Genomic DNA, 225,324 nt, shown 5'->3' on the forward strand with positions numbered 1-225,324 from the left:
GAGCGACGTGTTAAATGCAGTTTCTCTTGACGACGTCAATCATAACTGGACCGAGATTGATCAGGAAATAGATGAGGCATTCTTATTTGCCGACATCCAGACATTCAATGGGCCAGACACTGCGGACCTAAGCCAAAGACAAACTAATGACGGAGTGTACTCAATTCGGGTTGAAGAAGAGCAATCATTAGATGGTGAAAGCAGTCATATCGGCGAAGAAATAGCCCTGATTTGGACTTCGCACGATACCATTGATCTATTTCTATAAATCCAATGAAATGAGTTCGAAACGCTCAAATTCGGCCCGGCAGTCCTATAGACTAGCCGGGCCGCTATTTTCGAGGCTTCGTCCTATTAAAATCATCCTTTCATTGAACATTTGAAGGGCTTGTCAGAAGAACTTTGCTTGAGCGGGCGTAGGGGTGTTGCGTAGCTTTTGCCCATAACCAGACCTGCCTCTTTTAAGTACTTCAAAACTAGCCCCGAGATCATCCGCCTTGCGGTGATGCTGTATATTCGGTTCCCACTCTCGCTTCGGAATGTCGAAGATCTGCTGCCCGAGCGAGGCATCGACGTGTGCCACGAAACTGTCCGATTTTGGTGGAACCGGTTTGGGCCGGTGTTTGCATCAGAGATCCAAAGAAAGCGTGTGCAGCAGCTGCGCGCGTTCTCGAAATGGAAGTGGCACGTGGACGAGGTCTTCGTAAAGGTGAATGGCAAACGGCATTATCTTTGGCGGGCTGTTGATCACGAAGGCGAGGTGCCGGAAGCCGTTGTCACCAAACGCCGAAACAAGGCTGCAGCACTGAAATTCCTCAGGAAATTGATGAAGCGACACGGTAAAGCGGAAAACGTCGTCACGGATCGCTTCGCATCCTACAAGGCGGCGCTCAGAGAGCTGGGCGCGCTCGAAAAACAACAGACGGGCCGGTGGCTCAACAACCGCGTCGAGAATTCGCACCTGCCGTTTCGACGACGCGAACGCGCCATGCAACGTTTCAGGCGCATGCGAAGTTTGCAGAAATTCGCCTCCGTCCATTCCTCAGTATACAACCACTTCAATCAGGAAAAGGTAGGCAACTCGGGCTCATTTAGAATAAACGCTAAGCTGACCTGGGGTTCCGATCAAGACTACTGAGATTGGTGTTAACTCCAGCACGACCTGGCAAGTCTGTTGAACGACGGTTCCCGTTTCTGTTCGTTCAACCGGTGCGAGCGATCTGGCGACGGATGAGGTTGTATGCTTACGCAAGATCAAGGTCCTTGACCGCCTTTTCTGTCATAATGTTGCGCGCGCGAAATCAGACCAAAGGAGGAGGCTCAAAAAATGCTAGAAGACAAAGAATCCCCGCAACTTTTCACTGGAACGCATCCGTTCTCCGACAACTTTCGGCGTGAAATGGAAACCCTGATGTCGCGTTTTTTGGGGGGAGGATCACCTTTCCTACCAATGGAAACGGCTGCGCAACGCACGGGTTTTCCGTCTCTTGACATGACAGGTGCGATTTCACCGGCAATCGATGTCCAAGAAACGGATTCTGCGATTGTCCTGACGGCTGAATTGCCAGGGCTCGAAGAGGATGATGTGGAAATTGAGATCAAGGATCGCAGGCTAATCCTGCGCGGTCAGAAGAAGATTGCGCATGATGAGACGGGCGATCTGCGTGTCAGCGAAAGAAGCTATGGCAGCTTTTCCAGAGCAATGTCGCTGCCAGACACTGTGGAAATCGACAAGATTTCAGCAACATTCGACAAAGGCGTTTTGCATATCGAAATGCCGAAGACTGAGCCTCAGGATCCAAGCCGTAAGATCAAGGTATCGTCGAAATAGACGGTCTGTTGGCTCGATACGGTGCTTGAAATGCCAAAGCAGAGGGTCGATCATTGACCGGCCTTCTTCGAGCTGCGGCCTGATAGATGTTTTTGGGTTGAATCCGGGCAGACATCGCAAGTGTTTGTATAAATGCGTTTTTTTTGTACATTCGCACCAGGCCATGGGTTTGGTGTTGCAACGTGGTAGAATGCCCTCACGCATTTGGATAGGGAGCCGTAATGCGAAAACCAGAAGCGAGTAGCATTACATCGGCAGGGAATGGTGGTGAAGGTGAGGTGCGGGCCTTTCTGGAGAGCCTGACAGGTCCATCGCGCGGAAACGTGAACTGGCTTCTCGATAAAGCTCTAACCGTTTCAGTTGACGAAGGCAGGGTGCTATGCTTTCGACCTAAAGATGACCTACCTCCTCATGATAACGATATTGCCACACTACAGTGGGCTGACAACGACCACACGATAACCGCGTCAGCAGGGTGCAATGTATGGGTAAACGGGCAAAAAGCCTCATCGGCGTCTCTTAGGCATGGCGACATGATCGAGTTTGGCGAAAAGGGCCCCATGTCTCGATACAGGTTGTGCGATCACTCATTTCCCGCACACCACACAGTCGAAGATATCCTCAGTGACGCATATGCTTACACCCGAACGAGCCGTCGACCCTTCGCCAAAAAGATGTCTGGCGCCCTTCGCGATAGTGGGCGGCGGCTTGCGTCTCAGACCACGATACTTTTCAGGATCACAGTACTTGCAACGCTTCTTGTGATTGCGGGGTTTGGTTACCTACTTTACCAAAACGACCGGCGCTTGGCGGATAGTATCGAACAGGAGTCCCGCAAGATCGAAGCGGTTGCGGTTATGCTCGCTCAAACACGGGAAGATGCAATTACGCCTGATGACTTGGATTCGTTGCGTGATGCCTTTGAGAACCAGGTCTTGTCGACCCAACAACGTCTTGGAACTTTGGAACAACGGGTGGGGGCACCCGCGCGGGTGATAGCTGCCTCCACTCGATCTGTCGCTTTCCTTCAGGGGGCTTACGGGCTGCGCCACGTAGAAAGCGGGAAGATTTTGCGGCACGTTTTGGGACCGAACGGAGAAAACCTGAAAACCCCGTTTGGCCAGCCTTGGATCGAACCGGACGGGACCGGCGAACCCGCAGAATTTCAGTTCACCGGAACCGGGTTTTTGATTGCTGGGGCACCGTTGATGGCCACCAACCGCCATGTCGCTTTGCCCTGGACCTCGGGGAAACGAGAAAAAGCGCTGAACGACGCTGGTCTCAAGCCTGAAATGTTGAGGCTGCTTGCCTATTTGCCTGATCAGACGGAACCAATAGAGGCGCGTTTGGTCCGGTTCAGCGAAGCGGCAGACTTGGCGATTTTGACGGTAGAGCCAAGCCGCGTTCACGACCTCGGCATTCCGTTGGCGGATGCCACATCGCGCGTAGGTGAAGAGCTTTATCTGTTGGGGTATCCAACGGGTTTGAAAGCATTGATCGCGCAGGCTGGTCCGGGCTTTTTAGAGGAACTGGAAGCAGAAGGGACGTTGAATTTTTGGTCGATAGCGTCCCGGCTTTCAGCACAAAGCAAGATACATCCGCTAGCAAGCCGGGGCATCGTTGCGCGGACGAGTGGGAGCGCCATCGTTTATGACGCTGAGACTACGACCGGTGGAAGCGGAGGGCCAGCATTGAATCGGCGGGGCGAGGTAGTTGCCATCAATGCTGCGATCCTGCCCGAGTTTGGTGGTTCAAACATCGGCGTCCCGGTCTCACATCTCAGAGTTCTGCTGGGAGAGGTGGAAAGCCAGTAATCATTCGCTCGTTCGGAAGCGCGAGTTTTGAACGACGAACACTGTAGCCAGTGGAACGATCACTGAGATCACGGCCACGGAGATCAGCAAGTATCCAAGTTGACTATAGTCCGCGTTGGACGTGACCGCACCGGTTTCTGGATTTGTGACAGCGCGAGTCGCAACGAATGTTTGGTTGAGGTATTTGGTGCTGAGGCTGCTGGCCGACAATGCCATGTTGGTAAACGATGCCATTACGGCAAAGAAGGTCGCTTTCAAATGAGTTGGAGCATTGCGTGCAATCCAAGCCAACATCGGGACCATGGCGATCTGTCCGAGTGGAGACTCAACAGCGGTGTCGAGAATGGCAATAAATCTTGCGTCGACCACTTCGCCGGTATGCGCCGCCGTCCATTCATGCACGCCATAGTAGAGTGCAAGGTTGGGCAGGGCGAGAACGCCTGCGGCGATCGTCAGCAATACCACCACATGCGCAATGGAGCGATTCGCCAGAAACGGCCGGAGAATGATTAAACCCAGCAACGCCAGCAGCGAAGTTAATAGAGCCAGGATTGCCAGGAATTGTTCATCGAATCCCAGTTCATCGATTTCAAACCACGTCAGGCCTGGTCCCGGTAGCGGTACAGCGCGAAACACAAAAATGACTGTCGCTGTCCCGATCAGGGCTTTGGCTTGGGCCGGGTCCAGTTCCTTCAGCAGACGCGACATGAGGTACAGGATCACCATCAGTGAAACCGCAAAAACGGTCTCTTGCGCAAATTTGAAATCGGCAGTTCCCAGCACGATGCTGAGCACAACGAATGCGAGGCCGCCGAGCAATATGGACCATTTGACTTCGGTGACTTCATCCGGCGTATGTGGCGGGTGTCCGTGCTTGGCAAGCTGACGCTGGATAAAGCTGTGAAGAACCACTCCACTGACGGACAACACCGGGATGGCCAGAGCTATCAGGTATACTTGGCCATAAAGCGCAAGGCGTTCGGATTTTTGCAGCTCTTCGGTTCCAGAGAATATCCAGATGTTTACAGCCGCAACCGCCGCAAACCCGGAAATGATCGAAACTCTGCCCAAGGTCTGCATCGTCGTGTGCTGAGCACGGGTTTCTTCAGGTGTTAACGGTAGGCCGCGCTGGTCAACCTTTGGGACCGCCTCAACGGTCATGCCGTCAGCGACAACATCCTGAATGGCATAACCGGAAGGCGCCAAGAGCAGGGCAACAACATACCAGTCTTCCAACGGCATGAACTTGGACATCTGTGCAGGCGCGGTCACGAGACCGTACATCGTGAGCAAAGACAACGTTATCAAGGTAGCCCCAAACAAGATCAGCAGGGACTTCCAGCGCCAAAACAGGTCGACGACATGGCCAAGTGGCATTTTTAGGATCCAAGGGAGACCGGCCCAAAATGCAAGTCCAGCAACGAAAGAGGCGGATAAATCTAGATAGTCTTTGAGGAAAAAAGCTCCGACGACCGAGGTCAGGCCGGACACGCCGGCAGCGAAGTAGACCATCAATGGCGGTAAATACGACCATTGCAGCTGCTGAACCAGATCTACAAACGTTCTATGCCACCAGGCCGAAAGTTTTGATCCTATTGAAGTTTGGTCAGTCGTCATTTGCCATGGCAGCCCGTCGAAGCCTTTGGGTCGTTGTGTCTAGTTAGAGAAATCCAGATCCGAAAAGCAATGCACTGGTGATCACCCCAAGGATCGGCACGACAAGAGGAACACGGAAATGCTTGGCGGGCTCGTCCGGCTGCATCTTCAGCAGGATCAGCGAAATGTTGACCAGCACAAAGACGCCCAGAACGACCTGGGATGTTCGCTCTGCCAGAGTACCAATCGGTATAGTTTGAGTCAGCAGAACGATGATCGCTACAACCAGCAAAGTAGCAACAACCGGTGTCTGCGTTGCTTTAGGGACTATCGCCAGAACCTTCGGCAAATAGTCACGGTCTGCTAGTCCGTAGATCACTCGCGAGGCCATAATCATCTGGATCAGTACTCCATTGACTGTCGCCACAATCGCGACCGCGGAAAAGCCCTGTTTTATCACCTCGGGGGCGTTTAAAAACACAAGCGCGAGGGGTGCTGCGGATGTCGAGAGAACATCGATCGGAACAACAAGTAAAACCGTCATTGAGGTTCCCAGATACAACACGGTCGCCAGAACGAGCGTTAGCAAAATCGCCTTTGGGATGGTGCGCACAGGGTCTTTAACCTCTTCAGCGACATTGGCCATGTCCTCGAAGCCAACAAATGCAAAGAAAGCGAGAAGTGATGCTGCGAAAATGCCCCTCCAGGCGTCGAGTTCCAGCGGCGGAAGCATTGAACTTATCGCGTATCCCTGCGGATCCTGGATCGACATGCCCCAGCCAATCACAAAAAGAAGACCTGCGATCTCGATGATCGTGATGACGGCCGCAACAAGGACTGACTCCGTGATCCCCCAAAGTGCGATAAGACCCATGATCAAAACAACGCTGACAGTCAAAATAGGGATCGCAATACCGGTCAAAGCGTGCAGGTATGATGCTGCTCCAATTGCAACGGCAGATGCCGAGATAACGCCCGAGGCCGCCACCGCAAGCCCGACGAAAACCGCCATCCAGTTTTTTCGAAATCCCGCCTCAACATAGGCTGCTTCACCTGCGCTGACAGGAAATCGAGTTGCGAGTTCTGCATACGAAAGCGCGGTGAGTGATACGACGAGCGCGGCTACAACGAACGACAACGCCGCAAACTGACCGGCAATGTCTGCCGTTGCACCGACTAAAACGTAGATGCCCGCTCCGACCGTTACCCCAAGGCCGTAAAGCGTGAGCAACGGGGTAGTAAGGGCCCGTCTGAGTTTCTGTTCGTTTGGATCAACAGAGTTCATAAGTGATTTCCGCCAACTGCCCTTTCCGAATGTCGTCAGTGGCGTCCCTCTTTTTTCCCCGATTGGCGCAGCGGCTTAATCCTATGGTCAAAGCTGCACCGAATGCCTTGTGTCTCAACGTCTGGGCGCATTGGGCGCCAATCAACTAACTGGGGGCTCGCCACCACTCCTGCCGAGCCCCCGTGGGTGGAACTTCCACTCCTTCAAAATTCCGTTCACCTTTGTGTTTACTTGGGGACAGGACGGTGAACGTAGAATATGTTGAAACATTCAAATTTTACTATGTAATTCATGTTGGTGCTTTGATCTATGTCAATTACCTCGCGGCGTCGGGTCTGCGAGGCTGAACGCAACCCAACAGTCGTTTGTCGTCGGACTTAAAGGCAAAGCAAACATGTTCGACGGTTTCAGATTTAGGGTGGAGAGCAATTCGTGACGCTTTGGAACCTGTTACCAGTCTTGGGCTCGGATGGATGCGCTCAGATGGTTGCATCGCGTGCCTTATCACATATGGCGAATTCTCAGGCATATGAACATATTGGAAGGAGCACCGTCTGCGCGCAAGGGTGGTGAGGTCAACGATGAGGTGGCGTAGTTGTAGGCCGGCAGGAATAAATTAGGCGCGTACACCAAACGCTATTCGACTGAAACGCCAATCCTCGTACAGGAGCGTCCAAAATGAGCAAGGTCAAAGTGCTTTCTTAAGGATGCCTTATAATAAGATTTTCTTCCGGGGCAGCAAATTGGAGAAGCATAAGGGCCGTCCTCGAAGATGGCGCAATCGCACAGCTAAGCGTATGCTGCGTTGCATCCGATGACCGCGAAGAGCCCAATCCGTGAAATTGATTTTTTCGCTGCGCGCGCTCGCAGCACAAAATTTGCGGCGAATGCATTATCGTGAGCGCGGCGTCGCGGCGGGAAGACCGACCATGCGTGCAAGATGCAGCAATATTTGTTCAGTCAATGAGAAAGTCGCGGATAAGTCGGACATTCTAATTGTTGGCCCAAACGGCTGGTTTCGATCCAGAGTTGACAAACCTGATCCACGGATCCTTCAGAAACCCGAAATTCGCTGCTTATGTATCTTGTTTGGCACTTATTAGCGAAAGTAGGCGCTCAAGAAAAAGGCGAACCTTGAAGCCGCAAAATCTGTTGATGCATCAGCCTCATCGTCTCCTTTAGTCCCTTGTATCAAGTTTGTTTTGGATAACGAACTGAGTTACCGGGTCAACATCCTCGTTATGAAGCAATTTCGCAAATTGGGTATCCAAGCGAATGTCATTCCAGTCGCGCATGGCTATCGCAATCTCCAACGCTGACGAGTTATCGTGTTCCAATTCGCGGGAGAATATTTTTATGATCTGATCCCTCAGAAAGGGTGACGCTGTACCTGAGTCAGCCAATGCTCGAATGAGAGATCGTTTATGGTCCTGTTTTAGATTTGCGGTCTTCAGCGCGGCGTCGACGGCTTTTACAGCAGGTGTTCCGTCAACAGCGATCCCGGCCAAGGCCCAATCGTATGTGTAAGACGATCCCTGAAGAATAGACTTGAGATATCGTGATCGAATAGCTCGCTTGGCATTTTCATCGTCGAGTTGCAGACCAAGCAATCGAATCGCAACCGGCACGAAGCTTATCCGCGCGAGGCTGTCAAACTCACGCAACAGTACGTCTGCTGCAACCTCGTTTCGCAACATCTGGATGCTGCCATATGGCGCACGGTCGATTTCGATCAGGGCGGTGTCTCTTAACACCTGATCCTCGTGCGAAAGGTATCGCGCAAAAAACGCAACGCGCGCATCGGATGCTGTTTTGTTGTTCTGCCAGAGTTTCTCCTCTACCCAGAGGGCTTCCAGGAATTGTTCCCGCTCTGGGCTCAGAGTGAAAATCCTTTTCCACTTGCGTGACCAGCCGCGTCCGGCGCCGTCTTTTTCGACGGTCCCGTAGCTCAACAGAACCGTCATGTCAGGGTTTGCGCGGTAGGCGGCACGGGTCGAACTGTCGATCAGGAATGGAATCTTCGGAATTCTTTTAAGGTCGTCTGGTGACCCCTTAATTTGCTGCTTTGGAACGAATTTGAACGGATTGTCCGGTGCAGGTGACGCCAGCACGACGACATCGGCGGCAATCAAATGATCTGCAAGTGTGGCCTCGGGCAGCGTGATGCAAACCTGACATGCCAGCGCCGGACGCAGTTCGAGTATTCCAAAACACAAGATCGAACAAATCAGGAAAACCCTTGAAATGGGCGGACGCAAACGTTTCCAATATTGGCTGCGGATATGATGGGGATCAGCACGCATCACTCTATTCCTCGACCACGCGTCGCAATCCGTCCAAATCGATCAAAACGGTTCGCCCGTACTCCAGGCGTATGAGGCCTTCGTCCGCCATTTCTCCTAAATATACGGAGATCTTCGACAGAGCGATTTTTGACAGATCCGCAAGTTCTTGTTGGCTGCCAACAACGGTATCTGTGGGTTCGGCCCCTTGCAATGCGCCGCGCCACCCACCCAATCGCAGAAGGGCGGCAGCGATGCGTTTGCGGGTTGTCCGCTGTGTAAGGTCATTGGCCGCGGACATGGCCAGCAGTTGGTTCATCGAAGTAAGGCGGGCAAATGCCTCCCATAGATCTGGCCGAGCATTGGCCAGTGTACGAAACCGGGAATACGAAACCCTGATCAATCTGACGTCACCGGCAGCCTTCATTTCTACCAAACCGTCAACATCCAGCAGCAACTCTGACTCACCAAACCAGGCGCCGGGGTGATGAATATGACCAAGTACCGGCTCCATTTCAGTCAATGCGAGACGAACCTGAACCTTTCCTGAGATGGTTCCGTAAAGCGAATTTTGCGGCCCGCCAATTGCGTAAATCGTTTCCTTGTCCTTGTAGTCGACGATTTCCGAAATCTGTTTGAGTTGCTCCAAACTTTCTCCGGAAACACCCCGAAGCCATGCCGAGGAAAAAACAGGAAAAGGCTGAGCTTTGGATTTCTTCATCTCAATTACCCCATATGGGAAAATATTTGTTAAGCCGTTCTGTTAGTTTCGCGCAATAACGCGCGTGTGGCACCAAAATAACCACCTGATAATAAACAATATTGTGGGGGCGCTAAAGATGTATTCCGCTCAAAAGTCACTTGGGCTCTTATTCTCAACTCTCGCATTGAGCCACGCGTTACTAATATATGTCGCTGCCACTTTAGCACACTCGGCATTCGCTCAGGATGCGCCTCCGTGGAACCCGGGTGACCGCGAATATTCGCCTTTCCCAGCGGATGAATTTCCAAATCAAGTTCTGTTCGGCGACACCCATTTGCACACGTCCTATTAACCGGATTCCGGAATGATCGGGAATAACCTTGGTCCGGCGGATGCCTAACGGCGCAAAAAACTTGGTCATGTCGACACTCTAAGGCAACGAGATGAATGATTGTAACAGAAATATAACGTCCTGTGGATAAATTCCCCTAAACAACGGCGTCTGGCTTCGCCCATAACCGTTCGACACACAGGCAACTGTCACAAATCCGTTTCGCAATTGCCAAGAAACTGATTTAAAACTGTCACCGATTTGTTGTCTGCGACCGTTATCCGCCCTTTCAAACACTGGGGGCGATATGCTGAAGATCGACGCGCTGACAAAGCGGTTCGGAGAAAACACGGCTGTGGATGCAGCCAACATTTCCGTAGACAGGCCAACGATGATCGGGATAATCGGGCGTTCGGGTGCGGGCAAGTCAACGCTCCTGCGCATGCTCAATTGCCTGAGCGATGCCACGAGCGGGACAATCACCTTCGAGGGTGAAGAGATCACATCGCTGCGCTGCGCGGCCAAGCGCAACTGGCAGTCGCGCTGTGCGATGATTTTTCAGCAGTTCAATCTGGTTCCGCGCATGGACGTGGTGTCGAATGTTCTGCACGGAACGCTGAACAAGCGGTCGACATTTGCGACGATGTTCAATCTTTATCCGCAGACAGACATCCACAAGGCCATCGAAATCCTTGATCGTCTGGGCATCGCGGAGCAGGCGCCCAAGCGGGCTGAGGCCTTGTCCGGCGGGCAGCAGCAGCGCGTCGCCATTGCACGGGCGCTGATGCAGGACCCAAAGATCATCCTTGCGGATGAACCGATCGCCTCACTCGACCCGATGAACGCGCAGGTGGTGATGCAATCGCTGCGCGACATTCACGAAGAAGATGGCCGCATGGTGATTGCCAACCTGCACACGCTGGATACCGCGCGCCGATATTGTGATCGCGTGATAGGGATGCGGGATGGCCGCATCGTCTTTGACGGCACGCCTGCGCAGCTCACCACGGGTGTTGCGCGCGATATCTACGGGGCCAGCGCGGATTTTTCCGAGGCGGCCACATCCACCGAGATCGAAACACTGGACAGACCCGAGGTTCGCGAAGCCGAAGCCTATGTTTGAGCCAGTTTCCCACCCGCGCGTGGCGCGGGCCACCTTTATCTAACCAACTGGAGACAATGATGAAAAAGACCCTCGCATTGGCACTCACCGCTACCACTGCCCTGAGCACGGCCGCTTTCGCCGAAGGCATCAGCGAATTCCGCATCGGCATTCTGGGCGGCGAAAACGCGCAGGACCGGATGAACTCGTACCAGTGTCTGGCGGACTATACGACCGAGGCGCTGGGTGTTGAAACCAAGCTGTTTGCCCCGGCCGACTATAACGGCGTCATTCAGGGTCTGCTGGGTGGCACCATCGACATGGCATGGCTGGGCGCGTCTGCTTATGCCGCGACCTATCTGCAGGATCCCGAAGCGGTTGATCCGGTTCTGATCAAGGTGAACGTGGATGGTTCGATCGGCTATCACTCGATCGGTTTTACCCGCAAGGATAGCGGCATCACGTCACTGGATGACATGGAAGGCAAGGTTTTTGGCTTTGGCGACCCGAACTCGACCTCGGGCTATCTGATCCCTTCGATCGAGATCCCGCAGTACAAAAACGGCGTGACCATGGAGAGCGGCGAATACTTTGGTGAGGTCAAGTTCACCGGCGGCCACGAACAGACCATCGTTGCGGTGAACAACGGCGACATTGACGGTGGCGTGACCTGGGCCGACGCCCAGGGCAACTGGGAAGACGGGTATAACTCGGGCGCACTGCGCAAGGCCGTGGATGCGGGCCTGGTCGATATGAACGACATGGTTCAAATCTGGAAATCCAACGTGATCCCCGAAGGCCCGATCGTGCTGCGCAAAGCACTGCCGGCAGATGCGCGCGCTACGATGACCGAACTGGTCGACGGCCTGCACGAGCGTGACCCCGATTGCGCCTATGGTGTTGCTGCAGGCGAAACACTGGGCTTCCAGCCCGTGACACATGACACCTACATCTCGATCGTCGAAGCGCGCAAAGCGAAAATCGGCGGTTAAGTCATTTCCATGACGTCTCCGGTAGCCCCTGCGGGGGCTGCCGGAATTTTATTCGGGGGCAGAATGGCAGACATATCCATGGCGAGCGCGCCACACAGCGTGGCGAGTATTCAGTCGAGCTATATGGCGCAGGTGCAGCGGCGCAGGCTGTATGGCGGGCTGACGTTGCTGATATTCATCGTTTTGATGGTGTCTGGCTTCAACGTGGCCGATGAGCGCAACGCGGGTGGTTTCTGGGAAGGGCTTCACCAGATCGGTGGCTATCCGGCGGATGTTTTGTCGGAAGCGTGGGAAAAGCGCGCGGACCTGCCCGGTTTGATCGCAAAGTATTTTCCGGCGCTGATCGAGACGATCAATATCGCGGCCGTTTCGACCTTGATCGGCGCGCTTGGCGGGTTGTTCCTGTCGCTTCTGGGCACGCGCGGTCTCGCGAAATGGCCGCGCCTGATCCCGCTGTTCCGGCGGATTTCGGACATCATGCGGGCGGTGCCTGAGATCGTGATCGCGCTGGTGCTGATCTTTGTGCTGGGCGGCGGGCCGGTTCCTGCGATGATCGCGATTGCGATCCACGCGGCGGGCGCGCTGGGCAAGATGTTTTCGGAAGTCGCTGAAAACGCCGACCTGAAGTCGGTTGAAGGGCTGGCATCGACAGGTGCGACGTGGTCACAACGCATGCTGCTGGGGGTTTTGCCGCAAGTGGCGCCGAATTATCTGAGCTACACGTTGCTGCGCTTTGAAATCAACATTCGCGCCTCGGCCATCCTTGGCTTTGTTGGCGCGGGCGGCCTTGGATACGAATTGCGCAACGCCATGGCCTGGGGGCCCGGCCGCTTTGACGAGGCTGCGGCCATTTTCATCCTGCTCTTTGGCACAATCGTGTTCTTCGATCAGGTCTCAAGCCGTTACCGAAACCGACTGACAGAGGGGCAAGGCCAATGACAGCGACCGATCTGAGCCTTGCCAAGCACGAGGCGGACCAGCTGTTCCAACGCAAGCGGGTGATGGGCTTTGCCATACCGGCGGCGATCTTTGTCTATCTGACCTATATTTTCTTTGCCTTCGATCTGCCGGGGCTGGCGCAGCGGGCAAATATCGACAATGCGATCACGCTGGCGTCTGACAGTTGGTCGCACAAGGTTCACGTCACGCGCGACAACCGCTCGGGTGAGATCACTTATGCCGTGGAGGGCGAGCGCAAGGGGAGATACCCGGAAGGCAAGCGTCCGGATTGGGTCAGCGGGGATGAGATCATCACCATTGATCTGGGCGGCGACCACATCGTGCGGTACCTGCCGGAAAACCGCACGCAGATCGAAACACCGGGTTTCCCGTTGATCGAAGTTCAGGCCGAAGGGCGCAGCCTGACCAGCAATCTGCCCGACGATGTGCCCGACTGGATTTCGGCCTCGAACCGCCGCATCGGGATCACCACGCCCGAAGGGCGCATCACCATGACCGGGGCGCGGACCGAAGTCTTCAACTATTTTACCGGATGGGAGCTGTTCTGGTTCACGCTGGACAGCCCCTATCACGGTCAGAGCCTTTGGAAGATCCTGTTTGGTGAACAGATTGATCCAAATCGCAGCAATATCTCGGGGGCGGTCTCAGACTGGTGGAACAACGCCATGTGGCGCCACAAGGATGTGGCCTGGGCCATTGGCGAAACGATCCTGATGGCCTTTCTTGGCACCATGGGGGCGGCGATCATTGCCCTGCCGCTGGCCTTTCTTGCCGCCAAACGCTTTTCCCCGCTGATGCCGATCCGCGGTTTGACACGGCGGCTGTTCGATTTTGTCCGTGGTGTTGATGCGTTGATCTGGACGGTGGTTCTGGCCCGTGCCTTTGGCCCCGGACCGCTGACAGGCACGCTGGCGATCCTGATCACGGATACCGGAACGTTTGGCAAGATATTCTCGGAAGCGTTGGAGAACGTTGATCAGAAACAGATCGAGGGCGTTGAATCCACCGGGGCCAAACCGCTGCAGCGGTATCGGTTTGGGGTGATCCCGCAGGTGGTGCCGGTGCTCTTGGCGCAAATCCTCTATTTCCTGGAATCCAACACGCGTTCGGCCACGATCATAGGTGCTATCACAGGGGGTGGTATCGGGCTGATGCTGACACAGGCCATCCAGACCCAAAAGGATTGGGAAGAGGTGGCTTACTACATCCTTCTGATTATCGTGATGGTAATGTTCATGGACTGGTTTTCGGGCTGGCTGCGGGGCAAACTGATTGGGCACAAAGACAGATGGCACGACTGACGGCGGACACAACCTTTATCCATCCTGAATGTGAAGTCACGTCCAGTACGTTCGGCGCCTTTGTCGAGATCGGCAAAGGCAGCCGGGTCAACAATGCGCATTTCGGGGATTATTCCTATTGCGACCGTTATGCCGATATCGCGAATGCACAGATTGGTAAGTTCGCCAATATCGCAGCCTTTTCCCGGATTGGTGCCACGGATCATCCTCTGGATACGGCGGCGTGCCACCATTTCCTGTACCGGTCGGCTGACTATTGGGACGATGCCGCGCATGATGAGACGTTCTTTGCGCACCGCAGGTCGCGCACGGCCACCATCGGCCATGACACATGGATTGGCGCCGGAGCGATGATCAAACCCGAGGTGCGCCTTGGCCACGGCGCTGTGGTGGCGGCCGGGGCCGTCGTAACCAAGGATGTGGATCCCTATACAATCGTCGCTGGCACACCGGCGAAACCTCTGAGAGTGCGGCAACCGGTTGAGATTGCTGACCGCATGATTGCCCTTGCGTGGTGGGATTGGTCACATGTAGATCTGCGCAAGGCGCTGGAAGATTTTCGGAGCCTGAAAGCCGAGGCGTTTCTCGAAAAATACGAGTAAGTGCGTTTGTGTGGCGGACGCAAAACTGCGATGCTCACGCCATCGACGCGTTGAGTGGTGTCACGCTGCGGTGCTTCAGATGCGCCGTTCGGCTGACCGAAACGGTTTTGGCCCCTACGCCTGAACAGGTTCCGGCGTATCGGTTTCGAGTGTGAGGGTCACGCGGTCGCCAGCGAACCATGTGCGTCCGTATTCAACCGGAATGCCCGTTTCGTCCACGTTCACGCTGGTCGATTTCAGGAGCGGGTCCCCTTCGGCGACTTGCAGATGCAGGGCCTGCGTGACCGAAGCGCGCACGGCGGTCAGGCGCGTCGAAGCTCGTGTATAGTCTGCAATGCCGACAATCTGCAACGCTTGGGTAATGCTGGTATGTGCCGTCAGTGCCTGTGCAAGACTCGGAAGACGGCCTGCGGGAAAGACGCTTTCGACCACAGCCACGGGTTGCCCATCGGCCAACGACAGACCGTGATAGGCGCAGACCGGATCGCCCGGCGCGATGCGTAGCGCGCGCGCCTCTCCATCGGCTGCCGCGCGTTCTTCGATTTGCAGGATCCGCTTTTCGGGGCGTCGGCCGGCTGCAATCAGGTTCTCATGAAATCGCACGCGCTGGCCAATCGGGTAGTCTGTGGGCGTTGCGGCCACAAAGGCACCCGCACCGCGCCGGGTGCGGATCAGACCTTGGTCCACCAGGGCGGAAATTCCGTGCCGCACCGTGTGCCGGTTGACCCCAAACCGTTCGGCCAATGATGCCTCGGTCGGCAGTTTGTCACCGGGCGCATAGCGACCTTCGGCCAGATCGTTTCGCAGGGCACCTGCAATGGCCTGCCAGATGGGTGTTTTGCCTGATCTGTCACGCAAGTTTCACAAAACTCCTCTGTCTTCGGACGCGGCATCTGCTATGATGTGTATAGTTGTATAGTATCTGGAAAAGTTGTCGAGATGAAAGACGCGTTTGACGAAGATGCCACGCGCAAAGCCTGGATGGGTCTGCTGGCAAAGGCGCCGGAAGGCCGGGTTTCTGCGCTTCTGGATGCAAAGCTAGAGCGCCCCGCCTTCACTTGGCTGAGATCGCCTGAGATCGGCAGCACCATGGTGCGTGGACGCACGGGCGGCACTGGCGCGCCGTTCAATCTGGGTGAAATGACCGTCACACGTTGCGCGCTGACGCTGGACAGTGGCGAGGTGGGGCATGCGTATATTCAGGGCCGTCGAAAGGCAGATGCCGAGGCCGCGGCGCTGGTGGACGCGATGATGCAGGGACCGGCAGCGGACACGGTCCGCGCGGCGGTGCTCGAGCCGCTTGAGGCCGAGCAGATGGCCACAAAGACAGTGCGGGCATCAAAGGCCGCTGCGACGAAAGTCGAGTTTTTCACCATGGCGCGAGGAGAGGACTGATGAAGGCCGAAACACTGGCTGGCGGGTTCAGCAATCCCGCTGTGCAATCCGCCCATGCCTTCCGAAGCATTATGGAAGCCATGGCGCGCCCGGGCACCATTCAGGAGACCCAATTCGCAGAACCGCCTTCTCCGCTGTCGCGGGCGGCGGGCAACGTTTTGTTGACCCTGTGTGACGCCGACACACCTGTCTACCTTGCCGGAGATGCGGATAACGACGCGGTGCGCGCCTGGCTGGCCTTTCATACCGGCGCACCGGTGACAGGCCCGTCCACCGCCATGTTTGCGATTGGACGCTGGGAGGCGCTGATACCTCTGAGCGCATATCCTATCGGAACCTCGGAATATCCGGATCGATCGGCAACCTTGATCGTGGAATGTGCCGAGCTTGAGCCTACAGGGGCAACTCTGCGCGGTCCCGGGATCAAGTCGCAGACCGAGCTGTCCTTGCCCGAGATCGCCGCCTTACGGAACAACAGCGCTTTGTTCCCGCTGGGTCTGGATTTCATTCTGACATGCGGTGCGCAGGTCGCAGCACTGCCGCGGTCGACCGAGGTGAGCGCGCCAGAGGGCGTGGCGGAGGTGATCTGATGTATGTGGCCGTAAAAGGTGGCGAGCGCGCGATTGAAAGCGCCCATGCCTGGCTGGCGGAAGAGCGTCGGGGCGATCCTAGTGTTGCCGAGCTTTCGGCCGCGCAAATTCGGGAGCAGATGAAGCTGGCGGTGGATCGTGTGATGGCCGAGGGGTCGCTTTATGATCCCGATCTTGCGGCGCTGGCGATCAAGCAATCGCGCGGCGATCTAATCGAAGCGATCTTCCTGATCCGCGCCTATCGCACCACGCTGCCCCGGTTTGGTGCGTCCGAGCCGGTGGATACTGGCACAATGGCCTGCGACCGGCGTATTTCGGCGACGTTCAAGGATTTGCCGGGTGGGCAGGTTCTGGGCCCGACCTTTGATTACACGCACCGACTGCTGGACTTCAAACTTGCGGCGGATGGACAGGTGCCCGAGGCACCAACGCGTGAGACCGTTCCGAGTGACGTGCCGCATGTGACCGAGTTTCTGAACCGCGAGGGCCTGATCGAAGAAACCCCTCACGACGACACGCCACCACCCGATCTGACTCGCGAACCACTGGAGATGCCTGCGGACCGAGCGCTGCGCCTGCAGGCCCTGACACGTGCGGACGAGGGGTTCACGCTGGGCCTCGCGTATTCGACACAGCGTGGTTACGCCCGCAACCATGCCTTTGTGGGCGAGTTGCGGATTGGTGCCGTCACCGTCGAAATGGATGTTCCCGAGCTTGGCTTTGCCATCGAGATTGGCGAGATCGCGCTGACGGAATGCGAGACCGTGAACCAGTTCAAGGGTTCTAAAACCGAACCGCCGCAATTCACGCGCGGGTACGGATTGGTCTTTGGACAAAATGAACGCAAGGCGATTTCCATGGCTCTGGTCGACCGTGCACTGCGGTGGGAAGAGCTGGGTGAAGACAATGTCGGCGCACCAGCACAGGACACGGAATTCGTCCTCTATCATGCAGACAACATTCAGGCGACGGGGTTCCTGGAGCACATCAAGCTGCCCCATTACGTCGATTTCCAGTCGGAACTGGAACTGGTGCGCAAGCTGCGGCGCGAAGCCGGTGCAGAACATGTGCAGGAGGCAGCAGAATGACCGAATACAATTTTGCCTATCTGGATGAACAAACCAAACGGATGATCCGCCGGGCGATCCTCAAAGGGCTGGCCATTCCAGGGTATCAGATGCCGTTCTCCTCGCGTGAGATGCCGATGCCTTATGGATGGGGCACGGGCGGCGTTCAGGTTTCAGCCGCTGTTTTGACGCCTGATGATACGCTAAAGGTCATTGACCAGGGGGCCGATGACACGACAAACGCGGTGTCGATCCGATCCTTCTTTGAGCGCACTGCCGAGGTTGCGACCACAACGGCGACCGATGAGGCAAGCGTTATACAGACGCGCCACCGCATCCCTGAAGAGCCCCTGACCGAAGAACAGATCCTTGTGTATCAGGTTCCCATCCCGGAACCCCTGCGCTTTCTGGAACCCCGTGAAAGCGAGACGCGCAAGATGCACGGCCTCGAGGAATATGGGCTGATGCATGTCAAACTCTATGAGGACATCTCGCGCCATGGCCATATCGCGACGTCATATGCATATCCCGTCAAGGTCGAGGGCCGTTATGTGATGGACCCATCGCCGATCCCCAAGTTCGACAATCCGAAACTGGGCGACATGGCCGCAATTCAGCTTTTCGGGGCGGGGCGCGAACAGAGGATCTATGCCCTGCCGCCCTATACGCAAGTGGTCAGTCTGGATTTCGAGGATCACCCTTTTGAAGCCTCGAAAGCGGATCAAATCTGTGGACTGTGCGGCGCAACGGACAGCTATCTGGACGAGGTGATTGTCGATGACGCCGGTGGGCGGCTCTTTTGCTGTTCGGATACGGATTATTGCACTGGCCGCCGTGCTCGCGGTCATCAAGGCCCGTCGTTTTCGGGTAGCGAGGTTGCAGCATGACCCCCCTTTTGTCGGTTCAAGGCATCACCAAACACTATGGCGCGCATATTGGCTGTGCCGATGTTTCGTTTGACCTCTATCCCGGTGAGGTGATGGGAATTGTGGGCGAAAGCGGGTCCGGCAAGTCGACGCTGCTGAACTGTATGGCGGGGCACCTTGCGCCGGATGCCGGGCGGGTGGTGTTCGACACGCGCACGGATGGCCCAAGGGACACCGTCACCATGTCCGAGCCTGAACGCCGGATGCTGGGTCGCACCGATTGGGCCTTTGTCCACCAGCACGCCCGCGACGGACTGCGCATGGGGGTCTCGGCCGGAGGAAATGTCGGTGAGCGTCTGATGGCCGTGGGTGAACGCCGCTATGGCGACATTCGCGACAAGGCGACAGACTGGCTGGAGCGGGTCGAGATCGACAGCACACGCATCGATGACCGCCCGACGACGTTTTCAGGCGGTATGCAGCAACGCCTGCAGATTGCGCGCAACCTAGTCACACGACCACGACTGGTGTTTATGGACGAACCGACCGGAGGGCTGGATGTATCGGTGCAGGCGCGATTGCTGGACCTGTTGCGCGGTCTGGTGCGCGACATGGGATTGTCGGCGATCATCGTGACCCATGACCTAGCCGTTGTGCGCCTGCTTGCCGATCGTTTGATTGTGATGAAGTCGGGCCACGTGGTCGAAGCAGGTCTGACCGATCAGGTGCTGGATGATCCGCAGCATGCCTATTCGCAGCTTCTTGTTTCTTCCGTTTTGCAGGTGTGACCTATGATAGACCTCAGAGACGTCTCAAAAACCTTCACCCTGCACAATCAGGGCAGCGCTGTGATCAAAGTTATCAGCGATGTTTCGTTCCACGTCGCCCCGGGCGAATGTGTTGCGCTGACCGGTGCATCGGGTGCGGGCAAATCGACGCTGATGCGCATGATTTACGGCAACTACCTGACGCAAGCCGGGTCCATAATTATTGGCGATGTCGATATTGTTCAGGCCGAGCCGCGCGCCGTGATCGCATTGCGCCGCGAAGTTCTGGGATATGTGAGCCAGTTCCTGCGCGTGGTGCCGCGCGTGCCGACGCTGGATGTCGTCGCCGACCCGCTGCGTACCCTAGGCGTTCCAGCCGACGAGGCGCAAGCGCGGGCAGAGGGCCTGCTGTCCCGGCTGAACATTCCGGAACGCCTGTGGTCGCTTTCGCCCACCACCTTTTCCGGCGGAGAACAGCAACGCGTCAACATCGCGCGCGGGTTTGCGCATGAATATCCGGCGATGCTGTTGGATGAACCCACGGCGAGTCTGGACGCCGCCAACCGTGAAGTAGTCCTGACGCTGATCGAAAACGCAAAGGCGCGCGGCGCGGCCATCATTGGCATTTTCCACGATGAGGCGGCGCGGCAGCGCGTATGTGATCGCGAGATTGACGTGAGCACATTCACACCCGGAGTGGCCGCATGACTCCCGGACGCCTCATCGCCGTTGTCGGTCCGTCCGGGGTGGGCAAGGACAGTGTGATGCGGGGGCTTGCTCAGGCAATGCCCCGTTTGCATCTGGTCCAGCGCACGATCACGCGCGCGCCGGATCTTGGTGGCGAAAACTATGTGCCGGTGTCTGTATCGCGGTTTCAGGAGATGGCCGAGAACGGTACCTTTGCCGTGCACTGGGGCGCGCATGGGTTGTTTTATGGTATCCCGCAGACGGTCAGGGATGAAATAGCCCAAGGCACGGATTGCCTTGCCAATTTTTCGCGCAGCGCGCTTTTGGCCGGTGCTAAGGCGTTTCCCAACTTCGTTGTTTTGCACATCACGGCCCAACCGGACACTTTGGCCGCGCGTCTGGCCGACCGTGGCCGGGAAACGGAAGCCGAGATCGAAAAACGCCTGGCCGGGGCGCAAAAGGCGCTGCCTGAAGGGCTTGATGTCATCACTCTTTCCAACGACGGGCAGCTTGCGCAAACCGTTGCCACAGCAACCGCGCGCCTTCAATCGGCGCGCACGAAACTGACGGGATAATGGCATGAATTCTCTGTTCTCTGCGCCATCTATTTTGCATCCAAACGGCGTCGGCAGTGTGTGCTTGGCTAACGCCCAATTAGTCCTTGCCGACCAAATCCTGTTTGGGTCGCTGACCATCGAAGACGGTATAATTTCAGAGATTGCCGAAGGGGATCGCGTTCCAATAGGCGCAATAGACTGCGACGCCGACTATGTTCTGCCCGGGCTTGTCGAGCTGCATACGGACAATGTGGAACGCCATATCGAGCCGCGCCCAGAAGTTGATTGGCCGCATCTTTCCGCACTGATCGCCCACGACGCCGAACTCGCCGGGGTCGGTATCACAACGGTGTTCGATGCCATGCGTGTGGGGTCGATCCATTCCGGGAAAGGCCGATACATCGATTACGCACGAAAGCTTGCCGACGAACTGCTGGATGCGCAATCGCAAGGTATGTTCAAGATTAGCCATTTCCTGCATCTACGGGCCGAGATTTGCTCGGAGACTCTGCTGGACGAACTCAGCGCCTTTGGCCCGGATGACCGCGTCGGCATCGTCAGTCTGATGGATCACACGCCCGGGCAGCGACAGTTTCGGGATATGTCTGCTCTCAAGACCTATGTCGCCAAGAAACGCGGCATGAACGATGCTGAATTTGAAGATCACGTACAGAATTTGTTGGGCCTGCAGCAACGCTTTGGCGCCAAACACGAGGCCGGAGCAGTGGGGGAAGCCCAACGCATTGGCGCCGTGTTGGCCAGCCATGACGACACCACGGCTGAACATGTCGCGACGTCTGCGCAGCACGGCGTGGGCTTTGCCGAATTCCCGACAACGATTGAGGCAGCTCAAGCGTGCCGGGATCATGATATTGCAGTCATGATGGGCGCGCCCAATCTGATCCGAGGCGGATCGCACTCCGGCAACGTGGCAGCCGCCGATCTGGCCCAAGCAGACCTGTTGGATATTGTGTCATCAGACTATGTGCCGTCATCGTTGCTTTTGTCGGCCTTTCGACTGGCCAATTTATGGGACGACTTGCCCCGCGCAATCGCAACGGTCACGGCGAATCCAACAAAAGCTGTCCGCTTGAGCGATCGCGGCACACTTCTCGCAGGTCTTCGCGGGGATGTTCTGCGCGTGCGCATGCGTGGACACACACCACTGTTGCGCGGTGTATGGAGCCAGGGCCGCCAAGTGAGCTAAGGTAAGAGTGGGACCCGCGCAAGCCCGGTTAGTCTTTCGTTGAGGTAAAACATGTAAGCTGAGGCGCAGCGAGATCGAATCCGCAGAACTTCTGCTTAGGGCCGCTATGGATCTGGTGTTGTAAACAAGGTGGGTCCACGCAAGTGATTTTGCTATGGAGAAACTCAGGCTTTTTTCTCAGCTAATCATTCCCGATGAACTAGAATTCCACCTTTCAATCAGTGTCTGAAGCTCAATTGGATACCTGCATTGGGTTATTTGGTAGTGCCTCGTGTTGGCTGTAACTCCGTGAATTCGGAAGCCGGCCTTGTTTTTAACCATCGAGCATCGCGAGAACGGCGTCGCGATCGGATAGCACTAGCAGCAAGGCAATATCACCGGGCTCCAGCCTCTCAAGCATCATTGAAGCGGCCTGCGAGGGCGACGTAGCTCTGAGTATTTGTTTCGCTTCATATCCATGTTCCAAAGCTGTTCGTTCGATCAGATCAGAAATTTCTCCTAATTCGCGACCTCTTAAGTACCCTTCCAACTCTGTTGCGACGATCACATCAGGTTGGAAGTTCAGGGCTGTCGCTGTTACGTCACGGATATCTTGATCTGATCGATCCCCTGCATGGCTGAGCATGATGAAACGCCGTTTGGCCGGCAAACTCGACAACGCATCGCAAACTGCCGAAATTGAATGCGGATTGTGGGCAAAATCCACAAAAACCCGGGCTCCGTTATGCCGAAACTCGTTGCAACGTCCTGGGTTATCTTTGGCGTCTGGCTTGAACCCGGCAAGCCCGTCGCGCAACGCCTGTTGCGGCAGACCCAGTGCCAGAGCAAGGCACAGGGCCGCCAGCGCGTTCTGGATGTTGTACTTTGCGGCCCCGCCCATGGTCAGGGGAACGTCGGCGACGGGGATCACAATTTGCTCGGTCGTACCGTCGAAAAAGACAATTTTCCCGTGTTGAACATATGCACAGCAAGTGCCGGTTTCCCGCGCCTGACGGATCAGATCATTCTGTGCATCCAGAGAAAACCACCAGATGTTCGCCGACGTGTTTTCCGCCTCGGCGCGGACATACGCATCGTCGGCATTCAGCGCCAGCACGCCGCCCTCGGCCAGCGTGCGGTGGACGGCGAATTTGGCCTGCGCAAGTTCCGGCACTGTGTTGACGCCGAACTGGCCCAGATGATCATTCGCCACGTTGGTCACCGCCGCAGCCGTCGCTGCACGGGTCGGCAGGCCCCGGCGCAGGATGCCGCCCCGGGCCACTTCGAGGCAGGCGACCTCAAGCCGTTTGTCGCGCAGCAGCATCCGCCCGCCACCGGGGCCGGAATAATCGCCGCGGTCCAGAATATCGTCACCCACCCGCACAAATTCGGTCGAGGTCAGCCCCGCCACCTTGCCCGAGGCGCGTGCAATCGCTTCGAGCAGCCGGGTTGTCGTGGTCTTGCCGTTGGTTCCGGTGATGAAGGCAACGGGGATGTTGTGAAGGCAGGACCAGTCCACATCATCGGGGGCGGGCAGCGCATCGACCGACCAGACCTGACTGCCAGTGCCGTGCCCGATCGAGATCTCATCATCGTCGCACAGGATATCCACGCCATGCGCCTCGGCCGCCTCGATTAGGGCGATCAGGGCGGGGTTGGATTCGCTGGCCATGACACCTTTGACATCACCCACCATCTGATCAAAGTCGCCCGAGTGTGCGTCCAACAGCTCGGCGGCGCAGAAATGCCAGGCGGTCTGCGCCGCGAAGATCGCGGAATAAAGCTGATCCATCGGGGCCGAGATGGCCAGATTGACGCCGCCGGTGAAGGTACGGTGGGTCACGCTCTGATCCTGCCAGCCAAGCGCATCCAGCACCCGGCGCGCATGAGTTTCCCACAGCGCCGTGACCTGCGCGGCGTCGATCCCGTTGAAGAACACATCCATCACCGCGCCGGGCTTGTTCCACAGCAGGCCGGGTCCGGTCAGGCGTCTAGCATCATCTACCCGGATATGATCGGCGGTCACGCTTTCGATGGTCAGCGCGGTTTCAAGCTGTTCGATCCGATCCATTGCGATGCCCCCGATCAGTCCGCGTCTTCGCTGATGTCGCGGGCCAGACGCACACCGCGCGCGTCCCGGATCAGGTTCTGATCGCTTTCGAACATCTCTTCGAAGGAGGTATCGACGGGTCTGGACAAGGGCGCGGCCTCGATAACAGGCGCTTCGCCGTCCGAGTTGAAATAGATGATCTGTTTCCAGCAGCGCGTCGTGTCATCGCCAAATATCACCAGCAGATCGCCCGGCGCGGCCTGCTCCAACCCGGCCTTCACCGCCTCGACCTCATCAGGGATGATGGTGATTGCCGCGTCGTCCACGCCGTTGTCGATCAACGCCTGACGCATCATCTGCGGCACCTCGTCATGGCCGCGCCCCCGGCGGCGGTCATCAGCCTTGCAGATGAATTGGTTGAAATGCCCGGCCAGCGCGGCGGCTCCGTCAACGATGTCCTCATCGCGCCTGTCGCCGGGCATGGCAACGACACACAGTCTTCGCCCCTTGATCTCAAGCTGGTCGGCCAACGCTGCCATCGCCTTGAGCGCAGCAGGGTTGTGGCCATAGTCCAGGATCACCTTGAAGGGATGTTCGTCATAGACATTCATCCGTCCCGGTGCCTGGAAATAGCTGGTGTCAAAGGTCCGCAGCCCGTGGCGGATATTGTCCAGATCCACACCGAAACTATAGGCCATCGCAGCAGCGAACATCGCGTTCTGCACATTGAAGATCGCCTTGCCCTCAAGCGTGGCGGGGATCAGATGCGACCACAGAACCGGGATATGAAGCCCGTTGTCATAGATGGTCAGCATATCGCCATTCATGCCTTTTTCCAGCACGATGGCCCTTCCGCCCGCCTTGATATGTTCCTTGACCAGACTGTGACCCGGGTTTGTCGTTACATAGAAAATCTGACCCGCTTCAGCGTAATCAGCCATTTTCAGACAGTTGATGTCATCGGCATTCAGCACCGCCGTATCGGTGGCGCTTTCAACCACGACGCGCTTGACCACGGCCAGTTCCTCAACGGTATTGATGCCGCCAAGACCCAGATGATCCGCCGAGACGTTCAGGCAGGCCGCCACATCCGAGCGCTGATAGCCCAGGCCCGACCGCACCAGCCCGCCACGCGCGGTTTCCATAACTGCAAAATCGACCGCGGGATCACGCAGGACAATTTGAGCGGATTTGGGTCCCGTCATGTCGCCCTTGACGCTCAACTTACCGTCTACATAGACGCCGTCAGTGGAGGTCATGCCAACGGTCTTGCCACTGGTTTTCATGATATGGCCCAGCATCCGCGAGGTCGTGGTCTTGCCGTTGGTGCCGGTGATTGCCGCAATCGGAATGCGGGTCTGTTCATTAGCTGGGAACAGCATGTCGATCACTTTGCCCGCTACGTCGCGCGGCTGACCTTCGGACGGGGCGACATGCATCCGGAAACCAGGTGCGGCGTTCACCTCGACAATCGCGCCGCCGATATCCTTGTAGGACTTGGTGATATCATCAATCAGGAAATCGACACCGCCCACGTCCAGCCCCACCGCCATGATGGCTCGTTCGGCCATGTCGCGGTTGTCTGGATGCACCACGTCGGTCAGGTCAATGGCTGTACCGCCCGTCGACAGGTTTGCCGTGGAACGCAAATAGAAAACCTCGCCATCCGGCAGCACCGTCTCTTCGGTTACGCCCGCGTTTTCCATCAAACGTTTGGCCTGATTGTCAATCTCCAGCATGGTCAGTACTTTTTCATGCCCAATGCCCCGGCGCGGGTCTTCGTTCACGATGTGGACCAATTCCGCAATCGTGTGTTTGCCGTCGCCGACCACATGGCCTGGCACCCGCTTGGCCACCGCGACCAGCTTGTTGTTCACCACCAGCATCCGGTGATCGAACCCGGTGATGAAGCTCTCCACCAGAATGGCGCGGCTGCGGGAATGCTCCTTGGCCTCGGCAAAACCGGCCTCGACTTCTTTATCCGAGTTCAGGTTGATCGAAACACCACGCCCGTGATTTGCATCCAACGGCTTGACCACCACCGGGTGGCCGATCCGACCAGCAGCCCGCACAGCCTCGCGCGCGGAATAGACCATGCGCTGCTGCGGCACCGGCAGGCCCAGATCGTTCAGCAGGTTATGAGTGTCTTCCTTATCGCAGGAAATCTCGACCGAGATATGTTTGGTCTCGGACGTGATCGTTGCCTGAATACGCTTTTGATATTTGCCGTGCCCAAACTGCACCAGCGAGCCGGAATTCAGCCTGATCCAGGGGATGTCCCGCTCCTGCGCCGCCTTGACCAGCGATCCGGTCGAGGGGCCGAATTCCTTACGCTGAGCGCGCAGAACAAAGCTGCGCAGCTCCTCATCCCAGTTGAATTCCGGATCAAAATCGTAATCCACTTGATCTTTCAGGGATTGCGGTAGCAGATGCATCAGCATCCGCATCGCCAGCTTGCCCGCGTCCAGGCCGACGTCGCGCTGGCGGTATTCATAGACCATGTTGTACTGGCCCGGCTCGCCTGTGCCACGGGTCCGGCCAAAGGTCACATCGGTGCCAGCCACATTCTGCACTTCGATGGAGCAATGTTCCAGCACATGACCCAACCAGGTGCCTTCATCCTCACGCAGGCGGCGGAGGAAACCGCCGGGTTCTCGGTAGGAACAGCCATGTTCCGCAAGACCGGGAAGAGCCTCAACCAGCGCGTCGATGAACTCGGAACCAATTTTTGCCGAGGGCCAGTCTTCCAGAATACCCAGATCGATGACATGGCGGATGACCGGAAAACTTGCCCAGACATTCGGGCCGACAAAGACATTGGTCGAGATTATTTTCATGAGGCTCCCCGTTGGTTAGCTTTTTGTTTCCCCCCCGCTGGCGGCCTCATCCCCGGACAGGTCCGGCAATGTGCAGAACGCCAGATGCTCATTCGGCGGAAAAGCCTGGCGAGCCGTTAGATCATAACGGCACCCTTCGCCCAGAACGTCAAGGCGAAGTCCCAGAAGGCTCAGCGCCTCACCCGCGCGCGCGTCCCACATGGACGAATGGGTCAGGTGGCTGGCGTCCACCACCGTGACTGTTCCGCTGCCAACCACTTCCAGAACGTTGTCGGGTCCGATGAAGGCCGCCGTGTCTTCATCAATGCCCAATCCAATCAAAAAAGGGTTGAAAGATGAAGCCGTTAGCAGACGCCCGAGCCGGTTACGCTGAGTAAAGTGCTGATCTATGATGACGGCGTTGGTCAGGCCCATGCCCGGGGCCAGCGTTATATTGCCTTCTGCCGGGGCGGAATTGCTGCTGCCACCGGCAACCATATGCTCGGACATGATCGAGGCCCCGGCCGAGGTTCCGGCAACCGGCACGCCCGCCGCGTTGCGACGGCGGACTTTCTGTGCAACCAGCGTGCCTCCCAGAATCGCTGACAGGCGCAACTGGTTGCCGCCGGTCATGAATATGCCGGTCGCGCGGTCCAGCATCTCGGCATAGTCGGGATTGTCGCAATCGGCCCGGCGCGAGATCGGCAGAAACTCGACTTGCCCTGCGCCAAGCTCGGAGAAGATGCGGTGATAATCCGGCCCTGTCTCCTCCAACATCGAGGCGGTCGGTATCACCACGATATCGGCGTCCGCGCCGCCCGACATCTCGACAAACTTGCGGTGGATCTGCATTTCCTTGACGCGGTCTTCGCCGCCGCCAACTGGAATGATGAACCCGCGCGGGGTTTCTGCATCAACGGGTGCAGGGCACATATCTTAACTACCTTCCGGTGCTGAAGCGGGCAGCCACCGGGGGCCGCGCGGGCGCTTACATCTGTTCATACATGCCCCGCTGGGCTATCTGGCCACCGCCGACATGCCATTCCCCCCCATGGCCATCACATGCCGCACGGCAAGGTTTTCGTCAAGAACCACCCGATCCGCGTCCATTCCCACCTTTAGACGCCCTTTGCGACGCAGTTTCAGCAGATCGGCCACATTAGAGGTGAACGGGGCCAATGCGTCGGACAGCCGCGTAGGCAAAAGGCGGGTCTGTCCTCGTTCAGTGAATTCGATCTACACCGGAAATTTGCACGTGCGGCGAATAGCCGGTCTGGTGAAGCTGCACTGCGGCGGCAAGACATGTGGTGAATGTCTCTTATGGGCCGGTCCTCGACGGTGACGCAAGCCCGAGGCAGGGTGAATGCCGCTCTGAAAGAAGCGCCAGCTTGGAGGTCGAAATGAGTGATGGATCAGCAAGTTCCGGGCCAATACTGAGGTTGTTCCAAGTCCAAACAAGGCCTGGCCGTGCGGGTGAACTGATCGCGAAATTCGGGGTGACTTCCGCGGAAGTAGTGCACGGGCACCCCGGGAACTTGGGTTATTTCTTCGGCCACGGTGTCGGCATGGATGACGACTATGTCGTCTTTACATCAGTATGGCGCGACATCAAAGCGGTGCAAGAGCGGTTCGGGGAAACGTGGCAGGAGTCTTTCCTTCCCTCAGGCTACGAAGAGCTAATCGAAGAGTGCTCTATCCGCCATATAGATGTGGGGCAAGGCTGGCATTTGGACTTTTCCCACGGGACTTAGGTGGGCAGTACTGGGACATATTGGTTTCTACAAAGTCACTACCGCGATGGTCCGACAGGGTGGGTTTTTCGCGGTGTAGCGAAAGTACGGTTTGGTGAAGGTCCGAATTGGGCCGCTACCAACGGCTGCTGTCAAAGCGGACTGCCCGCAGTTCTGCTCCGAGCCCTCGCTGTGAATTCAATATTCTCGATACGTGCGCTTGCCGCACAAATCCTTCTGCAGGTGCGCGAATTTTCGTGCTGAAACGCGGCCTCAAAACCGGTCAGTAGAGACAACCTTAGCACTTATCGGAAAATGGACTCACAATGCGAGCACGGAGCTGACATTTCAGAGTTTAGGTATTCACTTGAACTGCCTCTAATCGCCAATGTCACAACAGTGCCAAAAACGCGACAGTGCATTGGCGGTTCATGTTGAGACCAAAACGTCATAGGCTGTGAAATGGGCTGCAAACGGAGGAACCAATCATTATACGAACAATCGTACTCGCGTTTGTGGCAAGCGTCATTGCAAGCCCTTCTTTTGCGACGTTTCTTGTGTCCTGTGAAGCACCTGATGAGTCAGGCGTTGCGGTAGCATTTGGCTTTGGATCCGTACCCGGTCTTGCGCTTGTCAGCGCGACTATCCACGCGGATGGACAGGACTGGAGCATGATAGAGACAGAAGGTGCGCTGCCCCTTGTTTTGGCACAGGGGGCTGCGGAGAACACGCACACATTGCTGGATTTCACCGATCCTGAGTTTGACCTTATTGTTGCATCAGTGCGGCTGATAACTGCTGTTGAAGGCGACGACCAAATCACCGTTGGCACGCTCAAGATCCCGGAGGTCGGGGTCTTTCCGCTGGTCTGCGAAGGACCATGACCCACATCTTCGCTAGAAACGTGTGGGCGGGCACAGGGAGAAAACCAATGCCCCCGACCTAGTGAATGAACATCCAGTAATAGCTTTATTTTCCGTTTTTTGGCGATCTCAGCCCACACCTGGCCTAAAGATATGAGGTTAACTCCCGGGACATGTTCAGAAGTGGCATTTTCTAGCTACATTCCAGACTACGCCCGCCCGGCAACCTTCTAACGGCCGTGCCACCGTAGGAGACAGTCGCATGATCCAAGAAATACATCGACCCGGAGATCCAGTAGCTGACATTCTCTTCAATTGGCTTCCAATTCTTGGGGTGGTTGCGCTCGGCGTAGTAGGATTGGTCATCACCGCGCGGGGCTATCGGCACTATCTGAATTCGACATATTTGAACCGAGCCGGTCGACCTGGCCAGGCGCGTGTGACCGACAAATGGGTCAAGAAGGGCCACGTTGGTCGCGACGAACGGAATCGCACCAAACCTTCGAAACGTCACTTTTTGCGCTTCCAACTTTTGGACGACCCGCGCGCATTTTCCCTAAAAGAAGTCGCTCCGATAGACCTTTGGAACGCGGTCGAGGTCGGCGACATGGTCGACGTGCTCTATCACCCGCAGCGGCGCTTGATGCGCCTTGCTGCCTGGACGAACTACAGCGGGACAAACGCAGGTGCAGCCCAGATGGCAATTGGTGCGGTCATGCTGTCAGCAGCCGTCGCTTCTGTTGCAGAAGGCGCAGTCACGGCTTTGCGAAGTCCTGAGCAGCGCATTGCTGGCGAAAAATGGGTTCGTAGCAAGGCAGAGGTTTTGAACATGGGCAAGCCCGCGGATCCGTATCTGCGCATGTTTGCTCCAGGGTCCCGGATGATCCGCGTCGTGTTCGGAGAAACCCATGGAGGCGCATTCTTAGGGAATGAGCGCATTATCCATGTCACTCCAGCAGAAATCGAGACTTACGATATCGACGAAGGCGCGATCCTAGTTGCCTGGATGGACCCGGAGAATGAATTCAATGCTGTTCTGGACCTTGAGCAGCGTGACACAGATTTGCGTTGATTGTTTTGGATCGAATTGTACGGCGACAAACACACTCAGATGGTGGGTTTGTCCCGGATTGTGTCATTGATCGCGGTTGCAAAGAAAGTGCAGTCTTGATTCTGAAAAAGTCGAAGTACTGAATGACCAAATTTGCAACGCGAGCATCGACATCGCTTTGTGTCTACCGCATATGAAAACATGCTGCGACAGCGCTCTCTGAATTTCAAAAGTCTAGAAGCTCCGCGAGTTGCACGTTGATGATTGATCTGATGCTGCGTTGTCGATGAATGTCGGCAATGTGGGCTGCGACCGTGGCAGTCGGATTGGCTGGTGAATGTCTCTTTTGGGCCAGTCAGTCTTGATAGTTACTTAACCGAGCTGCAGAAGCTGAAGCCGCCAATATTATCAAGCTCCAAATGGTCTTGGGTTTTAGTACTTCAAAGATTGGTCATTCTGTTTCTGACGACCGAGCCCACAAATTGATATCTTCTTCCGAACTGATTGCATCGATCCTTGCCAACTCTTCATCACTAAAGGCGAGGTTATCGACTACGCCTGCGCAATCTACGATCTGGTCCGGCCGGGACGCACCAATAAGCGCGGTCGTTACGCGTCCGCCTCTTAACACCCAGGCCAGGGCCATTTGCGCCAGAGTTTGCCCGCGCGCCTCAGCCATGTCGTTCAGAGCACGGACACTTGCCAGAGATCGCACGTTGATCATGCCATCAAGTAGCGACTTCCCTTGTGTAGCACGGCTGCCATCCGGAATATCGCGCAGGTATTTTGACGTTAGAATGCCTTGTGCCAGCGGCGTGAACGCAATCGATCCTACCCCAAGATCGTTCAGGGTATCGAGCAAACCGTCCCGCTCCACCCAACGGTTGAGCAGATTGTAAGAAGGCTGGTGAATCAGGCAAGGTGTGCCAAGGTCGTTGAGAATCTTCACCGCCTCGCGTGTGCGTTGGGAGTTGTAGCTCGAGATACCTGCGTAGAGCGCGCGACCCGACCGTACGATATGATCCAACGCGCCCATCGTCTCTTCGAGCGGGGTGTCGGGGTCAAAGCGGTGGGAATAGAAGATGTCGACGTAATCAAGCCCCATGCGCGCGAGTGATTGGTCACAGGACGCGATCATGTACTTGCGAGACCCCCATTCTCCGTAGGGTCCCGGCCACATGTCGTAGCCTGCTTTGGAGGAAATGATCAATTCATCCCTGTAGCGCGCGAAATCAGTTCTTAGGATTTCGCCAAATGCCTCTTCTGCCGATCCGGGTGGTGGACCGTAGTTGTTCGCCAGATCAAAATGAGTGATCCCATGGTCGAACGCGGTCCGACACATTGCTCGCTTGTTTTCGTGCGCCGAGTCTGCACCGAAATTATGCCACAGGCCCAAGCTGACAACAGGAAGCTTCACACCCGACCGCCCACATCGCCGATACACCATTCGCTCATAGCGGTTCGGCTCCGGGGTGTAAGGAATGGGTTTTGGCTTTGGCGGTCGTTGAGCTTTGGTCATGCGCACATAATCAATGGAATGTTGGGCCTGTCAAACCGATCAACTCCGGTAAGTTCGACACGAGTTTCTGCGCGTCCTAGATGGGTGCTTATGGTTAGTCTTACTCCAGCACCAATGTCTTACGATTTGATCGATTGCATTCGGTACAGTCGCATAGACGCAGCGAAAGTCCGCAAAGCGGGCTGCAACCGCAGCATCAATATGGTGGGTTGGATGTCGGCTCTGGGCCGTCCGCGATCGGGCGCTGAAACGATCCTGAGCGGATGCTGCACTGCCTCCGATGTCCACAACGAGCCCAAAGTGGCGAAGGCAGCACAGTAGCCGAATGTTGGAATTGGGCCGGGCTGTGGTACATGTCCAAAGTCTCTTGTCACTTCCCGGACCACCAGTGCGATGCTAACGTTCCGACATTGAATTGGAGGCATTACTAAAATGGGCATGGAATACGACGAGGCAGCGGCAGAGAGACTTGAAGCGGTATACTTGGGGTCCGACGTTGTAAGACAACGCGAGGATACTCTTCGAAGGATTTCAGTTCAAAGCGGAGACCGCGTCCTAGACATTGGAAGCGGACCTGGCTTTCTTGCGGCGCAAATGGCGAATCAAGCAGGGCCAGATGGTGAAGTGATCGGCATAGACATTTCGGAACAAATGGTGGAGCGAGCGAGCCAACGAAGTGAGCATAATTGGCTCAGCTATCGCTGCGCTGATGCCACAGCTCTCCCGTTTGAAGGCAATTATTTTGACGTGGTCGTCAGTACCCAAGTTGCGGAGTACGTGCCTGATGTTGAGAAGTTTTGCAGCGAGGTTTTTCGCGTTCTGAAGCGCGGAGGGCGTGGGCTGATCCTTGCGACTGACTGGGAGGGTGTCTGTTGGCATAGCGAGAACTCGGATCGAATGGAGAAGGTCCTCAAGGCATTCGCACCGCACTGTGCCGACAGCAAACTTCCGCGAACGCTGGGCTCTCGTCTTCGAAATGCTGGATTGGTCGTCAATGACGTGAACTATTTCTCTATGGTGAATTTGGACAGATACGAAGGCTGCTATGGAGAAATGGTGGTGCCGTTCATTGTAGCTTACGTGAAAGGACAAAAAACCTTTCCAGATGACGAGCTAGAGGCTTGGGCAGAAGAGCAGGCCTCACTAAATGCACGAGGGGAGCATTTCTTCTCGACGGGTCGATTTAGTTTCTCTGTCAGCAAACCTTCCTGAACGGGAAGCGGACGTTAAGGCAGCAAGAGCAAACGGCAGCTTTGTCCGCAACCCAGACCTCCGTCTGTCTTCTAAGTTTGCGATCGCAGCGAATGTCTCCTCCGGCGGGCCGCACTGAAGCCCGGTGACCGAGGTCGATCGACCGCTTTGAGCCGTTCTTCGCAAGACTTAACCATGCCTCGGACTGAGATACTGCATCAACACCAGCGTCGGCTCTTAGCCCAGAGTGTTCATCGTTTTTCTAGGTGAGCTACGATCAATTTCGTAGCCAAAATGCAATAGATTTGGTCCCAATTAGAATACCGTGCTAGCGTCTGAGAAACGCCGAAAAAAAAGGGATAGACAATGTCTGCGACACTTTATGATCGCCTGGGAGGGACGGATGGTATTCGGCGAATAGTTGACACTCTGGTGGACAATCACTCAAAAAACCCAGTTGTCTCTGCTCGATTTGCAGGAAGTGATATGAAGCACCTCAAGCAAATGGCGGGGGACTTCTTTATTACTGGTTCTGGTGGACCTGAGATCTATGCAGGCAAGGATATGGCTAGCGCGCATCGGCACATGAACATCAGCGGAGACGAGTTTGTCGCAGTATTGGACGACGCCGTGAACGCACTAAAGGCAAACGACGTTGGTCAACGGGAGCAAGAGGAAGTCTTGTACATTCTATATAGCCTCAAAGGGCAAGTCGTTGGGATTTGAGTATTGCGTGAACGGTGTACACACAGAAAAGTGTAAATTCGGTCATTGGATTATTTTTTGTGTGGAGCCGGTATCGCTCGGGTCTTGTTGAACGTCCACTGATGGAACCAATTGACAGTGAGGCTGAGAGCTTTTTCTTGGTCTCATTCTTGCTGTCGTACTGCGTATGATCGCGTTGGGAAAAAAGTGGTGTGCTATATGGCAAAACTATTTGCAGGAACTTTCTTCCTTGCTGTGGCAGTTTCAGCCACTATCGGTGCGGCAGCCACAGCGGTGGAGTGCAGCAACGCCGGAGGGTTAACCGAAATGATAAATGGAGAAGCGGTATGTTCTTTTCCCGGCAGAACTTGCCCAAGTGAATGGAAAACATATCAGTCGCTCAGACAATGGCGCCCCAAAACTTGTGGAGGCTCGCAATGCACGGGCAAAGATGAATGCACCACGAAGCAGGGTTGGTCAACGAATCCATCAACGTGTGTCTATGAGAGCGGTAGAAATTCTGAAGGTGATTGCACCAAGAGAAACGAATGCGAGGCGGACCGAGTTGTTCGGGTAGCCTGCACCAAATGAGTTTGAGGTGTTGCTCCAGCGACTCTAAGAAACCTTGAAAAAAATCATTCGTGCATTGTAGGCAGCACAGATGTTCGCCTTGGGCAAGTGTTGCAAGAGTCAAAAACTTGGCTTCGGGCAAATACTGACGGCAGCTAAGTCCGCAAAGCGGTCGTTAATCTGAACTCGTCGAATGACTGGTGTGAGCCCGCTTTGGCCGATGATGCGCGTCGCCCGAATTACCGAAATAAGCAGCCAAGCGTTGCGACAGCAACTATACCGGACCGAGGTTTATTCGGATCGGCTTACGTTCAATCCGCTACAAGCGGTCGGATCTGGACGCTTGGATGGCCTCACGGAGCGAAGGATTCGGGGGAGAAACCTATTGCCTCGAACAGCTCCTTTTTCGAAACTTCGCTATCATTGGAAGAAGCACGTTCATAGTTCGGTTCATCTGGCACCTCGGACCAAGCACTTTGCGACGTTCGTCTGTGATCGGTTTGTATCGAAGGCGAATGGTTGCTTCTGGGCCAGAAATTCAACGCTAGCTAGTGCGTTTGGTGTCCATGAGCGCAGCATTCAGCGTTATCTTCGGGAACTTGAAGCTCACGGTTGGATCGCGCGTGTTTGTCGACGCGGCGTTCGTCGTGTATTTTAAATCAGTGTACCAAGTGGCGTCGAGCGCGACACTGAACACGACATAGAAACGTGCAGCAGGGTGACAGACCTGTACTGGAAAGGCGACAAGGCTGTAGCGCCTAATAAGAACATAGGAAAAAACATAGAAACCAGGCACGTTGCGACAGGCGGCGGGTACCATTGGTTCGAAGAAAGTGACACGACTGCTCTTCGCGAATGGGAAACGTTTGTCACCACTCAGACCGCATTTAGTTTTCAGGCGTTAGCGCGTTTGCTGAGAAAAAATGGCTCCATTGCTTTCCCTGTTCGTTTCCCGAAACCCGAAGACGCGGATTGGTACATAAGGTTTTTTGGTGATGTCGTTTTGAGTAAAGGGCAGAGTATTGGCGCAGCATCGTCTTCAATTCGTTGAAAGACCCGGGGGGGTATCAAAAGTCCATGTGATAAAAGTGGGGGATCGGCGGGGGTAATCAGATTTTTGCGCAGAAAAGTTTCAAGGGGGGTATCAGAGCGGGCGGAATCGGGTCATTCGCTGCAATCGCAAAAATTCTCTTTGATTGTGACAGGTTTCGGGTTCCGAGCAGAAATAGAAACAAACTATAGGGCTATGGGAAGCTCGAGCGTAACGCTTGCTCCTTTTTCGACTTGGTTGATCGCGACCACTCCGCCGTGACGCTTCGCGACAGCTGAGACAATCGACAACCCTAAACCGCTACCTTCGGAATATTCCAGCTGCGAAAATCGACTGAAAACGGCTTCGCTTTGGTCGGGTGAAAGGCCGGTTCCGTCATCAGACACGGTTAGTTTGACGTTCCCCGCGTCACAACGCAGTACAACTGATATTTGACTCAGTTTAGCGCCGCCGTGCTTAAGCGCATTGTCCAGCAGGTTTTTGATAGCCTCTGCCAAAAAGATCCGATCTCCCGAGACCAAGATTGTTGGTTCTGGCAATGTGACTTCAAAATCGATCCCTTTTGTGAGGATATGAACGCCCATGTCAGCGCAGGCCTCTTCCACAACCGCACGGAAATCAATCTTGTCCATCTGATCCTGATGCGTAGGCTGCCGCAACCGCTCCAACGACAATAGCTGCTCGGCCACTGTGGCGGAGTTTTTCGCTGCTGACACAAGTTCGAAAATCCGTTTGTCCTTGTCCTCATCCGTTTTTGCGTCCCGCAACGCCTCGGCCATGGACTGAACCGCTGCCGCCGGATTTCGCAGCTGATGCGCGGCTTCGGAGATAAACACCTGATGGGCGTTGATGCTGTGCTCGACCTGCCCAAACAGCCGGTTCAGGGTTTGAACAATGCCATGAACCTCGACCGGGACCGGGCGTTTGATCTTGCTGAGGTCGTCGGGTGAGCGTAGGTCGATCGCATCCTGCAAATCCAGCAAGGGGCGCAACCCGCGTGCGACCCCGAACCACACGACAACAGCAAGCGTGGCCAGCAGGATACCCATCAGGATCGCGGCGCGGATTGACAGTTCGTTGGCAAAAGCGTTGCGGTCCGCGACGCGTTGCCAGGCCGTAACTGTCGCATCGCTCACCAGGTTATCCAACGTGACCCGCTCGGTCATTTTCAGTACGCGCACCAACTCATCCCGATAAACTGCTTCGAAAAACCGCGGCTGGTACGCGTCCTGTTCAGACGGTTTTGCAGCGGCCGGGGGATATGCATACCCTGTGACGTAGATGCCACCTGGTCCGGTCACGTGATAAAAAATCTCACCGCCTGACGCATCGCGGATCAAGCTGCGCGTGGTGGGCGACAAGGCATCACCTTCTGACACAGCCACGTCGCGCGAAATGGCCAGACCGGCGGATAGCAGGCTGTCGTCAAACAACTCCTGCGCCGTTTGCTGGGCCACGGTGTAGCGCCAGTATCCAAGCAGGATTGCGAGCAGTACCAATGGCGTCAGGATCAGAATGAAAAGCCTGAGCCTGAGTGAGCCGTGCCGGATCACTTCTGCACCTCAAGCAGGTATCCAAGGCCACGGGCGGTCTTGATCCGGATGCCAAGGTTCTGAAGGCGTTTGCGCAGTCGTGACACATGCGGCTCGACGGCTGAGTCGTCGACATCGGCGCCCACGCCGTAGACGTAATCGGTCAATTGACTTTTGGGGACGATCCTGCCCCGCCGTTCCAGCAGGCATTCAAGCACAGCCATTTCCCGACGCGGCACATCGAGAACTTGGCCCTTTGCACTGACCTGCCGGGCGGTGCGGTCGAACTCAAGATCTCCGATGATCTCTCGCGCGCCATAGTCCAGTTGTTTGCGACGGGACAGCGCGCGGATGCGGGCTTCGAGCTCGTCCATTTCGAAGGGTTTCACGAGGTAATCGTCAGCGCCCATATCCAGACCGGAAACACGGTCGCTGGTCTCGGTACGTGCGGTCAGCAGGATGACAGGCGCGCTGTCGCCCCGGTTGCGCAGGGACCGCAAGATCTCAAGCCCTGACCGACCCGGCAGGTTGATGTCCAGAACGATCAGGTCTGCGCCTTCCTGTTCCAGATACAAATCGGCCGCGACACCATCTGTCAGCACGTCAGCGGCATGGCCCCTGTCCCGCAGGCGATAGGCAATGGCGTTGGCGAGGGTCTCATTATCCTCGACGATGACGATCCGCATTCGGGCTCCTGCAAGTTTCGCGCAAGGTTGGCGCTCCATGATTGCCAGATGGGAGGGGGAATCAACCCCACAGTTCTATTTACGATCACGGTGGCGCGGAGGGCGTCGACGTGGTTGTCTGGTCAACAGGGAGGAACCAATGGCCATTTCCAACTTCACCCGTCGCGCCGTCGTGGGGCTGATCGCCGCCGCCGGACTCGCCGCACCTGCGGCTGCCGAGGTCGATTTCTCGGGCAAGACCATCGAATGGGTCATCCCGTTCTCGGAAACGGGCGGGTCGGCCAAATGGGCAAACTTCTTTGCCCCGCTTTTGTCTGAGGCGCTGCCGGGACAACCTACCGTGGTGGTCAAGTTTATGCCGGGCGCTGGATCGACCAAAGGTGCGAACTGGTTTCAGGAGCAGAGCCATGACGACGGCACGCTGCTGTTCGGCACCTCTGGCTCGACACAGTTCCCCTATCTGCTGAGTGACCCGCGCGTCCGCTATGAATACAATGACTGGATTCCTGTCATGGCGTCGGGTACCGGTGGCGTTGCCTATCTGAACGCCGAGGATGGCGCCAAGTTTGATGGCTCTGCCAAAGCGCTGAAAGACACCAATTTCATCTACGGCTCGCAGGGCGCGACCCGGCTGGATCTGGTCCCGCTGCTGGCGTGGCAGATGTTGGGTATGAATGTGGAGCCGGTCTTTGGCATCAAAGGCCGTGGTGATGGTCGCCTGATGTTCGAACGTGGCGAAGCCAATATAGACTACCAGACCTCGTCCGGTTATCTGGGCGGGTCGGCCCCGCTGGTCGAGGCTGGTCAGGCCGTTCCGATGATGACATGGGGCGCGCTGGATGCGGATGGCAATATCGTGCGCGATCCGACCTTCCCGGACATTCCAACCTTCAAAGAGGTTTGCGAGGCCACCGATGGTTGCGAAACCAGTGGTGAGGCTTGGGATGCCTGGAAAGCCTTCTTCGTGGCGGGCTTCCCTGTTCAGAAACTGGCGTTCTTGCCCGGGGACACACCACAGGAAGTGGTGGACGCATACACCGCAGCGTTCCAAGCTGTGACCGAGCGTGGTGACTTTGCGGACATTTCGTCCAAGCGCGTTGGTAAGTATCCTGTATTTGTCGGCGAAGGCTCGAAATCTGCTCTGCAGACGGCGACCAATGTGGATGACAATGCCAAGCAATACGTCCTGAACTGGCTGAGAGAGGCTTACGGCGTCGAGCTGAACTAAGCTGACACGTCGTCACGCGCCCAACGAAGGGCGCGCGTTTCTCTACATACAAAACAGTTTATGAAAGGCGGCCGCTATGGAGGTTTTCGCCACCGCTCTACCTGCGCTTGGTGACGCGTGGGGTTTGATCCTGCAACCCATCGTTCTGGGGTATCTCATTCTCGGCGTCGTCATGGGGCTGGCTGTGGGCGTCTTTCCGGGGCTTGGCGGTATTGCCGGCCTGTCCCTGCTGTTGCCTTTCATGTTCGGAATGGACCCGATCCTTGGTCTGGCGTTGATGATCGGGATGGTCGCGGTGGTGCCGACGTCGGACACTTTTGCGTCCGTCCTGATGGGCATCCCCGGCAGCTCCGCCTCGCAGGCGACCGTGCTGGACGGCTTCCCCATGGCGAAAAAGGGCGAAGCGGCAAGGGCGCTGTCGGCGGCTTTTTCCTCGTCCCTCTTCGGCGGGCTGGTCGGCGCGACCTTCCTGACCATGTTCATTCTGATCGCGCGGCCCATCGTTCTGGCCTTCGGCCTGCCCGAGATGTTGATGATTACAATCCTCGGTCTGTCGATGGTCGCCATTTTGGCAGGGCGTATCCCGCTGAAAGGCGTCGCCGCCGCAGGTCTGGGCCTGATGGTCGGCACGATTGGTGAGGCGGATGCAGGCGGTTCGCTGCGCATGGCAACTTATGACATTCCTTATCTGACGGACGGCCTGAAGCTGGTCATCGTTGGCCTGGGTATCTTTGCGGTGCCCGAGATCGTATCGCTGCTGCGTCAAGATCGGTCGATTGCCAAAGGGGCCTCACTGGGCGCCGGTTGGCTGGACGGCGTCAAAGACTGGTTCGCAAATATATGGCTGTCGGTGCGTTGTTCGATCATTGGCGTGATTGTTGGCGTCATACCTGGTCTTGGTGGTTCGGTGGTCGACTGGATTGCCTACGGCCATTCGGTTCAATCCACCAAGGACAAGAGCAATTTCGGCAAAGGCGAAGTGCGCGGAGTCATCGGCCCGGAAAGCTCAAACAACGCCAAGGAGGGCGGCGGTTTGGTGCCAACTTTGCTGTTCGGCATTCCCGGTTCCGGCTCAATGGCGATCTTTATCGGCGCGGTGGCCCTGCTGGGGTCTGGCGATATCGAGGTCGGTCCAAGCATGCTGAAAGACAATCTCGACATCACCTATTCAATCGTTTGGCTGCTGGCGCTGGCCAACGTCGTGGGCACGATCTTGTGCATCGCGGCATCGGGCGGGATCGCCAAGCTGACCACGATCCGCTTCACCTATCTGGCGCCGTTCCTGTTCATGTTGATCAGCTTTGCGGCGTTCCAATCCGGCCAAAACTTCGAAGACTTGCTGGCCCTGTTCGTGATCGGCCTGATCGGCATCTTTTTACGCCGTTTCGACTGGTCGCGCCCGGCCTTCCTGATCGGTTTCGTTCTGTCGAACCCGGTTGAGAAGTTCACCAATCAGGCGTTCCAGATCGCCTCATTCCGGTTCCGCAAAAGCTTTGGCGAGGGGATGGAATATGTCTTCAGCCCTATCGTCATCGTGCTGATCGTGGTCACGGTTGTTTCAGTCATTCTGGGTATCCGGCAGGCCAAGATGATCATGGCCGAGGGTGATGTTCAGGCCGGTACCAAACGCGCGCCGCTTATCTTTCTGCTGGTGATCATGGCCTATCTGATAGTCGCTTTGGTCAACGCCAACATGATCCCCGACTACAATATGACCGACAAGATCATCCCGCTGGTTATCGGCAGCGTCTCGCTATTCTGTTGCGTGATCCTTCTGATCCAGATGATGCGACGTCCCGAAGGCGACGTGATCTTTGCCGACAAGGAAATCGCCGGTGAAGACGCCAGCGCACCCCACGGTCTGTGGTCCACTCTGGCGTGGTTCGCCAGTTTGATCGCGGCCACGTGGGTGGTGGGCTTCATCCTCGCCCTGATAGGGTTCCTGATCGCCTTTCTCCGTATCCGCGCCGGGTCCAGCTGGCAGATGACTCTGATCCTGACAGCCTGCGGCATCGGGTTCATGTGCCTGATGGCGGGCGCTCTGAACCGCGATTTCCCGCCAGGTCTGTTGCAGGACATGGTCAGCCTGCCCTGGCCGTTGAAGTGAGGGGTTCAAAATGACTCAAACCGCAATCCCTTATATCTTGATGCGTGGCGGCACGTCGAAAGGCCCGTATTTCCGCCGCTCGGATTTGCCTGAGGATCTGGACGCGCTGGCCGAGGTGCTGATCGCCGCTCTTGGGTCCGGGCAGTCGCTGAACATCGACGGCATCGGCGGCGGCGCGGCGGTGACCACAAAGGTCGCGATGTTGTCGGTCAGCGAGGATGACTGGGCCGATATCGACTATTTCTTTGCGCAGGTCTCGGTCGAGGACAAGCTGGTCGATTTCAAACCGACTTGCGGCAACATCCTGTCCGGGGTTGCCCCTGCTGCCGTCGAGATGGGCTTGTTCAAACCGAAGGGTGATGAAACTGAAGTTCGCATTCGGGCCGTCAACACTGGGGCTCGGGTCGTGGCCAAGGTGAATACACCCGGGGGCGAATTGACCTATGAGGGTGATGCAGAGATCGCCGGCGTTCCCGGTCATTCAGCGCCTGTGCAGTTGAGTTTCATGGGCGTGGTGGGCTCGGCCACCGGAGCGTTCCTGCCTACGGGCAACCTGCGCGATGCAGTTCAGGGCGTCGAACTGACCTGCATGGATGTCGCTATGCCGATGGCTATCGCCCGCGCCACAGACTTCGGATTGACGGGCTATGAGAGCGCCAAGGAGCTGGACGCAAACCGCGCGTTCTTTGACCGGATGGAGGCCGTTAGGATCGAAGCAGGGCAGCGGATGGGTATGGGGGATGTGTCCAAATCGGTCACCCCTAAGTTCGGCCTTGTTGCTCCGGCCAGAGAGGGCGGAACGCTCGCAGTGCGGTATTTCATGCCGTGGAAAACCCACCCGACCATGGCGGTCACCGGCGCGCAATGCATGGCGTCTTGCGCTTTGACTCCCGGAACCGTCGCCGACGGTTTGCTGGATCGCCCCACGAACAGCCCGGCTGAAGTCGTTCTGGAACACGCCTCGGGCAATATCGACGTGTTGGTGGATTTTTCCACCACCGACGAGTTCACAGTGAACGCGGCGGGTTTGGTGCGGACCGCGCGCAAGTTGGCGGACGGGCATGTTTATGTGCCTGAGTCTGTTTGGAACGGGAGTTGATCAAGTGCAACCCAAATAGTATACTATTGTATACATAATGGGAGGACACGATGGACAACTACTCGGAATGCCTCGATATCGCGCGTCAGGAACTCATGTTGGCGCAGTCGGCCCTACGGCGGGACATCGCGGACTATCCGACACCGATTGCTGGCTGCGATGAGCAGTTCAACCATCTGCTGGATCAAAGCGAACGGGTCCGCAATGCACTTGCCGCTCTCGACACATGTCATTTTGTGCCGACGCCAAGAAAACTGAACACCGAGCAGGGTATAGAAAGCCGATGAAGGTCCACATTCTTGATGACTGGTTTGACACGCTGCGTGGCCTGCCTTGCTTTGAGAGACTCACGGGTCATGAGGTGACGGTATGGACGGATCATGTCGAAGACACTGACACTCTGACCGAGAGATTGCAGGACGCAGAGGTGCTGGTGCTGTTCCGCGAACGTACCAAAGTCACTCGCTCCTTGCTGGGGAAGTTACCGAACCTGAAACTGATCAGCCAGCGCAGCGTTTATCCTCATGTCGATGTCGAAGCCTGTACAGAACACCGCGTGTTGTTGTGTTCGAACATGCATGGTGGAACGCCGTCTTATGCTGCAGCTGAACTTACTTGGGCGTTAATCATGGTCGGGATGCGGGATTTGCCCGCACAAATGGCCTCGGTCAAAGCAGGGCACTGGCAGGCGGGCGTGGGCAAGACGCTGCGGGGGCGTCAGTTGGGGCTCTATGGCTATGGCCGCATTGCTCGCGCCATTGCAAGTTATGCCGAGGCCTTTGGGATGAATGTGGTCTGGTGGTCATCCGTAGAAGGCCGGGCGCGTGCGCAGGCGGATGGCGCGCAGGTCGCGCCCAGCCGTAAAGCGTTCTTTGGCAGCAGCGATGTTGTCTCGGTCCATGTGCGCTTGAAACCGGATACGCGCGGGATCATCACCGCATCGGATTTCGCACAGATGCAGCCGGAGGCGCTGTTTGTGAACACCTCGCGAGCCGGGCTGATCGCACCTGGTGCTTTGCTTGAGGCGCTGAACGTCGGTCGCCCCGGCAAAGCGGCGATTGATGTGTTCGATTCCGAGCCACTGATTGATCCGACCGACCCGCTTTTGTCACATCCCAACTTGATCGCGACCCCACATATCGGCTTTGTCACTGAAGACGAGTTCGACCTGCAATTCGCGGATATTTTCGATCAGGTGAACGCCTATGCCGAAGGCGCTCCGATCAACATGATCAACCCCGAGGTTTGGACCAGCGCAGAATAAGATTTGCGGCGATGGGCGCACCAATGATCACCAACACGATCCTTGTCAGATGGTGGGTAATCACAAAGCCCAAATCCGCGCCCGAGACGATGGCCAGCACCGTCATCTCTGCCTGCCCACCGGGAGCGAAGGCCAGAAACGCCTCGACAGGTTGGCCCAGTCCCAAGGTGGTGACAACGGCGGTGAAAGCGGCTGCCAGGACGGCAAGGACAATGACATAGGCGAAGCCCGCTGCCACTACCCGGCGTAGTTCGACCCATGTGACACCTACGAATTTCACACCAATTCCGCAGCCAATGAAAAACTGCGCTGCAAGGATGGCCTCGCGAGGCGGTCGGGTGTGAATGAAGTCGCCCAGTGACAAGGCGGCCGTAAGGATCATTGGCCCTAGGATTGACGCCCCGAACAGGCCGATCCGCTCCCCGCCTTTCCAGCCGATAATGGCGGCCAGAACCATCAGCGCCAATTCATGTATTGGCAGGTTGTGCGCGGGCTCGCCAATCGGATTGGTGAGTTGAGCATCATAGAACACGGTGAGGAACAAGGGGGCCAACGTCACGATAAACAGCACGCGCGTACCGTGGATCAAGGACAAGGTACGCGGATTGGCCCCCGCCTCAGTGCCAAAGATGATCATGTCTTGCAAACCGCCCGGCATGGCTGCGTAGAAAGCCGTTGTGGAGTCAAAGCCCCAGAAATTGCGAAAGAATGGCACACCTACCAGCGCGATTAGCAGGATGAAGAACGGGATCAGCGCAATTGACGCGGCCATTTTTGGCAATTCAGCAAACAGAGCTGGCGTAATCGATGCCCCTACCGCCACGCCCAGTATAGTGCGGGCGGCAACCGAGACCTGTCCAAAGCCTTCCATCGGTGCGTGCGCAAGAGCTGCAATCAAACATGCGCTCATTGGCCCGAACAGAAAAGGTAGCGGCAGTTTTAGCGCCCAAAATATCCCAGTGCCCAACATCGCCAGGCCGAGCGTGACGGCCCGTTTCGTCAGAAGAGAGGGGGTATCGGTTTGGCTGTGCAAGGTAAGCGTTCCAGCTTCGTTGACTAATAATGTATCCATGTGTATACAACTGGACGCAAGATGACAAGAGAGCCTGCGATGACCCTTCAGGACGACCCGTTACAACCTGGCCCACAAGGCAATTCTGCGTATCAGCGCCTGCTGGGCGAGATTCGCGAGGGCACTCTTTTGCCCGGCGACCGGCTGCGCGAGATTGAGCTCTCGGAACGGTTGGGCGTCAGCCGTACCCCGGTGCGCGAGGCGATAAGGCAGTTGGAGGCCGACGGGCTGGTCACACATGTGCCACGGCAAGGTGCCACCGTGCGCAGTCTGGATTACGCTGAGGTCATGGAACTCTATGAGATGCGCGCGGTGCTTGAAGGGACAGCGGCCCGGCTGGCAGCCCGCGCGGCGTCTGATGTCGAACTGGATGAGCTTGAGGTTCTGAACGACCGGCTGGCCGAGGCGGGTACCGGCCCCAATGCGGCCCAAATCAACAAGATTTTTCACGCGACGTTGCTGGATGCGGCCAAGAACCGGTTTCTGGCAAAATCCATGCTCTCCTTGCAAAAGGCGCTGTTTATCCTGGGTCCCTCGCAATTGCTGGATAGCGACCGCGCCGAGGCCGCAGTGGCCGAGCATCGGCGCATGATGGCGGCTTTGAAGGCCCGCGATGGCGCAGCGGCCGAGACAGAGATGCGCGCGCATATTCAGGCGGCACAACGGATGCGCATCCGTGCGTTGCAGGACCGCGACCGCTCAATCGACGAAAGCCAGTAGGTAGACAGGATATGGTCACCCCAAAGGAAGCTTACGATATCGCTGTGATCGGTGGCGGCAATGCGGCTCTCTGCGCTGCGATGACTGCCGCTGAGGCAGGCGCCCGTGTTCTGATCCTTGAAACGGCGCCAAAACCTTATCGCGGCGGAAACTCCCGCCATACCCGCAATTTTCGCTGCATGCATTCGGGCCCCTTGGGTCCGCTCGTCGAGGCGTATAGCGAAGATGAATACCTCTCGGATCTGCTGAAAGTCACCGACGGTATAACCGACGAACATCTTGCCCGCCTCGCGATCCGTACCTCCGAGGAATGCCTGCCGTGGATGCAAGAACACGGGGTCCGGTTTCAGCCGTCGCTTTCCGGCACATTGTCATTGGCACGGACCAATGCGTTTTTCATGGGGGGCGGCAAATCTCTGGTGAATGCCTATTACCGCACGGCGGCAGGTTTGGGTGTAGATGTGCAGTATGAGGCCGCTGTGACGCATCTGGAACTGAACAGCGACCAGATTGAGTGGGTCGATTACACCTATGAAGGCCAGTCTCATCGGATCACACCGAAGGCGGTCATCGTTGCCTCCGGCGGCTTTCAGGCCGACACAGATTGGCTCACCCGCGCCTGGGGTGAGCCTGCGAAGAACTTTCTGATCCGGGGAACGCCGTACAACCGAGGCGTGGTCCTGTCTGATCTGCTGGACCAAGGAGTAGAAAGCGTCGGTGGCCCGACCCAATGCCATGCCGTTGCCATCGACGGGCGCGCGCCGAAATTCGACGGCGGCATCGTCACCCGCCTGGACTGCGTTCCGTTTTCCATCGTCGTAAACAAACATGCCGAGCGGTTCTATGACGAGGGCGAAGACGTCTGGCCCAAGCGCTACGCGATCTGGGGCCGTTTGGTGGCGGCGCAGCCGGATCAGGTGGGGTACGTGATCATCGATGCAAAGTCGCTGAACCTGTTCATGCCGTCCGTGTTCCCGCCGCTGAAGGCGGACACGTTGGACGAATTGGCCGGTATGATGGACCTGCCCGCGGACAAATTGAAAGCAACCGTCGGTAAATTCAACGCCGCATGCGGCGACACCAGTGGATTTCATCCAACCGAACTGGACGGAGTCGCGACCACTGGCCTGACCCCACCCAAGACCAACTGGGCGCGCCCGATCACCGAACCGCCGTTTTATGGCTACTCGCTGCGGACCGGCGTGACCTTTACCTATCTTGGGTTGAAGGTTGACGAGACGGCCCAGTGCTCGACACCCAGCGGTAAGATCAAAAACCTTTGGGCGGCCGGGGAAACGATGGCCGGGTCGATCCTTGGGCAAGGCTATCTGGCGGGCTTTGGCATGACCATCGGAACTGTTTTTGGACGCATCGCAGGACGAGAGGCCGCCGCTTATGCAAACTGATCTTATTCAGGAAGCCCGCCGCCAGGTCGAGATCTGCAACGCCTGCCGCTATTGCGAGGGCTATTGCTCGGTCTTCCCGTCGCTGCACGCAGAGCGCGCGTTCTCGGATGGGGACATCACGCAACTGGCCAACCTGTGCCACAACTGCCGGGGGTGCTACTACGCCTGTCAGTATACGGCCCCGCACGCGTTTGACCTGAACCTGCCCAAAGCGCTGGCCGAGGTGCGGCGGGACAGCTGGGAACACTTCGCCTGGCCTCAGCCGCTGGCGCGCCGATTCCACACGCAGGGCGGGGCCATCGCGTTGGCGCTTGTGATCGGGTTTGCACTGCTGTTCTGGGCTATACGTGCCATCGGTTCCAGTGGAGGCGAAGGGTTTTATGCCGTCCTGTCCCACAATGCGATGGTCGCGATCTTTGCGCCTGCATTCCTGCTGGCTCTGTTCAGTATCGCCTTCAGCCTGAGGCGCTATTGGGCAAAGATTGGTGGCAAACCCATCCAGATGTCTGATCTGACGGTTGCGCTCAAACGCGCGGGCAAGATGCAGGATCTGGCCGCAGGCCATGGCGAAGGCTGCAACTTCGAGGACGAAGACCGGTTCAGTCAGGGCCGACGCCACATCCACCACGCCATCATGTATGGCTTCCTGCTGTGCTTTGCGTCGACCTCGGTGGCGACGATCATGCACTATGTCTTCGGAATGCACGCGCCTTACGGGTTCTGGTCGTTGCCGAAACTGTTCGGGATTTCCGGGGGGGTGCTGCTGACAGTGGGATGTGGTGCGATGGCGCTGCTCAAGCTAAAGTCAGACCAAGACCTCGGCGATCTGTCGGCCTGGGGTGGGGATATCGGCTTCATCCTGTTGCTCGGGTTTGTGGGGCTCGGCGGGCTGGTTCTCTATGCCCTCGGTTCAACGCCTCTGATGCCCGCGCTACTGGCCATCCATCTCGGATCGGTCCTTACGTTTTTCCTTCTTACGCCCTTCACAAAAATGGCACACGGCTTCTATCGGCTTGCGGCGCTGATCCGGGATGCACAACGGAAAAGAGATGTGTCCATGGTCCGTTAACAGCCCGTCGCGACTGTGTGATCAGAAAGAACATGCAATTGGATCAAAAATTATCTTGAAGATCTCTGCGCCGCAGAACTTCGAGTTGCGGACAACGTCCGGAATGGGCCGTCCTCAACGAAAGCCTTGACCCGTTCTGAGCGAATTCTGCAGATGATCTAAGGTCGGCAGGGAGCCCAAAGCTACGGATGCTGCGAAGGAAACGAACGTCTTCTTCTTGAGTGATGATTCGATTCTTTGCGACCCTGCAGTCATGAAATCTGCCTGTATTTTGGGATGCGAACGCTTCCGATTAGGAAACTCTTGACAATGACAACCTTGAACGTTTTGCTAATGACCGTGCGACGATGCACATAAAATCACCAAGCGACTCGGCTGGACGTTGACGCCCATTTGGGTCGCTTTTTGATTCCTAACACCAAGCTTCTCGCATTGATCAGCGTTCAGACTGACTCATATCAGGGAGCTTACTCTTATGAAAAATCTTCTAGGCACAGTCAGCCTTGTGTCCGCGATGACGCTGACTTCTACTGCCGCTGCGGCCGAGGTTAAGGTCGGAGCGATCTTCGATCTTACTGGGGGCCTGAACATCTACGGCATTCAGCAGGACAATGCACTTGATCTGGCGATTGCAAGTGTCAACGCAGCCGGAGGCGTCAACGGAGAAGAGGTCGTGGTCGTCGGCTACGATGCTCAGTCCGAACTTTCGAAGTACACGCAATTCGCGCAAACGGCGGTTCTGAGAGATGGCATCGCGGCGATGTTCGCGGGTTTGACAAGTTCTTCCCGTGAGGCGATCCGTCCGATCTTCCGCGAGGCAAACATCCCCTATTTCTATTCCTCGCTCTATGAAGGCGGCGCGTGTGACAAGCAGACCTTCGTGACAGGTTCTTCTGCCTCTCAGCAACTTAGCGTTTTGATGGAGTGGGCGGTCGAGAACTACGGTCCCCGTATCTACATCAGGGCCCCCGACTACAACTTCGGCACCATCTCCGGCCATTGGGTCCACGAGTATGCCAAGCAGCTGGGCGCTGAGGTCGTGGGCGAGGACTATCTGGCGCTGTCAGTAACCGACTACGCACCGACCATTCAGAAAATTCAGGCGTCCAATCCTGACGTTGTCGTCGCTCTGCCGGTTGGCGCAGCACAGACCGGTTTTCTTGAACAGTTCGCCGCGGCAGGTCTGAAAGACAGCATCGGCGTTGTTTCCACCAACTACGGCTCAGGTAACCAGCAAGTCGTGGTCTCGCCTCAAGCCGGTGAGGGCCTCGTTTCTGCCATGGGCTACTTCCCTTCGGTTGAGAGCGATGCCAACGCTGAATTCCTGGCCGCCTGGGAAGAAGCCCACGGGACCGATACGCCTGTTGTTGCTGGCGCGGTCGATGTCTGGAATGCGGTTCACCTTTGGGCCGCAGCCGCAAACAAAGCTGGCACGACCGACGCGGACGAGGTGATTGCTGCACTGGAAAGCGGCCTGACGTTCGAAGCTCCGAATGGCACTGTGACGCTTGAGCCTGGGTCGCATCACCTACGTCAGGACATCTACATTGCTCGTGGCGATGCCAACAACGGCTTCGAGATCATCGCAACATTCGAAGATTCCGAGCCGACCTACGAGAACGAAGTCTGCAACCTCATCGACAATCCCGATGCGGCTGAGCACTTCACGCCCGAAGGTTAACCAATACGATTGTCGATGCGCGCCGGCTTGGGGCGCATCACCTCTGGGAGGATGCTATGGAACTCGATTTCCTAGCGACGGTTCTGCTGTCGTCATTATCCAGCGCGTCAATTCTGTTGATTGCAACACTTGGCTTGGCCGTCGTCTATCGGTCAGCCCAACCTGCGCCCGGTGACCGGGGCAACTGGCGATTTTTCGGATATCGATGGTGGTTTGACCCAAGCAACCCTCGGGTTCAACGACTTCTGGGGTCTGAGCGCGACATACGCGTTTGAAGCGCCCGAGATGGTTGAGGCGAAGGCACACGGCGCGACTTACCGCAGCAATGGCGATCAACCGATGCCAGTCCATGAAGGTGACCACCTGGAATGGGATTCCGGTGTCCCTGTTGGGCCGATCTTTGATGATCGCATGCTCCCGTCAACTTGACGCCACATGCAAATGGTTGGGCGGCAATGTCGTCCACCCGCCACCCCACATGTAAGAGAGAACAGAAGCATGAATAAGCAGACCACAGAACTTATCCGACAAGCGGAACCTTCGGATGCCAAAAACCTTGCCAAACTGATCGATCTTGCTGGCGAAGGCATCCCGAATTGGCTGTGGACCCGCGCCTGCGTCGAAGGCCAAACACCGCTCGAAATCGGTATTGAACGCGCCAAGCGCAAGACCGGTGGATTTTCTTACACGAACGCGCTGGTCGCAGAGCCACACGGGTATCCCGTTGGAATGGTGCTGAGCTACGCGATCACCAAAGCCCCAACCGACAACCCGGATGACTTGCCAGCACCGATTGCCCCCTTCGTTGCGCTGGAAAAGCTGTCGGTGAACACATGGTTCATCAATGCGCTGGCCGTCTTTGCCGAACGTCAAAACCAGGGCGTCGGATCACAGCTCTTGGCCGCCGCAGAACATCAGGCGCTTGTCAATGGCCACGACAAGATGAGCATTCAGGTCTATGGGCAAAACACCGGCGCAGTGCGCCTGTACGAGCGGCAAGGCTACCTGCGCGTCGCCAGTGAACCCGTGCGCCTGCATCCCAGCCCGCCTCACTACACAGGCGAAGTCTTGTTGCTCATGAAGTCTCTCTCAACCGGCACCGGCTGAACTGCCAGAAAGTCCGAAAGACACTGCGATGTCCTCCTATTGGCTCATATTATCGGCCGCTGGTGCCAGCTTCACGCTGGGCAGCGTTCTTCTCAAACAGTTTGCGGACACAGGTCTGGGTTATGTCCTGCTTCTCGCCGTTCTTGCGTTGGGGCTTGGCAATCTGGCCTATATTCGTCTGCTGGCACACGGTCTCGGGCAAGGGGCCGTCATGTCCAGCATGAGCCAGGTCATCGCGCTGTCCCTCCTTGGGGTGGTGCTCTTCGGAGAGCGCCTCGCGATGCCTCAATTAGCGGGCCTGGGCTTCGCCATCGTCAGCATCTGGCTCTTCTCGCAATCGAGCTGACGTAGACTTGGTGACTGAAATGACCTCTCGCTGCCTGTCCTTGGTGTTGTGTGCCGCGCTCTCCTGCGTGGCGTTGGTCGCGGTTCTTTCCCCCGCCCGGGGCGACAGGGCTACATCCGAACTCTCGCTGCCTTCGCCGCTGAAGGATCAGGACTATCTGTACGATGGCGCACCCGATCCAAAGCTGGTCGAACTGGGACGAAACCGGTTTTTCGATCCGGTCCTGTCGGGCAACCGCAACATTTCTTGCGGCACCTGCCATGATCCAGCGTTTGGATCGGGCGACGGTCTTGCGCTTGGCATCGGAGAGGGCGGAACCGGTGCAGGTCCAAAGCGTGTGACGGCTGTTCCGGTCACGGGACGGGTGCCCCGCAACGCGCAACCGTTGTGGAACATCGGTGCGCGCAGCTATGTGTCGTTGTTTCACGACGGGCGTGTCGAAACGCTGAACCCGGGCGATGCTGCGGGCCCGATCCGTAATCCGGCAGGAGCCGATCTTCCCTCAGACGTTGCCAGCCCCTTGGCTGCGCAGGCGTTCTTTCCGGTCACATCACCAATTGAAATGGCAGGCCAGTATGGCGAAAGTTCTATTGCAAATGCCGCCCATTACGAAAACAGGCCAAAGATCTGGGGTAGCCTTGCAGCGCGGGTAGCGGACATTCCGGACTATCTGGAGATGCTGCGTGCCGCGTACCCCGAGATAACGGGTGCTGAGCAAGTCACATACGGTCATATCGCTGACGCCCTTGCAGCCTTTCAAACGACGGCGTTCCGCTCAGATGAGAGCCCCTTCGATACGGTTTTGCGCACTGGTGATCTGTCGACTCTCACACAGGATGCGCAAGAAGGCCTTACTCTCTTCTACGGGGCTGCGCGATGTGCAAGCTGCCACAGTGGACCCTTACTGACCGATCACCAGTTCCATGCCATCGCCGTTCCGCAGATCGGCCCTGGCAAAGGGCATAGGGGCGACATGACATACCTCGCAGAGAATGGTTTGGCGGCACGTATGGAGGACGAGGGTCGCTATCGCGTCACGGGGAACTCCGAAGACCTATTTGCTTTCCGAACACCGTCGTTGCGCAATGTCGCGCTGACGGGGCCGTGGGGGCACAGCGGGGCGTTCACTTCATTGGAGGATATGGTTCGCCACCACCTCAACCCCCTTGCAGGTCTTTCGGCCTTTGACCCATCCGATATCGCCCTACCGCCAATTGAGCACCTTAAGCGCATTGCCGCGCGAGGATCGCAATTGCGTTTCAGTCCCCTGGAAGCGGAACGTCGCCATGCATTTGAACAGCGAGACACATGGGTGATGGCGTCTCCTCAACTTCGTCAACGCATTGCTGATAGGAACTAGCTTTCACCAATCAAGCTTACTGGCGGAGAGATTGAAAATCTGATCGCCTTTCTGCACGCGCTCACCGATCCCACGGCTGTAAGTCGGAGTCACATGGTCCCCAAAAGCGTCGCATCCGGTCTGCCGCCACAACCTCAACCGGAGGATTGAAATGGAACTCGACCACAATTTTCTCTTTGTGAAGGACAAAGCGACTGCGCTCGAGATGATAGAGCACGCAGTATTTGCTAGATTTTCAAACGCGCCGTAGCACGCAAGCCTGACCTTGGCGCAAGCGCGGTGAAGTGGCGCTTTGTCCGCATTTCGCGAGTTTAGGCAGCCTTTGAATTTGCGCCCGCAGCGAACGGCAGGTCCGACGGGCCGCGCCGCAGCATGGAGACTATGGGGTAAGGTCCGGAAAGGGCCGGTTGTGATATGGCAAGAGATGTATACTTTCCTGATGTCGAATTTGATCATCGACGTTTTGATAGCACACAAAACTACCGGAAGGTTGAATTGTTCAATAACTCTCGGGTGGTTCCACTTGACCTCGATATTCACATGAAATAGGAGGAGCTGTACTTGAGCGGGCGTTGTGTAGTGGTAAGACCTTAGCCTTCCAAGCTAATGACGCGGGTTCGATTCCCGCCGCCCGCTCCAAGAAATCCCTTCCGACACATAACCTGCAAAATCAGAAGAGATTTCTCCTTAAATTTATAATAAAAAACAAAATAATTGAATTAAAGCGTTTGTCTTCCAAGCTAATGACGCGAGTTTGATTCCCGCCGCCCGCTCCAGTTCTTTCCCCCTGCCAGTTGCGTCAAATGGCCCTTATCGGGCTGCAAATCTGTGCCTTCAGCTTGACCATAACCGTCGCTGCCGCCAAGAAGCAGTGATTGACGCCCGTTTTTGGGCGAATGACCACGACGTAAGGGCCAGACATGGCAAATTCACGCTCCGCCAGTCCAGCGAACAAACCGGCTCCGGGTACTCAGGAAGAGCGCGCGGGATCTAGGAAAATAGGTGTTCTGGCATCGTTGTGGCCCTTCATGAAGCCTTACCGATTACTGATGATCGGCGCGACACTTGCGTTGATTTTGACGGCGAGTATGACGCTGACGCTGCCGCTGGCAGTACGCCGGGTCGTTGACAATTTTCGCATCGAAGATGGCGAGCTGCTGGATTGGTACTTTCTGGCGGCTCTTGGTATTGCAGGCATTCTCGCGGTCGGGACGGGTATTCGCTATGCGTTGGTGACGCGGCTGGGCGAGCGTGTTGTCGCTGACATCCGGAAGGCTGTCTTCGATCGCGTGATTGGTATGAGCCCCGAGTTCTATGAACGGATCATGACTGGAGAGGTGCTCAGCCGGATCACGACTGATACGACGCTGATCCAATCGGTTCTGGGGTCATCGGTATCGATCGCGTTGCGCAACATGCTGATGTTTGTTGGCGGGCTTATTTTGATGTTGCTGACATCGGCCAAATTGACAGCCATGGTCTTGCTGCTAATCCCCGCGGTGATCGTGCCTATACTGGTTCTGGGCCGCAGATTGCGAACCATCAGCCGGGAAAATCAGGACTGGATCGCGGCGTCTTCTGGCAATGCAGGTGAGGCGCTTGGGGCGGTGCAAACCGTGCAAGCCTTCACCCATGAACAAGCCAGCCGTGCGCAATTTGGCGAGATGACAGAAACTTCGTACGAAGTTTCTCTGCGCCGTATCCAGACCCGCGCGGTCCTTACTGTGATCGTAATTTTCCTGGTGTTTTCGGGTATCGTCGGCGTGCTGTGGATGGGTGCGAATGACGTGCGCAACGGAGCGATGACCGAAGGTGTTCTGATCCAATTCGTGATCTACTCGATCATCATGGCAGGCTCGGTTGCCGCCCTTTCGGAAATCTGGAGCGAACTGCAGCGCGCAGCCGGAGCAACTGAGCGGCTGGTCGAACTTCTGAACGCAGAGGATACGGTTAACGACCCTGCGCAAGCCAAGACGCTGCCAGCTCCGGTGCGGGGCGAGATTCGCTTTGACGACGTGACTTTCCACTATCCCGCACGCCCAGACGTGGTAGCGCTGGATCAGTTTTCACTGCAGATCGCCCCCGGTGAAACCGTTGCCTTTGTCGGACCCTCCGGCGCAGGCAAGACAACCGTGATCCAGATGATCCAGCGGTTCTATGATCCGGATTCTGGGCAGGTAAGCCTCGACGGGCTTGATTTGCGCGAACTAGACCGCAACGATTTTCGCCAGCACATCGCGTTGGTTCCACAGGATCCGGTTATATTCGCCGCATCGGCGCGAGAAAATATTCGTTTTGGCCGTCTGGATGCTTCGGATGCCGAGGTTGAGGCAGCGGCGCGCGCCGCTGCTGCGCATGAATTCATCTCGGCGCTACCTGAGGGCTACGACAGCTTTGTGGGTGAACGCGGCGTGATGCTATCGGGTGGGCAGAAACAGCGCATCGCCATCGCCCGTGCCATTCTGCGCGACGCGCCGGTCCTGCTGCTGGATGAGGCCACCTCGGCACTCGACGCAGAAAGCGAGCGCGCGGTGCAGGGGGCTGTCGATAATATGCGGGCCGGGCGTACCACGCTGATCGTGGCGCACCGTCTGGCGACCGTGAAGAAGGCGGACCGTATTATCGTGCTTGAGGCCGGGCGCATTGTGGCGCAGGGAACGCATGACGATCTGGTGTCGCAGGACGGTTTGTATGCCCGATTGGCGCGCTTGCAGTTCACCGACGGGGTGGCCGCAGAATAAAGTGACGCACCGGCACATCCGGAATCGCCGTTGCGTCATTCTACATTTTCTCACAGCTGATCGCTAAGCCCTTGCTTGCGCGAGTTGAGTTTTACTTCCATCTTGGAGGCAACGAAAACCCGCGCGTGACACGGGAGAGAGATCAGGGGAGGAGCCACATGGCCTTTGTGGGAATCGAAGACAAGGCGCGTATGGAGCAGGAGATGCCATGGGAGGACCGGGATGTGCCCGTGACCTTCCACCAGCTTTTGTCGCGGACGGCGGGCAGGTTCCCGAACCACAAGGCGATCAGCTTTCAGTTGCTATCTGGCCCGACCGACAAAGCAGAGACGCTGACCTGGTCGGAGCTGCTGGGCAAAGTCAATCAGGCGGCCAATCTGTTCCGCTCGCTTGGGATCGGCGAAAAGGATGTGGTGGCCTATGTGCTGCCCAACTGTAACGAGACCCTGGTCACGATGATGGGCGGAGCGGTGGCGGGGATCGTGAATCCGATAAACCCGTTGCTCGAACCCGAACAGATTGCAGCGATCCTGCGTGAGACCAAGGCGAAGGTCGTGGTCACTCTGAAATCCTTCCCCAAGACGGACGTGGCCCAGAAGGTTGAAGAGGCTGTGCGCCACGCCCCCGGCGTTCACACGATTCTCGAGATCGACCTGAACCGTTATCTGACGCCGCCAAAATCCTGGCTGGTGCCGTTCCTGCGCCCCAAGATGGGTGACAAGGAAAAGCTGGCCCACGCGACCTATAAGAATTTCATTGCTGAGCTGAACAAGCAGCCAAAAACGCTGACCTTCGAAGACAGCAAGGAAGATCGCGTCGCGTGCTATTTCCACACCGGCGGCACAACAGGCATGCCGAAGGTGGCGCAGCACAAGTATTCCGGTCTGATCTACAACGGCTGGCTGGGGCAGACTCTGCTGTTTGACGAAAACGATGTCATCATGTGCCCGCTACCGATGTTCCACGTTTTTGCGGTGCATGTGATCGTGATGGCGGCTGTATCGTCGGGTGCGCATGTCATATTCCCGACACCTGCAGGGTATCGCGGTGACGGTGTCTTCGACAATTTCTGGAAGCTGATCGAGCGCTGGAAAGTCTCGTTCATTATTACGGTGCCCACCGCGATTTCAGCTAAGATGCAACGCCCGGTGGATGCGGATATCTCATCCGTCAAAACCGCGTTTTCGGGCTCGGCTCCGCTGCCGGTTGAACTCTTCCGCAGGTTCGAAGAGGCCACAGGCGTGACCATCGTCGAAGGATATGGCCTGACAGAAGCCACTTGCCTTGTCTCGTGCAACCCGGTGGATGGAGAGAAAAAGATCGGTTCGATCGGTATTCCGTTCCCATATACAGATGTCAAAATCCTTCAGGACGGGCCAGATGGTCCGACCGAATGCGGTGTCGATCAGGTCGGCGAAATCTGCATCTCGAACCCTGGCGTTTATGCGGGCAACACCTACACCGAGGTCGATAAGAACGTAGATCTCTACCATTTCGACAAGTACCTGCGCACGGGCGATCTGGGCCGTTTTGATGAGGATGGTTATCTTTGGATTACAGGTCGGGCTAAAGACCTGATCATCCGGGGCGGCCACAATATCGACCCCGCCGAAATTGAAGAGGCGCTACTGGGGCACGAAGCTGTCGCCTTTGCCGGCGCGATCGGTCAACCGGATGCACACGCAGGCGAACTGCCATGTGCGTTTGTTGAACTGGTCGAAGGGGCCTCTACCACGGAAAAAGAGCTGCTAGAGTTCTGTAAGGTTCACGTCCACGAACGCGCTGCACAGCCCAAGCATTTGACCATTCTCGATGAACTGCCGAAAACCGCAGTAGGCAAAGTATTCAAGCCTGATCTGCGCAAGCACGCGATCACGCGTATATACAATGGTGCTCTGGAAGCCGCCGGCGTCGCGGCACGGGTCGTTTCTGTCATCGACGACAAGAAACGCGGGCTCGTCGCGCAGCTTGACGCGAACGGCGCGTCCGAGGACGATGTGGCCAAGGTGCTGGGTTCGTTTACCCGACCGTGGGAGTGGTCTGAATAATTTGGAGGGACAATGGACTATGAACGTCTGATCGACGAAGAGACCTGGGATTTCATCCGGCGTACCGCCGAGAGCTATCCCGATGATACGGTCGAAATGTCCATTGCTGACCAACGTCGGGTCTATGACACTATGTGTCAGGATTTTCGCCAACCGCGACCTCCGGGCGTTGATGTTCAGGACAGGTCTGCCGATGGCGTGCCTGTTCGCGTTTACACTGCCGGTGATCCCACTCGAAACGTGATTTACTTTCACGGCGGCGGGTTCGTCGTGGGCGGTCTGGACAGTCATGATGATGTCTGTGCTGAAATCTGTGTTCAGACTGGCTATCGGATCATCTCTGTCGATTATCGCCTGTGCCCTGAATATGTGCACCCGGCGCAGTTTCAGGACAGTTGGGCTGCTGTGAGCTGGGTGGTCCAGGAATATGGCGATCCAATCGTTCTGGCGGGAGACAGTGCAGGCGGTAATCTGGCTGCAACCGTTGCGCATTATGCCCGAGGGCGATTGGACAACGTGCTGGGTCAGGTTCTGATCTATCCTGGTTTGGGCGGTGACATGTCAAAGGGTTCGTATATCGAACATGCAAATGCGCCGCTTCTAACCCTGGACGACATCCGGTTCTACCAAACTGTACGCTGCGGTGGGCCTGCACCGGATAACGATCCCTCATTCGCTCCGTTGCAGGATGATGATTTTTCTGGCCTCCCGCCGACGGTTGTTGTGACGGCTGATTGCGATCCACTGCGGGATGACGGACCGGCCTATTGTAAGCATATAACTGCGGCAGGTGGGTTGGCCCATTGCATTAATGAACCGGGGTTGGTTCATGGGTATCTGCGCGCCCGAGCTTCGGTCAGGCGCGCCGCTGACAGCTTTGAGCGTATCTCGGTGGCGATCGAGGCGCTGGGGCAGAGGATCTGGGCTTACGACTAACAAGTGCCTCAGGTCAGGAACGATTTGGCCTTCATAGTATCTGCCACAGGCGCACCAACGCGCTGTAGTATGGTTGGCGCAAGCTGAAGCTGGTCGATCACGGTCTCGGTGTCAGGCCCTTCGGCGTCACCAAAATAGTAAAGAGCCGTTTCCTGCTGTAACGGGCTACGCCCGCCATGATGGCCGCGTTCATCTTGGCCATGATCGGCGGTTACGATGACATCGTAGCCAAGCTGCAGCCAACGCGGGATGAATGGTGCCAGCATTTCGTCCATGACGAAACAGGCGTGGTCCATTTCCTCACAGTCGTGGTAGAAACGGTGCCCCATACTGTCCAGCGTGCAGGTGTGCAGAATACCGTAATCCAGCCCGAACCGAAGGCAGAGGTTGGTCAGCGTGGCGAACAGATCAACGTCAGATGGCGTCATCTGGTTGGCTTTGCCGTAGCCAGTCATCGAATGGAATCTGCCATGGTTGATGGTCTTGCTGTCAGGCTCGTCATATTCCACATCACGAACGTAGTCGAAGGGGTGACGGTTGAAGAATTGCGACCAGTAGCTATGCGTGACCGCACCGGTCACACCGCCCACTTCTCGTACCTGACTGAAGACGTCCTTGTGAGACAGCCGAAACACGTTGCCATTACCGGTGCAGCCATGCTCTTGCGGTGTGACGCCGGTATGGATCGACGCGTAGCAACTGGCTGATGTTGAAGGCAGGACGGCGCGCAGTTTCCAAACCCGCGCATCGCCGCTGTCGACCCATCCTTCAAGATTGCCAAACAGTCTGCGAAAGTTGCGCCACGGCACACCGTCGAGAATGATCAAAAGCAGTTTGCGGTCCATTGTCCGGCCCTATTCTTTTCGAAGTATTGGTTGTCGCGACCCTAGGGGATTCGCTTGCACGGGGCTGCCCATTTGCGCCCTAAATTGTAAAATCCCGACGTTTGTTTTCAGTCAAACGCCGGGATTTCCAAACATCATGCAATGTTCGGGATAAGTCCGGGATTAGTTGCCCGCACTTTCCATTTTGCGATGGGCGACAACCTCTTCCAGCCAACCCAGATGCATTTCGGGCACCGAACTGAGCAGCAAATCGGTATAGTCATCGAAGGGTGGGCTCAGCACCTGCGACTTGGGTCCATAGCGGACCACGCGGCCCTGATACATCACCGCAATACTGTCACTGATGGCGCGCACCGTCGCCAGATCGTGGGTGATGAACAGATAGGCCACATCCTCGATCTTCTGCAAGTCCAGCAGCAATTTGAGGATGCCATCTGCCACAAGCGGATCGAGCGCCGAGGTGACCTCATCACAGATGATCATTTTGGGCTTAGCCGCCAATGAACGCGCGATGCAGACCCGCTGTTTCTGACCACCAGACAGTTCGGCTGGGTAGCGATCGATGAACTTCTCGCCCAGCTCGATCTCATCCAGTAGTTCTACGATACGCTTGCGTTTCTCAGCACCGCGCATGTTGAAGTAAAACTCCAACGGTCGCCCGATGATCGTACCGACTGTTTGCCGCGGGTTCATCGCGACATCCGCCATCTGATAGATCATCTGCAACTCGCGCAGATCTTCAAGTGAACGGCCCTTCAAGTCGGGGCTAAGTTTCCGACCGGCAAAGGTGATCTCGCCATCACGCGGCGGCAGCAACCCGGTGATCACACGGGCCAGCGTCGACTTGCCTGAGCCGGATTCACCCACCACAGCCAATGTCTGCCCCGGATGAAGCTCAACATTGACGTTGTGAAGAACATCGAAGTTCAAGCCTTTGTAGCGCGCGGTAATACCATCGACGCTCAGCACCGGATCCGCAGTGGGCTGCTTTTCTTCGTGTTCAATCGAGCGAACCGAAACCAGCGCCTGAGTATACTCTTCTTGCGGATTGTTGATGATCTGATCGGTGTTTCCATACTCGACCGTATTGCCCATCCGCAGAACCATGATGTCGTCGCTGACTTGTGCGACAACTGCAAGGTCATGCGTGATGTACAACGCAGCGACACCTGTATCGGCGATGGCCTCCTTGATGGCCATCAGGACGTCGATCTGAGTGGTCACGTCCAAGGCCGTGGTAGGTTCGTCAAACACAACTAGATCCGGTTCGGGGCACAACGCCAGCGCTGTCATGCAGCGTTGCAACTGACCGCCCGAAACTTGGTGTGGGTATCGATCACCGATATTGTCCGGATCGGGCAGGCCTAGCTTGGCGAACAATTCGCGCGCGCGGGCCTCGGCCTCTTTACGAGAGAATTTCTTATGTTCGACTGCAGCTTCGACCACCTGATCCATGATCTTTTTGGCGGGGTTGAACGAAGCGGCTGCTGATTGCGAGACATAAGACACCTCGCCGCCGCGCAGGTTGCGGATATCACCCAGCGCTGACTTCATGATGTCACGGCCGTTGACCCAAACCTCGCCACCGGTGATCTTAACGCCGCCCCGGCCATAAGCCATCGAGGCCAGACCGATGGTCGATTTGCCAGCGCCGGATTCACCGATCAACCCCAACACCTTGCCGGGCGCGAGGTCAAAGCTGACCCCGTGCACGATTTCGATGTCATGGGGCTTTTCGCCCGGCGGATAGACGGTCGCGCCGATCTTGAGGTCGCGGACCTTGAGAAGGGTATCACTCATCCTCGGCCTCCTTTCAGCGATGTGGTACGGTTCAGAACCCAGTCAGCAACAAGGTTGACCGAGATCGCTAGCGTGGCGATGGCCACTGCAGGGTAGAGCGCGGCGCCAATACCGTAGACGATGCCGTCCTTATTCTCTTTCACGATGCCGCCCCAATCCGCCAAGGGCGGCTGGACGCCAAGGCCCAGGAACGAAAGCGTCGAGATGAACAGGACCATAAAGATGAACCGCAGACCGAACTCGGCCACCAGAGGCGATAGAGCGTTCGGCAGGATTTCCCGAAAAATGATCCACCTGCGTCCTTCACCGCGCAGTTTGGCGGCTTCGACGTAGTCCATCACGTTGATATCCACGGCGACAGATCGCGACAGACGATATGGTCGTGTCGCATCCAACAGGCCCATCACAAGGATCAGGATCGGAACGGTTACCGGAACGATTGCCAGAATAACCAGCGCCAGGATCAGCGTAGGGATCGACATGATCAGATCGACCGTCCGGCTAAGCGCCTGATCGGCCCATCCGCCCAAAACTGCAGCAAGTAGGCCCAATGACGTTCCCGTCAAAAAGCTGAGAAGTGTTGCAGCTGCGGCAATGAAGATTGTTGTGCGCCCGCCATAGATCATGCGGGTTAGCAGATCGCGGCCGATATTGTCCGTGCCCAGCAGATGCTCGGAGCTACTCGGCTCCCAAACGTCGCCGACCACTTCTGCCATTCCATAGGGCGCGATCAAGGGTGCGGCGATCGCGACAAAGAAATAGGCGCCGGTGAACATAAGGCCAATCAGTGCCGAAAGAGGAATGTTCTTTATCATTTCGGATGCCTCAGTCTTGGGTTGGCAAGGATCGACACGATATCCGCGACCATGTTCAGGCCGATATACACGGCTGCAAACACCACACCGCAGGCCAGAACAACAGGCACGTCACGCTTTGTCACGGCATCTACGAGGTACTGCCCCATACCGGGATAGACGAAGACAACCTCGACCACTACGACACCTACGACCAGATAGGCCAGGTTCAGCATGACTACGTTCACAATAGGTGAAATCGCGTTGGGAAAGGCATGCCGGGCGATAACCTGAAAGGTGCTCAAACCTTTTAGTTCAGCCGTTTCAATATAAGCGGATTGCATAAGATTAAGAATGGCAGCGCGTGTCATGCGCATCATCTGCGCCAGGACCACCAGCGTCAGTACGAAGGCTGGCAAAGCAATGGCATTTAGCTTTTGCCCAAACGACATTGAATCGTTGACCATCGCTAGCGAGGAGAACCAGCCCAGTTTCACTGAGATGTAGTAGATCACCACATAGCCGATCAGAAATTCCGGTATCGAAACCGTTGTGAGCGTGATGGCAGAGATCAGTTTATCCGGCCAGCGGTTGCGATAACGCACGGCCAGAAGTCCAAGAAAGATTGCAAGTGGAACGGAAACGATGGCAGCGACGCATGCCAGAAACAGTGTATTTCCAAGGCGTTTTCCAATGCTCTCAGAAATATCCAGTTTGTTTGTCAAGGATTGGCCAAGATCGCCCTGAAAAATGCCTCCCAGCCATTCGAAATAGCGAGTCAGGGCAGGGCGGTTCAAACCCATCTCTTCACGCAGGTTAGCAAGGGCCTCTGGGGTTGCGGACTGCCCCAAGACGGCTTGCGCGGCGTCTCCGGGAAGGGCTTCGGTCAGGCCAAAAATCAAGGCCGAAGCGCCGAGCAGCAATAGGAGTCCCAGTGCCAGGCGCTGGGAAACCAATTTGATGATAGGATGCATTATCCGTAGCCCGTTTTAGACGAACCACATTTTGCGGGATATGTTGCCGTTCATCATCTCTTGCGTCGGGTCAGATTCCCATCCGTCCAGTTGGTTGCTGATGCCCTCGACAAAGTCGTTGAACATCGGACAGATCAGACCGCCTTCGTCGCGGACCATTCGGCCCATTTGGCTGTAGATGCTTTTGCGTTTTTCAACGTCCAGCTCTGCCTTTGCCGCGAACAGCATGTCGTCGAACGCCTGTACCTTAAACCGAGTGTCGTTCCAGTCTGCGGTCGACAGGTACGCGGTCGAATACATCTGGTCCTGAACCGGACGGCCGCCCCAGTACGAGGCACAGAACGGCTGAACGTTCCAAACCTCGGACCAGTATCCATCGTTGGGTTCACGCTTGATTTCAAGCGGAATTCCAGCCTGTGCGGCGGTTTGCTGGAACAGTGCAGCGGCGTCCACAGCACCCGGGAAGGCACCGTCGGCTACACGCAATATGATCGGCGAACCATCATGGCCGGACTTTTTGTAGTGCTCTGCAGCTTTCTCAATGCTGAATTCGCGCTGTTCGATGGTTTCATCAAACAATGGGTAAGCTGCGTTGATCGGCATGTCATTCCCGATCGAGCCATAGCCACGCAGGACTTTGTCTACCAATTCCGCACGGTTGATTGCGTATTTCAATGCCGTGCGCAATTCGTTGTTGTCGAACGGAGCCGTGTCGCAATGCATGATAAAGACATAGTGACCGCGACCGGCGGTTGAATGCACGGTCAGGTTAGGCGCACGACCCAACAGGTCGGCAACTTTGGGTTCAACGCGGTTGACGGCGTGGACCTGTCCGGACTGCAGTGCAGCGGTCCGCGCAGTTGCATCGTTGATCACAACAACTTCGACGCTGTCAAAATTACCGAAATCGCTGTTCCAATGGTTTTCGTTCTTGGTGAACAGGTGACGGACGCCGGGTTCGTCCACTTCCAGTTTGTACGGACCTGTGCCGATACCTGCAGCCGGGTTATCCATGCCGCCATCGGGCTGAATAATCAGGTGATAGTCGGCCATCAGATACGGCAGGTCGGCATTTGGCTCGGTCAATGTGACCTGGAAATTGTCTCCATCGGCCTTCATCGACTCGATGCCTTTCATGATGCCCAATGCACCTGATTTGGAATCTTCGTTCGAGTGGCGCTGCATAGTTTTCAGCACGTCATCGCTGGTCATGGTCTTGCCGTTGTGGAACTCGACACCTTGGCGCAGTTTGAAGGTCCAGACTTTGGCGTCCGAGCTGCCTTCGACACTTTCGGCCAGGCGCGGCTCGATGGTGCCGTCGGGCGCCACTTCGACAAGCTGGTCGCCGAACTGCTTACCGTTCTGGAACGGGACTGAGCTTGCGTAGGTTGCCGGATCCAGCGAGTTGGTCGATTCGCCGCCCTGCAAACCGAATTTCAGATCGCCGCCTTTCTTCGGCCCAGCCGCACGTGCGGCATCGGCAAACATAGTGCTTGCGATTGCGGCCGAGACACCCAGTGCCGCAGCTTTACCCATGAATTCACGGCGGGTCAGCTTTCCAGCCGTGACCTGCTTTGACATGTGAGTGAGTTGTTCGTTCATCCAGAGATCTCCCAGTTGATTGGATGTTCGGTCCATTGTTGGACTTTTTATTGACGCGTGAGTCAAAGTAGGGGCAATTTAGGGTGGTGGGCAAGTGAAAATCTTTCGTCTGAAGCTTCAAAACTTACATTTCATTGCGCGGCACCGTGTCTTCGAGTGTTTTTGAATAGACCAATTCGTTATTTTCGAAGGCGCTTATCTCCGCTCGAACAAAAAAGTTCTTATCATCGGACCACATCTCGCAAACGCTTTCAGTGAATAGGAACGATTCACCGCGCTGCTGTTCTTGTGTCCAACGACAATAGCCCCGCGCCGATAGGGGGTTATCGGGGTGAATCGACCACTTTTCTGTTGCGGTGCTTCCGGTGATCAGCCCATGCGTTTCGTCACGGAGTTTGCCAAAGTCATCCTCGATGATCAGGTGGGATTCGCCGGTGGTCATATCCAATTCCACACGCCGGGAATTTTGCGTTTCCCGAAGAACACTGACGGGATTCGCAGATTCTGCATCGGGAGGGGCGAAGTTGTATTCGTTTGATTGACCCGGTGGACGCGTTGGAATGATTATGTCGCCTTCAGTCAGTTGAAGCTCGACAGTTTCCGGCGAAGGCCAAATTAACGGCCAATAGGCGCTCGAGATCGCCACGCGTAAGCGGTGCCCTTTCGGTATTCGATAAGCGATGTGATCCAGGTCCAGTTCTATGTCGTAGGTCTGACCGGGTATTAGGGGGGTGGGATCTGCATGGCTGTCGCGGTGCGTCAGATTTAGCACCCCATATGTGATCCGCGTCGAAGCACCGTCCGGGTGTATGTGATTCAGCCGAACAGCAATCTGCGCCTGAGGTTTGTCAGCACTCAGTCGGAGCCGAGTTTTGGGTGCGCCCACAATCTCGATGTCGGCTGCCAATGGGTCGCTGTCGAAACAGGCTGAAAGCGCGTCGTCCCCCCACTGGTCCCCCGGCATATCCGGACCTAGCCAAATCGCACAAAACTCGCCGCTTTCAAGACCGCAGGTATGTGGCGATCGGATTGAGGTGTTGAGTGACCCTTCGTGCCCAAGGCCGGCATCGGTCAGTTGCATCGTCAGGGTTGGCAGATGCGATGTCGCGCCCTCATCCTCGGCAATCCAACGCCCTGCGCGCTCTTTGTACCAGCGCGCCGGACGCACACCGTTCATCAGATAAGCGCGGTAGTCTGGATCATCTTCGACACCTGTATCCTTTCCCTTTAGCCAATGGTCCCACCACCTTAGGGCCTCCTGCAAAAATCCGATGCGAGGTTCAGGAACCGCGAAATGAGGATATTTGTGCACCCATGGGCCAACAACACCTTTGACCGGCGCGTTCAACTGTTCGACCAGCAATGGCACAGTGTTCTTGTAAGCGTCACCCCAGCCTCCAACCGCCAGGGTGGCCGCTTGAATGGCATCAAAATTCTCGCAGACGGAACCATGGCGCCAATAGGCATCACGTGTTTGGTGGCGCAGCCAGACGGAGGGCAGGAAGGGCTCATTCTCTAACCGATCCAACCACAGCTCACGCCAGTTTGATCGCAGACCAGGGTCCGGAGCACGAGAGGAGTAGGACCACATTGTCGCGCCCCAGCCCAGATTTTCATTCAGCAGGCATCCGCCTTTGTAATGTATGTCATCGGCATACCGGTCCGCGGTCGAACAAAGCGTAATGATTGCCTTCAAAGGCTCGGGCTGCATCGCGGCAACCTGCAATGAGTTGAACCCGCCCCAACTGATACCCATCATCCCGACCGTGCCGCTACACCAGGGTTGATCGGCTAGCCATTGGATTACTGCGACGGCATCGTCCAATTCCTGCTGAGTGTATTCATCCTCCATCAACCCTTCGCTGTCACCGTTGCCGCGCATATCTACGCGTACGCAGGCATATCCACGTTTGGCAAACCAGGGATGTGTTAAGGCGTCACGTGCAGTGGTACCGTCGCGTTTGCGATATGGCAGATGTTCCACAATGGCGGGAACCGGGTCTTCGCCCGCATCGATCGGTCGCCAGATCCGGGCTGAAAGGCGGCAGCCATCTGGCATGGTGATACCCATATCAGGGATTTCTTCGATCTCGCGAAGTGCGTTGGAGGGCGGTGCCATATCTCTGAACTCCTGACCGATAGCAACCGGGCCAAGATGTCAGATCAATCCCGTATTGCAATCACCAAGTCCATCACATTGGTCCCTGTAGGCCCCGTAACCAGCAACGCACCTGCTTTGGCTAGGAAGCTGCCGCTATCCGCGTTGTTGAGGTATTCTTGCGCTTCGTCTGACCATGTTTCGCCGGTAACGATAGCACCGGCTGCGTCCGTTGGCCCATCCGTGCCATCTGTTCCACCAACGATCACAGTAATGTCCCGTTGCCCTTCAATTTCGTGCGCCAAAGCCAGCGCTAGGGCCTGATTTCGTCCGCCTCGCCCGGGTTGGTCCGGAAGAACGACGGTTGGCTCTCCTCCAAAAACCATCACGCCTTTGGGCATGTGGCGCAGTCGATCTCCTATCGCGGTCGCAACTGATAGGTAGTCATCGTGCAACGCCTCCGCGTTGGCGAGGACGACAAGGCCAGCTTGCTCGGCTGTTTGGGCGGCCGCGTTACGTGCGTGCGCATTTGAAGCGATTATTGAGGTCTGGGCGGCAAAACGCGGCGCATCTGGCAACGCTCCGATGCCGGATCCAATCACGCCCAGGTCGTCTCCGGGGACATCCGAGATCGCCAATACGGTCACTTTTTTCCCAGGAAAACTGGACAGCAGTCCTCCGCCCTTAATGAGCGATAGTTTGCGCCGCTCAGCATTCATCGCTCTGATATCCAATCCATCGCCAAGCAATCTTTGGTTCAGGGCTTCAAGATCGTCCAAGGAGAACCCAGGGATCAAATCCTCGGCCAGAGAGGACGCGCCGCCAGATACCAGTAGCAACAGACTGCTATCATGTTTCATGCTCTCTACGGTTTCGCGCAATGCCTTTCCCCCGGCCAGACTGCGATCATCGGGTACGGGATGAGAGGATTCGATGACATCAACATGCGCTGGCAGTCCATCGCTATGGCCATCTTTGGTAACGACCAACGTGGGGACCGCTCCGAACTGGTTCGCTGCAGCGCGGGCCATCGCACCCGCCGCCTTGCCAACGGCCAGTATCTGGTCTGGCCGTTCCATCATTTGGATCGCTTCCAACGTCGCGGTGTAACCATCGACAGCCGCCACACCGGCGCTCCAAATATTCTGAATCTGTTGAGAGTCCTGCATCAGCTTTCCATCCAAATTGTCACGGGCCCGTCATTGACCAGTTCTACAGCCATGTCAGCCCCGAATGATCCCGTTTCGACTGGTATGCCCAGTGAGGACAGGTTGCGAACAAACGCTCCATAAAGTCGTTCGCCCTCTACTGCCGGGGCCGCACCGGAAAATCCCGGGCGGTTACCGCGTGACGTGTCAGCGGCCAAAGTGAATTGGCTGACTACCAGTGCTGAGCCGCAGATATCCAAGATCGAACGGTTCATTTTTCCTGCATCGTCTTTGAAGATGCGAAGCTTTGCGATCTTGTTAGCCAGTTGTTCGGCCTGAGCCTCATCATCCCCTTGCATCGCACAGACCAAAATCATCAACCCCGGACCGGATTGTCCAATCACCGTTCCCTCGACTGTGACAGAGGCACTGGAAATTCTTTGAAGCAGCGCGCGCATCTGCAATTCCTACTCTTGGTGTTTATTCACGCCAATCAACGATATCATCCAGAGCGGCACGTCCTGTTCTGAAAGAGTTGGCTGGATGGTCTTTATTTGGATATCCGAATGAGATCGCACACAAAACAATCCGGTCATCTGGAATATCGAAGTACCGGTGAAGAAACGGACCATAAGCCGCAACCGCCGCCTGAGGGATACTGGCCACATCCAGGGCTTGTGCCGCCAATGCGAATGCTGTCACAAACCCTCCGCAATCCATGGCACCGTATGGGCCCAACTCGGCGGGGCTGGATAGGATGGCGCAGTGTGGGGCTCCGAACAGCGTGTAGTTTTCCATCATTTGCTGCGCCGAAGCGGTGCGATCACCCTTTTCGACGCCGACTGCTTTGTATAACGCCCAGCCGCATGCGCGCCGACGATCCTGATAGACACCGGAATACCTGGTTGGAAAGGGCAGGTCCGGGTTTGGGCTGGCCTGTTGTGTCTCGCGCTGCAACGCTTCGCGAAAATGGTCAGTTTCAGTGCCACTGGTGATTGTAAGCTGCCAGGGTTGCGCATTGCACCAGCTTGGAACACGCGTTGCGCTGGTGACGATCTGTTCAATCTGTTCACGGGGAACAGGGTCTGAGCAAAAGGCACGGCACGAGTGGCGCTGAGTTAAAAGAGCGTTCAGAGCGTCAAGGTGCAAGTCAATTTCCCCCATCCAACGCGCTATCTGACACGAGTGTTCTCTTTATTGTTGTCCGGTTGCAACCAGATAACCGACACCTGCGGCAACGAGCAGGCCCAGTACCACCGCGACGGTAATCTTGATCGCCGACCAGGGGCGCTCACCCTGAACGCGCCCGGTTCTGCCATTCACTACAAAGCGATAGGTCTCGCCCCGGTATTTATAGGCTGCCATCCAGACCGGCAGCAGGATATGTTTGAACGTGACATCTCGGACTTCCGTATCGACAGCGTGGATGCGCTGACGATCGCCACCGATATCAAACCGTACATCACGCTCGATCACGCGCGCCATGTGACCGCGCGCCTCCTGATATCCTTCCTGCAATTCGACCGTATAGGCTTCGGCACGGAATCCAGCCAGATATTCGGGCTGATAGGGCTCAAGTGCAGGCAGATCCCAGGGTTCCAGCGCATCCGTATAGGATTTGGGCAGGGATTGTGATGCCAACACCAGAACATCGTCAAAAAACCGTGCCACGCGTCCGGACTTTGGCGACCAGCGCACCTTGGGAACCTGCTGCTGAACGCGCTTTCCATCCCGCATCACGGTTCGGGTTTCGTAATAGACGACACCACGTTCGCCCCGATAACTCGACTTGGTATCGGCATCGAATGTCCAGTAGGGCACGTAGATGCCCTGCATCTTGCGGCCTTTGCGGGCGTATTCCTTCAGCCCATTGGGCGCAAACCACAGTCGCCCCAGCCAATCCCCCATGGCTTGGTGCGCCGAGCGTTCGTCCAGTGCAAAGGGCAACACACCGCGTGGCTTGATATGGCGGCTTACACCGGTATCTGTGACGACAGGTGTCGCACAAAATGGGCACTCTGCGGCGTGTGTGTTCGGGTCAAATTCGACCTGTGCTGCGCAGTTGGGGCAGGTAAGAACACGAGTTTCTTCAATTTCACTATCGGGGAGGCGATCCGCGATGGCCGTGTCGAAATCGAGTTCACGTAAACTGGCCCCTCCCCACGGGCCCGCGCCAATGGCCTGGGAATGTCCGCAGTGATCGCAGGTGAGCGTTCCGTCATCGGGATTGAACCGATAATCCGCCCCGCATTGTTCGCAAGGAAAACGGTGTTCGACATTTGCCATTACAGAATCCTGGTCATGGATAGCCTAATATCGGGTCAGGCGCCCGGTGGCGGCGGTGGCAAGATGGTGAACAACTGCGCCAATTCTTGTACGTCCCCCGCCTTTTTCCAACCGTCCTGACCGGCGGTCCAGACGTGGGTATCACGCGTGATCTCACCGTCGGTTGCCATACGACCCATCTTGGCTTTGGAAAATGGTCCGCTAGTCTGGCCATCCACCGCGATATGCCACACATGCTCGACGGGTGGCGGGGGCGGCGGTGCCGCATGCGCTGACGCTTGCGGTGCAGCGGGGGCGGAACCGCTCCAGGGACCGCTGGGCTGACCCGCTGCCATGTTCGACATTTGCTGCGCCATCGCCATGCCCATCCCCATGCCAAGACCGGCACCCATGCCACCGCCCTGACCGGGGTTATTGGCAGCCGCTGTCATGGCCTCGACAGCGGAATACTGAGTGAACTTGCCCAGATCGCCCGCCAAACCCATCGAGGTGCGCTTGTCCAGAGCCGCCTCGACCGCAGGTGGGAGCGAGATATTCTCGATATAGAATTCGGGCATACTCAAACCATACCCATCCAGCACCGGTGACACCTCGGCTGCGATCAGTTTTCCCAGATCGGCGGTGTTCGCGGCCATATCGAGAACTGGAATGCCCGAGCCTGCGATGACGCGGCTGAATTCCTGCACGATGATGTTTCTGATCTGAAAGCTGATCTCGTCCATGGTGAATTCACCATCGGTGCCTACGATCTCTACAAGGAATTTCGCCGGGTCCTTGACCCGCACCGTATAGGTGCCGAAGGCCCGGATGCGTGTTGGCCCAAACTCGGGATCGCGCAGCATGATCGGGTTCTTGGTGCCCCATTTCAGGTCATTGAACCGGGTCGAGTTAACGAAGTAAATTTCAGACTTGAACGGAGACTGGAAACCATGATCCCAATGCTGCAGCGTCGTCATGATCGGCATGTTGTTTGTCTCAAGCATGTAGAGTCCGGGCGTGAACACATCCGCCAGCTGCCCCTCATGCACAAACACAGCCGCCTGACCTTCGCGCACTGTCAGCTTGGCACCGTATTTGATCTCGTGGCCCTCACGCTCGAACCGCCAGACCATCGTGTCGCGGGTGTCATCAACCCAGTGGATGACGTCGATGAATTCGCCGGTCAGAAAATCAAAAATTCCCATTGGATTTCTCCTGTCTTCGGGGGTCAGAGCGACTGCCCCATCAATTCGCGTGCAATGATACGGACCACCGGACGTGCCTCGTCAGCGGTCATGCCCGCTTTCAAGCGCGGGTCGTAAAGAATCGTCAGTAGTTTTTCGTCATGGCTGGTGAGCAGGGCGAACTCGTCGTCATCATTGAAGATCGACGGTCGGGCCGATGGGCTGTCATTCGGAAGCCCCAATCCTTGCGCAATCTCTTCATGAACGCAGCTCAGGCGCACCAGATCGGGATGTTCTGCCCGTATCAGGGCAACAGCCCGGGTATAAGTCTGAGGCGCGCTGTTCGATGCCGACGCAAACACAAAACAATAGAAAGACCGCGGCAGTTTGTCGAAGAGATCAAGCTGCGCCTGTCCTATGCCGGGGATCAGTTGTCGCAACCGGGCTTGTACATAGGCGGTATCATCTTCACCCGCCACGAATACGTGAAAGTTCGCCTTCCGGGTGGTGGTCGAGACCGGATGTCGAGTCAGCCGCGACAAACGGTTGGCATAGGCGTCAATTCGGGCAGTCTCTTGCTGGCGAACGTTTGGCGCGACTGAGGGTCCGAATTCGGGTTTGATGTGTACGGGTGACGACCAGCGACTTAACTGTCGGCTGGTTCTTCTGCTACCGCTCGAGACAGCCTCCCCCGGATATTCATTATAAAACGCAATGGTTTCGAAATTCCGTGCGAGGTCATCGGCGTCGTAGGGCGTATCCGGCCCACCACCATCGGTGCGCAACAGCCCGCGCGTCAGCAGGTTGTTTTGAACGCTTTCATAGTACCGCGCGAGGTCGAGGCTGGCGGGCGAAGGGGGCTGATAGGCATTGCTCAAGCCCTGAGGTTGCTCCGGGCGGGGTTCCGGAGCGATGGACGTCGTCAAGGCCTCTTCGCAGCCAGCTAATGCCAGCAGCGAAACTACCAATGTTGCAGTCCTAGCGCGATGTAATGGCCGCACGCCCGCTGTTTCCATTATCCGGGGACAGCCGTTCCGGCATTGTCACCGATCCCGTCCTGTCGCGCTTTGGCCGAGGCGAGCGTGTCGCGCAACTCGGCCTCCATCTTCTTCAATTCTTCCTCGGCGGCGGCGCGCTTGGCTTTGCCTTCGTCCGCAATGGCGAGGCTTTCGTTGATCGTACCGATCAGGTCAGCGTTGGCCTGTTTGACGGCTTCGATGTCGAAGACACCACGCTCCATCTCTTCGCGGATCATCTTGTTAGACTCGCGCAGGTTGGCCGCGTTCGAGGTCAGCAGCTCGTTGGTCAGATCATTGGCATCACGTACGGCGGCGGCGGCTTCGGCACTGCGCTGTATGGTTACCGCTTGTGCCAGCTGGGTTTCCCAAAGCGGCACGGTGTTGACGAGGGTTGAGTTGATCTTGGTCACCAGCGACTTATCGTTTTCCTGCACCAAGCGGATCGAGGGCAGCGACTGCATCGTCACCTGACGGGTCAGCTTTAGGTCGTGGACCCGGCGTTCCAGATCGTCGCGCGCGGCGCGCAAATCGCGCAATTCCTGCGCCTTCATCACCTGCTGGTCTTCGGGTGCGGCCTGAACCTCGGCCTCTTTTTCGGGAATGTCATGGCTGTCCAGTTCGGTCAGCTTTTCCTCACCCGCCGCAATGTAAAGCGCGAGTTCGTCGTAGAACTCCAGCGTCTTTTCATACAGCAGATCCAGAGACTTGATATCTTTCAGCAAGGTGTGCTCATGGCCCAAGAGGTCGTCTGTGATCCGGTCGATCTGGCTTTGAACGTCCTCATACTGCGCCGTGAACTTGGCAAAGGGCGCTGCGCGGCCTAGCAGTTTTTCCCACCAGCTACGCTCGCGGCGAACGTCTAATTCGCTGACAGAGAAACCTCTGATCGTCGTTACGATATTGCGAAGGCTGTCGCCCGCCGGGCCCACATCCTTATTGCGGACATCGGCCAGCATCGCCTGACTGATCTCCTGCAATTCCGCCTGTGCGGATGATCCAAATGACACGATCGAGTTTGTGTCGCCCATGTCGATCTCACCCATCCGCTTGCGGATTTCGGCGCCAACCGGTTCGTCGGCGTCTTCAAGCGGCACAATCTCAGCCTGCGGCTCAGGGAGGGCGACGGCGGTGATTTCTTGCACCAGCGTTTCAGCCTCGACTGCCTTGTTCTTGATCTCATCGGACATGGGGTAATCCTCGCTTACATAAAAGCCGGTCAATCCAACCGGACGCCTTCGCGCTGCAACCGGTCACGCAGCACATCAATTTCAACCGTCAGATCGCTGCGGTCATCCAATAGCATCTTTCGCGTCCGCGCCGCGAAATTCTGTTCGAGATCGTCCAGCAGGGCCGAATAATCTGCCAGCGCCTGCGCATCGCGGGTACGCGCATAGACGTCCGAGAACCTCACCGTCGCATCGCGTGCGCCCTGCAAGTAAACCGTCAGATATTTCCGCGCGCCCGCCAGATCACGTGGGTCTTCTTCGACCGTTCGGAACAAATCGCGGGCGGTATTTTGAAACCGCTCGACACGCGCTTCGATCCGACGGTCTCCGGCGCGTTTGATCGCGTCTGTCATTTGGGTCAGGTGAGATTCCGCATCCTCAACAACGCGCGCCACGCGATCTTGTTGGAAGGTGTCGATGCCTTCCATACCCTTGTCTTTCAAGGGGTCGATGCCAAAGGACACCGAATGTAATGCAGTGGCAACAACCCCAAACAGAACCGGTGCCAACAGGCTGGCCTGAGCTGCGGTTTCTGCATCTAGAAACTCTGTTCGATACGCGGCCAATGCCGTGCCCAGCCCAGTCAGGACGCTTGAGAAGATTTTGCGGGGGAAGGCCGGGCGGCGGGCGGTACGTTTGGCATTGTATGCAGATTCCGCTCGCAGCCCTTCGCGCAGCAAGAATGCGGCGGTCGTCAGCAGACCTGCAGCGATCAAACCAATTGTCATTCCGATAGCGCCGTCGTTCAGTGACAGGAATGCCAACGGAATTGCGGGCACAAATAGGAGGTTCGCGCGTGCACCCGCCGGTTCGACCCGAGCTCCGTCAAACTGTCCACGAGAGGGTTGATCTTGGTCTGACGACGCACCCTGAGGGCTGAATTTCCCACCGAACCTTTTGGCCATGCCCTTACAAGCCCCCAAGCACGCCGGTACAGACGCCGAACAACAGCACCAGCAGCGCTGCATACGCCAATTTTTGTACTCCGGTTCCGGACATGGTGCCCCCAAACTGTCGCTATCACAGAAAATTTAGGCGATGCGAGGGCTTGGCGCTAGGGGGAAGGTTACTTAAGCCGCGTCACTTGCGAGGTTTCTTGCCGATTGTCGGTCTTTTGCGCTGAGGCCGGGCAGGGCGTTTGACGGTTGGCTTGCCGCTTTCTTCAGCGTCCATCCCCAGTTGGTCACGCATAACACGCCGACGAATCTCTTCAACTTCACCGGATTTCAAGTCACCAAGCTGAAACGGGCCATAAGAAACCCGCAAAAGCCGGTTTACCGCATAGCCGATATCTTCGATTGCACGGCGAATCTCGCGGTTCTTGCCTTCGCGCAGACCGATGGTTAGCCAGGCGTTCGCACCCTGTTGGCGGTCCAATGTGACGGTCATGGGCTGAAACCGTTCCCCGTCTATGACCAATCCCTTGCGAAGCGGTGCAAAATCTTCGTCCTTGGGGCGTCCGTTAACCCGCACCCGGTATTTGCGCAGCCATCCGGTGGCGGGCAGTTCCAGCTTGCGCTTGATGCCGCCATCATTGGTGAGCAGCAGCAACCCTTCCGAATTCAGGTCGAGCCGTCCGACACTCATGACCCTCGGCATGTCCTCTGGCAGATCGTCGAAGATCGTCTTGCGTCCCTTTTCATCACGCGCCGTCGTCACAAGGCCTGGAGGCTTGTGATAGAGCCATAGGCGAGATGGCTCGGGCTCGGACACGGGTTTGCCATCGACAGTGATCCTGTCCTTGGCCGTCACGTTCAGCGCTGGGCTACTGATGGGTTTGCCATTCACGGTCACACGACCGGCTTCGATCATGCGTTCAGCCTCGCGACGCGAGGCGACACCGGCGCGGGCAAGCACTTTGGCGATCCGATCGCCGGGAGGAGGGGTATTGGTCATCCCCCGCCCATAGCCTATCCCGGCGGCTTGCGAAAGCCGGGTTTCTGGGGCAGTCAGAGGCATGGAGTTCCGATCTCACATGAAACTGGCGCTGGAACAGGCGCAGGCGGCGGCAGACCGGGGGGAGGTGCCCGTGGGTGCTGTAATTATCGGACCGGACGGTCAGGTGGTTGCCGCTGAAGGTAATCGGACACGCGAGTTGAACGATCCCACCGCCCATGCCGAAATACTGGTGCTGCGCGCCGCCTGCGCACACGCCGGATCGGAGCGGCTGCCGGATCACGATGTATATGTGACGCTAGAACCCTGTGCCATGTGTGCGGCAGCACTGGCTGCGGCGCGTATCCGGCGTGTGTACTACGGCGCATCCGATCCGAAATCGGGCGGCGTCGCCCACGGCGCGCGGGTATTTTCGCATCCGCAGGCGCATCATACCCCTGAAATCTATGATGGGATCGGTGCCGAAGAGGCCGAGCGATTGCTCAAGGATTTTTTCGCGGGGCGGCGTTAGCGCGCTACCAACTCAGGCTATAGATCGTGTGATCGCCGGGCAGACCTTTCAGCGAAACTGATCTTGGTGTGCCAAAGGTCAACCCATCTTGCCCGTCCGCCAAAAGCTGGGTTGCGTCGGACAAACGGACCTCTCCCGGTGCGGCTGAGGCCGCGATCCGGGCGGCCTTGTTAACCACCGTACCGAAGAAATCGTCATCGGTCTGGATCACATCCCCCGTATGTATGCCGACGCGAATCTGCAGCGTTGGTTCGCCCAATTCACTGGCGTTGCGCCGCTGCAGGTCGACTGCGGCCATCAGTGCCGACCGCGCCGACGAGAAGCTGGACATGGTTCCATCCCCCAGCGACTTTACCAGCGTTCCGCTCTGAGCCTCGATGACGTCACGAGCCAATTCAAAGTGTTTTTGAATAGCATCGGTCCAAACCCGATCTCCCAGCTTGTCGGCAATAACCGATGAATTGACGATGTCAGTGAACATAACCGAAGCCATGCCCTCGCGTTGATCCTGACGAAACCCGTCGCGTGCAGCTGCTACCAGCGCGTCCAGGGCTTTGTGCTCGATACCGATTTTTTCCATGTTGGGGATCGGATTGGACACGTGGCAATGTATCATCTTCCACACACCATCTTCGAGATGCAGGATGAAGGTGAACCTATGCAACATTGCCTTTTGGTTAGTGGCAAAGCGAAGCGTTGCAACGCAATGGGCCCAACCAACTGTACCGCATTCAAATGCCTCTAGGCCGTGTTCTTCCCAACTGTAGTCGGGAATTTCGGCCACATGATCAGGGAAACCCTTTCGGAATAGCGAGCCTGACCAAATCTCCCCATCCGCTGAGCCTTGATATCGCAGGTACTCAGACGTCGACAGCATGTTATAAAGCGCCGCTCCATCTTTGGCTCGGACAGCGTCATTCCAGCGTCGCACCACCGCGATTAACTCTGGCGATGGGCGAATAGACTGATTCATTTGGATTTTACCACAAGCTCCCGAGGGATGTCCGCCAAAGGCTGGCCACCATTGGCGGTAACCAAAAAGCTCTCGGTGATCGCCAGTCCCCAATCCGAAGTCCAGAGCCCAGGCATCAAATGGAAGGTCATATTTTCCTGAAGTTTGGTCGTGTCACCCGGCCGCAGGCTCATGGTGCGTTCACCCCAATCAGGAGGATAGCTTAATCCGATCGGATAGCCGGTGCGGTTGGCTTTGACATATCCGGCGCGGGCGAAACTTTCGTAAACACAGTTCGCGACCTCTTCGCAAGTTGTGCCCGGACGCGCCGCGCTCAAGGCATCATCGATGGCCCTGAGCACAGCAGCCTCAGCGCGGCGAATATCTTCCGGAGGATCACCCAGAAACAGGCTGCGACTGGCCGGGCAATGATAACGGCGATAGCACCCTGAGATTTCAAAGTAAGTTGCCTCATCCCGTGTTAAGGGTCTGTCGTTCCAGGTGATGTGCGAGGCCGAAGCCTCGGTGCCTGAAGGGGCGATTGGAACGATTGCGGGATAGTCCCCGGCCAGTCCCGGCAATCCGGCGATGCCTGCCGCCTGAACTTCGGCAACCAGTTGGTTTTTTGGCAGTCCTTCGCGGAACGCATCGTGCAACACCTGATGCATATGGGCAGTAAGCCGCCCCGCTTTTTGCATCATTTCGACCTCAGCGTCGCTTTTGACCGCCCGCTGCCAGTTTACCAGGCCAGTGGCATCCAAAATCGCAGCGTCTCCGAATGCGTTCTGCAGTATGCGATGACTGGCGGCAGAGTAATAGTAGTTGTCCATTTCGACACCCAGTGCCGAAGTCCATCCGCGGTCCCGCAAAAGATTGGCGAGGGAATCGACGGGATGGTGGTCGGGGTGTTGAACGTGCTCTTCAGGCCAGTCCAGAAGATCAGATGCATCCATCCATGTGGTCTGCGCTGCACCAGCCTTGTCCTGCGTACGCCCCCACCATAGTGGAGAACCATTCGCTGGCAGGATGACCATCTGGGGTACATAAAAACTCCACCCGTCGTAACCGGTAAGCCACGCCATGTTCGATGGGTCGGTTGTTAGCAGGGTTTCAATCCCCTGCCGTTCCATTGCTGCGCGGGTTTTCGCGATACGGTCGGCAAATTCCTGGGCGCTGAAATCTGTGGCGGGCATCAGAGAGAAATCGCTTTCATCACTTCGGGTTCGATCACATCGACGCCCGGCAGGCCGTCAATCAGGGCCTGAGCCGATTGTTCGAGAATCGGAAAGGTCTGGTAGTGGCACGGAATAATTGTTTTGAAGTCAAAGTACCGTTTGGCCGCGTAGGCCGCGCCTTTCATGTCCATGGTAAAGTGACCGCCAGCAGATAGGATGCCGATATCGGGTTTGTAGAATTCCCCCATCCAATCCATATCCGCCATGATATCGGTGTCGCCAGAGACGTACACCATTCGGCCCTCGGTTGAGATCATATACCCGACTTCGGTCCCACCGGTACGCAATCCGTCGGGGGTTGAAAAGGTCGAACTGTGCGAGGCTGGGACCATCGATACCTTGATACCGCTAAGGTCAACTGTGCCGCCTTTATTGAAACCAACTGTTTCGATCCCTTCCGCCTCGGCCCAATAGCCCATCAGATCGTACTGTCCCACGACGGGTACATTCAGATGTTTGGCCAGTGGCAGTACATCAACGATATGATCGAAATGGGTATGGGTCAGCAGGATATGGGTTGCACCCGCCACCGCCGCATCATGCTGATCTTCGGGCAATGACGGGTTCCCCGTCAGCCAGGGATCGACCAGCAGGACCTGCCCCGATGTTTCGATGCGAAAGCTGCCATGTCCCAGCCAAATAATATCCATAGTGAAACCTCCCAAATTCTGCTTGGCGTCAGCCTAGCATCGGCTATGTAAAAATCCATGGACTGGACGCAGTATATTGACGGTTATTGCGAGCGGCTCTCGCCATCGTATTGGGCCGAGCCGATAAACGCCGTGACCAATGTGGCGTTTCTTGTTGCGGCATTCGTCATGTGGCGCAGGGTGCGAGGGCAGGGTGCTCCGCTGGCGATGGCCTTGGTTGTGATACTGGCAATGATTGGTGTCGGCAGCTACCTGTTTCATACGCATGCACAGGTTTGGGCCGCGATAGCAGATACAACGCCGATCTTGCTTTATATTCTGGTTTATATCTTTGCGGTGAACCGGGATGTCTGGGGGATGCGGCCCGTTTATGCGCTGGGTCTGACCGCGCTGTTCATACCCTATGCGGCGTTGACGATTCCCGTGTTTCAGCTGGTGCCGGGTTTGGGCGGTTCAGCAGCCTATGCACCGGTGCCGCTATTGATCCTGATTTATGCTTTACTGTTGAGGTCTCGAACCCCTGATACAGCGCGCGGGTTGGCGATCGGGGCTGGCATACTGATCGCCTCGATCATTTTTCGAGCCTTGGATGAGCCAACCTGCGGTCACTTTCCCATCGGAACGCATTTCATGTGGCACATCCTGAACGCCACCATGCTTGGCTGGATGATCGAGGTATATCTGCGCGCCGTTCGGAAGGTACCTGCCCCTAGCGCGCCGGGTACTTGAGCCAGAACTGAAATATCGTGGCAGACCGACCATACCTGGGAATCACATGAGGTCAGTCACGGAATGCTGCCACCAAAGCCTCGGGCAGATCAAATTCCGCCAAAACTCTGGCGCGACCTTCGGCGGACATCTTGATGGCGGTTTTTTCTACGATGCGCTGAATTTTCTCGGCTGAATGCTTCGCTGCGAAGGGTTCAAAATACCATTTCAGGAAAACGAAACAGATCACATCCTCAAGCGCCTGCACGTCCACATGGTGCTTGATGCCTTGTTTGCGCAGCATCTGTTCGACTGCTTCGATTTGATCCGCACCGTATTCGGCTTGTTCCATAAAGCCTCGCACCACGTCCGCGTGGTAAACACCTTGTGCCTTGCGCCATGCCAGATAACCGGCACGCCCTTCCGGATATTCGGTGCGCTTCAGTTTCCAGCGTTCGACATGCTGCCCGCGTGCGGCAATCTGCAGTGCATCAGATGCATTTGGGAAAAGGCGATCAAGCTCGGCACTCATGCGCTGGCCATACAGCAGTTCTGCGGGCTGCCCGTTTTCCATATTGGGATCTTCCGCATTGGCGGCGTCAATTGCGTTCAGTACTGCTTGCTTGCGTGCGCTCATGTTCTGCTCCGTTAGCTCGCCTGATCGTCACCTGTGGGTGTTTCGGCTGATGGTCTTTGGTCATGCTAACGACTTGTCGGTCAGGGTACAGCGGTGATTTGGAAAAAGTGCCGGATCAGGAGGGGGAAGCCGATCCGGCACATGGGGCAGGTCTACTTGCCCGTCTGGGTTTGATCTTTGGTGACAGGCTCCGATTCAGGCTGAGGGAAGCTGAGGTTTCGGGTCAGATTGTTCATGTCTATTCCCAATGCCAGGGCAGGAGATGTCAGAACCACGGCGGCCAAGATGAATGCAGGGACAAAGGTTTTCATATGCTGTCTCCGATTTCGAGTTGTGTCACACTATTGAAATGAACAGTTCGGTTTAGTTTTCAATGTCAAAAATGAACTAATCAGTTCACTAATTTGCATAGGGGGCATTCAAAAACGCATGGCTGCTGGTGAATTGAGTGCGCACGGCGGCGTCATCCGGTGACCGGTCTTGCGAGTGATGCGACAGACGGGTAAACGCCCCTTAACGCATATGAGGTTTTCCGATGTCGATAGACCAAAGCACCGCCGCCAAGGTGGCCAAACTCGCCCGGATCAAGGTCGAGGATGACGCGCTGCCCGCGCTGGCATCCGAGTTCAACACCATCCTTGGGTTCATCGAGCAACTGAATGAAGTGGATGTCGAAGGTGTCGAGCCGATGGTCTCGGTCACACCGATGCGTCTAAAGCGTCGTCAGGACGTAGTCACTGACGGAAATCAGCAGGACAAAGTTCTGTCCAATGCCCCCGATGCGCGCGAAGGGTTCTTCGCTGTTCCCAAAGTTGTGGAGTAAGTCATGAGCGAACTGAACAAACTGGGGCTCGCTGAAGCCCGCGACGCGTTGCGTGCCGGTGATGTAACTTCAGTTGAACTGACGGATGCCTGCCTGACAGCCATTGATGAAGCTGATGCGCTGAACGCGTTCGTCCACAAGACACCCGAGATTGCGATTGAGCGTGCAAAGGCCGCGGATGATCGGATCAAAGCAGGCGACGCCCCCTCGATGTGCGGCTTGCCGATCGGTATAAAAGATCTGTTCTGCACCAAAGGTGTTCCCTCGCAGGCCGCGTCCAATATACTCGATGGCTTTAAGCCCGAATACGAATCCACTGTGTCTCAGCAATTGGCTGACGCAGGTGCCGTGATGCTGGGCAAGCTGAACATGGACGAATTCGCCATGGGCTCGTCCAACGAAACCTCCGTTTATGGTAACGCCGTCAGCCCGTGGCGGCGCGGCAATGACGACGCTCAGCTGACACCTGGCGGCTCGTCCGGTGGCTCAGCCTCGGCTGTTTCGGCTGACCTGTGTCTGGCGGCGACCGGCACCGATACCGGCGGTTCGATCCGTCAGCCTGCCGCCTTTGTCGGTATTACAGGTATCAAGCCAACCTATGGTCGTTGCTCGCGTTGGGGTATCGTGGCCTTTGCGTCTTCGTTGGATCAGGCTGGGCCGATGACCAAGAACGTGCGCGACGCAGCAATCATGCTGGAAACCATGTGCGGTCACGACCCCAAGGATTCCACCAGCGCCGAACTGGCCGTGCCGAATTTTGAGGCGATGCTAACCGGCGATATCAAAGGCAAGAAAATCGGTATCCCCAAGGAATACCGCATGGACGGCATGCCCGCCGAGATCGAAAAGCTCTGGGCTGATGGCGCTGCGATGCTGAAAGATGCGGGCGCCGATATCGTCGATATCTCGCTGCCGCACACCAAATACGCGCTGCCTGCTTATTACGTGATTGCTCCGGCCGAGGCGTCGTCGAACCTCGCCCGCTATGACGGTGTCCGCTATGGCCGCCGCGCGCAGCTGGCGCAGGGTGATGGCATCACCGAGATGTACGAAAAGACCCGTGCCGAGGGCTTCGGCCACGAGGTCCAGCGCCGCGTGATGATCGGCACCTATGTGCTGTCTGCGGGCTTCTATGACGCCTACTACAACCGCGCCCGCAAGGTTCGGACCCTGATCAAGAAGGACTTCGAGGACGTCTTTGCCGCAGGCGTTGACGCGATCCTGACCCCGGCAACGCCGTCGGCCTCGTTCGGTCTGGGCGAGATGACCGAAGCTGATCCTGTGCAGATGTACCTGAACGATGTGTTCACCGTGACCGTGAACCTCGCTGGTTTGCCCGGAATTTCGGTGCCTGCTGGCCTGGACAAACAAGGCCTGCCACTGGGTCTGCAGTTGATCGGCCGTCCGTGGGACGAGGGTGATCTGCTCAACACCGCCTACGCGCTTGAGAGCGCGGCGGGGTTTGTGGCCAAGCCCGGAAAATGGTGGTAATCCTCAAACCTGACACGGCAATAAAGAACCGGAGCAGCCAAATGCGCAAATTGCTTCTGATCCCGGCCCTTGGGCTGATCGCGGCCTGTGATACCGTTACACCCGTCTCGGGTACGGGTTTCAATACGCCGGAATATCAGGCACAGCGCGAGGCTGAACTGGCCGGGCAGGGATTGGCGGGCAATCCGCTTGCGCCGCCCGAGGCAGTTTCTGAACAACCACTCTCGGCGCAGGGGACTGTTGGTGGCGCACCAACAGGCGAAGCTTCTGATATCGCCAACCAGACGGCCATCGCCTTAGCGAATACATCCGGTCAGGAGGCGCGTGTCGCGCCTCTGACTGCGACGAACAACACAGGTATCTCGGATGAACAGGATTTCGAGGCGGTTTCGAACCGTCGCAGCATCGACGCCGACGCCGCCCGTATTGAACAGAATCGGCAAACCTATGAGGTCGTCGCCCCAACCGCCGTGCCCGAGCGTGGCTCTGACGGGCAACCCAACATTGTGCAATACGCCCTGAGCACCTCGAACCCCGTCGGCACCCAGCTTTACAGCCGGGCCGGGTTCAACCTGCAGGCTAAGGCACAGCGCAATTGCGCACAGTTTGCCTCGCCCGATCAGGCGCAGATCGACTTCTTGTCGAACGGAGGCCCCCAGCGTGACCGCAAGGGGCTGGACCCGGACGGTGACGGCTATGCCTGTGGCTGGGACCCCAGCCCATTCCGCAGTGCCGTCAACAACTAAGCTCTCCCCCATCTGGCGCCCATCGCCCAATTTCGGCCCCCGCCGGGATGCTCTGACGCCCACGCTGATCGTATTGCACTATACCGCTATGGAAAGCGCAGCTGCCGCGCTCGAACGGCTCTGCGACCCCGGACCCGAGGTTTCTGCCCACTACCTGATCGGTCGCGACGGCACACTCTGGCAGCTTGTCCGAGAGGAAGAACGCGCCTGGCACGCCGGGGCAGGGGAGTGGCATGGGCAAGCCGACATAAACTCCCGCTCGATCGGGATCGAGCTGGATAATGGCGGAGATCACCCGTTTGCCGAACCCCAAATGCGTGTATTGGAACAACTTTTGCCCGAACTCATGCAGCGTTGGACCATCGCGCCCGAAGGCGTGATCGGCCATTCCGACATGGCGCCGGGCCGCAAGTCCGATCCCGGCCCCCGGTTCGACTGGCATAGGTTGGAGTACCAGCGCCTTGCGGCTCGGCGTGGTACTGCCATCGAGCCGGACGTCAACTTCCGCGAGCTGGCGCAGAACCGGGGCTACACAGCGGCAAGCGACGACGAGACGCTCCTAAATTCCACGCGCCTGCGCTATCGCCCGTGGGCATCCGGCCCATTGCACCCCGATGATCTCAAAGCGCTCTGTCCACTCCCAAGATCAACCTGATCCGCCCTTCATCTGGCCAAAAATATCTCGGGGATGAATTGGCCGCAGGCCAAGAAGGGGCTGGCCCCTTTAACGTGCCAACCACCCTTGACGCCACCGAGCACAGAGCCTACCCAACGCCTCGCGCGGAGGGCCGGATGGCCGCTGGGGCATATGCCCGAGAGGAAAGTCCGGACTCCACAAGGCAACGGTGCCGGGTAACGCCCGGGCGGGGAAACCCGACGGAAAGCGCCACAGAAATCAGACCGCCGCGGGCCTTGGCCCGAGGTAAGGGTGAAACGGTGGGGTAAGAGCCCACCGCGCCGCTGGCAACAGTGGCGGCACGGCAAGCCCCACCGGGAGCAATGCCGAATAGGGTCCCCGCGCGGGCCGGTCGGTGCAAACCGATACCGCCGCTAGGCTCGCTTTGGCCGAGAGGGACCGGGTTGGCAGCTCGAGCCGCGCAGCAATGCACGGCCTAGAGGAATGGTCATCGAAGGGGGTAACCCCGGAACAGGATCCGGCTTACAGGCCCTCCGCGCATTATTCCTCAGCCCGTCGGCGGCGTATACGCCCCGGTTAGCGTTGCCGCTTTTGCAGCGACCGAAACGAATTCTTCGGCAGACCATGCGCGCACGGTTTCGATTTTCGATACTGCACCCGTGCTGGCGACGGCCATCCCGATTGCGACCGCATCAGTGCCGTCAGGGACCTCGCTGATGACAACAACATCGTTGCTACCGGTGGTGACGTAGAATGAGATCAGCTTTCCGCCCGCTTTCTCAAGCAGCGCACTGACCGGGCCGGTACGATCCTGAGGACTGGCAACCATCGCCTGAACGGCCTCGGATGAGTAGGATGCGTAAGTGATGAATACAGGCATGAAAACCTCCCACTGTTTAAGTCTATTCGGAACCATCCGACTGGCCGGTTCCGTGGCCAGATTGCTTGCTGAGACGCCTGCAATTCAGGGACACCCGGGTAACCCGGGCGCTACTATTGATGTGAGTGGTGTAGGGTGCCGGACGATAGTCCCGGTCAGATTTTGCCCATGATCGCAACACGGACTCTTTGGTCACGGTGACCCTATCACAGTTTCGTGAACACACCAAGCGACACCCCGTTGAGGCGGAGTAGGGAATTGTTCCCGGAACACGGCGAATCTGGTTGACTTGGGCGTACGAGCAGTTAAAAGCGCACGCTCATAAGGATTCAACCGAAAGGCCCCTGCCTTTTCGGACGCAGGAGATAACCATGGCGAAGCCGACGACAATCAAGATCCGTCTGAACTCGACCGCGGGCACGGGCCACTTCTACGTGACCAAAAAGAATGCGCGCACCATGACCGAGAAAATGACCATTCGTAAATACGATCCGGTTGCTCGGAAACATGTCGAGTACAAAGAAGGCAAGATCAAGTAATCTGCCCTCTGACTTGAATTTTTGAAAAAGGACTCTGCCGATGCAGGGTCCTTTTTTGTTGGTTTGAGGCGTCCCACAGCGCGTCGGTGCGAAACACGGGCGTTGCAGGGGCGCATCAGCCCCTCGGGTGTTCTGGGTGAGGGCGGCTTGCTTTTACGCACTCCATGCCGCTACGCTTCAGCAACTCTTTCCAAAATGTTGACCGCCATGAAAAAAATCTTGTTACCCGCCCTTGCAGTTCTGACCCTGTCAGCCTGCGAAGATCCGTTTAACCGCGAAGGTGTTGGTTTCACCGGGATAGATGGTGAACCGCGTACGGTATCCGATGTGAAAGGAGCCGTGGCATTTGTTCAACCTGCAACCAACATCCCGGCAGAGCTCGCCAAGTTGCCAACGGTTCAGGTCTCGTCTGATCAGACCGAGCTTTCCAAGATGGCGAAAGTAGCTATCGAGAATGGTGGACGCACTGATACCAGCGCCGTTCAGCTGTCAGGCCAGAGCACTAATCTGCTGCTGAGCACGGTCAGTGTGAACGGGACATTGTTTGGTGTGTTGCGAACTGAAGAAGGGGACACTCGCGTGGACAATTCCATCGGTGCAACCTTCGGAGCGCGAACCGAGCGCTTTACCGGTTGCTTGCCCGCTGGGGATGTTTACCGCAAAGGCTCGTCCAAGCGCAGCTCTGGTTTTGCGGTGCCGCTGAACTGTAGCTGATTGCCAAAGTACCAAACCATTTTGTACCCCCGCCAATTTGGTGGGGGTTTTCTGTTTCCGCCGTTATTCGACGCGCCATTCAGCGAAACTGATCACGGGGTTTAGCCCGGCGCGCGCCATCAATTCAGCCGAAGGCGTATTGAAGGTTGCATAGGTAGTGGCCAAAACATCTCCGCCATCAGCAAGCAGACGTGCGCGAACCTCGTTTATCAAGGCTAATCCGATTCCTTTCCGACGGTGCTTGGTATCGACGCTGATGTGGTGCAGCATCGCACGTGTTTCCGCCCGGCGAAAAGGTGTCGCAGCGCGCTTCTCAAGCTCAAAAATCGCATATCCCAACAGTATTTGATTCTCCTCAAAGCCCAATGCAACCACTGCGTCGTGGCTGAGCCATTCTGAAAGATGGGAAACGACTTCCTTGTCATCTGGCAAAGGCGCGTATCGCTGTGGCTGGTTCTGAACATGCAGGTCATGCACCTGTTGAAGTAATGGCAGCAAACGATGCGCCTGTGACGGGCAAATGGTGGCGATGGACATCAATGGTCCTCCGATTATCCAAACAAAAAGGGCGGGTCTTTTCGGACCCGCCCTTTGGCTGTGAGTATGAGGTTCGCGTTATTCGCGATTACCAAGCAGCTGCAGCAGGAACATGAACATGTTGATGAAGTCCAGATACAGGTTCAGTGCACCCATGATGGCCGCCTTGCCTAGCCATTCCTGGTCACCCGCATGGGCCATCTGCAGATAGGTCGTTTTGATCTTCTGAGTGTCATACGCGGTCAGGCCCGCAAAGATCAGAACACCCAGGATCGACACAGCGAACATGATCGCAGGCGATTGCAGGAAGATGTTGATGACCATCGCGACGATCAGACCGATGACGCCCATCATCAGGAACGTACCCATGCCAGACAGGTCTTTCTTAGTGACGTATCCGTAGAGCGACAGGCCCGCAAAGGCGATCGACGTTACCAGAAATACCTGAGCGATCGAGATGCCGGTGAAGGCAACGAAAATCCAGCTCAGCGACAGGCCCATGACGGCTGCAAATGCATAGAAGAACAGCTGCGCGCCAGACGCCGAGAGACGGTTGATGGCGGCGCCAAAGCCGAACACCATCGCCAGAGGTGCAAACATCACGATCCAGCCCAGGATATTCGGGCTAAGCGTGACTGGGTCACGGAAGATCGACAGAAGTTGCGGGCTTGAGCCAACGGCCCAGGCAACGGCAAACGTGATCAGCATACCTACGGACATTGTGCCGTAGACTTTGTTCATATGGGCGCGCAGGCCCTCATCAATCTCGGCAGCGCGCGCCCCGGACGCCGTCCGGATCGTGTCGAATTGTGCCATTTAAGGGTCTCCCTTCAATATTCTGTGCTCAGCCTGCGATTGCAGGCCGGTTTCCCACTAAATATCGGAGAGTACGGCCCTCGTTTCAAGGGTTTTCGGTCTAAAACTCAGCAAAACTGTCGGCAAATTTGGTGACAGGTGCAAAAAACCTGACGGCGCAGTCCCTAATGCCGCCAGATTTCTTCTATTCTCCAATTAATACAAGTGTTTGTACCAGCAGTCAGGCGCATCCCACATAGGACGAGAAGCTTCGGCTTCTGCCTCGGAGCGGGTGATTCCGATATCTTGCAAAGCGCGATCATCAAGCTGAGCCAGTTTTTGCCGTTGCCGCGAAAGGCTCAACATGTTGAGCAGGCGGTCTCCTTTCGATTTACCTTTGATGCGACGCAGAGTCGAAATGGCTAGATGGGTCATGGGTATTGCCCTTTCATGTTTGACTGATGAAACACCGTGCTTCAATCAATTTCCTTGATCTATATGGAGCATTCTGACATATTTTAAAAATGAATGTTTTTGACGTTACCCATAAGGAATCTTGAAGATGCGAAATCTGGACATCACTACGCTTCGTTCATTCGTTGCCGTCGCGGATCACGGCGGCGTTACCCGCGCAGCTGGATTTCTTCATCTCACGCAATCGGCTGTTTCCATGCAGCTCAAGCGGTTAGAAGAGCTACTCGGGCTGGAGCTGCTGGATCGATCCGGTCGAACCATTGCGCTGACCGCGTCTGGCGAGCAACTGCTGGCCTATGCGCGCCGGATGATTGCGTTGAATGATGAGGTGATCGGGCGGCTCACCGATCAGGCCTTTGAAGGAGAGGTCGTGTTGGGGGTGCCGCATGATGTCGTTCATCCGTTCATCCCCCGTGTCCTAAAGCGCTTCAATGCCAGCTTCCCACGCGTGAACGTGAATCTGGTTACCTCGAATACGCGTCACCTGAAGGAAGAATTTGCGCGCGGAGGTTTTGATTTGATCGTGACCACGGAATCGGGAGCGGGCGAGGGGGCTGAAACCTTGTATCATATGCCACTGCGCTGGGTCGGAGCTCTGAACGGGTCCGCCTGGCGACAACAGCCTCTGCGGCTGGGGTTCTGCCGCAATTGCATCTTCCGTCCGGTTGCGACCGCGGCGCTGGATGACGCTGGGATCGAATGGGACATGAGCATCGACAGCGACTCAGACCGTACGGTCGAAGCAACAGTCAGTGCTGATCTGGCTGTGGGTGTACTGTTGGAGGGGACACAGCCCAACCATCAGGAACTGATCGACCATGCTGGGGTCCTTCCGGACCTGCCGGTGCAGTTCATCAACCTTTATGGTGCTGAAAGAGTGCGCGAGGAATATGTGGCAGAGCTCGCAAATCTCCTGCGGCAAAACTTTTCACACCCCAGTGCGCGCCCCCTCAAAGTGGCGAGTTGATCTGGATGACGACCTTACCGGTGGATTTACGATCACGCAGCAATTCCAATCCCTTGGCCGCGTCCTGCAAAGGTAGGATGTGGCTGATATGAGATTTAATCCGTCCTTCTGAGTGCCAGCGAAACAGAGTGCTGAAACTATTGTGAACGATTTCCGGCTTAAATTTCAGGTAACCACCGATATAGACGCCAATCACACTGAGATTTTTAACCAAAAGATGGTTGGCCGGAATCTGAGGAACTTCACCCCCCGCAAAGCCGATGGGCAATAGGCGGCCCTCGGGATTCGTGGCACGGAACGCAGCCTTGAAAACGTCACCTCCGATGGCGTCATAGACTACGTCGGCTCCGCCAAGGGCCCGAACGCGGTTACGCAGATCCTCATCCGCATCGATCAAATGGTCCGCACCGGCTTGCTGCGCCACCACCAATTTGTCCGCGCCGCGCGCTTGTGCGATGACGGTCGCCCCCATCAGTTTCCCGATTTCGATGGCGGTCAGCCCAACGCCGCCAGCAGCTCCGGTCACCAGCAGCGTTTCGCCGGCCTGTAGGCGTGCCCGGTGCTCCAACGCAATATGGCTGGTGCCATAGGCGATCTGAATGGCGGCAGCGTCTTCGAAACTCATTGTGTCTGGGATGACAATAACCCGGTCAGCATCGAAGACACCAGATTCGGCCAGGCCGCCCTGACCAGAGAAAACAGCGACGCGGTCACCTGGTTTTAGATGCGTAACACTATTTCCGACTTCGGCAACGACCCCTGCAATTTCCATACCCAGAGTAAACGGAGTGTCGGGGGTATCCTGATAGGAGCCTTTCTGCATCAAAAGATCGGCAAAGTTCAGCCCGCAGGCCCGAATGGATACGCGCACCTGATTTTCCGCTGGTGTCGGCTCGGGCATTTGGCAAATCTGCGCCATTGCTCCCTTGGTTTTGATACGAAATGCCAGCATCAGTGTTCTCCGGTATTTTAAAGCACATAGGCGGAGAGCGCGCGCGTTTTGTCAATTCCAATCAAACACCCTTCTCAAACAGGTGTCTGGTCTGATTTGTTGTCTCCGAACATACACAGATGTGATGATCCCGGTACTCAACCATAATCAACAGTCCATATTCTTGGATTCAACCGTCTTGAAAAAAGAATCGATTGCGGCAATATTATTGTTCTATGGTGCTGTTCGGGGGGCACGATCCTAAGTTAGGAAGTTCTTAAGCAGCGACCCGCTAACTTGGCGGTGACGGCTGCTGTTGCGGTTTCCCGGACAGGTGTTTGTGTAAAGGAGACTACCAATGACCCATCACGTCGATGTCCATGTGGGCAAACGCGTCCGGCATCGCCGCTGGCTGATTGGCATGACTCAGCAGCAGTTGGCGCAGCAAGTTGGTATCAAGTTTCAACAGATTCAAAAATACGAAACGGGTGCCAACCGTGTAAGCGCGTCGCGTTTGTGGGACATTGCCGAGGCATTGGATGTTCCGGTCAGCTTTTTCTTTGAAGGCCTTGAAGAAGCTCAGAAAGCAGAGGCTGACAAAAAATCAGTTCCTGCAGATCTGATGGGCGATAAAGAAGCGCTTGATCTTGTTCGCTCCTACTATGCGATACCGGAAAATCAGCGTCGCCGCTTGTTTGAACTGGCGCGCGTGCTGAGCGACGTCGCCTAATACAATCGCTTGACTTCGCGGGGTGCCCGTCGCACGGGTAAGCCATGCAAAACACCCTACGAAGTGATCTAGAGATTGCCGAAGAAATGGCCGACGCGGCGCGGGCGGCCATTCTTCCGTTTTTCCGCCAATCTAACTTGAAGACGGACAACAAGCTCGATGCCGGGTTTGATCCTGTGACTGCAGCTGACCGCGAAGCAGAGAAGGCGATGCGTGCGGTGCTGGCCATTCACCGGCCCAAGGATGGCGTTTTAGGGGAAGAGTTTGGCCAGTCCGAGGGGGTGAGCGGACGGGTTTGGGTGCTGGACCCAATCGACGGCACGCGCGGATTCATAAGTGGTACGCCCACATGGGGTGTTCTGATCGCCCTGAGCGATGAGACTGGACCTAAGCTTGGCGTAATCGATCAGCCCTATATCGGTGAACGCTTTATCGGAGATAAAGAGCACGCCATTGTCAAAGGCCCTATGGGGCGTGCGGAACTCGAGACGCGGAAGACGCGATCATTGGATCAGGCGATCATCTTCACCACCTTTCCTGAGGTCGGCACCAAGGCCGAGGCCGCTGCCTTCAAGGCGGTTTCTCAGAAAACGAAGCTGACGCGTTATGGGATGGATTGTTACGCCTATGCGCTACTTGCTGCAGGGCAAACCGATCTGGTGGTCGAGGCTGGGTTGAATGCCTACGATATCCAGGCCCCAATCGCGGTGATCGAAGCAGCAGGTGGTATTGTGACAGATTGGCAGGGTAATCCTGCCCATAATGGCGGGCGTGCCCTCGCAGCAGCCAATGCTGAGATTCATGCGGCGGCGCTGGAAATCTTGAAGCAATATTAAACGGGTTGCCGCACCCCCCATGCGGCTTTAAACTGATCGCGGCTGGTTCTTACGCCCGTTTTCCACCAGCCCAATACTCCACGCATGAGACGGGCAGGATGCGGGAGTGCAAAAATGACAGAAATATTGATCCGGAATGCCGACATTATCGTGACGATGGACAATGATCGGCAAGAGCTTGTGGGCGCTGATCTGTTGGTTCGGGACGGAAAGATTGCCCAGATTGGCCATGGTTTGACCAGCCGGGGTGAAATACATGATGCCGCCGGATGTGTTGTTACCCCTGGTCTGGTGAACACCCATCATCATCTCTACCAAACCCTTACACGCGCGGTGCCCGGTGGGCAGGATGCGTTGCTATTTGGATGGTTGCGAACACTTTATCCCATCTGGTCCCGCTTTGGACCTGAAGAGATGTTTATCTCTGCTCAAATTGGTCTGGCAGAGTTGGCGCTGTCTGGCTGCACGCTCAGTTCTGATCACCTCTACCTTTATCCCAATGGTGCGCGACTTGAAGATACGATCCATGCCGCGTCGGAATTGGGTCTGCGTTTTCAACCGACGCGCGGGGCAATGAGTATCGGCGAAAGTGATGGTGGGCTGCCGCCTGATGCTCTGGTCGAATCCGAGCAGGCCATTCTGGAGGACATGATCCGCGTGGTTGATGCCTATCACGATCCATCTGAGGGTTCGATGTGCCGCGTTGGCCTTGCGCCGTGTTCTCCGTTCTCGGTTAGTCGCGACCTGATGCGCGATGCCGCGCTTCTGGCGCGCGATAAAGGCGTAATGCTTCATACTCATCTGGCAGAAAACGATGAAGATATCGCCTATTCTGAAGATCAGTTCGGTTGCCGGCCCGGCCAATACGCAGAGGAGCTGGGCTGGACCGGATCGGATGTCTGGCACGCCCATTGCGTCAAGCTGGATGGCTCCGAGATCGACCTATTTGCGCGTAGCCGAACTGGTGTTGCGCACTGCCCATGCTCCAATTGCCGCCTTGGCTCAGGTATCGCGCCAGTCCGCAAGATGCGCGACCAAGGCGTGCATGTCGGGCTGGGTGTGGACGGTTCAGCCAGCAATGACAGCGGCAATCTGATCGCCGAGGCGCGTCAGTCCATGCTTTTGCAACGGGTTGCAAATGGCGCTGACGCCATGTCAGCCCGCGAAGCGCTCGAGATTGCCACCCGTGGCGGGGCGGATGTGTTGAATCGGCCCGATTGCGGCAGGCTTATGCCCGGCAAACGCGCTGACATAGCCATTTGGGACGTACGCGGCATCGAAAGTGCAGGCAGTTGGGACCCAGCTGCGCTCCTTCTGGCCGGACCAACGCGTGTCAAACACCTGTTTGTCGAGGGACGCCAGGTTGTGCGCGACGGCCAGATCGTCACGATTGACCTGCCGAAGGCCATAGAAACTCAGAATCGTCTGGCAAGCGCGTTGGCAGAATAGCGGATGCGCTCTTCATCTGGCTGAAAATATCCCCGCCGGAGGCATGGGCCACAGGCCCATTCCTATCAAGCAGAAACAGCTCGCCCGGCGATCCAGACCTCGGCAACAGCCCGATCGTCCCCCATCATGATGGTCGGGAACACCGCTTCCCAAAGATCATCAGCATGTGCTTCGCGTTGGGCGATGGCCGGAGTCGAGGCAAGGTCCAATACCACCAGATCCGCCTCCATACCCACCGCAATATTGCCGATACGATCATCCATCCGCAAAGTTTGAGCTGATCCAACCGTTCCAAGCCAAAGCAATTGCGACGGGTGTAGCGGACGACCCCGCAGTTGACCAATTTCGTACGCTGCGGCCATTGTACGCAGCATCGAAAAGCTGGAACCACCGCCTGTATCGGTGGCAAGACCAACCCGGTGCCCCTCGCGGATCAGGCCGTTCATGTCGAACAGACCAGAACCGATAAACGTATTGGACGTGGGGCAGTGGATCAGCGCTGCATCTACCTCGCGCAAGCGGTCACGTTCGCGATCCTCCAGATGGATCACGTGACCGTAGAGACCGTTTCCACCCAACAATCCAAACTGTTCATATGTATCCAAATAGTCGCGCGCCTCAGGGAACAGAGAGCGCACCCACTCAATTTCGTCGGTTTGTTCGCTGAGATGTGTTTGCATTAGGCATTCGGGATGCTCCGCCCACAGCGCGCCCATCGCCTCTAACTGATCTGGTGTCGATGTCGGCGAAAAACGCGGTGTAATGGCGTAGGATATGCGATCAACCCCGTGCCACTTTTCAAGCAGTGACTTGGACTGGTCATACCCGGTCTGTGCGGTGTCACGCAGCCCCTCGGGCGCATTTCGATCCATGCAGGTTTTGCCGGCGACAACCCGTTGACCTCGCGCAATTGCTGCCGAGAAAAACGCATCAACACTCTCGGGATGAATAGTGCAAAAGCTGCACATTGTCGTCGTACCGTGTGCTGCCGTCAAATCGAGGTATCTACTTGCAATTTCAGCGGCATAGACAGGATCGTTGAACTTCATCTCTTCCGGGAACGTGTAGCTGTTGAGCCAGTCGATCAGCCGCTTGCCCCAACTCGCAATCATTGCGGTTTGCGGATAGTGAACGTGCGGATCCACAAAGCCCGCCGAAATAAGCTTGTCGCCATAATCCTTAACTTTGGCCTCGGAGTGCGCGACAGAAAGATCGGACGCGGATCCCAATGCTGCGATGCGACCATCTTCTATCAACACGGCTTCGTGTAGTTCGGTCGCGTCTGTGGGTTCGCCTTCGAACGGTGATCCGTTGAAGCTGAGCACGCGTCCCTTCAAAAGCGTCTTTTGCGCCATCTGCTGTGTTCTCCGCCTGTTTGGGGCCGCTATCCAGCATAGGGATGCAAAAGATGTGGGTAAATTGGACCATTGTCATTGTTTTCCGGTAGCTGCTTCTTCTATCTAGGGTCAATCGGCAGGAAAAAAGGGGCAGCGCATGACGACAGGCAGTGACGAAGCCAGACCCGATCAGCCCCAGGACGAGGACGCCTATGCGCTCGACCCGCGAACCGTCGAAGCCATCCTCTATGCAGTGGAGGTCGAGGATCGCGCCAAGCTGATCGAGCTTATGGAGCCGCTACATGCGGCTGATATTGCCGACCTTCTGGAACAGATCAGCCCCTTTGACCGGGCGGGCCTGATCCGGTTGTACGATAAGGAATTTGACGGGGATATTCTTTCAGAACTGGATGAATCTGTCCGGGAAGAAGTGATCGATGTTCTGAAACCGGATGTCTTGGCCGAAGCTGTTCGGGACATGGAAAGCGACGATGTCGTTGATCTGCTCGAGGATCTCGAAGAGCCGCAACAAGAGACGATCCTTGATGCGCTTGAAGACTCTGAACGAGTCGCCGCTGAGCAGGCGTTGTCCTACCCCGAAAATTCCGCCGGTCGTCTTATGCAGCGTGAAGTTGTCATGGCACCCGAGCACTGGACGGTGGGGCAGGCCATTGATTTCATGCGGGCGAATGATGATCTGCCAGAACAGTTCTATCATGTCATCCTTGTTGACCCGAGGCTCAAGCCCGTTGCACAGGTTACATTGGGAAAGCTGATGGCGACCCGGCGAGAGGTGCCCTTGCATGACCTCGCCGAGGAAGAATTCCACACCATCCCCGTCGATCAGGACGAAGAGGATGTGGCCTATGCGTTCAACCAATACCACCTGATCTCGGCCCCGGTTGTGGATACGGATGGGCGGTTGGTTGGCGTCATTACCATTGATGACGCGATGGTGGTGTTGGATGAAGAATATGAAGAAGACATGATGCGTCTGGCTGGTGTCTCGGACGAAAGTTCTTTGTCCGATAGCGTAGCGGCAACCAGTAAACGGCGCTTGCCATGGCTCGGTGTCAATCTGATCACCGCGATTTGTGGTTCGCTGGTCATTTCGCAGTTTGAGGCCGCAATCGATCAGCTTGTTGCACTCGCAATCCTGATGCCGATTGTTGCCTCAATGGGAGGCAACGCTGGAACTCAATCACTGACAGTGGCTGTACGCGCACTGGCGACACGTGACTTGACGAGTTCGAATGTGTGGCGCGTGATCCGCCGCGAATTACTGGTTGGGATGCTCAACGGATTATGCTTTGCCATCGTGTTGGGAACCGTTGGGATGATGTGGTTTGATTCTCCGTTGCTGGGTGTCGTGATTGGATCGGCGCTGGTCGTGAACATGATCATCGCGGGCTTTGCAGGTACGGTAGTACCGGTGGTGCTGGATCGTCTGGGGATCGACCCTGCGCTGGCATCGGGAACCTTTGTGACAACGACGACGGACGTGATGGGGTTCTTCATATTTCTGGGGCTTGCCAGCATGGTGCTACTGTGACCGACACAACCGATCTGACTGAAATCAAAGCCGCTGCCCGAAAGGCGGCCTTTGCGCGCCGAAAGGCGGCGTTTGACACGCGCCTACCGGGTGCTGCAGGACGTTTGTCCGAGGTTTTGGCCGGGCACCGAGGTGTTCCCATCTCAGGATACATGCCCATCCGAACCGAGATCGACCCGTTGCCGGCAATGGCCGAAGCAGCCGCTTACGGGGCCGTCGGCGTACCCGTCATTCAGGCCGCCGGAAAGCCGCTGCGATTTTCGCGTTGGACTCCGGAAGGCGCGCTGAAAGACGGACCATTTGGTGCGAAGGTACCCGAGATCGACGATTATTTTGATCCTGAAATCCTGATTGTGCCGCTGGTTGCGTTTGATGCTCAGGGTGGTCGTCTGGGATATGGTGGTGGATTCTATGATCGCACGCTAGAGGGGTTGCGCGGTAGGCGCCCGACATTGGCGATCGGGTTTGCCTTCGATGCACAAGAGGCAGAAGAGCTGCCGCTTGAGCCGACGGACCAACCTCTGGATATGGTTATCACAGAAAGCCGCGTGTTGACGTTTTCGGCCTAGCCCGTGTGCTCAGCACGGAAATAGTCCCAGGCATCCTGTTTGGTTCCGTCTGGCAGGGTGCAGATCCCGGTTTGGCCGCCGTCGCCATCCTGAATATTGTACGTGCCGCCCCGTTCGATGCAAAAAGTCGCCGCTGGGTTTGCCAGTTCGGTTGATTGCTCGGCTGGCTGATCGCACGCGGCGAGGGGGGCGAGCAGGGTAACAATAATAAGATAGCGGGTCATAAGTTTCTCCTAACCAATATTATTTGCGGTTTATGGTGACAGTTTAATCACTTGTGCTTGTGTTGCACCACACTTAGGACGGGTGACATGAGGTTATTATTTCTTGGCGACGTCATGGGGCGCTCGGGTCGCGCCGCCGTTCAACAGCACCTGCCGCGTTTGCGTGAGGAGTGGCGGTTGGATTTCGTCGTGGTTAACGGCGAGAATGCATCCAATGGCATGGGGCTCAGTGGTGATCACGCCAAGCTGCTTTTGGACGCCGGTGCCGATTGCATCACTTTGGGCGACCATGCGTTCGATCAGAAAGACATGTTGCAGTTCATCGAGAAAGAGCCGCGCATTGTGCGCCCGGTGAACTATGCCAAAGGGGCGCCGGGGCGAGGTCATCGGCTGTTCACGGCGCCGGGTGGACGGAAGGTGTTGGTGGTGCAGGTACTGGGGCAAGTATTTATGAAGCGCCCCTTCGATGATCCGTTCTCAGCTATCGAACCGATCCTGAAATCGCACCCACGCGGTGGGCAGGCGCAGGCGATTATCGTCGATATGCATTGCGAGGCGACGTCTGAAAAGATGGCGATGGGCCACTATTGCGACAAGCGCGCCAGCCTTGTGGTGGGCACGCACACCCATGTGCCGACGGCGGATGCGCAGATTTTGACTGGCGGGACAGGATACCTGACCGATGCCGGAATGTGCGGGGATTATGACTCGGTCATTGGTATGGACAAACAAGAACCTATGCGTCGTTTCATCACGGGGATGCCCAAAGCCCGCTTCACACCCGCCAATGGCGAGGCAACGCTGAGCGGTGTGTATGTCGAAACCGATGATCGCGACGGAAGCGCAAAATCTGTACAGATGGTGCGTGTTGGTGGGCGTTTGCAGCAGGCAGGCCCCTAATTCACATGTCAGGCTTGCCCTGCCGCACGCAATACGTGAAACTACCTATTAGGCGCGTATGCCAGATCAGGGTTCGGACAGAATACCAAGAATGCAATTCCTTCAACTGACAGAGATGGGCAGCGCAATTCTGGCGCTGATGATTGTTGCAGGGATGTTCATCATGTTCCTGCGCGAGGTCTATCCGACCGAAGTTGTCGCCATTGGTGGGGTCGCCCTGATGCTTGCGACGGGTATTCTGCCCTATCAAAGCGCGCTTGCGGTACTGGCTAACCCTGCGCCATGGACCATCGGTGCCATGTTCATCATCATGGGGGCTTTGGTGCGAACAGGGGCGCTTGATGCGTTCACATCCGTGGCGCAAAAGCAGGCGCAGGTTAATCCGCGTATAGCCATCGGTTTGTTGATGGGATTTGTCGTCATCGCGTCTGCAGTGGTGTCGAACACACCTGTTGTCGTCGTGATGATCCCGGTCTTTATTCAAATCGCTCGCACACTTAACGTTTCGGCGTCCAAACTGTTGATTCCGCTTAGCTATGCGGCAATTCTTGGGGGAACGTTGACCCTGATCGGCACCTCAACCAACCTTCTGGTTGATGGCGTCGCGCGTGCGCAGGGCATGACGGCCTTCACGATATTTGAGGTCACCCCACTGGGCATAGCTCTGGTTATCTACGGCATGGTTTATCTGCGCTTCATAGCGCCGCGTTTGTTGCCAGAGCGCGATAGCATGGCCGAAATGCTGAGTGACCGATCCAAGATGAAGTTCTTTACTGAGGCAGTCATCCCACCCGACAGCAACTTGATCGACCGCGAAGTAACGGGGGTTCAACTGTTCAAACGCCAAGGTGTACGGCTGATCGACGTGGTTCGGGGTGATGAGTCGTTACGTCGGAACCTAAAAGGTGTCACGCTGAAAGTGGGTGACAGAGTGGTTCTCCGCACCGAGATGACTGAGTTGTTGAGCCTGCAAAGCAATAAGGAATTAAAGAGGGTTGATCAGGTCTCGGCAGTTGAAACCAAGACGGTCGAAGTTCTGATTACACCGGGTTGCCGTATGGTTGGGCGAACATTGGGTGCGATGCGTTTGCGTCGTCGGTACGGTGTCTACGTTTTGGCTGTGCATCGCCGAAACCAGAATATCGGGCGCCAGTTGGATGCTCTAACTGTACGCGTGGGGGATACACTGCTGCTTGAAGGCTCACCCGGTGATATTCAAAGGCTGGCAGCAGATATGGACATGGTTGATGTGACACAGCCCTCGGCACGTGCCTTCCGTCGCAGTCACGCACCCATTGCCATTGGATCATTGGTGGGAATCGTTGCGTTGGCTGCGCTGGGCGTCGCTCCAATTCTGCTTTTGTCTATACTGGCTGTTGCGGTGGTCCTGCTGACCCGCTGTATCGATGCGGATGAGGCATTTTCCTTTGTCGAAGGCCGATTGCTTGCGCTGATTTTCTCCATGCTCGCAATCGGTGCGGCGCTTGATAAGTCTGGCGCTGTGACGCTGATTGTCGAGGCGATCGCCCCCGCGCTGGGCATGTTGCCGCCTTTCCTGATCATATGGGCGGTTTATCTGCTGACCTCGGTATTAACCGAATTGGTTTCGAACAATGCGGTTGCTGTGGTGGTCACGCCGATCGCGATCTCACTTGCGCAGGCGGTTGGCATCGATCCGCGCCCCTTGGTCGTCGCGGTGATGGTGGCGGCGTCAGCTTCGTTTGCGACGCCTATCGGTTATCAGACAAACATGATGGTGTATGGTCCGGGCGGGTATAAATTCACCGACTTTCTGAAAGTTGGTGTGCCTCTGAATCTGACGGTTGGACTATTGGCCTCGCTCTTGATCCCGTTCATCTGGCCACTCTGAGACTGGCACAGTTTCGCCGGCTTGAATGTATTGCCCTTGTAAATGGCGATACAGTTACAATCTTTTTCTCAAAGACGAATGAGAGAGGATAGGATCATGCCTTTTCCAAAACTCGGACAGGCCATTGTGGCCGGAGCAGTTGTATTGGCCTTGCTGGGCAGCCAGAGCCACGCCGGATCGGTGACAGGTACAGCGACATATCGTGAACGGATCGCTCTGCCTCCGGATGCAACACTGTATGTCGAACTACAGGATATTTCGCGGGCGGACGCGGCTGCTGTGACACTGGCAGCGCAGCGCTATGCTCTGAACGGTGTGCCATCAGAATTTGAGCTGTCGTTTGATGATGCGCTGATCCACGAAGGAATGGCCTATGCGGTCCGCGGTGCAATCTATCGTGGAGAGAAGCTGCTGTTTACGACCGATACGATTCACCCGGTATTGACCAACGGAGAAGGCAATTCCGCAGACCTGATACTGGTGCAGGCGCACGATCAGAGCGCCGCGACACTAGAAGGGACTGAATGGGTGGCCATCGGAATAGATGGAGAGGTGTTGGACGCAAAGCGCCCTCCACAGCTTTCATTTGCTCAAGGCGGAGCGTTCGGCGGTACGGGCGGTTGCAATCGGTTTACCGGACAAGCCGAAATCATCGGCAATAGCATAGAATTTCCAGAGAATATGGCTGCCACATTGATGGCGTGCCCACCAGAAATGGAAGAGATTGAAGATCAATTTCTAGCCGCTTTGCAAAGTGTAACCACTTATGCGGTTGCCGGTGACAGTCTGGTTATGCTCGACGCCGCAGGCGAACCTGTCCTGAAGTTTGTGCGCAACCAGTAATCAGGCCACGGCGCGGGACCGTCCCGCATTGCGGCCCGAGAAGATGCAACCGCCCAAGAACGTGCCCTCCAGCGCGTTGTATCCGTGATAGCCGCCGCCACCAAAGCCAGCGACCTCTCCGGCTGCAAACAGGCCGGGGACGACTTGGCCGTCTGCGCCAATCATCTGACTGTCGAGATTGGTCTGCAACCCACCAAGCGTTTTGCGAGTCAGAACATGCAATTTAACTGCAATTAAAGGGCCATTTGACGGATCGAGGAATTTGTGTGGCTTGGCGGTGCGGATCAACCTATCGCCCCGGTAATTGCGCGCGGCATGGATCGCCATCATCTGAGCGTCTTTCGAGAATGGGTTGTCGATCTGAGAATCCCTCGCCTCGATTTGCGTGCGCAAATACGCTTCGTCAATCAGTCCGCCGCCCAATTGGTTCATGCCACTGACCAATTCCGTCAGCGTGTTGGCAACAACGAAATCCTCACCCTTTTCCTTGAAAGCCTCGACCGGGCCAGTTGCCTTTGAGCCGGATAGAATGCGCTGTTGAATAACCTCTTTCCAGCTGCCCGAAGTGAAGTCCGGGTTCTGCTCGGACCCGGAGAGGGCAAATTCCTTCTTGATCACTTTCTGGGTCAGAACGAACCAACTGTATTCATAACCCGTCTTCAAGATTTCGCGCAGAGTGCCCAGAGTATCGAAGCCCGGCAGACAAGGGGGTTGCAGACGATTGCCGCACGCGTCAAACCACATCGAGCTTGGACCGGGCAGGATGCGAATTCCGTGCGCGGGCCAGATCGGATCCCAATTGCGCACGCCCTCCGTATAGTGCCACATTCGATCACCGTTGATCACATGGCCGCCTGCTTTCTCGCTGATCGGGATCATCCGGCCGTCGACATGAAAGGGCACACCAGCGATCATGTCTTTGGGTGGCTCACCCAATCGGTTTGTGGGCCAGTTTTTTCGCACCATTTCGAAGTTCCCACCGATCCCGCCGGAGGTGACGATGACTGAAGGCGCGTAGACTTCGAATTCGCCCACTTCGTCTCGATTGGTCTTGCCACCCCTCTGGACGCTATCATCGGCTAGGACCTCTCCGGATACGCCCTTGGCTGTGCCATTTTGCATAATGATATGGCTGACTTGGTGGCGGAACTTCAATTGGATTAGACCGGCACTGACATGATCCTGCACACGTCTGATAAAATGTTCCAACACTCCCGGGCCCGTGCCCCACGTGATATGAAAGCGCGGGACCGAGTTGCCATGACCATTGGCGTATGACCCACCGCGTTCGGCCCATCCCACGACCGGAAACCAGCGCAACCCCATGTCATACAACCACGGACGCATTTCACCTGCCGCAAACTCGACATAGGCATCCGCCCACTTGCGGGGCCAATTGTCCTCATCACGGTCGAACTGAGCGCTGCCCATCCAGTCGCGCAGTGCCAGTTCGTAGCTGTCGCGAATACCCATGCGACGCTGTTCAGGGGTATCGACCATGAACAGACCGCCAATGCTCCAAAACGCCTGCCCGCCAAGGAAGTGTTCCGGCTCCTGATCCACAATGATCACACGCTTACCGCGATCCCCCAGCTCTGCTGCGGCAGCCAGACCGGCAAGTCCGCCGCCGACGACAATCGCGTCTGCTGTATTATCAGCCATCTGATCTCCTTTCAGCGGTTGCGGAACCAAAGGATAAAGGGGGTCACGACCACATACATCGTAATACCATAAACTGCGGCCGGAACGGCAAGCGGACTGAAGCCCGTTGTGGTGCCTGTGATCAGTGCCGCCAACGTAATTCCCATCGCCGAATTCTGTATGCCTGTTTCGACCGAAATGGTTTTCGCCTCTTCCCATGTCAGCTTGGCGATCCGCGCCAGTCCAAGCCCAATTAGTAGCAGTGCGATATTCAGCGCGATCAACGCGGCTCCGATCGAGCTGAGGTTCTCAATGAAGAACTGCCAGTTTCCGGCCAGCGCTGCCAGAACGATCAGCACAAACAGGATCGAGGCAAGCGTGGACAAAGGGTTATCGATCAGAACCGCGAACTCTTTGGCAAAGTGGCGAATACTAACGCCTATCGCGACAGGCAACGTTGTGATCAGGAACAATGCGGTAGCAAGGGCGCCAATCGATACTTCCGGGGCTGTCTCACCCATGAAGTAATCAATGGACCACGCGGCCAGAATTGGAACTGTCACAATCGACAACAGGCTGATCACAGCCGTCAGGCTGACTGATAGCGCAATGTCGCCTTTGGCAAACTTTGCAAGGATGTTGCTGGTAACGCCGCCGGGGCAAAAGCTTAGAAGCATCACGCCAACGGCAATCTCAGCGGGTAGCCCGAACATCGTGACGGTTGTGAAAGCAGCCAGTGGTATCAACACAACCTGACTGATCGCACCGATGGCGAATGGGTATCCGCGGGTAAGAACTCGGCGAAAATCAGCGGCCTCAAGCCCGATCCCGAGCGACAGCATGATAATGGCCAGCGAAAGCGGCAGGCCAACATTTATGAGTAGGTCCAAGAACAACTCCTCCCAAAGTCATTCGGGCCAGCCTATGCGAGGGGGTGTTAATCAGGCAATAACGCCGTTGGGTCACCCGTAGCGTTCGGCGAACCGTCGCAGGATTTCCCCAGGTTGTGTAACGTCTGCCGCGTGGCAGATTTCGATCAGGCGTTGTGCATCTTCCGGCGGGAAATACCCGTGATCTTTGTAGATGTTAATCCGCTGTTCAAAGTCCTTGGCATCCGCTTCGGGGTGGAACTGAGTGGCATAGACATTTTGTCCCCAGCGGATCATTTGGATCGGGCAGGGGTCCGAGGCGACTAGATGCACGCAGCCTTCTGGCAGGGATTGCACGGCCTCTTTATGGCCGACAAAGGCTTCAAACTGCGGAACTAGGCCAGCGGTCAGGGGATCCTGTGCGCCATCTTCGGTCAGTTCGCAATCCGATGGTCCAACCGGTTCGCCGAATTGCCGTTTGCTGACATCACCGCCCAGATGCGCCGCGAGAATTCCCAGGCCGTAGCAGCAGCCCATGAACGGGTGGTCCTGTGCTGTGATCTGCGGCATCAGCCCCATGATCGCGCCCTCGATCTTGGCATCCAAAGTAGATTTTCCTGCCGGATCGTCGCTGACGCAACCCGGGCCTCCGCCGACGATCACACCGGCGTAGTCGGTAACGTCCAGCCCTGCGGGCAGGTCTTCGCAATCCAGCCGGATGCGGTGGGTTTGCGAAGGTGCCAGGCCGGTTTTGTCCAGAATTGAGGCGTACTCAGCATCCGAAGCATCGGTTTCTGGGCGGAGTTGCAGGATCAGAAAGCGTTTCATGCGCTGCCTTTACCCGTCAAAGCGGCCAGAACACAAGGATCGAGGGGATTGATACGGCGATGATCAATATCTCTAGCGGTAGGCCCATGCGCCAATAATCCCCGAAATGATAGCCTCCGGGACCCAGCACCAGCGTGTTGTTCTTATGACCAATCGGTGTGAGGAATGCTGCCGAGGCTGCCACGGCCACTGTCATCAGGAATGGATCGGGCGAGACCTCAAGCGTGCGCGCCATCTGTATCCCGACGGGGGCTGCAACAATTGCGGTGGCCGTGTTGTTGAGTACGTCCGACAGGGTCATGGTGACAACCATCAGCACAGTCAGGATCGCCCATGCAGGCAGACCGTTTGTCAACTGGATCAGTGCGTTCGCTATCAGTTCAGTGCCGCCGGATGTTTCCAATGCGCTTCCCAACGGGATCATCGAACCCAGCAAAACCACCACCGGCCACTCAATGTGATTGTAGATATCCGCAATCGGCATGATCTTGGTAAGCACATAGGCCACAACGACCAGACCCAAAGCGATGGGAAGATAGATCAGCCCGATGCTAGCGGCCAGTACGGCTGTTGCGAACAGGCCGATGGCGAGCCACGCTTTGTCGTTGGCAGTGACGTTCAGGCCGCGTGCTGCCAAGGGCAAACAGCCGAGCCACTCGGTCACGTCCGCGCCCCGGTCACGCGGGCAGAGCAGAAGCAGGATGTCACCCGCCTCAACCTCGGTCTTCCGGACTTGTTCCGTGATGCGACGGCCCTGACGAGAAATCCCCATCAGCACCGTGCTCTGTCGCCAGGCCAACCCCAGCGCCTGCGCGGTGCGTCCAGTGATGCGGGCGCTTTCGGGGGCAACGACCTCGATCACCTCAAGCCCGTCGCCCTCGGCAGTCAACACCTCTTGCCGCCTTGTGTCTGAAAAATCGAGATTAAGCGCAGCGCGGAATTCGTCCAACGCTTCGGGTCGAGCTTCAAGGACAAGCGCGTCACCTTCCCGAAGAGTGGTGTGGGTGGACCTGCCATAGCGCCGCTTGCCATCCCGGATCAGGCCGATGATGGCGACGTCGGATTTCTCTGCCGCCTCATAAAGTTCGCTAACGCGTTTGCCGATATGGGGTGACTCGGGCGGGACAGTCAGTTCGGCGATATACTCTGCCAGAACTTCCGATGCTTCTTCCTGGACGCCACGATTGGGGATCAGTCGCCAACCGACCAAGGCCACAAAGGCCAGACCGGCGATGGCTGCGATCCCGCCAACCGGGGCAAAGTCGAACATCCGGAATGGCTCGCCCAGAGTTTCGGCGCGGATTGAGGCGATAATGATATTGGGCGGTGTGCCGATGAGCGTGGCCATGCCTCCAAGAATGGTGGCAAAGCTTAGTGGCATCAGGCTAAGACCCACCGAACGCCCCGCCTTGCGAGCGGTTTGGATGTCCACTGGCATTAGCAACGCCAGCGCGGCAACGTTGTTCATAAAAGCGGACAGAACAGCGCCGATCCCACCCATCAACGCGATGTGCGCGCCCAGACTGCGCGAGGCATCAACCAGTGTCCGTGTAATCAGGAACACCGCGCCCGACCGAACCAGACCCGCAGAGACTACAAGAACCAGTGCTACGATAATTGTTGCTGGATGGCCAAACCCGGCGAAGGCGTTCTCGACCGGGACAACGCCCAGCGTCACTGCAATCATAAGGGCAGTGAACGCGACGAGGTCATATCGAAACCGCCCCCAAAGCAGCATTCCAAATACGGCAATGAAAAGGGAAAAAAGAATAATCTGATCTGTCGTCATATCGCCACCATAGCCAAGGGCGAAGGCAGGACAAGCCGCTCTCTTGATCCTGCCCCCCGCAAACGTCTATATGAGCGCCGAATACGCAATCACGAATGACGAGGACGCACCATGGCAGGCCATTCCAAATGGGCCAATATCCAGCACCGCAAGGGACGTCAGGACGCCGCGCGGTCCAAACTGTTTTCCAAACTTTCGAAAGAGATCACCGTCGCCGCCAAGATGGGCGACCCCGATCCCGACAAGAACCCGCGTCTGCGTCTGGCGGTAAAAGAGGCCAAGTCGAACTCGGTTCCCAAGGACGTGATCGACCGGGCCATCAAGAAATCCGTTGCGGGCGAAGGGGATGAATACGAAGAAATCCGGTACGAGGGCTATGGCCCAAATGGTGTGGCCGTGATCGTCGAGACGATGACGGACAATCGCAACCGCACCGCATCGACCGTGCGTTCGACGTTTTCGAAGAATGGCGGCAATCTGGGTGAAACCGGCTCGGTTGGGTTCATGTTTGATCGCAAGGGTGAAGTTATCTATCAGGCGGATGCTGGCGATGCGGATACGATCTTTGAAGCCGCGATCGAGGCCGGGGCCGAGGATGTCGAAAGCTCGGAAGACGGTCACATCATCTGGTGTGCTGATACCGATCTGAACGATGTATCGAATGCGCTGGAGACCGCGCTGGGCGAATCCGAATCCACCAAGCTGGTCTGGAAACCCACAACCACGACCGAATTGGGTCTGGAAGATATGCAGAAGCTGATGAAATTGGTGGATGCATTGGAAGACGATGACGACGTCCAGCGGGTTACGACCAATTTTGAGGCGACAGACGAGGTCATGGCCCAGCTCTGATGCGTCGGGCAATCGTTGGTTAATTGGAACCCGGCCTTTGGCCGGGTTTTTCTGTTGCAGGGCTACGCCTAACAGAAACTTTGGTCCCTAAGGTCCTTGCATTTATGATCAGATCAATGAGGCTGAAAAATCTGAATAATTAACCATAGGCGCACTACGCAGACCAAGAAATGGCGACGAACACGACCGATCCTGCCCGAAGAAATGTGCCGGTCATAGCTGGCCAGAGCATCCTGTCACAGGTTGCGTGGACTCTGGGCAGCCCCTCTGTTGTTTTGCCCTTTCTTGCGATCTCGTTAGAGCTGCCGATGTTCCTTGCGGCGGCATTGGTTTCTATTCGCATGTCGGGCAGTATGATCTCTGACCTCGTTCTGGCGCGTCCTATCGCGGCGCAGGTTCGCAAGAAACGCGGTATCGCTCTGACCGAAATAGGATTGGGCGGCTGCCTTTTGATGGCCTTGGCCATCGCGGCGACCGGAAGCGTTACACTGACCGCTATCGCCTTTGTTGCGGCGTTTTTCCTGATCGGACTGATTGAAGAGAGCCAATCCTTGATGTTGTCCGATCTGTTAGGTGATCATCTGAAATCGAAATCTCGCATGATTATTCGATATCTCCAATTGGGTGCCGGTGGTCTTTGTGCGATCGGATTGGTGTTATTGATCCACGAGATCACAAAAGAATATCCACCATTCTCGCGACATTCTGCTGTAATCGCAGCATCGGTTTCGTTCTTCCTGTTTTCTGCGCTGTGCATTCTCGGAATGGCAGAGAGTGCCCCCGAAAAACCTGAAGATGGAAACATCAAGGTTTCCGGCCGTCAATCGCTGCGGAGTATTATTTCCGGCATCGTTGAAATGTTCGAATACTCTTGGTTCCGTCGTTATATGGCGATGCGGCTTCCTTTGGTTGTTGTATCGCTGTCGGTCCCGTTCTTTGCGCTTATCGCTGCAGAGGCACACCATACTTCTGCAAAGGGGCTGACGGCCATGATCATTTCGTCCGCATCCGGGTATCTGGTTTCGGCGCCGTTGTGGCAGTTGGTGAACATGAAGTCTCACCGCGCGGTGATGGTCTCGGGCAACCTGATGGTCGCAGCAACCGGGATCGTTCTGCTGGCCTTCCACTATGCCCACATTGACCACGAAGTTCATCTGCACGCGATTGCATTGTTTGTCGTCTCGGTCGCAACAACCGGAATATCAAGCGCGCGGAAGCTCTATTTTCTGGACATTGCCCCCAAAGAACAACGTATTCAGGGCGCTGCAGCCATCAAATCTATGTGTCGGTTAACGGCCGTTGCATTATCGGCTGCGTTGGCCGCAGTTGCCCATATGCACGAGGTTGCATCAGCTATTGTGTTCATCGTGCTTGTCAGTATTTGGGCAGCGTTTTCCTGTTACCGAATTGCGCAGCCGCAACAGAAGGCAGATACGCAGGCATAAGGTCAGTCTGTTGTGATGAGCGCCTGGGCTGCAACACGACGAACTGCCTTGGTCAACGGTGCAAGGGCAGGGGCAAGCACCCGCCCGATCTGCCAAGTCAGTTCCACATCCAATGACGTGTCGGGAATAACCTCGCGGAGTTGACCTTTTACAATTGCAGGGCGTGCAAGGCTTTCAGGGTTCATCCCCCAGCCCAAGCCTGCAATCGCTGCCTCAACAAAGCCGTTTGTGGAAGGCATAAATTGCGTCGGTGGCGCAAGCCGACGTCCTATCTGTTTACTGATCCAGGTTTTCTGCAAATTGTCTTTGCTATTGAAAGTCAGGCAAGGTGCCAGCGACAACGATTCAGCCGATACGCCATCGCTGAACCAGCGGTCCATGAACGCGGGGCTGGCGGTTGGCAGATAGCGCAACGCGCCCAGCGCAAATGAATCGCATCCTGTGACGGCTTGTCCACCAACAGTAATCGCTGCGCTGACCTCGCCGCGCCTCAGCCATTCGGCCGAGTGATCCTGATCGTCAATCACCAGATCGAACAATAAATCGCCAGCCTGCGCCATCGCGTCGATAAACCATGTCGCCAGAATGTCGGCAGGAAGTGCAATCCGCACGCGGGTAGGGCCTTCGCGCTCATCCAAGGTCAGCTCTCGTGCGAGCTTTGCTTCAAGCAGGCCAATGTCTTCGGCATGACGCGCAATCCGCAAGCCAGCAGGTGTTCCGGTGCAAGGGGAACCGCGATGTATCAGAGCGGCTCCAACACGATCTTCCAAAGCCTTGATGCGTTGAGAGATTGCGGAGGGGGTCACAGACAATTCAGCTGCTGCCGCATCAAAGCTTCCATGGCGCAATATTGCAGACAGCGCTGAAAGATGATGCGGGTCCAGGAGCATTAGATTTTCTTAATTCAGGTTACAAACATTAATTTGATAGGGCCTCGGGATGGCTATAGTCAACGGCCAACAACAGGAGGTCGCATGTTCCCATCAATGATCGCAGGATTTGCCCTTAGCTTCAGCCTTATCTTGGCGATTGGCGCTCAGAACGCTTTTGTTCTGCGTCAAGGGCTACGACGCGAGCATGTCTTTCCTCTCTGCCTGACCTGCGCGGTTTCGGATGCAATTCTGATTGCGGCTGGGGTAGCAGGATTTGGCACGCTGGCGCAGGCCGCGCCATGGTTTGAAACGGTAATGCGCTATGGAGGCGCGATCTTTCTGACATGGTATGCTTTGCGCAGTTTCCAGTCTGCCTGGCGGGGTGGCGCTATGTTGGACACCGATGCAGGGCAGCGTACCAGTTTGCGCGCGGCTATGTTGACCGTATTGGCCTTCACATGGCTTAACCCTCATGTGTATCTGGATACGGTGGTATTGATCGGATCGATTTCTGCCCAATACGATGACCGAATGGGGTTTGCTATTGGTGCAGTATCCTCAAGCTTCGTGTTCTTCTTCTCACTGGGATATGGTGCGCGCATTCTTTCACCGATCTTTGCGCGTCCGCGTGCATGGCAAATACTCGACGTACTGATAGGCATCGTGATGCTGGGTATTGCGATGAAACTTGTTATCATGTGAAGGGTTGTTCCCGATCAGAAAACGGTGTTCAACCGTCGGTATGACTTCACCCAACGATCAGCAGCGCCCGCTTGTCGGCATGTTCTGGATGCTTTCAGCAGGTCTGTCTTTTGTGGGCATGAATGCTCTGGTGAAAGTGCTCGGGACCAGTATGGATCCAATTCAGGCCGCATTTTTGCGGTATGTTTTTGGGCTGGTTTTTCTTATTCCCGCGTGGCGTGCGCTGATTGGAACGCCGCTGTCCACTCGTAACTTGACCCTGTTTGGATTGCGAGGGGTGGTTCATGCCATAGCCGTCATGCTCTGGTTCTATGCCATGACCCGCATTCCGCTGGCCGAAGTAACGGCAATGAATTACATGACGCCGATCTATGTAACTTTGGGTGCCGCGCTTTTCCTGGGAGAGCGGCTCGCTGTTCGTCGAATCGCAGCAATCGGTGTTGCGATTGTTGGGGTTGTAATCGTACTGAGACCCGGATTTCGCGAGGTATCGCCGGGACATCTGGCGATGTTGGGTACGGCCTTGGCACTTGGAGGTTCTTATCTGCTGGCTAAAGTTATGGTGCATGATATTCGGCCATCGGCAGTAGTTGCGCATCTTTCTATCTGGGTTACGATTGCCTTGATCCCTTTTGCTATCGCCGTGTGGCAGCCACCTTCCATGCGTGATTTGGGCATTCTGCTTGTCGTTGCCAGCTTTGCCACGGCTGGGCACTATTTCATGACGCTCGCATTGCAAGCTGCTCCGGTAGCCGTGACACAGCCCGTGACATTCCTGCAGTTGATTTGGGCGACGTTGCTTGGCACATTGGTTTTCCATGAGAGTGTCGACATATGGGTTGTTGTCGGAGGCTCTCTGATCCTGGCAGCCGTCAGCTTCATCACGTGGCGCGAGGCGATACTTAGTAAGGGCAAAGCTACGCCGCCGACCCCGCTACAGGGATCAGAAACCCCCGCCCAGAGTCGTTATTGATTGACGAGTCAATATAAAGCGCTTAGCTTCTCTTACACTCAAGCAGGGTAGAGAGGCGAAGATGCCAAAACTCGGAATGGAGCCGATCCGGCGGGATGCGATCGTAAAGGCGACGATTGCCGAACTTGGCGTACAAAAATCCCTCGATGTGACCGTCAGCCAGATTGCCAAGCGTGCGGGAATGTCCAGCGCATTGGCCCATCATTATTTCGGTGGGAAAGAGCAGATATTCCTTGCTGCTATGCGTCGTATACTGTCGGATTTCGGGGCAGAAGCGCGCACTCAACTTGGTACAGCCAAGCCTGAAGAACGCGCGCAGGCCATCATCCGCGCCTGTTTTGCACCATCCTGTTTCACGCCGGACGTGATTGCAGCATGGATGACCTTTTATGTTCTGGCGCAAACCAACGATGATGCGCTTAGACTTTGGCAAATCTATCAGGCCCGGATCCGCTCGAATCTCATCCATGCGCTACGCCCGCTACTGCGCGATCCGACCGAAGCCGCCGAAGACATGATTGCTCTGATCGATGGGCTGTACATCCACGCTGCTTTGAACGCGCCGCAAGAGCCGCAGTTGGCCGTGAACCATGCGCTGCGGGTTATGAAAGTTTTCCTAGAGGCCGAAAAATGACAAAGCCGAATATTCTGATCCTGATGGTGGATCAGCTCAACGGGACCCTCTTCCCCGACGGTCCCGCGGAATGGTTGCATGCGCCAAACCTGAAAAAACTGGCTGCAAAATCAACGCGTTTCGCGAATACATACACAGCGTCGCCACTGTGCGCGCCGGGGCGGGCCAGCTTTATGTCTGGCCAGTTACCCTCGCGGACAGGCGTCTATGATAATGCGGCTGAATTCCGCAGCGATATTCCAACCTATGCGCACCATCTTCGCCGCGCTGGGTATTACACTTGTCTATCAGGTAAGATGCACTTTGTTGGTCCCGACCAGTTGCACGGGTTCGAGGATCGCCTAACCACCGACATTTACCCAGCCGATTTTGGCTGGACGCCGGATTATCGTAAACCCGGTGAGCGTATAGACTGGTGGTATCACAATATGGGATCAGTCACCGGGGCAGGCGTTGCCGAGATCTCCAACCAGATGGAATATGACGACGAGGTTGCCTATAACGCCAAAGCCAAATTGTATGATCTGGCACGCGGGAAAGATGAACGCCCTTGGTGTGTAACCGTCAGCTTCACGCACCCACACGATCCGTACGTGGCGCGTCGTAAATATTGGGATCTGTATGAGGATTGTGAGCATCTTGAGCCACAGATCTCGGATTTGGGCTATGACAATCAGGACCCGCATTCCAAGCGTATTTTTGATGCAAATGACTGGCGCAGTTTCGACATAAAGGCCGATGATATCCGCAAATCCCGCCGCGCTTATTTCGCCAACATCTCTTATCTGGACGACAAGATCGGCGAGATATTGGAAGTGCTGGAATCCACGCGGCAAGAGGCCATCATCCTCTTTGTCTCGGACCATGGCGACATGTTGGGCGAGCGTGGATTGTGGTTCAAAATGACTTTCTTCGAGGGGTCCTCGCGAGTGCCCTTGATGATTTCGTCGCCCGATCTTCCCACTGGCCGGATCGATACACCGGTATCAACGATCGATGTCACGCCAACACTTGGGGCGCTTGCCGGAGTTGACATGGCAGAAATTGCTCCATGGACAGATGGCGAAGACCTGGTGCCTTTGGCGAAGGGCAATGAACGAACAGCTCCCGTCGCGATGGAATACGCGGCAGAAGCCTCCTACGCGCCTTTGGTTTCGCTTCGGTATGGAAAGTGGAAGTACAATCGCTGCGCTTTGGACCCGGACCAGCTTTTTGATCTTGAAGAGGACCCTCACGAGCTGAAAAACCTGGCGAGCCGACCCGAGCACGCGGGCACCCTGCAGTCCTTACGCGCCAAATCCGAGGCGCGTTGGGACCTTGAGCGATTTGATGCCGATGTAAGGGCCAGTCAGGCCCGTCGGTGGGTAGTTTACGAAGCGCTGCGGCAAGGCGGTTATTACCCGTGGGATTACCAGCCGCTGCAGAAAGCATCCGAACGCTACATGCGCAATCACATGGATCTAAACGACGTTGAAGAAAGCCAACGCTTCCCGCGGGGCGAATAACGTTCACTTTTTCAAAATACTTCCGCCAGAGGCGATAAGATTTTTCGCCGAAAAATCTTAGCCTGCGTGGAAATGGAGACACGAATATGGAAGCAGATTTTGTCATCGTTGGCGCTGGGTCCGCCGGTTGTGCGATGGCGTATCGACTAAGTGAGGCCGGTGCCTCGGTTCTGGTGATCGAACATGGCGGCACCGATGCGGGCCCATTCATCCAGATGCCAGCCGCTCTCAGCTATCCGATGAACATGTCGCGCTATGACTGGGGCTATAAATCCGAGCCCGAGCCTCATTTGAACAATCGCCGCCTTGTTTGCCCGCGCGGCAAGGTGATTGGCGGGTCTTCGTCGATCAATGGAATGGTCTATGTGCGTGGCCACGCACGGGATTTCGACACCTGGGCGGATATGGGTGCGGATGGTTGGTCCTATGCGGATGTGCTGCCTTACTACAAACGCATGGAAACCTGGCATGATGGTGGCCATGGTGGCGATCACGCATGGCGCGGGACTGACGGGCCATTGCATGTGTCGCGCGGACCCCGCGAAAACCCGCTGTTCAAAGCCTTTGTCGATGCGGGGCAGCAGGCGGGATATGAGGTCACCGGAGATTACAACGGTGAAAAACAAGAAGGCTTTGGGCCGATGGAGCAGACCGTCTGGAAAGGACGGCGTTGGTCGGCGGCAAATGCCTATCTGAAGCCCGCTTTGAAACGTGAAAATTGTGACATTGTTCGGGGTCTCGCCGCACGCGTGGTGATCAATGACGGCCGCGCCACCGGCGTCGAATTGATCCGTGGCGGCAAGAAAGAAATTATTGGGGCAAGGCGTGAGGTCATATTGGCCGCGTCATCTATCAATTCTCCCAAGTTGCTGATGCTGTCGGGGATCGGTTCTGCGGCGCATTTGACTGAACATGGAATCGAAGTGGTCGCGGATCGACCTGGTGTCGGCGCCAATTTGCAGGACCATCTTGAGCTATACATCCAGCAAGCCTCGCTGCAGCCGATCACGCTCTACAAACATTGGAACCTGATCAGCAAAGGCTTGATCGGGGCGCAGTGGCTGTTCACAAAAACCGGCCTGGGCGCGTCGAACCAGTTCGAGAGTGCGGCGTTCATTCGCTCGAAACCTGGTGTCGAATATCCCGACATTCAGTACCATTTCCTCCCTATCGCGGTGCGTTATGACGGTCAGGCAGCGGCTGAGGGGCACGGTTTCCAAGCGCATGTGGGACCAATGCGTTCGCCGTCTCGGGGGGCTGTCACACTGCGCTCGGCACGGGTTGAGGATGCCCCAGTGATCCGTTTCAACTACATGAGCCATGATAAGGACTGGGAGGATTTTCGGTCATGCATACGCCTGACGCGCGAAATCTTCGGGCAGGATGCTTTCAAGCCATTTGCCGGCAAGGAGATCCAGCCGGGTAAAGACGTACAGACGGATGAGCAGCTTGACGCGTTCATCGCGGAGCACGCGGAAAGCGCCTATCATCCCTGTGGAACCTGCCGAATGGGGCGCGCGGATGACAAGACTGCAGTTGTTGACCCGCATGGTCGTGTGATTGGGGTGGACGGGCTGCGCGTCGCGGATAGTTCGATTTTCCCTCAGATTACCAACGGAAACCTGAATGCGCCTTCGATTATGGTAGGGGAAAAAATGTCGGATCACCTGCTGGACAAGGAGCCATTGGCCAAAGCAAATGACGCGCCTTGGATCAGCCCGAGATGGGCCACGGCGCAACGTTGATCCGGTTCTACCAATTGAGGTATCACGCAAAGAATTCTCAAGGAATTTGATTGGCGTCAAAGCGGTGTGAGACAACCATGTTTATCTCTCCGATGTAACGCAACATTGAGGAGTTAACAGGATGTCGCACACCCCGCATGAACTGGCTGAAGAGTTTCCCGATAAGATCGACACCATAAGCCAGCTCAAGCAAACGGACGCCCATTTTGCGAGGCTTGCGGATGAATATCATGAGGTCAATCGCGTAGTGCACCGAGCTGAAACCAATGTTGAGCCAATGGAAGAGTTGGTCGAGGTTGAGTTGCGTAAGAAACGAGCTGTGCTCAAGGATCAAATCTGGGCGATCCTGTCAAAAAGCTGACGAACAGGCGGGGGCTCTGCCCCCGTCGCGGCAAGCCGCGACTCCCCCGGAGTATTTCAGGCCAGATGAAGATCAGGTGACTTCGTATGGAAGGATACTGCGGATATCGGAGTTGATGGTCAGGCGGCGTTCGAGTGGCGGTACTGAACGCTGATGACAGGTTTGGCGTTCGCATATGCGACAGGAGATGCCGATCGGTTCGTAGGCACTGGCATTGTTAATATCGAGATTGTCAGCGTAAACCAATGCTTCGGCATGGCGTACTTCACACCCCAATGCGATGGCATAGCGACGAACGGGCGCGCCGAAGGAACCTCCGGATTTCGATACATCGCGCGCAAGTGAGATATATCGTACACCGTCTGGTGTTTCTGCCAGCTGCTGCAGAAAGTGGCCCGGAGTTTCAAAGGCACGGTGAACGTTCCACAAGGGGCAGGCCCCGCCGAATCGTGCGAACTGAAGCCGAGTGGCCGAATGGCGTTTTGTGATCGTTCCTGCCTGATCGACCCGGACAAAGAAGAACGGGATGCCTTTGGCCCCCGGTCGCTGCAAAGTGGAAAGACGGTGCGCGACCTGTTCGATGGATGCCCCGAACCGATTGCTGAGCAATTCCAGATCGTGACGATAGTCCTGCGCAGCACTTAAGAACAGACCATATGGCATCAGGGACGCCCCGGCGAAGTAGTTTGCGAGGCCAATCTTGGCAATCGCACGGGCCTCTTCACTTTGGAAGCGCGCGAAGTCGAGCGTCGCCTCAAGCAGTTTGTCCTGACTGATCAGCGCGACCTGCAGCAAAAGCTGGAAGACTTGTGTTTGCGGAGCTGCGCGTGAAGAAAGGCGCAGTGTCTTATCATCCGCGTTGTAGCTACGTAGGGTCTCGGTATCGGTGAAGGTGACGTGGATTCCTCGTTCGGTCAGGCTGTTGATCGCTGCCTGACGAATGCCACCGAATTCATCAGCGCGACTGGCGAACCGTTCGGCTGCCCGGTCAACGGCGTCAATGTAATTGTCGCAATAGTGAAAGAAATCACGCACTTCTTCCCAAGGGCTGGCTTGAATGCGGGCGTCTTCCCGACCTAATGCTTCGTCCAAAGAAGCCAGACGTTCATGAGTTTGGCGATAGCTTCGATGCAATTCAATAAATGCGCGGGCCAGCGCAGGGGCATTCGATGCGGTCAGCCGCAGGTCAGCCAATGGGGGCATGGTGTCAGCAAAAACCGGATCGGCAAGCGCCTCGCGCATGTCCGAGACCAGGCGCTCACTATCGCCCGTGCTAAGCTCGGTCACGTCCATGCCGAACTCTTGCGCCAGCGCCAATACAACTGTCGTTGAAATCGGACGGTTGTTGTTCTCCATTTGATTGGCGTACGGGAGGGACACGCCGAGCTTGTTCGCAAACTCCTTCTGGGTGAGGTTAAGTCGTTGTCTTATCTCACGAAGTTTCGCCCCGGCGTATAGTCTTTTCATCGTCATATCGTCTCTCCTCGGGACACTTCGGGGTCACATATGTCACATCGGGACACATTGTGTCACTCCTGCGATCTGAGTGTATTGCTCGGTCAATCAAAAAATAGCCAAAGGAAGCTTTGTGCATCAGCAATCTGATACAGTCTATGCGGATACTTTCACCCCAAGTGCTTACAGCAGTTTCGTAATCTAGCTTTTCCCGCAAGCTCAATGCAGACGTCTAACGTCAATATTCAGGAGTGGGATCTCACTTTTTCTTAGGACAGGGTAGCAAGTTCGCGCGATCACGTTTTGCTTGCCGCCTGCATTTTCCCTAAAAATTTCTCGGAACTCTAAAAGTGCCGCGGCCGAGGATTCTGAGTATACCCATTCAGACAACAGTAAACTTTCGGCCATCAAGCCGTTTGAATAGAGAATGAAATGCCCATCCAACAAGATATGATAGTAGTCGACACTATCTATTTCTCGGTCAACTGTTACACCTTGTCGTCCAACGAGGAATTTTGCTGGCAGCAGCACACTATTAGTTCCAAAAAGTAACTCGTATTCTGGTTTCTGAAGGCAAATTCTATGTTGAGGTGACAACTTCAAGCTGCGGAGAGGTATGTTTCGTCCAAGGCTGCTTGGTGAGAAAATTATGGGTCTGAGGTGATCTAGTTCTGGTCTCCCAAAAACAACTTTTGCGTGACCAACCCAAAGGACGGATTTTGTGCCATCGTTTGTGCATATCATCTGTCCGGGCTTTAGATCTTCAACTGGTATTGGACCGTCAATTGTTTCTATCAACGTTCCTTTTCCAAAGCATGGGGGGGGCAAAGGCACTAAACCGTTTGGTGGATCTGTGGGATCCGGACCGGTGTTCCAAGGCGGACCGTCGACGTACGTCGGACCATCTCCCGGGGCATAAGTTCCATCGCCCGGGTTGATAGGTATCCCATCCCCGGGGCCACCGATTAGATCGAAGTCGCTGTCTTTTCCCCATCCCACTGCGTCGACGGGGTTTCCGCTGCTGTCAGCGAGCACAATCGCGTCCCTTTGGCCGGAAGGCGAATTCAAAGGTCCGAGAACTTGCCTATAATAAATAAAGCCGTCGTCAGGTTGGGCAACATAGGGCATATCCGTCGCAACTGGTTCTAACCCGACGAGGCCAGAGCCGTTGCCAGACTGTTGGTACTCTCCAATAAAAAAGCCACTTACGTCTTCTGCTGGGAGAGCGCGGATGAAGACCTCACCAGTATTGGTGTTTACGGAGTAAATCTCTGCCATATTGGCAAAACTTTAGATAGTTTTGCAGTGACATCAAGGTTTTTGATATATTGTTATGTGAATGTTCTGGCATACCGCCCTCTTTTGAGTGCGTTCCTATTGAGGCTACGTGTAATGGCCCCCAATCCTGCAAGAATTGCAATATCGGTGTGACACATCTATTTGAAACCCTTGCGATTCAGAAGGTAGCAAGTTTCTATGGTCTTACTTCCATAGGTGACGCTTTGATGCCCACTAATACTATCGATATCGTAACTCTTTTAGGTAAGTGGATTAGAAGGATGTTTTTGTTCTCCATCTGGTTTAAATAGGGCAGAGAAACGCCTAGTTTTGTTGCAAACTCCTTTTGGGTCAGAGATAACCGGGTCCGCATCTCACGCAGTTTTGCGCCCGCATAGAGTTTTTGAGTAGCCATGTTGGTTCTTTGCAACTTAACTGATTTCTCAAGTTAACTTTGCAAACCTATTGGCGCAAGCCCTCTAAAGCCCCAATTGCTTCTCGCGCCAGATTACGCTGCTGATAGCGCAAATCGCCAGAATAGACGTCCCCAGCATCAGCCAGAGCAATGGCATTGCTCCTGTCTCGCGTGTCAGCAATGCGCCCGCCCACGCGCTGAGGGCAGCGCCGCCGCCGAGCATGATCGCTCCGCTGAGGCCTGATGCGGTGGCTGCCAGATGAGGCCGGACAGACAATGACCCGGCTGTCGCATTGGGTATCGACATGCCGTTGCCAAGCCCAACAAAGGTCATCAGGCCAAAGAAACTGAGCGCGGTGCCAATGCCCGCTAAAAATAGGGAAGCGGAAATGGCTACGCCGATAGCATTCAGCCAGCATCCCCAGAGGACCATTCGGTTCACGCCAAAGCGTACAGAATAACGACCACTGAAGAAGTTTCCGAAGAAGTAGCCAAGTGCGGGCGCGCCAAAATATATGCCAACTTCTGCTGCTGTCATGCCGAACACTTCGGTTCCGATGAAAGGTGCTCCGCCGAGATATGCGAAGAACGCCCCAGACGAAAACGCAGAAGAGAGCGAGTAGCCCCAGAATCGGGGGGAGGCCAGAAGTTCGGGATATTCGCGGAATTGTTGTACCAAGGTTTTGCCGCTGGCAGCGGCGGTTTCACCAAAATCGCGGTAGGTAAGCAACAGGGCCAGTGCGCCCAACGCAAAGGGTAGCCAGAAATTCGCTTTCCAGCCAAACGCCTCTTCAAGCAGACCGCCAACTGCAGGTCCGATCATTGGGACGACGGCCATGCCCATTGTGACATACCCAAGCATCGATGCGGCTTTGTCCTGAGTGTACATATCTCGCACCGCTGCACGGCTAAGAACTATGCCAACGACGATCACGGCCTGACTCATGCGGAATGCCAGAAAGACCTCGATCGTTGGTGCGTAGATGCAGCCCAGAGTCGCCAACAGGAACAATGCGAGCCCCCATAGAAGAACAGGCCGGCGCCCCGCCTTGTCGGCAATGGGACCGATTATGATCTGTAAGACCGCGTTGACCAAAAGATACAATGCAATCGATAGCTGCATCAGCTTGTAATCTGCCTCAAAGTAGGCGGCCATGAAGGGGAGACTGGGTAGGAACAAGTTCATGCTTAGCGCTGACAGGCCCGACAACAATATTAGCGTTGTAAGGGTCGGGGGTGTCCGGCTGATGGATGTTGAACTGAACTGCATGGTTCACACTTAGAACTTAGTTTGGGGGAATGCCAAGAGCGGGTTTGTGATGTCACATAACTTTACAAATTTGCAATTACCACCTGCTTGATTTTCTTATGTTTGCAAATTTGCCGAAAACTTCTTTGGTCTCGGTATTCGTATCGTTATGGTCCCGCAAAATCTCATGGGAGACTACCGTCATGAAAGACATCCTTTCCGAACTCGAGGGCCGCCGCAAAGATGCACGCTTAGGGGGTGGACAACGGCGCATTGACGCACAGCATGCTCGAGGCAAGTTGACAGCGCGCGAGCGGATCGAGCTGCTGGTGGATGAAGGCAGCTTCGAAGAGTTTGACATGTTTGTCAGCCATCGTTGCACCGATTTCGGAATGGAAAAGCAAAAGCCAGCCGGTGATGGCGTGGTCACTGGTTGGGGCACGATCAACGGCCGGATGGTCTATGTCTTCAGTCAGGACTTTACCGTGTTTGGCGGCTCGCTGTCCGAAACCCATGCGCAGAAGATTTGCAAGATCATGGATATGGCGGTTCAGAACGGAGCGCCGGTGATCGGGATCAATGACTCGGGTGGCGCGCGCATTCAGGAAGGCGTTGCCTCGCTGGCGGGGTATGCCGAAGTTTTCCAACGCAACATCATGGCCTCGGGCGTGGTGCCTCAGATCAGTGTGATCATGGGGCCATGCGCTGGTGGTGCGGTCTATAGCCCTGCGATGACCGACTTTATATTCATGGTCAAAGACACCTCATACATGTTTGTGACTGGTCCGGATGTCGTAAAGACTGTCACGAATGAGGTCGTTACAGCCGAGGAATTGGGTGGGGCTTCAACTCACACCAAAAAATCCTCGGTTGCAGACGGGGCGTTCGAAAACGATGTTGAGGCTCTGGCCGAGGTCCGCCGGTTGGTCGATTTCCTGCCGCTCAACAATCGCGAAAAGCCTCCGGTTCGTCCCTTCTTTGATGAGCCGGGTCGGATCGAGACGTCGCTGGACACTCTGATCCCAGATAATCCTAACACGCCCTACGACATGAAGGAGCTCATCACCAAAGTCGCGGACGAGGGCGATTTCTACGAGATTCAGGAAGATTACGCCAAGAACATCATCACCGGTTTTATCCGCCTTGAAGGACAAACCGTTGGCGTTGTGGCAAATCAACCGATGGTTCTTGCCGGGTGTCTGGATATCGACAGCTCGCGCAAAGCTGCGCGTTTTGTACGGTTCTGCGATTGCTTTGAAATTCCGATCCTTACGCTTGTCGACGTGCCGGGTTTTCTTCCGGGGACGTCACAGGAATATGGCGGTGTGATCAAGCATGGCGCGAAGCTACTGTTTGCTTATGGAGAGGCAACAGTGCCAAAGGTCACGGTGATCACGCGCAAAGCCTATGGCGGTGCTTATGACGTGATGGCATCGAAGCATCTGCGCGGGGATTTCAACTATGCATGGCCCACGGCCGAGATCGCAGTGATGGGTGCAAAGGGCGCAACCGAGATCATCCATCGCGCTGATCTTGGAGATGCGGATAAGATCGCGCAGCACACGCAGGATTACGAAGACCGGTTTGCCAACCCCTTTGTCGCTGCCGAGCGTGGCTTTATCGATGAAGTGATCATGCCACACTCAACCCGCCGTCGCGTATCGCGTGCCTTTGCCAGTCTGCGCGGAAAGCAGCTGAAGAACCCATGGAAAAAGCACGATAATATCCCGCTTTAAGAGTTAGATGGAACAAACAAATTTGCTTCATGATCGACTTGATTGGACATAAAAGCGCGTTTGCCGCGCAAGCAACTTCGGAAGGGCTGGCTCGCGCTGGACGCTTCCTGGGGAGCGCGCTGGTTTTGGCGATGTCAATGACTAGTTCGGTTCAGGCGAGTAATCTATTGCCCGTGCCATCGGGTCAGCCAGTAGAGCTCAGCAATGTACTGCTTGATACCAATCCCGGGGAACTCTGGGTTCGTTTCAGGTTTATTGCTCCCAATATCGGGGCGACCGTGGGCCGCATCACCTATGATGTCGCAGTGATCGACATGGAGCATCTGTGCCAGACGCTGGCGGTCCCTTACGTGGCGCAGCACGATCTGGATCCTGCGCGTGTCGTGATTTCTTTCTCGGATCGACCGCTGGAGTTCGGCACGTCCGAGCCTGACGCGACTCAGTTTTTTGAGGCCTATCGGCTGGAACAATCCCAATGTATCTGGGAAGGACTCTGACCATGAGAGTACGCGATCTCGGTCACAGGGTGCCCATATACAACTCAGAGGTTCATATCGTGTTTTCATCCCGGCAGGATCGTCTGCACCCACGTAATTTCAATGCCTTAACCAGCGAGGTGTCGAAATGTTGAAACACCGTGGCTTCCCCGGCCGCTTGGCCGGAACTGACTTTCAGTTCACGATCCGGCGCGCCAATCCCAAGGGAGTGACTCCCTTGACCAGGCGCGAACGTTTTCGGGACCGCAAGCCTGCAGATAGGCGTGCAGATGCCGCATTCATGGAAGCGCTATGGGCGCAGTTTGGTGATCAGCCGTTCGAGCGTGGTAACCTGGATGCAGGCCGACTGAGTTGGCTGTTCGAGCGGGAAGTGATCGCCGCTGAAGATCCGTTTGACCCCGCCAGCTATGACGCGCTGTTGGTGATCGACCCGGACGTTGCTCGTCTATCGTTTCCAGAAATCTTCGACGGGGTACGCTGAATTTGCCCACCGCAGCTGCATATCAAGTTCGACCAACCCAAATTGGTGGAGCCCTGCCCGAGAACAGGCAGGGCACTTGGGGCAAGTCAGAAGTTCAGCTGTGCGGCCAACTGAATACGGTTGCCATCGAAAGTGTCACCCGAAATCGTATCGTTCCGCTCGCCATAGATGTATTCGGCGCTCAACGTCAGATTGTCAGTTGCTTTGTAGAACGCATTGACATGGATGGTCTCAAGCTCGGTGAAGGACAAACTTCCTGTCGAGGTGGGCAGGTCGTAATCTTCCTTACCGTAGGAGATGCCCACGTTCCATTCGGGGGTCAAATCTTGACGAAACTCGATGGTATACCCGTCGACATCGTTCGCCTGACCGCCAACAATCGCGTCACCCAAACCGATCAGGTAGGGGCCGATCGCTTCACCGTTGACGTAGTTGACTTGGAACAGGCCACCTTGCCAGGGACGGATCGAACCAGAAAGGGTAAAGCCGGTCTGATCCACTTCGACATCGCCGGATTGGGCTTTGCCATACAAAACCGAGGCGCGCACCAGGTATTTGCCATCGTTATACTCGACCGCACCAGTCAGCACCGGATCATCCGAGTTCGAACCTCCGACGTTTTCCTCTACAGAAACAGCAAAGGTGGTATTCGATCCAAAGCCGTTAGTGTATCGAACCTGAGGAACACGGGCAAAAGGGATGCCGACCGGTCCATTGAACTCAACTGTGGTGGGGTAGGTGTCCAGAGGCTGGAAATTGGTCCAGTACTGACCGATGAGCCATTGTTCCCCAATCCGGATATTCGCGTGGCGAATGCGGAATTCTGCTGTACCGCCCGAGCCGAAAGCATCCACTTCGATCTGACCCTGGATATCGCCAATGCCGCTTGGTGTGTTGGTACGCAGTCCGATTCGCGATTGCCGAACAGTGGCACCAAATGTGCCATCGGTTTCGGCCGAGGGCTCACCTATGACATTCACAAACGCTGTGTCGCCCTGATCATATTCGAAGTCGTAAAAGAAATCGGCTTTGACATAGCCATAGACGTCCAGCGTGGTGTTTCCGATCCTCAGATCACCGGTTCCGGCTCCGGGCTTGGACGATTCCAAAGCCTCGACTCTTGCGCGAAGCGCATCGAGTTCAGCCTGAGTTTGTGCATCTTGAGCCAAGGCCTGCATTCCGGTCACGGAAAGCGTGCTGGCAGCAAGCAGTCTAGCAGTTTTGCCCTTTATTATCATGGGGATACTTCCTTGTATGCGAGTGTGCACCGGCACCGTTTCACGCATAAGAGCCCGAGGAAAATCACCAATCTGCGAGGAATTCTGCGCAGTTTTTCAAGTAACCGTGTCAAGAATGGCTCGTGCTTTCACAGCTCGGTGAAAGCGCAGAATAAGCGCCTGGCCCCTGTAGATTTTCTTAGTGGACTTCCGGAAGCAACGCGTGAGGTAAACCGCCGTGTTGGCCATCATCCGGCCGTATGTCGTCACATGAACGTGACGGGCATGAGCCGGGAAATCGGGGGGGCAGGGCGAAATAGTGTCGGCGCAAAGTTGCGCGGGCGCGCTGCCGGTGGGCAAGTTTTAGCCGGAATCTCAAACGGAAACGAAGACGGGTTTGCGCTGCAAATTGTGCTGTGCACAGTGATGGGGCCGTGCGGCTCTACTTTGCCTGCGTCGCACAAGCACCTACTATTCCGTACCCCTTCCTTCCGCGGGCAGGCTTGTGTTCCCCACAGAGCTCTGTCCGCGGTTTTCTTTTTGGCGAACACAGTCCAAAAACGGCAAGAAACTGCGCAATTCTGTGGTTTGCAACCTCTGTTATTGCATAACAATACCGGAATTCGGCATCTGCCCTCAAAGACTTTGAGAAACCTAAAAGGGCAGAAAACATGCAAAAATCACGATTCTTCCTTGCGTTGGCGACATGTGCCGGCCTTGCGGCCTGCGGTGACACGACAGGCGAGCAGGCGATCCTTGGTGGCGGCGCAGGCGCGGTTGGGGCTGCGGTCCTCAATGCCGACCCGCTGTTTGGCGCAGCGGTCGGTGCTGCGGGGAACGTGCTGTACTGCAAAACCCAAAACACCTGTAACTAACGCTGAATTTATCGGGGCAGCCAACGCCCCGTCCGTCATCACGCATCACGCCGTCGTGGGGTCAACACCCTGCGGCGGCGTTTTGCGTTTCCAGAACTTCAATCCAAAGGACGTTCCATGTTCAACAAGATCCTGATCGCAAACCGGGGCGAGATTGCCTGCCGGGTCATCAAGACTGCCCGCAAAATGGGCATTGGTACGGTCGCCATCTATTCTGATGCTGACAGGAACGCCCTGCACGTGTCGATGGCGGATGAGGCCGTGCATATTGGTCCACCACCGGCCAATCAGTCATACATTGTCATCGACAAGGTAATGGACGCAATCCGTCAAAGTGGTGCGCAGGCTGTCCACCCCGGCTATGGCTTTCTGTCCGAGAATTCCAAGTTTGCTGAAGCGCTGGATGCCGAAGGCGTCGCCTTTGTCGGCCCACCGGTTGGTGCGATCGAATGCATGGGTGATAAGATCACCTCGAAGAAGATCGCACAGGAGGCCGGGGTTTCGACGGTCCCCGGCTACATGGGGCTGATCGAAGACGCTGATGAGGCGGTGAAGATATCGAATAATATCGGGTATCCGGTGATGATCAAGGCCAGCGCTGGCGGCGGTGGTAAGGGCATGCGGATCGCGTGGAATGACGAAGAAGCACGGGAAGGATTCCAATCTTCCAAGAACGAGGCTGCAAATTCCTTTGGCGACGACCGGATTTTCATTGAGAAATTCGTGACCCAACCGCGCCACATCGAAATTCAGGTCCTGTGCGACAGTCATGGCAACGGCATCTATTTGGGCGAGCGTGAATGCTCGATCCAGCGCCGGAACCAGAAGGTTGTGGAAGAGGCGCCTTCGCCCTTCCTTGATCCTGAAACCCGAAAAGCGATGGGAGAACAGGCGGTCGCGCTGGCCAAGGCCGTGGACTATGCCAGTGCTGGAACGGTCGAATTCATCGTGGATGGGGAAAAGAACTTTTACTTCCTTGAAATGAACACCCGCCTTCAGGTGGAACACCCGGTGACCGAGCTGATTACCGGTGTTGATCTGGTGGAACAGATGATCCGTGTGGCTGCTGGTGAAAAGCTGACCATCACTCAGGATGACGTGACCTTGACGGGTTGGGCCATCGAGAACCGTCTTTATGCCGAGGACCCGTATCGCGGCTTCTTGCCCTCGATTGGCCGCCTGACCCGTTATCGCCCACCGCAGGAAGTCGCCGCTGGCCCGTTGCTGGTGAATGACAAATGGCAAGGCGATGCGCCCAAAGGGGATAGCGCTGTACGTAACGATACCGGCGTCTATGAAGGTGGCGAAATTAGTATGTATTATGATCCGATGATCGCCAAACTGTGCACTTGGGCCCCGACCCGCGAGCAGGCGATCGAAGCCATGCGTGTAGCGCTCGAAAGTTTTGAGGTTGAAGGCATCGGTCACAATCTACCGTTCCTGTCAGCGGTTATGGACCACCCGAAATTCGTTAGCGGTGATATGACGACCGCCTTCATCGCCGAGGAGTATCCTGATGGATTTGAGGGTGTTGAATTGCCTGAAACTGATCTGCGCCGAGTCGCTGCCTCGTGCGCGGCGATGCACCGGGTGGCCGAGATTCGTCGTACACGGGTGTCGGGGCGGATGGACAATCATGAACGCAAGGTTGGAACCGATTGGGTCGTCTCGCTGCAAGGGCAAGAGTTCGAGGTTGCGATAGAGGCCGATCAGGATGGCTCCACCGTGTCCTTTGCAGATGGCACGAGGCACCGTGTTGCCTCCGATTGGACACCGGGTGATCAGCTTGCAGTGCTCGATGTCGATGGCAGCCCACTGGTTCTGAAGGTCGGCAAAGTGTCGGGCGGTTTCCGCATCCGCAACCGCGGCGCGGATCTCAAGGTGCATGTTCGCACCCCACGTCAGGCCGAATTGGCCCGGATGATGCCCGAGAAGCTGCCGCCTGATACATCCAAGATGCTGCTCTGCCCGATGCCCGGCCTGATCGTGAAGATCGATGTCGAAGTGGGGCAGGAGGTACAGGAAGGTCAGGCGCTTTGCACCGTCGAGGCGATGAAGATGGAGAACATCCTGCGCGCTGAGAAGAAAGGCGTTGTCTCCAAAATCAATGCTGGTCCCGGCGACAGCCTTGCCGTTGACGATGTGATTATCGAGTTCGAATGATCATGCGCGCGCCTGTTTCATACCTTTCAAGGTTCTCGGCGGCTTCCGTCGGGACTCTAAGGCAAGTTGCAGGTGTTCAGCCGCCTTCGCGTCGTTCGCGAATTTCGCGTTCACGCAAGGGCGTCTTGTCAATCGAGCGGCCTATCTCGCGCACGCTCCATGGGCTGGGTTTGCGCAGTTTCACGACGCCATCCTTGTCGACAAATACCATCTGGAAACCACGCGGTCGCAGTTTTGACCGTATCGGAGATCGTGCCGACGGATCGGTATCGGTCAATACGATTACGTCGCGATCACGCATCGCCGCTTCGCCCTCCAACAGCATGTCAATCTGTTGCTGGAACCTTGGGTCTGCAGGGGTATCGGCAAATACAACGATCGGGCGATGGGTCCAGAGAAAATCGCTCAGATCGCTGTCATCTACGGGACGCACAAAGCTGTCATCCGCAGGGGCATTCGCGTCCGCGGCCAAGGCGGCCAGCGGGAATAGTGCCGAGAAAACAAGGGCAAGCGTGCGTGTCATATGGCCTCCTGTTCTGTTGAATATAGCCTCTGCGCGGACGAATGCGACTGGCGAAATGTCTGCGGACATCAAAAAATTGCACCTCAGGCTCGATCCCGTTTCATCCGCGCCTATCCAAGCGCCGAGAATACAGGTTGTTCCTGAAGACTTTCGGTGGGGAGGGTAGGGCGATGGAGATCATCCTGCATTGCGGTGCGCACAGGTGCGCAACCACCAGCTTTCAAAACTATCTAAGTAGGAATGAGAACACGCTGGCTGAGCAAGGGTTGGTCTATTGGGGGCCTGAACGCACACGTGCCAACGGTTTGAATAGCCTGAACAAATTAACGCCAGATGTTTGTGACGCGCTGCGTCGTGACCTGGATTCGTGTCGGCGTGCGGGTGCCAAGCAGCTATTGGTAAGTCAAGAGAACTTCGTAGGTTCTATGGAGCGTAATATAGCATTCGCCTCGCTTTATCCCAGCATGCATGAGCGTGCCCAGCTCCTTGCGAAGCCCTTTGATGACGGGGTTGGCAAATTGGCTCTGAATATCCGGGCGTTGGATATGTATTGGTCTTCCGTTTCAGCCTATAAATTCAAACGCGGAAGTGAGCCGATTGAGCCCGCCAAATGGAAACGTATCACCCAGAGCAAGCGGAGCTGGCGCAATGTGATTACCGAGATGGGCCGCGCGTTTCCCGGCGTTCCGCTGCTAGTCTTGCCCTTCGAAGATTTTGCGGGCCATCAGCGCGCACAGCTTGAGGCTTTGACCGGGCGCGATGCACCCGAGGACAACGACGGCCTTTCGCTGAATGCCGCGCCCAATCCTGCCCCTCACGGCCTAAATGCAGATCAGGCGATGAAGCTGTGGTCCGATTATGCGGATGATCTGGATTGGCTTGCCTCCGGTGCAGACGGCTTGGCCGAGCTTGTCTGCCGGACAGAAAGAGATATGCGCGGGGTCATCCCCGCGGAACCCCGATTGGAACAGAGGAAATCGACATGACCGACACCAACGACTGGCAGGTGCTGGCCGAAAAAGAACTGCGCGGGCGTCCGTTGGACGATCTGACCAAGGAAACTCTTGAAGGCATCGATGTCAAACCGCTCTATACGCAGGACGACACCGCAGACCTGCCGCATATGGGGTCACTGCCTGGCTTCGGCCCATTTACCCGTGGGGTGAAGGCGACGATGTATGCGGGTCGTCCCTGGACCATCCGTCAGTATGCGGGGTTCTCGACGGCGGAGGAATCGAACGCCTTCTATCGTCGCAACTTGGCCGCTGGTCAGCAGGGTGTCTCAGTGGCTTTCGATCTGGCGACGCACCGGGGCTATGACAGCGACCACCCGCGCGTTGTCGGCGATGTCGGCAAGGCCGGTGTGGCCATCGACAGTGTCGAGGATATGAAGATCCTGTTCGACGGTATTCCGCTGGACAAGGTTTCGGTCTCGATGACGATGAACGGGGCCGTGATCCCGGTTCTGGCCAGTTTCATCGTTGCGGGAGAAGAGCAGGGGCATGACAAGGCCGTGCTGTCGGGCACCATCCAGAACGATATTCTGAAAGAGTTCATGGTGCGCAACACTTATATCTATCCGCCCGAGCCATCGATGAAGATCATCTCGGACATTATCGAGTTCACCTCGAACGAGATGCCCAAATTCAACTCAATCTCGATCTCGGGCTATCACATGCAAGAGGCCGGGGCGAACCTGGTGCAAGAGCTGGCCTATACGCTGGCCGATGGCCGCGAATATGTGCGTGCCGCGACTCAGTCGGGCATGGATGTGGACAAGTTTGCGGGCCGTCTGTCGTTCTTCTTTGCTATCGGCATGAACTTCTTCATGGAGATTGCGAAGCTACGCGCAGCACGCACGCTCTGGCATCGGGTAATGACCGAGTTCGGAGCGAAATCCGAACGGTCGAAGATGCTGCGCACCCACTGCCAGACTTCGGGCGTGTCACTGCAGGAGCAGGATCCCTATAACAACGTGATCCGCACCGCCTATGAGGCGATGAGCGCGGTACTGGGCGGCACCCAGTCGCTGCATACCAACGCGCTGGACGAAGCGATTGCGTTGCCCACCGATTTTTCTGCCCGCATCGCACGGAACACGCAATTGGTGCTGCAGGAAGAGACTGGCGTGACAGATGTGGTCGATCCGCTTGCGGGCTCTTACTACGTCGAAAGCCTCACCAATGAATTGGTCGAAAAAGCCTGGGCTTTGATGGAAGAAGTCGAGGAGATGGGCGGCATGACCAAGGCGGTTGCTTCTGGCATGCCCAAGCTGCGGATCGAAGAAAGCGCGGCCCGTCGTCAGGCCATGATCGACCGGGGCGAAGAGGTCATCGTTGGCGTCAACAAATACCGCAAGGAACAGGAAGACCCGATAGACATTTTGGACGTCGACAATGTCGCCGTACGCGAGGCGCAGGTGGCGCGGTTGGAACGCATTCGCGCCACACGTGACGAAGCAGCATGTCAGCAGGCGTTGGACGCGCTGACCACCACTGCCCGTGAGGGTGGTAACCTGCTGGCCGCCGCCGTCGAGGCCGCCCGCGCCCGTGCATCCGTAGGAGAGATCAGCATGGCAATGGAAAAGGAATTCGGTCGCCACCGCGCCGAAGTGAAAACCCTGGCCGGTGTTTATGGCGCGGCTTATGAAGGTGACGAAGGCTTTGCCGCGATCCAGAAATCGATAGAAGAATTCGCCGAGGCCGAGGGCCGTCGCCCGCGTCTGCTGGTGGTCAAGATGGGGCAGGACGGCCACGACCGAGGGGCGAAGGTGATTGCCACCGCCTTTGCTGATATCGGGTTTGACGTGGACGTCGGCCCTCTGTTTCAGACTCCCGCAGAAGCCGCGCAGGACGCGGTAGACAATGATGTGCATGTGATCGGGATCTCTTCGCAGGCTGCTGGGCATAAGACGTTGGCACCCCAGCTGGTTGAAGAACTGAAAAAGGCCGGGGCCGAAGACATCATCGTCATCTGTGGTGGCGTCATCCCGCAACAGGATTACCAGTTCCTCTACGATCACGGTGTAAAGGCGATCTTTGGTCCGGGAACGAACATCCCTGACGCGGCACAAGATATCTTGCGTTTGATCGGTGAAGCCAAAGCTTGAGGTGGGTCAAGATTTTTCGTACGAAAAATCTTGTGATCCGGAACCTTTGAGGAAAACATGCGGCCAGACACTTCTTGTCTGGTCGCATGTTTTTTGGGAGAGCGTCTTAATGTTGTTGGACCATTTAGCTGTTGCAGGTGAAACGCTGGAAGAGGCTTCTGACCATATCGAACAGGCGTTGGGTGTTCGATTGCAGGATGGCGGCAAGCACGAGAAATTCGGGACGTATAACCGCCTGTTGGGCTTGCGAGATAGCTTGTATCTGGAGGCGATTGCGATCGATCCCGATGCGCCCAACCCGCAAAGGACGCGCTGGTTCGATCTGGACCGGTTCTCCGGATCGCCCCGCCTGACAAACTGGATTTGCCAGGTTCCCGATATCGAGGCTTCGCTGACCGTCTTTCCTGACGGTGTTGGTCAGCCCATCGATCTGGACCGAGGCGCGCTGCGCTGGCGCATGGCGGTTCCACCGAACGGGCGTCTACCGTTTGATAATCTCTTTCCCGCGCTCATCCAGTGGCTGGGCGATCTGCATCCTGCACAAATGTTGCAGGACAGCGGCTGCCAGCTGCAACGCTTGATCGTGTGCCACCCGGATGCTCTCGATCTGGTCAAAGGTTTGGGGGCGTTGGATTATGTCGTTTTTGATAGTGGTCCGGCAGCATTGCGCGCAGAAATTGAAACTCCACATGGGCTGCGCGTGCTGGAATGATCATCCGACAAGCAACGGTCGACGACGCACCCGCGATTACCGAGATCGCAAACGCGATCATTCGTGACACGCTGGTAACTTTCACCACCGATGAACGCAGCGTGGAAAAAGTGACGGCAGAGATAAAAACCCGTGGGCCGGTTTTTCTGGTCGCCGAGCGCGATGGGATGGTCGAGGGGTTTGCAACTTACAACTTATTCCGGTCGGGCCCCGGATATGCGCAGTGCCGCGAGCATTCGATCCAGTTGGCGCCTGAGGCCAGAGGGCAGGGCACGGGGCGCGCATTGATGCACGCCTTGGAGGCCGTCGCCAAAACAAACAATGTGCATGTTCTTGTTGCGGGTATTTCCTCGGCCAACCCAGCAGCCGTCGCGTTCCATTCGGCAATCGGTTTCAAACAGGTGGGGCATATGCCCGAAGTGGGGTTTAAATGGGGGCAGCGCTTGGATCTTGTTCTGATGCAGAAAATACTTGCCCCGCAGTCATCTGTCGCACCTGACAGTCGCGCAAAGGCGCGCTAGGGTGCGGCCATGTCGATCTGGACCAGAATAGCTGATGCGCTGAATGCGCTTGCCCAGGGCGAAAGCCTGACCGCAGTATTTGAAAAGCTGCGTACGCCCCCCGAACGTTCGGTCGCGTTTGCAATTGCCGTTGTGGCACTTGGGGCAAAGATGGCCAAGGCCGATGGTCAGGTGACACGCGATGAGGTCACGGCCTTCCGCGAAGTGTTCCAGATCGCGCCCGAAGACGAAGACGGCGCAGCCAAGGTCTTTGACATGGCCCGAACCGATGTTGCTGGATACAAAGATTACGCGCGCAAGATCGCGGGAATGTTTGCGGAAGACAGCACCACGCTTTGCGATTTGATGGAAGGGCTCTTTCACATCGCTATGGCAGATGGGTTCTATCACCCAAACGAGAATGAATTTCTTGAAGAGGTCAGCCGAATTTTTGGTCAGACTGACGCTCAATTCATGGCCTTGCGTGCGCGATTTGTGCCGGACGCACCAAAAGATCCGTACACAGTGTTGGGCGTTGCGCGGAATGCGCCACTGCCCGAAATACGCAAAGTTTGGCGGCAGTTGGTGAGAGAGACTCATCCCGATGCGATGATGGCACGCGGCGTGCCCGAGGAAGCGGTGCGTCTGGCCGAGAAAAAGATGATCGATATCAATCGCGCCTGGGATGAAATAAACGGCGCTCGGGTGTGATCGGTGCGGCTGGCGACCTACAATATCGAATGGTTCGCCAATCTGTTTGATCGCGATGATAATCTGGTCGCCGACGATAGTTGGTCAGGGCGGCGTGACATAACCAGAGTGCAGCAGATCGAAGCGGTGGCCAAGGTTCTGACCGCCGTTGATGCCGATGCTGTATTAGTCGTTGAGGCCCCAAATACAGGCAAAACGCAAAATACCGTCCGCGCCCTTCAACGGTTTGCCGAAACATTCAATCTGCGCACGTCCCATGCAGTGATGGGGTTTGCCAATGATACGCATCAGGAACTGGCGCTGTTGTTCGATCCGGATGTCTTGAAAGCACGCCACGAGCCAGTTGGACAACTGAGTGATCCAGCCGCTCCTCGGTTCGATGGCGTGTTCCGCATTGATCTGGACATCGATGCGACCGAAGATCAGGTCGAGTTCTCGAAACCGCCAATGGAACTGGCCATTGAGATGGCCAATGGATCGACCCTCCGCCTGATAGGGGCACATCTAAAATCCAAAGCCCCCCATGGTGCCGGGTCACGGGACGAAATGATCCGTCTGTCCATTGCCAATCGCCGCAAGCAACTGGCGCAGGCGGTTTGGTTGGCGCGACGCGTTGAACACCACATTGACGCCAACGAGCCAGTTATCTTGCTTGGTGATCTGAATGATGGCCCGGGGCTGGATGAGTTTGAGCATCTGTTCGGGCGTTCTTCGGTCGAGATTCTATTGCAGGCAGGGCTTTATGATCCTCACGCCGCGCAATTGCATCGCCCGCGTCCCGGATCAATACCGGCTACGGCGCGTTTTGAACGTCGGGAGGAGGGAAGGTATCTTGAGGCGCTGCTCGACTACATCATGATCAGCAAAGATCTGCGTGATCATGACCCGGTGTGGCGCATCTGGCATCCATTTCGGGACGCAGCATGCTGGGGCACCCCCGAATTGCGCGATGCTTTGCTGGCAGCATCCGACCACTTTCCTGTGACGCTGGATATAGATCTGTAGCCTTTCAACTGCATCGGCCACCTCTTATATTTCAACCATGCGACATGTGTTGAAGATCTGCGCAACCTGCGCACTGGTGGCAATACCCGCCCATGCTGAAGAGGACAGCAAGTCCTTGATGGAGCGAGGTGCCGAGCTTTTTCTGGAAGGTCTACGGCAGGAAATGGAGCCCACGATCGAGGATTTGCGCGGTTTTGCCGAGCAGTTCGGCCCGGCATTGCAATCATTCCTGCAGGAGATGGGGCCAGCGCTGGCTGAACTCGCCACTCAGGTTCAGGATTGGACGGCCTATGAAACGCCCGAAATGTTGCCCAACGGCGATATTATCATCCGTAAAAAGCCAGCACAGGAACGACCCGAAGAAACGGTTCCGCAAGATGACATTCCATCCGATGGCTTGACTGATATTTGATCAGCCCCTCAGGATAACCTTGGGTTCAGAATTCAGCGCATTAGCCAATGAGTTGAACCGCGCTTCGGCAACTTCGTTGAACAATGGACCTGCTGATTTGGGCAAGCGCAGTTCAAGCTTTTGCTTCTTCGGATAGTAGCGCAACTTACCCATAGCCGCGTCATGCTGCATCCAAAGCATTGCGCCAAAGCGAAGCGCTTTACCCAGAATTTCGGCCTGTTCTTGGCCGCGTTCATCCAGCAGTTCATAGAGCTTGTTAAATCGGCTTCCCTCACGCTTGTTCCTATATCGGTGCTGCAAAGCGAGGCCGATAAATACTCTCTCAGAGTGTTTGATCCCGCTCATGTTGGCACGGGTCACATATTCGAAACAGGCCTCGGCTCGGTAATCGGGATGCGCGCGCCAACTGACGTCGTGCAGCAGACAGGCGGTTTTGATCAGTCGCACCCGCTGCTCTGGCGCCGAGCGAAAAAGGGGCATGACAAAATCGAACAGGTGTTTTCCGAACCCGGGCAGGCGTGCATCTTTTGCTTCGGCAAAACGGCTTACCTCGATCAACGGGTCGCGATCGCGCAGGCGTTGCGGCATCTGCTCATACAGTAATCCTTCGCGGATGCCATAGCTGGATATCGCGATGTCCTTGGGCTTGAAGGTGCGAATCAAGCGGGAAAGCACATCCATTGCATAAGGGATCAGCGCCATACGCGAACCAGATACACCAGCCTTACTGCGCAATTCATCCGCGTCATTCTGTTCGATGAATTTGATTGTCTCGCGAACTTGACTCTGAGTCATACGATATTCGTGCAGCACGTTCAGCGGGTAGCCTCGGCGCAGCATGTCAAGGCGCGCGAAGGCGCGCCAACTGCCGCCAACAAGAAACAGGCGATCCCGCTGGGGGCCCATCTTGTCGCGCATCTCTTCCATTGTCTTCTTGATATGCTCTTTGCGCGCCCGACGACCGCCTTTGATATCGCGCAGTTTGAGCGGACCCAAAGGCGAGGTCATGCGACGCCCGACCTTGCCGCCTCCGATTTCTGCCAGTTCGACTGACGAGCCTCCGATGTCACAGATCAAACCATACGCGCCGGGCCATCCCAACAATACGCCCTGCGCTGACAGGCGGGCTTCTTCTTCGCCATTGACCACATTGATGATCAATCCTGTTTCCGCTTTTACCTGTTCGCAGAATTCGCGACCATCTTTTGCTTCACGCACTGCGGCAGTGGCGACGGCGTGCAGGGTGGGTAACCCGAGGTCTTCCGCCAGATATTTGAACCGATGCAATGCAGCCAGCGCGCGTACACGTCCCAACGGGTTAAGACGCCCGGTTTCGGATAGGCCTGCCCCCAATTCGCACATGACCTTTTCGTTGTAGAAATAAGCCGGAGAGCGCGCTGCGCCATCGAAGATCACCATGCGGACCGAGTTGGACCCGATATCGACTACACCAACCCGAGACAGCGCCCGAGCCCCCGGATCTTCGAAAATGGGCTTTCCAAACAGCCCGTGATCGGGGAAATCGGTCTCGGCAGTCTGTGTCATTGTGTCCCCAGATGTTTTGGGCGCAGGATGCGGGATCACCTGGGTTGGGTCAATCGTGGGCATCAGATTGTTCGAGTTCTGTGTTCAATAGACGCACCGCCAGCGCACGGGTGATATCGCGCTTTTCATCGAGTGCAATGCGATCCAATTCGTCAACCACTTTCGCTGCAGCTTCAAAGCTGCGATCCATGTGTTTGACCAGATACGCGATGACATCCGGACCGGGGCTTAGCTGACGGTCAGTGAAGAGCTTTGCGAGCACTGCACCTAACAGAGCGTCATCCGGCGCTTCCAAGGCCACATGGTGCGCTCCTTCCACGCGACTTTGCAGATCGGCCAAAGGCAGGCGCCATAGCTTTGGCGCGGCACGTCCGGTCATAAGCAAGGCGTTCCCCTCGGCCAGCACCAGATTATGCAGGTGAAATAGCGTTTTTTGCTGTTCAGGATCACCTGCAACTAGGGGAACATCCTCGATTGCGACCGAGGTACGCGCGAAGTTGGGAACCTCTTCGTAGCGCAAATCAGTGGCCTGCACGATGCGGCCGCCTGTTTCCGCCGCCCAAACATGGGCCAAGTGGGTTTTCCCTGATCCTGCCGGGCCGCTTAGCACCAGCTTGTTTCCTGGCCATGAGGTCGCTGAGATCATCGCGACGGCTAACGCATTGGCGGGCGAGACAAAGAAGTCTTCGCGGCCCAAGGCGGTCTTGGACGGCAGATCAAAGCTGAGTTGTGTGGCCATTTACTCGTCGTCCTGTTCGAGCCCTTCAAGCCCGGTATAAAGACGGCTGTTCAGATATTGCTCGGTCGCGAACCGGGCCAAAACACCCAAGGCTGCAGCAACTGGAACTGCGACCAGCATTCCGACAAAGCCAAATAGTGCGCCGAAGACTGACAACGCCAGCAGCAGCCAGACGGGGTGTAAACCGACTGAGCTGCCTACCAACTTAGGGGTCAGGAAGTTGCCCTCGGTCACCTGTCCGATGGCAAATATGCCCGCGACCAAACCGATATGCGCCCAGTCCCCCCAAAACTGAAACAGAGCGAGACCAATGGCCAGAGAGCCTCCGATCAAGGCACCGAGATAAGGAATGAACGTGACCAGCCCGGCGATGAAGCCAACGATCAGGCCGAATTGCAAACCAACCAGCATCAGCGCAACTGCATAATATGTACCAAGGATCACACAGACTGTGCCCATTCCGCGCACGAATGAGGCCAGAACAGCATCAATCTCGCCAGCCAGCCGCTTGATCGTAGGGGCGTGATCGCGGGGCAGCAGCTCTCCGATCCGGGCAATCATACGGTCCCAGTCCATCAGCAGATAGACTGCAACAACCGGTACGATGACCAGTAAAACGACAACGTTTATGGCCGATCCCAGCGACGCCAGAACCGTCTGCAAAACATCTCCGGTTTTGGACTTCAGCGTATCACCAAAAGACACCAACATCTGGTGCGTGTTCGATTCCCGGTCCAGAAGAGCGGGGAATTGTTGTTCAATAAATGCGCGCAATTGCTTGAAAAGTCTAGGTAAAGTGTCGATCAGATCCAGTAGCTGAGTGATCAGGGCCGGAACGACCATCAAGATCATCAATACAAAGCCCAGCACTCCAACCACGGTTATGATCGCGGTCGCCGCCATTCGCGATAGACCCAGTTTTTCCAGGCGGTCCGCAACAGGATCAAGGAAATAGGCAATCGCACCACCGATCACGAAGGGTAGCAAGACATCACCCAACAGGTACAAAAGCAGCACGAAAACGACAGTGGCAATGCCCCAGTATCTAAGCTGATCCTTCACCGGCAAGGCCATAGCGCAATCCCTCGTTTGCACAGCATTGCCGTGTTCTTGGCCCATGACGCCCGGCGATGCAAGCGGTTCATGGTGCGCGATTTTTACGCCCTAGTCTGTCAGTGTACCCAGTTCCGGAGTATCTCCTGTAGCCAGTTCATCAGGCCAGTTGGTGCGCCAGATTTCTGCTGACCAGTGGCCGCAATGCACCTCGGGGCGATCAAAGCCGGTCAGGGCAGGCAGCAGCGGCGCGACCACCACATCGTGGCGCGGAACGGCGAAATACGGAAAGGAATAGCGTTCATGCCCGGATCGATTGACTACGCGATGCGGGGTCGATTTCAATCGCCCGCCTGACCATAGTTCCAGCATGTCGCCGATATTAACCACGAAGCCGCCTGGAGGGCATTCCGGTGTGATCCAGCCTCCGGTGCGGGTCTGTACCTCAAGCCCGCCGACCGGATCGGGTGCGATTATTGTCAGCGCATCGGTGTCTTTGTGTGGATGTATGCCATAGCCATGTTCTTCTGATGCCTGCGGTGGGTAATGCAGCAGGGTCATGTTGGTCATCGGGTCGCGGAAGGCGTCGCGCAGAGTGTTGGGTGGGATCTCTAAGCCAACCTCTAGGGCACCGAGCAAAAGATCGGTCACGCCATCAAGCTGTTGCCAATAATCCAGTATGACCGTACGCGCCTGCGGCACCTCTCGGGGCCAGATATTCGGGCCGTAAAGTGCGCATTCAGCCCGGATCGGGGCATCTTCGGCTGCTTCGAAATGCAGCTTGTACCCTTCGTACTTATCCGCCGTGCCCGAGCCGTCATTGGGCGTGAAGAAACCCATCGGTATGTACCCGCGATAGCTTTCGCGAGTGATGGCCTGGTCCCATTTTCGGGCCTCTTCGATCTCAAAGATCGCTCTGACACAGCCGCGTACCTGATCAATGTGCTCAGACGAAATGCCTGTCCCGGTGATCGACAGAAACCCAATACTGGTGCAGGCATCCATGATCTGCGCGACCGTTGACTGATACTGTGGTCCGGCGGGATTGGTCAGCGGGCTGATATCAATAGTTGGAATATACTCCATTAGGTAGTTCTCACGCCTTGGCGTTCCAATTCCTGATGCACAGGCGCAAGGTTCATGCTGTCGAGTTCCTGATTGCTTTTCAGCGACAAGGCCGCCGCGATCCCTGCGCCTTGACCCATCACCGCGCAGCAGGACATGTTGCGCGTCGCGGCGTGCGCGACCCGATCCGCACCATGAGACCGACCCGCAACCAACAAGCCCTTGATCCCTTTGGGCAGCATCGAGCGATACGGGATGTGCATATACCGTCCGGTGGTCGGCAAGATCAGTATGCCGTAACCATCAATGAATTCAGGGTAAATACCGATGGAATCCTCGAACCGGCCCTGATGGCGGGCATCGGTTTCGGTCATGTTGTAGACTGCATCGATCTTGCGCGTGTCCCGAATACCGATGGTCATGCCGAAATTGCGCAAACGTGCGTTTTCGCAGCCCGGCATGAATCGGCGGAGAGCATCAATGGCGAGCATCGCCTGCCGGCGGCCTTCGATCTCACCAAATGTCAGGCTGTCGGGGTCGGTCCCGTCGATCTGGTCCATATGAATCAGGTTCATATAAGTCAGCTCGCCGGTATCGTGCATGGCACCCCAGGTGCCCGCGATCGTGTTCAGATGCGCTGGTATTAGGCCCTCATCAATGGCCTGTTGGAAGGGTTTCTTGACGAAGGGTGAGAACATGTCATCCTCTTTGCCCGAGGTTTCGATATTCCATTCGCCGCCACCGCCCCAGTCCTTGTAAGTCTGCGGGTCGGCTTTGATACCTTGCATAAAGGCCCGTTTGTCAACGCCGGCCAGATGAAACATGACCGAGGCTGCCATCATGTCCTCACGCGGTGTCTTGTGGGTCGGGGCACCTGCACGATGTGCGACGTCTGCATCCCCCGTTGCGTCGATGACAACCTTGGCCAAGATCGCCTCACGCCCCGCTTTGGATTCGGTGATCACGCCGGTGATGCGATCCCCGTCCATGATCGGGGCGACGAATTGTCGATGCAGCATCGGATGAACGCCAGCCTCTTCGACCAGCTTATCGGCCACCAGCTTGAAGCCCTCGCTGTCCAGTTCATAGCTGAGCGATTGGCTTTCAGGCACGGCTGCGCCCATTTCCTTGGCGCGGGTCTCGAATTCCAGGCCGATGCCTCCGGCCTCGACGGTTTGTTCGTGGCGATACCAGGCAAAGCCTTCGACGCCGACGGCGGTGATATTGCCGCCCATGCAACCGAACCTGTCCATCAGCGAAACTTCGGCACCGGCGCGCGCTGCGGCCAGTGCCGCCGACAATCCCGCAGGGCCAGAGCCCACAACCAAAACATCTGTCTGGTGAACAACAGGGATCTGGCGAGCGGGTTCGGTGATTGTTCGCATTGTTGCCTCGCGATTGAACGTTTGCGCCAACATTGAAAAACCCGGCGTTGCGGTCAATCGAAAAACCGACAGCGGCGGGGTCGTAAAAACGCCATTGCGTGATTGCCCCCGGCGGGGCTTTGGCATAATCACCTTGCAGCGAAATTCTCACCCGTAAGGTTACGTTATGCGCCTCAGCCGTTACTTTCTGCCCGTTCTCAAGGAAACCCCCTCGGAGGCTCAGATCGTCAGCCACCGGCTGATGTTGCGGGCCGGGATGATCAAACAGGCTGCTGCCGGGATTTATTCCTGGTTGCCGTTGGGCTTTAAAGTTCTGCGCAAGCTGGAAAACATCGTGCACGAAGAGCAGGCGCGGGCAGGACATATCGCGATCCAGATGCCGATTCTGCAATCAGCTGACCTGTGGCGCGAATCCGGACGTTATGATGACTACGGGCAAGAGATGCTGCGCATGCAGGATCGCCACGGGCGCGACATGCTCTATACGCCGACCGCCGAGGAATTGGTAACTGATATCTTCCGCGGCCATGTCAGCAGCTACAAAGACCTACCGCTGACGCTTTATCAGATCCAGTGGAAGTTCCGCGACGAGATCCGCCCGCGCTTTGGCGTGATGCGGGGGCGCGAGTTCTATATGAAGGACGGCTATAACTTCGATCTGACCAAAGAAGACGCGTTGCACGCCTACAACCGCCATCTGGTCAGCTATCTGCGCACCTATGAACGCATGGGCCTGCAAGCCATACCGATGCGCGCTGATTCTGGCCCCATTGGGGGCGATGACACGCACGAATTCCTCGTGCTAGCTGATACCGGTGAATCCGAGGTCTTCTATGACGGCGCCGTCACTGACCTGACCTTTGGTGACCGCGAGATCGACTATGATAGCCGTGACCAATGTCAGGCGATCCTCGAAGAATTCACATCGAAATACGCTCGTACAGACGAAACCCATGATGAGGCTCTGTTTAATCAGATACCTGAAGAACGTCGCCGGGTAGCGCGCGGGATCGAAGTTGGCCAAATCTTCTATTTCGGGACCAAGTATTCCGAACCATTAGGCGCGACCGTTCAAGGGCCGGATGGCAAGCCGGTTCCGGTGCATATGGGCAGTCACGGCATCGGTGTCAGTCGCCTGATCGGTGCGATCATCGAGGCCAGCCATGACGACAAGGGCATTATCTGGCCTGAAGGCGTCACACCGTTCCATTGCGGAATCGTGAACTTGAAGCAAGGCGATGAAGAGGCTGATGCGGCCTGCGACAAGCTCTATGCCGCGCTGACAGCTTTGGGGCTTGAGCCGCTTTATGATGATCGGAAAGAACGGGCAGGGGGCAAGTTTGCCACTATGGACCTGATTGGTCTGCCTTGGCGCATCACTGTCGGGCCGCGCGGTCTGAAGAATGGTGTTGTCGAACTGACTTGTCGCCGAACTGGTGAAAGTGAAGAGTTGAGCCCCGAGGCAGCTGTCACCAAGATCGCAGAAATCTACGAGGGTATCGCCTGAACAAGGCGATGTACTTTCTGAGATTTAGCTCAGTTTGCTGATGTCGGGCGGTCGGTCAGGATATCGCCGTCCGCTTCACTGCCTCGAGCAACCACGATTGGGCGACCAAAGCGGCGCACGAGCTCGGCGAGTTCAAAGCCAAGAAACCGCAATCCACAGATTCGTTCGTCTGTGGCGCGATCTGAAATGCACAGCCGCCCCTGCCGGAAAGCAAGGCGATAGCCTTTATCTCGTAGAATGTCAGTTAAACCGGCCCAGCTAGCGGCACTTAAGAAAATTGGCCTGATTGCTGCGCGCAACAAAGCTGCGCTTTCACAATCCAGTTCTGTTGCTGCCGAACGGGCTAATATTGGGCCCGTGCCTTTCATATGTTCTTGAATAGCCATGAGCGTACCTCCGCCCTTAAACTCTTAAAATGTGTCCCCCACACACAAAGGGTGACAAAATTTCCTACACTTATCAATTTGTGAAACAATATTTCGCGCCCAAATGTTGCGATTGTGACTCAGTCAGGTACGGATATCTCACATTGACTTCATACCTGAAACAATAAGCCTTTGTCTGTGAAGAGGTTCACAACCTTTGGTGTACCGAAGTGGGGGTGATTCTCGCTTTGACGGTGAAGCGCTGACCGGAGGGCGAATGATTCGTTTCAGACTGTTCTTTTCATGCCCGCGTCGGCTGCAGAAGCGCCAATCGGACATCCGCGCGATAACCGGCTTGACCATCTGACCAAATGTCGAGAGGGTCGCGAAAAATCTGAACCCGAGGCAGGAATGGCCAAAACACCACCGCCCTTCGCTCTTTTTGAATGGAAGATTGCCTGGCGTTATCTGCGTGCCCGCCGTGCGGATGGCGGCGTCAGTGTGATGACTTGGATCTCGCTGATCGGGATCACGCTAGCCGTGTTCGCGTTGATCGCCACGTTGGCGGTCAGGTCTGGTTTTCGCTCCGAATTCGTGGGCACCATTCTGGGGGCCAACGCCCATGTCACCGTTTATTCCGCCGGAGAGGTAGATGCACAGGGACGGCTGGATCGCACCATCACCGATTTCGACGGTATGGCCGAGCGGATCGCGCAGGTGCCCGGGGTTGAGCGCGCCGCCCCGCTGGTTAAAGGGCAGGTTTTGATCACCAATGCTGACCGCAGCTCTGGTGTGCAGGTCTTTGGCATGCGTCCTGACGATCTGGCTGATCTGTCGGGTATTGCTGAAAGCAAAGAAGCCTATGGCGATCTGTCCAGATTCCCGGAGGGCATTGCCATCGGCTCGGGCGTGGCGCGTGCGATCGGGGCGACTGTTGGAGATCGAGTGAAGCTGACTTCGCCCAATGGTGTGAAAACCGCCTTTGGTACGTCGCCGCGCGTGAATGCTTATGAAGTGGTCTATGTCTTTTCGGCCGGGCGTTTTGACATCGATCGTACCCGAGTCTACATGCCCTTCACCGAGGCGCAGAGCTTCTTCAACCGTGAAGGAGTGGCGGATGAGATCGAGGTGATGGTCGATCGCCCCGAAGAGCTGACCCCGATCTTGATCCCGATTATCGAGGCAGCTGGAGGGCGTAGTCAGATATGGACTTGGCAGGATGCATCAGGCGGTTTTTTGCGGGCATTGGAAGTCGAAGACAACGTTATGTTCATCATCCTTTCGATCCTCGTGTTGATCGCGGCGATGAATATCGTTTCGGGTTTGATCATGCTTGTGAAGAACAAGGGTCGCGACATCGGTATCTTGCGCACCATTGGCCTTAGCGAAGGGTCAGTGCTTAGGGTTTTCTTCATCTGCGGAGCGTTCACGGGCATCATCGGGACCGCAATGGGGGTCATTCTAGGCTGCCTGTTTGCAATCTATATCGACCCGATTTTCTCGTTCGTGAACTACGTTATGGGTGGCGGCGTCTGGGATCCTTCCATTCGAGGTATCTATGCTTTGCCTGCCGAGTTGCACTTGTCGGATGTCTTGAAAGCCATCGGTCTTTCGCTGGGCCTGTCCTTCCTTGTTACCTATTTCCCGGCCCGCCGCGCGGCGCGGCTGAACCCGGTTGAGGCGCTGCGCTATGAATGATGTGACGTTAAGGCTCAGCGGTCTGAGCAAGACATACCTTCCAGGCACGCCAGGTGAGATTCAGGTGTTGCGAGGTGCCGATCTGGAGCTGCGCGCCGGGGAGGCGGTCGCTCTGGTGGCGCCATCAGGCGCAGGGAAGTCGACCTTGCTGCACATCGCAGGTCTTCTGGATACGCCCGATACCGGCGAGGTTGAAATCGCTGGTCAGGGAGCAACGGGCAAGGGGGATCGCACACGCACAGCGATCCGGCGGCGTGATGTGGGATTCGTCTATCAGTTTCACCACCTGCTTCCCGAATTCACGGCACTGGAAAATATCATTCTGCCGCAACTTGCGAATGGCACATCCGAAAAAGCGGCGCAGGTACGAGCGATGCAGTTGCTCGATCGTGTTGGCGTTTCGGCCCGCGCGGAACACCGGCCAGCCGCATTGTCGGGCGGAGAACAACAGCGCGTGGCTTTTTGCAGGGCATTGGCCAACAAGCCCCGTGTTCTGCTAGCGGATGAGCCGACCGGCAATCTGGACCCCGAAACCTCGGATCAGGTCTTTGCAGCCCTCATGGCGCTGGTGCGGGACGAAGGGCTATCGGCGCTGATCGCCACGCACAACCTCGATCTGGCGGCGCGGATGGACCGGATGTTGCGGCTGGAAGGCGGTGTGCTCAGGCCAGCTGAGTGATTGCGACACCAATCGCCATTACCGCAATGCCTCCCGCCCGCATCAATGTCAGCGGTGTGACCTGAGCACCGAACAGGCCAAAGTGGTCAATCGCAGCTGTGCTGATCAACTGGCCCAGCAGTACGAAAAACACGGCATTCCCCACTCCGAAATGTGGGGCTACATGGGTAATTGATAGCACGTAAAACGCGATCAGCACGCCGCCCAACAGTAAGTGACGCGGAGCTTGTGCGATTTTGGCAAAGGCCTCACTTCCTCCGAGGATCAAAAGCGCCAGAGCCGAGGACACAAAGGCAATCGCGAACAGAATCACGGCCGCAGCGGTCGGCGATCCGATCAGTCGGCCCAATGCTGCATTCAGGGCGGCAAGGATGGGAACGCCGATCCCGGCGGCCAGCATTATTGCTGCGTATTGTGTCATGACCCTGTATCCCTGCGCTCGTTTCGTTGATCTGGATCATTGCGCTGGTGTGGCCGCCGGGCAAGTCTGGAATTGTCAGGCTGAAGGGAGAAAAGCGATGGTCCGATCAATACTTGGCTTAGTCTCGCTGTCGGTACTCACTGCGATTTCGTCGCCCGTTTTCGCACAGGATGCCGAGGCAGGGGCCGAGCTGTATCAGCATCACTGCGCGACCTGTCATGGGTTGGACGCAACCGGGCATGGCCCGATGGCTGGGGTGCTGGTGATCCAGCCAACGAACCTGAAAGCGCTGCTGGATGCTGATGGAGATTTTCCGACCGCGCGCGTGGTCGCCCGGATTGATGGACGCGATCCGTTGGTCAGCCATGGAAGCCCGATGCCGGTATATGGGCCTTATTTCGAAGGGAACGACACCGCGATTAAGACCCCCGACGGGCAGCCGATTCTGACTAGCAAGCCGATTGTGGATCTGGTGGCATTCCTGAAAACTCTACAGGAGGGCTAGAAGGCTCAACGGCAGATACCTTGCACTTTCACGCCCGACCAAGGCAGCAACACATCGCTTTCGCGCTTATTTCCGGGGAGTTTTGAGACATCGAAATGTACGCTTAACATATCGTGCAGGCGTTTGGTTCGCGGTGCCTCAGGGTCGAGGGCGCGGCAGCAGACATATTCTTCGACAATCGCGCCTTGTTGTTCAAACCCATAGGCAAGAAAATCAGGTGAGGTATCCAGATCGAACAGATACGGATCATTCTGGCGCCCGTGCTCAGCCGCTGCGCGCAGCGGGTGATAGCCAGTCGTCTTGCGATTCTGCCATTGCCAGACATGGGTCAGCTCATGCGCCAGCAGCATGGCCGCGATCAGGTTCATCTGTTCAGGGTATTGGCTCATGTAGTCGTCCAGATACCAGTCTTTCGTAAAGTACACGTGATTAAACAGGGCGACACCCGCTGGTTTTCCTGTCACGGTTTCCTCTTTGATGGGAGGTAATATACGCTCTCGACAGGCAACCCGAGGGCGGGCTTTGCGGGTAAATGTTACTGCGGCAACCGGTGCGCCCTCGACCAAGCGCACGCGGTCGAGATTCAGCGTTTCGCCATGAATTTTGCCAGCGAAGGTGCGTTCCTGATCGGTAAGGGGGCGGCCACAGGAAGCAAACAGAAACAGAGCTGAAATCATCAGGGTACGGAGCATATCAACAAGCCTAATGTGGAAGCTTGGCTCTGCAAGCCGTTTTCAAAGGCTCATCGCCAAAACCCGGCTTATTTCTGTAAGCGAACGCCCGGATTGTTCCATCCAAGTGTTGAAAGCGGTTTGCACCGCAGCCATGGCTTTTTTGGAAGTCGCGGGTTTGTCGATGATGCCCTCGGCAACCAAACGAGCCGTCACGTCGCGTGACAGAATAAAACTATCTCGGCCAGCAAATCGCATGGCGTATTGGGCTGATGCACCGCCGAGTCGCGATCCGCGATTGGCCAGCATCTGCAGCAATCCGACATAGTCCTGTGACGGCCAACCGCCCAAAGTTTGACCAACGCCACCCTCGGAGCGGAGTTCCAGAAGAAAGGCCGCATTGTCCCGAACGGCAGCGATTTTAGTGCCGTTTCGTACGATGCGAGTATCTTGGAGCAGGGCGTCGAACTTTTCATCATCCATGAATGCACAACGACCGAGGTCGAAGCCGTCAAAGGCTGTTTCAAACCCGTCCCACTTTGCCTCGATCACTTTCCAGTTAAACCCGGCCTGAAAAATCGTTTTCGTGATTATCGATAACCAACGGTCATCAGCCATCTCCGCCAGTTCATTTGGGGGGGTTGGTTTGGTTAGCTTGTTTTCCAGCGCTTCGGGTCCACTATGGCGGTCTGCTGCCAGCTCATAGATTTCATCAAAGTGACGCATCTTAGGCCCTCCGTTGCGCAAATGCTGATACATCCTGTTCGTTTGGCAAGTAAAAACCAGTGCGCAATCCGAAAAACCGAGATGTTTTTATTGACTAGTCAATCAAGTTCTTTCACTTTGTGGTATGAAGGGTGCTGCGTATGGGGAACACCGGACGGAAAGGGGCCGGAGCAATAGTTAGAATTGGCGGGGGCGGATGATCTGGCTAAAAACAACAACTGCCTGTTCAATTTCGACCAGAATTGTGCATGTTTCGATCGCACCGTGAACGAGGAAATACTGGATGGGCTGTAAAAAGCTCAAAAAAGGCAAATGAAAAAGACAGGGAGTCAAAACAATGAAGAAGCTTAGCGTAAGCGCGTTAGCTATCTTGGTCGCCAGTTCAGCCCATGCGGCAGACATGGGCGCTGTGGATGAACCGATCAAGCTGGCAATCAATGAATGGACTGGTCAGCACGTTACCACGCATGTGGCAGGAGAGATGCTGAAGGCTGCAGGTTATAACGTGGAATATGTGACCGCCGGCATGATGAACCAGTTCCAGGCACTGGCAGATGGCGACATCGATGCGACGCTGGAAATCTGGTCCTCTAACGTGTCAGACGAGTATGCCAAGAAGATTGACGAAGGCACTGTTGTCGAAATCGGTGATCTGGGCCTCGATGCGAAAGAAGGTATTGCCTACCCCGCGCACGTCGCCGAGCTGTGCCCGGGCCTGCCTGCGTGGGAGGCGTTGAAAGACTGCGCGCAGGTCTTCGCCACTGCCGAAACACTGCCTGGTGGTCGCCTTGTCGACTATCCTGCGGATTGGGGCACACCTGGCGCGGACCGCATGACCGGTCTTGAACTGCCGTTCAAAGCGGTTCCTGCAGGTTCCGAAGGTGCTCTGATCGCGGAATTGCGCGCCTCGACCGAGCGCAAGTCGCCGCTGCTGATCACCTTCTGGCAGCCGCACTGGGCGATGTCGGCCTATGATGTGCAGTTTGTTGAACTGCCTGCGGGCGAAGAGGCGTGCTTTAACGATCCGTCCTGGGGCCCGAACCCAAATGCGGTGAACGATTGCGACTTCTCACCGTCCCGCATCTTCAAGGCCGGTTGGAGCGGCATGAAAGAGAAGTGGCCTGCAGCCTATGAAATCCTGACCAACTATCAACTGGCGGTCGAAGACCAGCAGCCAATGATGGGTGCGATCGACGTAGATGGCGGTGCAGTCGAAGAGGTGGTCGCTGCATGGATGGCCGAGAACGAAGGCAAGTGGCGTCCGGTGGTTGACGCGGCAACCAAGTGAGCCCGCTTTAGTGACTGACGCCAATACGCCAGCCATTGCCTGCCAGAATCTCTGGCAGGTTTTTGGCCCCGGCGCTGAGAAAGCTCTGACCGACGCGCTGTCTCGGTCAGGGAATGACGCCGACAAAGCCGCAACTGATCTTCGGGAACACGGGTTTATTCCCGCTGTACAAGACGCCAATTTCGAAGTTCGCGAAGGCGAGCTATTCGTCATCATGGGACTTTCGGGTTCGGGCAAATCGACGCTGATCCGCTGCATCTCGCAACTGTTGCCTGGTACGGGCGGGGAAATCCGCGTGGATGGCGAGAACGTTATCGGTGCATCCAAGAAGGTGCTGACCGATCTTCGGCGCAAAAAGCTAGGCATGGTGTTCCAGCATTTCGGCTTGTTTCCACATATGACTGTGGCTGAAAACGTAGCATACCCGCTGCGGGTTCAGGGCGTGAGTAAAAAAGAACGTTTGGCGCGCGCGCAAGAAGTGATCTCTCTGGTCGGTCTGGAAGGGCGCGAAGTCAGTTTCCCCCGGCAGCTTTCAGGCGGCCAACGCCAGCGTGTGGGGATCGCGCGCAGTCTTGCCGTGAATCCGGACATTTGGTTTCTGGACGAGCCGTTCTCGGCCCTCGACCCATTGATCCGCCGTCAGCTGCAGGATGAGTTCCTGCGTATTCAGGCGACGTTGAAAAAGTCGATCGTCTTTATCACTCATGATATCCAAGAGGCTCTGAAGCTGGCCGACCGCATCGCCATCATGCGCGATGGCAAGATCGTGCAGATCGGCACACCAACGGATATCGTGCTGCGCCCGGTGGACGACTATGTGCGCGAGTTCTCAAAGGATGTTGCCAAAGGCCAGCACGCCAAGGTCGCCTCGGTCATGCGCGATGATGGGGAACGTGGGCCAGATGATCCGGGCCTGACCACATCAATGACATTGGATGCAGCACTTGCGCATTGCATGGAGCTTTATGAACCCGTGCCCGTGCGCGATGCAGACGGCAATATTGTCGGCACCGTGCATCCGTCTGATTTGGCTGCAGCCTTGCAGGTGGATGAGACATGACCGCGGTGACGGACACTCCCGCGCAACAGGTTCGCCTGACAGCCGGCGCGCAAGCTGCGCTGATTACAGTGATTGTCGGCGCGGTCTGCCTTGCGCTGGAAGGCGTTGCCCCGTGGCTGGTCAAATGGCCCGCCGCGTGGGAATTGCCCGCAACTCAATGGGTTGGGGCATTTCTTGATTGGTTTCTGAACGGCATCAAACCGGCCATGCGGCTGTTTTCGGACCTGATGACCTATCCGATGAATGCTGCCAACTATGTGCTGGGGAACACCCCGTGGCCGATCCTCATCGGTATCGTCACCGCTCTGGGCTGGTATCTGGGTGGCTTGCCCATGGCGGCGCTGGGCTTTATCGGCCTCAGCTTCGTACTGGCTTCAGGCTATTGGGCCGAGAGCATGAATACGCTCGCCCTCGTCGCCGTGTCGGTGCCCGTGGCGCTGATTATGGGCGGCGCGATCGGCATCCTCGCCAATGAGGTGCCGCGGGTAAAGTCATTCGTGCAGGCGGTGCTGGACATCATGCAGACGGTACCGACATTCGCCTATCTGACGCCGCTGCTGCTGCTGTTTGGCTTTGGTCCAGTGGTTGGCCTGATCGCCTCGGCCATCTATGCGGCGCCGCCAATGGCGCGCAACGTGATGCTAGGACTGGAACGGGTGGAATCCGAGATCAAGGAAGCCGCCATCATGTCCGGCGGCACCCGCCTGCAGCAACTATTTCAGGTCGAGATTCCGGCGGCCACCACGCAGATCATGGTCGGTGTGAACCAGTGCCTGATGGCGGCCCTGTCGATGGTGATCATCGCCGCCGTCATCGGTGGCTTCAATGACATCGGCTGGGAGGTTCTGCTGACCATGCGCAAGGCGCAGTTCGGCGAATCCCTGATGGCTGGTCTGGTGATCGTCGTCTTCGCTGTCGCGATCGACCGGATGAGTGGCACTCTGGCGACCGAACGCAAGCGCTATGATAGCCGCGTTGTCTGGGCGATGCTGGGCTTTGCGGTGCTGTTCACCGCTGCCTTCTGGGCGTGGCTGCCGAACCCGTCCGAGCTAACCGTGCTGGACCCGATGGCCGGGGCCATCGACAGCGGCCTGACCGCGTTCACGCAGGCCAACGGGCCGTGGCTGGATGCGCTCAAGAACAACTCACTGTTCTATGTGCTGCTGCCGCTGCGGATCGGGCTGGATCAGGCGGTGCTGCCTTTCACATGGGGATTCCAGTGGACCCCCAACATGAGCTTGGGTCTCTTCGCCGCTGGGGCCGCAATCGCGCTGCTGATGGCTTGGCGCGGGCACCTGACCGGAGGGCTGGTGGTTTTGATCCTGATCGGCATGCTGGAAACCGGCATCGCCAACCTGCCATGGCCCTTTGTTCTGACCGGGGCTGCCGCACTGGGCTGGGTCGCAGGTGGCTGGCGTCTGGCGGCGTTGTCGGTGGGTCTGCTCTGCACCATCCTTGTCTCAGGCCTGTGGGAACGCGCCCTGTTGTCGCTTTATCTCAGCGGCGCTGCAGTGTTCTTCTGCGCCGTGCTTGGCGGTCTGATCGGGCTGGCCAGTGCGGTCTGGTCTCCGGTCTGGACCGTTGTGCGCCCGATCTGCGATATGCTGCAGACGATCCCGCTTTTCGTGTTCCTGATCCCGGTCCTGATGGTGTTCCAGATAGGAGAGTTCTCGGCTTTCCTTGCGATCTGTGCTTATGCGATTGTCCCGATGATCCGCTACACGCGGCACGGGCTGGTCAACACGCCCGAGGAAATGATGGAGGCCGCGATCTCCAGCGGCGCGACTGAGTGGCAGATCATGCGCGATGTTCGCGCGCCTTATGCTGCACCGACCATCCTGCTGGGTTTGAACCAGACCATCCTTTTTGCCTTTGCCATGTTGGTGATCGCCGCATTGATCGGCACGACCGGTCTGGGTCAGTCGATCTATCTGGCACTGGGGCAGGCTGATGTGGGGCTTGGCATCTCGGCCGGGGCGGCGATGGCTATCCTCGCGCTGATCGCCGATCGCATGGTGCAGGGCTTTGCCGAAGAACGCCGCAAGGCGCTGGGCCTCTAAGACAGGGCTGGGGCGGGCAACCGCTCCATGCCGCACTTGATTTCGGACAAAGACCCACACGTGATCACGACGTAATCCGGGTGCAACATGTTCGGAGATAAAAATGACCGGTTGGGGCTATTTCCTCGCAGCACTCGTGACCTTTCTGCTCAGCCACATGATCCCGGCGCGGCCAGCGGTGCGCGGCTGGCTGATAGGCACATTCGGGCGCACAGGGTACTTCGCTGCCTACTCACTGATCTCGCTTGTGGTATTGGGCTGGCTGATCGTCGCCGCTGCCAATGCACCATATCTCGAGGTCATTCCGCCGCTCACCATCTTCCGTTGGGCGCCACTTCTCGTTATGCCGATAGTCTGTTGGCTGGCCATTGCGGGCCTCTCGATCCAGAACCCATTTTCTTTTGGAGGATTAGGGCATCGTTCCTTTGATCCAGAATCCCCCGGCATCCTGCGCACTACGCGCCATCCGATCTTAGTGGCGCTGATGCTTTGGGCCGTTGCCCACCTACTGGCAAATGGCAGTCTGTCACATGTCATCCTGTTCGGATTGTTCGCGGGCTTCGCTGCGATGGGAATGGTTCTGATCGACCGCCGCACAGCCCGTTACATGGGGTCGGATTGGCATCGCCTGTCTCGAAATACCGCGCGTATCTCCTTGCGCGTGCCTCGTCCATGGCCACGCTTTTGGGTCTGGCTTGCCGCTTTCGCTGCCTACGCAGTTATCTTCCATCTGCACGAAGCTGTGATCGGGCTCTCACCGATGCCCTGACACGCGGGAGTGGTCGAACTGTCCGGCCCGTGCTATCTGATCTATCACCATTCGAAGTCTTGAGGTCTCCAAATGCATCTCGCCTATGTCACAACCACCGATCGCGGTGCCACCGATCGCCTGCTCAGTGCTTTTGCCGAGGCGCTGACAGATACGGGCACCGCGTTGTCGGGTGTGGTGCAAACCAACACCGAATGCGCCGAAGGCTATAAATGCGATATGGACCTTAAGGTGTTGCCGACCGGAGAAACCATTCGCATCTCGCAATCGCTGGGTAAAAATGCGCGTGGGTGTCGTCTGGACCCGGCCGAGCTGGAACGCGCTGTCGGATTGGTGACCCAATCTCTGGATAACGCTCCGCAGTTGCTGATTATCAACAAGTTCGGCAAGCATGAGGCCGACGGGCGCGGCTTTCGACCTCTCATAGCAGATGCGTTGGGACGTGGGATACCGGTCCTGGTAGGGCTCAACAAACTGAATATAGAACGGTTTCAGGAGTTCGCGGGCGGGATGGCCGAAGCGCTCGAACCGGACCTCGGTTGCCTGACTGATTGGCTTGACGGTCTGAACCAGTCTGAGACGCAGCGCACAGCCTGATTGCCCATCATGGGCGGTCGTTAAACCGCATTCGACACGAGAATGTGAAAAAACTGGACATGTCTGACTGCATCGGGTCTAGCTTCGGCGAAGAAGCAATCCGGGAGTTCGACAGGATAGGGACGCACCGGTGGAATCGGGGCGTATCATGAGCCAATCCCAGACGGATCTTTGCCAGCTATCCACCAATCCCGGGCGGATTCAGCAGTTGGCTGGAACTGACAGATTTTGGCTTTGGTTATTTTGCGGATACTTCTTGCTGCACGTTGTTGTTCGGCTCGCCACCGGGGGTGCGCTCGGTCTGGACGAGGCCGAGATTTTGCTGGATGCCCGCGAACTTCAATGGGGTTACGGCCCCCAACTACCACTGTATGCATGGTTGCAATGGGCCGTTTTCCAGATCACCGGCCCAAGCATACTTGGGCTGTCGCTGCTGAAGAACGGGTTACTGTTAGCGACCGTCGTCACTCTTTATATGACTATTCGGACCCGACAAAATCCCGTAGCCGCGGGGGTGTCGGTGCTGTCGTTGTTGATGCTTTATCAATTCAGTTGGGAAGCGCAGCGCGCGCTGACGCACACGGTTCTCGCCAATCTCTGTTCTGCGCTGAGTTTCGCGGTGATCTGGGGATTGATCCGCAATCCCACGACCAAAGGCTATGTCCTTCTAGGCGTGGTGATGGCGGCGGGTGGGCTGTCCAAGTACAATTACGCTATTGCGCTCCTGGCTATGCTTCTGGCGGCGCTCAGTGCGCGAGAGACGCGTAAACCTTTCTTGTCGGTGAGGTTGTTGTCGTCGGCCGGTATCGCTGCGGCTCTGATTGCTGCTCCGATGGTGTGGATTCTAAACCATTCGGCCCTTGCCTTTGACAGCGCGCGCAAACTCGACATGTCTAGCGATGGGCCCACCTATTCGGCGGCCTTGCGCGGCGCAGCCGAGCTGTCGATGGCGGCGCTGGGTTTTGTGGCGCTGCTATCCCTGATTATGAGCATTCTCTGGTTGATCTACCGGCGGCAAGGGGCGCCCGGTGTCGCAGATGACCTATTGCGTTTTATGCTGCGGACGGTGTTTTGGGCTTTGGTCCTGATGGCGTTGATCGTGATCATCAGTGGCAGTACCAATATTAAGGATCGCTGGCTGCAACCCATCCTGATATTTGCAGGTCCAGCCACTATGCTGTGGCTTCTACCCAAGATTGGCCGAGCTGGAACCCGACGCTTCTGCCAGATCTCGGGCGGGCTAGCTGTGCTGATCGTCGTGGCCATGCTGCATCATAATCTTGCCGGAAACGCAAAGCGTGCGGCTCCGTTTGCTGCGCTTACCCCTCAGATACTGGATCAGACCCCGCCTGATATCGCGATCGTTGCCCATAACTGGCTGGCTGGCAACATGGCCTATCTGGCCCCGGATCGATCAATTCACGGCGAACGCCGCGTGAGTGTATCTGCTCCGTCGCTCCGTGTTTGGGTTGCAGGTCGAAAAGCACCGAAAGACATCGATCCGGCTGATGTTGTCACCTTGGAAGCCCCGTATCGATTTGATTCTGATGAATTGATGTCGCTGTCTTTCGCACCTGTGACCCGGTAGCGTTGGACAGCAACTCAATTGAAGATCAGGGCGCTCAACAGTCATCCCATGGTCTTGAATATTCCGGACGCGCTTTGGCGCGATCTCTAGAGCAAATCAGGCGGCCCAGCCAACGAGTGACGAACGACCATCCTAGTATCTATGCAGACTGATCGGCCTTCTGACCTACCTTCAACCATTTCTACAAGTTCCTGTGCAGCCTTGCGCCCCATTTCGCGATGAGGGACGTGAACTGTCGTCAGGGACGGGCTTACAATTTCGGCCAACTCAATGTCATCAAATCCAGTTATCGAAAGCTGCTCTGGAACCTGAACGCCAAGGTTACGTGCTTCACGCAGGGCCCCGGCGGCAAGGACGTCGTTGCCGCAAATCACCACCGTCGGCCTTGGGCTCAGGTTCATGAGTTTACGAAGGGCCTCAGCACCCTTTTCAATTTCGTATGTGGTTTCGATCAGCGTTAGGGTGTCAGGATCGAGGCTGTTTTCCGTCATGGCAAGTCTGACGCCCTCAACCCGACTTTGAGCACGGTCATTGCCTTTGGTTTTCCCCGAAATCATTGCAATCTGTCGGTGACCGGCCAAAATCACCTTTCGGGCCAGTTCTCCCATTGCTGCGGTATTGCTGAAACCGACCGAAGGGCGCTGCACCGTTGGATCGTAAGACCAGGCAACCAACGACGGAATCTGGTGCTGTTCGAGATAATTGTAGATCTCTGCATCTCGTGCATATCCAATCAGCAGCAACCCGTCTGCACCGCGCGCGACAAGAGTGCGAATTTGTTCTCGCTCGACTTCGGGATCATAGGCCGAGCTTGAGACCAAAAGCGTATATCCGCTTTCGCGAAGCTGGTCCTGAAATTCCTGCAGCCCGCGGGCGAAGATCGCGTTGTCCATTGTCGGGATTATTGCACCGATCGTAAAGCTGCGATTCGCTGCCATCACGCGGGCCGCGAAATTCGGTGTATAGCCCAGCGATTCGACTGCTTGCATCACACGCTTGCGCGTGGATTCGACCACTCTTTCCGGTGAGTTCAGGCATCTCGAGACTGTGGCGGTCGATACGCCCGCCGCCTTTGCGACGTCGTTAAGTGTCGGAGCTGAACGGGTTTTTCCCATACTGAGCCTGCATCTGATCTGACGCCCGTCTTATCACAAAAATGCCCATTTGCCATCTATTCATGTAAGCGCTTGCATTATCAATGTAAGCGCTTACAAATGTATTTGAGATAACGAACTGGGATTCCGTGATGTTCCTCTGGGCTGCTGCCGCTGTGTTTATCGTGTTCTTTGCCAATGTGGCCTTGGGCGCCTTTGGCGGTGGTGCGTTTCTGGGGGATGTCGGGGAAATGCTGGTTTTGTTTGCCGCCTCGATTTTGTTCGTGGTGGCCATTCTCAAGCAAGAGGCTGACCATAAAAACAAAAACGGCAGCTGACGGATTTCATGGGAGGAAGACAATGACGAATGGCAAGGATGGCCTCAAATCTGCTGAGCGCCGGAATTTTCTGAAACTGGCCTCAACCGGCTCGTTCACAGCGGCGCTTGTGGCTGGTGCGGGTGGCGTATTGTGGTCATCAGAGGCGGCGGCGCAGACCGCCAAAGAAGAAAAAGAACGCGAAAAAGCGGCTGATCACGTAATGACTGTCGCCACAGCTTATGTTTTGGGCGCTTCGCGCAGCTATCCGATTATGCAATTGGATCTGAAAGAGAACATCCAGAACGCCACCAACGGCAAGGTATATGTCAAGCTTGCCCCAGGTGGCCAATTGGGTGCAGGCGGCGCACTGGTCCAGAAAGTTCAGGGTGGAACAATTCAGGCGGCCCAGCATTCGCTGTCAAACTTTGCGCCCTTTGCGTCAACCGTTGACCTTATCAACATGCCGTATCTCTGCGGCTCGAACCAGCGGTTCACAAACCTGGTACATTCGGACACTTGGACCAATGAAGTTCACCCCAAGGTCGAAGCTGCTGGGTTCAAGGCCCTGTTCTACGTTGTCATCGATCCACGTGTTGTCGCTGTGCGGCAGGGCGGGAACGCGATCATGACACCGTCTGATATGAGCGGTGTAAAATTCCGCGTGCCGGGATCAAAAATGTTGCAGCAATATTATCGGATGGTCGGTGCGAATCCGACACCGGTTGCCTGGGGTGAGACGCCATCGGCGATCAAACAGGGTGTTGCGGATGCGCTCGACCCATCGGTTGGAGCACTGTATGTCTTTGGATTCAAAGATATCCTCAGCAATGTCACCTTCACGCAGGCGGTGCCTGACAGTCAGGTCTATTCCTGTAACCTTGAGTGGTTCAATTCCATGCCAGCCGACGTGCAGGAAGGGATCATGTGGGGTTCTGAAATGACCAGCCATCAGAATCTGTCCAAGGTTCCATCGGCAAGGGCCTTTGCAATGGCCGAACTCAACAAGGCGGGCGTGCAATTCCATTCGCTGTCTGACGATCAATTGGCCGAGTGGCAAGATGCCGGTGGCTACCAGCGTTCGGAATGGGATCCTTTCAAGACCGAACTGGCAGGCTCGATGGAGAATTTCGAGAAGCTGGTCGAAGCGGCTGGTACGCAGGGTAAATACTACGTCCACGACGCGTAATTTAGTTGGGCGAGGGGGAAAAGCCTTTCGCCCACTTTTTCCCATTCAACCAGATGGCAGCGGTTCCTTTGGACCGGCAAAATTGAGCGCTGCCAGGGATCGGGGCTGGAAATGACCTTATTGCAAAAGATCAACCGCGACGCCGAACGCTGGATGCTACTTGTGTTCTACGTGATGCTTGTCATTACCATGGCGATCGAGGTGCTGCGGCGCGAGGTATTTGCCTTTTCCTCGATCTGGGGCGAGGAAATCGTTCGCTACTCTTTCATCTATCTCGCCTGGATAGGCGCGGCGGCAGCGGTCAAGGAACGTGCTCATATCCGTATCGACGTGCTCATGCACTACATGGGGCAGCGTCCAAAGGCGGTTCTGTATATATTCGGCGATCTGGTGATGCTGGGTGTGGCAGTCATCGCACTCTACTGGTCCTATGAAGCCGTCCATGTCTCCGCCAAGTTTGGTTCGGTCACGGATGGGCTGCGGGTCTCCAAGGTTTGGTTTCTGATGGCAGTCCCCACCGGGTTTGCGCTGATGATATGGCGCCTCATTCAATCCTTGATGCGCGACTTCAAATCTCTTCGAGACGGCACACCCGTCTTCGAAGGCGACAAACTGTTTGACTGAGGAGAACTCGAATGCTCTGGAATTCCCTCAATCAAACGGTCGAGCTCGGCTGGGATTTTTATTTGCCCGTCATTCTGTTCGTTGGCCTGATCGCATTGGCCGTACCGGTATGGGCGGCGATCGGCACCGCCGCGATTGTCATGTTGGTCATGTCAGGGGATCTGCCGCTGAGCGCGGTTGGTGAAAGCCTGTTCACCGGAATAGACGCCTTTGCCTTAACAGCTGTCCCCCTTTTCATCCTGACCGGGGATGTTCTTGTAAGGACAGGGCTTAGTAAGAAATTCCTTGATGTCGCCGAAGCGCTGACCTGTTGGACGCGCGGAGGTTTCGGGTCAGCCACGGTGCTGGTTTGCGGGATGTTTGCCGCGATTTCGGGCTCTGATGCGGCGGGCGCTGCTGCGGTGGGGCGGATGACCATCGCACGCCTCGTCGAAAGCGGTTACCCGCGACCTTATGCCTGTGCGCTGGTGGCTGCGGGCGCCTGTACCGGCATCCTGATTCCACCTTCGATCGCCTATATCATCATCGGCCTCGTGTTGGGCATTTCAGCCTCGACCCTGTTTCTTGCGGCATTAATCCCCGGCCTAGCGATTTTGGTTTCGATCCTGATTACCAATATTATCATGAACCGGATCTATACCTATGAAACTGGGGGCAATATGGGACTGAGCGAATGGCTCGGTAACCTTGGTCATTCGCTAAAATCCGGTTGGTACGCCTTCATCGTGCCCGGGATTATCTTCTACGGTATTTTCTCGGGCCGCCTGACCCCGACCGAGGCTGGTGCGACCGCGGTTGTCGTCACCATCGTGATGGGCTTCATTTTGGGAACTCTGAAGCTATCCGACTTTCCTGCGATGCTGGTCAGTTCTGCCAAAGTGAACGGGGTAATCCTGCCAATCATCGCGTTCTCGGCCCCGCTGGCCGAAGCGCTGGCAATCATGGGAGTCCCTCAGGGGTTCGTGACGGCGGTGACTGGTTTGACTGATGATCCGATGCTGTTGATCCTGCTGATGATCTGTATTCTGATCGCCGCAGGCTGCGTCATGGAAACAACGCCCAATATTGTGATCCTGGCACCAATCCTGAAGCCACTGGCCGACAATATCGGAATGAATGAGATTCAGTTTTGTATCATGATGATCACTGCGCTGGGTGTGGGATTCATCACACCTCCGTTGGGATTGAACCTCTTTGTTGTCTCGGGCATCACGGGCGAGTCCATACTCAAGATTGCTGCGCGCGCTGTGCCGTTTGTGCTGACAATGTTGATTGTGGTGCTGTTGATTGCATATTTCCCACCGATCTCGACCACGCTGCTTCCCGATATCTATAAATAGGACTACCCGGTAATGACTCGCGAATATCTAAAAAAGGCCGATCTGACCCCCAAATCAGACGCGTCTGAGACCCACAAAATCGTGCAGGACATCCTGAACGATATCGAGAGTGGGGGTGACGCCAAAGCGCTGGAATATGCCGCAAAGTTCGACAATTACGAGGGCAATGTACTTTTGACCCCGGAAGAGATCGAGGCGGCTTGCGCGCTTGTGCCGGAAAAGCTCAAGGCTGATATCCGCTTTTCGCACAACAATGTGCGCCGGTTCGCCGAGCTGCAGAAAAGCACGGTGCATGATGTGCAGATCGAAATATCACCGGGTTTTACTACGGGTCAAAAGGCGATCCCGGTGGATGCTGCCGGCTGCTATGTGCCAGGCGGCCGTTATAGTCATATCGCCAGCGCCATCATGACCGTGACAACGGCCAAGGTGGCGGGTTGCAAGCACATTACGGCCTGCTCACCGCCGCACCCGGGGGTAGGAGTTGCGCCTGCTATCATCTATGCGGCCCACATTTGCGGTGCAGATAAAATTATGGCGATGGGGGGCGTTCAGGGGGTTGCGGCAATGACCTTTGGCCTGTTCGGGCTGCCAAAGGCAAATATTCTTGTTGGCCCTGGCAACCAGTTTGTTGCCGAAGCCAAACGGATACTGTTTGGTCGCGTCGGTATCGATATGATCGCCGGACCAACCGACAGCCTGATCCTCGCCGATTCCACGGCGGACGCACAGATTGTGGCCACCGACTTGGTGAGTCAGGCCGAACACGGTTACAACTCCCCGGTCTGGCTGGTGACCGACAACCGTTCATTGGCGGAAGAGGTCATGCGATTGGTGCCAGCCTATATCAACGACTTGCCGGAGGTGAATCGTGAGAATGCAGCCGCTGCCTGGCGCGATTATGCCGAGGTCATTCTGTGTGCGGATCGCGAGGAAATGGCAGCCTGTTCCGACGAATATGCGCCCGAGCATTTGACGGTTCAGGCTGATGATCTGGACTGGTGGCTGGATCGGCTGACTTGCTACGGTTCGCTGTTTCTGGGTGAGGAAACTACGGTTTCCTACGGTGACAAAGCGGCGGGCACCAACCACGTGCTTCCGACTTCACGAGCAGCAAGCTACACTGGCGGCTTGTCGGTTCATAAATACATGAAGATCGTGACATGGCAGCGATCCACACGGGACGGCTCAAAGCCGGTCGCTGAAGCCACCGCCCGAATTGCGCGACTTGAGGGCATGGAGGGCCATGCGCGTGCTGCTGACGTTAGATTGGCCAAGTATTTCCCGGATGAAACCTTTGACCTGACCGCGAATGGCTGACCCACGCGCATTGTTTGACCTGACCGGACGAACCGTTTGCGTCACCGGTGCCAGTTCAGGGCTGGGAAGACAGGCGGCCACTACACTTGCGGCGGCCGGGGCGCGGGTTGTGGCCGTCGCACGCAGGGCAGAAGCTTTGCAGAGCCTCTGTGCGGAAATTGGTGCGGATGCTGCCTATGTGCAGTCGGATGTGGCAAACCAAAGTCAGACAGAGGCGTTGGTCGCAGAGATTTCGCGACCCTTCGGCGCCCCGGATATTCTAGTACATGCCGCCGGGATTAACACCCGGCAGCCAGCAGACGAGGTCACGGTTGCCGAATGGGATAGAACTCTGGCGCTGAACCTATCTGCGCCGTTTTTTCTGAGTCAGGCAATCGTACCGGCAATGAGGCAGCGAGGTTGGGGACGAATTGTTAACTTCGCCTCGCTGCAATCCTTCCGCGCTTTCCCCGGTGGCATCGCCTATGGGGCAAGCAAGGGTGGGGTCGGTCAGCTGACCCGCGCGATGGCAGAGGCTTGGTCTGGCTTCGGGATCACCGCAAACGCGATTGGGCCGGGGTTCTTTCCAACCGAGCTCACACAAGCTGTGTTCAGCGACGAGCATCGTGCAGCGGGCAATGCGGCGCAAACCTGCATTGGCCGCAATGGTCGGCTTGAAGACATCGACGGGCCGCTGCTGTTTCTGTGTTCTGAGGCATCTGCCTATGTCACGGGTCAAATCCTGATGGTTGACGGGGGGTTTACGGCGAAATGAAAGCCCTGGTTTACGAAGGTAATGAAACGCTCGCTTTCCACGATGTGCCCATGCCGGTCGCTCAGGCAGGAGAGCATCTGATCCGCATCCAAGCCTCTGGCATCTGCGGATCCGACATGCATGCCTATCTGGGGCATGACGCACGCCGCCCTGCGCCCCTTATCCTGGGACATGAAGCGGCCGGTGTTGTTACCGGTGGGCCCCGCGATGGCCAGCGTGTGACCATAAATCCTCTGGTCAACTGTGGATCTTGCTCTGCTTGCGCGTCAGGTCGGGAAAACCTCTGTCCCAACCGCCAGATTATCTCGATGCCCCCGCGCGAAGGCGCGTTTGCTCAATATGTGGCCATCCCGGATCGCAATTTGGTTACGGTGCCGGATGACGTGCCCTTGGAAAAGGCTGCGTTGACGGAACCTTTGGCGGTCAGTTGGCATGCTGTGCGTCTTGCGCTGCAAGCGTTGAGCCCGGGAATGGACCGTCGCGCCCTGGTCATTGGTGGAGGGGCCATAGGACTTGCGGCGGCTCTTGCCTTGCGCGCAATGGGTGTGACTGACGTGATCGTTCAGGAACCCAACCCCGAGCGTCGGGCTTATCTGTCCGAGCGTTGCGGCCAGCAGACCGTCGATGTGTTTCAAGGCACTGTGCCACTGGTTGTAGATGCGGTCGGAATTGCAGCTACGCGCGTAACGGCATCTGCTGTTGCATTGCCTGGGGGGGTGATTGCACATGTTGGGCTGGGCGAGGATGCCGGAGGTCTGGATATCCGCCGCATGACGCTGCAGGAAATCACGTTCATCGGCACCTATACCTACACTGCACAGGATTTCCGAGATACTGCACGCGCGATCTTCGATGGTTGCCTCGGCCCGCTGGATTGGCCCGAGTTGCGCCCTTTATCTGACGGTGCTACCGCCTTTCAGGACCTGCGTTCTGGTTTGGTGGCTGCGCCCAAGATAATCCTCGATCCCTGGGCATAAGACACCTGCCCAAGAATAAGGAGAGCACACATGTACGACAGAGTTCTAGTCCCCATGGCGCTGGATCACGGCGTTTCCGGCACAACCCTCACCGCCGCCAAAACCTTATGCAATCCGGGCGGACAGATCACCGCGCTGCATGTCTATGAGGCGCCGCACAGTTCTGTCAGCGCGTATCTCGATGAAGAGGCCGTGCGCAGCGCGTGGGATAAAGCCCAGCAGAGGTTGGCAGAGAAAACGGCCGGCCATGGTGATGTGACAACCGAAATGGTCAAGGGACGTTCCTATCGCGCCATTCTTGAATTTGCTGAAAAACATGATGTGGATTGTATCGTTGTTGGCTCGCACAAACCGGGCCTCAGCGACTTTTTCCTTGGCAGCACCGCTGCGCGTGTGATCCGACACGCACCTTGTGCGGTTCATGTCTGTCGCACATCCTAGCTCTCAAAACTGACACGCCAAATCGCGCAATGCGCCCCAAACAGGACAGATACTCCGGATATGGACATAGACAAAAAGATAACAGACGACCTGGTTGCGAACGATATCTCGTTTGTGACCACCGTTCCATGCAAGCAACTTGCAGGCGTAATCGAACATATCGATGCGCGAGATGGGATTTTTCATATCCCGTCGAACAAAGAAGACGAGGGCATGGGCCTGTGTGCCGGCGCATGGATGGGTGGAAAACGCCCAGCTATCATCATGCAGAATACGGCCATTGGTGTTACCATCAACACGCTGGCGACTTTGATTCAGTATTATCGGATGCCACTGCCTATGCTGATTTCATATCGCGGAGAGCTGCGTGAACCGATTGCCTGTCAAGTCGAAATGGCCGTTCATACCAAAGCCCTTTTGGCTCAGCTCAACATACCTACCTATCATTTCCACCATCAGTCCGATGTCGAAGAACTGGACGCGATCCTGAAATATACGTTCATGTGCAATAAGCCGGTCGCGATCCTGACCGATGCCAATTTCTGGGGAGGCTATGGCGACCAATGATCCGTTCTGAAATTCTCAAGGAAATCGCTCCGATCCTGCGTGATCAACTGGTTGTCTGTAACATCGGCATTCCCAGTCAGGAACTGCACGCCATCGACGACCAACCGTCCAACTTTTATATGCTGGGGACAATGGGGTTGGCCTCTTCAATTGGGTTGGGATTAGCGTTGTCGCAGCCCAAACCGGTGATCGTGATTGATGGTGATGGCTCGATCCTGACCAATCTGGGTACTTTGCCAACCATCGCGAATAATGTGGCGGACAACTACATCCTGTTGATTGTGGACAACGGTTCCTACGGGTCGACGGGGGACCAGCCGACTTATGCAGGTCAAAAAACCTCGCTTACGAAGATGGCCGAAGCCGCGGGATGTGAACGTGTGATTGAGTGCGCGGCCGAAGAAACAGGTCGTGCCCTGCAAGAGGCCCTGGATGCGAAGCAGATGACCATAATTGTCAGCAAGTGCGAAAGCGGCAATGCCAAGATGCCACCGATTACAATGGACCCGGTGGTCATTCGTGACCGCTTCATGAAGGCCGTTCAGGCCTGATGGCCGCCAGCACCATTCATTCGGCCGAGGACGCGCGACGCCTGGCGCGTCGCAGGCTGCCCTGGATGGTGTTTGACTATATTGATGGCGCTGCCGGGCAGGAATCCGGGGCGGTTCGAAACCGTGCTGCCTTGGATGCCATTACTCTGCGTCCGCGTATCTTGAAGGATGTGAGCCAGCGATCGCTGGCGGCGCAGATTTTAGACCAACAATCAGATCGGCCTTTTGGGATTGCCCCGATGGGGATGTGCAACCTTTCAGCTCCTGGCGCTGATCTGATGCTGGCACGTTTGGCAGCGCAAAACCGTGTGCCTCATGTCGTATCCACAGTTGCGTCTACCTCAATGGAAGAGATCATTGCCGAAGCCGAAGGCAATGCCTGGTTTCAACTCTATTTCAGTGGAGACGGCTCAGGCACGTATAAACTGGTCGAGCGGGCGAAATTCGCAGGTTATGACGTTCTGGTTCTGACCGTAGATGTGCCCGAGGTTGGTCGGCGTCCACGCGAATTGCGCCATGGGTTCAAGATGCCGTTTCGTATTGGACCGCGCCAGTTCCTCGACTTTGCTCTGCACCCTCGTTGGTCGTTGACCACCTTGTTCAAGGGTCGCCCTGTGATGGCGAATTTCGATGCGGAAGGTTACGATTTTGACCGAACTGAAAGCCGCGCGCGTGCCGATTGGGATACGCTGAGCCGGTTACGCGATGGGTGGCCGGGAAAATTGGTGATAAAAGGCGTATTGGATGTCGAGGATGCCCGAACACTTGTGTCGGCAGGGGTGGATGCAATTCAGGTCTCCAGCCATGGCGCAAGGCAGCTGGACTCTGCACCTGCACCCATCGAAAAGCTGCCAGAAATCCGTGATGCGCTTGGGCCGGACTTCCCGATTTTTTATGATAGCGGCATCAGATCTGGCGAAGATATCCTCAAGGCTCTGACAGTCGGAGCGGATTTTGTCTTTGTTGGACGAATACTGCAATATGCCATCGCCGCTGCCGGAGAGCCGGGTCTGGAACAGCTTTGGGGTGTTCTCAGCGACGAATTGAGTATTGCAATGGCGCAGACTGGGCTGACGACATTGGACGATGTCGGTTGGCGCGAATAGCGTTAGTGCGCGCTGGCTGTCCGGATCCGGCTTCCTAAAGCATTGAAAGTGTGTGGAAATGGTAGCCCGTAGGGGAATCGAACCCCTCTTTCCAGGTTGAAAACCTGGCGTCCTAACCGATAGACGAACGGGCCATTTAGACCAAACAAACGAAATGGTAGCCCGTAGGGGAATCGAACCCCTCTTTCCAGGTTGAAAACCTGGCGTCCTAACCGATAGACGAACGGGCCACGTTGGCTTGTGGAGGGCCTTTTACGGTTTACCTTCCCCCCCCGCAAGACGAAAAACGCAAGGCTACGAAACTTTTTTGACTGGTTGCAGGGCGTGTTGAAAAAGGTGTCAGACGGCTTCTGCCGCATCCTCCAGTCGCAGTTGCACGCTCTGCCGACCGCCCCAGGAATTGACCTCAAGCCGACCTGCGAAATGGAAGCGGGCACCGCCATGATTTGACAGGCGATCCCCCAGCGGACCATCGAACGCACCAAAGGCGATGGCATCCAGTCCGCCGGACATGCCATCCGATAGTGACAGTTTCAGATGTGTTTCGCCCACACGCTTGGCAAATCGCACCTGCAGATCGGGCAGAGCATAGCGTGGGGCAGGGGCACCGGCTCCGAACGGGCCTGCCTTTTCGATCTGCTCGATCAGGTCGACTGTTGCGGCGCCAGGCATCAGTGCCCCGTCCAGTTTCAGATCGGCAGGGCCTGCTTGCCCCGCACCCTGCTTGGCCAGCAGTTCCGACAGGCGCGCCATGGCGGGCTCTAACTGATCCCGCATCACCGTCAGACCTGCCGCCATCTTGTGTCCACCACCTTTGGCCAACAACCCTTCGGCTGCCAGACGCTGGATCGACGCGCCCAGGTCAACGCCCGAGACGGAACGGCCCGACCCTTTGCCCTCATCTCCATCAAACCCGATCACGATCGCGGGCCGGTTTGCGGCCTCTTTCAGCCGCGATGCAACGATGCCTACGACACCGGGATGCCATCCCTCACCAGCAGCCCACACCAACGGCGCATCAAGCCCGCGTTCTTCCGCCTGTGCCAGTGCTGCAGCGCGCACTGTGTTCTCGATCTCACGCCGCTCCGAGTTCAGGGCATCCAGTCGCTCGGATAGGGATTTGGCCTCGATCACCGAGTCGGTGCTCAGCAATCGCGCGCCCAAATCGGCCTGACCGATGCGCCCACCTGCATTCACACGCGGCCCTAGCAAAAACCCTAGGTGATAGCTGTTGGGCGCAGTATCCATGCGGGCCACGTCCGACAACGCCACCAGCCCTGGCCGTTGCCGCTGGGCCATCACCTTCAGCCCTTGCCGCACCAAGGCCCGGTTGGCCTCAATCAGCGGCGCGACATCGGCCACCGTAGCCAGCGCCACAAGATCCAGCATGGCCATCAGATCCGGCCCTTTGACGCCAGCCTCGCGGAGTTGGCGGCCCGCCTCGACCAGCATCAGAAACACCACCGCAGCCGCGCAGAAATAGCCCAGATCACCGCTTTCATCCTGCCGGTTCGGGTTCACCACTGCGACGCAATCCGGCAGGGTTTCTCCCCCCAAATGATGATCCAAAACGATTACATCTGCACCCTTCGCCGCCGCGATAGGTTCATGGCTAAGTGTTCCGCAATCCACGCAAATGATCAGATCATGGCTAACTGCCAATTCCTGCATCGCCGGTACATTTGGTCCATAGCCCTCATCAATCCGGTCGGGCACATAGAGCGTTGCGGCTATTCCCATCTGGCGCAGCCACACCAGCAGTAGCGCAGCCGAACTGCCCCCATCCACATCATAATCGGCAAACACTGCGATTTTTTGACGATTGCGCACCGCTTCAAGAAACCGCGAAGCGGCAAGCTCCATGTCCTTTATCGAACGCGGATCAGGCAGCAGTTCTTTCAGCTTTGGCTCCAGAAAGCCCGAGGCCTCCATCACCGGAACACCGCGTCGCGCCAGCACCTGACAAACGGCACGTGGCAATTCGGTTTGCTGCGCCATCATCTCAGCCGACCGCTCGACCTCTATCCCAGGTCCAACCCAACGCCGACCGGTCAACGATTGCTCTACGCCCAGAAACGCCACATCTCACCTCATGCGCCAAGGCCGGACCCCTTCGGACCCGGCCTCTTCATCCTTTTGATACTCTCGCCGAAGGCAGCGGCGCAAGCCGCTAAGCGTCGGTATGTGGCCACATAGGCGTACGATAAGACATGCGCCGAACAGAACCGGTCTTTGACCGCATCAGCAGCGTCGTTGTCTCAACCCAGCCCGGTTCCCGCTTGATACGTGGCAGCAGAGAGCCCCCGGTCACGCCAGTGGCAGCGAAGATGACATCTGCGGTCACCATCTCGTCGCGGGCATACACGCGGTCCAGATCGGTGATGCCTGCCTTGGCGGCGCGGCCGCGTTCGTCATCGTTGCGGAACAACAGGCGGCCAAAAATCTGACCCCCCATGCATTTCAGCGCAGCAGCAGCCAGAACACCTTCGGGTGCGCCGCCTTGGCCCATATACATGTCGATCCCGGTCACTTCGCTTTCGGCGCAGTGCATGACGCCAGCGACGTCACCATCGGTGATCAGGCGGATTGAGGCGCCAGTATCGCGCACTTCAGCAATCATTGCTTCGTGACGAGGACGCTCCAAGATGCAAACGGTGATATCTGCAGGCTCACACCCTTTGGCTTTGGCCAGAGCCTCAACACGCTCGCGGGGGCTCATATCCAGATTGACAACGCCTTCAGGATAGCCGGGGCCAACGGCCAGTTTGTCCATATACACATCAGGCGCGTGCAGCATTGAGCCGCGCGGTCCCATGGCGATCACCGTCAAGGCGTTTGGCATATCCTTGGCTGTCAGCGTGGTGCCTTCCAGCGGGTCCAGCGCAATGTCCACGCCCGGCCCATTGCCAGTACCAACCTCTTCGCCGATATACAGCATCGGCGCTTCATCGCGCTCGCCCTCACCAATGACGACAACACCCTCGATGTCCAGAAGGTTCAGCTGTTCCCGCATCGCGTTTACAGCAGCCTGATCAGCGGCTTTCTCATCACCCCGGCCAACCAATGAGGCGGACGCCAGCGCGGCCTGTTCCGCCACCCGCGCAAGGCCCAGAGACAGAAGGCGGTCGTTAAAATCGATCTTGGCAGCACTCATATGTTCGTATCCTCAGGTCAATAAAGCCGTAATAACCGGCATAGCTTGCGTTTCATGCAGGTCGCAAGCTCAAACCTCTTCAATGCGCAAGGCGACGGGCTCACCCGCGATAACATCCGTGTCGCGCAAGCCTTCAAGCGCGACGTCAAGGGTTGCGCGTGTCGTCTTATGGGTGACAATCAACACGGGCGCGGTGCTTTCGGCATGCCCATACTGGCGCATCCGGTCAATCGAGACGCCCGCATCGCCCAGAATAGAGGCAACCTTGGCCAGCGCGCCTGGTTTATCCTGCAGGCCCAGACGCAGATAATAGGGCGCGGGCAAACCAGTAACGGCAGGCTTTGCCTCTTCCAGTGATGCGGCAGGGCGGCCAAATGTCGGGATGTGCAATCCGCGTGCCAGATCGCAGACATCGCCCATCACAGCGCTTGCAGTGGGACCTTCGCCCGCACCGGGGCCACGCAGAACAATCTGCTCAACTGCATCGCCATCCAGCACGACCATGTTGGTTCCACCTTCCAACTGACCCAACGGAGAGTCACTCGGCACCAGACAGGGTTGCATACGCTGCTCTAGTCCCCGGGCAGTGCGCTGAGCCACGCCCAACAGCTTGATCCGGTATCCCATGTCGTGAGCCTGATGGATGTCATCCAGGCTGATCTGTTGAATGCCTTCAATCTCAATCCCGACGAAATTCGGCTTGGTGCCGAAGGCAATCGATGACAGCAGCGCCAATTTATGCGCCGCATCGATGCCACCAACGTCCAGATTGGGATCGGCTTCTAGATACCCAAGCTGCGCGCATTCCTCGAAAAGAGCGTTGTAGCCCAACTCCTGCGATTGCATCCGGGTCAGGATGTAGTTGCAGGTGCCGTTCATCACACCCATGACGCGTGTGATCTCATTACCAGCCAGCCCTTCGGTCAGAGACTTGATCACCGGGATACCACCCGCGACGGCTGCTTCGAACCGAATGACGCGGCCTGCAGCTTCGGCCTTTTCCGCCAAGTCCTGTCCATGGATGGCCAGCAGCGCCTTGTTGGCAGTGACGACATCTTTTCCACTGGCCAATGCCGCCTCGACAGAGGCTTTTGCGGGACCGTTCTCACCGCCCATCAGTTCAACAAAAACATCGACGTCGTCACGTTTTGCCAAGGAAACCGGATCGGTCTCCCACGCGTAGTCGGATAGGTTTACGCCACGATCCTTATTGGCATCGCGAGCCGAAACAGCGGTGATCTGAACGGGGCGCCCGGTGCGCGCCTGCAAAAGATCAGCATGCCGCCGCACGATTTTGACCACTCCCACTCCGACAGTTCCCAGACCGGCAATTCCAAGCCTCAGCGCCTGTGTCATTCCCTTGGGTCCTTTCTGCTCGCAATGCCGCCCGCGATGGCGAAGTGTCCTTTGCGGGCTGCCTTAGCGGGTTCGGGGCAAGGGTGCAATCCGTCTAATCTTTCGGAGGCTTAGGCGCAGCCAAAATCCTAGTTAATCTCGGCATTTTGCAACGCCTCGGCTTTTTTCGCCAAGGCTTCGCCGCGCGTCGACAGATCCTCTTCAACCTCTTCCGCTTCGCTGACGGGATCGGTGGGGGCACCGAGGGCCGGATCCAATGCAATGAGTTTGGGATAGGGGGCCTTGCGCAATGCGGCGGTTTCGCTGCCTTCCAACTCGGGGATATTCGCGCAACTCGCAGTGGCGAGCACAAGAAATATCGACGGCAAAAGCTTCATCGCAGACCTTTGGGTTGAAGAGTTTTTCATGTGATGCACCTTTTACCGCGCTGGTTCAAGCGGGGTTCTATCTGAACAACCGTTCATATAGGATAAGGTCATGGCACGTACACAAGGCTCTCATTCAGACATCACCGGCCCTCGCATTCGCGAGGCAGCGTTGGGGTTGTTTGCCCGCCACGGCTATGCCGCTGTATCGATGCGACAGATCGCGGGAGAGGTGGGGGTGCAGGCCGGAGCCCTGTATAATTATACCCCTGATAAACAAAGCCTGTTGTTCCGTCTTATGCGCGATCATATGCAGGATTTGTTGGCTGCATATGAAGAGCTTGAGCAGTTTGACGACCCACAAGATGCGCTGCACCAGTTTGTCGGGTTCCACATCCGTTTTCACCTTCAGCGCCCGGATGAAGTATTTATCGCCTATATGGAACTGCGCAATCTGACGCCCGAAAATTTCACCGAAATTGAAGCGCTGCGCCGCCGCTACGAAGACTCGCTGGAGAGTATCTTGCGCATAGGACAGCAATCGGACCAATTCTCGGTTACCGATACCAAAATCGCCACTTTGGCGGTGATCGCCATGCTCAACGGCGTGATCACCTGGTACCGCAGCGGCGGGCGATTGTCGTTGGATGAGGTTGAACAGGTCTATTGGGATATGGTGCGCAAGGCCGTCACCGCCTGACCGGCCCTCAATGTGCCGGGCGGATGAATGTGCCGTTGCGCAATTCACGAAAGGCCTGCTGCAATTCGGCCTGCGTGTTCATGACGATCGGTCCATGCCATGCGACAGGTTCATTAATCGGAGCCCCAGAGATCAGAAGAAATCGCACACCATCGGGCCCGGCCTGAACGGTGATTTCATCCCCTGTTCCAAACCGAACCAATGTCCGGTCTCCAGACATGTCGCGGATATTGACCTCTTGCCCGGCGATTTCCTTTTCCAAAAGCACTCCGGAGGGGCGGGAGGCATCCGCGAAGGCAGCGCTCCCTTCAAAGATATAGGCGAAGGCACGACGATAGGTATCTATTGGAAAGGTCTTTTTCACGCTTGCCGGTATACTGATATCCAGATATTGCGGATCTGCAGCGATTCCGTCGACAGGACCTGTACGGCCCCAGAATGTGCCGACTATTACCCGGACCGCCGTACCATCGTCTTCGATAATCTCGGGAATATCGGCACTTTGGACGTCCTGATAGCGTGGGGCAGTCATCTTTTGATCCGATGGAAGATTGCCCCAAAGTTGAAAACCATGCATCTGGCCGCTGTCCGAGCCTTTGGGCATTTCCTGATGCAGAATACCAGACCCGGCAGTCATCCATTGAACGTCTCCTGCACCCAAAGTGCCGCTATTACCCAGCGTGTCACTGTGTTCAACTGAACCGGACAGGACATAGGTGATCGTTTCGATGCCGCGATGTGGATGCCATGGAAAACCGGCCATGTAGTCTTGCGGGTTGTCGTTCCGAAAGTCATCAAACAACAGATAAGGGTCCAGTTCCGACGGGTCTTGAAACCCGAATGCGCGATGAAGTTTGACACCCGCGCCTTCCATTGTTGGAACCGAAGTGCGCGTCTCAAGGATCGGTCTGAGGGACATTCTTGCCTCCTGATTGCTTAGCCAAAATTTATGACCAGTCCCGGCGTAATCAATTTGCGCAGGAACACGCAGTCTGTGCAATCACGCTCAGACCAGCGACATGGGTGTTGTTCTTTGCATATCAAACCAGCTAGAGCAGACGAGCAACGGGGAGAGTGACATGCAAGACGAAGTTCTGGCCTCTATTCAGGCCTCATCCGCGCGCCGATGGACCGGAGTAGGGATGTTGGCCACTGTCGGAGCGCTGGTGATTTATGTCGCGATAGTATCGCCTCCGGATCTTGGTTGGCAGATATTCCTGTTTGTTGTGGGAATTGGGGCTTTCTGGCTGTCGCATCACATGTGGCATTCGACTCAGGGCAGGATCGAACTGACCTCTACCGATTTACGCACCAGCTCGGGGCAGGTGATTTGCAAAGTGGAAGAGGTTGAGACCGTCGACCGGGGTGTATTTGCGTTCAAGCCATCGAATGGATTTATTATCAAAACCCGCACGGCAGGATCGTTTGACTGGTTTCCAGGCCTTTGGTGGCGTGTCGGGCGCCGCATTGGTATCGGCGGAATGACGGCCGCCGCCGAAACCAAGTTCATGTCCGAGATACTGACCGGACTGCTTGCCGAAAGGTCGTAGCTAGACGACGCAGGACGGATCAGTATTGACGATATTGTCGAATACGCGCGGATGAGTGAACACAAGGTTGTTCATGTCAAATTCGGCGAATTCAAATGCGATATAGAATGGCGGCCGATATGTGTTCCGGGTTTCGACCACGATCATCGATCCATTGTCAGGCATGGCGGGTAGCCGAGGCTTAATGTCGTCAATGTCTGCGTTTGACCATTTCGGTAGGCCTGTGCCACGAACGCAGGACCACAGTACATTATGGATGTCGTTCTCGGCATCAAATGTAAGATAGGTCATCCGCAACGTCACTGGTGCGCGTGTATCGACCAAGGTCTCCAAAAGATCATACATCGTGTTTACATAGGCTTCAGTCACATTGCCGTCTTCGCGTGAAACCACGTCGGCAACCGCGTAGGCACCTTTGATGTTGCGAGAGCTTTGGCGATAGGCATCATAGTAGGTATATGATGCGAGCATCGACCAATAAAGCAACGGCAGTATTAGCATGGCTTCAACCGACATGATGCCGTCTTCCCGGTGCCGGAAGCGACGAACGGCTCTTGCAATTGCGCCTCTGATTGAGAAATTAGCCGCCGGCATCTGCTACGTCCTCCGGTTCAGAAGTGCCACCTCCAGTGGGAGTACTTGATGAGCCTCCAAATGGTTCATGAACAAACACAGAAGTGGCATGTACCTCCCATTGCCCGTCATTGTCTTGCCTTACCAGGTCGTTCATCATGGAAAAGCCAAAGGTAGGAGAGACTTCGAGGCAAGCCCGAATAATCATCATTTCATTCGAGGTTCCCAATTCAAACGCTACATCTTCCGGCTTTCTGACCGTCGCCGGTGTATCGACGCAATAAGGTCTCGGATCCAATTCGTTACCAACGCGCGGGTCGATGGATTTCATTTCGAGTGCGAGATTTTCAGAACAGTCGGAAATGATCGCGTTCTCGCATACCATTTTCTTCAGAAGGGCGTGATCCCACCCGTCTTCCCCAGGCGGTAGCCGATTCAGTCGAACTTCCCTGATCGTCATGTCCAATGACCGCTCAAGGTCGGCGTGCCGGAATGAGATCAATCCTAGGTCCATGCCAGAATAGCCAACATAGAAAAAGAAAGGGAACCAGAACATGAATTCGATGCTCGAGGACGCACCATCCTCATTGCGCCAGAACCTTTGCGCCCGTTCTCGAAACGACATGATCATTGGGTCAGCCTCAGGTTTTGAATCGAAGTGCTGATTGAATCGAAGACGCGCTCGATCTGGGTGCCAGTTGCTTCGTAGTAGCGGGCAGGTTTGATCGCGCAGTCTTTCAGCATCTGCTTGACGCCGTAGGGGGCTTCGAAAGCGATCGAGAAAATTATGACCTTTTCTTTCTCAGCTTCTACGCAAAGATCGACAACCCGCGGATTTTTGGTTGAAGGGCCGATTTCGGTGGTCGACGCAGCCGCGAATTCATTGCCACGGGTCCAGCCGTAGGCATGGCGGAACATATTTCGGATCGCGTTTTTCTCCGTATGTGCCCAGACATCAGGCCATTCTAGTTCTGCTGGCGACGAACCGCTTTCGTTGAAGTCGCGATCATTCGATCTGTCGATATCGTAGCAGGTGCCATTGTAGTAATCCCGGCAACGATATCGTTTGTAGGTACCATTTCCGTGCGCATGATCCTGGAACTTGTCACGTGTCCAGTACCCGCCGGTACTATTATCCCAAATGGTGGTATTTACATTTGGCCAAGCCCAATGCCCATTTTGATCATCATAGATGGAATAAGTCTGTGCACTTTCGTTCCAATAAATATTGGAGCCACCTTCGTTATAGGGTGAGTTTACCTTATGCTGATAGGTGTTTTCCCCATCCGTCATCAGCACGAGAACCTTAAGGGTGTCTGTCGTGGTGTTCGGTGCAGGCCGAATGGCGAACGAGTCTGGGATTTCAGAGCTGTCTGCAATCTGGGCAATCAATGGCTGAATACTGTCATCAAGCAAGGTCAAGCCCCACTTCAATCCAAGATCAATCGAAGTCCAGCCGCTTGCTACCAGATTTTCAATCTGGTCCTTCAAAATATCCGGGTCATTCTGAATAACGGTCATTTCCCGTTGGTCAGTCGCGGATTCAAGACGGCAGATGTTACTGGATACCAAAGTATCACTGAATCTTCTGTCGTTCGTGCCGCTGTCCTTGAAGTGTAAGGTCTGAGGAATGTAATCCCCTTTCCTAATGATATTACCGCCATCATCGACGATATCGTAATAGTTGAAATTGGTTGTCGTGAAGTCCGAGGCTTGGAAGTCGATGCAATTTGCAACTTCGTTGGCACCGATCGTATTCAAGGCATCCATCAGATAGTCAGGCACCGAGACCTGTTCGGAATAGGGTACGATCGAAATTGACAATCTACCTTCTTCTGACTTCAGAACCATTTCATCAATAAAGTCGTTTGCGGCCTTCTGAAGGTTGGTCAGCTTTGTTCCGCGCATTGAGCCTGACACATCCAAAACCAACGAGATTTCAACGTTACCAATCGATTCTTCGGCAATGCTGGTCGCGGTTGAACCGATATGATCGACACCACTCCACTTCATAAAGTGGGTCTCGATGCTCATGTCAGCACTGGCTACAACCTTGCGCTTGCCTTCAAGCTCGGCGATCTGTTCAACAGAGCCATCCGCATTTGTCTTACATGTCTCGGGTTCGACTTCGATATTACTGATAATATCAGGGTTGAAGCCTTCCTTGGTAATGTAATCGTTGACGACAACACGGGGGCAAAGCTCCTGATCCAGGTCCGCTGCTGCCAAAACGGCGCGATCAAGGGCATATTGCAGTCGCACCCTTTCCCGATCGTAACGCATGATATCGACGGCAAATCCGGCAACGGTGAAGACAATCATCACCAAGAAGAGCGCAAGGATCGTCATCGTGCCTTCTGTTTCAGATGCAAATTGCCGCAAGCGTCGGGCGCACCTGTTTTCTCGGCACAAAAAGTAAAACAATTCTTTTAAATCATAATTGCGCATAGTGAATTCCTCTGTCGACAGGGCGCACCAATGCCAGCGGTTTGCAGCGCTAATTAATTATACAGGGATCGTGGCGAGAATTAGGCATGATCGTCACTATGCTGCTCGTTTTTAACGGTTTTCAGCTTTATTCGTGGCGTTTTTGCTGTCTTTGTTTCCCGCCTCGGGACAATAGCGCGTAGGTGATCGATGGTCGACTCAGTTCGAACACGCCGATTGGCCTTTCGCAAATTGCTTAAAATAAGTGCAGTTACTGATTGCGGTAAATTACAAGCAGTGCGACAAAACGTCATGACGTTTGTCATTTGCCAGTACGGAGGATTGTATGACCGGCATTATAGAACCCAGCTTTCGTGAGAGTGTTGATCTGATGTTCAACAGAGCTGCGTCTCTGATGGACCTGCCGCCCGGACTGGAAGAAAAGATCAGGGTATGTAACGCCACCTACACAGTCAGGTTCGGAGTTCGGCTGAGAGGGCAGATTCACACATTCACCGGATACCGCTCGGTTCATTCAGAACATATGGAGCCGGTCAAAGGTGGTATTCGCTATGCCCTCGCGGTGAACCAAGACGAGGTCGAGGCGCTCGCGGCTCTGATGACCTACAAATGCGCTCTGGTCGAAGCGCCATTTGGGGGGTCTAAAGGCGGGTTGTGTATCGATCCGCGCCAATATGAAGAACACGAGCTAGAGCAGATCACCCGCCGTTTCGCCTATGAATTGGCTAAACGCGATCTGATCAACCCGTCTCAGAACGTCCCCGCACCCGACATGGGAACAGGCGAACGCGAAATGGCGTGGATGGCCGACCAGTATGCCCGAATGAACACGACAGATATCAACGCGCGCGCCTGTGTGACGGGTAAACCGCTGAACGCTGGGGGTATCGCAGGTAGGGTTGAAGCGACCGGCCGCGGCATTCAATATGCGTTGCGCGAATTCTTCCGGAATCCGGAAGATGTCAAAAAGGCTGGTATGACAGGCAAATTGGACGGCAAGCGCGTTGTTGTGCAGGGCTTGGGCAATGTGGGCTACCACGCGGCAAAATTCCTCAGTGAAGAAGACGGATCGCGCGTGATTGGCATCATCGAATGGGATGGCGCATTATACAATCCCGATGGCATTGATGTTGAAGCGGTGCGTCAGTGGATCGTTAAGCATGGCGGCGTGAAAGACTATCCGGATGCGACGCATTCAGCCGAGGGCGGTGCAGTGCTTGAATCCGAATGCGATATCCTGATCCCGGCCGCACTAGAAGGGGTGATTAACCTGTCTAATGCAGAACGGATCAAAGCGCCGCTGATTATCGAGGCTGCAAACGGTCCGGTCACAGCGGGCGCGGATGAAATCCTGCGCAATAAAGGTACAGTTATTATCCCCGATATGTATGCAAATGCGGGCGGTGTTACAGTATCCTATTTTGAGTGGGTCAAGAACCTTAGCCATATCCGCTTTGGCCGCATGCAGCGCCGCCAGGAAGAAGCGCGCCATGAACTGATCGTCAGCGAGCTTGAACGGCTGGATCGATACCTGGGTGATGCCTGGTCGATGTCGCCGAACTTCAAGGCCAAATACCTCAAGGGTGCTGACGAGTTGGAGCTGGTGCGCTCAGGCCTCGATGACACAATGCGCATCGCCTATCAGGCTATGAGCGAGGTTTGGCATGACCGCGCTGATGTCGATGACCTGCGCACCGCAGCTTATATTGTGGCGATTGATCGGGTCTCAAAAAGCTATCGGGCAAAAGGACTCTGAGCACTCAGGCAATCGAATTTCTGATAGCGGCCGCCCTATGGGTGGCCGCTTTTTACGATTTGAACTAATTCGGTTTCGCAGAAGGATCGATCGATATACCGTCAGTCGTTGTGGATTTGGACCGGGACAGCGTTTATGTCGATGTTCAATTTACCTCGGGTACTACGCTTCTGCAGAAGAAACTCTGATACGCCGCCATATGACCGCACGCGAGTGTTGAAACATCTGCGAAAAGTCTGTGCCTAATGCTGCGCTGGCAGGGTATGAAGCTGTTGCTAGCCGCCTGACGCTTCGACTGAGGTACAAATTGAAATCGGCGATGGAAGGTGTTGCTATGCACGGTTAAGCTGCGCCAAAGGAAACGAATCCGGGAGAACCCCATGTTGCGTATTGCCATTGTCGCGGTCTTGCTGGCCTCACCCTTGGCTGCTCAGGAGACTAAAGAGCAAAGTTGCAAGTATCAGGCAGATGTCGTGGCTGCGGTGCAGAAGGCACGTCTGGACCGAGTCAAGGAACGCGACGTGGCGCAGGCAGTAGCAGACAGCGGTCCGACATGGCCCGAGAACTACAATGCGGCGATTCCGTTGATCACGCCTTGGGTGTACGAACAAAAAATGCGCGACGTGCGCAAAAAAGATCTCGGTGCCGCTTGGCTGGAGTTGTGTTTACAGCAATAATCCACAGACAGATCATTTCTCTGTGGACAACCGCGCGCCATCCCCTTGGCGCGCGTTTTCATTTCTGGCAGGTTTGACCCATGTCTTTGCCCCCCGGATTTCTGGATGAACTGCGCACGCGCCTCAGCCTGTCTCAGGTTGTTGGGCGTAAGGTCATGTGGGACCAGCGCAAATCCAATCAGGGCAAGGGGGATATGTGGGCGCCATGCCCGTTTCACCACGAAAAGACCGCCTCATTCCACGTCGATGATCAGAAGGGATTCTATTACTGCTTTGGGTGCCATGCCAAAGGCGATGCTATCAGCTTTGTGAAAGAGACCGAGAATGTCTCGTTCATCGAAGCGGTCGAGATTCTGGCGCGTGAAGCGGGGATGCCGATGCCTGCGCGCGATCCGAAAGCGCAGGAGAAACAGGACAGACGCTTGCAACTCGCCGAAGTCATGGAGCAGGCGGTTCAGTTCTTTCGCTTGCAACTCAAGACCGGGGCAGGGGCCGAGGCGCGCGATTACCTGACCCGCCGAGGGCTGGATGCACAGGCGTTGGATCGATGGGAGATCGGGTTTGCCCCCGACGGCTGGCAGGCGTTGTGGGATCATCTAACTGGCAAGAATGTAGCCGATGATTTGATCCTTGCGGCGGGCCTGGCCAAACCGTCCAACAGGGGCAAAAAACCATATGACAACTTCCGAAACCGCATCATGTATCCAATCCGCGACCCACGCGGGCGTTGCATTGCCTTCGGCGGTCGGGCAATGGACCCGAATGACAACGCAAAATACCTGAACTCGCCCGAGACCGATTTGTTCGATAAAGGCCGTAGCCTCTATAACCACGGTCCTGCGAGACAGGCGGCTGGGAAGGGGCAGCCCCTGATCGTTGCCGAGGGTTACATGGACGTAATCGCGCTGGCCGAAGCAGGCTTTGGCGCGTCGGTGGCGCCATTAGGAACAGCGATTACCGAACATCAACTACAGTTGCTCTGGCGTGTTTCGGATGAACCGATCATTGCCTTGGATGGTGACACAGCGGGCCTGCGCGCCGCGATGCGGGCGGTCGATCTGGCCCTGCCATTGCTGGAGGCAGGCAAATCCTTGCGATTCGCACTCATGCCGGAAGGCAAGGACCCAGACGATCTTCTGCGTGCCGAAGGGCCGGGGGCGGTGCAAGCCGTCCTGGAAGGGGCCATTCCGATGGTCAAGCTGCTGTGGCAACGTGAGACGGAAGGCAAGGTATTCGACAGCCCTGAACGGAAGGCGGCGTTGGATAAATCCCTGCGTGAGAAGATCAAGCTGATCCGCGACCCCTCGATCCGATCGCATTACGGGCAGGAAATTAAGGACCTGCGCTGGCAATTATTTCGTCCCCAGAGGCAATCGCAAAATCGAACGTGGCAGCCGCGCGGAAAATGGCAGGCGCAACCCCAGCCTGCCACGCCCGGTGCACGCGCATCGTTTCTGGCGTCGTCCGAGAACGCGGATATTCAATTGCGCGAAGCGGCCATTCTCGCAATTGCTATTCTAAATCCGCAAGTTGTAATTCAATTCGAACACCAGTTGGAAGAAATGGATTGTTACGATCCCGATCACGCAGCTTTGCGCGGGGCGATCTTGCGCCATGCGATTGACGATCCGGACAATCTGCAAGAGCACATCGTACAAACTTTAGGGCCGGAACCCCTTGAAAACCTTCTGGCCCTTCGCCATGTCGCAGTGATCCCTTGTGTGTACAAACCAGGCGACGTTGAAAAGGCCCAGATGACGCTGGCCGAGGAACTCGCAAAGATCAAAGCGCTCCGGGGGTTGGATGCTGAGATTGCCGAAGCGGCAGAGGAATTGTCTGATCTGGCCGATGAGGCGCTGACATATCGGCTGGCGCAAGCCGCCGAAGAGCGCAACCGGACGAGCCGCAGCCAGAACGAAGACAGGGCCGTTTTCGACATCGCCGACAATGGTGCGCGAATCAACCGTGACGAGAAAGACGCGTTTGAAGCGATCATGTCGGGTATCAATTTTGAGCGGAAACGCCGGTAAAGTGGTGTTTTCGTAAGGCACTGGAAAAGAAAAACAGGTAAACGGGTGGCCGAATCACTTCTACGCGCTAATGATTCGGTCAAAACGAATCACCCATCCCTGCAGGAGCATTGAATGGCCGCCAAGGATACGAACGAAGACCGCAAATCCGACGAGCAGGAACAGGAGATCTCGCTTGATATGAGCCAGGCAGCGGTCAAGAAAATGATCGCCGAGGCCCGTGAGAAAGGTTACATCACCTACGACCAGCTTAATCAGGTTTTGCCGCCTGATCAGGTCAGCTCGGAACAGATCGAAGACGTTATGTCGATGCTGTCCGAGATGGGCATCAACATCATCGAAGATGAAGAGGCCGAGGAAGAAGAGAACAAAGGTTCGACCGAACTGGTCACGACCGAAGGCCCACGCGAAGTTGCGCTGGCTGGTGCCGCTACCGAAAAGCTGGATCGTACTGATGACCCGGTGCGCATGTATCTGCGCGAGATGGGATCAGTCGAATTGCTTAGCCGCGAGGGCGAGATTGCCATCGCCAAACGGATCGAGGCTGGTCGGAATACTATGATCGCCGGCCTGTGCGAAAGCCCACTGACCTTCCAGGCGATCACGATTTGGCACGACGAATTGTTGAGCGAAGACATTCTGTTGCGCGACGTTATTGATCTTGAAACAACGTTCGGCAACCAGTTGGATGAAGATGGCGACGTACAGGAGCCGGTCGTTGACACATCGTCGGTTCAGGCAGCCAAACCCGCCAAAGATGAAGGCCCAGAGCTGGATGCCGATGGCAACCCGATTGCCAACGACGACGACGATGACGAAGACGATCAGGCAAATATGTCGCTTGCTGCGATGGAAGCAGCGCTTAAGGATCAAGTTCTGACTACGCTAGAGCGGATTTCCAGCGACTTTGCCATGCTCTCCGAAATGCAGGATAGCCGAATTTCGGCCACTCTGAATGAAGACGGATCGTTCAGCGAAAAAGACGAAGAGACCTATCAGAAGCTGCGCGCGGAAATTGTTGAGCTGGTAAATGGTCTACACCTGCACAACAACCGTATCGAAGCGCTGATCGACCAGCTTTATGGCATCAACCGCCGGGTCATGTCGCTGGACAGCTCGATGGTGAAACTGGCCGACCAGGCCCGGATCAACCGTCGTGAATTCATCGACGCCTATCGCGGGCGTGAACTGGATCCGAACTGGCTGGCAGAAATGGCCGAAAAGCCGGGCCGGGGTTGGCAGATGTTCATCGAACGCTCGACCGCTAAGGTCGAGGAACTGCGCAACGACATGGCTCAGGTCGGTCAATATGTCGGTCTAGATATCCCTGAATTCCGCCGCATCGTGCAGCAGGTTCAGAAAGGCGAGAAAGAGGCGCGACAGGCCAAGAAAGAAATGGTTGAAGCCAACTTGCGTCTGGTAATCTCGATTGCCAAAAAGTACACGAACCGCGGCCTGCAATTCCTTGATCTTATTCAGGAAGGCAACATCGGCCTGATGAAAGCGGTGGACAAGTTCGAATACCGCCGTGGTTATAAGTTCTCGACCTATGCGACTTGGTGGATCCGTCAGGCGATCACGCGGTCAATCGCGGATCAGGCGCGCACCATCCGTATTCCGGTACATATGATCGAGACGATCAACAAACTGGTTCGGACCGGTCGCCAGATGCTGCACGAGATCGGTCGCGAGCCGACTCCGGAAGAACTGGCAGAAAAGCTGCAAATGCCGCTCGAGAAAGTTCGAAAGGTGATGAAAATCGCCAAGGAGCCGATCAGCCTCGAAACTCCCATCGGCGACGAAGAAGACAGCCAGCTTGGCGATTTCATTGAGGACAAGAATGCCGTGCTGCCGCTCGACAGCGCGATTCAGGAGAACCTCAAGGAAACCACGACCCGGGTTCTGGCCTCACTCACTCCGCGCGAGGAACGGGTACTGCGGATGCGGTTTGGTATCGGCATGAACACTGACCACACACTGGAAGAGGTGGGTCAGCAGTTCAGTGTTACCCGCGAACGTATTCGCCAGATCGAGGCGAAAGCGCTGCGAAAGCTAAAGCATCCCAGCCGATCGCGGAAGCTTCGGTCCTTCCTGGATCAATAGGTCAAAGGCGCCCACGAGGCGCCTTTTTCATGCCTCGCCGCGCATTGACTGAACAACATATCAAATTGGCGAAATATCGCATGTTGCGTTGCGCTGCTGTGCCTATGTCCACACTGTCCACTCATGGACAGGCCGGGGCGAGGCGGCTGCGCTGATGACCCCCGGCTACTTTCCTTTATGTGTAAGCGGATGTGAAACCCGTTTACGGAACGCCGTCGGGGCCTGGCCGGTCCAACGTTTGAAAGCCGTCGAGAACGCAGCCTGATCCGAATAGCCCAAAGAATACGAGATTTCAGCTAGATTCATGCCGTTTTTGATAAATGTTTGCGCAAGATCACAGCGCAGATCTTCGACAATCTCGCGGTAGGAAGTGCCTTCATCCGCCAGACGACGGGCAAGTGTGCGCGGGCTGAGGCCAAGTTGAGAGGCGGCTTCATCCGCCTGAATTATCCCTCCGGGCATTGACCTGGTGATTAACCCTTCGATCTGTGCACGGTTTTTTTGTTTTGGCTTACGTCCTTCCGCCAGCAGACGCTCGCCATATTCCAGCAGATGCGCCCGCAGACTGGGATCATAGGTAGGGATCGGTGTTTCGAGTGAGGGTAGTGATAAAATAACCTCCAATCGTTCAGCCTCAAACTTTACTGGAAAGCCTCCGATCTTTTGAAAGGTGTCCGCATGTCGCCCTACACTGTGCTGAAATCGCATTTCGATAGGATACAGTTTCACCTGCGTCAAAGCCCGCATTCGAGCAATGCTTGCGAATAACAAAAACTCGGTTCGACGATGGTATCGCGAAAAACTTGGGTCCTTCCATTCAGCCTCCAATGAGGCGGAATTGCCGGAAACACGCAGACTGAACGCCAGTGCGGGGTCAATGATACCATGAAACCGCGTTGTGTTTTCCAACACCTGTTTCAGATCCCGCGAGTATTTACTGATATATGCCGTCACACTGGAGGAAGAATTGAACTCTAACCCCGCGCCTGCACCGAATGTGATGTCACCGAGCGCATCACAGGCATGGCGAACAAACATGGCCTCTTTGCGGGCGCTAAATAGTGTGGCAGGTGCTTCAACATCGATCCGGGTCAATGCGCTGTTTTTAAGAACCTGATCGACAACCGATAAACTCGCGCGTTGTTCGAGGGCGCGCATCAGCAATTGAATGCGTGAAATATCAACGTCCATAACCTTGTCCGAAACTCATCCTGATAATCTGATCACGATAGCGGAAAGGCGCTGTATTTTGCCAGCCTCTGTTACCGACACTTGTGACGTGTCGGATATTCGAAAGGGTTTGGCCGAAATTGCCAAGAATACCGCAGGAGTGACACCTAAATATCCATCGTTGCCGGGTCAGCACCTTTTGGGGATAAGGTTGAGCCCAAGCCGACGGTCCACCAAGCCGTTTCAATGGGTTCCCCGGCACAGCTCTCCTTATTGGTCGGTCATGTCGCATTGCTGCGAGAATTATGCCGTGCCAGTATCTTCTTGAATTGATGGTGGTATTTGGATTTACAGTGCCTGACTTGCCAGACATTGAAACTGATTTGATTGTCTTTGACGGTGAATGCGTTTTGTGTTCGCAGTTTTTTCAGTTCATGTTGCGCCATGATCGGGACCAAAGGTTCAGATTTGCGACCGCCCAGTCGGAGTTGGGGAGGAGACTCTATTCACGGCTGAATCTCCCGACCAAGGATTTTGAGACCAATCTGGTCATCGTCGATGGTGAAGTTCACCAGAAGCTTGATGCTTTTGCCGCCGCGATGCGCGCGTTACCGGGAGCTTGGTTCTTGCTGTCCTTGTGCCGATATCTGCCAGTGTTTGTTAAGGATTGGCTGTATCACTCGATTGCCCGTAATCGATATGCGTTGTTTGGTCGTTACAACTGTTGTTTGGTTCCCGATGCTAGCCTTCGGTCCCGGTTCGCTTCAGATGGCTTCTGAGCACGACCCGTTCCTGCAAGTTCTGGGTGTGGATGAAAAGCTGCCGGAAGCAATTCAAAAACTGCACTCGGCGGAGGGGCAATATTCGGGAAAATGCAGCATAATCCGAGGTCGGGGGCCATTGGTCGCCCTGGCTTTGCGCATCGGAGGATTCCCGCCAGAAGGGGACGACCTTCAGGTCACTCTCACTATACATCGAACAAAAGGGCATTGGATTTGGAAGCGGGACTTTTCCGGGCATGAGACATGTTCACGCATTAGTTTCGACCAGAGATACAATTGCGTCCACGAAAGGATCGGGGGGCTCGCAATTTGGTTACAGCCTGTACGAACCGAGGCAGGGCTGTCGATTCGAATCCGTCGGCTCGCCCTGTTTGGAATACCTTGTCCCAAGTTTCTGCTGCCGCAGTCAGCCTCGACAGAAACCCAAGATTCAATGGACCGCTTTTGTTTTGACATTTCTGCCTATGTGCCCGGCCTGGGTTTGCTGATCCGATATAACGGGTGGCTTGAGCCGGATCGGAGCGAATTGAGGTCAGTTTGAATTGATTGTGATCTCTACTGTTTGGAGTGGTGAGGCGCACTAGGTATATTTCAGGTGGAAACAGGAAGATGACGAGGATGAAACAGATATTATCAGTTACGTTGGGCGCACTTATGTTGCTCGGTTCTCCGGCAATGACCAGCGCGGCACCAAACGGATATCAAACCGAAGCAATCAGCAATACGGAATTCGAAGTCATCCCAAGGGCGCGCAGAGATGTCGATGGATATTGGTGTGCTGCGGCGGATTTCGCACGACGGTCTTTGGGTGCGGGGTGGCAACAGCGTATTTATGTTCTGCGTGGCTATGGGCCAAGCGTGACGACCGGCCGAAAGACGGCTGTGCAGTTTTCGCTCAAGCCTCCTGCAAATGTAGACCAGCAAGGCAGTATATCGGCTGGCTTCAAAGCCGGCGACAGTATGTCTGTGCAAGGTGCAAATGGCCGGTGCAGTCGTCGCATTAACTTTAGGTGATCTGCGTTGCAGACCGAATTCTCGATCTCAACGCAGGGTGCGGGGCTCTATGAGTTCACCGCCGCTGTGCGCGATTGGCTGAGGCCGGTATCAGATGGCCTGCTGACCCTCTTTGTGCGGCACACCTCTTGTTCTTTGCTGATTCAGGAAAACGCTGATCCCGAAGTGCAGACCGATTTACATGCCTTTTATGACCGGCTTGTGCCGCCTTCCGACCATCCTTCGATGGCTTATCTGCGCCATACATATGAGGGGCCGGATGACATGCCAGCTCATATCAAGGCTGCGATGATGCCGGTTTCGTTGTCGATCCCGGTGAGGAGTGGGGCGCCTGTGCTGGGCACATGGCAGGGTATTTACGTGTTTGAACATCGCAATGCACCGCATATTAGAAAGGTCGCAGCGCACTTTGCGTGACGCTTTATATTGGGGTGGAAAATTCCGACTACCCAAACCCTAGCGGCTGCCCTATAGTTGTGGATAAGTAAGCCGCAGCGCTTACAAAAGAGGCCGAACTAGGGACGAGGAGACGGCGGATGCGCTGCCCGTTTTGCGGAAATATCGATACTCAGGTCAAAGATTCACGCCCGGCTGAGGATCACGTCGCGATCCGCCGACGCCGGTTTTGTCCGGCCTGCGGGGGACGGTTTACGACTTATGAGCGTGTACAGTTGCGCGATCTGGTTGTGATCAAGACCAATGGAAAACGAGAAGATTTCGACCGCGACAAACTTGAGCGTTCAATCCGCATATCGATGCAGAAGCGGCCGATTGATCCGGAGCGGATCGACCAGATGATTTCGGGTATCGTTCGCCGATTGGAAAGCATGGGTGAAACCGATATCCCATCGAACAAAATCGGTGAGATTGTCATGGAAGCGCTGGCCCGGATTGATACGGTCGCATATGTTCGTTTTGCGAGTGTGTACAAGAATTTCCAGGCGGCCGACGATTTCGAGGAGTTTGTCCACGAGTTGCGCCCGCCGCAACCTTCGACGGACGAGTGAACGAAGCAGATAAGCGATTTATGGCGCTTGCCTTGTCTTTGGGGAGGCGCGGCCAGGGCACGTGTTGGCCGAACCCGTCCGTCGGGTGCGTGATCGTGCGCGATGGGCGTATTGTCGGACGCGGCTGGACGCAGCCCGGAGGCCGCCCGCATGCCGAACCCATCGCACTTGCCCAAGCAGGCGAGGCGGCACAAGGTGCGACAGCATATGTCTCTCTTGAACCCTGCTCGCATCACGGAAAAACGCCACCCTGTGCCGAAGCATTGATCGAGGCTGGAATTGCACGTGTTGTCTCGGCAATCGAAGACAGTGACCCGCGTGTGGCTGGACAAGGGTTCACCTTGCTTCGTGAAGCTGGGATTGATGTCGTTACCGGGGTTCTGGCCGAACAGGCGGCACGGGATCACGCGGGGTTCTTTCTGAAAACCGAGCAAGGTCGACCGTTTGTAACACTGAAACTGGCCAGCAGCTTTGATGGTCGGATTGCCACTGAAACCGGGCACAGCCAGTGGATCACCGGCCCCAATGCACGCCGTGCAGTGCACGCCATGCGGGCCCGCCATGATGCGGTCATGGTCGGCGCGGGAACGGCGCGGGCTGATGATCCGTCGCTGACGGTTCGCGATTTAGGCGTAGAACGCCAGCCGGTCCGCGTGGTGGTGTCTCGGCATCTGGACTTGCCTTTGATGGGGCATCTCGCGCGGACCGCGTCCAAAATTCCGGTCTGGCTCTGCCATGGTCCTCATCCGGATCCTGATCGCGCCCGCGCCTGGGAGGGGCTTGGTGCGCGACTGATCCCATGCGCATTGGACGATCATCACGTTGAAGCCGCTGATCTGCTGCACCAGCTCGGGCAAGCGGGGCTGACCCGCGTCTTTTGTGAAGGCGGATCAGCTTTGGCTGCGTCCTTGCTAGAAAGTGATCTGGTCGATGAGCTGGTTGGTTTCACCGCCGGGCTTACGATCGGAGCCGAAGGTCTTTCGGCGATCGGAGCCTTAGGGTTGGATACTTTGGAAACCGCACCCCGGTTCGATCTGATCGAAACGCAGGTTGTTGGCGGTGATATCCTGCACCGTTGGGCGCGCGTCACGCATTAGGCCTTAGCGCCACCAACGCGCATGCGTTGCCATCATTCCTTGTAGTTTGGACAGAAGGCGGTTCATAGGTCCTGTCGCCGTTGGTGCGCCGTGCGCAAGCCGCTCAACCGCGATCTCGACTGGGCAAGCCTGTCCAGTCACGGGATCAAAGTATCGCGGGTAGTCGATCAGGGTTGCGTGTACCAAGCCCATCAATGAAGGCTGCGCGCCGCGACGAGCAGGCACAGCCCCCAAATCTGTCGTCAACCCCCACCCAGCATAGAATGGCGCGCCTAGCGTCGTGACCTTGACGCCGCGCAGCAAAGCTTCGAACCCCAGCAGAGAGGTCATAGTCCAAACCTCGTCTACCTGAGTCATCAGGGTGGCGGGGTCGGTGCGCTTGACCACAATGTCAGCCAAATCTGATTCGATTTTGCCCTCTCGCAATCCGGCTTCGACATCCGGGTGAGGTTTGTAAATCAGAATAGCATCAGGATTGGCCTTGCGCGTTACACGCAGCAGATCGAGGTTGTTGCGAATATTGCTTGTACCCAGTCTGATCGAGGCGTCATCTTCTACCTGCCCCGGCACCAGAATGCGATGGCCTTTTGGCAGGTCCGGGGCAGGGTGACCGACGTTGTACTTGCTCAGGCCGTCAGAGAGCAACCGGGCTATCAGCCGTTCTGATCGAAGCCTCTGGTCCGGTCGCAGCGTCTCTCGCGCGGTGATCCATTCCTCTAGCCGGCTGGGGTGGGTCGGGTCGTAGTAAATACCGATATCATCGGTCACAAGCGAAAGCGGTGGCACCAATTCCGCACCCAATCCACGCGAGCGTAGAAAGCCATCCTCGACGCGTGTTGCGCTCAAAGTATCACGCGCTTGGCTCGCCCAGGCCATATGGGGATGTGCGGTATCTTTTGGCTGCTCGGATGTAAAACGCAGCTTACCGTGTTGACCGAAAATGCGCTGCAGGCGCCGCCGCTTCCACACCCGCATACCCGATGCGGTCCAACCTTTGTGATCCTGTCTCCAAGCGCGGGTCTGCGCCTCGAGTGTATCGATCACGGTTTCCAATTCGCACAAGCAGTCTTGATAGGGGTCGTACCAGCGCGGATACAGGATCATTGTTGCTGCAAAAAGCTGCGCCCGCGTGAGGTTGCGTTGTCGACGGGGGAGGGGGACGTCGTCCTGTGTCAGCCCCCACCCTGAGTAAAACGGTTGCCCGAACACTCGGGGTTTATGTCCCGCCAGAATGGCTTCAAATCCCATATGTGACGACAGTGTATAAACACCGATAGCGCCTTCCAACAGTGACCAAGGGCTTATGGGGTGGTCCAGAATGGACACGCGGTCACTCAGATCTTGATCAGAAAAATACCCTTTCCGATGACCAGCGGTCGTTTCGGGATGGCTTTTGATGATGACGCGTGCGCCTGGGTTTTCCTCTTGTGCAATGACCAGCATCTCGCGGAACCGCGCATAGTCGCCGTGGCTCGCAGTAACGGCCGCATCTCCCTGGGTCTGATCAATCACCAGAACGTAGCCGGGTTCAGGGGGTGGTTGGTCAAGATCGTAGGCAGAGTATTTGCTGAGGTGCAATTCGCGTAGGCGCGCAATCGCGCCGCGCGCGCGATCCAGCAGGGCAGTGTCATCCAGCGGATGTGTCGTAAGCAGGGTTTCCAGATCGGATGGCGTAGTAGGATCAAAATGTAGACCTGCACGGTCAAGCAGCAATCCCAGCGGGGCCTCGCCGCTGCGTCCGGGTTGCAGAGATCTCAGGAACGCATCTTCGATCCGTAAGATGGGCACATCGCGTTTCCGCGCTATGGTCAAGCCGCGATGAGCAGTTGGGCTGTTGCCCCAGACCCCAACAAGATCTTCGTGTTGGGGCAGACCAAGCCGAATGTCATACCCGGACAAAGACAGGATCCGGCGCACACGCCGTTGTGTCAGGAAACCACCGTTGTAAACAAATAGCCGAGAGCGTTCGCCCCCGGCCATGCTCTCCGGTTCAGGAAACATCCACTAGTTTCCTGTAAGTGTCGCTACATTCGCAAATGGTGTCAGACCTCCGGCGATCAGCGAGATTGATTTGCTCCACTGTGCATATGGGGCTTCGGTGACATAGATCGTGTCATCGTCGCGGATCACAAAATCACGTGCAACAAACAAGCCGTTGGGTGCGGTCAGGTTCAACAGGTAGATCATGCGTTGATCACCCGTCAGCTCAGGGCGCCCCATAACGCTACGTGCAATGTCCTGTCGTTCGTCGCGCAGAATGAAAATCCCGGTGGGGTCTGACGAAAGCGACTGAAGGCCCCCGACTTGTGCCAGAGCTTCAAGGGCTGATAAATCCTGACTTTCGAACGCCACGCGGGACTGCCCAGTCGAACCCAGTGCAATATACGAGCGGCTATCCTGTTCAACCAGAATGCGATCACCGCCGCGCAGGGCGATGTCGGTTTCCGGATTGCGGAAAAGATCGTTGTACCAGATCGTTCCCTTTTGATTTCCGCGGATCACGGTTACCAAAGCAATATCCGATGCAACTGCGACGCCTCCCGCTTGCGCGAGCATGGTCGACAAGGTTCCTGTCGGGCGCTCGATCGGGTAAATACCCGGTGCACCGATAGTCCCGGTCAAGGAAACAGTCGACCCATTGCCCGGCGTGCGCGTAACCTGAACCTGTGGGTCCGGCGTTTGCTCTTCCAGTTTGCTGGAAATCAGGGTGCGCAATTGCTCGGGAGTATTGCCCGCTGCACGCAGCCGACCAGCGTAGGGAACGAAAATATATCCGTCACTGTCGACCTGAACCTGATCCAGATTGGTCGCACCACCCGCTTCAGAAGTCAGCAACCCGTCGTCGACATTCTCCCAGATGCTAAGATTCAGAACATCACCGGGACGTACAGTATCAGATGCGATGCTTTGGGCGCTGCGAAATGACTGTGAGAACCCGTATTGCGGAACCGCGGAGGCGGCACGTGCCACGCGGTCGTCGACTTCGACAACAAATGCGTTGCCGCCGTTTTCGATAGAACCGGCCAGGATTTCTGTTTTGTTAGGTCCGGATTTCGGAAGCTGACACGCTGCCAGCAAACCAAGGACCACCACAAAGGAAGCCCCCCGTATCCATCGGGTAGGAAAACGCTGCACTGCCGATTTACCTCAGTCGTCTTTGTTTTGGGCAGGTTACCCGTTTCAATGCCAAACATCCAGCAACGGGTTGATTCAAGTTACTTAACAAGATGCAACTGTGGCGTTGCGGCCTCGTTGTCTTCCAGTGCCGACTGATATGGACCCTGTTTCATAAGCATCATATCTGCGGCACGGCGCAATAATTGTCGACGTCCTTTTCGGGAATAGAAGCCACCCGGAATCTGACTGGTATTGAGAAGAAATTGTCGATAGTCCCGGTAGGCTTTGCTGTCCGGAGCATTGGGGCCAGCAAAAAAAGCCTCGATTGGCTGCCGGGAAACAAACTGTGGCTTGTCATATACCGACCGTCCGAAACTGCGCAGGGGAATGCCGCGCCACAGGGCTTGTTGGCCTGCAGTTGAATTCACGGTTACTGCTGATCTTGCTTCATCGAGAAGTTTTGCCAACTTACCACCCGGGACATAGTGAATGCGATCAGTGATATCGAGTTTTTCGGCCATGCGCTGGGCCATGTGCCGAAGTGGTTCACGATGGTTTTCCAGCGGATGCTCTTTGATGACGAGGTGGTGGTGCGCAGGGGCGCCCTTGGCAAAACCGTCAATCACCTGGCTAAGAAACTCGCTCATGCAGGAATAATCCGAATGGGATTGCACCGAGCTGTCATGACCCAGTTGCAACAGGACAAGGTGATAGGGAAAGCCCCCCCGCCTGACCCGAGTCGTTGCCCATCTTCGCTGTAATCTGTGGATTGGCATCAGTGCCAGGCGCTTGAAATACAACTGAAACTCTTTGGCGACCGGTAGCTCGCGGTGAGGCTGGAAATTTCGATAGCGCCGGTTCATGAACATCACGAACCAATGGTAAAGCGCGCCGTAGAAAATGTGCTGGCGCATATCCCCCCAATGCGAGGGCGGCGGAGGGGTTTGACCCTCAGACTGCGCCAATGCCGTCTGCATCTCTTCCACATCAAGCTCCATCAAACGCGAGTTTCCGTTCGAGCCATTGCGCTCATACGTCACCCACCAGGGGCGCAGATATCCCTCTTCGAAAACATGGATAGTAATGCCGCGTGATTTCGCAATTCGAACCGCATTTGCATGGATAGGCCGGGTATCACCATAGAGTACGATATCAGTGACACCATTGAGTGTAACTATGTCGGTGAATGTAGCTGGCCAATCGTCGGGATCCCCCAGATAGGGAATAAAGCTGGTCGTGTCGCTCCAAAACGCCTGATCGCCCGCGTTGAATCCAACACGGATGACTTTGGCTCCGGCCGCGCGCAGCATACCACCTAGTGCATTGAAGAATGGGCCATGGGGACCTTGCAGGAACAGGAACACACGCCGGTCAGGGCAGGTGGTTGAAGATGCCATATAGTCTGCTCGCAAGGAATATTAGTGGTACGTTTGGATGAAATTATGCCTCTTTGTTGGTTTCTGGGCAAGGCAGGGCTTGTTCGTCGGGCTGGGTGCCTTTACCTCGATTATTGAATTTAGGCTCTTGGGGTTGATGAAATGTTTACAGGGATCGTCACCGATATTGGCACCGTTGCCGAACTTGACCAGCAGGGTGACCTACGGGCAAGGATCAGGACCAGCTATGACACAGCAGGGATCGATATGGGTGCTTCGATCGCAAGCGATGGCGTGTGTCTGACCGTTATCGCGCTGGGGGACGACTGGTACGATGTTCAGATCAGCGCCGAAACGGTTTCGAAGACCAATCTGGATCACTGGCAGGTCGGCACGCGGGTAAATCTGGAACGCGCCTTGAAAGTCGGGGATGAACTGGGGGGGCATATCGTCTCGGGCCATGTTGATGGCGTAGCCGAAGTGATTGCTGTAGCTGACGAGGGCGATAGCACGCGTGTGACTTTGCGCGCACCCGTTGATCTTGCTCGGTTTATCGCGCCAAAAGGATCGGTAGCGCTGAACGGCACGTCTTTGACGGTCAACGATGTTGAGGGATGTGACTTCGGTATCAACTTCATCCCGCATACCAAAGAGGTCACGACATGGGGTGATGTTGCGGTTGGTGACAAGGTGAATCTTGAGATCGATACTCTGGCCAGATACGTGGCCCGTCTGGCCGAGATGTCCTGAACCTCAGGTTCCCGGCCCGAACCGTGCCGTGAGCCTTTTGGCCAGCCACCAGAAGAAAAGGACCAACAGGATCGAGGCATATCCATCAATGGCGTAATGCCACGCAAGATGTACCGATCCCAACAGGATGACAAAGGTAAACACCGTCAGCCCCCAGCCCAGCCACCGCGAATAAGTGAACCCATACAGCGCCAGGAGCGCGCTTGAAGCGACATGCATACTAGGCATAGCAGAGATACCTCGTGCGAGCCCCGAATTTTGAAAGCCATCCAGCAGCGTGCTTTGCACTTTCAGCGCCCAGACTGGGCTGATTTCATGTGATTGGCGCAGCAATTCCATCTGCGGAACGAAATCTGTGCCCAGATTGAAGGGTTCATAGTAAACAGGACCGACAGATGCAAAGACCGTCGCGATCACGTTGCCCCCGACAAACCAGCACAGCACAAAGGCGACCAGGAATACCGTGCTACGAATTGGATCACGGCGATCCAGGCAGGCCACGCAGACGGCGATATAAAGCATCGGAAACCAGATATGATAGGCCGCATTCAAAGCTGTTGTAATCACTGGCGACCCAAGGACGGGCCTTAGCAAAGTCCAGGGATCGACGCCGCCGTGTAGGAACCTGTCCCATTGCGCAAACTGTGTGTCCCAAAGAGAGGGATTCAACGAGTGAATTTCGTTCTTCAAAAATGTGTAGGTTACGATCAGAGCAACGATGCTGACGAAGCAGATCAAAACGTCGGGTGCTTTTTCGACGTCTGTCAGTTTGGTTCGCAGGTCTTGCAACATCCAATGAATTGGCTTTTTCGGTTTGACCACAAAAATCGCAACACCAAGCCTCCAGAGGATGAAATTTGCGAACATAAAGCAAAGCAGACGGAGCGATATCCCTAAAAGGATGGGGGTCGAGGAATCCCAAAATGACCGGCCCACATAGAGGCTGACGGCGATGGCGCATGCGATTTGCAGCGCAACCAGTGACAATAACAGCCTGTTACGCCAAAGGGAATTTATCAGAACTGCATTAGAAGCAGGGAGATAGGCGGTCTTGGACACTGGGCTCGATATCTCGACACACTAGGGAATTGTTGAGTTTTAGGTGCCTTTGATATCGGGCATTCCGAGGGCTTGATTGCGGCAATTTGTGGACAAAGCCCACATTTGCCCCTCAAAGGTTCAGAAAATGGCAACAATATCGGCGTATCGAAACAGGCATATATACACCCGCAGTGGCCAGTTTTTACGCCCGTCTTAAATTGAATTACTTGTTGCACATTCCAATGCCAAGGGCGGATCGCACAAACCGGAGCGCATACGGGCTGGTCATTGACGCGCACGTGGTCTATTTCGCCAGCAAACCTGCCATGCGAAAGGCTTACCCCATGAGCTTTGAAACCCCCGGACCGGTTGAGGCCCAGTTGCGCGAGGCGATCAGCCCGATCGAGGACATCATCGAAGAGGCCCGCAAAGGCCGGATGTACATTCTTGTCGATCACGAAGATCGCGAGAATGAGGGCGACCTCGTAATTGCTGCAGAATTTGCCGACGCGAATGCCATCAACTTCATGGCCACCCATGGGCGCGGGCTGATTTGTCTGCCCATGACAGCAGAACGGATTGATCATCTTGGGCTGCCGATGATGGCCGTTAACAATTCATCACGTCACGAGACGGCGTTCACCGTTTCGATTGAGGCGCGCGAGGGAGTTTCCACTGGTATTTCCGCCGCTGACCGCGCGCTGACCGTCGCGACCGCGATCAACGAGCAAAACACGATGGCACATATTGCGACACCGGGCCATGTGTTCCCGTTGCGTGCCAAGCGCGGTGGGGTGCTTGTGCGCGCGGGTCATACCGAGGCGGCGGTGGATATCTCGCGTCTGGCCGGGTTGAAGCCAGCGGGAGTGATCTGTGAGATCATGAACCCCGACGGCACCATGGCGCGCCTGCCTGATTTGGTAGAGTTCGCCAAAGAGCATGACATGAAGATTGGGACAATCAGCGACCTTATCAGCTATCGCTCGCGTAATGATAATTTGGTCGTCGAAACCTCGCGTGAGACGGTGACCTCGGAATACGGTGGCGACTGGGAGATGCGGATTTTTACCGATCAGACCCATGGCATCGAACATGTTGTCATGATCAAGGGTGATATCACCACGCCCGAGCCGGTGCTGACTCGGACCCATGCTTTGCATGAAGCACCGGATATTCTGGGGCTCGGCCCGAAATCCTCGCGCGAGCTGCCTCGCGCGATGGAGAAGATCGCCGCAGAGGGGCGCGGCGTCGTTTGCCTTTTCCGCCAGCCCCGCAATTCTCTCTATGCTGCCGAAGATGAAGGTCCGCGGACTATCAAGCAAACCGGCCTGGGTGCGCAGATTCTATCCAAGATGGGTGTTCAGGAACTGGTGTTGCTGACTGATTCACCCGAAACTGTATATCTGGGGCTCGACGCCTTTGGGCTGTCCATTGTCGGAACCCGCTCGATCCTCAAGGAAGACTGAAAATGGCTGAACAAGACAAACATGGTATCCTGCCGACGCCGACATTCGATAAACCGGTGAAGTTGCTAATTGTGGCGGCTCCTTTCTATCGCGCAATTGCCGACAACCTGATTGCAGGTGCCAAAGCCGAGATCGAGGCGGCTGGCGGTACCTGCGAGGTTGTCGAAGTTCCCGGCGCGTTGGAAATTCCGACTGCTATCGCCATGGCCGACCGTCAGTGCAATTTTGACGGCTATGTCGCGCTGGGCTGTGTCATTCGCGGCGAGACCACGCATTATGAAACAGTCTGCAACGACTCGAGCCGTGCTATCCAGCTGATGGGCCTGCAGGGCCTGTGCATCGGCAATGGAATTCTGACAGTCGAGAATGACGATCAGGCCGAAGTTCGCGCAAACCCTGAAAAGATGAATAAAGGCGGCGGAGCCGCCGCTGCGGCCTTGCATCTGATCGCGCTCAGCCGTAAGTGGGGCTCTTCGAAAAAGGGCGTGGGCTTCAAGCCGCCGTCCGAGTCCATCCTTGTGGCGGGCGACAGCAACGGATCCACAACCGCATGACCAAGACAGACGCGCCGAAACCGGCCAACCAGAAACGCCTGATGAAATCCGCCGCACGCCTCTATGCCGTGCAGGCGCTATTCCAGATGGAGCAATCGGGTCAGACGACTGAGGTGGTCGTAACCGAGTTTCTGGATCACCGTTTTGGCGCCGTCTATGAAGGCGAAGAAATGCTGGATGGCGATATCAGCGTCTTCCGCAAACTGGTGGATGACGCCGTGAACTATCAGGCGCCGATCGACCAAATGACGGATCGCGCGCTGGTGGCGAAATGGCCCATAGCTCGCATCGATCCGACCCTGCGCGCCCTGTTTCGAGCCTCCGGAGCGGAGCTGACCCAAAGCAACACACCGCCCAAAGTCGTCATCACTGAATTTGTCGACGTGGCCCGTGCATTCTTCCCCGAAGGTAAAGAACCCAAATTCGTCAACGCTGTGCTGGATCACATGGCGCGCGAAGCCCAACCCGAGGCGTTCTGACGCCTTTACCCGGAACAGATTTGCGCTAGCCTGAAAGGCAGAGCGCAAGGAGGTTCGCCATGCCCAAACTGGTCCGACTGTATATCACTCAAGTTGCATGGGGCTTTGTCATCTCGGCTGTTTTTGTCGGGGTGCTTCTGGCGATGAACGTTGCCAACCTGCGCCACCTGATTACAGGGTCAGAGATCGGACTGATCGCATTGGTGATGATCTGGTTTATGAACGGGATCGTATTTGCAGGAGTTCAGTTCGCCTACAAGATCATGAGCATGGCAGAAAAACCCCAGGGGCCGCGCGGTGGATCAGCTGTTGCCCACAATTTCCGACCTGCAATCGTGAAACAGGAAGTGCGATCAGATCATTGATCTGAAAAGGAAAAATGTGGCGGGACCACCAGTCAACCGTGGGGCTTTGATTCCCGAGGACCTGTGTATACAGGTGGGCGCCAGGTAATCAGGCCAGGACCTGAACAGAGCCAGCTCCCTCGGAATTGCTTAAGGCCACCGGAATGCTGCCGTGCACGAGAAGGGCAGAACCCGCCAAGCGCTTAAGTAGGGCGTGAAGCGGGTTCGCACAAGGGGTTATGCATCAACAGTTTCGTGCAGTGCTGTGCGCATCTTACCGAAATGTTCGTCCCAGCCATTGTCCAGTGCAAGGATCAGGCCAAAGGCGTCGACCCCTTGTGGTAGCCCTTCGTGCAACAAGCCAAGGCGTGTACCGCCCGGGACCGGTTCCAAGGTCCATTTGACCACGCTCACGGCGTTACCCATTGGTTTGACGGTGAATGTGTATTCCAGATATTCTGGGCGGCGCGCCTCACGCACTTCACCCCAGATCAGAAGATCACCGCTGGTCGTCCCGAACATCTCAAGCTTTTTACCCGCTGCCAAAGGTTGTTCGGGTTTGTGGAACCATTCTGCCAGACGGTCAGGTTCGGTTAGGTAAGCCCAAACAGTTTCGGGCTCGGCCCGCAAGAATATGGTCTTTTGCAATACGGCATTGGTCACTTTTTATTCCTCTCTATCGCTTCTTTTAAGTTCGAAAGGCGGTCGTCCCAGAACCGATCAAAATAGCTGAGCCAGTCCAGAACAGGGGCCATCCCCTTGGGTTCAAGCCGATTAATGCGTTCACGGCCCTTTGCTTCGACCGTAATCAGACCGCCATCTGACAGAACAGTCAGGTGTTTTTTGACCGCCGCCCGTGTCATGTCGAAGCGTTCGGTGAGTTGTGCGATCGTCATGTCCTTGGCCGCCAACATCTGCACAATGTCCCGACGGGTAGGGTCAGCAAGCGCCCGGAACGCGTTTTGAATCTTCGGGTCCATGGTACACTCCATATGATACCATTAGGTACCATATTAATGAGATACCAAATGGTATCATGTCAAGAGCTTGATTTTTGTTCACTAATTGTTCACATTTTAGGTATGACACTCGATCTACAACCTGGACAAAAACTGGCACGCGGTGTTTCGCGACATTTGTTAACCCTTGGCTATGTTTCAATTGAGGAATTTGTACCGGCACGGGGTCTGCGCGTCGATGTGATGGGCTTGGGCCCAAAGGGCGAGCTGTGGGTGATCGAGTGCAAATCCAGTCGGGCTGACTATCAGTCAGACTCTAAGTGGCAGGGCTATCTGGAATGGTGTGATCGATTCTTTTGGGCGGTAGACACTGACTTTCCGACCGATTTGCTGCCTGAAGACACAGGGTTGATTATTGCTGACGCATATGATGCCGAGATCATCCGAATGAGCCCGGAAAGCAAAGTGGCCCCGGCGCGAAGAAAGAAGATGATCCAGAAATTTGCTGTAGACGCAGCCCGCAGGCTGCATACGCTGCGTGATCCGCGACTTTAACTGCTGACTGCCCGCGCTGCCTGAGCAGCGGCGCGGATTTCCTCGGCGATTTCTTCGGCCTCTTCCGGGTCAAAATCCATCGGAATCTCAATACCGGAACCTTCAATAAACAGACGCACCATACCCTGATCGGTGGGGCCGATCTGCAGGTTCGCTTCGATTTCGCGTTCGGTGTTGATGCCCATTTGTGCCTCCGGGAATTCAGCCTTGGTGCTAGCGTGCAACGGGTTGAGAATCAAGCGGGCTATAGGGTCAGATAGGGAATGGATAACATCAACCTTAGACCCTTTCGTCCAGATGACACCGCGTGGCTGGTGGAACGTCACGGTACGCTGTATGCCCGCGATGAGGGGTTCGACGAGACTTTCGCCCCACTAGTGGCGCGAATTCTTGAGGATTTTATTGCCAATAGTAACTCGGAACGCGAATGCGGTTGGATTGCCGAGCGCGCAGGTGAGCGACTTGGAAGTATATTCTGTGTCACGCAGGACGACCACACTGCCAAGCTGCGCTTGTTTTTGCTGGTGCCCGAAGCTCGCGGGCTGGGGCTTGGAAAGCGTCTTTTGACCACCTGCATGGGCTTTGCGCGCGGCGCGGGATATCGTGAAATGGCGCTTTGGACTCATGAAAGCCACGCTGCGGCCTGCGGGCTTTACCGCTCGTTTGGATGGCGGCTTACAGACAGCAAGCCGGTACATTCCTTTGGGGTCGATCTGGTGGAACAAAGCTGGCGAATTCGGCTTTAATCCCCTTGCAATCCTCGCACGCCTTCGCTAAATCGCCCCTCACGAGTGCCGCCTTAGCTCAGTTGGTTAGAGCGCTGGATTGTGGATCCAGAGGTCCCCTGTTCAAGCCAGGGAGGCGGTACCATTTCCCCGGACTTGCATCGATTGCCGAATAAGGTCTCGGGGGTGATCCGGCGCTTGCAATAAACCGCATTTTAGAGGTGTAGTTGAGACATGCCGGACGCTAAGTTTTCAGAAACCCGCATTGCCGCCCGCCTTTCTGTCGCCCCTATGATGGACTGGACGGATCGTCACTGTCGGTATCTGCATCGCCTGCTGAGTTCGCGAACGCTGTTGTACACCGAAATGGTGACGGCACCCGCTTTGGTTCGGGGCGGGGCGTTGCATTTGCTTGAATACAGCCCCCAGGAACACCCAATCGCGCTTCAGTTGGGTGGGTCCGATCCAAGCGAGCTGGCACTGGCTGCCAAGTTGGGGGCCGAGGCTGGGTATGATGAGATCAATTTGAATTGTGGCTGCCCATCCGACCGTGTGCAATCGGGCACGTTTGGCGCCGTTTTGATGCGCGAACCTGCGCGTGTTGCGGAATGTGTTGCGGCTATGCGTGAGGTCGTGGAGGCTGAAGTAACTGTAAAGTGCCGGATAGGGGTTGATGAGCAAGACCCTCAAAAGGTGCTGCCCGTTTTCCTTGAGCAAATCAAAGCGGCGGGATGTGAACGTGTCACAATTCACGCTCGAAAGGCATGGCTGCAAGGGCTAAGCCCTAAGGAAAACAGGGATATCCCTCCGCTTGACTACGAACTGGTTCATCAGATGAAGGCAGATTTTCCCGACCTTCACATTTCGATCAACGGCGGAATTACATCGCTGGCACAAGCGCAGGAGCAACTGGACGCAGGGCTTGATGGCGTCATGATCGGGCGCGCGGCCTATCATCAGCCAACGGATATTCTGGCCGGAGCAGATCCGCTGATTTTTAGAATCGGCCAGATTGCAGATCCGATGGACGTGGTTCAAAAAATGTTGCCCTATGTCGAAGCCCATCTTGCCGGTGGTGGGCGATTGCACCAGATCACACGTCATATGCTGGGTCTGTTCGCAGGACGTCCGGGTGCGCGGGGGTGGCGACGGATGCTATCTGAGGGCGCAGTGCGCGAAAATGCAGGGCCTGAGGTGATCCTGCGGGCTCTGGATTCGATTGTGTCGAATGCATCGGTAGAGCAGGCGGTTTGACACGGCCCTTGGCCGATTTGGAGGGATGATGCCGGATACGATATTGCTGGCCCAGATGCTGGGGCTTTTGCTTGTCATTGGCGCCTTCGCAGGGGTTTTGGCCGGGTTGTTGGGCGTTGGGGGCGGTATCGTGCTTGTGCCTGCTTTCTTCTATGCGTTTCAAACACTTGGATATGGCGGCCCACAGTTGATGCAATTGTGTCTGGCAACTTCGCTGGCGACGATAATAGTGACCTCTGTCCGTTCGGTGCTGAGCCACAACAAAAAAGGTGCGGTTGACTGGGATATTTTGCGCAGCTGGGGGCCGGGTATTGCAGCTGGTGCGGTTATCGGCGTTCTGGTGGCATCGGCGCTGAGAACAGAGTTGTTGCAGGCGCTATTCGGTATTCTTGGCATGGTCATCGGAGCCTATCTGGGACTGGGTAAATCCGAATGGAGACTGGGGGACGCGATGCCCAAAGGTATGCGCCGTGCCGCCTTGTCCCCCTCGGTCGGATTTCTATCGGTTTTAATGGGGATCGGCGGGGGCAGCTTTGGCGTCCCACTCATGAGCCTCTACAACACCCCGATCCATCGCGCAGTTGCGACCGCCGCTGGATTTGGCGTGATCATCGCAGTGCCATCGGTGCTGGGCTTTCTGTTTCTTAACATCGCACCTGAGCATCGCCCGCCTCTGACCATTGGAGCGGTCAATCTTGTGGCTTTCAGTATCGTTGTGGCCATGACCATGATCACTGCGCCATGGGGCGTAAAGCTTGCTCACGCGATGGACCCGAAACCGCTTAGACGCGTATTTGCGGTGTTCCTTACGCTCGTGGCGTTGAATATGCTGCGCAAGGCTCTGGGATGGTAGACGACTTTTACAACCGCGGTTGGGTCAGGTTTTCTCATGATGCAGCACTCGCCCAGTGGGTGGCGCAGGTTCTGCCTGCGGCCCGCAACGCGATCGACGATCCGCTACATTCTATCTGGCATGATTGCGAGGGGACTTGGTTCATCGGTGTGGACGCGCTGGAAAACGACGCGCAGGGCAGGGTGGAAGGGTCGCCAGCATTGTCCGGCGCGGCAATTGAGTTCGCGCAGCAACAATTCGGGGCGATCGACCTGCATAAGGCGCAGGTATCGGTCATTTATCCTGGGTATCCTCAGCCTCGCCGGGGTGAAGGTGAAGCCGCCGCACGATATCGTGCCAATCGCGATGCTGCGCATGTGGATGGATTGAAGCCATCGGGACCAGACCGGCGACGGCACGTGGATGAACCGCATGCCTGGATATTGGGCATTCCGCTGACAGAAGCGTCTTGTGATGCCTCACCCATGGTGGTTTGGGATGGTAGCCATAAAATACTTGGTGCAGCGTTCCGCAACGCGCTGAAAGATGTCTCTTCGGGCGAATTGGCCAACACTGATATCACGGATACCTATCAGGCTGCCCGACTGGAGGTGTTTCAAAACTGTCGGCGGATTGAACTGCCTGCACGGCCGGGTGAGGCCTATCTGTTGCATCGTCACTGTCTGCATGGTGTTGCCCCATGGGGCGCTAATGCGAATGCCGGGCCAGATGGACGGATGATCGCCTATTTCCGTCCCGAGTTGCCGGGCGGTGTGGCACAATGGCTGGAAACTCCGTAACCTCCTGCCATTATTTGGCTTTGGAGGATGATTTAGATGATTACAGTCCATACAAACTCTGATGGTGCGCTGATCGAAGTGGAGCTTTCAGGCGAGGTGACAAGCGCGGATTACGCCGCCACATTGGTGCCCGCAATCGAGGCGGCGCTTGAGGATCACGATTCGGTTCGCCTTCTGGCGATCGCAACGCCTGAGTTCAAAGGATACGACCTCGGCGCGGCATGGTCTGATACCAAGCTGGGGCTCAGTCATTGGCGTGGTTTTGATCGGATCGGGGTTGTCGCCGATCAAGGCTGGGTTCAGACAAGTATCCGATTGGCCGCCCCCATACTTCCGTGCCCTGTGCAGGTTTTTGGGATGGATGAAGTGGAAGAGGCGCGCCGCTGGATGCGTGAGTCTCTCGGGGCGATCCATGTGACCGATCTAGGTGGGCCGTGTGTTCAGATTAGTCTGATGGGCAAGCTTGATTCTGAAGAATACGGTCAGGCGCAATCCGACCTGGATGCAATGTTGCGTGAACGCGACGGATTTCGTCTCCTGATTGATCTGCGCGAATTTGATGGCTGGCAAGGACTTACTGCGATGGCGGCGCATTTTCGGTTGGCCGCTGGTCATATCGGTATGTTGGACCGTGCAGCGATTGTTGGCGATAAGAGCTGGCAAAAGATGGCGCAACGCATGGCCAGTCACGTATTGGGGACCCGGACACAGTATTTTCCTGCAGAAGAGTTCGAAAATGCGAAAACCTGGCTTGCGGCAGGGTAAGCTTGCTCAAGTAATAGCTATTGGAAACAATGCCTTGACCGGCGCCAAATTGTTCTTTTCCAAGGTGACGTTACGGAATGTAGGCTATCGAGTACGTTTTTATTGACTGGCTGGTCAAAAAATTAAAGTGTGCGTTTTATCTTTCCCACGTTGCGAGGGAAGGGTGAAAACTGTTTCGCGCCGCTGTGGGTTGCCACTCACTCGACCTTCGGTCTCCGGGCTCTTCTACCCCCTCAGAGTTCGGGTCTGAACCACAGCGGCGCGGCTATTTTTGTTGATCTGGCCCTAAGATGAAACTCCGCTCAGTTTTGAACCGAATTTTGATTTGGGAAAGGTCGGATCGACCTCGAGTCAGCAGCGTCCCAGATGAAGCGCGCAAAAACTTGAAACAAGCGGCAAATCGGGCTGAATTGGTCGAATTGTTCGGCGCAGAATTACGAGACCGAAATGCGCTCCAAGAATTACCACCAACTCATAAAGCTAAATTCTGACATATAGCTTTATGAATTGCCCAAACGTGCGGCACGCCCGCCACGACGCCTGGCCAGACGCGGTTTGCGTTCGGGAAGGTCTTGCATAATCTCGGCCCGTTCGCTGCTATTCATTTTGGACCAGCGCGAGATCTCGTCAATTGTACGATAGCAACCAGTGCAGATACGCTCGGTCGGGTGAACGACGCAGATCTGGATGCAAGGGCTTTCGACCTCGTCCCGTTTCCAAACCATATTCGTCATTGGCGATATCCGATCCGTCAAAGAAAGCGCAGTCTGTCCAGCGCCCCTTGCAGGATATAGCCGGCGGCGACGTGATCGATAACCTGTCCGCGACGTTTTCGTGTCGTATCCGCCTCCAACAGTGCTTTTTCTGCCGCAACCGTGCTAAGCCGTTCGTCCCAGAACCCGATGGGCAGATCGGTTAAACGTGCCAGATTACGGGCAAATGCACGCGTGGACTGACATCTTGGTCCCTCGCTGCCGTCCATGTTGCGAGGCAGCCCTAAGACAATACCGCCAATCTCACGGTCGGTCACGATCTCGATCAAACGCGCGGAATCCAGCGTGAATTTCTTACGACGAACGGTTTCAAGCGGAGTCGCAACGCCACGCATTCGGTCGGACACCGCAACTCCAATGGTTTTCTCGCCCAGATCCAGACCCATGAGGGCCGACATCGGTGAAAGGGCGGCGGCGAATTCCTCGAAGGCATCGTGGATCATTGTGCGATACCAGCCTGAACTGATGCAGCGTCGATCATTTGCAACGCCTGATCGTTACCCGCGAAAACTGCAACAGCCTCGTCACGAATTTTTATCGCCTGCGCCGCTTCGCCCAATACGCCTAAGGCTGCGATCAGTCGCGCCCATTCCTCGGGCGATCCACCTTCGCTGGCCAGCCGTTCAGAAAGCCGATCCACCATTCCTCGTATCATGTCCTGACGTTCTTCGGGCGATAGCTCGGCGGCAGCGTCCATATCTTCCTGGCTGGGACCTGGTGCCGCTGGCGTTGCAGACAGATCCGGCGCGTTGAATACCCCTGCGCGAAACGCCAAATCGTCGATCTGGGCACGAATGGCGTCTGCCCAAGGCGCACCTGCAGGTGCGTCGCGCAATGTATCCACCCAAACCCGATAGGCCATATCTGGTCGTCCGGTCTGCGCCAGCATTTGTCCCCAATAATATCGCGCAGGACCCAATCTTGGATTTTGCTCGAGCGCGTATCGCAATGCCTCCTCCGCTTCGGGAGAGACATAACCACCAGCGGCCAGAATCATCATCTCGGCCTGATCGGAATAAGCTTGTGCCGGTGCGCTTTCACCCGACAGCTCGATTACTCGCGTCTGCGCCTCATAACCTGCTTTAAAGTTTCCGGCATTAGTCTCATGCTGCGCTAACAGAGTTTGCCCTTGCAGATCGTCCGGTCGTACGGCCACTGTTTCGCGCAATCGATTCAGAAGGTTTTCGTAACTTTCGTCCAGTGGCGGTGCTTGCACCGGCGTTGCCAATTCCTCGGCTTCTGCCTGGCCAGGCCGGTTCTCGCGCAGTTCTTCTGCCATTTCCAACCGCGCCGAAAGTGGCATATCTGGAAATCCGGCCGCACCCAGTTGGCGATACATTGCCAGCGCTCCACCAATCAGTATGGCCGCCATGACGACGAAGGCCACGACAGTGACTGTTGGTGATGGTCCTGTACTTTCAGCCTCGCCGCGCATCTGCGCATCAGCAGCCAGGATTCGGCGCGAGATTTCCGTGCGCACGCGTTCGGCATCGGCTTTTGCGATTACCCCGCGCGCCAAGTCTCGATCAACGCTTGTCAGCTGCTCGCGATAGACCCGCAGGTCATAGGCGGCGGTAGGGCCCGAGTCGCGACGACCGCGCAGCATGGTGTAACCCAAAAAAACGGCGATGAGCAGTGCAATCAGGAAGATGAGAACCCAAAACGACATGGTCCCTCCAAAATGGTTGCCCTGACTTAGACCTGTCTGCGCATGGAAAAAAGGGACAAATGGCCGCTAGGGGCGGTCATGTCGCAATAGTGCATTATTGCGACGTTGTGCGGCAGGGCTAATATGTCAATGCACGGCATATCTGCGCCAATCATCGAAGACCGAACGGATTCGCTCATGAAACACTATTCAGCCTTTGCTGTGGCGCGCGAAGCGCTGCGCTACCATACCGGGTGGGAACGCGCCTGGCGTTCTCCGGAACCGAAAAAGCGCTATGACGCTATCATCGTCGGTGCAGGTGGGCATGGTCTGGCAACTGCTTACTATCTCGGGAAGAACTACGGCATTCAGAATGTTGCGGTGATCGAGAAGGGCTGGCTGGGCGGTGGCAACACGGGTCGGAACACGACCATTATCCGTTCGAACTATCTGCAGGATCCTTCGGCGGCGATCTATGAAAAGGCGCGCGGCTTGTACGAGGATCTTAGCCAGGAGTTGAACTACAACATCATGTTCAGCCCGCGCGGCGTGATCATGCTGGCGCAGACTCAGCACGAGATTCGCGGCTATCAGCGCACCGCGCATGCGAATGCGCTGCAGGGTGTTCAGACCGAGTGGATTGGACCCGAGCGCGTGAAAGAGCTGGTGCCGATCATCAATCTGGAAGGCCCGCGCTATCCGGTTCTGGGCGGGCTCTGGCAGGAGCGTGGCGGCACCGCGCGCCATGATGCCGTGGCGTGGGGCTATGCACGTGCATGTTCCGCAATGGGTATGGACATCATCCAGCAGTGCGAAGTTACGGGAGTGCGCCAGGAAAATGGCCGCGTTGTCGGTGTCGACACCACCAAGGGTGCCATTGATTGTGACAAACTGGGCATCGTAGTTGCGGGCCATTCTGGCCAGTTGGCCGAGATGGCGGGATTCCGTCTGCCGCTCGAGGCCGTTGCCCTGCAAGCGCTGGTGTCCGAGCCAATCAAACCCTGCATGGATGTGGTCGTCATGGCCAACACGGTGCATGGTTATATGTCTCAGTCCGACAAGGGCGAGATGGTGATCGGTGGCGGTACCGACGCCTATAACAACTTCACCCAACGCGGTTCGTTCCACCACATTGAGGAAACCGTCCGCGCGCTGGTCGAGACCTTCCCGATGATCTCGCGCCTCAAGATGCTGCGCCAGTGGGGCGGTATCGTCGACATGACCGGCGATCGGTCTCCAATCCTGTCGAAGACGCCGTTACAGGGTTGCTTTATTAACGGTGGCTGGGGCACCGGAGGCTTCAAGGCGATCCCGGGATCCGGCTGGGGCATGGCACAGCTGATGGCGACAGGCCACTCATCGCTGACTGAAGCCTTCTCGCTCGACCGCTTCAAAGAAGGCCGCTTCATCGACGAAAGCGTCGCCGCCGGGGTGGCGCACTAGGGGTACAGCCCAAACGCGCCACTGATTAGAATTCTGGTCGGCCAAGTTGTCGACCAACCGCCAAAAGGATGAACATATGCTGATCCTAAATTGCCCCTATTGCGGCGTCGACGCCGAAGAAACTGAATTGGCTGCAGGTGGCGAGGCGCATCTGAAGCGCTTTGGCCCTGGTTCGTCTGATGACGAATTCCATGACTACCTGTTCATGCGTGAAAACCCCAAGGGTGTTCATTTCGAACGCTGGCGCCACGCCAACGGTTGCGGCAAGTGGTTCCACGCCGCCCGTTGCACCCAATCGCTCGAAGTGTTCGGGACCTATTCCGCCCAGACCACCGAGCCGCCAAAAGAAATCAAAGACGCCATCACCGCAAAACGTCCTGGATGGACGTGGAGAGAGTTCTCCTGATGCTTCATCTTTTCAAAAATACTCCCGCCGGAGGCTTTGACGCCTCCACCCGCGAAAGGTCCGCACAATGAGCACCCGTCTCGCAAAACAAGGCCGGCTGATCGACCGGTCGAAACCGGTCAACTTTTCCTTCAATGGCACCTCAATGCAGGGTTATGAAGGCGATACGCTTGCCTCGGCTCTGCTGGCCAATGACCAGATGATGATGGGCCGGTCTTTCAAGTATCACCGTCCGCGCGGCGTCGTTGCCAGCGGCGCGGAAGAGCCTAACGCTCTGATCGGGTTGGGGCAGGGCGGCCGCTTCGAACCGAACCAGCGCGCGACCACGACCGAACTGTTCAATGGTCTGACCTCGGTGTCGCAGAACCACTGGCCGAATCTTGAGTTCGACATTGGTGCAATCAACACGCATCTGTCGCGGTTCTTGCCGGCCGGGTTTTATTACAAGATGTTCATCCACCCGAAGCCGTTCTGGAAACATGTGTATGAACCATTCATTCGTCAGTCAGCGGGCCTGGGCAAAGCGCCGGATAAGGAAACCAAGGACGCGGACACCTACGAACACTTCTATGCTTTCACCGATGTTCTGGTGATTGGCGGTGGTATCGCAGGTCTGCAAGCGGCCAAAACGGCTGCGCAGTCGGGTGCCAAGGTGTTGCTGATCGAGCAGACAGCCCATTGGGGTGGTCGCGCCCCTGTTGATGGTGGAACTGTCGGCGGTGAGCCTGTGGATAAGTTCGTGGAACAATTAGTTTCCGAACTCGAAACAATGGACAATGTCACCATGCGCAATCGCTGCATGGGGGCAGGAGTCTATGACCATGGCTATGTGTTGGGATACGAACGCCTGACCGACCACAAGCCCGGCACCCAGGGGCCACGTCACCGTCTTTGGCGGATCCGCGCCAAACAGGTGGTTACGGCGTCCGGTTCAATCGAACGACCGCTTTCCTTCGCTGGGAATGACGTACCAGGTGTAATGCTGGCCGCAGCAATGCGCGACTATGTGGTCAACTGGGGTGTGACACCGGGTGAGCGTGTCATCGTTGCGACGAACAATGACGATGCTTATCGCACTGCGATCATTCTGAAACAGGCGGGTGTGGATGTTCTGCGTGTGGTCGATGCGCGCGATACCGCAGGTCCATTGGCAGAAGAGGCGCGACAGCTGGGCATCCGTGTTGATCCAGGCAAGGCGATTGCAAAGGTCAAAGGCGGAAAACGCGTCAAGAAGGTCGAGCTGTGTAATCAGAACGGCATCGGTGGCGCCCGCGAAGAGGTTGAGTGTGATGCGGTTGCTATGTCGGGCGGCTGGTCTCCGGTTGTTCACATGTGGTCGCATTGTGGTGGCAAGCTGATCTGGGATGAGGCCCAGGCCCATTTCCGTCCCGACCCGGCGCGTCCGCCCCTGGGTGCCAATGGTGAAGGGTTCGTCGTTGCAGCTGGGGCGTCGAACGGACCACTGGCATTGGCCGAGGTGCTGACTGATGCACATGCGGCAGGTAAAGCAGCCGCCAAAGCAGCGGGCTTCAAACCCAAAAACACCAAGGCTCCTGTTGGTGAAACCACCGAAGAAGCTGCGATGGAAGCCGTCTGGCTCATGCCTGCCAACGCAGAGATCCAGCTGCGCATGAAGTCATGGCTGGACTTTCAGAATGACGTCAAAGTCTCTGATGTGCAGCTGGCAGCCCGCGAAGGCTATGAGAGTGTTGAACACACCAAGCGGTATACCACTCTGGGTATGGCGACGGATCAGGGTAAGCTGAGTAACATCAATGGGTTGGCGATCTTGGCTGATGCGCTTGAGTCCGAGATCCCGAAAGTGGGAACCACTACTTTCCGCCCGCCATACACGCCCATTTCGATGGGTGCGATTGGTGGCGAAGCGCGCGGTGACGTGTTCCAGCCGATCCGGCAGACGCCGATGCACAATTGGCACGACAAAAATGGCGCTGATTGGGAACCGGTCGGTCATTGGCGTCGGACGTATGCTTATGTGCGTCCCGGTGAGTCCGTGCATGACGCGGTGAATCGTGAGGTGAAGAACACCCGCGAAAATCTCGGTCTGCTGGATGCCTCAACGCTGGGCAAGCTGATCGTCAAAGGCCCCGACGCAGGTAAGTTCCTGGACATGATGTACACCAACATGATGTCTACGCTGAAGGTTGGCAAATGCCGCTATGGCCTGATGTGTTCGGAAAATGGTTTCCTGATCGACGATGGCGTTGTTGCACGGATCGACGAAGATACATGGCTGTGCCACACCACCACAGGTGGTGCGGAGCGTATCCATGGTCACATGGAAGAGTGGCTTCAGACCGAGTGGTGGGACTGGAAGGTCTACGTCGCGAACGTCACCGAGCAATATGCGCAGGTCGCCGTGGTAGGTCCGAACGCTCGCAAGGTGCTGGAAAAGCTGGGTGGCATGGATCTATCGAAAGAGGCGCTGCCGTTCATGGAATGGCGCGATGGCAAGATCGGCGCGTTCGACGCGCGGGCCTACCGCATCTCGTTCTCTGGCGAGCTGTCCTATGAGATCGCGGTTCCCGCCTCTCAGGGGCAGGCGTTCTGGGATGCTCTGATGGACGCAGGCAAGGAATTCGGCGTGATGCCTTACGGCACCGAATGTCTGCACATCCTGCGGGCCGAGAAGGGCTTTATCATGATCGGCGATGAGACCGACGGCACCGTGATCCCGCAGGATCTGGGGCTGCACTGGGCTCTGTCGAAGAAGAAAGAGGACTATCTCGGAAAACGTGCCCATTCGCGCAGCCATATGGCCGATCCAGAACGCTGGAAATTAGTCGGTCTTGAGACTGTGGATGGATCGGTTCTGCCGGACGGTGCCTATGCGGTGGGCGAGGGCGTGAATGCGAACGGTCAGCGCAACATGATCGGGCGCGTAACCTCGACCTACTACTCGGCCAATCTGGGCAAAGGCATCGCCATGGGCCTGATCAAACACGGCCCCGACCGGATGGGCGAAGTCGTCGAGTTCCCGGGCACTGACGGCAAAACCTACAAGGCCAAGATCGTGGACCCGATCTTCTATGACAAGGACGGGGAGAAGCAGAATGTCTGAACCCATCAGCGCACTGAACCACGCCTCATATGATGGCATCGCCAAGATCGAGGAATGTGGCCTGCAGGGCATGATCACATTGCGCGGTGATCTGTCGGATAAGGTACTGGCTAAGTCTGTCAAAGACGCCACCGGGCAGAAAGTGCCCGGTCAGCGTGAAGCGTTTGTGAATGGCGACACCGGTGTTTGCTGGATGTCCACCGACGAATTGCTGGTGCTTGTGCCTTATGCCGAGGTCGAGGCCAAACTGGCCGCGATGACCAACGCGCTAAGCGGTACGCACGCGCTGGCGGTCAACGTCTCCGACGCGCGGGCCGTATTCCGCGTTTCGGGCGCGAACGCGCGCGAGGTATTGGGCAAGCTGGCTCCGGTTGAGCTGTCGGCCGAGGCATTCCAACCCGGCCAGATCCGCCGTTCGCGTTTGGCGCAGGTGGCAGGTGCCTTCTGGATGGACGACGCTGAGACTTTCCGCATCGTCTGCTTCCGCTCTGCGGCGGATTATGCGTTCAAATTGCTGAAGGTTGCGGCGCAGCCCGGCAGCGAGGTCGGGGTTTATTAAGCCCTGATCGCCTGATGATATGCGGGTGAGGGGGCATTGCCCCCTCGGCCTGCGGCCTCACTCCTAGGGTATTTCTGTTTAGATGAAGGCCAGATCTCTGGTTCGGGTCTCAGGGGGTAGTGCTGAACAGGAATGTCGGGAACTGAGTGAGTGCACGCTGGCCCGTGAGGGCAGACTCGCCGGTTTCGCCTGTGTGTGGGTCGTGGCATTGGCGATAGAAAGCCAGGTCATCCGATAGTTTTTTCATGGCCGCGCTGCGGTTGTCTGCGCTCAGATAAGGTGCGTGCGTTGAGAGAAACAGCGCAGGGTTATCTTTTTCTAACCAAGGCAGCATAGAAGGCAGGACCGAAAATTCAGCGCCTTCGATATCCATTTTGACCAAAGAGACATCAGTCAGGTCGACGGATTCAGAAAATTGGTCCCAACCGATGGTAAGTGCGTCAGTGCCATGGCTTCCTTCGTGGAGCAATGATGACGTTGAATCGCCTGCCTCTCCGTGCGCTGAAGCCATTCGTGTCACTCCAAACCCATCTGACAAGGCGATGCTGAAGGCTGATACGTTTCGGATGTCGTTCAGCTCTAGGTTCCAGACCAAATGGCGGTAAGCTACTGGGTCAGGCTCAAAACACCACACATGGCGAGCGCGGCGCGCGGCATAGAGGACCGTGGGGCCGATCCATGCACCGATATCAAGATAGTCCTGTTCGGGCGACAGATATTGGTCCAGCACCGAAAATGTCTCGGGTTCCCACTCCCCGGCTGATGCCTTGCGCCAGAATTTCGAGTGGTAGGGATCCAGACGAAAGCGCTCACCGTTCAGGTTGCCCGCATAGTATCCGCGGGCGCGATAGAACATTTTGCGCGCCTGTGTCAGCATCGCGGACCTCCGGGTTTTTGTGTCGCGGGCCTTGACCTGCGGCGGCTGTCAAAGCATTTAACCTTTGGAACCGCAACATTCATTTTCAACAGGGGGCCGACATGGCTTTTGAACTTCCTGATCTTCCTTATGCACATGACGCGCTGGCAGCCAAGGGTATGTCGGCGGAAACGCTGGAATATCACCACGACCTGCACCACAAGGCCTATGTCGACAACGGCAACAAGCTGATCGCTGGCACCGAGTGGGACGGCAAGTCGATGGAAGAGATCATCGTCGGCACCTACGACGCAAACGCAGTGGCGCAAAACGGTATTTTCAACAACATCAGCCAGCTGTGGAATCACAACCAGTTCTGGGAGATGATGGGCCCAGGCGGCAACGCCATGCCCGGCGAGCTGGAGAAGGCTCTGACTGAAAGCTTCGGTTCGGTTGACGAATTCAAGTCGCAGTTCAGCGCTGCCGGTGCTGGTCAGTTCGGTTCGGGCTGGGCATGGCTGGTCAAAAACGCAGACGGCTCGCTGGCTGTCACAAAGACCGAGAACGGCGTGAACCCCCTGTGCTTTGGTCAGACTGCACTGCTGGGTTGTGACGTATGGGAACATTCCTATTACATCGACTTCCGCAACAAGCGTCCGGCGTATCTGTCGAACTTCCTCGACAGCCTGGTGAACTGGGAAAACGTCGCCTCGCGGATGTGATCGGTTGATCGGTGAGTGACCTTCTTATAGGCCTGCTTGCGAAAGTGAGTAGGCCTTTTTGTATTTTGTTTGATTATTCAGGACTGGCAAGAAGTCCGCTATTCTATTTAGTTTCAATGACCGATTAGAGCCCAAACAGGGAGTGCAAAAGTCAGACTTATCCTTTTTACGGCAGGCGATAAATTTGCCCATCATGCAAGGGGTTGAGTATTCTCCAATTGAGTGGCTACGCTTTATGTGTCTTACGAAGCGATTGCATGGCCCTTTTCCTTATATTCCTCTCAACATTTCCGCGAGGTTCCAAATTGCAAAAGTTTAGCAAAATCAACTTAGGTGCTCTGGCCGTTGTCTTCCTTTCACATGCACTGATTGCTGTTCCTCTTGAAGCGCAGGAGGCCGCCCCGGTGACCTATTCGCTGGAAGCAGGTGTGGTTTATGGACAGGGTGTCGTGACGAATGAGGGTAAAGAGGTTTCGCGCGATTTGTGGATGGATATCTATCAACCGACCGAAGCCACAGCCACGCCGCGACCTGCTGTAATCCTCACCTTCGGTGGCGCATTCCATCGCGGCAGTCCGCGGCTTACGTTTCAGTCCGGTGGTACACAGGACACCTCGATGGGCAATTACTGCCGTCGGTTTGCCGCACGGGGCTATGCGTGCTTTGCAATCGATTATCGGCTGACACCAGAAGGGCCTGTGCCATCAGGGGAAGGTTATCAAGCCGATTGGGTCGAACCCGACAGTCTGTTGCCACTTTTGCCCCAAGCCAACCATATTCGGGGGACTATGGACCTGCCGCCGCTTGATTTCAGCATCCCCGAACAAGAGAAGACAATGGTTGATGGCGTGATCTCGGCGGCCGAAGATTTGCGCAAAGCGGTGCTGCATATCCGGGAATCCGCTGCAACTTACAATGTCGATCCGAACCGTATTGTGCTTGGCGGGTTTTCCGCAGGCGCGGTGACGTCTTGGAATGTTGCCCATGGTATGGGGGTCCCCGTCTCAGGTGTCTTTCTCCTTTCCGGAACTGATGCCGGGTTTGACGTGAGCAAGACGGTTATAACTTCATCGGAAAGACCGCCGATACTCATGTTCATGGGTCAGTATGATTTGGCTGGCGCGTTGTCTTCCGTTCCCCTCCTAATCACTCACTACGAAAAAGTTGGAGTGGATCACGAGTTTGCGTGGGTGCCGGGCTTTGGCCATTTCTATCCTGCTGGTGCAGCCAGCCTGGGTGGCGATGCAGTGAGCATGTCCGTGGAAGGGCGGATTGCCGAGTTTCTCGAACGTGTTATCGGCAACGGGGGGTGACGCTCAGCTTAGTGGTTGCAAGTGGCGGTTGACTGCTGTTGGAGCATTAGTCGCTTTGAGAAATGCCAGTTTTGTCCGCAATGCAGACGTTGAATTTTCGCAAATACGGCGCCAAAAGTGCTGATCGGCTGTCTCCGTTAATTTCATAACCCTCTCGCCGCGAGCTAGTTCACCGGTAAACTCTCGCTCATGAATTCGAATTAATCTGAACACGTATTGTACTACACCTCCTAATGCCTAGCTAATACAGGCGGAGGGAGAGAACCGCCAAGTAATTGAAAAACAAGGCTGTTGCGCGTGGGTGTCTTCATTCGCGCGAAGCTGAAATCATGGCCGCTGGGCGAGGGATCGGCACCTTAACCTTTGAAGGAGACCATTATGGCAGCACTTGAGCAGGGAACCTGGGTCATCATCGCAGACGGGGAGAAGGCTCTGGTGATGGAAAATATCACCGACGCGCAAGACCCCAATCTTGTTGTCGTTTCAGTTGAGGAACAAGACATTGTGACAGCAAAGCCGACGGATCGGGCTGGGCGCAGGTCTGATATCGGCCCCAACCAGAAATCCGCCGTGGAAGAGGACACATGGAAGGCTCACGCCAAGTCTTTGTTCGTGCAGGATGTGGCAAATCTACTGAATCGTAAGGGCCTTAAGGGTGCATACAAACGCCTGGTGTTAGTAGCCAGTCCGCATGTTTTGGGCCTGTTGCGCCGTAGATTGCACAGCAAAGTGCTCGCTAAAGTGGTAGCAGAAGTTGATAAGACGCTGACCAACCATCCGTTGCACAAGGTTGAACAGATACTCAGGAACCGATTGGCCAAACCTGCCTGAAGAGAGGTGATCTGAGGGCGGTTCACACCGCCCGACTACCGTGTTTTCAGTTCAGCAGTCTGCGAAGTTCGGAAATCGCTGCCTCAGGCGTGGTGACCCAGGTAATGAACTCTGCCAGTGAAGCGTCGGCAAAGCCTTGACCGATAAGTTGCTCAAGCAAAGTATGCAGTGCATCCCAATAGCCATCTACATTCATCACCAGAATGGGTTTGTCATGCAGACCCAACTGCCGCCATGTCAGGGCTTCGAACAACTCGTCCAATGAACCAGGTCCGCCAGGCAAGACGACAACGGCATCGGCATTCATGATCATGACCTTCTTGCGTTCGTGCATCGTTTCGGTCACGACAAAGCGGGTTAGGTCAGTTTTACCAACTTCGCGTTGCAACAAGTGGACAGGGATCACTCCAAAAGTATCACCATCAGATGCTTGTGCTGCACGGGCTACTTCGCCCATCAGACCCACATCTCCGGCCCCATAGACTAGCCGCCAACCTTCTTTGGCCAGTAAAGTCCCAAAGCTTTGGGCGGCGGCGGAGTAGGCGGGATTCACTCCATTGCGTGACCCGCAATACACACAGACCGATTTCTGGGACATGGGTTGGACTCTCTGCTCTTGTGTTCGGGGTTTTGACCCGTGATAGCGGGATTGATAGGTTGGCTCAACCGCTCCTGGGAATGTGTGCCAAATTGGCCAAGTACCGGGCGGAGTGAAAGGATAAGAATGAACGCCAAATCGGGAAGCGGAGGTTCTGGTACCTTCATATGGGGTCTGGTCGCCGGGCTCGTTGTGGTGCTCGTTGCGGGCGGATTATATCTGTCAGGTCTGTTTGACCGACCTCAGGAACTGGTCGAGCCAGCATCCGTTGAAACATCCGAACCAAACGTAACAGCCAAGCAGGAAGCCGAGGAACCTGCAGATATCCAGCCGGAAGAACAGACGACAGAAGCCAGCGAACCTGTGCCTGCTACGCCAGCCGAGAGCAACGAGCAAGCCGCTGTAATCGAAGAAGAGCAGGTGCAAGAGAGAGAAGAGCCGGAAACCCCGGTTCTGGCGGCGCCGGTGCTGGATCAGATATTTGTCGAACCCGATGGAAACGGATTGCTGTCCGGTAGCGCCGAACCAGGGGCCGAGGTCAAAGTTCTGCTCGACGGTGAGACTATTCATCGCTTTACTGTCGATGCAAGCGGTCAGTTCGCTGAATTCGTATCGATCCCATTTGCAGATGACGCTCGCGGGCTGGTTCTTGAAACCCGGAGTGGAGAAAGTAGCAGCCGGTCAGATGACTATCTGATCGCAGCGCTGCCAGAGCCGGTCTCGCCGGTCGATTCAGAGCCTTCTGCCGATGAGCCGGTCAAAGAAGTTGCTGAGGCGCAGACGGTGGTCACCGAAACAAACGATCAGCAAGCAACCGACGAAGCCGAGACCGAAGAAAATGAACCCGAGGTTGCTGGCACCGTTTCGCCGCCCGCAGGCCAGGCTGCGCCCGCGACTGAAACACAGTCCGAAACAGTTGACGTGCCTGATCAACAAGTCGCGATCCTGCGCTCGGGCGAAGATGGGGTTGAACTCGTGCAACCGCCCACCGTGCTGGACACACCGCCGGAACAGATCGCATTGGACACGATCGGGTATTCAGACGTTGGCGATGTGGAGTTGACAGGGCGCGCTCAGGACGGATCTGCAGTGCGCCTGTATCTGGACAACAAACTTGTTGCTGACCTCGAGCCTGCAACGGATGGACAGTGGCGTGGTGAGGTCGAGGGTATAGATCCCGGCGTTTACACCCTACGCGTGGATGAGGTTGCTCCGGATGGGACAGTTGTCAGTCGGCTAGAGACTCCGTTCAAACGCGAGCCCGTCGAGGCTCTGCGTGCAGCCGAAACAACCGAAGCGGGTGAAACCGCGGCGGGAACTCCTGCGATCCGCTCCGTCACGGTTCAAAAGGGCGATACACTTTGGGCGATTTCTCGGGACAGGTTCGGAGATGGTGTGTTGTACGTTAAGCTGTTTGAGGCCAACAAGGACTCGATCCGTGATCCTGACTTGATCTATCCAGGGCAGATTTTCACTATTCCTGAGTAAAAAAGACCACTGGCCCAACACCGGGCCAGGGCTATCCCTGACCGCAGTTAAGGTACGTGATGAGGCAACCATCCGCGATTCAATCCGAGCCGGACGAACAACGTTCAGGCTGGCGCACAATCCGCAAGGTAGCACCCTATCTTTGGCCTGAAGATGAGCCATGGGTCAAACGCCGTGTGGTTTGGGCGATGGCGATGCTGGTGCTGGCCAAGCTGATCGCTGTTTATACACCGATTCTGTATAAGGGCGCAGTGGATGGACTGGCGGGTGAGGGCGTGCCACCGATTGCGCTGGGTGCGATTGGTTTGACGGTTGCCTATGGGGTTGCCCGCATGATGACCGTCGGGTTCCAGCAATTGCGGGATGCGTTGTTTGCACCAGTTGGTCAACGGGCGTTGCGGGCGTTGGCGCTTGAGACGTTTCAGCATATTCACCAGCTTTCGATGCGTTATCACGTGACGCGGCGCACGGGTGGTCTGAGCAGAATTATCGAGCGCGGGGTGAAGGGCGTTGAATTCCTTTTGCGTTTTCTGCTCTTCTCGATTGGGCCACTGATCCTGGAACTGCTTCTGGTGTCGGTCATACTGCTGTGGCTGTTCGACGTCTGGTATCTGGTCGTCGTCGCGGTAACGATCGCGCTTTATATCTGGTTCACCTTTGCGGTGACTGAATGGCGCGTGAAGTTGCGGCGCGAGATGAATGATCAGGATACCGAAGCCAATCAGCGCGCCATCGACAGCCTTCTAAACTTTGAAACGGTTAAATATTTCAATGCCGAGATGCGCGAAGCAGAACGCTATGACGTCTCGATGAAAGGCTATGCCCAGGCTGCGCTGAAGACGGCTTATTCGCTGGCATTCCTGAATTTCGGCCAATCGTTCCTGATCACTTGTGGTCTGATTGGAGTGATGGTTCTGGCCGCCATAGGCGTGCAAAAAGGATCATTGACTGTGGGCGACTTCGTGATGGTCAACGCATACATGATCCAGATTACGGTTCCGCTGAACTTTCTGGGCACGGTTTACCGCGAAATCCGGCAGTCACTGGTGGATATGGGGCAGATGTTCGATCTGCTCGAACAACCGGCAGAAGTGACAGACAAACCTTGTGCGCCAAACCTCAAGGTAGATGGTGGAGAGGTCACGCTTGAAAACGTTCATTTCGGATATGAAGCGGATCGCGAAATCCTGAAGGGTGTGTCACTGACGGTGCCTGCCGGGCAGACCGTGGCGATTGTCGGGGCGACAGGTTCAGGTAAATCCACCATTGGGCGGCTGCTGTTCCGGTTCTATGACGTAACAGGCGGCGCATTGAAGATCGATGGGCAGGACGTGCGCGATGTCAGCCAATCGAGTCTGCATGCCTCGATCGGGGTGGTTCCGCAGGATACGGTCCTGTTCAATGATACGATCCGATATAACATCGCCTATGGGCGCGAAGGGGCGACCCAGCAGGATGTTGAGGCCGCCGCTAAAGCCGCTCAGATTCACGATTTCATCGTCAGTTTGCCTGAAGGGTATGACACCAAGGTCGGCGAACGTGGCTTGAAATTATCAGGTGGTGAAAAACAACGCGTTGGTATCGCCAGAACGCTTCTGAAAAACCCGCCGATCTTGTTGCTCGACGAGGCGACCTCGGCCTTGGACACGGAAACCGAGCAGGACATCAAGGACGCTCTAGCACGTGCAGGTGAGGGCCGGACTGTGATCACTATCGCTCATCGTCTTAGCACAATTGCCGAAGCAGACCGGATTGTTGTGCTTGAGCGAGGTGAGATCATCGAGCAGGGCACGCATGATGAGTTGCTGGGGCATGAGGGGCGATATGCCCAGCTCTGGAGCCGTCAGCAATCCGACAGCCAAGCGGCCTGAGCTCAACGGCCCTTACAACTGATGATTGTGCGGATCGGTATAAAAGAAAATCGGTCGCTGCGATACGGTTTTCCGTTTGACGCGGACCCGCCGCCGCGACACTGTGCGGGCCGAAACAAAGACAAGGAATAACCTTATGAAAATGCGAGCGGCGGCGGTGTTGGCTGCAACACTAATGATGGCGACTTCCGCAGCAGCTGAGGATCTGGAATTCTTGATCATCAACGAAACCAGCTATGATCTGGTTGAGTTCAACGTCTCTCCGGCCTCGTCCGGCAGCTGGGAAGGCAATCTGCTTGAGGGTGGTTATCTGGGTGCGGATTACGAAGTGGGCGTCCTCATCGCGGACGGGCTAACCACCTGTGTCTATGACATCCGCGGTGTTTTCAGCGACGGAGAATCGATTGAAGACTATGGTCTGAACCTGTGCGATCTGGGCGAATACGCATTCGTCGAATAACACTTCTGCCAGAAACGAAAAGGCGAGCCCGAGGGCTCGCCTTTTTTTATTCCGCCGCCTTCAGTGGGGTTGTTGGTGGATGATCTGGCCGGTCGTCCAGAGCGCTCTGATCAGGGGCAACTCGGTCCGGTTCATCGGTCCAGATCATCTCGGCTGCTTGCACATCTCGCGCGCTTTGGCCGATTGCCATGTCCTGCGCGATCTGGCTGGACCGTCCCGCCGTGGCGCGCGCCAGCGCCTTACCCAGCCATACCGCGTAGGTTGTGACCCAAACCCGTAGCGCCAGGAATGAAGGCGTGACGATCAGCGTCAGCACCGTGGCCGTGCCGAGGCCAAAGACCACCGCCGTCGCTAGCTGTTTCCACCACAGCGCCGTGGGGCTGTCGATCGAATACCCGCCACCGATGAAATCCAGCGACAGGCCGAACATCATCGGGGTCAGACCCGCCATGGTCGTCAACGTGGTCAACAGAACCGGACGGATACGCGCCTCGGCCGTGCGGACGATGGCATCGATACGCGACATGTAACCGCTGTATTCCTGAAAGGTGTCGATCAGAACAATATTGTTGTTCACCACGATACCAGCCAGCGCGACGATCCCAGTCCCGGTCATGATGATCGAGAACGGTTGCTGCATCACCATCATCCCCAGCAATACTCCGGTCGTAGACAGAACCACCGCCAACAAAACCAGAACCGAGTTGTAGAATGAGTTGAACTGCGCCAGCAGGATCACGAACATCAGGCCCAAAGCAGCCAGAAACGCGCTTGACAGGAAGGCCTGGCTTTCAGCCTGATCTTCCTGATCGCCCGTCCACTCCCACGCGATGGTGCGGCCGAACGGGTCGGTCTGCAGCCATTCGGTCAGTACAGCAATCCGTTCATTCGGATTGATCAGGGCAAACCGAGCGTCACCGCTTTCGATGGCGGCCCGCACTTCGCCCACATTCTCGGCGCCCGTCAGCTTCACGAGTTCGAACTCGGCTCCGTCCATATTGGTGATCGTGGTGCCGGTTGGCGTGGAACCTTCGCCAATCGCTCGCACTGTGGCCAGACGCAGTTCTGCGCCGTCCGGGCCAGTGGTAACGATCTTGCTCAGCCCCGGTTCGACATCTGCCTTGACGTCGTAGTAGCGCTGCTGGTCCACGCGATTGATCTCGGCCAGCTTGGCCACCGGTTTGCGGGTTACAAAGTTCGACAAGGGGACCAACCCGTCCGGGGTGCGAACTTTCAGCGTATCCAGCGTTGACAAAACACGATCCTGATCGGGCAGGCGGACACGGATTTCAACTTCTTCATCGGTCGAATCCGGACGCATCTCACCAAGCAGGATACCGCGTGTAACAAGCTGTACCATCGCGCCTACGGTTGCGACGTCAGCGCCGAACCGGCCCGCCTTGGCCACGTCCACGTCGATCTGCCAGTCGATGCCGGGTAGGGGCAGGGTGTCCTCGATCTTGATCAGACCGGGGGTGGTATCAAACGCCTCGCGCGCTGTGAGCGTGGCCGCGGTCAATTCTTCCCAGCTATCGCCCTTGATCCGCAGATGAACGGGCTTGGCCGAGGCGGGACCTTGCTCCAGCGCCTGAATATCAACGATGAAGCCGGGAAGAGTTGCTAACTCTGCGGTGAGTTCTTCCAGAACAAAATTGCCGTCATATTCGGCTGCAACTTCCTCCTTTGCAAAGCCGAGCAGACCAGCAATCGGTCCCCAGAACCAACCGGTAATCTGCTCAGAGCTGATTGGGCGATCTTCCCAAGGAATGAGCTCGAACTGCACACGGCCAATGGTGTCGGCTGGGGCTTCTGCTCCGCCATTGTTCTGATTCAGGCCGCCTTCGCCCGCAAAGGCAAATACGTTGATCACTGCCGGATGTTCACTGATGACGCGTTCGGCCTGAAGAACCATCTCGTCTTTTTCAGCCAGAGACAGGTTGCCGCGCGCCCGAACATAGGCTGTAGCCTGTTCCGGTTCGCTCTCGACGAAGAATTCTACACCGCGCGAGTTCTGCGGGAACAGGATGAACGCGATCCAGAATACCGCCGCAAAGACTACTGCGATTGATACCACCGGCATGACCGGATTGCCGACCAGGAACTTGATCACGTAACCAAAGGGCGTGTGCTCTTTTGTGGTATGCACATGTTCATCCGGGGTCCGTTCGATCTTGGCAGCGCTCAGCGTGACCGACCCGGCGAAGGCGCCGAACAGGAACAACAGCACACCCGCGAATGAACCACCGGGCAGCAGGTAGTTGGGGTTCAATACCTGCATCGCGCCGAGGAAGATCATGTACAGAGAAGGCGGCACCAGTAGCGCCCGCAGCCACCACGGCGCGCGTGCCCGCAGCCAGTTCGAACTGCGTTCAAAGCTGCGGCTCATACGGCCCGACACACCGCCCACGACCGGCAGGTAGATCAGTGCTACGATCAGCGAAGCCGACAGAACGAAGATCAGCGTGATCGGCAGCATCTTCATGAATTCGCCGGGAATACCGGGCCAGAACAGCATCGGCAGGAAGGCGCACAAGGTCGTGGCGGTTGATGAGACAATCGGCCAGAACATCCGCTGCGCCGCCTCGACATAGGCGTGCATCGGGCCGACGCCTTCTTTGATGCGCTTGTCGGCATATTCCACCACAACGATGGCACCATCAACAAGCATACCCACTGCAAGGATCAGGCCGAACATTACCATATTCGAGATTGTGACCCCGATCATCGCCAGAAAGGCGAAGCACAACAGGAACGAGGTCGGGATCGCAAAGCCCACCAGCAACGCGGCGCGCGTTCCCAGAGATGCCAGAACCACGATCATCACAAGCGCGACGGCGGTCAGAACCGACCCCTCAAGCTGACGCACCATCGAATCGACAATGCGGCTTTGGTCGTTCGAGGTGCCTACATCAACCGCGGCCTGCAACTCGGCAGGCCAATTGGTCTGAGCCTCTGCGACGGTGGATTTGATCAGCGCGACGGTGTCGATCAGATTGAAGCCCTTGCGCTTGACGACCTGCAGCGCGACGGTGGATTCTCCGTTGAACCGGGCCGTGCCGGCGCGGTCCTCAAAAGTATAGTTAATCTCGGCCAGTTCACCCAAGGTGACCACGCGGTCGCCATTGACCTTGACGGGCAGGCCATAGACGTCCTGCGCGGTCTTGAATGACGACGGGATCTTGACCGAGAACGTGCCCTGCTCGGTTTCAACCTCACCCGCCGCGATCAGTTGGTTGTTGTTCTGCACAACGTTGATCAGTTCAGCGGCCGTGACATTGTAGGCCTCAAGCCGGAGCGGGTCGATCACGACCTCAAGCATTTCATCGCGGTTTCCGGCGATACCGGCCTCAAGCACCGCATCCAACGCCTCAAGCTCGTCCTGCAGGTCTTTGGCAACGCGCGCCATAGTGCGCTCGGGGACTGGACCAGTCAGGTTGACAATGACGATAGGAAATTCAGAGAAGTTGACCTCGGTAATCGTATACTGCTCGGCCCCATCGGGGAAATCGGCCTGAGCGCTGTTCATGGCGTCGCGCACATCGGCGATGGTGGCGGATTTGTCCCAACCGAACTCGAATTCCAGCAGAACGCCCGCGTAGCTTTCAGCAGCAGTGGCGGTCATCGAATCTAGCCCGTCGAGATCGGCCATCTCGGTTTCCATCGGCTTGATCAGTAGGCTCTCGCTATCCTCCGCCGAGATGCCCGGAAACTGGACCGATACAAATAGCATCGGGATATCGATATCCGGCTCACCCTCTTTCGGCAGCCCTACATAAGCATATCCGCCGATAACCAGCGAGATCGCGATGAAAGCCAGAACCATTCTGGCTCGGCTTGCGGCCCAACTGACGATACCCGTCATTGCGATGCTTCCCTGTAGGTCGGCGCAACGGTTACGCCGCGTGTCACGAATTCCTGACCGATCACGATAATATCAGCGGTTTCTGGCAGGCCGCCAACCCAAACACCCTCGGCAGTGTCGCGCAACAGGCGGATTGGAACGAAATCGACAACGTTTTCAGCGACAACGGTGCGTACACCAAGTTCGCCCTCATTGTTCAGGGTCAACGCGGATTGCGGCAGCAGATGTGCTTTGACGCCCTCGGCAGCGATTTGGATATTGGCGGTCTGGCCATCACGGATCAGAAGTTCCGGGTTGGGAACGGTGATTTCTACTTCGAACGTACGTGTGGTTTCGTCGGCTGATCGGCTGAGGAAGGTGACGCGCCCTTCGACCTGCAAGCCTGTGACCAGTTGTGCAGACGCCATCGAACCGACGATAATCCGGTTCACTTCGGTTTCAGGCACAAAAGCCACCAACTTGATTGGGTCGAGCTGGATAACAGTTGCACACAGCGAACCGGGCTGCATCAGACTGCCCAATTCCGCGGTATCGCTTTCCAGCAGCCCCTTGAACGGTGCCTCGATAGTGAGGCGATCTATCTCGCGTTGGGCGGCTGCAACCGCTGCAGTGGCGGCTTCAATGCCCGCTTGCGTTGATTCCAGACCAGCCTCAGCGGATTTGATGCCAGCCTCGGCGGTACTCATTTCGGCCTCGCTCGAGATGCGGCGCGTTTCCGAACCGAACCCGGTTTCAGACAGCTTGCGCGCTGCTTTCAGATTGATTTCAGCCTCGGCCAGACGAGCATGAGCCTCTTCGATACGTGCTTCGGCTTCGGGTACACGGCTTTCGGCTTCAAGCTTTGCAGCCATCGCTTCAGCCAGACTTGCGGGGCGGGTGCCGGGATCCAGCTCACACAGTAGATCACCCGCTTCGACAAATGCGCCTTTGCGTTTTGGCTCGGACACGACGGTCGAGATCGTCTCAGCCAGTACCTCGACCTGGCGATTTGCCTTGGTTTGACCGCGCAACTGGACCGCACTGCCGATTTCGCGCGCTGTCGAACGCACCACGACAACACCTATCGCATCCGGAGCAGGCACTGATTCCGAAACCTCAGTTACGGCTTCAGCAGGCTCATCCCCGCGACCAGCGAACGCAAAAAGCGTGTCGCGTTCGAATACAAGAAAATACAACGCAATAATAACCAAAACAGCGTTAACGAATGAAATCAATCGCATGCGGTACAATCTCCAGATCTGTTCGCGCGGCTGGCTTTCGCCTCTATCACTTGAAATGGGGTAATAGAAACGGCTTTTCCATACTGAACTGAATAGTTCGGTTTAGTTTTTTTCGCAAGGGCCACGCGGATGCGGGCAAATGTGTGGATTCGAGCACTTGGCTTGGCCTGAACGGCGCGGTATGACATGGCGCTAGAAAACCGGACACTTAAGCCTGGGGGCAGGGATGAGCGACGTCGACAGTTTTATTGATGAGGTCACCGAAGAGGTGCGCCGCGATCGCATGTACCTGCTATTGCGCCGATGGGGTTGGGTGGGTGTTGTCGCTGTCATTGCCATTGTAGGTGGCGCGGCATTCAACGAATACCGTAAGGCGCGCGATACAAATCAGGCCGAAGCTCTGGGTGATGCGATTCTGTCTGCTTTGTCTCAGAACGCATCCGATGAACGCGCAGCCAGCCTGCAAGCGGTCGATGCCTCATCTGCGGGAGGTGACGCGGTTCTGAATATGTTACTGGCTGCATCGCAGGCCGATGCAGGGTCGCAACAGGATGCTGTGAACAGCCTGAACGCGATCGCTACACAAGGGGATTTGCCAGAAATCTACCGGGCGATTGCAAGTTTCAAGGCTTTGCTGTTGCAAGCCGACACGATGCCCGTCGCAGATCGCCGTCAACAATTCGAGGCGCTTGCGATACCCGGTGCGCCTTTGCGCTTGCTTGCCGAGGAGCAACTGGCCCTGATTGATGTGACCGAGGGAAGTACACAGGCTGCGTTGGATCGCTTGCAGGCTTTGCGCCAGGACGCCGAAGCCAGCGCCGATCTACAGCAACGCGCAGCCCAACTGATCATTGCGCTTGGGGGTGTGCCCGAGCCTGTCGCGACCCAGCAGGGTTGACCCGGCAGCGAAACGGAACATCACAGGCGAGTTTGTCGAATATGGTAACACGTTATTTCTCACGCTTTGGATTGGTCGCCGCGGCAGTTTCCTTGACTGCGCTGAGCGCATGTCAGGAACCCGAGATTATTCTGCCCGGTGAGCGTGAGGATATTCGCGCCGCCGATGACAACGAAACCGTGGAAACACGTGGCGCCAAGCCAATTAGCATTCCGGCCCAAAGCCGGAACGCGAACTGGTCGCAAAGCCCGGGCACCCCTGCATTCCGCACTACAAATGCCGCATTGAACCCCACGCCACAGCGTATCTGGTCAGCCAACATTGGTTCCGGTGACAGCCGGAAACAGCGGATTACTGCAGACCCGGTTGTTGCTGGTGGTTTGATTTATACGCTCGATTCCGGTGCGACTGTTTCGGCGGTGACGCCACAGGGGCAAGTTGCCTGGAGCACCAATCTGATTCCACCGAATGAAAAAGACGTCGATGCCACGGGGGGCGGGCTCGCTTACGCCGATGGTGTGCTGTACGTCTCATCGGGTTTTGGTCGTTTGACCGCGTTAGATGCTAAAACAGGCGCTCAAAAGTGGCAAAAGCGTTTGAATGCAACCGGCAGCGGCGCGCCTTTGGTCAGTGGCGGGATTCTATATCTGGTAGCCGGGGACGAGACCGGCTGGGCGGTGAACACAAAGGACGGCCGGATCATCTGGCAAATTGACGGCACTCCGAGCGTCGGTAACGTTTTAGGTGCACCAGCGCCGGTCATCGCCTCTGACCTGTCGGTCTTTGCGTTTGGATCGGGGGACATCGCTGCGACTTTTCGCCGGGGAGGCATCTTGCGGTGGAACGCATCTGTAGCGGGTGGTCGCCGGGGTCGCGCGGCGGCTCAGATCGTAGATGTGACAGCCGGGCCTATGGTGTCTGGCAATTCGATCCTGATCGGCAACCACTCGGGTCGTACGGTTTCCTTTGATACCGGTTCGGGCGAGCGGAACTGGACCGCTCTGGAAGGTGCGGTTGATACGGTCTGGCCTGCAGGAAACAGTGTTTTCCTGATCAGCGATCGCAGCCAGCTGGTGCGTCTGGACGCAGCGGATGGCTCGATTGTCTGGGCAATCGATCTGCCCGGATTCGTCAAGAACAAGCCGGGCCGTCGGGGTCCGATCTTTGCTCACTACGGCCCGATCATGGCCGGAGGGCGGCTGGTTGTAGCTTCGAACGATGGGTATCTACGCTTCTTCAATCCAGTTGACGGCGCGTTGGTCCATCAGATCGAAGTGCCGGGCGGCGCGACCACTGCGCCGGTTGTGGCGGGTCAGACGCTCTATGTCGTTTCGACCAAGGGCGAATTGCACGCTTTCCGTTGACGACAAGATGCGCTAAAGGGCGCTTCTTGAGTCTTGAAAGATGAGAACATGTCGCTGACCCTCGCCATTGTGGGGCGCCCGAATGTGGGCAAATCCACCCTGTTCAATCGCCTCGTGGGCAAACGTCTGGCTTTGGTTGACGACCAGCCCGGCGTGACGCGTGATTTGCGCGAAGGCGAGGGCCGTTTGGGAGATTTGCGCTTTACCGTGATCGATACGGCGGGTCTTGAGGACGCGACCGATGACAGCCTGCAGGGCCGGATGCGGCGACTGACCGAGCGTGCTGTGGACATGGCTGATGTCTGCTTGTTCATGATAGACGCGCGGGTAGGGCTTACGCCGACCGATGAAATGTTTGCTGATATCCTGCGCAAAAAATCCAAGCATGTGATCCTTGCCGCCAATAAGGCCGAAGGCAACGCGGCCGACGCAGGTGTGCTTGAGGCTTACAACCTTGGTCTTGGCGAACCGGTGCGCCTGTCTGGCGAGCATGGCGAGGGGATGACCGATCTCTATGCCCAACTTATGCCACTGGCGGATGCGGCAGCGGAAAAGGCACAGGACGACAGCCCCGAAATTGAAATCGAACTGGACGAGGATGGCGAGGGTGAAGCCCCTTTGATCACGGCTGATAAACCTCTGCAGGTGGCTGTGGTTGGGCGGCCAAATGCCGGTAAATCCACTTTGATCAACAAGATCATCGGGGAAGATCGTCTGCTGACCGGCCCCGAGGCCGGGATTACCCGTGACGCTATCAGCTTGCGGATCGATTGGGCTGACCCTGATGGCGACAGCACACCAATGCGGATTTTCGACACAGCAGGGATGCGCAAGAAGGCCAAGGTGCAGGAGAAGTTGGAGAAGCTCTCGGTCTCGGATGGTCTGAGGGCGGTCAAGTTTGCCGAAGTAGTCGTGGTTCTGTTGGACGCGGCCATCCCGTTCGAACAGCAGGATCTGCGGATCGCCGATCTGGCTGAACGCGAAGGCCGCGCCGTGGTCGTCGCCGTGAACAAGTGGGACATCGAGGACAACAAGCAAGAAAAACTTCGTGACCTGAAAGAGTCGTTTGACCGTTTGTTGCCACAACTGCGTGGTGCGCCTCTGATCACGGTATCGGCCAAAACAGGTAGGGGGCTGGAGCGTTTACGCGCCGCGATCCTGCGTGCTCATGACGTTTGGAACCGCCGCGTGCCGACCGCAGCGCTGAACCGTTGGCTGACCGCCATGCTGGAACAGCACCCGCCTCCAGCGCCGCAGGGTCGTCGGATTAAGCTGCGTTATATGACTCAGGCCAAGACGCGCCCACCGGGGTTCGTCGTGATGTGCTCGCATCCCGACAAGATGCCCGCAAGCTACAACCGCTATCTGGTCAATGGGTTGCGCGAGGATTTTGACATGCCGGGCACCCCGATACGCCTGACTTTGCGTGGGCAGGGCGACAAGAACCCCTACAAGGGCCGACGCAAGAAAAACGCAGGCGCCTTGGCCAAGCATCTCAAGGGACGCGCGTAACTGCGCTAATTTTCAGCATTTTCAGTGAGGGGGCGTGACAGCCCCGTTTCCGCGCGCTAGCATTCAAGTGCGTGCATTTGTATTTGCACGTGCTGCTTGATTGCGGGTTTGCCGCACGTAATTTGAGTTTGAGATTGGTCGGACCACCCTGGGGAGCGGGCGTGATGGATCTGAGAGAATATACAAGACAATACGCGGTACAGGACAATACGCTTGCCGCCCTTAGCTATTTCGGAACATTTGCGGTGTATTTCGCATCGCTGGCTTTGGCGATCACGTATGTGGACCAGTGGTATGTCATGATTCCGGCAGGGATCGTTTTTGCCTTTTCTGCAGTCCGTCTATACGTGCTGCAGCATGATTGCGGTCACCATTCGCTGTTTGAAACCCGTCTGCAAAACGAATGGGCTGGCCACGGATTGTCGCCATTTACCTTCGCCCCGTTCGAAGTGATGAAGCAGAACCATAATCTGCACCATGCTGGGATCGGAAACCTCGAACATCGCGAGACAGGTGAAATTCACACAATGACGCTGCGCGAATGGAACGAAGCCGATTGGAAAACGCGTCTGTTTTATAGGCTTTACCGGAACCCGTTCATTCTTGTGCCAGTTGGTGCTTTGTTCACCTACTTCATTCGCTATCGCTGGCCCAAGAATACTGTTCGGTTTGGGGTGATGGGTGTGCTGCTGCATAACCTCTCAATTATCGTTTTTCTTGGGCTGCTTTACCTGATTGCAGGCGCCACCGGTATTTTAGTCTGGTTGGTCTTTTCTCTGCTCGGGGGCATGCTTGGTGTGTTTCTAGTGTATCTGCAGCATAATTTCGAAGACACCTATTGGGACCGACGTCCTGAGTTGGACCCCAAGCTAGCAGCACTGGAAGGATCATCGGCATTGGATTTCGGTTGGTGGTTTGACAATGCCGTAGCTTGCATCACCTTGCACGACATTCACCACTTCAATGCGCGCATTCCATCCTATCGTCTGCGCGCGTGCCACTATAACTTACCCCCGGAATACACGCCGCGTCGGATCAAATTTCCCGAAGCAGTGGCGGCACTGAACCTGAAGCTTTGGGATGAGGAAGCCAAGCGCCTTGTCCCGTTCCCCAACAGAACCGAACAGCACCGGCTGGCCGAAAGCGGTTAACGTTACACATGCTGTCCATCTCTCTACTTTTTCGTCAATGCCAAAACATTTACGTTGCCAGGGGGAGACAACGAAAGGAACCGACATGACCGCAGTTACCGACGTGAGTGGGGTAGGGCCAACGCTGGAGCGGGCGCTGAATTCAAAGGGCTTCAAAACAGCAGAAGCCTTAGCAAAGGCCAAACCTGAAGACATGCTTGGTATTCCGCGCGTCGGTATTGCCCGCGCAGCCAAGTTGATCGCAGCGGCGAAGGCTGTTGCAGGTGCCAAACCCAAGACCGCGGCTCGTGCACCAGCACGCCGCTCAACCAAGCAAAAGCCAGCAGCAAAGCAATCTGCGGTACGTCGGGCAACTGCAAAAAGTAATGCCGCCGCGAACAAGGCCGAGGCCGAGCGAAAAGCCACAGAAGAACGCCTTGCAGCGGAGAGAGTCGCTGCCGAGGCCAAGGCGAAGAAAAAGGCAAAGGCCAAAGCCAAGGCTGAGAAGGCTGCGAAGAAGAAATCCGAAATGGAAGCAGCATTTTCCAAAGCCAAGGAAAAGGTCAAGGAAAAGTCCAAGAAGGGCAAGAAAGACAAAAAGCCCAAAAAGGACAACAAGAAGAAGGACGCTAAGAAGAAGTCTGACAAAAAGTCCGGCAAAACGTCTGAAAAAAAATCTGGTAA

The 225,324-nt window shown here is 56.3% G+C and carries 220 protein-coding genes, 4 tRNA genes, 1 other RNA gene and 1 pseudogene (1 of these 226 only partly in view); 139 read left to right on the forward strand and 87 right to left on the reverse strand.

All coding sequences use genetic code 11. From position 1 onward, the window contains the following. The coding region (locus ACR0IU_RS03625; RefSeq protein WP_480715288.1) for a hypothetical protein at nt 1–268 on the forward strand (268 nt) is incomplete at its 5' end. A 123-nt stretch (nt 269–391) separates the two neighbouring features. Here the strand turns inward: ACR0IU_RS03625 and ACR0IU_RS03630 are convergent. Beyond that, on the reverse strand, nt 392–583 hold the full coding sequence (locus ACR0IU_RS03630) for a hypothetical protein (protein ID WP_480715636.1): 192 nt from the start codon (nt 581–583) through the stop codon (nt 392–394). Between ACR0IU_RS03630 and ACR0IU_RS03635 the strand changes: the two genes are divergently transcribed. The 3 genes from ACR0IU_RS03635 to ACR0IU_RS03645 all read left to right on the forward strand — a co-directional run bounded on the left by ACR0IU_RS03635 (nt 491) and on the right by ACR0IU_RS03645 (nt 3,645). Next, complete coding sequence (locus tag ACR0IU_RS03635; RefSeq protein WP_480715621.1) at nt 491–1,138, forward strand: IS6 family transposase; 648 nt, start codon at nt 491–493, stop codon at nt 1,136–1,138. The genes ACR0IU_RS03630 and ACR0IU_RS03635 overlap by 93 nt on opposite strands. A 189-nt stretch (nt 1,139–1,327) precedes the next feature. Next, nucleotides 1,328–1,831 (forward strand): Hsp20/alpha crystallin family protein, encoded by a 504-nt coding sequence (locus ACR0IU_RS03640; protein WP_480715289.1) that lies wholly within the window; start codon nt 1,328–1,330, stop codon nt 1,829–1,831. 221 nt (nt 1,832–2,052) lie between these two features. Continuing rightward, nucleotides 2,053–3,645 carry a trypsin-like peptidase domain-containing protein gene (locus tag ACR0IU_RS03645; protein ID WP_480715290.1) on the forward strand — a complete coding sequence of 531 codons (1,593 nt, stop codon included), beginning with the start codon at nt 2,053–2,055 and terminating at the stop codon, nt 3,643–3,645. Here the strand turns inward: ACR0IU_RS03645 and ACR0IU_RS03650 are convergent, their stop codons facing one another. From ACR0IU_RS03650 to ACR0IU_RS03665, 4 genes are all read right to left on the reverse strand, one after another. Continuing rightward, complete coding sequence (locus ACR0IU_RS03650) at nt 3,646–5,022, reverse strand: MFS transporter (RefSeq protein WP_480715291.1); 1,377 nt, start codon at nt 5,020–5,022, stop codon at nt 3,646–3,648. Nucleotides 5,023–5,305: 283 nt separating this feature from the next. Then, nucleotides 5,306–6,526, reverse strand: coding sequence for an APC family permease (locus ACR0IU_RS03655; RefSeq protein WP_480715292.1), 1,221 nt, complete (start codon nt 6,524–6,526; stop codon nt 5,306–5,308). 1,178 nt (nt 6,527–7,704) lie between these two features. Beyond that, nucleotides 7,705–8,829 carry a hypothetical protein gene (locus ACR0IU_RS03660; RefSeq protein ID WP_480715293.1) on the reverse strand — a complete coding sequence of 375 codons (1,125 nt, stop codon included), beginning with the start codon at nt 8,827–8,829 and terminating at the stop codon, nt 7,705–7,707. 4 nt (nt 8,830–8,833) lie between these two features. Next, nucleotides 8,834–9,529, reverse strand: a complete 696-nt coding sequence (locus ACR0IU_RS03665; protein ID WP_480715294.1) for a Crp/Fnr family transcriptional regulator — start codon at nt 9,527–9,529, stop codon at nt 8,834–8,836. Between the two features lie 620 nt (nt 9,530–10,149). On the opposite strand from ACR0IU_RS03665, the gene phnC reads away from it, so the two are divergent. The 5 genes from phnC (at nt 10,150) to ACR0IU_RS03690 (ending at nt 14,799) form a co-directional block, all read left to right on the forward strand. Further along, entirely contained in the window at nt 10,150–10,965 is an 816-nt protein-coding gene (gene phnC, locus ACR0IU_RS03670; protein WP_480715295.1) for a phosphonate ABC transporter ATP-binding protein, read from the forward strand. Between the two features lie 59 nt (nt 10,966–11,024). Further along, entirely contained in the window at nt 11,025–11,936 is a 912-nt protein-coding gene (phnD, locus tag ACR0IU_RS03675; RefSeq protein ID WP_480715296.1) for a phosphonate ABC transporter substrate-binding protein, read from the forward strand. A gap of 63 nt (nt 11,937–11,999) precedes the next feature. Next, a complete protein-coding gene (gene phnE, locus ACR0IU_RS03680; RefSeq protein ID WP_480715297.1) occupies nt 12,000–12,875 on the forward strand; it encodes a phosphonate ABC transporter, permease protein PhnE in 876 nt (291 codons plus the stop codon). Continuing rightward, complete coding sequence (gene phnE / locus ACR0IU_RS03685) at nt 12,872–14,197, forward strand: phosphonate ABC transporter, permease protein PhnE (protein ID WP_480715298.1); 1,326 nt, start codon at nt 12,872–12,874, stop codon at nt 14,195–14,197. Before phnE (ACR0IU_RS03680) ends, phnE (ACR0IU_RS03685) begins: the two co-directional genes overlap by 4 nt. After that, a complete protein-coding gene (locus ACR0IU_RS03690) occupies nt 14,185–14,799 on the forward strand; it encodes a DapH/DapD/GlmU-related protein (RefSeq protein ID WP_480715299.1) in 615 nt (204 codons plus the stop codon). The genes phnE (ACR0IU_RS03685) and ACR0IU_RS03690 overlap by 13 nt, the downstream gene beginning before the upstream one ends. Nucleotides 14,800–14,913: 114 nt before the next feature. Here ACR0IU_RS03690 and phnF read toward each other — a convergent pair whose 3' ends face one another. After that, nucleotides 14,914–15,657, reverse strand: a complete 744-nt coding sequence (gene phnF, locus ACR0IU_RS03695; RefSeq protein ID WP_480715300.1) for a phosphonate metabolism transcriptional regulator PhnF — start codon at nt 15,655–15,657, stop codon at nt 14,914–14,916. A gap of 81 nt (nt 15,658–15,738) precedes the next feature. Between phnF and phnG the strand changes: the two genes are divergently transcribed. From phnG to ACR0IU_RS03735, 8 genes are read left to right on the forward strand one after another with little or no spacing between them, the layout of a single operon-like run. Then, nucleotides 15,739–16,194: a phosphonate C-P lyase system protein PhnG gene (gene phnG, locus ACR0IU_RS03700; protein ID WP_480715301.1), complete on the forward strand. Its 456-nt coding sequence runs from the start codon at nt 15,739–15,741 to the stop codon at nt 16,192–16,194. Next, on the forward strand, nt 16,194–16,784 hold the full coding sequence (gene phnH / locus ACR0IU_RS03705) for a phosphonate C-P lyase system protein PhnH (protein ID WP_480715302.1): 591 nt from the start codon (nt 16,194–16,196) through the stop codon (nt 16,782–16,784). The genes phnG and phnH overlap by 1 nt, the downstream gene beginning before the upstream one ends. Further along, on the forward strand, nt 16,784–17,872 hold the full coding sequence (locus ACR0IU_RS03710; protein ID WP_480715303.1) for a carbon-phosphorus lyase complex subunit: 1,089 nt from the start codon (nt 16,784–16,786) through the stop codon (nt 17,870–17,872). The genes phnH and ACR0IU_RS03710 overlap by 1 nt, the downstream gene beginning before the upstream one ends. Continuing rightward, on the forward strand, nt 17,869–18,738 hold the full coding sequence (locus ACR0IU_RS03715; RefSeq protein WP_480715304.1) for an alpha-D-ribose 1-methylphosphonate 5-phosphate C-P-lyase PhnJ: 870 nt from the start codon (nt 17,869–17,871) through the stop codon (nt 18,736–18,738). The genes ACR0IU_RS03710 and ACR0IU_RS03715 overlap by 4 nt, the downstream gene beginning before the upstream one ends. Beyond that, complete coding sequence (gene phnK, locus ACR0IU_RS03720) at nt 18,735–19,505, forward strand: phosphonate C-P lyase system protein PhnK (protein ID WP_480715305.1); 771 nt, start codon at nt 18,735–18,737, stop codon at nt 19,503–19,505. The genes ACR0IU_RS03715 and phnK overlap by 4 nt, the downstream gene beginning before the upstream one ends. Before the next feature lie 3 nt (nt 19,506–19,508). Continuing rightward, a complete protein-coding gene (gene phnL / locus ACR0IU_RS03725) occupies nt 19,509–20,192 on the forward strand; it encodes a phosphonate C-P lyase system protein PhnL (protein ID WP_480715306.1) in 684 nt (227 codons plus the stop codon). After that, the gene (gene phnN / locus ACR0IU_RS03730; protein WP_480715307.1) at nt 20,189–20,746 is read left to right on the forward strand and encodes a phosphonate metabolism protein/1,5-bisphosphokinase (PRPP-forming) PhnN; all 558 of its coding nucleotides are present in this window, start codon (nt 20,189–20,191) and stop codon (nt 20,744–20,746) included. The genes phnL and phnN overlap by 4 nt, the downstream gene beginning before the upstream one ends. Before the next feature lie 4 nt (nt 20,747–20,750). Further along, complete coding sequence (locus ACR0IU_RS03735) at nt 20,751–21,935, forward strand: alpha-D-ribose 1-methylphosphonate 5-triphosphate diphosphatase (RefSeq protein ID WP_480715308.1); 1,185 nt, start codon at nt 20,751–20,753, stop codon at nt 21,933–21,935. Between the two features lie 313 nt (nt 21,936–22,248). Here ACR0IU_RS03735 and ACR0IU_RS03740 read toward each other — a convergent pair whose 3' ends face one another. The 4 genes from ACR0IU_RS03740 to ACR0IU_RS03755 all read right to left on the reverse strand — a co-directional run bounded on the left by ACR0IU_RS03740 (nt 22,249) and on the right by ACR0IU_RS03755 (nt 27,983). Beyond that, nucleotides 22,249–23,985 (reverse strand): Mur ligase family protein, encoded by a 1,737-nt coding sequence (locus tag ACR0IU_RS03740; protein WP_480715309.1) that lies wholly within the window; start codon nt 23,983–23,985, stop codon nt 22,249–22,251. A 14-nt stretch (nt 23,986–23,999) separates the two neighbouring features. Further along, nucleotides 24,000–26,801 (reverse strand): cyanophycin synthetase, encoded by a 2,802-nt coding sequence (cphA, locus tag ACR0IU_RS03745; RefSeq protein ID WP_480715310.1) that lies wholly within the window; start codon nt 26,799–26,801, stop codon nt 24,000–24,002. 15 nt (nt 26,802–26,816) lie between these two features. Further along, the gene (locus ACR0IU_RS03750; protein ID WP_480715311.1) at nt 26,817–27,713 is read right to left on the reverse strand and encodes a cyanophycinase; all 897 of its coding nucleotides are present in this window, start codon (nt 27,711–27,713) and stop codon (nt 26,817–26,819) included. Nucleotides 27,714–27,797: 84 nt separating this feature from the next. Next, nucleotides 27,798–27,983, reverse strand: a complete 186-nt coding sequence (locus tag ACR0IU_RS03755) for a hypothetical protein (protein WP_480715312.1) — start codon at nt 27,981–27,983, stop codon at nt 27,798–27,800. A 197-nt stretch (nt 27,984–28,180) separates the two neighbouring features. On the opposite strand from ACR0IU_RS03755, the gene ACR0IU_RS03760 reads away from it, so the two are divergent. The 3 genes from ACR0IU_RS03760 (at nt 28,181) to ACR0IU_RS03770 (ending at nt 30,445) form a co-directional block, all read left to right on the forward strand. Continuing rightward, complete coding sequence (locus tag ACR0IU_RS03760) at nt 28,181–28,531, forward strand: antibiotic biosynthesis monooxygenase (RefSeq protein ID WP_480715313.1); 351 nt, start codon at nt 28,181–28,183, stop codon at nt 28,529–28,531. A gap of 650 nt (nt 28,532–29,181) precedes the next feature. Next, entirely contained in the window at nt 29,182–29,394 is a 213-nt protein-coding gene (locus ACR0IU_RS03765) for a hypothetical protein (protein ID WP_480715314.1), read from the forward strand. Nucleotides 29,395–29,635: 241 nt separating this feature from the next. Then, nucleotides 29,636–30,445 carry a hypothetical protein gene (locus ACR0IU_RS03770; protein ID WP_480715315.1) on the forward strand — a complete coding sequence of 270 codons (810 nt, stop codon included), beginning with the start codon at nt 29,636–29,638 and terminating at the stop codon, nt 30,443–30,445. A gap of 430 nt (nt 30,446–30,875) precedes the next feature. On the opposite strand, the gene mgrA is transcribed toward ACR0IU_RS03770, so the two are convergent. Beyond that, complete coding sequence (gene mgrA / locus ACR0IU_RS03775; RefSeq protein WP_480715622.1) at nt 30,876–31,907, reverse strand: L-glyceraldehyde 3-phosphate reductase; 1,032 nt, start codon at nt 31,905–31,907, stop codon at nt 30,876–30,878. A gap of 468 nt (nt 31,908–32,375) precedes the next feature. Between mgrA and ACR0IU_RS03780 the strand changes: the two genes are divergently transcribed. From ACR0IU_RS03780 to ACR0IU_RS03795, 4 genes are all read left to right on the forward strand, one after another. Beyond that, nucleotides 32,376–33,155 carry a class I SAM-dependent methyltransferase gene (locus tag ACR0IU_RS03780; RefSeq protein WP_480715316.1) on the forward strand — a complete coding sequence of 260 codons (780 nt, stop codon included), beginning with the start codon at nt 32,376–32,378 and terminating at the stop codon, nt 33,153–33,155. A 345-nt stretch (nt 33,156–33,500) separates the two neighbouring features. Then, entirely contained in the window at nt 33,501–33,860 is a 360-nt protein-coding gene (locus ACR0IU_RS03785) for a group I truncated hemoglobin (protein ID WP_170779609.1), read from the forward strand. A 772-nt stretch (nt 33,861–34,632) separates the two neighbouring features. Next, entirely contained in the window at nt 34,633–35,067 is a 435-nt protein-coding gene (locus ACR0IU_RS03790) for a helix-turn-helix domain-containing protein (RefSeq protein WP_480715623.1), read from the forward strand. A gap of 60 nt (nt 35,068–35,127) precedes the next feature. Then, nucleotides 35,128–35,460, forward strand: coding sequence for a hypothetical protein (locus tag ACR0IU_RS03795; RefSeq protein ID WP_480715317.1), 333 nt, complete (start codon nt 35,128–35,130; stop codon nt 35,458–35,460). Nucleotides 35,461–35,645: 185 nt separating this feature from the next. Here ACR0IU_RS03795 and ACR0IU_RS03800 read toward each other — a convergent pair whose 3' ends face one another. Both ACR0IU_RS03800 and ACR0IU_RS03805 read right to left on the reverse strand, forming a co-directional pair. Continuing rightward, entirely contained in the window at nt 35,646–37,013 is a 1,368-nt protein-coding gene (locus ACR0IU_RS03800; protein ID WP_480715318.1) for a sensor histidine kinase, read from the reverse strand. Continuing rightward, nucleotides 37,010–37,678, reverse strand: a complete 669-nt coding sequence (locus ACR0IU_RS03805; protein ID WP_480715319.1) for a response regulator transcription factor — start codon at nt 37,676–37,678, stop codon at nt 37,010–37,012. Before ACR0IU_RS03805 ends, ACR0IU_RS03800 begins: the two co-directional genes overlap by 4 nt. A gap of 139 nt (nt 37,679–37,817) precedes the next feature. Between ACR0IU_RS03805 and ACR0IU_RS03810 the strand changes: the two genes are divergently transcribed. The 5 genes from ACR0IU_RS03810 (at nt 37,818) to ACR0IU_RS03830 (ending at nt 43,376) form a co-directional block, all read left to right on the forward strand. Beyond that, nucleotides 37,818–38,906 carry a tricarboxylate transporter gene (locus ACR0IU_RS03810; RefSeq protein WP_480715320.1) on the forward strand — a complete coding sequence of 363 codons (1,089 nt, stop codon included), beginning with the start codon at nt 37,818–37,820 and terminating at the stop codon, nt 38,904–38,906. A 76-nt stretch (nt 38,907–38,982) separates the two neighbouring features. After that, complete coding sequence (locus tag ACR0IU_RS03815; RefSeq protein ID WP_209194861.1) at nt 38,983–41,013, forward strand: tripartite tricarboxylate transporter permease; 2,031 nt, start codon at nt 38,983–38,985, stop codon at nt 41,011–41,013. A gap of 10 nt (nt 41,014–41,023) precedes the next feature. Beyond that, entirely contained in the window at nt 41,024–42,112 is a 1,089-nt protein-coding gene (locus tag ACR0IU_RS03820; protein WP_480715321.1) for a 4-oxalomesaconate tautomerase, read from the forward strand. 50 nt (nt 42,113–42,162) lie between these two features. Next, nucleotides 42,163–42,399 carry a hypothetical protein gene (locus tag ACR0IU_RS03825; protein ID WP_170436487.1) on the forward strand — a complete coding sequence of 79 codons (237 nt, stop codon included), beginning with the start codon at nt 42,163–42,165 and terminating at the stop codon, nt 42,397–42,399. Beyond that, nucleotides 42,396–43,376 (forward strand): D-2-hydroxyacid dehydrogenase family protein, encoded by a 981-nt coding sequence (locus ACR0IU_RS03830; RefSeq protein WP_480715322.1) that lies wholly within the window; start codon nt 42,396–42,398, stop codon nt 43,374–43,376. The genes ACR0IU_RS03825 and ACR0IU_RS03830 overlap by 4 nt, the downstream gene beginning before the upstream one ends. On the opposite strand, the gene ACR0IU_RS03835 is transcribed toward ACR0IU_RS03830, so the two are convergent. After that, entirely contained in the window at nt 43,345–44,346 is a 1,002-nt protein-coding gene (locus tag ACR0IU_RS03835) for an AbrB family transcriptional regulator (protein WP_480715624.1), read from the reverse strand. The two genes, ACR0IU_RS03830 and ACR0IU_RS03835, sit on opposite strands and share 32 nt — an antisense overlap. A 141-nt stretch (nt 44,347–44,487) precedes the next feature. Here ACR0IU_RS03835 and ACR0IU_RS03840 point away from each other — a divergent pair, with 141 nt between their 5' ends. From ACR0IU_RS03840 to ACR0IU_RS03895, 12 genes are all read left to right on the forward strand, one after another. Beyond that, on the forward strand, nt 44,488–45,168 hold the full coding sequence (locus ACR0IU_RS03840; protein WP_480715625.1) for a GntR family transcriptional regulator: 681 nt from the start codon (nt 44,488–44,490) through the stop codon (nt 45,166–45,168). An 11-nt stretch (nt 45,169–45,179) separates the two neighbouring features. After that, on the forward strand, nt 45,180–46,574 hold the full coding sequence (gene tcuA / locus ACR0IU_RS03845; protein WP_480715323.1) for an FAD-dependent tricarballylate dehydrogenase TcuA: 1,395 nt from the start codon (nt 45,180–45,182) through the stop codon (nt 46,572–46,574). Next, nucleotides 46,564–47,643 carry a tricarballylate utilization 4Fe-4S protein TcuB gene (tcuB, locus tag ACR0IU_RS03850; protein ID WP_480715324.1) on the forward strand — a complete coding sequence of 360 codons (1,080 nt, stop codon included), beginning with the start codon at nt 46,564–46,566 and terminating at the stop codon, nt 47,641–47,643. Before tcuA ends, tcuB begins: the two co-directional genes overlap by 11 nt. A gap of 475 nt (nt 47,644–48,118) precedes the next feature. Then, nucleotides 48,119–49,324: an urea ABC transporter substrate-binding protein gene (locus tag ACR0IU_RS03855; RefSeq protein ID WP_480715325.1), complete on the forward strand. Its 1,206-nt coding sequence runs from the start codon at nt 48,119–48,121 to the stop codon at nt 49,322–49,324. Nucleotides 49,325–49,453: 129 nt separating this feature from the next. Further along, nucleotides 49,454–49,753: a hypothetical protein gene (locus tag ACR0IU_RS03860; RefSeq protein WP_480715326.1), complete on the forward strand. Its 300-nt coding sequence runs from the start codon at nt 49,454–49,456 to the stop codon at nt 49,751–49,753. Nucleotides 49,754–49,822: 69 nt separating this feature from the next. Next, on the forward strand, nt 49,823–50,431 hold the full coding sequence (locus tag ACR0IU_RS03865) for a GNAT family N-acetyltransferase (RefSeq protein ID WP_480715327.1): 609 nt from the start codon (nt 49,823–49,825) through the stop codon (nt 50,429–50,431). Between the two features lie 28 nt (nt 50,432–50,459). Beyond that, complete coding sequence (locus tag ACR0IU_RS03870; protein WP_480715328.1) at nt 50,460–50,777, forward strand: hypothetical protein; 318 nt, start codon at nt 50,460–50,462, stop codon at nt 50,775–50,777. Between the two features lie 19 nt (nt 50,778–50,796). After that, nucleotides 50,797–52,137 (forward strand): cytochrome-c peroxidase, encoded by a 1,341-nt coding sequence (locus tag ACR0IU_RS03875; RefSeq protein ID WP_480715329.1) that lies wholly within the window; start codon nt 50,797–50,799, stop codon nt 52,135–52,137. Nucleotides 52,138–52,702: 565 nt separating this feature from the next. Continuing rightward, nucleotides 52,703–52,776: transfer RNA gene (locus ACR0IU_RS03880), tRNA-Gly, on the forward strand. Between the two features lie 281 nt (nt 52,777–53,057). Continuing rightward, nucleotides 53,058–54,878: an ABC transporter transmembrane domain-containing protein gene (locus ACR0IU_RS03885; RefSeq protein ID WP_480715330.1), complete on the forward strand. Its 1,821-nt coding sequence runs from the start codon at nt 53,058–53,060 to the stop codon at nt 54,876–54,878. Between the two features lie 158 nt (nt 54,879–55,036). Next, on the forward strand, nt 55,037–56,926 hold the full coding sequence (locus ACR0IU_RS03890) for an acyl-CoA synthetase (RefSeq protein WP_480715331.1): 1,890 nt from the start codon (nt 55,037–55,039) through the stop codon (nt 56,924–56,926). Between the two features lie 12 nt (nt 56,927–56,938). Continuing rightward, nucleotides 56,939–57,862: an alpha/beta hydrolase gene (locus tag ACR0IU_RS03895; protein ID WP_480715332.1), complete on the forward strand. Its 924-nt coding sequence runs from the start codon at nt 56,939–56,941 to the stop codon at nt 57,860–57,862. Nucleotides 57,863–57,870: 8 nt separating this feature from the next. On the opposite strand, the gene ACR0IU_RS03900 is transcribed toward ACR0IU_RS03895, so the two are convergent. The 15 genes from ACR0IU_RS03900 to ACR0IU_RS03970 all read right to left on the reverse strand — a co-directional run bounded on the left by ACR0IU_RS03900 (nt 57,871) and on the right by ACR0IU_RS03970 (nt 74,776). Then, nucleotides 57,871–58,707 carry an alkaline phosphatase family protein gene (locus ACR0IU_RS03900; protein WP_480715333.1) on the reverse strand — a complete coding sequence of 279 codons (837 nt, stop codon included), beginning with the start codon at nt 58,705–58,707 and terminating at the stop codon, nt 57,871–57,873. Nucleotides 58,708–58,869: 162 nt separating this feature from the next. Next, nucleotides 58,870–60,507 (reverse strand): ABC transporter ATP-binding protein, encoded by a 1,638-nt coding sequence (locus ACR0IU_RS03905; RefSeq protein ID WP_170541031.1) that lies wholly within the window; start codon nt 60,505–60,507, stop codon nt 58,870–58,872. Further along, the gene (locus ACR0IU_RS03910) at nt 60,504–61,319 is read right to left on the reverse strand and encodes an ABC transporter permease (protein ID WP_029621990.1); all 816 of its coding nucleotides are present in this window, start codon (nt 61,317–61,319) and stop codon (nt 60,504–60,506) included. Before ACR0IU_RS03910 ends, ACR0IU_RS03905 begins: the two co-directional genes overlap by 4 nt. Beyond that, nucleotides 61,319–62,275, reverse strand: coding sequence for an ABC transporter permease (locus ACR0IU_RS03915; protein ID WP_010441877.1), 957 nt, complete (start codon nt 62,273–62,275; stop codon nt 61,319–61,321). Before ACR0IU_RS03915 ends, ACR0IU_RS03910 begins: the two co-directional genes overlap by 1 nt. Before the next feature lie 15 nt (nt 62,276–62,290). Then, nucleotides 62,291–63,877: an ABC transporter substrate-binding protein gene (locus tag ACR0IU_RS03920; protein ID WP_170541028.1), complete on the reverse strand. Its 1,587-nt coding sequence runs from the start codon at nt 63,875–63,877 to the stop codon at nt 62,291–62,293. A 124-nt stretch (nt 63,878–64,001) separates the two neighbouring features. Next, complete coding sequence (locus tag ACR0IU_RS03925) at nt 64,002–65,996, reverse strand: CocE/NonD family hydrolase (protein WP_480715334.1); 1,995 nt, start codon at nt 65,994–65,996, stop codon at nt 64,002–64,004. 44 nt (nt 65,997–66,040) lie between these two features. Continuing rightward, complete coding sequence (locus ACR0IU_RS03930) at nt 66,041–67,144, reverse strand: glycerate kinase type-2 family protein (RefSeq protein ID WP_480715335.1); 1,104 nt, start codon at nt 67,142–67,144, stop codon at nt 66,041–66,043. Then, nucleotides 67,144–67,581: a D-aminoacyl-tRNA deacylase gene (gene dtd / locus ACR0IU_RS03935; RefSeq protein WP_480715336.1), complete on the reverse strand. Its 438-nt coding sequence runs from the start codon at nt 67,579–67,581 to the stop codon at nt 67,144–67,146. Before dtd ends, ACR0IU_RS03930 begins: the two co-directional genes overlap by 1 nt. A 22-nt stretch (nt 67,582–67,603) precedes the next feature. Then, the gene (locus ACR0IU_RS03940) at nt 67,604–68,287 is read right to left on the reverse strand and encodes a nitroreductase (protein ID WP_480715337.1); all 684 of its coding nucleotides are present in this window, start codon (nt 68,285–68,287) and stop codon (nt 67,604–67,606) included. 30 nt (nt 68,288–68,317) lie between these two features. After that, nucleotides 68,318–69,409: a TFIIB-type zinc finger domain-containing protein gene (locus ACR0IU_RS03945; RefSeq protein ID WP_480715338.1), complete on the reverse strand. Its 1,092-nt coding sequence runs from the start codon at nt 69,407–69,409 to the stop codon at nt 68,318–68,320. Between the two features lie 35 nt (nt 69,410–69,444). Next, nucleotides 69,445–70,593, reverse strand: coding sequence for an SPFH domain-containing protein (locus tag ACR0IU_RS03950; protein WP_480715339.1), 1,149 nt, complete (start codon nt 70,591–70,593; stop codon nt 69,445–69,447). A gap of 23 nt (nt 70,594–70,616) precedes the next feature. Further along, entirely contained in the window at nt 70,617–71,588 is a 972-nt protein-coding gene (locus ACR0IU_RS03955; RefSeq protein WP_480715340.1) for a DUF2927 domain-containing protein, read from the reverse strand. After that, nucleotides 71,588–72,778 carry a toxic anion resistance protein gene (locus ACR0IU_RS03960; RefSeq protein WP_170779634.1) on the reverse strand — a complete coding sequence of 397 codons (1,191 nt, stop codon included), beginning with the start codon at nt 72,776–72,778 and terminating at the stop codon, nt 71,588–71,590. Before ACR0IU_RS03960 ends, ACR0IU_RS03955 begins: the two co-directional genes overlap by 1 nt. Nucleotides 72,779–72,807: 29 nt before the next feature. Then, nucleotides 72,808–73,722, reverse strand: a complete 915-nt coding sequence (locus ACR0IU_RS03965; protein ID WP_480715341.1) for a 5-bromo-4-chloroindolyl phosphate hydrolysis family protein — start codon at nt 73,720–73,722, stop codon at nt 72,808–72,810. Nucleotides 73,723–73,897: 175 nt separating this feature from the next. Then, nucleotides 73,898–74,776: a pseudouridine synthase gene (locus ACR0IU_RS03970; protein ID WP_010441888.1), complete on the reverse strand. Its 879-nt coding sequence runs from the start codon at nt 74,774–74,776 to the stop codon at nt 73,898–73,900. Here ACR0IU_RS03970 and ACR0IU_RS03975 point away from each other — a divergent pair. Beyond that, the gene (locus ACR0IU_RS03975; protein WP_170540998.1) at nt 74,775–75,224 is read left to right on the forward strand and encodes a nucleoside deaminase; all 450 of its coding nucleotides are present in this window, start codon (nt 74,775–74,777) and stop codon (nt 75,222–75,224) included. The genes ACR0IU_RS03970 and ACR0IU_RS03975 overlap by 2 nt on opposite strands. Before the next feature lie 4 nt (nt 75,225–75,228). Here the strand turns inward: ACR0IU_RS03975 and ACR0IU_RS03980 are convergent, their stop codons facing one another. The 3 genes from ACR0IU_RS03980 to ACR0IU_RS03990 are packed head-to-tail and all read right to left on the reverse strand — an operon-like array spanning nt 75,229 to nt 78,061. After that, on the reverse strand, nt 75,229–76,197 hold the full coding sequence (locus ACR0IU_RS03980) for a nuclear transport factor 2 family protein (RefSeq protein WP_480715342.1): 969 nt from the start codon (nt 76,195–76,197) through the stop codon (nt 75,229–75,231). After that, on the reverse strand, nt 76,194–77,369 hold the full coding sequence (locus ACR0IU_RS03985) for a M24 family metallopeptidase (protein ID WP_480715343.1): 1,176 nt from the start codon (nt 77,367–77,369) through the stop codon (nt 76,194–76,196). Before ACR0IU_RS03985 ends, ACR0IU_RS03980 begins: the two co-directional genes overlap by 4 nt. Then, complete coding sequence (locus ACR0IU_RS03990) at nt 77,369–78,061, reverse strand: metal-dependent hydrolase (RefSeq protein ID WP_480715344.1); 693 nt, start codon at nt 78,059–78,061, stop codon at nt 77,369–77,371. The genes ACR0IU_RS03985 and ACR0IU_RS03990 overlap by 1 nt, the downstream gene beginning before the upstream one ends. Before the next feature lie 57 nt (nt 78,062–78,118). On the opposite strand from ACR0IU_RS03990, the gene ACR0IU_RS03995 reads away from it, so the two are divergent. Then, the gene (locus ACR0IU_RS03995; RefSeq protein WP_480715345.1) at nt 78,119–78,790 is read left to right on the forward strand and encodes a ceramidase domain-containing protein; all 672 of its coding nucleotides are present in this window, start codon (nt 78,119–78,121) and stop codon (nt 78,788–78,790) included. Between the two features lie 52 nt (nt 78,791–78,842). Here ACR0IU_RS03995 and ACR0IU_RS04000 read toward each other — a convergent pair whose 3' ends face one another. After that, nucleotides 78,843–79,406 (reverse strand): DUF4202 domain-containing protein, encoded by a 564-nt coding sequence (locus tag ACR0IU_RS04000; protein ID WP_480715346.1) that lies wholly within the window; start codon nt 79,404–79,406, stop codon nt 78,843–78,845. Between the two features lie 152 nt (nt 79,407–79,558). Continuing rightward, entirely contained in the window at nt 79,559–79,717 is a 159-nt protein-coding gene (locus tag ACR0IU_RS04005; RefSeq protein ID WP_480715347.1) for a hypothetical protein, read from the reverse strand. Between the two features lie 224 nt (nt 79,718–79,941). Here ACR0IU_RS04005 and gatC point away from each other — a divergent pair, with 224 nt between their 5' ends. From gatC to rnpB, 5 genes are all read left to right on the forward strand, one after another. Further along, nucleotides 79,942–80,229 carry an Asp-tRNA(Asn)/Glu-tRNA(Gln) amidotransferase subunit GatC gene (gatC, locus tag ACR0IU_RS04010; protein WP_010441896.1) on the forward strand — a complete coding sequence of 96 codons (288 nt, stop codon included), beginning with the start codon at nt 79,942–79,944 and terminating at the stop codon, nt 80,227–80,229. Between the two features lie 3 nt (nt 80,230–80,232). Next, on the forward strand, nt 80,233–81,720 hold the full coding sequence (gatA, locus tag ACR0IU_RS04015) for an Asp-tRNA(Asn)/Glu-tRNA(Gln) amidotransferase subunit GatA (RefSeq protein WP_480715348.1): 1,488 nt from the start codon (nt 80,233–80,235) through the stop codon (nt 81,718–81,720). A 41-nt stretch (nt 81,721–81,761) separates the two neighbouring features. Continuing rightward, the gene (locus tag ACR0IU_RS04020; RefSeq protein ID WP_480715349.1) at nt 81,762–82,466 is read left to right on the forward strand and encodes a hypothetical protein; all 705 of its coding nucleotides are present in this window, start codon (nt 81,762–81,764) and stop codon (nt 82,464–82,466) included. Further along, the gene (locus ACR0IU_RS04025; RefSeq protein WP_480715626.1) at nt 82,417–83,121 is read left to right on the forward strand and encodes an N-acetylmuramoyl-L-alanine amidase; all 705 of its coding nucleotides are present in this window, start codon (nt 82,417–82,419) and stop codon (nt 83,119–83,121) included. The genes ACR0IU_RS04020 and ACR0IU_RS04025 overlap by 50 nt, the downstream gene beginning before the upstream one ends. A 125-nt stretch (nt 83,122–83,246) precedes the next feature. Further along, nucleotides 83,247–83,644, forward strand: an RNA gene (gene rnpB / locus ACR0IU_RS04030) — RNase P RNA component class A. A gap of 6 nt (nt 83,645–83,650) precedes the next feature. Here rnpB and ACR0IU_RS04035 read toward each other — a convergent pair. After that, the gene (locus tag ACR0IU_RS04035; protein ID WP_480715350.1) at nt 83,651–83,983 is read right to left on the reverse strand and encodes a GYD domain-containing protein; all 333 of its coding nucleotides are present in this window, start codon (nt 83,981–83,983) and stop codon (nt 83,651–83,653) included. Nucleotides 83,984–84,354: 371 nt separating this feature from the next. Between ACR0IU_RS04035 and rpmG the strand changes: the two genes are divergently transcribed. Further along, nucleotides 84,355–84,522, forward strand: coding sequence for a 50S ribosomal protein L33 (gene rpmG, locus ACR0IU_RS04040; protein WP_010441901.1), 168 nt, complete (start codon nt 84,355–84,357; stop codon nt 84,520–84,522). Nucleotides 84,523–84,729: 207 nt separating this feature from the next. Then, nucleotides 84,730–85,236 carry a lipoprotein gene (locus ACR0IU_RS04045; protein ID WP_170472580.1) on the forward strand — a complete coding sequence of 169 codons (507 nt, stop codon included), beginning with the start codon at nt 84,730–84,732 and terminating at the stop codon, nt 85,234–85,236. Nucleotides 85,237–85,299: 63 nt separating this feature from the next. Here ACR0IU_RS04045 and ACR0IU_RS04050 read toward each other — a convergent pair whose 3' ends face one another. From ACR0IU_RS04050 to ACR0IU_RS04060, 3 genes are all read right to left on the reverse strand, one after another. Then, on the reverse strand, nt 85,300–85,773 hold the full coding sequence (locus tag ACR0IU_RS04050) for a GNAT family N-acetyltransferase (protein ID WP_480715351.1): 474 nt from the start codon (nt 85,771–85,773) through the stop codon (nt 85,300–85,302). 78 nt (nt 85,774–85,851) lie between these two features. Beyond that, nucleotides 85,852–86,589 (reverse strand): Bax inhibitor-1/YccA family protein, encoded by a 738-nt coding sequence (locus ACR0IU_RS04055; protein ID WP_010441904.1) that lies wholly within the window; start codon nt 86,587–86,589, stop codon nt 85,852–85,854. 195 nt (nt 86,590–86,784) lie between these two features. Further along, complete coding sequence (locus ACR0IU_RS04060) at nt 86,785–87,003, reverse strand: DUF1127 domain-containing protein (RefSeq protein WP_480715352.1); 219 nt, start codon at nt 87,001–87,003, stop codon at nt 86,785–86,787. A 127-nt stretch (nt 87,004–87,130) separates the two neighbouring features. On the opposite strand from ACR0IU_RS04060, the gene ACR0IU_RS04065 reads away from it, so the two are divergent. Next, nucleotides 87,131–88,009: a LysR family transcriptional regulator gene (locus ACR0IU_RS04065; RefSeq protein WP_010441906.1), complete on the forward strand. Its 879-nt coding sequence runs from the start codon at nt 87,131–87,133 to the stop codon at nt 88,007–88,009. Here ACR0IU_RS04065 and ACR0IU_RS04070 read toward each other — a convergent pair. After that, nucleotides 87,993–88,961, reverse strand: coding sequence for an NADPH:quinone oxidoreductase family protein (locus ACR0IU_RS04070; protein WP_480715353.1), 969 nt, complete (start codon nt 88,959–88,961; stop codon nt 87,993–87,995). The two genes, ACR0IU_RS04065 and ACR0IU_RS04070, sit on opposite strands and share 17 nt — an antisense overlap. A 337-nt stretch (nt 88,962–89,298) precedes the next feature. Here ACR0IU_RS04070 and ACR0IU_RS04075 point away from each other — a divergent pair, with 337 nt between their 5' ends. The 3 genes from ACR0IU_RS04075 to ACR0IU_RS04085 all read left to right on the forward strand — a co-directional run bounded on the left by ACR0IU_RS04075 (nt 89,299) and on the right by ACR0IU_RS04085 (nt 91,955). Continuing rightward, on the forward strand, nt 89,299–89,670 hold the full coding sequence (locus tag ACR0IU_RS04075; protein ID WP_010441908.1) for a helix-turn-helix domain-containing protein: 372 nt from the start codon (nt 89,299–89,301) through the stop codon (nt 89,668–89,670). A 44-nt stretch (nt 89,671–89,714) separates the two neighbouring features. Beyond that, entirely contained in the window at nt 89,715–90,506 is a 792-nt protein-coding gene (gene hisN / locus ACR0IU_RS04080) for a histidinol-phosphatase (RefSeq protein ID WP_480715354.1), read from the forward strand. Between the two features lie 114 nt (nt 90,507–90,620). After that, nucleotides 90,621–91,955, forward strand: a complete 1,335-nt coding sequence (locus ACR0IU_RS04085; RefSeq protein WP_480715355.1) for an 8-oxoguanine deaminase — start codon at nt 90,621–90,623, stop codon at nt 91,953–91,955. Between the two features lie 65 nt (nt 91,956–92,020). On the opposite strand, the gene guaD is transcribed toward ACR0IU_RS04085, so the two are convergent. Continuing rightward, a complete protein-coding gene (gene guaD, locus ACR0IU_RS04090; RefSeq protein ID WP_480715356.1) occupies nt 92,021–93,310 on the reverse strand; it encodes a guanine deaminase in 1,290 nt (429 codons plus the stop codon). Nucleotides 93,311–93,449: 139 nt separating this feature from the next. Here guaD and mgtE point away from each other — a divergent pair, with 139 nt between their 5' ends. Next, the gene (mgtE, locus tag ACR0IU_RS04095; RefSeq protein ID WP_480715357.1) at nt 93,450–94,844 is read left to right on the forward strand and encodes a magnesium transporter; all 1,395 of its coding nucleotides are present in this window, start codon (nt 93,450–93,452) and stop codon (nt 94,842–94,844) included. Further along, complete coding sequence (locus ACR0IU_RS04100) at nt 94,841–95,413, forward strand: 5-formyltetrahydrofolate cyclo-ligase (protein ID WP_480715358.1); 573 nt, start codon at nt 94,841–94,843, stop codon at nt 95,411–95,413. Before mgtE ends, ACR0IU_RS04100 begins: the two co-directional genes overlap by 4 nt. On the opposite strand, the gene ACR0IU_RS04105 is transcribed toward ACR0IU_RS04100, so the two are convergent. Next, the gene (locus ACR0IU_RS04105) at nt 95,410–95,637 is read right to left on the reverse strand and encodes a putative hemolysin (RefSeq protein WP_170472553.1); all 228 of its coding nucleotides are present in this window, start codon (nt 95,635–95,637) and stop codon (nt 95,410–95,412) included. The genes ACR0IU_RS04100 and ACR0IU_RS04105 overlap by 4 nt on opposite strands. An 87-nt stretch (nt 95,638–95,724) precedes the next feature. On the opposite strand from ACR0IU_RS04105, the gene ACR0IU_RS04110 reads away from it, so the two are divergent. The 3 genes from ACR0IU_RS04110 (at nt 95,725) to ACR0IU_RS04120 (ending at nt 99,250) form a co-directional block, all read left to right on the forward strand. Next, nucleotides 95,725–96,537: a TIGR00282 family metallophosphoesterase gene (locus tag ACR0IU_RS04110; RefSeq protein WP_170472550.1), complete on the forward strand. Its 813-nt coding sequence runs from the start codon at nt 95,725–95,727 to the stop codon at nt 96,535–96,537. A gap of 91 nt (nt 96,538–96,628) precedes the next feature. Next, nucleotides 96,629–98,407: an SLC13 family permease gene (locus ACR0IU_RS04115; RefSeq protein WP_480715359.1), complete on the forward strand. Its 1,779-nt coding sequence runs from the start codon at nt 96,629–96,631 to the stop codon at nt 98,405–98,407. A gap of 96 nt (nt 98,408–98,503) precedes the next feature. After that, nucleotides 98,504–99,250: a YbaY family lipoprotein gene (locus ACR0IU_RS04120; protein WP_480715360.1), complete on the forward strand. Its 747-nt coding sequence runs from the start codon at nt 98,504–98,506 to the stop codon at nt 99,248–99,250. On the opposite strand, the gene ACR0IU_RS04125 is transcribed toward ACR0IU_RS04120, so the two are convergent. The 4 genes from ACR0IU_RS04125 to ACR0IU_RS04140 form a co-directional block, all read right to left on the reverse strand. Continuing rightward, nucleotides 99,251–100,912 (reverse strand): FAD-binding dehydrogenase, encoded by a 1,662-nt coding sequence (locus tag ACR0IU_RS04125; protein ID WP_480715361.1) that lies wholly within the window; start codon nt 100,910–100,912, stop codon nt 99,251–99,253. An 11-nt stretch (nt 100,913–100,923) separates the two neighbouring features. After that, entirely contained in the window at nt 100,924–101,781 is an 858-nt protein-coding gene (locus ACR0IU_RS04130) for a bile acid:sodium symporter family protein (RefSeq protein WP_480715362.1), read from the reverse strand. A gap of 72 nt (nt 101,782–101,853) precedes the next feature. Continuing rightward, nucleotides 101,854–102,588 (reverse strand): glutamine amidotransferase, encoded by a 735-nt coding sequence (locus tag ACR0IU_RS04135; RefSeq protein WP_480715363.1) that lies wholly within the window; start codon nt 102,586–102,588, stop codon nt 101,854–101,856. Nucleotides 102,589–102,604: 16 nt separating this feature from the next. Further along, on the reverse strand, nt 102,605–104,377 hold the full coding sequence (locus ACR0IU_RS04140; protein ID WP_170472535.1) for an SLC13 family permease: 1,773 nt from the start codon (nt 104,375–104,377) through the stop codon (nt 102,605–102,607). A 111-nt stretch (nt 104,378–104,488) separates the two neighbouring features. On the opposite strand from ACR0IU_RS04140, the gene ACR0IU_RS04145 reads away from it, so the two are divergent. Together ACR0IU_RS04145 and ACR0IU_RS04150 are read left to right on the forward strand one after the other, a co-directional pair. Further along, nucleotides 104,489–105,229 (forward strand): YebC/PmpR family DNA-binding transcriptional regulator, encoded by a 741-nt coding sequence (locus ACR0IU_RS04145; RefSeq protein WP_170772953.1) that lies wholly within the window; start codon nt 104,489–104,491, stop codon nt 105,227–105,229. A gap of 170 nt (nt 105,230–105,399) precedes the next feature. Beyond that, entirely contained in the window at nt 105,400–106,674 is a 1,275-nt protein-coding gene (locus ACR0IU_RS04150; protein ID WP_480715364.1) for an MFS transporter, read from the forward strand. Between the two features lie 2 nt (nt 106,675–106,676). Here ACR0IU_RS04150 and ACR0IU_RS04155 read toward each other — a convergent pair whose 3' ends face one another. Beyond that, complete coding sequence (locus tag ACR0IU_RS04155) at nt 106,677–107,564, reverse strand: LysR family transcriptional regulator ArgP (protein WP_480715365.1); 888 nt, start codon at nt 107,562–107,564, stop codon at nt 106,677–106,679. 84 nt (nt 107,565–107,648) lie between these two features. Between ACR0IU_RS04155 and ACR0IU_RS04160 the strand changes: the two genes are divergently transcribed. The 6 genes from ACR0IU_RS04160 to ACR0IU_RS04185 all read left to right on the forward strand — a co-directional run bounded on the left by ACR0IU_RS04160 (nt 107,649) and on the right by ACR0IU_RS04185 (nt 113,466). After that, the gene (locus ACR0IU_RS04160) at nt 107,649–108,248 is read left to right on the forward strand and encodes a LysE/ArgO family amino acid transporter (RefSeq protein ID WP_170472528.1); all 600 of its coding nucleotides are present in this window, start codon (nt 107,649–107,651) and stop codon (nt 108,246–108,248) included. A 40-nt stretch (nt 108,249–108,288) separates the two neighbouring features. Further along, the gene (locus ACR0IU_RS04165; protein WP_170540935.1) at nt 108,289–109,221 is read left to right on the forward strand and encodes a DMT family transporter; all 933 of its coding nucleotides are present in this window, start codon (nt 108,289–108,291) and stop codon (nt 109,219–109,221) included. A gap of 61 nt (nt 109,222–109,282) precedes the next feature. Next, the gene (gene betI, locus ACR0IU_RS04170; RefSeq protein ID WP_260022726.1) at nt 109,283–109,855 is read left to right on the forward strand and encodes a choline-binding transcriptional repressor BetI; all 573 of its coding nucleotides are present in this window, start codon (nt 109,283–109,285) and stop codon (nt 109,853–109,855) included. Next, a complete protein-coding gene (gene betC / locus ACR0IU_RS04175; protein WP_480715366.1) occupies nt 109,852–111,360 on the forward strand; it encodes a choline-sulfatase in 1,509 nt (502 codons plus the stop codon). Before betI ends, betC begins: the two co-directional genes overlap by 4 nt. Before the next feature lie 86 nt (nt 111,361–111,446). Next, nucleotides 111,447–113,105, forward strand: a complete 1,659-nt coding sequence (gene betA, locus ACR0IU_RS04180; protein WP_319544924.1) for a choline dehydrogenase — start codon at nt 111,447–111,449, stop codon at nt 113,103–113,105. A gap of 121 nt (nt 113,106–113,226) precedes the next feature. Further along, on the forward strand, nt 113,227–113,466 hold the full coding sequence (locus ACR0IU_RS04185) for an HP1242/YdcH family protein (protein ID WP_480715367.1): 240 nt from the start codon (nt 113,227–113,229) through the stop codon (nt 113,464–113,466). Nucleotides 113,467–113,538: 72 nt separating this feature from the next. Here ACR0IU_RS04185 and ACR0IU_RS04190 read toward each other — a convergent pair whose 3' ends face one another. The 4 genes and pseudogenes from ACR0IU_RS04190 to ACR0IU_RS04205 form a co-directional block, all read right to left on the reverse strand. After that, nucleotides 113,539–114,939, reverse strand: a complete 1,401-nt coding sequence (locus tag ACR0IU_RS04190) for a helix-turn-helix domain-containing protein (protein WP_480715368.1) — start codon at nt 114,937–114,939, stop codon at nt 113,539–113,541. Between the two features lie 201 nt (nt 114,940–115,140). Further along, nucleotides 115,141–116,199: a Hint domain-containing protein gene (locus ACR0IU_RS04195; protein ID WP_480715369.1), complete on the reverse strand. Its 1,059-nt coding sequence runs from the start codon at nt 116,197–116,199 to the stop codon at nt 115,141–115,143. Between the two features lie 283 nt (nt 116,200–116,482). After that, nucleotides 116,483–116,614 (reverse strand): annotated as a pseudogene (locus ACR0IU_RS04200) (helix-turn-helix domain-containing protein); the annotation flags it as partial. Nucleotides 116,615–116,678: 64 nt separating this feature from the next. Continuing rightward, entirely contained in the window at nt 116,679–117,884 is a 1,206-nt protein-coding gene (locus ACR0IU_RS04205; RefSeq protein WP_480715370.1) for a multidrug effflux MFS transporter, read from the reverse strand. A gap of 182 nt (nt 117,885–118,066) precedes the next feature. Between ACR0IU_RS04205 and ACR0IU_RS04210 the strand changes: the two genes are divergently transcribed. The 3 genes from ACR0IU_RS04210 (at nt 118,067) to ACR0IU_RS04220 (ending at nt 120,577) form a co-directional block, all read left to right on the forward strand. Next, the gene (locus ACR0IU_RS04210; protein WP_480715371.1) at nt 118,067–119,599 is read left to right on the forward strand and encodes an acyl-CoA carboxylase subunit beta; all 1,533 of its coding nucleotides are present in this window, start codon (nt 118,067–118,069) and stop codon (nt 119,597–119,599) included. A 137-nt stretch (nt 119,600–119,736) separates the two neighbouring features. Next, nucleotides 119,737–120,096: a DUF6497 family protein gene (locus ACR0IU_RS04215; RefSeq protein ID WP_480715372.1), complete on the forward strand. Its 360-nt coding sequence runs from the start codon at nt 119,737–119,739 to the stop codon at nt 120,094–120,096. 127 nt (nt 120,097–120,223) lie between these two features. Then, on the forward strand, nt 120,224–120,577 hold the full coding sequence (locus ACR0IU_RS04220; protein ID WP_480715373.1) for a hypothetical protein: 354 nt from the start codon (nt 120,224–120,226) through the stop codon (nt 120,575–120,577). 86 nt (nt 120,578–120,663) lie between these two features. Here ACR0IU_RS04220 and ACR0IU_RS04225 read toward each other — a convergent pair whose 3' ends face one another. Continuing rightward, nucleotides 120,664–121,815, reverse strand: a complete 1,152-nt coding sequence (locus ACR0IU_RS04225; RefSeq protein ID WP_480715374.1) for a DcaP family trimeric outer membrane transporter — start codon at nt 121,813–121,815, stop codon at nt 120,664–120,666. A 650-nt stretch (nt 121,816–122,465) separates the two neighbouring features. Here ACR0IU_RS04225 and ACR0IU_RS04230 point away from each other — a divergent pair. Together ACR0IU_RS04230 and ACR0IU_RS04235 are read left to right on the forward strand one after the other, a co-directional pair. Next, nucleotides 122,466–122,669, forward strand: a complete 204-nt coding sequence (locus ACR0IU_RS04230; RefSeq protein WP_170472510.1) for a hypothetical protein — start codon at nt 122,466–122,468, stop codon at nt 122,667–122,669. A gap of 117 nt (nt 122,670–122,786) precedes the next feature. Beyond that, complete coding sequence (locus ACR0IU_RS04235; RefSeq protein WP_480715375.1) at nt 122,787–124,832, forward strand: ATP-binding protein; 2,046 nt, start codon at nt 122,787–122,789, stop codon at nt 124,830–124,832. A 76-nt stretch (nt 124,833–124,908) separates the two neighbouring features. On the opposite strand, the gene ACR0IU_RS04240 is transcribed toward ACR0IU_RS04235, so the two are convergent. Next, the gene (locus ACR0IU_RS04240; protein WP_010441940.1) at nt 124,909–125,355 is read right to left on the reverse strand and encodes a DUF4174 domain-containing protein; all 447 of its coding nucleotides are present in this window, start codon (nt 125,353–125,355) and stop codon (nt 124,909–124,911) included. 425 nt (nt 125,356–125,780) lie between these two features. Here ACR0IU_RS04240 and ACR0IU_RS04245 point away from each other — a divergent pair, with 425 nt between their 5' ends. From ACR0IU_RS04245 to ACR0IU_RS04275, 7 genes are all read left to right on the forward strand, one after another. After that, complete coding sequence (locus ACR0IU_RS04245) at nt 125,781–126,341, forward strand: hypothetical protein (RefSeq protein ID WP_480715376.1); 561 nt, start codon at nt 125,781–125,783, stop codon at nt 126,339–126,341. After that, nucleotides 126,338–128,464 carry a methylmalonyl-CoA mutase gene (scpA, locus tag ACR0IU_RS04250; protein WP_260022720.1) on the forward strand — a complete coding sequence of 709 codons (2,127 nt, stop codon included), beginning with the start codon at nt 126,338–126,340 and terminating at the stop codon, nt 128,462–128,464. The genes ACR0IU_RS04245 and scpA overlap by 4 nt, the downstream gene beginning before the upstream one ends. Before the next feature lie 109 nt (nt 128,465–128,573). Continuing rightward, nucleotides 128,574–129,176, forward strand: coding sequence for a VOC family protein (locus tag ACR0IU_RS04255; protein ID WP_480715377.1), 603 nt, complete (start codon nt 128,574–128,576; stop codon nt 129,174–129,176). After that, complete coding sequence (locus ACR0IU_RS04260) at nt 129,173–129,697, forward strand: N-acetyltransferase family protein (protein WP_480715378.1); 525 nt, start codon at nt 129,173–129,175, stop codon at nt 129,695–129,697. Before ACR0IU_RS04255 ends, ACR0IU_RS04260 begins: the two co-directional genes overlap by 4 nt. Nucleotides 129,698–129,706: 9 nt before the next feature. Further along, complete coding sequence (locus ACR0IU_RS04265) at nt 129,707–130,387, forward strand: molecular chaperone DjiA (RefSeq protein WP_170472498.1); 681 nt, start codon at nt 129,707–129,709, stop codon at nt 130,385–130,387. A 3-nt stretch (nt 130,388–130,390) separates the two neighbouring features. Beyond that, nucleotides 130,391–131,392, forward strand: coding sequence for an endonuclease/exonuclease/phosphatase family protein (locus ACR0IU_RS04270; protein ID WP_480715379.1), 1,002 nt, complete (start codon nt 130,391–130,393; stop codon nt 131,390–131,392). Nucleotides 131,393–131,441: 49 nt separating this feature from the next. Then, entirely contained in the window at nt 131,442–131,804 is a 363-nt protein-coding gene (locus ACR0IU_RS04275) for a hypothetical protein (RefSeq protein WP_411353633.1), read from the forward strand. Here ACR0IU_RS04275 and ACR0IU_RS04280 read toward each other — a convergent pair whose 3' ends face one another. From ACR0IU_RS04280 to ACR0IU_RS04300, 5 genes are all read right to left on the reverse strand, one after another. Beyond that, complete coding sequence (locus tag ACR0IU_RS04280) at nt 131,805–133,349, reverse strand: Ppx/GppA family phosphatase (protein WP_480715380.1); 1,545 nt, start codon at nt 133,347–133,349, stop codon at nt 131,805–131,807. A gap of 49 nt (nt 133,350–133,398) precedes the next feature. Then, nucleotides 133,399–134,088, reverse strand: a complete 690-nt coding sequence (locus ACR0IU_RS04285) for a P-loop NTPase family protein (RefSeq protein WP_480715381.1) — start codon at nt 134,086–134,088, stop codon at nt 133,399–133,401. Next, entirely contained in the window at nt 134,089–135,162 is a 1,074-nt protein-coding gene (locus ACR0IU_RS04290) for an AI-2E family transporter (protein ID WP_480715382.1), read from the reverse strand. 90 nt (nt 135,163–135,252) lie between these two features. Beyond that, nucleotides 135,253–136,227 carry an isopenicillin N synthase family dioxygenase gene (locus ACR0IU_RS04295; protein WP_480715383.1) on the reverse strand — a complete coding sequence of 325 codons (975 nt, stop codon included), beginning with the start codon at nt 136,225–136,227 and terminating at the stop codon, nt 135,253–135,255. Then, the gene (locus ACR0IU_RS04300; protein WP_480715627.1) at nt 136,227–137,624 is read right to left on the reverse strand and encodes an FAD-dependent oxidoreductase; all 1,398 of its coding nucleotides are present in this window, start codon (nt 137,622–137,624) and stop codon (nt 136,227–136,229) included. The genes ACR0IU_RS04295 and ACR0IU_RS04300 overlap by 1 nt, the downstream gene beginning before the upstream one ends. 133 nt (nt 137,625–137,757) lie before the next feature. Here ACR0IU_RS04300 and proS point away from each other — a divergent pair, with 133 nt between their 5' ends. Next, complete coding sequence (gene proS, locus ACR0IU_RS04305) at nt 137,758–139,098, forward strand: proline--tRNA ligase (RefSeq protein WP_480715384.1); 1,341 nt, start codon at nt 137,758–137,760, stop codon at nt 139,096–139,098. Nucleotides 139,099–139,127: 29 nt separating this feature from the next. On the opposite strand, the gene ACR0IU_RS04310 is transcribed toward proS, so the two are convergent. Next, nucleotides 139,128–139,484: a hypothetical protein gene (locus ACR0IU_RS04310; protein WP_480715385.1), complete on the reverse strand. Its 357-nt coding sequence runs from the start codon at nt 139,482–139,484 to the stop codon at nt 139,128–139,130. Nucleotides 139,485–139,874: 390 nt separating this feature from the next. Between ACR0IU_RS04310 and ACR0IU_RS04315 the strand changes: the two genes are divergently transcribed. Then, nucleotides 139,875–141,161, forward strand: a complete 1,287-nt coding sequence (locus ACR0IU_RS04315; RefSeq protein ID WP_480715386.1) for a lipoprotein-releasing ABC transporter permease subunit — start codon at nt 139,875–139,877, stop codon at nt 141,159–141,161. Continuing rightward, on the forward strand, nt 141,154–141,840 hold the full coding sequence (locus tag ACR0IU_RS04320) for an ABC transporter ATP-binding protein (RefSeq protein ID WP_480715387.1): 687 nt from the start codon (nt 141,154–141,156) through the stop codon (nt 141,838–141,840). The genes ACR0IU_RS04315 and ACR0IU_RS04320 overlap by 8 nt, the downstream gene beginning before the upstream one ends. Here ACR0IU_RS04320 and ACR0IU_RS04325 read toward each other — a convergent pair. Continuing rightward, on the reverse strand, nt 141,824–142,261 hold the full coding sequence (locus ACR0IU_RS04325) for a DMT family transporter (protein ID WP_010441957.1): 438 nt from the start codon (nt 142,259–142,261) through the stop codon (nt 141,824–141,826). The two genes, ACR0IU_RS04320 and ACR0IU_RS04325, sit on opposite strands and share 17 nt — an antisense overlap. Nucleotides 142,262–142,358: 97 nt before the next feature. Here ACR0IU_RS04325 and ACR0IU_RS04330 point away from each other — a divergent pair, with 97 nt between their 5' ends. After that, nucleotides 142,359–142,766, forward strand: coding sequence for a c-type cytochrome (locus ACR0IU_RS04330; RefSeq protein WP_480715388.1), 408 nt, complete (start codon nt 142,359–142,361; stop codon nt 142,764–142,766). A gap of 5 nt (nt 142,767–142,771) precedes the next feature. Here the strand turns inward: ACR0IU_RS04330 and ACR0IU_RS04335 are convergent, their stop codons facing one another. Further along, complete coding sequence (locus tag ACR0IU_RS04335; RefSeq protein WP_170472470.1) at nt 142,772–143,458, reverse strand: hypothetical protein; 687 nt, start codon at nt 143,456–143,458, stop codon at nt 142,772–142,774. 42 nt (nt 143,459–143,500) lie between these two features. Then, entirely contained in the window at nt 143,501–144,163 is a 663-nt protein-coding gene (locus ACR0IU_RS04340) for a DNA-3-methyladenine glycosylase I (protein WP_480715389.1), read from the reverse strand. Between the two features lie 337 nt (nt 144,164–144,500). Between ACR0IU_RS04340 and ACR0IU_RS04345 the strand changes: the two genes are divergently transcribed. From ACR0IU_RS04345 to ACR0IU_RS04370, 6 genes are all read left to right on the forward strand, one after another. After that, a complete protein-coding gene (locus ACR0IU_RS04345) occupies nt 144,501–145,451 on the forward strand; it encodes an ABC transporter substrate-binding protein (RefSeq protein ID WP_480715390.1) in 951 nt (316 codons plus the stop codon). Between the two features lie 10 nt (nt 145,452–145,461). Beyond that, on the forward strand, nt 145,462–146,511 hold the full coding sequence (locus tag ACR0IU_RS04350; RefSeq protein WP_480715391.1) for a quaternary amine ABC transporter ATP-binding protein: 1,050 nt from the start codon (nt 145,462–145,464) through the stop codon (nt 146,509–146,511). Then, the gene (locus ACR0IU_RS04355; protein WP_480715392.1) at nt 146,508–148,571 is read left to right on the forward strand and encodes an ABC transporter permease; all 2,064 of its coding nucleotides are present in this window, start codon (nt 146,508–146,510) and stop codon (nt 148,569–148,571) included. The genes ACR0IU_RS04350 and ACR0IU_RS04355 overlap by 4 nt, the downstream gene beginning before the upstream one ends. Nucleotides 148,572–148,674: 103 nt before the next feature. After that, nucleotides 148,675–149,340: an NnrU family protein gene (locus tag ACR0IU_RS04360; protein WP_480715393.1), complete on the forward strand. Its 666-nt coding sequence runs from the start codon at nt 148,675–148,677 to the stop codon at nt 149,338–149,340. Between the two features lie 72 nt (nt 149,341–149,412). Next, nucleotides 149,413–149,937 (forward strand): DUF2478 domain-containing protein, encoded by a 525-nt coding sequence (locus ACR0IU_RS04365; protein WP_170540852.1) that lies wholly within the window; start codon nt 149,413–149,415, stop codon nt 149,935–149,937. A gap of 256 nt (nt 149,938–150,193) precedes the next feature. Continuing rightward, nucleotides 150,194–151,525 (forward strand): ArnT family glycosyltransferase, encoded by a 1,332-nt coding sequence (locus tag ACR0IU_RS04370; protein WP_480715394.1) that lies wholly within the window; start codon nt 150,194–150,196, stop codon nt 151,523–151,525. An 86-nt stretch (nt 151,526–151,611) separates the two neighbouring features. Here the strand turns inward: ACR0IU_RS04370 and ACR0IU_RS04375 are convergent, their stop codons facing one another. After that, nucleotides 151,612–152,640, reverse strand: coding sequence for a LacI family DNA-binding transcriptional regulator (locus ACR0IU_RS04375; protein ID WP_480715395.1), 1,029 nt, complete (start codon nt 152,638–152,640; stop codon nt 151,612–151,614). 131 nt (nt 152,641–152,771) lie between these two features. On the opposite strand from ACR0IU_RS04375, the gene ACR0IU_RS04380 reads away from it, so the two are divergent. The 11 genes from ACR0IU_RS04380 to ACR0IU_RS04430 all read left to right on the forward strand — a co-directional run bounded on the left by ACR0IU_RS04380 (nt 152,772) and on the right by ACR0IU_RS04430 (nt 161,805). Further along, nucleotides 152,772–152,957: a hypothetical protein gene (locus ACR0IU_RS04380; protein WP_010441969.1), complete on the forward strand. Its 186-nt coding sequence runs from the start codon at nt 152,772–152,774 to the stop codon at nt 152,955–152,957. Between the two features lie 22 nt (nt 152,958–152,979). Continuing rightward, on the forward strand, nt 152,980–154,125 hold the full coding sequence (locus tag ACR0IU_RS04385; protein ID WP_170540842.1) for a TRAP transporter substrate-binding protein: 1,146 nt from the start codon (nt 152,980–152,982) through the stop codon (nt 154,123–154,125). Nucleotides 154,126–154,236: 111 nt separating this feature from the next. After that, complete coding sequence (locus ACR0IU_RS04390; protein WP_480715396.1) at nt 154,237–154,749, forward strand: TRAP transporter small permease; 513 nt, start codon at nt 154,237–154,239, stop codon at nt 154,747–154,749. 11 nt (nt 154,750–154,760) lie between these two features. Next, the gene (locus ACR0IU_RS04395; protein WP_170472449.1) at nt 154,761–156,089 is read left to right on the forward strand and encodes a TRAP transporter large permease; all 1,329 of its coding nucleotides are present in this window, start codon (nt 154,761–154,763) and stop codon (nt 156,087–156,089) included. A gap of 12 nt (nt 156,090–156,101) precedes the next feature. Beyond that, nucleotides 156,102–157,409 (forward strand): histidinol dehydrogenase, encoded by a 1,308-nt coding sequence (hisD, locus tag ACR0IU_RS04400; protein ID WP_170472447.1) that lies wholly within the window; start codon nt 156,102–156,104, stop codon nt 157,407–157,409. After that, the gene (locus ACR0IU_RS04405) at nt 157,402–158,163 is read left to right on the forward strand and encodes an SDR family oxidoreductase (protein WP_170779761.1); all 762 of its coding nucleotides are present in this window, start codon (nt 157,402–157,404) and stop codon (nt 158,161–158,163) included. The genes hisD and ACR0IU_RS04405 overlap by 8 nt, the downstream gene beginning before the upstream one ends. Then, nucleotides 158,160–159,140, forward strand: coding sequence for an alcohol dehydrogenase catalytic domain-containing protein (locus ACR0IU_RS04410; RefSeq protein WP_480715397.1), 981 nt, complete (start codon nt 158,160–158,162; stop codon nt 159,138–159,140). Before ACR0IU_RS04405 ends, ACR0IU_RS04410 begins: the two co-directional genes overlap by 4 nt. Nucleotides 159,141–159,170: 30 nt before the next feature. Continuing rightward, on the forward strand, nt 159,171–159,581 hold the full coding sequence (locus ACR0IU_RS04415; protein ID WP_010441976.1) for a universal stress protein: 411 nt from the start codon (nt 159,171–159,173) through the stop codon (nt 159,579–159,581). Between the two features lie 60 nt (nt 159,582–159,641). Beyond that, nucleotides 159,642–160,148: a sulfopyruvate decarboxylase subunit alpha gene (gene comD / locus ACR0IU_RS04420; protein WP_170472438.1), complete on the forward strand. Its 507-nt coding sequence runs from the start codon at nt 159,642–159,644 to the stop codon at nt 160,146–160,148. Continuing rightward, nucleotides 160,145–160,699 carry a sulfopyruvate decarboxylase subunit beta gene (gene comE, locus ACR0IU_RS04425; protein WP_480715398.1) on the forward strand — a complete coding sequence of 185 codons (555 nt, stop codon included), beginning with the start codon at nt 160,145–160,147 and terminating at the stop codon, nt 160,697–160,699. Before comD ends, comE begins: the two co-directional genes overlap by 4 nt. Further along, nucleotides 160,699–161,805, forward strand: coding sequence for an alpha-hydroxy acid oxidase (locus ACR0IU_RS04430; RefSeq protein WP_480715399.1), 1,107 nt, complete (start codon nt 160,699–160,701; stop codon nt 161,803–161,805). The genes comE and ACR0IU_RS04430 overlap by 1 nt, the downstream gene beginning before the upstream one ends. Before the next feature lie 59 nt (nt 161,806–161,864). On the opposite strand, the gene ACR0IU_RS04435 is transcribed toward ACR0IU_RS04430, so the two are convergent. The 6 genes from ACR0IU_RS04435 to ACR0IU_RS04460 form a co-directional block, all read right to left on the reverse strand. Further along, nucleotides 161,865–161,939: transfer RNA gene (locus tag ACR0IU_RS04435), tRNA-Glu, on the reverse strand. Nucleotides 161,940–161,960: 21 nt separating this feature from the next. Continuing rightward, nucleotides 161,961–162,035: transfer RNA gene (locus ACR0IU_RS04440), tRNA-Glu, on the reverse strand. Between the two features lie 109 nt (nt 162,036–162,144). Continuing rightward, nucleotides 162,145–163,887 carry a single-stranded-DNA-specific exonuclease RecJ gene (gene recJ / locus ACR0IU_RS04445; RefSeq protein WP_480715400.1) on the reverse strand — a complete coding sequence of 581 codons (1,743 nt, stop codon included), beginning with the start codon at nt 163,885–163,887 and terminating at the stop codon, nt 162,145–162,147. Between the two features lie 88 nt (nt 163,888–163,975). Further along, nucleotides 163,976–164,959 carry a class II fructose-bisphosphatase gene (glpX, locus tag ACR0IU_RS04450; RefSeq protein ID WP_010441981.1) on the reverse strand — a complete coding sequence of 328 codons (984 nt, stop codon included), beginning with the start codon at nt 164,957–164,959 and terminating at the stop codon, nt 163,976–163,978. A gap of 69 nt (nt 164,960–165,028) precedes the next feature. Continuing rightward, nucleotides 165,029–166,315 carry a homoserine dehydrogenase gene (locus tag ACR0IU_RS04455; protein WP_480715401.1) on the reverse strand — a complete coding sequence of 429 codons (1,287 nt, stop codon included), beginning with the start codon at nt 166,313–166,315 and terminating at the stop codon, nt 165,029–165,031. A 128-nt stretch (nt 166,316–166,443) separates the two neighbouring features. Further along, a complete protein-coding gene (locus tag ACR0IU_RS04460) occupies nt 166,444–166,722 on the reverse strand; it encodes a hypothetical protein (RefSeq protein WP_480715402.1) in 279 nt (92 codons plus the stop codon). A gap of 70 nt (nt 166,723–166,792) precedes the next feature. On the opposite strand from ACR0IU_RS04460, the gene ACR0IU_RS04465 reads away from it, so the two are divergent. Further along, on the forward strand, nt 166,793–167,380 hold the full coding sequence (locus ACR0IU_RS04465; protein WP_480455702.1) for a TetR/AcrR family transcriptional regulator: 588 nt from the start codon (nt 166,793–166,795) through the stop codon (nt 167,378–167,380). Between the two features lie 7 nt (nt 167,381–167,387). Here ACR0IU_RS04465 and ACR0IU_RS04470 read toward each other — a convergent pair whose 3' ends face one another. After that, the gene (locus ACR0IU_RS04470) at nt 167,388–168,299 is read right to left on the reverse strand and encodes a pirin family protein (RefSeq protein WP_480715403.1); all 912 of its coding nucleotides are present in this window, start codon (nt 168,297–168,299) and stop codon (nt 167,388–167,390) included. Between the two features lie 160 nt (nt 168,300–168,459). Between ACR0IU_RS04470 and ACR0IU_RS04475 the strand changes: the two genes are divergently transcribed. Then, nucleotides 168,460–168,930 (forward strand): hypothetical protein, encoded by a 471-nt coding sequence (locus tag ACR0IU_RS04475; RefSeq protein WP_480715404.1) that lies wholly within the window; start codon nt 168,460–168,462, stop codon nt 168,928–168,930. On the opposite strand, the gene ACR0IU_RS04480 is transcribed toward ACR0IU_RS04475, so the two are convergent. From ACR0IU_RS04480 to ACR0IU_RS04490, 3 genes are read right to left on the reverse strand one after another with little or no spacing between them, the layout of a single operon-like run. After that, a complete protein-coding gene (locus ACR0IU_RS04480) occupies nt 168,931–169,524 on the reverse strand; it encodes a hypothetical protein (RefSeq protein WP_170779783.1) in 594 nt (197 codons plus the stop codon). It abuts the gene before it with no gap. Further along, complete coding sequence (locus ACR0IU_RS04485) at nt 169,511–170,134, reverse strand: TadE/TadG family type IV pilus assembly protein (RefSeq protein WP_480715405.1); 624 nt, start codon at nt 170,132–170,134, stop codon at nt 169,511–169,513. The genes ACR0IU_RS04480 and ACR0IU_RS04485 overlap by 14 nt, the downstream gene beginning before the upstream one ends. Then, a complete protein-coding gene (locus tag ACR0IU_RS04490) occupies nt 170,131–171,852 on the reverse strand; it encodes a Tad domain-containing protein (RefSeq protein ID WP_480715406.1) in 1,722 nt (573 codons plus the stop codon). Before ACR0IU_RS04490 ends, ACR0IU_RS04485 begins: the two co-directional genes overlap by 4 nt. 424 nt (nt 171,853–172,276) lie before the next feature. Here ACR0IU_RS04490 and ACR0IU_RS04495 point away from each other — a divergent pair, with 424 nt between their 5' ends. From ACR0IU_RS04495 to rpoD, 4 genes are all read left to right on the forward strand, one after another. After that, a complete protein-coding gene (locus tag ACR0IU_RS04495; protein ID WP_010441990.1) occupies nt 172,277–173,707 on the forward strand; it encodes a Glu/Leu/Phe/Val family dehydrogenase in 1,431 nt (476 codons plus the stop codon). A gap of 380 nt (nt 173,708–174,087) precedes the next feature. Further along, a complete protein-coding gene (locus tag ACR0IU_RS04500; protein ID WP_170472416.1) occupies nt 174,088–174,384 on the forward strand; it encodes a hypothetical protein in 297 nt (98 codons plus the stop codon). An 80-nt stretch (nt 174,385–174,464) separates the two neighbouring features. After that, a complete protein-coding gene (gene dnaG / locus ACR0IU_RS04505; protein ID WP_480715407.1) occupies nt 174,465–176,414 on the forward strand; it encodes a DNA primase in 1,950 nt (649 codons plus the stop codon). Between the two features lie 114 nt (nt 176,415–176,528). Next, nucleotides 176,529–178,517, forward strand: coding sequence for an RNA polymerase sigma factor RpoD (rpoD, locus tag ACR0IU_RS04510; RefSeq protein ID WP_010441993.1), 1,989 nt, complete (start codon nt 176,529–176,531; stop codon nt 178,515–178,517). Nucleotides 178,518–178,682: 165 nt separating this feature from the next. On the opposite strand, the gene ACR0IU_RS04515 is transcribed toward rpoD, so the two are convergent. Next, complete coding sequence (locus tag ACR0IU_RS04515; RefSeq protein WP_480715408.1) at nt 178,683–179,708, reverse strand: AraC family transcriptional regulator; 1,026 nt, start codon at nt 179,706–179,708, stop codon at nt 178,683–178,685. Nucleotides 179,709–180,019: 311 nt separating this feature from the next. Here ACR0IU_RS04515 and ACR0IU_RS04520 point away from each other — a divergent pair, with 311 nt between their 5' ends. The 6 genes from ACR0IU_RS04520 (at nt 180,020) to ribD (ending at nt 183,587) form a co-directional block, all read left to right on the forward strand. Further along, complete coding sequence (locus tag ACR0IU_RS04520) at nt 180,020–180,466, forward strand: DCC1-like thiol-disulfide oxidoreductase family protein (RefSeq protein WP_170779976.1); 447 nt, start codon at nt 180,020–180,022, stop codon at nt 180,464–180,466. Further along, on the forward strand, nt 180,456–181,010 hold the full coding sequence (locus ACR0IU_RS04525; protein ID WP_480715409.1) for a DUF4166 domain-containing protein: 555 nt from the start codon (nt 180,456–180,458) through the stop codon (nt 181,008–181,010). The genes ACR0IU_RS04520 and ACR0IU_RS04525 overlap by 11 nt, the downstream gene beginning before the upstream one ends. A gap of 77 nt (nt 181,011–181,087) precedes the next feature. Continuing rightward, on the forward strand, nt 181,088–181,483 hold the full coding sequence (locus ACR0IU_RS04530) for a hypothetical protein (protein WP_170472398.1): 396 nt from the start codon (nt 181,088–181,090) through the stop codon (nt 181,481–181,483). 6 nt (nt 181,484–181,489) lie between these two features. Next, nucleotides 181,490–181,900 (forward strand): secondary thiamine-phosphate synthase enzyme YjbQ, encoded by a 411-nt coding sequence (locus tag ACR0IU_RS04535; RefSeq protein WP_480715410.1) that lies wholly within the window; start codon nt 181,490–181,492, stop codon nt 181,898–181,900. Nucleotides 181,901–182,019: 119 nt separating this feature from the next. Continuing rightward, the gene (gene nrdR, locus ACR0IU_RS04540) at nt 182,020–182,490 is read left to right on the forward strand and encodes a transcriptional regulator NrdR (RefSeq protein ID WP_008756450.1); all 471 of its coding nucleotides are present in this window, start codon (nt 182,020–182,022) and stop codon (nt 182,488–182,490) included. Continuing rightward, nucleotides 182,487–183,587: a bifunctional diaminohydroxyphosphoribosylaminopyrimidine deaminase/5-amino-6-(5-phosphoribosylamino)uracil reductase RibD gene (gene ribD, locus ACR0IU_RS04545; RefSeq protein ID WP_480606602.1), complete on the forward strand. Its 1,101-nt coding sequence runs from the start codon at nt 182,487–182,489 to the stop codon at nt 183,585–183,587. Before nrdR ends, ribD begins: the two co-directional genes overlap by 4 nt. A 3-nt stretch (nt 183,588–183,590) precedes the next feature. Here the strand turns inward: ribD and ACR0IU_RS04550 are convergent, their stop codons facing one another. From ACR0IU_RS04550 to ACR0IU_RS04560, 3 genes are all read right to left on the reverse strand, one after another. Continuing rightward, nucleotides 183,591–185,588, reverse strand: coding sequence for a capsular polysaccharide biosynthesis protein (locus ACR0IU_RS04550; protein WP_480715411.1), 1,998 nt, complete (start codon nt 185,586–185,588; stop codon nt 183,591–183,593). Nucleotides 185,589–185,591: 3 nt separating this feature from the next. Further along, nucleotides 185,592–186,722 (reverse strand): polysaccharide biosynthesis/export family protein, encoded by a 1,131-nt coding sequence (locus tag ACR0IU_RS04555; RefSeq protein ID WP_480715412.1) that lies wholly within the window; start codon nt 186,720–186,722, stop codon nt 185,592–185,594. Between the two features lie 80 nt (nt 186,723–186,802). Next, nucleotides 186,803–188,101, reverse strand: coding sequence for a capsule biosynthesis protein (locus ACR0IU_RS04560; RefSeq protein ID WP_480715413.1), 1,299 nt, complete (start codon nt 188,099–188,101; stop codon nt 186,803–186,805). A gap of 141 nt (nt 188,102–188,242) precedes the next feature. Here ACR0IU_RS04560 and ACR0IU_RS04565 point away from each other — a divergent pair, with 141 nt between their 5' ends. Then, a complete protein-coding gene (locus ACR0IU_RS04565; RefSeq protein ID WP_010442003.1) occupies nt 188,243–188,830 on the forward strand; it encodes a riboflavin synthase in 588 nt (195 codons plus the stop codon). A gap of 3 nt (nt 188,831–188,833) precedes the next feature. Here ACR0IU_RS04565 and ACR0IU_RS04570 read toward each other — a convergent pair whose 3' ends face one another. After that, entirely contained in the window at nt 188,834–189,817 is a 984-nt protein-coding gene (locus ACR0IU_RS04570; protein ID WP_480715414.1) for a phosphatase PAP2 family protein, read from the reverse strand. 398 nt (nt 189,818–190,215) lie between these two features. On the opposite strand from ACR0IU_RS04570, the gene ribB reads away from it, so the two are divergent. Genes ribB through ACR0IU_RS04590 form a run of 4 tightly spaced genes read left to right on the forward strand, consistent with a single transcriptional unit; the run spans nt 190,216 to nt 192,735 of the window. Continuing rightward, nucleotides 190,216–191,337: a 3,4-dihydroxy-2-butanone-4-phosphate synthase gene (ribB, locus tag ACR0IU_RS04575; protein WP_170773051.1), complete on the forward strand. Its 1,122-nt coding sequence runs from the start codon at nt 190,216–190,218 to the stop codon at nt 191,335–191,337. 2 nt (nt 191,338–191,339) lie between these two features. Continuing rightward, nucleotides 191,340–191,891 (forward strand): 6,7-dimethyl-8-ribityllumazine synthase, encoded by a 552-nt coding sequence (locus ACR0IU_RS04580; RefSeq protein ID WP_170472384.1) that lies wholly within the window; start codon nt 191,340–191,342, stop codon nt 191,889–191,891. Further along, complete coding sequence (gene nusB / locus ACR0IU_RS04585; protein ID WP_480715415.1) at nt 191,888–192,370, forward strand: transcription antitermination factor NusB; 483 nt, start codon at nt 191,888–191,890, stop codon at nt 192,368–192,370. The genes ACR0IU_RS04580 and nusB overlap by 4 nt, the downstream gene beginning before the upstream one ends. A gap of 59 nt (nt 192,371–192,429) precedes the next feature. Beyond that, nucleotides 192,430–192,735, forward strand: coding sequence for a hypothetical protein (locus ACR0IU_RS04590; RefSeq protein ID WP_480715416.1), 306 nt, complete (start codon nt 192,430–192,432; stop codon nt 192,733–192,735). 216 nt (nt 192,736–192,951) lie between these two features. Here the strand turns inward: ACR0IU_RS04590 and ACR0IU_RS04595 are convergent, their stop codons facing one another. Then, the gene (locus tag ACR0IU_RS04595; RefSeq protein ID WP_480653480.1) at nt 192,952–193,377 is read right to left on the reverse strand and encodes an SRPBCC family protein; all 426 of its coding nucleotides are present in this window, start codon (nt 193,375–193,377) and stop codon (nt 192,952–192,954) included. Continuing rightward, nucleotides 193,374–193,694: an ArsR/SmtB family transcription factor gene (locus ACR0IU_RS04600; protein WP_260022663.1), complete on the reverse strand. Its 321-nt coding sequence runs from the start codon at nt 193,692–193,694 to the stop codon at nt 193,374–193,376. The genes ACR0IU_RS04595 and ACR0IU_RS04600 overlap by 4 nt, the downstream gene beginning before the upstream one ends. 102 nt (nt 193,695–193,796) lie before the next feature. On the opposite strand from ACR0IU_RS04600, the gene ACR0IU_RS04605 reads away from it, so the two are divergent. Next, nucleotides 193,797–194,228, forward strand: a complete 432-nt coding sequence (locus ACR0IU_RS04605; protein ID WP_480715417.1) for an MmcB family DNA repair protein — start codon at nt 193,797–193,799, stop codon at nt 194,226–194,228. Here ACR0IU_RS04605 and ACR0IU_RS04610 read toward each other — a convergent pair. Continuing rightward, on the reverse strand, nt 194,225–194,413 hold the full coding sequence (locus ACR0IU_RS04610; RefSeq protein ID WP_010442011.1) for a DUF6324 family protein: 189 nt from the start codon (nt 194,411–194,413) through the stop codon (nt 194,225–194,227). The genes ACR0IU_RS04605 and ACR0IU_RS04610 overlap by 4 nt on opposite strands. Nucleotides 194,414–194,491: 78 nt before the next feature. On the opposite strand from ACR0IU_RS04610, the gene ACR0IU_RS04615 reads away from it, so the two are divergent. The 6 genes from ACR0IU_RS04615 to ACR0IU_RS04640 all read left to right on the forward strand — a co-directional run bounded on the left by ACR0IU_RS04615 (nt 194,492) and on the right by ACR0IU_RS04640 (nt 198,604). Then, complete coding sequence (locus tag ACR0IU_RS04615) at nt 194,492–194,974, forward strand: N-acetyltransferase family protein (RefSeq protein ID WP_480715418.1); 483 nt, start codon at nt 194,492–194,494, stop codon at nt 194,972–194,974. A gap of 47 nt (nt 194,975–195,021) precedes the next feature. Continuing rightward, a tRNA-His gene (locus tag ACR0IU_RS04620) sits at nt 195,022–195,098 on the forward strand. 89 nt (nt 195,099–195,187) lie between these two features. Beyond that, a complete protein-coding gene (gene dusA, locus ACR0IU_RS04625) occupies nt 195,188–196,207 on the forward strand; it encodes a tRNA dihydrouridine(20/20a) synthase DusA (protein ID WP_480715419.1) in 1,020 nt (339 codons plus the stop codon). Between the two features lie 28 nt (nt 196,208–196,235). Then, nucleotides 196,236–197,060, forward strand: a complete 825-nt coding sequence (locus ACR0IU_RS04630) for a sulfite exporter TauE/SafE family protein (RefSeq protein WP_480715420.1) — start codon at nt 196,236–196,238, stop codon at nt 197,058–197,060. Beyond that, entirely contained in the window at nt 197,054–197,839 is a 786-nt protein-coding gene (locus ACR0IU_RS04635; RefSeq protein WP_480715421.1) for a hypothetical protein, read from the forward strand. Before ACR0IU_RS04630 ends, ACR0IU_RS04635 begins: the two co-directional genes overlap by 7 nt. 36 nt (nt 197,840–197,875) lie before the next feature. Continuing rightward, nucleotides 197,876–198,604: a SpoIIAA family protein gene (locus ACR0IU_RS04640; RefSeq protein WP_010442016.1), complete on the forward strand. Its 729-nt coding sequence runs from the start codon at nt 197,876–197,878 to the stop codon at nt 198,602–198,604. A 500-nt stretch (nt 198,605–199,104) separates the two neighbouring features. On the opposite strand, the gene ACR0IU_RS04645 is transcribed toward ACR0IU_RS04640, so the two are convergent. The 3 genes from ACR0IU_RS04645 to ccmI are packed head-to-tail and all read right to left on the reverse strand — an operon-like array spanning nt 199,105 to nt 201,046. Then, nucleotides 199,105–199,338, reverse strand: coding sequence for a DUF1289 domain-containing protein (locus ACR0IU_RS04645; RefSeq protein WP_010442017.1), 234 nt, complete (start codon nt 199,336–199,338; stop codon nt 199,105–199,107). Between the two features lie 17 nt (nt 199,339–199,355). Beyond that, nucleotides 199,356–199,820 carry a Holliday junction resolvase RuvX gene (gene ruvX / locus ACR0IU_RS04650; RefSeq protein WP_010442018.1) on the reverse strand — a complete coding sequence of 155 codons (465 nt, stop codon included), beginning with the start codon at nt 199,818–199,820 and terminating at the stop codon, nt 199,356–199,358. Then, the gene (gene ccmI / locus ACR0IU_RS04655) at nt 199,817–201,046 is read right to left on the reverse strand and encodes a c-type cytochrome biogenesis protein CcmI (protein WP_480715422.1); all 1,230 of its coding nucleotides are present in this window, start codon (nt 201,044–201,046) and stop codon (nt 199,817–199,819) included. The genes ruvX and ccmI overlap by 4 nt, the downstream gene beginning before the upstream one ends. Before the next feature lie 177 nt (nt 201,047–201,223). On the opposite strand from ccmI, the gene ACR0IU_RS04660 reads away from it, so the two are divergent. From ACR0IU_RS04660 to ACR0IU_RS04675, 4 genes are all read left to right on the forward strand, one after another. Further along, nucleotides 201,224–202,468 carry a sarcosine oxidase subunit beta family protein gene (locus tag ACR0IU_RS04660; RefSeq protein WP_010442020.1) on the forward strand — a complete coding sequence of 415 codons (1,245 nt, stop codon included), beginning with the start codon at nt 201,224–201,226 and terminating at the stop codon, nt 202,466–202,468. A gap of 76 nt (nt 202,469–202,544) precedes the next feature. Next, nucleotides 202,545–202,874 (forward strand): sarcosine oxidase subunit delta, encoded by a 330-nt coding sequence (locus ACR0IU_RS04665; RefSeq protein ID WP_010442021.1) that lies wholly within the window; start codon nt 202,545–202,547, stop codon nt 202,872–202,874. Nucleotides 202,875–202,941: 67 nt separating this feature from the next. Beyond that, entirely contained in the window at nt 202,942–205,956 is a 3,015-nt protein-coding gene (locus tag ACR0IU_RS04670; protein WP_480715423.1) for a sarcosine oxidase subunit alpha family protein, read from the forward strand. Continuing rightward, nucleotides 205,949–206,515, forward strand: coding sequence for a sarcosine oxidase subunit gamma (locus ACR0IU_RS04675; protein WP_480455729.1), 567 nt, complete (start codon nt 205,949–205,951; stop codon nt 206,513–206,515). The genes ACR0IU_RS04670 and ACR0IU_RS04675 overlap by 8 nt, the downstream gene beginning before the upstream one ends. A 109-nt stretch (nt 206,516–206,624) precedes the next feature. Here ACR0IU_RS04675 and ACR0IU_RS04680 read toward each other — a convergent pair whose 3' ends face one another. After that, nucleotides 206,625–207,392, reverse strand: coding sequence for an FkbM family methyltransferase (locus ACR0IU_RS04680; protein ID WP_480715424.1), 768 nt, complete (start codon nt 207,390–207,392; stop codon nt 206,625–206,627). A 101-nt stretch (nt 207,393–207,493) separates the two neighbouring features. On the opposite strand from ACR0IU_RS04680, the gene ACR0IU_RS04685 reads away from it, so the two are divergent. The 3 genes from ACR0IU_RS04685 to ACR0IU_RS04695 all read left to right on the forward strand — a co-directional run bounded on the left by ACR0IU_RS04685 (nt 207,494) and on the right by ACR0IU_RS04695 (nt 210,237). Continuing rightward, on the forward strand, nt 207,494–208,093 hold the full coding sequence (locus ACR0IU_RS04685) for a superoxide dismutase (protein ID WP_480715425.1): 600 nt from the start codon (nt 207,494–207,496) through the stop codon (nt 208,091–208,093). Between the two features lie 305 nt (nt 208,094–208,398). Then, nucleotides 208,399–209,406, forward strand: coding sequence for an alpha/beta hydrolase (locus tag ACR0IU_RS04690; protein WP_480715426.1), 1,008 nt, complete (start codon nt 208,399–208,401; stop codon nt 209,404–209,406). A gap of 378 nt (nt 209,407–209,784) precedes the next feature. After that, complete coding sequence (locus tag ACR0IU_RS04695; RefSeq protein WP_480715427.1) at nt 209,785–210,237, forward strand: baeRF12 domain-containing protein; 453 nt, start codon at nt 209,785–209,787, stop codon at nt 210,235–210,237. A 46-nt stretch (nt 210,238–210,283) separates the two neighbouring features. On the opposite strand, the gene ACR0IU_RS04700 is transcribed toward ACR0IU_RS04695, so the two are convergent. Next, nucleotides 210,284–210,835, reverse strand: a complete 552-nt coding sequence (locus ACR0IU_RS04700) for a TIGR00730 family Rossman fold protein (protein ID WP_170779810.1) — start codon at nt 210,833–210,835, stop codon at nt 210,284–210,286. Between the two features lie 126 nt (nt 210,836–210,961). On the opposite strand from ACR0IU_RS04700, the gene ACR0IU_RS04705 reads away from it, so the two are divergent. The 3 genes from ACR0IU_RS04705 (at nt 210,962) to ACR0IU_RS04715 (ending at nt 214,654) form a co-directional block, all read left to right on the forward strand. Continuing rightward, nucleotides 210,962–212,323 (forward strand): LysM peptidoglycan-binding domain-containing protein, encoded by a 1,362-nt coding sequence (locus ACR0IU_RS04705; RefSeq protein ID WP_480715428.1) that lies wholly within the window; start codon nt 210,962–210,964, stop codon nt 212,321–212,323. 59 nt (nt 212,324–212,382) lie between these two features. After that, nucleotides 212,383–214,194, forward strand: a complete 1,812-nt coding sequence (locus ACR0IU_RS04710) for an ABCB family ABC transporter ATP-binding protein/permease (protein ID WP_170540708.1) — start codon at nt 212,383–212,385, stop codon at nt 214,192–214,194. 136 nt (nt 214,195–214,330) lie between these two features. Continuing rightward, a complete protein-coding gene (locus ACR0IU_RS04715; RefSeq protein WP_170540705.1) occupies nt 214,331–214,654 on the forward strand; it encodes a hypothetical protein in 324 nt (107 codons plus the stop codon). Nucleotides 214,655–214,700: 46 nt separating this feature from the next. Here the strand turns inward: ACR0IU_RS04715 and ACR0IU_RS04720 are convergent, their stop codons facing one another. After that, nucleotides 214,701–218,516, reverse strand: coding sequence for an efflux RND transporter permease subunit (locus ACR0IU_RS04720; protein ID WP_480715429.1), 3,816 nt, complete (start codon nt 218,514–218,516; stop codon nt 214,701–214,703). Beyond that, on the reverse strand, nt 218,513–219,736 hold the full coding sequence (locus tag ACR0IU_RS04725) for an efflux RND transporter periplasmic adaptor subunit (protein WP_480715430.1): 1,224 nt from the start codon (nt 219,734–219,736) through the stop codon (nt 218,513–218,515). The genes ACR0IU_RS04720 and ACR0IU_RS04725 overlap by 4 nt, the downstream gene beginning before the upstream one ends. A 226-nt stretch (nt 219,737–219,962) precedes the next feature. On the opposite strand from ACR0IU_RS04725, the gene ACR0IU_RS04730 reads away from it, so the two are divergent. The 5 genes from ACR0IU_RS04730 to ACR0IU_RS04750 all read left to right on the forward strand — a co-directional run. Next, nucleotides 219,963–220,634: a hypothetical protein gene (locus tag ACR0IU_RS04730; RefSeq protein WP_480455740.1), complete on the forward strand. Its 672-nt coding sequence runs from the start codon at nt 219,963–219,965 to the stop codon at nt 220,632–220,634. A gap of 41 nt (nt 220,635–220,675) precedes the next feature. Then, complete coding sequence (locus ACR0IU_RS04735; RefSeq protein ID WP_170773131.1) at nt 220,676–221,998, forward strand: PQQ-like beta-propeller repeat protein; 1,323 nt, start codon at nt 220,676–220,678, stop codon at nt 221,996–221,998. Between the two features lie 48 nt (nt 221,999–222,046). Beyond that, complete coding sequence (gene der / locus ACR0IU_RS04740; RefSeq protein WP_480715431.1) at nt 222,047–223,510, forward strand: ribosome biogenesis GTPase Der; 1,464 nt, start codon at nt 222,047–222,049, stop codon at nt 223,508–223,510. A 164-nt stretch (nt 223,511–223,674) separates the two neighbouring features. After that, nucleotides 223,675–224,661, forward strand: a complete 987-nt coding sequence (locus tag ACR0IU_RS04745; RefSeq protein WP_010442038.1) for a fatty acid desaturase — start codon at nt 223,675–223,677, stop codon at nt 224,659–224,661. Between the two features lie 85 nt (nt 224,662–224,746). Next, nucleotides 224,747–225,324: the 5' portion of a helix-hairpin-helix domain-containing protein gene (locus ACR0IU_RS04750; RefSeq protein ID WP_480715432.1), read on the forward strand. Its footprint extends 31 nt past the window's final position; the window shows 578 of its 609 coding nt (coding positions 1–578); its start codon is at nt 224,747–224,749; its stop codon lies beyond the right edge, outside the window.

This window comes from Ruegeria sp. CL5, assembly GCF_056536485.1.

Bases quoted from the DNA above. Each gene is read 5' to 3' on its own strand.
- ACR0IU_RS03640 (WP_480715289.1), top strand. From the start codon at position 1,328: ATGCTAGAAGACAAAGAATCCCCGCAACTTTTCACTGGAACGCATCCG.
- ACR0IU_RS03645 (WP_480715290.1), top strand. From the start codon at position 2,053: ATGCGAAAACCAGAAGCGAGTAGCATTACATCGGCAGGGAATGGTGGT.
- ACR0IU_RS03650 (WP_480715291.1), bottom strand. From the start codon at position 5,022: ATGCCACTTGGCCATGTCGTCGACCTGTTTTGGCGCTGGAAGTCCCTG.
- ACR0IU_RS03655 (WP_480715292.1), bottom strand. From the start codon at position 6,526: ATGAACTCTGTTGATCCAAACGAACAGAAACTCAGACGGGCCCTTACT.
- ACR0IU_RS03660 (WP_480715293.1), bottom strand. From the start codon at position 8,829: ATGCGTGCTGATCCCCATCATATCCGCAGCCAATATTGGAAACGTTTG.
- ACR0IU_RS03665 (WP_480715294.1), bottom strand. From the start codon at position 9,529: ATGAAGAAATCCAAAGCTCAGCCTTTTCCTGTTTTTTCCTCGGCATGG.
- phnC (WP_480715295.1), top strand. From the start codon at position 10,150: ATGCTGAAGATCGACGCGCTGACAAAGCGGTTCGGAGAAAACACGGCT.
- phnD (WP_480715296.1), top strand. From the start codon at position 11,025: ATGAAAAAGACCCTCGCATTGGCACTCACCGCTACCACTGCCCTGAGC.
- phnE (WP_480715297.1), top strand. From the start codon at position 12,000: ATGGCAGACATATCCATGGCGAGCGCGCCACACAGCGTGGCGAGTATT.
- phnE (WP_480715298.1), top strand. From the start codon at position 12,872: ATGACAGCGACCGATCTGAGCCTTGCCAAGCACGAGGCGGACCAGCTG.
- ACR0IU_RS03690 (WP_480715299.1), top strand. From the start codon at position 14,185: ATGGCACGACTGACGGCGGACACAACCTTTATCCATCCTGAATGTGAA.
- phnG (WP_480715301.1), top strand. From the start codon at position 15,739: ATGAAAGACGCGTTTGACGAAGATGCCACGCGCAAAGCCTGGATGGGT.
- phnH (WP_480715302.1), top strand. From the start codon at position 16,194: ATGAAGGCCGAAACACTGGCTGGCGGGTTCAGCAATCCCGCTGTGCAA.
- ACR0IU_RS03710 (WP_480715303.1), top strand. From the start codon at position 16,784: ATGTATGTGGCCGTAAAAGGTGGCGAGCGCGCGATTGAAAGCGCCCAT.
- ACR0IU_RS03715 (WP_480715304.1), top strand. From the start codon at position 17,869: ATGACCGAATACAATTTTGCCTATCTGGATGAACAAACCAAACGGATG.
- phnK (WP_480715305.1), top strand. From the start codon at position 18,735: ATGACCCCCCTTTTGTCGGTTCAAGGCATCACCAAACACTATGGCGCG.
- phnL (WP_480715306.1), top strand. From the start codon at position 19,509: ATGATAGACCTCAGAGACGTCTCAAAAACCTTCACCCTGCACAATCAG.
- phnN (WP_480715307.1), top strand. From the start codon at position 20,189: ATGACTCCCGGACGCCTCATCGCCGTTGTCGGTCCGTCCGGGGTGGGC.
- ACR0IU_RS03735 (WP_480715308.1), top strand. From the start codon at position 20,751: ATGAATTCTCTGTTCTCTGCGCCATCTATTTTGCATCCAAACGGCGTC.
- ACR0IU_RS03740 (WP_480715309.1), bottom strand. From the start codon at position 23,985: ATGGATCGGATCGAACAGCTTGAAACCGCGCTGACCATCGAAAGCGTG.
- cphA (WP_480715310.1), bottom strand. From the start codon at position 26,801: ATGAAAATAATCTCGACCAATGTCTTTGTCGGCCCGAATGTCTGGGCA.
- ACR0IU_RS03750 (WP_480715311.1), bottom strand. From the start codon at position 27,713: ATGTGCCCTGCACCCGTTGATGCAGAAACCCCGCGCGGGTTCATCATT.
- ACR0IU_RS03760 (WP_480715313.1), top strand. From the start codon at position 28,181: ATGAGTGATGGATCAGCAAGTTCCGGGCCAATACTGAGGTTGTTCCAA.
- ACR0IU_RS03765 (WP_480715314.1), top strand. From the start codon at position 29,182: ATGATAGAGACAGAAGGTGCGCTGCCCCTTGTTTTGGCACAGGGGGCT.
- ACR0IU_RS03770 (WP_480715315.1), top strand. From the start codon at position 29,636: ATGATCCAAGAAATACATCGACCCGGAGATCCAGTAGCTGACATTCTC.
- ACR0IU_RS03780 (WP_480715316.1), top strand. From the start codon at position 32,376: ATGGGCATGGAATACGACGAGGCAGCGGCAGAGAGACTTGAAGCGGTA.
- ACR0IU_RS03785 (WP_170779609.1), top strand. From the start codon at position 33,501: ATGTCTGCGACACTTTATGATCGCCTGGGAGGGACGGATGGTATTCGG.
- ACR0IU_RS03790 (WP_480715623.1), top strand. From the start codon at position 34,633: ATGCGCGTCGCCCGAATTACCGAAATAAGCAGCCAAGCGTTGCGACAG.
- ACR0IU_RS03805 (WP_480715319.1), bottom strand. From the start codon at position 37,678: ATGCGGATCGTCATCGTCGAGGATAATGAGACCCTCGCCAACGCCATT.
- ACR0IU_RS03810 (WP_480715320.1), top strand. From the start codon at position 37,818: ATGGCCATTTCCAACTTCACCCGTCGCGCCGTCGTGGGGCTGATCGCC.
- ACR0IU_RS03815 (WP_209194861.1), top strand. From the start codon at position 38,983: ATGGAGGTTTTCGCCACCGCTCTACCTGCGCTTGGTGACGCGTGGGGT.
- ACR0IU_RS03820 (WP_480715321.1), top strand. From the start codon at position 41,024: ATGACTCAAACCGCAATCCCTTATATCTTGATGCGTGGCGGCACGTCG.
- ACR0IU_RS03825 (WP_170436487.1), top strand. From the start codon at position 42,163: ATGGACAACTACTCGGAATGCCTCGATATCGCGCGTCAGGAACTCATG.
- ACR0IU_RS03830 (WP_480715322.1), top strand. From the start codon at position 42,396: ATGAAGGTCCACATTCTTGATGACTGGTTTGACACGCTGCGTGGCCTG.
- ACR0IU_RS03835 (WP_480715624.1), bottom strand. From the start codon at position 44,346: ATGTTGGGCACTGGGATATTTTGGGCGCTAAAACTGCCGCTACCTTTT.
- ACR0IU_RS03840 (WP_480715625.1), top strand. From the start codon at position 44,488: ATGACCCTTCAGGACGACCCGTTACAACCTGGCCCACAAGGCAATTCT.
- tcuA (WP_480715323.1), top strand. From the start codon at position 45,180: ATGGTCACCCCAAAGGAAGCTTACGATATCGCTGTGATCGGTGGCGGC.
- tcuB (WP_480715324.1), top strand. From the start codon at position 46,564: ATGCAAACTGATCTTATTCAGGAAGCCCGCCGCCAGGTCGAGATCTGC.
- ACR0IU_RS03855 (WP_480715325.1), top strand. From the start codon at position 48,119: ATGAAAAATCTTCTAGGCACAGTCAGCCTTGTGTCCGCGATGACGCTG.
- ACR0IU_RS03865 (WP_480715327.1), top strand. From the start codon at position 49,823: ATGAATAAGCAGACCACAGAACTTATCCGACAAGCGGAACCTTCGGAT.
- ACR0IU_RS03870 (WP_480715328.1), top strand. From the start codon at position 50,460: ATGTCCTCCTATTGGCTCATATTATCGGCCGCTGGTGCCAGCTTCACG.
- ACR0IU_RS03875 (WP_480715329.1), top strand. From the start codon at position 50,797: ATGACCTCTCGCTGCCTGTCCTTGGTGTTGTGTGCCGCGCTCTCCTGC.
- ACR0IU_RS03885 (WP_480715330.1), top strand. From the start codon at position 53,058: ATGGCAAATTCACGCTCCGCCAGTCCAGCGAACAAACCGGCTCCGGGT.
- ACR0IU_RS03890 (WP_480715331.1), top strand. From the start codon at position 55,037: ATGGCCTTTGTGGGAATCGAAGACAAGGCGCGTATGGAGCAGGAGATG.
- ACR0IU_RS03895 (WP_480715332.1), top strand. From the start codon at position 56,939: ATGGACTATGAACGTCTGATCGACGAAGAGACCTGGGATTTCATCCGG.
- ACR0IU_RS03900 (WP_480715333.1), bottom strand. From the start codon at position 58,707: ATGGACCGCAAACTGCTTTTGATCATTCTCGACGGTGTGCCGTGGCGC.
- ACR0IU_RS03905 (WP_170541031.1), bottom strand. From the start codon at position 60,507: ATGAGTGATACCCTTCTCAAGGTCCGCGACCTCAAGATCGGCGCGACC.
- ACR0IU_RS03915 (WP_010441877.1), bottom strand. From the start codon at position 62,275: ATGCATCCTATCATCAAATTGGTTTCCCAGCGCCTGGCACTGGGACTC.
- ACR0IU_RS03920 (WP_170541028.1), bottom strand. From the start codon at position 63,877: ATGAACGAACAACTCACTCACATGTCAAAGCAGGTCACGGCTGGAAAG.
- ACR0IU_RS03925 (WP_480715334.1), bottom strand. From the start codon at position 65,996: ATGGCACCGCCCTCCAACGCACTTCGCGAGATCGAAGAAATCCCTGAT.
- ACR0IU_RS03930 (WP_480715335.1), bottom strand. From the start codon at position 67,144: ATGCAGGACTCTCAACAGATTCAGAATATTTGGAGCGCCGGTGTGGCG.
- dtd (WP_480715336.1), bottom strand. From the start codon at position 67,581: ATGCGCGCGCTGCTTCAAAGAATTTCCAGTGCCTCTGTCACAGTCGAG.
- ACR0IU_RS03940 (WP_480715337.1), bottom strand. From the start codon at position 68,287: ATGGGGGAAATTGACTTGCACCTTGACGCTCTGAACGCTCTTTTAACT.
- ACR0IU_RS03945 (WP_480715338.1), bottom strand. From the start codon at position 69,409: ATGGCAAATGTCGAACACCGTTTTCCTTGCGAACAATGCGGGGCGGAT.
- ACR0IU_RS03950 (WP_480715339.1), bottom strand. From the start codon at position 70,593: ATGGGAATTTTTGATTTTCTGACCGGCGAATTCATCGACGTCATCCAC.
- ACR0IU_RS03955 (WP_480715340.1), bottom strand. From the start codon at position 71,588: ATGGAAACAGCGGGCGTGCGGCCATTACATCGCGCTAGGACTGCAACA.
- ACR0IU_RS03960 (WP_170779634.1), bottom strand. From the start codon at position 72,778: ATGTCCGATGAGATCAAGAACAAGGCAGTCGAGGCTGAAACGCTGGTG.
- ACR0IU_RS03965 (WP_480715341.1), bottom strand. From the start codon at position 73,722: ATGGCCAAAAGGTTCGGTGGGAAATTCAGCCCTCAGGGTGCGTCGTCA.
- ACR0IU_RS03975 (WP_170540998.1), top strand. From the start codon at position 74,775: ATGGAGTTCCGATCTCACATGAAACTGGCGCTGGAACAGGCGCAGGCG.
- ACR0IU_RS03970 (WP_010441888.1), bottom strand. From the start codon at position 74,776: ATGCCTCTGACTGCCCCAGAAACCCGGCTTTCGCAAGCCGCCGGGATA.
- ACR0IU_RS03980 (WP_480715342.1), bottom strand. From the start codon at position 76,197: ATGAATCAGTCTATTCGCCCATCGCCAGAGTTAATCGCGGTGGTGCGA.
- ACR0IU_RS03985 (WP_480715343.1), bottom strand. From the start codon at position 77,369: ATGCCCGCCACAGATTTCAGCGCCCAGGAATTTGCCGACCGTATCGCG.
- ACR0IU_RS03990 (WP_480715344.1), bottom strand. From the start codon at position 78,061: ATGGATATTATTTGGCTGGGACATGGCAGCTTTCGCATCGAAACATCG.
- ACR0IU_RS03995 (WP_480715345.1), top strand. From the start codon at position 78,119: ATGGACTGGACGCAGTATATTGACGGTTATTGCGAGCGGCTCTCGCCA.
- ACR0IU_RS04000 (WP_480715346.1), bottom strand. From the start codon at position 79,406: ATGAGCGCACGCAAGCAAGCAGTACTGAACGCAATTGACGCCGCCAAT.
- ACR0IU_RS04005 (WP_480715347.1), bottom strand. From the start codon at position 79,717: ATGAAAACCTTTGTCCCTGCATTCATCTTGGCCGCCGTGGTTCTGACA.
- gatC (WP_010441896.1), top strand. From the start codon at position 79,942: ATGTCGATAGACCAAAGCACCGCCGCCAAGGTGGCCAAACTCGCCCGG.
- gatA (WP_480715348.1), top strand. From the start codon at position 80,233: ATGAGCGAACTGAACAAACTGGGGCTCGCTGAAGCCCGCGACGCGTTG.
- ACR0IU_RS04020 (WP_480715349.1), top strand. From the start codon at position 81,762: ATGCGCAAATTGCTTCTGATCCCGGCCCTTGGGCTGATCGCGGCCTGT.
- ACR0IU_RS04025 (WP_480715626.1), top strand. From the start codon at position 82,417: ATGCCTGTGGCTGGGACCCCAGCCCATTCCGCAGTGCCGTCAACAACT.
- ACR0IU_RS04035 (WP_480715350.1), bottom strand. From the start codon at position 83,983: ATGCCTGTATTCATCACTTACGCATCCTACTCATCCGAGGCCGTTCAG.
- rpmG (WP_010441901.1), top strand. From the start codon at position 84,355: ATGGCGAAGCCGACGACAATCAAGATCCGTCTGAACTCGACCGCGGGC.
- ACR0IU_RS04045 (WP_170472580.1), top strand. From the start codon at position 84,730: ATGAAAAAAATCTTGTTACCCGCCCTTGCAGTTCTGACCCTGTCAGCC.
- ACR0IU_RS04050 (WP_480715351.1), bottom strand. From the start codon at position 85,773: ATGTCCATCGCCACCATTTGCCCGTCACAGGCGCATCGTTTGCTGCCA.
- ACR0IU_RS04055 (WP_010441904.1), bottom strand. From the start codon at position 86,589: ATGGCACAATTCGACACGATCCGGACGGCGTCCGGGGCGCGCGCTGCC.
- ACR0IU_RS04060 (WP_480715352.1), bottom strand. From the start codon at position 87,003: ATGACCCATCTAGCCATTTCGACTCTGCGTCGCATCAAAGGTAAATCG.
- ACR0IU_RS04065 (WP_010441906.1), top strand. From the start codon at position 87,131: ATGCGAAATCTGGACATCACTACGCTTCGTTCATTCGTTGCCGTCGCG.
- ACR0IU_RS04070 (WP_480715353.1), bottom strand. From the start codon at position 88,961: ATGCTGGCATTTCGTATCAAAACCAAGGGAGCAATGGCGCAGATTTGC.
- ACR0IU_RS04075 (WP_010441908.1), top strand. From the start codon at position 89,299: ATGACCCATCACGTCGATGTCCATGTGGGCAAACGCGTCCGGCATCGC.
- hisN (WP_480715354.1), top strand. From the start codon at position 89,715: ATGCAAAACACCCTACGAAGTGATCTAGAGATTGCCGAAGAAATGGCC.
- ACR0IU_RS04085 (WP_480715355.1), top strand. From the start codon at position 90,621: ATGACAGAAATATTGATCCGGAATGCCGACATTATCGTGACGATGGAC.
- guaD (WP_480715356.1), bottom strand. From the start codon at position 93,310: ATGGCGCAAAAGACGCTTTTGAAGGGACGCGTGCTCAGCTTCAACGGA.
- mgtE (WP_480715357.1), top strand. From the start codon at position 93,450: ATGACGACAGGCAGTGACGAAGCCAGACCCGATCAGCCCCAGGACGAG.
- ACR0IU_RS04105 (WP_170472553.1), bottom strand. From the start codon at position 95,637: ATGACCCGCTATCTTATTATTGTTACCCTGCTCGCCCCCCTCGCCGCG.
- ACR0IU_RS04110 (WP_170472550.1), top strand. From the start codon at position 95,725: ATGAGGTTATTATTTCTTGGCGACGTCATGGGGCGCTCGGGTCGCGCC.
- ACR0IU_RS04115 (WP_480715359.1), top strand. From the start codon at position 96,629: ATGCAATTCCTTCAACTGACAGAGATGGGCAGCGCAATTCTGGCGCTG.
- ACR0IU_RS04120 (WP_480715360.1), top strand. From the start codon at position 98,504: ATGCCTTTTCCAAAACTCGGACAGGCCATTGTGGCCGGAGCAGTTGTA.
- ACR0IU_RS04125 (WP_480715361.1), bottom strand. From the start codon at position 100,912: ATGGCTGATAATACAGCAGACGCGATTGTCGTCGGCGGCGGACTTGCC.
- ACR0IU_RS04135 (WP_480715363.1), bottom strand. From the start codon at position 102,588: ATGAAACGCTTTCTGATCCTGCAACTCCGCCCAGAAACCGATGCTTCG.
- ACR0IU_RS04140 (WP_170472535.1), bottom strand. From the start codon at position 104,377: ATGACGACAGATCAGATTATTCTTTTTTCCCTTTTCATTGCCGTATTT.
- ACR0IU_RS04145 (WP_170772953.1), top strand. From the start codon at position 104,489: ATGGCAGGCCATTCCAAATGGGCCAATATCCAGCACCGCAAGGGACGT.
- ACR0IU_RS04150 (WP_480715364.1), top strand. From the start codon at position 105,400: ATGGCGACGAACACGACCGATCCTGCCCGAAGAAATGTGCCGGTCATA.
- ACR0IU_RS04155 (WP_480715365.1), bottom strand. From the start codon at position 107,564: ATGCTCCTGGACCCGCATCATCTTTCAGCGCTGTCTGCAATATTGCGC.
- ACR0IU_RS04160 (WP_170472528.1), top strand. From the start codon at position 107,649: ATGTTCCCATCAATGATCGCAGGATTTGCCCTTAGCTTCAGCCTTATC.
- ACR0IU_RS04165 (WP_170540935.1), top strand. From the start codon at position 108,289: ATGACTTCACCCAACGATCAGCAGCGCCCGCTTGTCGGCATGTTCTGG.
- betI (WP_260022726.1), top strand. From the start codon at position 109,283: ATGCCAAAACTCGGAATGGAGCCGATCCGGCGGGATGCGATCGTAAAG.
- betC (WP_480715366.1), top strand. From the start codon at position 109,852: ATGACAAAGCCGAATATTCTGATCCTGATGGTGGATCAGCTCAACGGG.
- betA (WP_319544924.1), top strand. From the start codon at position 111,447: ATGGAAGCAGATTTTGTCATCGTTGGCGCTGGGTCCGCCGGTTGTGCG.
- ACR0IU_RS04185 (WP_480715367.1), top strand. From the start codon at position 113,227: ATGTCGCACACCCCGCATGAACTGGCTGAAGAGTTTCCCGATAAGATC.
- ACR0IU_RS04190 (WP_480715368.1), bottom strand. From the start codon at position 114,939: ATGACGATGAAAAGACTATACGCCGGGGCGAAACTTCGTGAGATAAGA.
- ACR0IU_RS04195 (WP_480715369.1), bottom strand. From the start codon at position 116,199: ATGGCAGAGATTTACTCCGTAAACACCAATACTGGTGAGGTCTTCATC.
- ACR0IU_RS04205 (WP_480715370.1), bottom strand. From the start codon at position 117,884: ATGCAGTTCAGTTCAACATCCATCAGCCGGACACCCCCGACCCTTACA.
- ACR0IU_RS04210 (WP_480715371.1), top strand. From the start codon at position 118,067: ATGAAAGACATCCTTTCCGAACTCGAGGGCCGCCGCAAAGATGCACGC.
- ACR0IU_RS04215 (WP_480715372.1), top strand. From the start codon at position 119,737: ATGACTAGTTCGGTTCAGGCGAGTAATCTATTGCCCGTGCCATCGGGT.
- ACR0IU_RS04220 (WP_480715373.1), top strand. From the start codon at position 120,224: ATGTTGAAACACCGTGGCTTCCCCGGCCGCTTGGCCGGAACTGACTTT.
- ACR0IU_RS04225 (WP_480715374.1), bottom strand. From the start codon at position 121,815: ATGATAATAAAGGGCAAAACTGCTAGACTGCTTGCTGCCAGCACGCTT.
- ACR0IU_RS04230 (WP_170472510.1), top strand. From the start codon at position 122,466: ATGCAAAAATCACGATTCTTCCTTGCGTTGGCGACATGTGCCGGCCTT.
- ACR0IU_RS04235 (WP_480715375.1), top strand. From the start codon at position 122,787: ATGTTCAACAAGATCCTGATCGCAAACCGGGGCGAGATTGCCTGCCGG.
- ACR0IU_RS04240 (WP_010441940.1), bottom strand. From the start codon at position 125,355: ATGACACGCACGCTTGCCCTTGTTTTCTCGGCACTATTCCCGCTGGCC.
- ACR0IU_RS04245 (WP_480715376.1), top strand. From the start codon at position 125,781: ATGGAGCGTAATATAGCATTCGCCTCGCTTTATCCCAGCATGCATGAG.
- scpA (WP_260022720.1), top strand. From the start codon at position 126,338: ATGACCGACACCAACGACTGGCAGGTGCTGGCCGAAAAAGAACTGCGC.
- ACR0IU_RS04255 (WP_480715377.1), top strand. From the start codon at position 128,574: ATGTTGTTGGACCATTTAGCTGTTGCAGGTGAAACGCTGGAAGAGGCT.
- ACR0IU_RS04260 (WP_480715378.1), top strand. From the start codon at position 129,173: ATGATCATCCGACAAGCAACGGTCGACGACGCACCCGCGATTACCGAG.
- ACR0IU_RS04265 (WP_170472498.1), top strand. From the start codon at position 129,707: ATGTCGATCTGGACCAGAATAGCTGATGCGCTGAATGCGCTTGCCCAG.
- ACR0IU_RS04280 (WP_480715380.1), bottom strand. From the start codon at position 133,349: ATGACACAGACTGCCGAGACCGATTTCCCCGATCACGGGCTGTTTGGA.
- ACR0IU_RS04285 (WP_480715381.1), bottom strand. From the start codon at position 134,088: ATGGCCACACAACTCAGCTTTGATCTGCCGTCCAAGACCGCCTTGGGC.
- ACR0IU_RS04290 (WP_480715382.1), bottom strand. From the start codon at position 135,162: ATGGCCTTGCCGGTGAAGGATCAGCTTAGATACTGGGGCATTGCCACT.
- ACR0IU_RS04295 (WP_480715383.1), bottom strand. From the start codon at position 136,227: ATGGAGTATATTCCAACTATTGATATCAGCCCGCTGACCAATCCCGCC.
- ACR0IU_RS04300 (WP_480715627.1), bottom strand. From the start codon at position 137,624: ATGTTGGCGCAAACGTTCAATCGCGAGGCAACAATGCGAACAATCACC.
- proS (WP_480715384.1), top strand. From the start codon at position 137,758: ATGCGCCTCAGCCGTTACTTTCTGCCCGTTCTCAAGGAAACCCCCTCG.
- ACR0IU_RS04310 (WP_480715385.1), bottom strand. From the start codon at position 139,484: ATGGCTATTCAAGAACATATGAAAGGCACGGGCCCAATATTAGCCCGT.
- ACR0IU_RS04315 (WP_480715386.1), top strand. From the start codon at position 139,875: ATGGCCAAAACACCACCGCCCTTCGCTCTTTTTGAATGGAAGATTGCC.
- ACR0IU_RS04320 (WP_480715387.1), top strand. From the start codon at position 141,154: ATGAATGATGTGACGTTAAGGCTCAGCGGTCTGAGCAAGACATACCTT.
- ACR0IU_RS04325 (WP_010441957.1), bottom strand. From the start codon at position 142,261: ATGACACAATACGCAGCAATAATGCTGGCCGCCGGGATCGGCGTTCCC.
- ACR0IU_RS04330 (WP_480715388.1), top strand. From the start codon at position 142,359: ATGGTCCGATCAATACTTGGCTTAGTCTCGCTGTCGGTACTCACTGCG.
- ACR0IU_RS04335 (WP_170472470.1), bottom strand. From the start codon at position 143,458: ATGCTCCGTACCCTGATGATTTCAGCTCTGTTTCTGTTTGCTTCCTGT.
- ACR0IU_RS04340 (WP_480715389.1), bottom strand. From the start codon at position 144,163: ATGCGTCACTTTGATGAAATCTATGAGCTGGCAGCAGACCGCCATAGT.
- ACR0IU_RS04345 (WP_480715390.1), top strand. From the start codon at position 144,501: ATGAAGAAGCTTAGCGTAAGCGCGTTAGCTATCTTGGTCGCCAGTTCA.
- ACR0IU_RS04355 (WP_480715392.1), top strand. From the start codon at position 146,508: ATGACCGCGGTGACGGACACTCCCGCGCAACAGGTTCGCCTGACAGCC.
- ACR0IU_RS04360 (WP_480715393.1), top strand. From the start codon at position 148,675: ATGACCGGTTGGGGCTATTTCCTCGCAGCACTCGTGACCTTTCTGCTC.
- ACR0IU_RS04365 (WP_170540852.1), top strand. From the start codon at position 149,413: ATGCATCTCGCCTATGTCACAACCACCGATCGCGGTGCCACCGATCGC.
- ACR0IU_RS04375 (WP_480715395.1), bottom strand. From the start codon at position 152,640: ATGGGAAAAACCCGTTCAGCTCCGACACTTAACGACGTCGCAAAGGCG.
- ACR0IU_RS04380 (WP_010441969.1), top strand. From the start codon at position 152,772: ATGTTCCTCTGGGCTGCTGCCGCTGTGTTTATCGTGTTCTTTGCCAAT.
- ACR0IU_RS04385 (WP_170540842.1), top strand. From the start codon at position 152,980: ATGACGAATGGCAAGGATGGCCTCAAATCTGCTGAGCGCCGGAATTTT.
- ACR0IU_RS04390 (WP_480715396.1), top strand. From the start codon at position 154,237: ATGACCTTATTGCAAAAGATCAACCGCGACGCCGAACGCTGGATGCTA.
- ACR0IU_RS04395 (WP_170472449.1), top strand. From the start codon at position 154,761: ATGCTCTGGAATTCCCTCAATCAAACGGTCGAGCTCGGCTGGGATTTT.
- hisD (WP_170472447.1), top strand. From the start codon at position 156,102: ATGACTCGCGAATATCTAAAAAAGGCCGATCTGACCCCCAAATCAGAC.
- ACR0IU_RS04405 (WP_170779761.1), top strand. From the start codon at position 157,402: ATGGCTGACCCACGCGCATTGTTTGACCTGACCGGACGAACCGTTTGC.
- ACR0IU_RS04410 (WP_480715397.1), top strand. From the start codon at position 158,160: ATGAAAGCCCTGGTTTACGAAGGTAATGAAACGCTCGCTTTCCACGAT.
- ACR0IU_RS04415 (WP_010441976.1), top strand. From the start codon at position 159,171: ATGTACGACAGAGTTCTAGTCCCCATGGCGCTGGATCACGGCGTTTCC.
- comD (WP_170472438.1), top strand. From the start codon at position 159,642: ATGGACATAGACAAAAAGATAACAGACGACCTGGTTGCGAACGATATC.
- comE (WP_480715398.1), top strand. From the start codon at position 160,145: ATGATCCGTTCTGAAATTCTCAAGGAAATCGCTCCGATCCTGCGTGAT.
- ACR0IU_RS04430 (WP_480715399.1), top strand. From the start codon at position 160,699: ATGGCCGCCAGCACCATTCATTCGGCCGAGGACGCGCGACGCCTGGCG.
- glpX (WP_010441981.1), bottom strand. From the start codon at position 164,959: ATGAGTGCTGCCAAGATCGATTTTAACGACCGCCTTCTGTCTCTGGGC.
- ACR0IU_RS04455 (WP_480715401.1), bottom strand. From the start codon at position 166,315: ATGACACAGGCGCTGAGGCTTGGAATTGCCGGTCTGGGAACTGTCGGA.
- ACR0IU_RS04460 (WP_480715402.1), bottom strand. From the start codon at position 166,722: ATGAAAAACTCTTCAACCCAAAGGTCTGCGATGAAGCTTTTGCCGTCG.
- ACR0IU_RS04465 (WP_480455702.1), top strand. From the start codon at position 166,793: ATGGCACGTACACAAGGCTCTCATTCAGACATCACCGGCCCTCGCATT.
- ACR0IU_RS04470 (WP_480715403.1), bottom strand. From the start codon at position 168,299: ATGTCCCTCAGACCGATCCTTGAGACGCGCACTTCGGTTCCAACAATG.
- ACR0IU_RS04475 (WP_480715404.1), top strand. From the start codon at position 168,460: ATGCAAGACGAAGTTCTGGCCTCTATTCAGGCCTCATCCGCGCGCCGA.
- ACR0IU_RS04480 (WP_170779783.1), bottom strand. From the start codon at position 169,524: ATGCCGGCGGCTAATTTCTCAATCAGAGGCGCAATTGCAAGAGCCGTT.
- ACR0IU_RS04485 (WP_480715405.1), bottom strand. From the start codon at position 170,134: ATGATCATGTCGTTTCGAGAACGGGCGCAAAGGTTCTGGCGCAATGAG.
- ACR0IU_RS04490 (WP_480715406.1), bottom strand. From the start codon at position 171,852: ATGACGATCCTTGCGCTCTTCTTGGTGATGATTGTCTTCACCGTTGCC.
- ACR0IU_RS04495 (WP_010441990.1), top strand. From the start codon at position 172,277: ATGACCGGCATTATAGAACCCAGCTTTCGTGAGAGTGTTGATCTGATG.
- ACR0IU_RS04500 (WP_170472416.1), top strand. From the start codon at position 174,088: ATGTTGCGTATTGCCATTGTCGCGGTCTTGCTGGCCTCACCCTTGGCT.
- dnaG (WP_480715407.1), top strand. From the start codon at position 174,465: ATGTCTTTGCCCCCCGGATTTCTGGATGAACTGCGCACGCGCCTCAGC.
- rpoD (WP_010441993.1), top strand. From the start codon at position 176,529: ATGGCCGCCAAGGATACGAACGAAGACCGCAAATCCGACGAGCAGGAA.
- ACR0IU_RS04515 (WP_480715408.1), bottom strand. From the start codon at position 179,708: ATGGACGTTGATATTTCACGCATTCAATTGCTGATGCGCGCCCTCGAA.
- ACR0IU_RS04520 (WP_170779976.1), top strand. From the start codon at position 180,020: ATGGTGGTATTTGGATTTACAGTGCCTGACTTGCCAGACATTGAAACT.
- ACR0IU_RS04525 (WP_480715409.1), top strand. From the start codon at position 180,456: ATGGCTTCTGAGCACGACCCGTTCCTGCAAGTTCTGGGTGTGGATGAA.
- ACR0IU_RS04530 (WP_170472398.1), top strand. From the start codon at position 181,088: ATGAAACAGATATTATCAGTTACGTTGGGCGCACTTATGTTGCTCGGT.
- nrdR (WP_008756450.1), top strand. From the start codon at position 182,020: ATGCGCTGCCCGTTTTGCGGAAATATCGATACTCAGGTCAAAGATTCA.
- ACR0IU_RS04550 (WP_480715411.1), bottom strand. From the start codon at position 185,588: ATGTTTCCTGAACCGGAGAGCATGGCCGGGGGCGAACGCTCTCGGCTA.
- ACR0IU_RS04560 (WP_480715413.1), bottom strand. From the start codon at position 188,101: ATGGCATCTTCAACCACCTGCCCTGACCGGCGTGTGTTCCTGTTCCTG.
- ACR0IU_RS04565 (WP_010442003.1), top strand. From the start codon at position 188,243: ATGTTTACAGGGATCGTCACCGATATTGGCACCGTTGCCGAACTTGAC.
- ribB (WP_170773051.1), top strand. From the start codon at position 190,216: ATGAGCTTTGAAACCCCCGGACCGGTTGAGGCCCAGTTGCGCGAGGCG.
- ACR0IU_RS04580 (WP_170472384.1), top strand. From the start codon at position 191,340: ATGGCTGAACAAGACAAACATGGTATCCTGCCGACGCCGACATTCGAT.
- nusB (WP_480715415.1), top strand. From the start codon at position 191,888: ATGACCAAGACAGACGCGCCGAAACCGGCCAACCAGAAACGCCTGATG.
- ACR0IU_RS04590 (WP_480715416.1), top strand. From the start codon at position 192,430: ATGCCCAAACTGGTCCGACTGTATATCACTCAAGTTGCATGGGGCTTT.
- ACR0IU_RS04600 (WP_260022663.1), bottom strand. From the start codon at position 193,694: ATGGACCCGAAGATTCAAAACGCGTTCCGGGCGCTTGCTGACCCTACC.
- ACR0IU_RS04605 (WP_480715417.1), top strand. From the start codon at position 193,797: ATGACACTCGATCTACAACCTGGACAAAAACTGGCACGCGGTGTTTCG.
- ACR0IU_RS04610 (WP_010442011.1), bottom strand. From the start codon at position 194,413: ATGGGCATCAACACCGAACGCGAAATCGAAGCGAACCTGCAGATCGGC.
- ACR0IU_RS04615 (WP_480715418.1), top strand. From the start codon at position 194,492: ATGGATAACATCAACCTTAGACCCTTTCGTCCAGATGACACCGCGTGG.
- dusA (WP_480715419.1), top strand. From the start codon at position 195,188: ATGCCGGACGCTAAGTTTTCAGAAACCCGCATTGCCGCCCGCCTTTCT.
- ACR0IU_RS04630 (WP_480715420.1), top strand. From the start codon at position 196,236: ATGCCGGATACGATATTGCTGGCCCAGATGCTGGGGCTTTTGCTTGTC.
- ACR0IU_RS04635 (WP_480715421.1), top strand. From the start codon at position 197,054: ATGGTAGACGACTTTTACAACCGCGGTTGGGTCAGGTTTTCTCATGAT.
- ACR0IU_RS04640 (WP_010442016.1), top strand. From the start codon at position 197,876: ATGATTACAGTCCATACAAACTCTGATGGTGCGCTGATCGAAGTGGAG.
- ACR0IU_RS04645 (WP_010442017.1), bottom strand. From the start codon at position 199,338: ATGACGAATATGGTTTGGAAACGGGACGAGGTCGAAAGCCCTTGCATC.
- ruvX (WP_010442018.1), bottom strand. From the start codon at position 199,820: ATGATCCACGATGCCTTCGAGGAATTCGCCGCCGCCCTTTCACCGATG.
- ccmI (WP_480715422.1), bottom strand. From the start codon at position 201,046: ATGTCGTTTTGGGTTCTCATCTTCCTGATTGCACTGCTCATCGCCGTT.
- ACR0IU_RS04660 (WP_010442020.1), top strand. From the start codon at position 201,224: ATGAAACACTATTCAGCCTTTGCTGTGGCGCGCGAAGCGCTGCGCTAC.
- ACR0IU_RS04665 (WP_010442021.1), top strand. From the start codon at position 202,545: ATGCTGATCCTAAATTGCCCCTATTGCGGCGTCGACGCCGAAGAAACT.
- ACR0IU_RS04670 (WP_480715423.1), top strand. From the start codon at position 202,942: ATGAGCACCCGTCTCGCAAAACAAGGCCGGCTGATCGACCGGTCGAAA.
- ACR0IU_RS04675 (WP_480455729.1), top strand. From the start codon at position 205,949: ATGTCTGAACCCATCAGCGCACTGAACCACGCCTCATATGATGGCATC.
- ACR0IU_RS04680 (WP_480715424.1), bottom strand. From the start codon at position 207,392: ATGCTGACACAGGCGCGCAAAATGTTCTATCGCGCCCGCGGATACTAT.
- ACR0IU_RS04685 (WP_480715425.1), top strand. From the start codon at position 207,494: ATGGCTTTTGAACTTCCTGATCTTCCTTATGCACATGACGCGCTGGCA.
- ACR0IU_RS04695 (WP_480715427.1), top strand. From the start codon at position 209,785: ATGGCAGCACTTGAGCAGGGAACCTGGGTCATCATCGCAGACGGGGAG.
- ACR0IU_RS04700 (WP_170779810.1), bottom strand. From the start codon at position 210,835: ATGTCCCAGAAATCGGTCTGTGTGTATTGCGGGTCACGCAATGGAGTG.
- ACR0IU_RS04705 (WP_480715428.1), top strand. From the start codon at position 210,962: ATGAACGCCAAATCGGGAAGCGGAGGTTCTGGTACCTTCATATGGGGT.
- ACR0IU_RS04710 (WP_170540708.1), top strand. From the start codon at position 212,383: ATGAGGCAACCATCCGCGATTCAATCCGAGCCGGACGAACAACGTTCA.
- ACR0IU_RS04715 (WP_170540705.1), top strand. From the start codon at position 214,331: ATGAAAATGCGAGCGGCGGCGGTGTTGGCTGCAACACTAATGATGGCG.
- ACR0IU_RS04720 (WP_480715429.1), bottom strand. From the start codon at position 218,516: ATGACGGGTATCGTCAGTTGGGCCGCAAGCCGAGCCAGAATGGTTCTG.
- ACR0IU_RS04725 (WP_480715430.1), bottom strand. From the start codon at position 219,736: ATGCGATTGATTTCATTCGTTAACGCTGTTTTGGTTATTATTGCGTTG.
- ACR0IU_RS04730 (WP_480455740.1), top strand. From the start codon at position 219,963: ATGAGCGACGTCGACAGTTTTATTGATGAGGTCACCGAAGAGGTGCGC.
- ACR0IU_RS04735 (WP_170773131.1), top strand. From the start codon at position 220,676: ATGGTAACACGTTATTTCTCACGCTTTGGATTGGTCGCCGCGGCAGTT.
- der (WP_480715431.1), top strand. From the start codon at position 222,047: ATGTCGCTGACCCTCGCCATTGTGGGGCGCCCGAATGTGGGCAAATCC.
- ACR0IU_RS04745 (WP_010442038.1), top strand. From the start codon at position 223,675: ATGGATCTGAGAGAATATACAAGACAATACGCGGTACAGGACAATACG.